This is a genomic window from Streptomyces sp. CA2R106, assembly GCF_037034245.1.
Classification (GTDB): domain Bacteria; phylum Actinomycetota; class Actinomycetes; order Streptomycetales; family Streptomycetaceae; genus Actinacidiphila.
The window spans coordinates 338,135-512,880 of the sequence record NZ_JBAGKC010000003.1; the positions used below are offsets into that span (position 1 = coordinate 338,135).

149 protein-coding genes and 1 riboswitch (1 of these 150 cut by a window edge) are annotated in these 174,746 nt (G+C 74.7%); of the genes, 88 read left to right on the forward strand and 61 right to left on the reverse strand.

The features are described 5' to 3' along the window. The 4 genes in view from WA788_RS07110 to WA788_RS07125 are tightly spaced (at most 1 nt apart) and all read left to right on the forward strand, a layout consistent with a single transcriptional unit that may run on beyond the window. Positions 1–1,237, forward strand: partial view of an ABC transporter substrate-binding protein gene (locus WA788_RS07110; RefSeq protein WP_335972534.1) — the 3' portion only. Its footprint begins 419 nt before the window's first position; only the last 1,237 of its 1,656 coding nucleotides appear in the window; its start codon lies off the left edge, out of view; it ends in the stop codon at positions 1,235–1,237. A gap of 1 nt (position 1,238) precedes the next feature. After that, on the forward strand, positions 1,239–2,189 hold the full coding sequence (locus WA788_RS07115; protein ID WP_335972537.1) for an ABC transporter permease: 951 nt from the start codon (positions 1,239–1,241) through the stop codon (positions 2,187–2,189). Beyond that, positions 2,186–3,064 (forward strand): ABC transporter permease, encoded by an 879-nt coding sequence (locus WA788_RS07120; protein WP_335972543.1) that lies wholly within the window; start codon positions 2,186–2,188, stop codon positions 3,062–3,064. The genes WA788_RS07115 and WA788_RS07120 overlap by 4 nt, the downstream gene beginning before the upstream one ends. Continuing rightward, on the forward strand, positions 3,061–4,968 hold the full coding sequence (locus WA788_RS07125) for an ABC transporter ATP-binding protein (RefSeq protein ID WP_335972547.1): 1,908 nt from the start codon (positions 3,061–3,063) through the stop codon (positions 4,966–4,968). Before WA788_RS07120 ends, WA788_RS07125 begins: the two co-directional genes overlap by 4 nt. Before the next feature lie 92 nt (positions 4,969–5,060). Here the strand turns inward: WA788_RS07125 and WA788_RS07130 are convergent, their stop codons facing one another. The 4 genes from WA788_RS07130 to WA788_RS07145 all read right to left on the reverse strand — a co-directional run bounded on the left by WA788_RS07130 (position 5,061) and on the right by WA788_RS07145 (position 9,562). Then, the gene (locus WA788_RS07130; protein ID WP_335972553.1) at positions 5,061–6,473 is read right to left on the reverse strand and encodes an MFS transporter; all 1,413 of its coding nucleotides are present in this window, start codon (positions 6,471–6,473) and stop codon (positions 5,061–5,063) included. Between the two features lie 82 nt (positions 6,474–6,555). Next, a complete protein-coding gene (locus tag WA788_RS07135) occupies positions 6,556–7,443 on the reverse strand; it encodes an LLM class flavin-dependent oxidoreductase (RefSeq protein WP_335972557.1) in 888 nt (295 codons plus the stop codon). Further along, positions 7,440–8,453, reverse strand: coding sequence for a sulfurtransferase (locus WA788_RS07140; RefSeq protein WP_335972559.1), 1,014 nt, complete (start codon positions 8,451–8,453; stop codon positions 7,440–7,442). The genes WA788_RS07135 and WA788_RS07140 overlap by 4 nt, the downstream gene beginning before the upstream one ends. After that, positions 8,450–9,562 carry an LLM class flavin-dependent oxidoreductase gene (locus WA788_RS07145; RefSeq protein ID WP_335972560.1) on the reverse strand — a complete coding sequence of 371 codons (1,113 nt, stop codon included), beginning with the start codon at positions 9,560–9,562 and terminating at the stop codon, positions 8,450–8,452. Before WA788_RS07145 ends, WA788_RS07140 begins: the two co-directional genes overlap by 4 nt. 55 nt (positions 9,563–9,617) lie before the next feature. Here WA788_RS07145 and WA788_RS07150 point away from each other — a divergent pair, with 55 nt between their 5' ends. The 6 genes from WA788_RS07150 to WA788_RS07175 all read left to right on the forward strand — a co-directional run bounded on the left by WA788_RS07150 (position 9,618) and on the right by WA788_RS07175 (position 16,516). After that, positions 9,618–10,346, forward strand: coding sequence for a TetR/AcrR family transcriptional regulator (locus WA788_RS07150; protein ID WP_335972563.1), 729 nt, complete (start codon positions 9,618–9,620; stop codon positions 10,344–10,346). Positions 10,347–10,488: 142 nt separating this feature from the next. Then, positions 10,489–10,694, forward strand: a riboswitch (cobalamin riboswitch). Between the two features lie 19 nt (positions 10,695–10,713). Next, entirely contained in the window at positions 10,714–11,787 is a 1,074-nt protein-coding gene (locus WA788_RS07155) for an ABC transporter substrate-binding protein (protein WP_335972565.1), read from the forward strand. Next, a complete protein-coding gene (locus WA788_RS07160; RefSeq protein WP_335972569.1) occupies positions 11,784–12,890 on the forward strand; it encodes a FecCD family ABC transporter permease in 1,107 nt (368 codons plus the stop codon). The genes WA788_RS07155 and WA788_RS07160 overlap by 4 nt, the downstream gene beginning before the upstream one ends. Positions 12,891–13,050: 160 nt before the next feature. Then, entirely contained in the window at positions 13,051–13,869 is an 819-nt protein-coding gene (locus tag WA788_RS07165; protein WP_335972571.1) for an ABC transporter ATP-binding protein, read from the forward strand. Continuing rightward, a complete protein-coding gene (locus WA788_RS07170; protein ID WP_335972574.1) occupies positions 13,866–14,612 on the forward strand; it encodes a (2Fe-2S) ferredoxin domain-containing protein in 747 nt (248 codons plus the stop codon). Before WA788_RS07165 ends, WA788_RS07170 begins: the two co-directional genes overlap by 4 nt. Positions 14,613–14,818: 206 nt before the next feature. Further along, entirely contained in the window at positions 14,819–16,516 is a 1,698-nt protein-coding gene (locus WA788_RS07175; protein ID WP_335973063.1) for a chloride channel protein, read from the forward strand. 75 nt (positions 16,517–16,591) lie between these two features. On the opposite strand, the gene WA788_RS07180 is transcribed toward WA788_RS07175, so the two are convergent. Further along, positions 16,592–17,005 carry a VOC family protein gene (locus WA788_RS07180; RefSeq protein WP_335972576.1) on the reverse strand — a complete coding sequence of 138 codons (414 nt, stop codon included), beginning with the start codon at positions 17,003–17,005 and terminating at the stop codon, positions 16,592–16,594. A gap of 124 nt (positions 17,006–17,129) precedes the next feature. On the opposite strand from WA788_RS07180, the gene WA788_RS07185 reads away from it, so the two are divergent. Then, complete coding sequence (locus WA788_RS07185) at positions 17,130–17,615, forward strand: MarR family winged helix-turn-helix transcriptional regulator (RefSeq protein ID WP_335972578.1); 486 nt, start codon at positions 17,130–17,132, stop codon at positions 17,613–17,615. Positions 17,616–17,724: 109 nt separating this feature from the next. Here WA788_RS07185 and WA788_RS07190 read toward each other — a convergent pair whose 3' ends face one another. Beyond that, positions 17,725–18,294: a TetR/AcrR family transcriptional regulator gene (locus WA788_RS07190; protein WP_335972581.1), complete on the reverse strand. Its 570-nt coding sequence runs from the start codon at positions 18,292–18,294 to the stop codon at positions 17,725–17,727. A 101-nt stretch (positions 18,295–18,395) separates the two neighbouring features. Between WA788_RS07190 and WA788_RS07195 the strand changes: the two genes are divergently transcribed. Further along, the gene (locus WA788_RS07195) at positions 18,396–19,328 is read left to right on the forward strand and encodes an NADP-dependent oxidoreductase (protein ID WP_335972584.1); all 933 of its coding nucleotides are present in this window, start codon (positions 18,396–18,398) and stop codon (positions 19,326–19,328) included. On the opposite strand, the gene WA788_RS07200 is transcribed toward WA788_RS07195, so the two are convergent. Genes WA788_RS07200 through WA788_RS07220 form a run of 5 tightly spaced genes read right to left on the reverse strand, consistent with a single transcriptional unit; the run spans position 19,315 to position 24,655 of the window. Further along, entirely contained in the window at positions 19,315–20,205 is an 891-nt protein-coding gene (locus tag WA788_RS07200) for an STM4011 family radical SAM protein (RefSeq protein ID WP_335972586.1), read from the reverse strand. The genes WA788_RS07195 and WA788_RS07200 overlap by 14 nt on opposite strands. A 7-nt stretch (positions 20,206–20,212) precedes the next feature. Further along, positions 20,213–21,592 carry an STM4012 family radical SAM protein gene (locus WA788_RS07205; RefSeq protein ID WP_335972589.1) on the reverse strand — a complete coding sequence of 460 codons (1,380 nt, stop codon included), beginning with the start codon at positions 21,590–21,592 and terminating at the stop codon, positions 20,213–20,215. Positions 21,593–21,613: 21 nt separating this feature from the next. Then, positions 21,614–22,423 (reverse strand): STM4013/SEN3800 family hydrolase, encoded by an 810-nt coding sequence (locus tag WA788_RS07210; protein ID WP_335973068.1) that lies wholly within the window; start codon positions 22,421–22,423, stop codon positions 21,614–21,616. Positions 22,424–22,430: 7 nt separating this feature from the next. Continuing rightward, the gene (locus tag WA788_RS07215) at positions 22,431–23,696 is read right to left on the reverse strand and encodes an STM4014 family protein (protein WP_335972593.1); all 1,266 of its coding nucleotides are present in this window, start codon (positions 23,694–23,696) and stop codon (positions 22,431–22,433) included. Continuing rightward, positions 23,696–24,655, reverse strand: coding sequence for an STM4015 family protein (locus WA788_RS07220; RefSeq protein ID WP_335972597.1), 960 nt, complete (start codon positions 24,653–24,655; stop codon positions 23,696–23,698). The genes WA788_RS07215 and WA788_RS07220 overlap by 1 nt, the downstream gene beginning before the upstream one ends. Before the next feature lie 254 nt (positions 24,656–24,909). Here WA788_RS07220 and WA788_RS07225 point away from each other — a divergent pair, with 254 nt between their 5' ends. Next, positions 24,910–25,236 carry a hypothetical protein gene (locus tag WA788_RS07225; protein WP_335972600.1) on the forward strand — a complete coding sequence of 109 codons (327 nt, stop codon included), beginning with the start codon at positions 24,910–24,912 and terminating at the stop codon, positions 25,234–25,236. Positions 25,237–25,340: 104 nt separating this feature from the next. Next, a complete protein-coding gene (locus tag WA788_RS07230) occupies positions 25,341–26,531 on the forward strand; it encodes a DUF6745 domain-containing protein (RefSeq protein ID WP_335972604.1) in 1,191 nt (396 codons plus the stop codon). 20 nt (positions 26,532–26,551) lie between these two features. Here WA788_RS07230 and WA788_RS07235 read toward each other — a convergent pair whose 3' ends face one another. Continuing rightward, positions 26,552–27,847, reverse strand: coding sequence for an MFS transporter (locus tag WA788_RS07235; RefSeq protein ID WP_335972609.1), 1,296 nt, complete (start codon positions 27,845–27,847; stop codon positions 26,552–26,554). A 101-nt stretch (positions 27,848–27,948) separates the two neighbouring features. Between WA788_RS07235 and WA788_RS07240 the strand changes: the two genes are divergently transcribed. Continuing rightward, the gene (locus WA788_RS07240; RefSeq protein ID WP_335972615.1) at positions 27,949–28,377 is read left to right on the forward strand and encodes a MerR family transcriptional regulator; all 429 of its coding nucleotides are present in this window, start codon (positions 27,949–27,951) and stop codon (positions 28,375–28,377) included. Positions 28,378–28,469: 92 nt separating this feature from the next. On the opposite strand, the gene WA788_RS07245 is transcribed toward WA788_RS07240, so the two are convergent. Genes WA788_RS07245 through WA788_RS07250 form a run of 3 tightly spaced genes read right to left on the reverse strand, consistent with a single transcriptional unit; the run spans position 28,470 to position 31,994 of the window. Continuing rightward, the gene (locus WA788_RS07245; protein ID WP_335972619.1) at positions 28,470–30,293 is read right to left on the reverse strand and encodes a family 16 glycoside hydrolase; all 1,824 of its coding nucleotides are present in this window, start codon (positions 30,291–30,293) and stop codon (positions 28,470–28,472) included. Continuing rightward, on the reverse strand, positions 30,251–30,988 hold the full coding sequence (locus tag WA788_RS36025; RefSeq protein ID WP_443033986.1) for an epoxide hydrolase N-terminal domain-containing protein: 738 nt from the start codon (positions 30,986–30,988) through the stop codon (positions 30,251–30,253). Before WA788_RS36025 ends, WA788_RS07245 begins: the two co-directional genes overlap by 43 nt. A gap of 37 nt (positions 30,989–31,025) precedes the next feature. Further along, complete coding sequence (locus tag WA788_RS07250; protein WP_335972621.1) at positions 31,026–31,994, reverse strand: LLM class F420-dependent oxidoreductase; 969 nt, start codon at positions 31,992–31,994, stop codon at positions 31,026–31,028. 227 nt (positions 31,995–32,221) lie between these two features. On the opposite strand from WA788_RS07250, the gene WA788_RS07255 reads away from it, so the two are divergent. Together WA788_RS07255 and WA788_RS07260 are read left to right on the forward strand one after the other, a co-directional pair. Beyond that, on the forward strand, positions 32,222–33,016 hold the full coding sequence (locus WA788_RS07255; protein ID WP_335972624.1) for an Fpg/Nei family DNA glycosylase: 795 nt from the start codon (positions 32,222–32,224) through the stop codon (positions 33,014–33,016). A 90-nt stretch (positions 33,017–33,106) separates the two neighbouring features. Then, positions 33,107–33,643, forward strand: coding sequence for a type 1 glutamine amidotransferase domain-containing protein (locus WA788_RS07260; RefSeq protein ID WP_335972626.1), 537 nt, complete (start codon positions 33,107–33,109; stop codon positions 33,641–33,643). A gap of 68 nt (positions 33,644–33,711) precedes the next feature. Here the strand turns inward: WA788_RS07260 and WA788_RS07265 are convergent, their stop codons facing one another. Next, complete coding sequence (locus tag WA788_RS07265; RefSeq protein ID WP_335972629.1) at positions 33,712–34,638, reverse strand: NADP-dependent oxidoreductase; 927 nt, start codon at positions 34,636–34,638, stop codon at positions 33,712–33,714. 145 nt (positions 34,639–34,783) lie between these two features. On the opposite strand from WA788_RS07265, the gene WA788_RS07270 reads away from it, so the two are divergent. Genes WA788_RS07270 through WA788_RS07280 form a run of 3 tightly spaced genes read left to right on the forward strand, consistent with a single transcriptional unit; the run spans position 34,784 to position 37,112 of the window. After that, positions 34,784–35,080 carry a hypothetical protein gene (locus WA788_RS07270; protein WP_335972632.1) on the forward strand — a complete coding sequence of 99 codons (297 nt, stop codon included), beginning with the start codon at positions 34,784–34,786 and terminating at the stop codon, positions 35,078–35,080. 29 nt (positions 35,081–35,109) lie between these two features. Continuing rightward, positions 35,110–36,132: an iron-siderophore ABC transporter substrate-binding protein gene (locus WA788_RS07275; RefSeq protein ID WP_335972635.1), complete on the forward strand. Its 1,023-nt coding sequence runs from the start codon at positions 35,110–35,112 to the stop codon at positions 36,130–36,132. Next, positions 36,069–37,112 carry an erythromycin esterase family protein gene (locus WA788_RS07280; RefSeq protein ID WP_335972639.1) on the forward strand — a complete coding sequence of 348 codons (1,044 nt, stop codon included), beginning with the start codon at positions 36,069–36,071 and terminating at the stop codon, positions 37,110–37,112. The genes WA788_RS07275 and WA788_RS07280 overlap by 64 nt, the downstream gene beginning before the upstream one ends. An 18-nt stretch (positions 37,113–37,130) precedes the next feature. Here WA788_RS07280 and yicI (WA788_RS07285) read toward each other — a convergent pair whose 3' ends face one another. The 4 genes from yicI (WA788_RS07285) to WA788_RS07300 all read right to left on the reverse strand — a co-directional run bounded on the left by yicI (WA788_RS07285) (position 37,131) and on the right by WA788_RS07300 (position 42,796). Further along, complete coding sequence (gene yicI, locus WA788_RS07285; RefSeq protein ID WP_335972644.1) at positions 37,131–39,473, reverse strand: alpha-xylosidase; 2,343 nt, start codon at positions 39,471–39,473, stop codon at positions 37,131–37,133. A 93-nt stretch (positions 39,474–39,566) separates the two neighbouring features. After that, positions 39,567–40,919, reverse strand: coding sequence for an ABC transporter substrate-binding protein (locus WA788_RS07290; RefSeq protein ID WP_335972648.1), 1,353 nt, complete (start codon positions 40,917–40,919; stop codon positions 39,567–39,569). Positions 40,920–40,997: 78 nt separating this feature from the next. Then, positions 40,998–41,873 carry a carbohydrate ABC transporter permease gene (locus WA788_RS07295; RefSeq protein WP_335972651.1) on the reverse strand — a complete coding sequence of 292 codons (876 nt, stop codon included), beginning with the start codon at positions 41,871–41,873 and terminating at the stop codon, positions 40,998–41,000. Beyond that, positions 41,870–42,796, reverse strand: a complete 927-nt coding sequence (locus WA788_RS07300; protein ID WP_335973072.1) for a carbohydrate ABC transporter permease — start codon at positions 42,794–42,796, stop codon at positions 41,870–41,872. The genes WA788_RS07295 and WA788_RS07300 overlap by 4 nt, the downstream gene beginning before the upstream one ends. 277 nt (positions 42,797–43,073) lie before the next feature. Here WA788_RS07300 and WA788_RS07305 point away from each other — a divergent pair, with 277 nt between their 5' ends. Together WA788_RS07305 and WA788_RS07310 are read left to right on the forward strand one after the other, a co-directional pair. Then, a complete protein-coding gene (locus WA788_RS07305) occupies positions 43,074–44,531 on the forward strand; it encodes a GMC family oxidoreductase (protein WP_335972655.1) in 1,458 nt (485 codons plus the stop codon). Positions 44,532–44,552: 21 nt separating this feature from the next. Next, complete coding sequence (locus tag WA788_RS07310; protein WP_335972657.1) at positions 44,553–45,455, forward strand: sugar phosphate isomerase/epimerase family protein; 903 nt, start codon at positions 44,553–44,555, stop codon at positions 45,453–45,455. Positions 45,456–45,647: 192 nt separating this feature from the next. Here WA788_RS07310 and WA788_RS07315 read toward each other — a convergent pair whose 3' ends face one another. From WA788_RS07315 to WA788_RS07325, 3 genes are read right to left on the reverse strand one after another with little or no spacing between them, the layout of a single operon-like run. Continuing rightward, positions 45,648–46,856 (reverse strand): ROK family transcriptional regulator, encoded by a 1,209-nt coding sequence (locus WA788_RS07315; RefSeq protein ID WP_335972659.1) that lies wholly within the window; start codon positions 46,854–46,856, stop codon positions 45,648–45,650. Next, positions 46,841–47,887, reverse strand: a complete 1,047-nt coding sequence (locus WA788_RS07320; protein WP_335972663.1) for a sugar phosphate isomerase/epimerase family protein — start codon at positions 47,885–47,887, stop codon at positions 46,841–46,843. Before WA788_RS07320 ends, WA788_RS07315 begins: the two co-directional genes overlap by 16 nt. After that, the gene (locus tag WA788_RS07325) at positions 47,884–49,059 is read right to left on the reverse strand and encodes a Gfo/Idh/MocA family protein (RefSeq protein ID WP_335972665.1); all 1,176 of its coding nucleotides are present in this window, start codon (positions 49,057–49,059) and stop codon (positions 47,884–47,886) included. Before WA788_RS07325 ends, WA788_RS07320 begins: the two co-directional genes overlap by 4 nt. A 71-nt stretch (positions 49,060–49,130) precedes the next feature. Between WA788_RS07325 and WA788_RS07330 the strand changes: the two genes are divergently transcribed. Then, positions 49,131–51,179, forward strand: coding sequence for a beta-galactosidase (locus WA788_RS07330; protein ID WP_335972669.1), 2,049 nt, complete (start codon positions 49,131–49,133; stop codon positions 51,177–51,179). 70 nt (positions 51,180–51,249) lie between these two features. On the opposite strand, the gene WA788_RS07335 is transcribed toward WA788_RS07330, so the two are convergent. The 3 genes from WA788_RS07335 to WA788_RS07345 form a co-directional block, all read right to left on the reverse strand. Continuing rightward, on the reverse strand, positions 51,250–52,380 hold the full coding sequence (locus tag WA788_RS07335; RefSeq protein WP_335972672.1) for a ricin-type beta-trefoil lectin domain protein: 1,131 nt from the start codon (positions 52,378–52,380) through the stop codon (positions 51,250–51,252). Positions 52,381–52,534: 154 nt separating this feature from the next. Continuing rightward, the gene (locus WA788_RS07340) at positions 52,535–55,078 is read right to left on the reverse strand and encodes a CBM35 domain-containing protein (RefSeq protein ID WP_335972676.1); all 2,544 of its coding nucleotides are present in this window, start codon (positions 55,076–55,078) and stop codon (positions 52,535–52,537) included. A 436-nt stretch (positions 55,079–55,514) separates the two neighbouring features. After that, on the reverse strand, positions 55,515–56,540 hold the full coding sequence (locus WA788_RS07345) for an acetylxylan esterase (protein WP_335972679.1): 1,026 nt from the start codon (positions 56,538–56,540) through the stop codon (positions 55,515–55,517). A 230-nt stretch (positions 56,541–56,770) separates the two neighbouring features. On the opposite strand from WA788_RS07345, the gene WA788_RS07350 reads away from it, so the two are divergent. The 6 genes from WA788_RS07350 to WA788_RS07375 all read left to right on the forward strand — a co-directional run bounded on the left by WA788_RS07350 (position 56,771) and on the right by WA788_RS07375 (position 63,239). Further along, entirely contained in the window at positions 56,771–57,775 is a 1,005-nt protein-coding gene (locus tag WA788_RS07350) for an acetylxylan esterase (protein ID WP_335972684.1), read from the forward strand. Next, on the forward strand, positions 57,765–60,041 hold the full coding sequence (locus tag WA788_RS07355; protein ID WP_335972688.1) for an FAD-dependent oxidoreductase: 2,277 nt from the start codon (positions 57,765–57,767) through the stop codon (positions 60,039–60,041). The genes WA788_RS07350 and WA788_RS07355 overlap by 11 nt, the downstream gene beginning before the upstream one ends. Before the next feature lie 131 nt (positions 60,042–60,172). Further along, positions 60,173–60,610 (forward strand): hypothetical protein, encoded by a 438-nt coding sequence (locus WA788_RS07360; RefSeq protein WP_335972692.1) that lies wholly within the window; start codon positions 60,173–60,175, stop codon positions 60,608–60,610. Between the two features lie 136 nt (positions 60,611–60,746). After that, entirely contained in the window at positions 60,747–61,754 is a 1,008-nt protein-coding gene (locus WA788_RS07365; RefSeq protein WP_335972696.1) for a heavy metal-binding domain-containing protein, read from the forward strand. 156 nt (positions 61,755–61,910) lie between these two features. Further along, on the forward strand, positions 61,911–62,741 hold the full coding sequence (locus tag WA788_RS07370) for a heavy metal-binding domain-containing protein (protein ID WP_335972700.1): 831 nt from the start codon (positions 61,911–61,913) through the stop codon (positions 62,739–62,741). 51 nt (positions 62,742–62,792) lie between these two features. Next, complete coding sequence (locus tag WA788_RS07375) at positions 62,793–63,239, forward strand: hypothetical protein (RefSeq protein WP_335972705.1); 447 nt, start codon at positions 62,793–62,795, stop codon at positions 63,237–63,239. A gap of 47 nt (positions 63,240–63,286) precedes the next feature. Here the strand turns inward: WA788_RS07375 and WA788_RS07380 are convergent, their stop codons facing one another. Beyond that, positions 63,287–64,735 carry a glycoside hydrolase family 43 protein gene (locus WA788_RS07380; protein ID WP_335972708.1) on the reverse strand — a complete coding sequence of 483 codons (1,449 nt, stop codon included), beginning with the start codon at positions 64,733–64,735 and terminating at the stop codon, positions 63,287–63,289. A gap of 141 nt (positions 64,736–64,876) precedes the next feature. Beyond that, positions 64,877–66,004, reverse strand: a complete 1,128-nt coding sequence (locus WA788_RS07385) for a hypothetical protein (protein WP_335972711.1) — start codon at positions 66,002–66,004, stop codon at positions 64,877–64,879. A gap of 430 nt (positions 66,005–66,434) precedes the next feature. Here WA788_RS07385 and WA788_RS07390 point away from each other — a divergent pair, with 430 nt between their 5' ends. From WA788_RS07390 to WA788_RS07400, 3 genes are all read left to right on the forward strand, one after another. Further along, on the forward strand, positions 66,435–67,370 hold the full coding sequence (locus WA788_RS07390; protein WP_335972715.1) for a LysR family transcriptional regulator: 936 nt from the start codon (positions 66,435–66,437) through the stop codon (positions 67,368–67,370). A 113-nt stretch (positions 67,371–67,483) separates the two neighbouring features. Then, the gene (locus WA788_RS07395) at positions 67,484–68,089 is read left to right on the forward strand and encodes a MarR family winged helix-turn-helix transcriptional regulator (protein WP_335972720.1); all 606 of its coding nucleotides are present in this window, start codon (positions 67,484–67,486) and stop codon (positions 68,087–68,089) included. Beyond that, positions 68,086–69,792, forward strand: a complete 1,707-nt coding sequence (locus WA788_RS07400) for an MDR family MFS transporter (RefSeq protein WP_335972722.1) — start codon at positions 68,086–68,088, stop codon at positions 69,790–69,792. Before WA788_RS07395 ends, WA788_RS07400 begins: the two co-directional genes overlap by 4 nt. A 94-nt stretch (positions 69,793–69,886) precedes the next feature. On the opposite strand, the gene WA788_RS07405 is transcribed toward WA788_RS07400, so the two are convergent. Further along, complete coding sequence (locus WA788_RS07405; RefSeq protein WP_335973076.1) at positions 69,887–71,842, reverse strand: Xaa-Pro dipeptidyl-peptidase; 1,956 nt, start codon at positions 71,840–71,842, stop codon at positions 69,887–69,889. A 189-nt stretch (positions 71,843–72,031) separates the two neighbouring features. Here WA788_RS07405 and WA788_RS07410 point away from each other — a divergent pair, with 189 nt between their 5' ends. The 7 genes from WA788_RS07410 to WA788_RS07440 all read left to right on the forward strand — a co-directional run bounded on the left by WA788_RS07410 (position 72,032) and on the right by WA788_RS07440 (position 81,218). Beyond that, positions 72,032–72,976 carry a GNAT family N-acetyltransferase gene (locus tag WA788_RS07410; protein ID WP_335972725.1) on the forward strand — a complete coding sequence of 315 codons (945 nt, stop codon included), beginning with the start codon at positions 72,032–72,034 and terminating at the stop codon, positions 72,974–72,976. Positions 72,977–73,347: 371 nt separating this feature from the next. Then, on the forward strand, positions 73,348–74,640 hold the full coding sequence (locus WA788_RS07415; RefSeq protein WP_335972729.1) for an ABC transporter substrate-binding protein: 1,293 nt from the start codon (positions 73,348–73,350) through the stop codon (positions 74,638–74,640). Next, positions 74,637–75,539: a carbohydrate ABC transporter permease gene (locus WA788_RS07420; RefSeq protein ID WP_335972733.1), complete on the forward strand. Its 903-nt coding sequence runs from the start codon at positions 74,637–74,639 to the stop codon at positions 75,537–75,539. Before WA788_RS07415 ends, WA788_RS07420 begins: the two co-directional genes overlap by 4 nt. Before the next feature lie 53 nt (positions 75,540–75,592). After that, positions 75,593–76,357: a carbohydrate ABC transporter permease gene (locus WA788_RS07425; protein WP_335973080.1), complete on the forward strand. Its 765-nt coding sequence runs from the start codon at positions 75,593–75,595 to the stop codon at positions 76,355–76,357. A gap of 46 nt (positions 76,358–76,403) precedes the next feature. Continuing rightward, complete coding sequence (yicI, locus tag WA788_RS07430) at positions 76,404–78,680, forward strand: alpha-xylosidase (protein WP_335972737.1); 2,277 nt, start codon at positions 76,404–76,406, stop codon at positions 78,678–78,680. A gap of 52 nt (positions 78,681–78,732) precedes the next feature. After that, entirely contained in the window at positions 78,733–79,740 is a 1,008-nt protein-coding gene (locus WA788_RS07435) for a LacI family DNA-binding transcriptional regulator (RefSeq protein ID WP_335972740.1), read from the forward strand. A 179-nt stretch (positions 79,741–79,919) separates the two neighbouring features. Then, positions 79,920–81,218 carry an MFS transporter gene (locus WA788_RS07440; RefSeq protein WP_335972744.1) on the forward strand — a complete coding sequence of 433 codons (1,299 nt, stop codon included), beginning with the start codon at positions 79,920–79,922 and terminating at the stop codon, positions 81,216–81,218. 64 nt (positions 81,219–81,282) lie between these two features. Here the strand turns inward: WA788_RS07440 and WA788_RS07445 are convergent, their stop codons facing one another. The 3 genes from WA788_RS07445 to WA788_RS07455 are packed head-to-tail and all read right to left on the reverse strand — an operon-like array spanning position 81,283 to position 83,942. After that, on the reverse strand, positions 81,283–82,008 hold the full coding sequence (locus WA788_RS07445) for an FAD:protein FMN transferase (RefSeq protein WP_335973084.1): 726 nt from the start codon (positions 82,006–82,008) through the stop codon (positions 81,283–81,285). A 53-nt stretch (positions 82,009–82,061) separates the two neighbouring features. Beyond that, complete coding sequence (locus WA788_RS07450) at positions 82,062–82,538, reverse strand: FMN-binding protein (protein ID WP_443033990.1); 477 nt, start codon at positions 82,536–82,538, stop codon at positions 82,062–82,064. 39 nt (positions 82,539–82,577) lie between these two features. Then, positions 82,578–83,942 carry a ferredoxin reductase family protein gene (locus WA788_RS07455; RefSeq protein ID WP_335972752.1) on the reverse strand — a complete coding sequence of 455 codons (1,365 nt, stop codon included), beginning with the start codon at positions 83,940–83,942 and terminating at the stop codon, positions 82,578–82,580. Positions 83,943–84,103: 161 nt separating this feature from the next. Between WA788_RS07455 and WA788_RS07460 the strand changes: the two genes are divergently transcribed. Both WA788_RS07460 and WA788_RS07465 read left to right on the forward strand, forming a co-directional pair. Continuing rightward, positions 84,104–84,865 (forward strand): response regulator transcription factor, encoded by a 762-nt coding sequence (locus WA788_RS07460; protein WP_335972754.1) that lies wholly within the window; start codon positions 84,104–84,106, stop codon positions 84,863–84,865. Positions 84,866–84,936: 71 nt separating this feature from the next. After that, entirely contained in the window at positions 84,937–86,403 is a 1,467-nt protein-coding gene (locus WA788_RS07465) for a sensor histidine kinase (protein ID WP_335973088.1), read from the forward strand. A 36-nt stretch (positions 86,404–86,439) separates the two neighbouring features. On the opposite strand, the gene WA788_RS07470 is transcribed toward WA788_RS07465, so the two are convergent. From WA788_RS07470 to WA788_RS07500, 7 genes are all read right to left on the reverse strand, one after another. Beyond that, a complete protein-coding gene (locus WA788_RS07470; protein WP_335972759.1) occupies positions 86,440–87,165 on the reverse strand; it encodes an SOS response-associated peptidase in 726 nt (241 codons plus the stop codon). Between the two features lie 41 nt (positions 87,166–87,206). Then, the gene (locus tag WA788_RS07475; protein WP_335972762.1) at positions 87,207–88,391 is read right to left on the reverse strand and encodes a sensor histidine kinase; all 1,185 of its coding nucleotides are present in this window, start codon (positions 88,389–88,391) and stop codon (positions 87,207–87,209) included. Further along, entirely contained in the window at positions 88,388–89,044 is a 657-nt protein-coding gene (locus WA788_RS07480; RefSeq protein WP_335972766.1) for a response regulator transcription factor, read from the reverse strand. The genes WA788_RS07475 and WA788_RS07480 overlap by 4 nt, the downstream gene beginning before the upstream one ends. A 4-nt stretch (positions 89,045–89,048) precedes the next feature. Next, on the reverse strand, positions 89,049–90,146 hold the full coding sequence (locus WA788_RS07485) for an FAD:protein FMN transferase (protein WP_335972775.1): 1,098 nt from the start codon (positions 90,144–90,146) through the stop codon (positions 89,049–89,051). 233 nt (positions 90,147–90,379) lie between these two features. Continuing rightward, positions 90,380–91,372 (reverse strand): class I SAM-dependent methyltransferase, encoded by a 993-nt coding sequence (locus WA788_RS07490; protein WP_335972779.1) that lies wholly within the window; start codon positions 91,370–91,372, stop codon positions 90,380–90,382. Between the two features lie 108 nt (positions 91,373–91,480). After that, entirely contained in the window at positions 91,481–92,053 is a 573-nt protein-coding gene (locus WA788_RS07495; RefSeq protein ID WP_335972782.1) for a helix-turn-helix domain-containing protein, read from the reverse strand. Between the two features lie 93 nt (positions 92,054–92,146). After that, on the reverse strand, positions 92,147–93,649 hold the full coding sequence (locus tag WA788_RS07500) for a SulP family inorganic anion transporter (RefSeq protein ID WP_443033987.1): 1,503 nt from the start codon (positions 93,647–93,649) through the stop codon (positions 92,147–92,149). A 540-nt stretch (positions 93,650–94,189) separates the two neighbouring features. Here WA788_RS07500 and WA788_RS07505 point away from each other — a divergent pair. Beyond that, a complete protein-coding gene (locus WA788_RS07505; protein WP_335972786.1) occupies positions 94,190–94,852 on the forward strand; it encodes a CBS domain-containing protein in 663 nt (220 codons plus the stop codon). A 124-nt stretch (positions 94,853–94,976) separates the two neighbouring features. Here the strand turns inward: WA788_RS07505 and WA788_RS07510 are convergent, their stop codons facing one another. Beyond that, positions 94,977–95,402 (reverse strand): Hsp20/alpha crystallin family protein, encoded by a 426-nt coding sequence (locus tag WA788_RS07510; protein WP_335972790.1) that lies wholly within the window; start codon positions 95,400–95,402, stop codon positions 94,977–94,979. Between the two features lie 292 nt (positions 95,403–95,694). Between WA788_RS07510 and WA788_RS07515 the strand changes: the two genes are divergently transcribed. Then, complete coding sequence (locus tag WA788_RS07515) at positions 95,695–96,567, forward strand: universal stress protein (RefSeq protein WP_335972793.1); 873 nt, start codon at positions 95,695–95,697, stop codon at positions 96,565–96,567. 33 nt (positions 96,568–96,600) lie between these two features. On the opposite strand, the gene WA788_RS07520 is transcribed toward WA788_RS07515, so the two are convergent. Continuing rightward, positions 96,601–97,317 (reverse strand): response regulator transcription factor, encoded by a 717-nt coding sequence (locus WA788_RS07520; protein ID WP_335972796.1) that lies wholly within the window; start codon positions 97,315–97,317, stop codon positions 96,601–96,603. A 291-nt stretch (positions 97,318–97,608) separates the two neighbouring features. Further along, a complete protein-coding gene (locus tag WA788_RS07525; protein ID WP_335972801.1) occupies positions 97,609–98,613 on the reverse strand; it encodes an Acg family FMN-binding oxidoreductase in 1,005 nt (334 codons plus the stop codon). Between the two features lie 334 nt (positions 98,614–98,947). Here WA788_RS07525 and WA788_RS07530 point away from each other — a divergent pair, with 334 nt between their 5' ends. Beyond that, positions 98,948–100,603, forward strand: a complete 1,656-nt coding sequence (locus WA788_RS07530) for a GAF domain-containing protein (protein ID WP_435172339.1) — start codon at positions 98,948–98,950, stop codon at positions 100,601–100,603. Positions 100,604–100,615: 12 nt separating this feature from the next. On the opposite strand, the gene WA788_RS07535 is transcribed toward WA788_RS07530, so the two are convergent. The 3 genes from WA788_RS07535 to WA788_RS07545 form a co-directional block, all read right to left on the reverse strand. Then, complete coding sequence (locus tag WA788_RS07535) at positions 100,616–101,653, reverse strand: LacI family DNA-binding transcriptional regulator (RefSeq protein ID WP_335972806.1); 1,038 nt, start codon at positions 101,651–101,653, stop codon at positions 100,616–100,618. Positions 101,654–101,775: 122 nt separating this feature from the next. Next, positions 101,776–104,844, reverse strand: a complete 3,069-nt coding sequence (locus WA788_RS07540; RefSeq protein ID WP_335972808.1) for a glycoside hydrolase family 2 TIM barrel-domain containing protein — start codon at positions 104,842–104,844, stop codon at positions 101,776–101,778. A 135-nt stretch (positions 104,845–104,979) separates the two neighbouring features. After that, positions 104,980–106,005, reverse strand: coding sequence for a LacI family DNA-binding transcriptional regulator (locus WA788_RS07545; RefSeq protein WP_335972810.1), 1,026 nt, complete (start codon positions 106,003–106,005; stop codon positions 104,980–104,982). 212 nt (positions 106,006–106,217) lie between these two features. Between WA788_RS07545 and WA788_RS07550 the strand changes: the two genes are divergently transcribed. The 3 genes from WA788_RS07550 (at position 106,218) to WA788_RS07560 (ending at position 110,462) form a co-directional block, all read left to right on the forward strand. After that, positions 106,218–108,407, forward strand: coding sequence for a hypothetical protein (locus WA788_RS07550; protein ID WP_335972813.1), 2,190 nt, complete (start codon positions 106,218–106,220; stop codon positions 108,405–108,407). Between the two features lie 160 nt (positions 108,408–108,567). Beyond that, positions 108,568–109,383 carry an alpha/beta hydrolase gene (locus tag WA788_RS07555; RefSeq protein ID WP_335972816.1) on the forward strand — a complete coding sequence of 272 codons (816 nt, stop codon included), beginning with the start codon at positions 108,568–108,570 and terminating at the stop codon, positions 109,381–109,383. Further along, positions 109,380–110,462 (forward strand): Gfo/Idh/MocA family protein, encoded by a 1,083-nt coding sequence (locus WA788_RS07560; protein WP_335972818.1) that lies wholly within the window; start codon positions 109,380–109,382, stop codon positions 110,460–110,462. Before WA788_RS07555 ends, WA788_RS07560 begins: the two co-directional genes overlap by 4 nt. Positions 110,463–110,512: 50 nt before the next feature. On the opposite strand, the gene WA788_RS07565 is transcribed toward WA788_RS07560, so the two are convergent. Both WA788_RS07565 and WA788_RS07570 read right to left on the reverse strand, forming a co-directional pair. Further along, positions 110,513–110,953 (reverse strand): nuclear transport factor 2 family protein, encoded by a 441-nt coding sequence (locus WA788_RS07565; protein WP_335972820.1) that lies wholly within the window; start codon positions 110,951–110,953, stop codon positions 110,513–110,515. After that, complete coding sequence (locus tag WA788_RS07570; RefSeq protein WP_335972822.1) at positions 110,950–111,948, reverse strand: NADP-dependent oxidoreductase; 999 nt, start codon at positions 111,946–111,948, stop codon at positions 110,950–110,952. Before WA788_RS07570 ends, WA788_RS07565 begins: the two co-directional genes overlap by 4 nt. Positions 111,949–112,070: 122 nt before the next feature. On the opposite strand from WA788_RS07570, the gene WA788_RS07575 reads away from it, so the two are divergent. The 4 genes from WA788_RS07575 to WA788_RS07590 all read left to right on the forward strand — a co-directional run bounded on the left by WA788_RS07575 (position 112,071) and on the right by WA788_RS07590 (position 115,270). After that, positions 112,071–112,946 carry a LysR family transcriptional regulator gene (locus WA788_RS07575; protein ID WP_335972824.1) on the forward strand — a complete coding sequence of 292 codons (876 nt, stop codon included), beginning with the start codon at positions 112,071–112,073 and terminating at the stop codon, positions 112,944–112,946. A gap of 282 nt (positions 112,947–113,228) precedes the next feature. Then, positions 113,229–113,585: a hypothetical protein gene (locus tag WA788_RS07580; RefSeq protein ID WP_335972825.1), complete on the forward strand. Its 357-nt coding sequence runs from the start codon at positions 113,229–113,231 to the stop codon at positions 113,583–113,585. A 114-nt stretch (positions 113,586–113,699) separates the two neighbouring features. Beyond that, positions 113,700–114,254 carry a TetR/AcrR family transcriptional regulator gene (locus tag WA788_RS07585; RefSeq protein WP_335972826.1) on the forward strand — a complete coding sequence of 185 codons (555 nt, stop codon included), beginning with the start codon at positions 113,700–113,702 and terminating at the stop codon, positions 114,252–114,254. After that, entirely contained in the window at positions 114,251–115,270 is a 1,020-nt protein-coding gene (locus tag WA788_RS07590; RefSeq protein ID WP_335972828.1) for an NADPH:quinone reductase, read from the forward strand. The genes WA788_RS07585 and WA788_RS07590 overlap by 4 nt, the downstream gene beginning before the upstream one ends. A gap of 89 nt (positions 115,271–115,359) precedes the next feature. On the opposite strand, the gene WA788_RS07595 is transcribed toward WA788_RS07590, so the two are convergent. Together WA788_RS07595 and WA788_RS07600 are read right to left on the reverse strand one after the other, a co-directional pair. Further along, a complete protein-coding gene (locus WA788_RS07595; RefSeq protein WP_335972830.1) occupies positions 115,360–116,871 on the reverse strand; it encodes a sensor histidine kinase in 1,512 nt (503 codons plus the stop codon). Further along, complete coding sequence (locus tag WA788_RS07600) at positions 116,858–117,538, reverse strand: response regulator transcription factor (protein ID WP_335972832.1); 681 nt, start codon at positions 117,536–117,538, stop codon at positions 116,858–116,860. The genes WA788_RS07595 and WA788_RS07600 overlap by 14 nt, the downstream gene beginning before the upstream one ends. 243 nt (positions 117,539–117,781) lie before the next feature. On the opposite strand from WA788_RS07600, the gene WA788_RS07605 reads away from it, so the two are divergent. After that, entirely contained in the window at positions 117,782–119,281 is a 1,500-nt protein-coding gene (locus WA788_RS07605; RefSeq protein WP_335972834.1) for a glycosyltransferase family 39 protein, read from the forward strand. Between the two features lie 120 nt (positions 119,282–119,401). Here the strand turns inward: WA788_RS07605 and WA788_RS07610 are convergent, their stop codons facing one another. Next, positions 119,402–120,976 carry an MFS transporter gene (locus tag WA788_RS07610; protein WP_335972837.1) on the reverse strand — a complete coding sequence of 525 codons (1,575 nt, stop codon included), beginning with the start codon at positions 120,974–120,976 and terminating at the stop codon, positions 119,402–119,404. A 194-nt stretch (positions 120,977–121,170) separates the two neighbouring features. Between WA788_RS07610 and WA788_RS07615 the strand changes: the two genes are divergently transcribed. From WA788_RS07615 to meaB, 5 genes are all read left to right on the forward strand, one after another. After that, positions 121,171–122,256, forward strand: a complete 1,086-nt coding sequence (locus tag WA788_RS07615; RefSeq protein WP_335972840.1) for a 4-oxalomesaconate tautomerase — start codon at positions 121,171–121,173, stop codon at positions 122,254–122,256. A 73-nt stretch (positions 122,257–122,329) separates the two neighbouring features. Then, positions 122,330–122,998, forward strand: a complete 669-nt coding sequence (locus WA788_RS07620) for a GntR family transcriptional regulator (protein ID WP_335972843.1) — start codon at positions 122,330–122,332, stop codon at positions 122,996–122,998. Positions 122,999–123,213: 215 nt separating this feature from the next. Next, positions 123,214–125,055 (forward strand): methylmalonyl-CoA mutase subunit beta, encoded by a 1,842-nt coding sequence (locus tag WA788_RS07625; protein ID WP_335972846.1) that lies wholly within the window; start codon positions 123,214–123,216, stop codon positions 125,053–125,055. Beyond that, positions 125,055–127,343, forward strand: coding sequence for a methylmalonyl-CoA mutase (gene scpA, locus WA788_RS07630; protein WP_335973095.1), 2,289 nt, complete (start codon positions 125,055–125,057; stop codon positions 127,341–127,343). The genes WA788_RS07625 and scpA overlap by 1 nt, the downstream gene beginning before the upstream one ends. 7 nt (positions 127,344–127,350) lie before the next feature. Then, a complete protein-coding gene (gene meaB / locus WA788_RS07635) occupies positions 127,351–128,355 on the forward strand; it encodes a methylmalonyl Co-A mutase-associated GTPase MeaB (RefSeq protein WP_335972849.1) in 1,005 nt (334 codons plus the stop codon). Positions 128,356–128,386: 31 nt separating this feature from the next. Here the strand turns inward: meaB and WA788_RS07640 are convergent, their stop codons facing one another. Then, entirely contained in the window at positions 128,387–128,824 is a 438-nt protein-coding gene (locus WA788_RS07640) for a hypothetical protein (RefSeq protein WP_335972853.1), read from the reverse strand. A 168-nt stretch (positions 128,825–128,992) separates the two neighbouring features. Between WA788_RS07640 and WA788_RS07645 the strand changes: the two genes are divergently transcribed. Then, on the forward strand, positions 128,993–130,180 hold the full coding sequence (locus WA788_RS07645; RefSeq protein WP_335972855.1) for a UDP-N-acetylglucosamine--N-acetylmuramyl-(pentapeptide) pyrophosphoryl-undecaprenol N-acetylglucosamine transferase: 1,188 nt from the start codon (positions 128,993–128,995) through the stop codon (positions 130,178–130,180). A 291-nt stretch (positions 130,181–130,471) separates the two neighbouring features. Continuing rightward, a complete protein-coding gene (locus tag WA788_RS07650; RefSeq protein WP_335972859.1) occupies positions 130,472–132,511 on the forward strand; it encodes an NPCBM/NEW2 domain-containing protein in 2,040 nt (679 codons plus the stop codon). Between the two features lie 86 nt (positions 132,512–132,597). On the opposite strand, the gene WA788_RS07655 is transcribed toward WA788_RS07650, so the two are convergent. Further along, the gene (locus WA788_RS07655; RefSeq protein ID WP_335972862.1) at positions 132,598–134,412 is read right to left on the reverse strand and encodes an RICIN domain-containing protein; all 1,815 of its coding nucleotides are present in this window, start codon (positions 134,410–134,412) and stop codon (positions 132,598–132,600) included. Positions 134,413–134,772: 360 nt separating this feature from the next. Between WA788_RS07655 and WA788_RS07660 the strand changes: the two genes are divergently transcribed. The 5 genes from WA788_RS07660 to bla all read left to right on the forward strand — a co-directional run bounded on the left by WA788_RS07660 (position 134,773) and on the right by bla (position 140,426). Continuing rightward, positions 134,773–137,163 carry an FdhF/YdeP family oxidoreductase gene (locus tag WA788_RS07660; protein ID WP_335972863.1) on the forward strand — a complete coding sequence of 797 codons (2,391 nt, stop codon included), beginning with the start codon at positions 134,773–134,775 and terminating at the stop codon, positions 137,161–137,163. Next, a complete protein-coding gene (locus tag WA788_RS07665; RefSeq protein WP_335972866.1) occupies positions 137,160–137,513 on the forward strand; it encodes a hypothetical protein in 354 nt (117 codons plus the stop codon). The genes WA788_RS07660 and WA788_RS07665 overlap by 4 nt, the downstream gene beginning before the upstream one ends. Positions 137,514–137,688: 175 nt before the next feature. After that, positions 137,689–138,066, forward strand: coding sequence for an SAV_915 family protein (locus WA788_RS07670; RefSeq protein ID WP_335972869.1), 378 nt, complete (start codon positions 137,689–137,691; stop codon positions 138,064–138,066). 12 nt (positions 138,067–138,078) lie between these two features. After that, a complete protein-coding gene (gene lysA / locus WA788_RS07675; protein ID WP_335972871.1) occupies positions 138,079–139,407 on the forward strand; it encodes a diaminopimelate decarboxylase in 1,329 nt (442 codons plus the stop codon). A 68-nt stretch (positions 139,408–139,475) separates the two neighbouring features. Continuing rightward, complete coding sequence (bla, locus tag WA788_RS07680; protein WP_335972874.1) at positions 139,476–140,426, forward strand: class A beta-lactamase; 951 nt, start codon at positions 139,476–139,478, stop codon at positions 140,424–140,426. A gap of 79 nt (positions 140,427–140,505) precedes the next feature. Here the strand turns inward: bla and WA788_RS07685 are convergent, their stop codons facing one another. Further along, positions 140,506–141,099 (reverse strand): TetR/AcrR family transcriptional regulator, encoded by a 594-nt coding sequence (locus WA788_RS07685; protein ID WP_335972876.1) that lies wholly within the window; start codon positions 141,097–141,099, stop codon positions 140,506–140,508. Between the two features lie 103 nt (positions 141,100–141,202). Between WA788_RS07685 and WA788_RS07690 the strand changes: the two genes are divergently transcribed. After that, positions 141,203–141,943: a nitroreductase gene (locus WA788_RS07690; RefSeq protein ID WP_335972879.1), complete on the forward strand. Its 741-nt coding sequence runs from the start codon at positions 141,203–141,205 to the stop codon at positions 141,941–141,943. Between the two features lie 202 nt (positions 141,944–142,145). On the opposite strand, the gene WA788_RS07695 is transcribed toward WA788_RS07690, so the two are convergent. Then, positions 142,146–143,114, reverse strand: a complete 969-nt coding sequence (locus WA788_RS07695; protein WP_335972881.1) for an LLM class flavin-dependent oxidoreductase — start codon at positions 143,112–143,114, stop codon at positions 142,146–142,148. A gap of 361 nt (positions 143,115–143,475) precedes the next feature. Between WA788_RS07695 and WA788_RS07700 the strand changes: the two genes are divergently transcribed. After that, entirely contained in the window at positions 143,476–144,255 is a 780-nt protein-coding gene (locus tag WA788_RS07700) for a transglycosylase SLT domain-containing protein (RefSeq protein WP_335972885.1), read from the forward strand. A 90-nt stretch (positions 144,256–144,345) separates the two neighbouring features. On the opposite strand, the gene WA788_RS07705 is transcribed toward WA788_RS07700, so the two are convergent. From WA788_RS07705 to WA788_RS07715, 3 genes are all read right to left on the reverse strand, one after another. Next, positions 144,346–144,825, reverse strand: a complete 480-nt coding sequence (locus WA788_RS07705) for a DUF3761 domain-containing protein (RefSeq protein ID WP_335972886.1) — start codon at positions 144,823–144,825, stop codon at positions 144,346–144,348. Positions 144,826–144,966: 141 nt separating this feature from the next. Beyond that, positions 144,967–145,785, reverse strand: coding sequence for a universal stress protein (locus tag WA788_RS07710; protein ID WP_335972888.1), 819 nt, complete (start codon positions 145,783–145,785; stop codon positions 144,967–144,969). A gap of 73 nt (positions 145,786–145,858) precedes the next feature. Further along, positions 145,859–146,542 carry a helix-turn-helix domain-containing protein gene (locus WA788_RS07715; protein WP_335972892.1) on the reverse strand — a complete coding sequence of 228 codons (684 nt, stop codon included), beginning with the start codon at positions 146,540–146,542 and terminating at the stop codon, positions 145,859–145,861. A 352-nt stretch (positions 146,543–146,894) separates the two neighbouring features. Between WA788_RS07715 and WA788_RS07720 the strand changes: the two genes are divergently transcribed. Beyond that, positions 146,895–147,932 (forward strand): MDR family NADP-dependent oxidoreductase, encoded by a 1,038-nt coding sequence (locus tag WA788_RS07720; RefSeq protein ID WP_335972897.1) that lies wholly within the window; start codon positions 146,895–146,897, stop codon positions 147,930–147,932. Between the two features lie 30 nt (positions 147,933–147,962). Continuing rightward, positions 147,963–148,490: a MerR family transcriptional regulator gene (locus WA788_RS07725; RefSeq protein ID WP_335972900.1), complete on the forward strand. Its 528-nt coding sequence runs from the start codon at positions 147,963–147,965 to the stop codon at positions 148,488–148,490. A 42-nt stretch (positions 148,491–148,532) separates the two neighbouring features. Here the strand turns inward: WA788_RS07725 and WA788_RS07730 are convergent, their stop codons facing one another. After that, the gene (locus WA788_RS07730) at positions 148,533–148,931 is read right to left on the reverse strand and encodes a YunG family protein (RefSeq protein ID WP_335972905.1); all 399 of its coding nucleotides are present in this window, start codon (positions 148,929–148,931) and stop codon (positions 148,533–148,535) included. Positions 148,932–149,170: 239 nt separating this feature from the next. Between WA788_RS07730 and WA788_RS07735 the strand changes: the two genes are divergently transcribed. The 11 genes from WA788_RS07735 to WA788_RS07785 all read left to right on the forward strand — a co-directional run bounded on the left by WA788_RS07735 (position 149,171) and on the right by WA788_RS07785 (position 161,956). After that, on the forward strand, positions 149,171–150,199 hold the full coding sequence (locus WA788_RS07735; protein ID WP_335972907.1) for a LacI family DNA-binding transcriptional regulator: 1,029 nt from the start codon (positions 149,171–149,173) through the stop codon (positions 150,197–150,199). After that, positions 150,196–151,155: a carbohydrate ABC transporter permease gene (locus WA788_RS07740; protein ID WP_443033988.1), complete on the forward strand. Its 960-nt coding sequence runs from the start codon at positions 150,196–150,198 to the stop codon at positions 151,153–151,155. The genes WA788_RS07735 and WA788_RS07740 overlap by 4 nt, the downstream gene beginning before the upstream one ends. Then, complete coding sequence (locus tag WA788_RS07745; RefSeq protein WP_335972909.1) at positions 151,152–152,069, forward strand: carbohydrate ABC transporter permease; 918 nt, start codon at positions 151,152–151,154, stop codon at positions 152,067–152,069. The genes WA788_RS07740 and WA788_RS07745 overlap by 4 nt, the downstream gene beginning before the upstream one ends. Further along, complete coding sequence (locus WA788_RS07750; RefSeq protein WP_335972914.1) at positions 152,069–153,391, forward strand: ABC transporter substrate-binding protein; 1,323 nt, start codon at positions 152,069–152,071, stop codon at positions 153,389–153,391. Before WA788_RS07745 ends, WA788_RS07750 begins: the two co-directional genes overlap by 1 nt. A 164-nt stretch (positions 153,392–153,555) precedes the next feature. Next, the gene (locus WA788_RS07755; protein ID WP_335972919.1) at positions 153,556–154,635 is read left to right on the forward strand and encodes an ADP-ribosylglycohydrolase family protein; all 1,080 of its coding nucleotides are present in this window, start codon (positions 153,556–153,558) and stop codon (positions 154,633–154,635) included. After that, positions 154,632–155,972, forward strand: a complete 1,341-nt coding sequence (locus WA788_RS07760) for an ADP-ribosylglycohydrolase family protein (protein WP_335972920.1) — start codon at positions 154,632–154,634, stop codon at positions 155,970–155,972. The genes WA788_RS07755 and WA788_RS07760 overlap by 4 nt, the downstream gene beginning before the upstream one ends. Further along, positions 155,956–157,101, forward strand: coding sequence for an ADP-ribosylglycohydrolase family protein (locus tag WA788_RS07765; RefSeq protein WP_335972924.1), 1,146 nt, complete (start codon positions 155,956–155,958; stop codon positions 157,099–157,101). Before WA788_RS07760 ends, WA788_RS07765 begins: the two co-directional genes overlap by 17 nt. After that, positions 157,098–158,651 (forward strand): ADP-ribosylglycohydrolase family protein, encoded by a 1,554-nt coding sequence (locus WA788_RS07770; RefSeq protein ID WP_335972927.1) that lies wholly within the window; start codon positions 157,098–157,100, stop codon positions 158,649–158,651. Before WA788_RS07765 ends, WA788_RS07770 begins: the two co-directional genes overlap by 4 nt. Continuing rightward, positions 158,651–159,625, forward strand: a complete 975-nt coding sequence (locus tag WA788_RS07775; protein ID WP_335972930.1) for a ribokinase — start codon at positions 158,651–158,653, stop codon at positions 159,623–159,625. The genes WA788_RS07770 and WA788_RS07775 overlap by 1 nt, the downstream gene beginning before the upstream one ends. Positions 159,626–159,740: 115 nt before the next feature. Then, complete coding sequence (locus WA788_RS07780; RefSeq protein WP_335972932.1) at positions 159,741–161,051, forward strand: CaiB/BaiF CoA transferase family protein; 1,311 nt, start codon at positions 159,741–159,743, stop codon at positions 161,049–161,051. A 29-nt stretch (positions 161,052–161,080) separates the two neighbouring features. Beyond that, complete coding sequence (locus WA788_RS07785; protein ID WP_335973102.1) at positions 161,081–161,956, forward strand: HpcH/HpaI aldolase/citrate lyase family protein; 876 nt, start codon at positions 161,081–161,083, stop codon at positions 161,954–161,956. Between the two features lie 95 nt (positions 161,957–162,051). Here the strand turns inward: WA788_RS07785 and WA788_RS07790 are convergent, their stop codons facing one another. Then, positions 162,052–163,101 (reverse strand): Lrp/AsnC family transcriptional regulator, encoded by a 1,050-nt coding sequence (locus WA788_RS07790; protein ID WP_335972936.1) that lies wholly within the window; start codon positions 163,099–163,101, stop codon positions 162,052–162,054. A gap of 177 nt (positions 163,102–163,278) precedes the next feature. Here WA788_RS07790 and WA788_RS07795 point away from each other — a divergent pair, with 177 nt between their 5' ends. Beyond that, positions 163,279–163,995 (forward strand): SDR family NAD(P)-dependent oxidoreductase, encoded by a 717-nt coding sequence (locus tag WA788_RS07795; RefSeq protein ID WP_335972937.1) that lies wholly within the window; start codon positions 163,279–163,281, stop codon positions 163,993–163,995. Positions 163,996–164,008: 13 nt separating this feature from the next. Here the strand turns inward: WA788_RS07795 and WA788_RS07800 are convergent, their stop codons facing one another. Next, positions 164,009–164,656 carry a TetR/AcrR family transcriptional regulator gene (locus WA788_RS07800; protein ID WP_335972941.1) on the reverse strand — a complete coding sequence of 216 codons (648 nt, stop codon included), beginning with the start codon at positions 164,654–164,656 and terminating at the stop codon, positions 164,009–164,011. Positions 164,657–164,831: 175 nt separating this feature from the next. Here WA788_RS07800 and WA788_RS07805 point away from each other — a divergent pair, with 175 nt between their 5' ends. From WA788_RS07805 to WA788_RS07820, 4 genes are all read left to right on the forward strand, one after another. Then, positions 164,832–166,043, forward strand: a complete 1,212-nt coding sequence (locus tag WA788_RS07805) for an alpha/beta hydrolase family protein (protein ID WP_335972945.1) — start codon at positions 164,832–164,834, stop codon at positions 166,041–166,043. Between the two features lie 35 nt (positions 166,044–166,078). Then, positions 166,079–166,591, forward strand: coding sequence for a hypothetical protein (locus WA788_RS07810; RefSeq protein ID WP_335972948.1), 513 nt, complete (start codon positions 166,079–166,081; stop codon positions 166,589–166,591). 122 nt (positions 166,592–166,713) lie between these two features. Next, positions 166,714–167,067 carry a DUF2690 domain-containing protein gene (locus WA788_RS07815; protein ID WP_335972951.1) on the forward strand — a complete coding sequence of 118 codons (354 nt, stop codon included), beginning with the start codon at positions 166,714–166,716 and terminating at the stop codon, positions 167,065–167,067. A gap of 57 nt (positions 167,068–167,124) precedes the next feature. Next, positions 167,125–167,271, forward strand: coding sequence for a hypothetical protein (locus tag WA788_RS07820; RefSeq protein ID WP_335972955.1), 147 nt, complete (start codon positions 167,125–167,127; stop codon positions 167,269–167,271). Between the two features lies 1 nt (position 167,272). On the opposite strand, the gene WA788_RS07825 is transcribed toward WA788_RS07820, so the two are convergent. Then, positions 167,273–168,361: a MerR family transcriptional regulator gene (locus WA788_RS07825; protein WP_335973105.1), complete on the reverse strand. Its 1,089-nt coding sequence runs from the start codon at positions 168,359–168,361 to the stop codon at positions 167,273–167,275. A gap of 324 nt (positions 168,362–168,685) precedes the next feature. Between WA788_RS07825 and rhaI the strand changes: the two genes are divergently transcribed. From rhaI to WA788_RS07845, 4 genes are all read left to right on the forward strand, one after another. Continuing rightward, positions 168,686–169,852, forward strand: coding sequence for an L-rhamnose isomerase (gene rhaI / locus WA788_RS07830; RefSeq protein ID WP_335972957.1), 1,167 nt, complete (start codon positions 168,686–168,688; stop codon positions 169,850–169,852). Between the two features lie 131 nt (positions 169,853–169,983). Then, a complete protein-coding gene (locus WA788_RS07835; RefSeq protein WP_335972962.1) occupies positions 169,984–172,023 on the forward strand; it encodes a bifunctional aldolase/short-chain dehydrogenase in 2,040 nt (679 codons plus the stop codon). Positions 172,024–172,284: 261 nt separating this feature from the next. Further along, positions 172,285–173,694, forward strand: coding sequence for a rhamnulokinase (locus WA788_RS07840; RefSeq protein WP_335973108.1), 1,410 nt, complete (start codon positions 172,285–172,287; stop codon positions 173,692–173,694). A 150-nt stretch (positions 173,695–173,844) separates the two neighbouring features. Continuing rightward, positions 173,845–174,681, forward strand: a complete 837-nt coding sequence (locus WA788_RS07845) for a (Fe-S)-binding protein (RefSeq protein WP_335972967.1) — start codon at positions 173,845–173,847, stop codon at positions 174,679–174,681. Positions 174,682–174,746: the final 65 nt, after the last annotated feature.

Consider the following 174,746-nt stretch of genomic DNA (forward strand, 5'->3'; position numbering starts at 1 on the left):
GTACGCCGCGGGGCTGCTCGGCCCGTACGCGGGCACGAAGGTCGTCGACCCGTACACCGTGCGGGTCTCCTTCACCAAGGCGTTCGCGCCCTTCCTCCAGGCCGCCAGCACCCCCTACCTCGGCTTCTACTCCCCCGCCGCGATCAAGAAGTACGGCTCCAAGCTCGGCGCGGGCGGCCCCGCCGACGTCGGCACGGGCCCGTTCGTCTTCTCCTCCTACACCAAGGGGCAGAGCGCCGTCCTGACCCGCAACCCGAAGTACGACTGGGCCCCGTCCACCGACGCCCACCAGGGCCCGGCCTACCTGGACAAGCTCACCTACCGCTTCCTGAGCCAGGACTCGGTCCGGGTCGGCGCGCTGCGCAGCGGACAGGTCCAGGTCGCCAAGTCCGTGCCCCCGACGGACGTGAAGACCCTCAAGCCGAGCGGCGGCCTCACGGTGATCTCCAAGCAGGCCCCCGGCGGCGTGTACAACCTGGTGCTCAACGCCTCCCGCGGGCCGTTCACCGACAAGCGGGTCCGCGAGGCGGTGCAGCGCGGCATCAATGTGGACGCCGACGTCAAGAGCGTCTACTTCGGTGCCTACCAGCGCGCCTGGAGCCCGCTGTCGCCCGCCACCGTCGGCTACGACTCCTCCCTGACCGGGACCTGGCCGTACGACCCGAAGCTCGCGGCGAAGCTGCTGGACCAGGCCGGCTGGACCGCGCGGGACTCCGCCGGCTACCGCACCAAGGACGGCAAGCGGCTGTCCCTCGAGTGGCCGCTGATGCCGCAGAACCTCGTCAGCCAGCAGCACGACATCCTCGGCCAGGCGGTGCAGGCGGACCTGAAGAAGCTGGGGATCGAGGTGAAGCGGCCCCGGCAGGACGTCGGCACCTTCGTCAAGCAGCTCTTCGGCGGCAAGGACGACATCTCCGACTACAGCTGGTCGCGGGCCGACCCGGACGTGCTGCGGCTGTACTTCAACAGCGCCGAGACCCCGGCCAAGGGCGGCGCCAACGGCACCTTCATCAAGGACGCCGACCTCGACACGTGGACCGAGCAGGGGCAGACCACCCTCGACCCGGCCGGCCGCGCCGCGTACTACACCAAGGTCCAGCAGCGGGCGGTGGACCTCGCGCTGGTGGTGCCGATGTACGTCGTCTCCTCGGTGTACGGCGCCTCCACCAAGGTGCACGGCATCACCGCCGACGCCAACACCTGGCTGGAGTTCCACGACGCCTGGCTCGGGAAGTGACGTGACGCCGACACACCTGCTGCGGGCGGTGGCCCGACGGGTGGCGGCGGCCGTGGCGGTGCTGCTGGGTGCCGCCACGGTCGCGTTCGCGGCCCTGCGGCTGATCCCGGGCGACCCGGTGACCACCATGCTCGGGCCCTTCAGCTCCGCCACGCCCGAGGTCCGCGCGCGCATCCGCGCCCAGTACGGGCTGGGCGACCCGGTCTGGCAGCAGTACCTGCGCTACCTCGGCCACCTGCTGCGCGGCGACCTCGGGGAGTCCTACCAGGTGCAGCGCCCGGTCGGCTCGCTGATCACCGGCCAGCTCGGCCCCACCGTCCAACTCGCCCTGTCCGCACTGGCGCTGGCGCTGCTGCTGGCGCTGCTCAGCGCGGTCGCGACCGCCGGGCGGCGCCCGGCGCTGCGCGGCGCCGCCTCGCTGCTGGAACTGCTCACTGTCTCCAGCCCCTCGTACTGGACCGGCATCCTGCTGCTGACGCTGTTCTCCTTCCACTGGCAGCTCTTCCCGGTCGCCGGGGCGCAGAACGGCACCGCGCTGGTGCTGCCCGCGCTGACCCTCGCGCTGCCGATGACCGGGGTGCTGGCGCAGGTGCTGCGGGAGGGGCTGGAGACCGCGCTGCACCAGCCGTTCGCCGTCACCGCCCGCTCGCGCGGCCTGAGCGGCACCGCGGTGCGGCTGCGGCACGCGCTGCGGCACGCCGCGCTGCCGCTGGTCACGCTCACCGGCTGGCTGGCCGGGTCGCTGCTGGGCGGCGCGGTGCTGGTGGAGACCGTCTTCGGGCGGCCGGGCATCGGTGCGCTCATCCTCCAGGCGACCACCAACAAGGACATGCCCCTGGTCATCGGCCTGGTGCTGCTGTCGGCGGCGGTGTTCGTCGTGCTCTCGACCCTGGTGGACCTGCTCTACCTGGTCATCGACCCCCGCCTCAGGACGGACCAGGTGACACCATGACCGCACCGCTGACCCTCGACGCCGCCGCGCCGCCGGCGGCCGCCGCGCCCGTACGGCGCCGGATCTCCGGCCGGGTGCTGCTGCTCCTGCCCGCGCTGGCCTTCCTCGCCCTGCTCGTGCTGGCCGCCGCAGCGCCGGGCGTGTTCGCCTCGGCGGCGCCCAACACCACCGATCCGCTCCAGGCGCTGCGCCCGCCCGGGTCCGGCCACTGGTTCGGCACCGACCAGCTCGGCCGGGACCTGTACACCCGGGTGGTGTACGGCACCCGGCTGTCGCTGCTGCTCGGCGCCGGCGCCACCGCGCTGTCGGTGCTGGCCGGCGCCGTCCTCGGCCTGGCCGCCGGGCTCGGCGGGCGGGTGGCCGACCAGGTGCTGATGCGCCTGGCCGACGTGCTGCTGGCGCTGCCGCCGATCCTGCTGGCGCTGCTGGCGGTCGCCGTCCTCGGCAGCGGCACCGTGAACGTGGCGCTCGCCATCGCGGCCGCGTTCGCACCCGGTTACGCGCGGATCGTGCGCGCCGAGACGCTCGTCGTACGCCGCTCCGGCTACGTCGAGGCCGCGACCACACTGGGCCTGTCCCGGCCCGCGCTGGTGCTGCGGCATGTCGTGCCCAACGCGCTCGGGCCGCTGCTGGTGCTGGCCACGGTCGGCTTCGGCTCCTCGCTGATCGCCGCGTCCGGGCTGAGCTTCCTGGGCCTGGGGCCGCAGCCGCCCACCGCGGAGTGGGGCGCGATGCTCGACCAGGGCCGCGACTTCCTTCAGACCGCCTGGTGGCTGGGCGTCTTCCCGGGCGCGGCCATCACCCTGACCGCGCTGGTGGTCAACGTCGTGGGCCGCCAGGCCCAGGCCCGCTTCACCCGGAGGACCGGCCGATGAGCCCGCTGCTGACCGTCGACGGCCTGGACGTGTCCTTCGGCGCGCTGCGCGCCGTACGCGACGTCTCCTTCACGCTGGACGCCGGGGAGTGCCTGGCCGTGGTGGGCGAGTCCGGCTCCGGCAAGAGCGTCACCGCCCGCGCGCTGGTGGGCCTGGCCGGCGCCGGCGCGCGGGTGCGGGCCGGCACGCTGTCGTTCGACGGCCAGGACCTGACGTCCCTGCGCGAGCCGCAGTGGCGCGCGCTGCGCGGGCGGCGGGTCGGCCTGGTCCTCCAGGACGCGCTGTCCTCGCTGGACCCGCTGCGCACCGTGGGCGCGGAGGTCGCCGAACCGCTGCGGGTGCACGGGGTGCTGCCCCGCGCCCGGCACGCCGACCGGGTCCGGGAACTCCTCGCCGACGTGGGCGTGCCCGAGCCGGAGCGCCGCGCCGCGCAGTACCCGCACCAGTTGTCGGGCGGGCTGCGGCAGCGCGCCCTGATCGCGTCCGCCCTGGCCGCGGGCCCCGACCTGCTCGTCGCCGACGAGCCGACCACCGCGCTGGACGTGTCGGTGCAGGCGCAGATCCTGGACCTGCTCGACCGGTTGCGGCGCGCGGGCACCGCGCTGCTGCTGATCAGCCACGACCTGTCGGTGGTGGCGCGGCTGGCGGACCGGGTCGCGGTGATGTACGGCGGGCGGGTGGTGGAGACCGGCAGCGGCCGGCGGGTGCTGGAGCGCCCCCGGCACCCCTACACGCGGGCGCTGCTGGACGCGGTGCCGGCGCTGCACCCCAAGGGCGCCCGGCTGTCGGCGCCGCCGGTGCCGCGCCCGCCGGCCGGTCCGGACGGCTGCCCGTACGCCCACCGGTGCGCGGCCGCCGACGACACCTGCCGTACGGCGCTGCCGCCGGCCGCCGGACCGGACACCGCGCTGTGCCACCACCCGCTGGACGGCGCCGCCTCGGTGACCTCGGCGCCCTCGGTGACCTCGCGGGCGAAGCCGCCGCTGACCGTACGCCGCCGCGAGCCGCCCGCCGCCGCGCCGGGCGCCGCGCCGCTGCTGGAGGTCGACGCGGTCTCCAAGAGCTTCCGCGGCCCGGACGGGGCGGCCCACCAGGTGGTGCGGGAGGTGTCGCTGCGGCTGGACGCGGGCGAGGCGGTCGGCGTGGTCGGCGAGTCCGGGTCGGGGAAGACCACGGTGGCGCGGATCGCGCTGGGCCTGCTGGCGCCCGATGCCGGGCAGGTGCGGTTCGGGGGCCGCCCGTGGAGCGGGGTGCCCGAGCGGGAGCGGCGTGCGGCGCGGCCCCGTATCCAGACGGTGCAGCAGGACCCGCTCGGCTCCTTCGACCCGCGCTACGGCGTGGAGCGGGTGGTGGGTGAGGCGGTGGCCCGGGCCGGGGTGCGCGGCCGGGCCGAACGCCGGTCCCGGGCCGCGGAGTTGCTGGACCTGGTGGGGTTGCCGGCGGCCGTGCTGCGGCGGCGGCCGGCCGAACTGTCCGGCGGGCAGCGGCAGCGGGTGGCGATCGCCCGGGCGCTGGCCACCGCGCCGGACGTCGTGGTCTGCGACGAGCCGGTCTCGGCGCTGGACGTCTCCGTGCAGGCGCAGATCCTGGACCTGCTCGCCGACGTCCGGGACGAGACGGGCGTGGCGCTGCTGTTCATCTCGCACGACCTGGCGGTGGTGCGGCACGTCAGCGACCGGGTGGCGGTCATGAAGGACGGGCGGGTGGTGGAGACCGGGCCGGTGGAGGAGGTGTTCGCGGCGCCGTCGCACCCGTACACGCGGGCGCTGCTGTCGGCGGCGGCACCGGGGGGCGCGGCGGCCGGGGTAACGGGGTCCGGGTCTACGGCCGCCGGGGACGCGAAGCCCGGCGGCGCCTCGGCCGGGGCGCCGGTGTCCCCGCTGCACGGCTCCGGTTCCGCCTGACCGCCGCGCCGCGGCGCCGCTGAAAGGGCCCTGGGCCACGGGATGTTCCGTGGCCCAGGGCCCTTTTCTGCGTGCCCGCGGTCCGGGGGCGGTCAGGCGCCCGCGGCCTCCGGCTGCGCCGGGGTGTCGGCCGGGGCCGGGCGCGCCGGCGGCGGCACGAAGTCCTTCTGCCGGATCAGCAGCGCGCTGAGCACCGCCGAGACGATCGCCACGACCGCGCCGATCCACAGGATCAGGTTGAGCCCGCCGGTGAAGCCGTGGTGCGCGCTGCGGGTGGTGAACACGGTGCCGAGCACCGCGATCGCGGTGGCCAGGCCGACCTGCCGGGCGGTGGCGTTCACCCCGGAGGCGACCCCGGCCTGGGCCGGGGCGACCACGCCGACCGCGGTGGAGGCCAGCGGCACCGTGACCATGCCCGCGCCCAGCCCGGAGACGATCATCCCGGCGAGCAGGTGCGTCCACGTCGAGGACTCCGTCACCCCGGTCATCAGCACGATGCCGACGGCGATGAGCACGAACCCGGCGCTGATCATCAACCGCACCGGCACCGCGGAACTCAGCCGCCCGGCGGTGGTGGACGCCACGAACATCGCGCCGGTCAGCGCCAGCAGCCGCAGCCCGGCCTGCGCGGGCGTGTAGTGCAGGTCCTGCTGGAGGTAGAGCACGAGGTAGGTGATGAGCGCGTAGATCGAGGCGTTGAGGCCGAACGCGGCCACCAGCCCGCCGTTGAAGGTGGGTTTGCGGAACAGCGTCAGGTCCAGCATGGGGTGCGCGGTGCGCCGCTCCTGGACGCCGAACGCGGCCAGCAGCACCGCCGCGCCCGCCAGCGTGCCCCACACCTTCGCCTGCGACCAGCCGTCGGAGGCGTTGATCAGCCCGTACAGCAGCAGTGACAGGCCGCCGCTGAAGGCCACGAACCCGGCCCAGTCCGGCCGGGCGGCCGACGGGTTGCGGGACTCCTCCAGCTTCAGCAGGGTGATCGCCACCACGGCGACGCCGATCGGCACGTTGACCCAGAAGATCCAGTGCCAGCTCAGGCCGCTGGTGAGCGCGCCGCCCAGCACCGGGCCGACGGCGACCGCGATGCCGAGGATGCCGCCGTAGATGCCGAAGGCCAGGCCCCGTTCACGGCCCTGGAACGCCTGGCTGAGCAGCGCCAGCGAGGTCGCCCACACCACGGCGCCGCCGATGCCCTGGCCGGCCCGGGCCAGCGCCAGGAAGAGCGGGCCGGTGGCCAGGCCGCACAGCAGCGAGCCGATCGTGAAGACCGCGGTGCCCGCCGCGTACAGCCGCCGCCTGCCCCATAAGTCGGCGAGCGAGCCGCCGGTCAGCAGCCCGGCCGCCAGGGCCAGCGCGTAGGCGTCGATGACCCATTGCAGGTCGGACAGCGACGAGTGGAAGTCGTCACTGATGTCGGGCAGGGCCACGTTCACGATGGTGATGTCCAGGACGAGCATGAACACTCCGGCCACCACGGCCACGAGCGTCCACCATTTGCGTGCCATGCGGGATCTCTTCCTCTCGGATCAGGTCAGGTGGGGCCCGCCGGGCCGCGGCTTCGCGGCTCGGCGGGCCCGCGGGGCCGGGTCAGGCCCGGGCGAACTCGGCGCGCACCAGCGGGGCCACCTCGGCGGCGAAGCGCTCGCGGTCCTCCGCGTGGTCCAGGCCGAACAGCAGCGGGAAGGTGAACCCGGCGCGCACCACGGCCGCGAGTTGCTCGGCCACCTGCTGCGACGACCCGGCGACGACGCGCCCGCCGGCGGCGGGCCCGCCCAGGCGGATCTGCACGTTGCAGGCGCAGGTGAGGCTGTCCGGGTCGCGTCCGGCCGCGCGGGCGGCGGCCCGCACCCGGTCCCGCAGCGCCACCGCCTCGGTCAGGCTGAGGCGTTGCAGCGAAGGCAGCCAGCCGTCCGCGAGGCGCCCGGTGACGGCCAGCGCCCGCGGTCCGTAGGTGCCCAGCCACACCGGGACGGGGTGCGCGGGGCGCGGCTCGATGCGGGCGTCCTGGACGGAGAAGTGCCGGCCGCGGAACGTCGTCCGGGGCTGCCGCCACAGGGCGCGGATGATCTGCACGGCCTCGTCGAGGGCCGCGACCTTCTCGCCCGGTGTGCGGGTGCTCAGCCCGAAGGCGGCGAACTCGGCCTCGTAGCCGCCGTTGCCCAGGCCCAGCACCAGCCGCCCGCCGGAGAGCCGGTCGAGGGACTCGGCCATCTTCGCCAGGACCGCGGGGGCGCGGTAGGGCAGTCCGAGTACGTCGGTGGCCAGGGTGATCCGGTCGGTCGCGGCGGCCAGGAAGCTCAGCGCGGTCCACGGCTCCCAGGTGGCGCGGTCGCTGTGCAGGTGGTCGCTGAGCGCGAACAGGTCGTAGCCGAGCTGTTCGGCGTGGCGTGCCTCGGCCACCAGCAGGTCGGGGTCGGGGCCGCGGTAGTGGGAGACGAGGCCGAAGCCGAGCTGCGTTCCTTCGACGGGGCTCATCGCGCGGCCTCCCCGGTCGCGGGCGCTCCGGTCACGGGCGCTCCGGTCGCGGGCGCTCCGGTTCCGTCGGCCGCGAACGGCCGGGTGCCTTGCACCACCGGGCGGTCCGGGTCGGCCGACCACGCCGACCAGGAGCCGACGAAGAGCGCGGCGTCCGGCAGCCCGGCCAGTTCCACGGCGAGCAGGTTGTGGCAGGCGGTGACGCCCGAGCCGCAGTGGAACACCACCTCCTCGGCCGCGGTCAGGCCGAGTGCGGCGAACCGGGCGCGCAGTTCGGCGGGCGGGCGGAAGAGGCCGCCGGCGGTGAGGTTGTCCTGCCAGGGGGCGCTCAGCGCGCCGGGCAGGTGCCCGGTGCGGGTCTCCCCGGCGTGGGCGTCGGCGCCCGAGTAGCGGGCGGCGGCGCGGGAGTCCAGGAGCAGGGCGGTCGGCGTGCGGCCGGCCGCGGCCGCCTCGTCGGCGTCGCGCAGCAGGTGGGCCGGCCACGGCGTCACCTCGCGGGTCACCGGCGCCCGGGTCACCGGTCCGGTCTCCAGGGTGCCGTCCCACGCGGCCAGGCCGCCGTCGAGCAGGGCGGCCCGGCGGCCGGTGCGCCGCAGCAGCCACACCAGGCGCGCGGCGAACCCACCGCCCTGGTCGTCGTAGGCGACCACCACGCTGTCGTCGGCGATGCCGAGCCGGCCGAGCCGCGCGGCGAACTCCTCGGCCGCGGGCAGCGGGTGGCGGCCGCCGGCCGCGGTGCCGGGCGCGGCCAGGTCGGTGTCGACGTCCACCCATACGGCGCCGGGGAGGTGCCCGGCGAGGTAGGCGTCGCGGCCGGAGCGGCCGTCGAGGTACCAGCGGACGTCGGCGAGTACGAGGGCGCCGTCCGAGGCAGGGCCCGGGGTGCCGTCCGAGGCGGTGTCCGGGGTGGCCGCCGTACGCTCCCGTACCCAGGCGGTCGGGACGACCGGCGGTATCTGCGGGGCGGTGCGCGCGGGTATGTGCGCGGGTATGCCGTCCGGGGTGCTCATACGGCGCCCCCGACCTGGGCGACCGAGGGGGCCGGAGCGGCCGGGCGTGCGGCGACGGTGCCGCCGGTGGGGCGGTCCGCGCCGAGGCCCGCGACCTGCGGGATCACGTCGGAGGCCACCAGCTCCATGGCGCGGGCGACCTTGGCGTGCGGGATGCCGCCGATGTCGACGGACAGCAGGTGCAGGTCGTGGCCCCACAGGTCGTGGAGCCGGCCGAGCTTGTCGACCACCTCGGCGGGGCTGCCGCAGATCGCCGAGCCGGGGCCCACCAGGTCGTCGAAGTCGAAGGCGAGCGGTCGGGCGCCGACCGGCAGCTTCGCGCCGCGGAAGTAGTTGGCGTAGTACTCCCGCCACTGCTCGCGGGCCTGCGCGGTGGTGTCGGCGACGAAGACGTGGCTGGCGGCGCCGGTGCGCGCCTGCTCGGCCGGGCGGCCGGCCTTGGCCCACAGCTCGCGGTAGAGCGCGAACATCGGGGCGTGGGTCTGCGGCGGGCGGGCGGTGGTGCCGAAGACCATCGGCAGCCCGGTCTCGACCGCCAGGTGCACCGAGTCCGGCTTGGAGCCGCCGCTGACCCACACCGGCGGCCGCGCCTGGTACAGCCGCGGCTGCACCCGCACCGCGTCCAGCGGCGGGCGGAAGGCGCCCTGCCAGGTCACCTCGGGCTCGTCCTCGGACCACAGGCGCAGCAGGAGTTCGAGGTTCTCCCGCTTGCGGTCGGCCTTGCTCTCCGGCGGCTGGGCGAAGACGGTGTAGGGGTCGGGGAAGAAGGAGGCGCCCGCGATGAGCTGGAGCCGCCCGCCGGAGAGCTGGTCGAGCGTCGCGTAGTCCTCGGCGACCAGCACCGGGTCGCGGTTGGCGACCAGCGTGGTGCCGGTGGCCAGGGTGATGGTGGAGGTGCGGGCGGCTATCGCCGCGAGCACCACCGGGGGCGCCGATATGACGTCGCGCTCCCCGAAGTGGTGCTCCCCCACGGTGAACCAGGAGAAGCCGAGCCGCTCGGCGAGCACCGCGCTGCGGACCACCTCGTCGAGGCGCTCGGCCTGGGAGACGCGGTGCCCGGTGAAGGGGTCGCTGAGTAGGGTGCCGAAAGTGATGGTCCCGATATCCATGTGCACGGTCCTCTGGCGGGTTGACGGAAAGCCCTCAAAGTAAAGTACAACGTGCATGGTAAATTGGGCAACGGACGACGACCCGTATCGGAGGCTTCCCCTGAGTACCCCACCGACGGCCCCCGCCCGCAAGGCGGCACCGGAGCGCCCCGGCCCCGCCCGTACCGGCGGACGGGCCGGCAAGCGCGACGCCATCACCCAGGGCGCCCGGACCGTCTTCGGCCGCGAGGGCTACAGCCGCACCAGCATCGAGGCGATCGCCGCCGAGGCCGGCGTGTCCACGCGCACCATCTACAACCACTTCGAGGGCAAGGACCAGCTCTTCTCCGACGTGGTCCACGACAGCGCCGGGCAGGTCGCGGACGCGTTCGTCGCGACCGTCGAGAAGCAGGTGACCGGCACCGACCCGCGCGCCGACCTGCTCGCGCTCGGCCGCGCCTTCGTCGGCCAGCGCACCCAGTTCCCCGAGCACTTCGCGATGATCCGGCAGATCAAGGCCGAGGTGCAGCACTTCCCCGCCGCCGTGATCGACGCCTGGCAGCAGGCCGGGCCGCAGCGCGTCCAGCGGGAGGTCGCCCGGCGGCTGGAGCAGCTCGCCGGCGCCGGGCTGCTGCGCATCCCCGAACCCGCCCGCGCCACCGTGCACTTCATCGCCCTGGTGACCTCGGAGATCACCATCCGCCCGCACGGCAGCCCGCCGCTGGGCGCGGCCGAGATCCGCGACTGCGTCACCCGCGCCGTCGACGCCTTCCTGCACGGCTACGGCACCGACCGCCCGTCCTGACCCCCGCTCCGCACTCCCCTCGCGCGGCCCTTCCCGTCAACTCCGGGCGGGGCCGCGGCCGTTGGCACCGGGCCCTGCCCCCGCGCCGGTGCGGGCCCTCCGCGCCCTGTGATCCGCCCGGCCGGGCGGGGCGGCGCGTTTGGTAGCGTGCGCGTGCCGTGGTGCACGGGAAACCGGTCGGAAGCCGGTGCGGCCCTCGCCACTGTAGTCGCGGAGTTCCGCGGCCCTGCGCCGACCGTCCCCACGACGGTCGGGGCCACTGGGCGGACCGGCAACGGACGCCTGGGAAGGCCGGCCGTGGAGCGTCGACGCGAAAGCCAGGAGACCGGCCACGGCGCGACATCTTCCACGAGGGTTTGGAGTACACGTGCCGAGCAGCGCCCTGCGCCCGTTCCGCCATATCAGCCGTCTCATACGCCCCGGCGCCCGGGCCCGCACCCGCCCGCTACGGCTGCCGGCCGCCGCCGCGGCCCTGCTGGCCACCGGGTGCCTGGCCGCCTGCACGGGGGCGCCCGCCGCGAACGGCCCGGCGTCCTCCGCCACCGCGCGCAACAGCACCGCCCCCGTCAGCGTGCGCAGTTGCGGCGTGGCCACCACCGTCGCCGCGCCCCCGAAGCGGCTGGTCACCCTCAACGAGGGCGCCACCGAGGTCGCCCTCGCGCTGGGCCTCCAGTCGCGGATGGCCGGCACCGCCTACCTCGACGACACGATCCCGGCGAAGTGGAAGGCCGCCTACGACTCCGTGCCGGTGCTCAGCAAGGAGTACCCGTCCAAGGAGAAGCTCCTCGCCGCGCGCCCCGACTTCCTCTACGCCTCCTACACCAGCGCCTTCACCGGCAAGGTCGCCGGCACCCGCGCCGAGCTGGCCGCCGAGCACATCGGCTCCTATCTGTCGCCCTTCGGCTGCGCGGACGCGAAGCAGGTGCCCGCCGCGTCGTTCGAGGCGGTGTGGGGCGAACTCGCCGACATCGCCGCGGTCTTCGGGGTGCCGCAGCGGGGGGCCGCGATCGAGCGGCAGCAGAAGACGGCGCTGGCCGCACTGGCCGCCCAGGGCGCGGGCAAGGGCCTGGACGTGCTCTGGTACGACTCCGGCACCAAGTCCCCCTACGTCGGGGCCGGCCACGGCGGACCGCAGGCCGTCCTGGACGCGGTCGGCGCGCACAACGTGTTCGGCACCCTGAAAGGCGGCTGGCAGAACGTGAGCTGGGAGCAGGTGGCCGCCGCCGACCCGGACGCCATCGTGCTCGCGGACGCGAGCTGGGACAGTGCCGCGGCCAAGATCTCCTATCTGGAGCACGACCCCGTGCTGAGCCGGCTCACCGCGGTGCGCCGGCGCGCGTTCGTCGTCGTGCCGTTCTCGGAGTCGACGCCCGGCGTGCTCCTGGCGGACGGCGCGTCCCGGGTCTCGGCCGGTCTGGCCGCACTGCCCGCCGCGTCGTGACGGCCGCGGACCGTACGCGTACGCGTACGCCCGACCGCGCCCGCGACCGTACGGCGGCCCGCGCGGCGGCGGTGCTGGCCGCGGCCGCGGTGGCGCTGCTGGCGGTGTGCCTGCTCGGCCTCGCGATCGGGTCGGTGCACGAGCCGCCGCGAGTGGTGGCCGACGTCCTGCTGCGGCGGCTGGGCCTGGGCGACCACCATGTGACGCTGCTGGACGACCAGATCGTCTGGCAGCTGCGGCTGCCGCGGGTGGTGGGTGCGGCGGCCACCGGCGCCGGGCTCGCGGTGTGCGGCGCGGTGCTCCAGACGCTCACCGGCAACGACCTCGCCGACCCCTACCTGCTGGGCATCTCCGACGGCGCCGCCGTCGGCGCGGTCACCGTACTGGTGCTCGGCGTCGGCGCGTCCGGCGCGGCGTCCGCCGGTGCGCTGCCGGTCGCCGCGTTCGCAGGGGCGCTGCTCGCGGCGGCGCTCGTCATGGCGCTGGCCGGTGCGGGGTCCTGGTCGCTGTCCGGGACCCGCACGGTCCTCGCCGGGGTCGCGGTGGGGCAGATGTGCGCGGCGTTCACCTCGTTCGTGGTGCTCGTCCTGGGCGACCGGGACGCCGCCCGCGGTGTCATGGAGTGGACGCTCGGCTCGGTGGCCGGGGTGCGGTGGCACACGGCGCTGTTCCTCGCGGCGGTCGCTGTCGCCGGGACGGCGGTGGCGCTCGCCGCGGCCCGGGACCTGGACGCCTTCGCTTTCGGCGAGACCGCGGCACGCTCCTTCGGCGTTCCGGTGGAACGGCTGCGGTGGCTCCTGGTCGGCACCTGCGCCCTGGTGACGGCCTGCCTGGTGGCCGAGACCGGCGTCATCGGCTTCGTCGGCCTCGTGGTCCCGCACGTCGTCCGCCTGCTGTGCGGCCCGGGGCACGCGGTCCTGCTGCCGGCCTCCGCGCTGCTCGGCGCGGCCCTCCTGGTCGGCAGCGACCTGCTCGCCCGGTCCGTCCTGCCCGACCAGGAGATCCCGGTCGGCGTGATCACCGCGGGGCTGGGCGCCCCCTTCTTCGCCGCCCTCCTCCGCCGCCGCACCCGCACCGCGGCCCCCGCGGGAGCCCACCCATGACCGCGGCCCGGCGCCCCCTCCCCCACCCGAACCACCACGCGAGCCCGCACATGACCGCCAGGCAACAGCCCCACCCCGGGCAGGTATCCGCCACGGGCGGAGGGCGGCCGCCGTTCGCCCCGCGCCACCACCTCGCCGGACCCGCCGTGCGGGGCCGGGCGTGAGCGCCCGGGAGCCGGTGGTGCTGGGGTGCGCCGGGGTCGGGGTGCGGGTCGGGGACGCCGTGCTGCTGGAGGACGTCGCGCTCGACTTCGCCCCCGGCCGGCTGACCGGCCTGCTCGGGCCGAACGGCGCCGGGAAGACCACGCTGCTGCGGGTCCTGGCCGGGCTGGGGCGGCCCGGCCGGGGGCGGGTCGAGCTGGACGGGCAGGACCTGTACGCGCTGCCGGCCCGGCGCAGGGCGCGGCGGGTGGCGTTCATGGAGCAGCAGGCGGACACCGGCCTGCCCCTGACGGCCCAACAGGTGATCGAGCTGGGCCGGACCCCGCACCGCGGCCGGTGGCCGGTGCCGCCGGGCTCGGCCGCGGCGGCGCGGGAGCAGGCCGTACTGGCCGGGGCGGTGGCCGCCGCCGATGCCGGCGCCCTGCTCGACCGGAGCTGGTCGTCGCTGTCCGGGGGCGAGCGCCAGCGGGTCCAGCTCGCCCGGGCGCTGGCGCAGGAGCCCGATGTGCTCCTGCTGGACGAGCCGGCCAACCACCTGGACCTGCGGCACCAGTTGGCGTTCATGGAGACGGTCCGCGCTCTGGGCGTCACCGCGGTGGCCGCGCTGCACGACCTCGAACTCGCGGCCGCCTACTGCGCGGACATCGCCGTCCTGCACGGCGGCCGGCTGGTCGCGCACGGCCCGGTGGAGCAGGTGCTCACCGCGGAACTGGTCGGGCGCGTGTACGGGGTGGACGTGACCGTGGCGCGCCATCCGGTGCACGACCGCCCGCATGTGCGGTGGAACGGCGTACTGCGCGGGGCGGACGCGTCATGAGCCTGGTGCTGGTCGGCATGTCGGCGGTGGAGGCGGGCCGCCGGGCCGAACTGCTGGCCCTGGCCCGGCGCTCCGGCGCCACGATCGCCTTCCTCCAGCAGGGCGAGCCGTCGCTCACGGCCGAGTTGGCCCGGCTGGCGGACGCGCGGACCACGGAAGAGGGCACCGGCACCGGCGGCGCCCCCGTCGTCCTCGTCGGGGTCCGGCTGGGCGGCGGCGGGCCGGGGCCGTCCTGGCTGCGCCGGGTCGCCGCGTACTGGTGGCGGGAGCACGGCGGCCCGCGCCCGGAGGTGCGGGTGGGCGCGAAGCTCGCCGGGGACCTGGCGGAGGTCGCCGCGGCCGCGGCCACCGCGCGGCCGGTCACCGGCGAGGAGCCCGGCCTGACCTCGGCCGCCTGGGCGGAGGTGCCCGGACACCGCCACCAGGTCCTGGTGTGCCGCGGCCCGCGCTGCACCGCGAAGGGCGCGGACGCGACCCTGCGCGCCCTGGTCGGGGGGCTCGGCGCGCACGGGCTCGGCGACGACGACGTGCTGGTGACGCAGACCGGCTGCCAGTTCCCCTGCAACCAGGCACCGGTGGTCAGCGTGCAGCCCGACGACGTCTGGTACGGCCGGGTGGACCCGGCGGCGGCCGCGGCGATCGTGGCCGCCCACCTCGCCGGCGGCCGCCCCGAGGCGGAGCACCGCCTGCCCCGGCACCGCGCCGGCCCGCCGTCCCACCCACCGGACTTTGCCGGGTGCTAAGTTTGCACAGCGCAAGGTTTTTGTTGCATCATGCAAACGTGCTGACGCCTGCCGACCTCCCGCCCGAGCGCCCCGCCTCCCCCGCCACCCCCGCCACCGCGGACGCCGCTCTGGACGCCGCTCTGGCCGCCACCGCGGGCGCTGTCCGCGTCGGCCGCGGTCCGGCCGCCCTGCTGACGGCGCTGCGGGAGGCGAAGGGCGGGCTGCTGGTGCTGGCCCTGGCGGTCGGGTGCGGGGCGGGCGCGGGCGCGATCGCGTTCCGCTGGCTGATCGGGACCTTCACCCGCGCGCTGTCCGGCCACACGGACTACTCCGCCGCCGGCCGCGCCGCCAATCCGCACGTGCCCTGGCTCGGGCACTGGTTCGTGCTGCTCGCCCCGGTGCTGGCCGGCCTGGTCTACGGCCCGCTGGTGCAGCGCTTCGCCCGCGAGGCCCGCGGCCACGGCGTCCCCGAGGTGATGTACGCCGTCGCGCGCCGCGGCGGGCGGATCGCGCCGCAGGTCGCCGTGGTGAAGTCGCTGGCGTCCGCGCTGTGCATGGGCGGCGGCGGCTCGGTCGGCCGCGAGGGCCCGATCGTGCAGATCGGCTCCGCGCTGGGCTCCACGCTCGGCCGCGCGGTGCGGGTCGCCGAGGACCGGATGCGGGTGCTGGTCGCCTGCGGCGCGGCCGGCGGCATCGCGGCCACCTTCAACGCACCGCTGGCCGGGGTGTTCTTCGCGATGGAGCTGATCCTGCGGGACTTCACCGCCGAGTCGTTCGGCATGGTCGTCCTGGCCTCGGTCACCGCGAGCGTCATCGGCCGCGCCGCGTTCGGCGACGAGCCGTTCCTGCACCTGCCCGCCTTCACCGTGACCCACCTCTCGCAGTACCTGCTCTTCGCCCTGCTCGGCGTACTGGCCGGCGCCGTCGGCGTCGCCTTCACCCGGGTCCTGTACCGGGTGGAGGACGCCTGCGACTGGGCCTGGCGCGGCCCGGAGTGGGCCCGCCCCGCGGTCGGCGGCCTCCTGCTCGGCGGCCTCCTGCTGCTCCTGCCCGAGATGTACGGCGTCGGTTACCCCGTCCTGGAGCGGGCCGTCGGCGGGAAGTACGCGATCGGGTTCCTGGTCGTCCTGCTGCTGGGCAAGATGCTCGCCACCAGCCTGACCATCGGCATCGGCGGCAGCGGCGGGGTCTTCGCGCCCTCGCTGTTCATGGGCGCCATGCTCGGCGCCGCCTACGGTGCCGCCGCCCACCACCTGCTGCCCGGCGGCGCCGGACCGGTCGGCGCCTACGGCCTGATCGGCATGGGCGCCGCCTTCGCCGGCGCGGCCCGCGCCCCGATCACCGCGGTGGTCATCATGTTCGAACTCACCGGCGAGTACACGATCATCCTGCCGCTCATGACCGCGATCGTGCTCGCCACCCTGACCAGCCGCGCCCTGTCCGCCGACACCATCTACACCCTCAAGCTGCGCCGCCGCGGCATCGACCTCGACCAGGCCCCGGGCGGCGCCGTGCTGGCCGGGATCACCGTGGGCGCCGTGATGGAAGCGGTCCCCCCGCCCCTGGACGGCGCCACCCCGCTCGCCGGCGCCGCCGAGGCGCTGGCCCGCTCCCCGCACGGCGTCCTGCCGGTGACCGCCGACGGCGCCTACCTCGGCACCGCCACCGCCCGTACCGCCGCCGAGACCCTTGCCGACGGCGCCCACGCGGACGCGACCGTGCGGTCCATCACCCACCTGCCGGCGCCCGTCACCGCCGCCACCGACCTGTCCACCGCCCTGGACGCCCTGGTCAGCTCCGAAGGCGCCGGGCTGCCGGTGCTCGACGACGACCGGGCGCACCTGACCGGCTGGATCACCCACCAGGCCGTCCTGCACGCGCTGCGCGGACCGTCGCGGAGCGCCGCCGCGGCCGCCGGCTGAGACGGGACGCCCCGTACGGCGTCCAGGACCCGCCGCAGAAGCCGCGCGCCGGCTCCGGAGCACGACCGTCGGCGGTCAGCCGGCCACCGGGGCGAGCAGTTCCGCCGGCAGGTCCGCGGTGGCGCGCGGAACGATGCAGAGCAGGTGCCCGGCCGGGTCCACGAAGACCTTGAACCGGTCGCCGCCCGGCTGGTGCTCGGACACCTCCGCGCCCAACTCCCGAAGGCGCTGTTCCGCGGCCGCCATGTCGGCCACCGCGAAGTCGAGATGCTGGCGGCGCGCGGCGGCGGGGTCCGGCCAGGCGGGCGCGGCCGGGTTCGCGGTCCGCTGGAAGTCGAGCCGGGCGCCGCCCGTGCCGGTGAGCGCGGCGAAGTCGTGCGCCTCGGTCGCCGCCACCTGCCCGCCGAGGAAACCCTGGTAGAACCGGGCCAGCCGGATCGGATCGGGGCAGTCAAGGGTGATCGCGAGGAGCCGGGCCGCAGGGTGCATGGGCCGAGTCTTCCACCGGCGGCCCGCCCGCGGCAGGCGCCCACGGCCCGTGCCCCGCCTTCTCCGCCGGCCGAGGGGGGCCGGTGCCTGCCGGGGACACGGCCGGGGATGTAGAAAGGTGTCCATGGTCGCTTCCCCGTCCGTGCCGGACAACGACGCCGAGGCCATGGTCAGCGCGCTGCTGACCGCCTCGCGGCTCCTGGTCGCCGTTTCCGCCCGCTCGCTCGCGTCGGTCGAGGAGTCCTTGACGCTGCCGCAGTTCCGGATGCTCGTGGCCCTGCACAGCCGCGGACCGCTCAGCCTGTCCGCGCTGGCCGCGGAGTTGGACGTCCAGCCGTCCACCGCGATGCGGATGATCGACCGGCTGGTCGCCGTGGACATGGTCGAACGGGGCACGGTGCCCACCGACCGCCGCACCACGCTGATCTCCCTGACCGCCGCCGGGCGCCGTACCGTCACGGAGGCGACCGAGCGCCGCCGCAAGGAGATCGCCCGGATCGTGGACGCGATGCCCGCCGTGCGGCGCCGCGAACTGCTGGGGGCGCTGCACGCCTTCACCGAGGCGGGCGCCGAGCCCGCCGCCAACTCCGCGAGCCTGCCCGCCTGGTGACCCGCCGGGCGCGCGCCGCCCGGCCACCCGCCCGCCCGGCCACCCGCCCGCGCGCGCCGCCCGCCCGACCCCCGCCGGAACCGCCGCGGCTACCGCCCGACCAACCCTTTCAGCAGCCGGACGCGGCCGCCCGCACCTCCTCGAACGCCTGCCGGGCGAGCGTGTCGAAGTCGTCGCCGTCCGACGTGCGGCTCCAGCGGTCGAAGGCCATCGCGGAGGCGAGCGCGCCGAGTTCCGCGGCCACCCGCGCGGTCGTGTCGGGCACCCCGCGCCGCCTGAGCGCGTCGGCCACCGACGCCACGAGGGCGAGGTTCTTCAGCGCCTCGCGCTCCCGCAGTTCGGGGTGGGCGTCGATCACCGCCTGCCGGCGGGCGACGAACGCCCGGCGCTCGGGGGTGAAGACCTCCCGGCCGACCGCGTCCAGCGCGTGGCCGACCGCGTCCAGCGGCGCCGCGCTCTCCGGCGCCGCGGCGATCGCCGCCACCAGCACCACATCGATCGAGCCGCCGCCGAAGAGCACTTCCCGCTTGTCCTGGAAGTGCCGGAAGAAGGTGCTCTTCCCCAGCCCCGCGCGCTGCGCGATGTCGATCACGGTGGTGTGGTCGTATCCCCGCTCGTCGAACAGCTCCAGTGCGGCGTGCGCGAGCCGTTCGGCGGCATTCGGTTCCCAGCGGGCCATGGGCCCAGTCTACGGGACTCGGTCCCATCACTCGTGTACCGTAGGTGATGGAACCAAGTCCCATCACTCTCGGTGCAGCACCGGCGGAGGAACGGCGAACCATGAAACGCATCCAGTACCACCAGTACGGCGGGCCCGAGGTCATGCGGCTGGAGGACTTCGAGCCCGCGCGGCCCGGCAGCGGCGAGATCCTCGTCCGTGTCCGCGCCGCCGCGGCCAACCCGATGGACTTCGGCATCCGCGAGGGCCGGATGAAGCAGGTGACCGGCCGGCGCTTCCCCCGCGCCATGGGCTACGACTTCGCGGGCGTCGTGGAGGCGGTCGGCGACGGCGTCACCCGGCTGCGGGTGGGCGACGAGGTGCTCGGCGGGACGCCCATCAAGGCCGCGGGCGCGTTCGCCGACGTGGTCGTGGCGCGGGAGCGGGACGTGGTGCACAAGCCCGCGGCACTGTCGTTCGAGGACGCCGCCGCGGTCCCGACCGTCGGCATCACCGCCCTTCAGGCCCTGGTATCCAAGGGCAGGCTGCGGGCGGGCCACGCCGTGTTCGTGCACAGCTGCCTCGGCGGCGTCGGCCGCTCCGCGGTGCAGATCGCCCTCGCCCGCCAGGCCACGGTCGCGGGCAGCTGCCGCGACAGCGCCGCCGACGAGGCCCGCGCCCTCGGCGTCGAGCCCGTCGTCGGCTTCGACTTCGACCCGGCCCCGCTCGCGCGGCGGTTCGACATCGTGCTCGTCGCCGCCGGCCCCCTGCCGCTGAAGTCCGCCCGGGCGCTGCTCAAGCCCGGCGGCCGGATCGTCAGTGTGCTGCCCACCCCGGCGAACCTCGCCCGGAGCGTCCTGCCCGGTCCGCTCCACGTCGTGATCGCCCGGCCGGTCACCGAGGACATCGAAACGGTCGCCCGGGCGGCCGGCGAAGGCACCCTGCGGCAGCCGATCGCCCGGACCGTCCCGCTGTCCCAGGCGGTCCCGGCGCTCACCGAACTGGAGCAGGGCGGCGCGAACGCACGCGGCAAGCTGATCATCACACCAGGCTGAGCCGCGGCCCCGCCCCCGGCGCCGTTGCCGGGACGGCGGCCGGGATGCGTTCCAGGACACCGCCCGCGAACACGTCGTACAGCGGGAGGGTGTTGAGGTGGACGTAGCCGATGTGGCAGTCGCACGCGGTCAGCGGACAGGGGCGCGGGCGCAGGGCGGCCCGGAAGCTGCCGTCGTAGAGGTTGCCGAGCGGGGCGGGCACGAAGTGGCAGCGGCGTACGGTGCCCGCGCCGTCGACGGAGACCACCGACTCACCCGTGCGGCAGGGCAGTCCGGCGCTGGCGTGCGGGTGCCTGCTGTACGGGAAGAGGGGGTCGATGCCGGTCCAGGTGCCGGCCTCCTCGTCGGTGTACGCGCGGCCCTCGGCGGCATTGACCCACAGGTAGACGTGGCCGGGCAGGTCGGCGCGCAACCGCCGGGCCGCGTCGAGGTGTTCGGGCTGCCCGACCACGCCGACGCTGAAGCGCACACCGCGCCCGGCCAGGTCGCGGCACTTGCCCAGGAAGCGGTCGTAGGGCGTCTGCCCGGGGTGGTAGGTGCACCACAGGGCGACGGTGTCCAGGTCCGCCGCCTCCAGCCAGTCGGTGCGGCAGCTCAGGTTGGTCTGGATCGCGACGCGCCGGACGTGCGGCAGCCGGGACAGTTCGGTCAGGGCGCGCCGGTACCAGGAGCGGACCAGGCCCTCGCCCCAGGGGGTGAAGAGGATCGACAGCCGGTCGTCGCTGCCCTGCTGCCGCGCCCAGTCGGTGAAGCGCTCGAGCGCGGCCCGGTCGGCGCGCAGTTGCTCCCCGGTGTCGCGGCGCTTGGCGAACGGGCAGTACGGGCAGTCGTAGTCGCAGGAGGCGAGCGGTCCGCGGTAGAGCAGGGTCAGGTCCACCGGGTGCTCACTTCCGCTCGTAGGCGGCCATCGCGGCGCGCACCGCCGGGGAGAACAGGGCCGGGCCGATCGCGTCGGAGTGGGCCAGGCCCTCGGGGGTCAGCCGCAGGGTGGTGCCGTCGTCGGCGAGCCAGCCGCGGTCGGCGAGGCGGTCGAGCACGGCGCCGAAGTGGTCGGCGGGCGCGGCGCCGAACCGGGCCCGGTAGCCGGCGTGTTCGAGCCCGGCGGCCTGGAGCAGCGACTGGAGCAGGTGGCGCCGGCGGGCCTCGCCGGTGTCGATCCGGCGGCCGGTCTCGGCGCGGGCGAAGTCGGCCGCGGGGCGGGCCGCGAAGTCGTCGATGATGCCGCGGATCTGGTGCATGCCCACCGCGTAGTCGAAGGAGTAGTGCAGGCCGGAGGTGTAGGAGCGGGCGCCGCAGCCCAGGCCGATCATGCCGTCGGTCTGGCAGGCGTAGTCGTCGGCGCCCTGGGGCGGGGCGTCGGCGCGGCGGAACATCCGCATGGACTGCTGCGTGTAGCCGTGGGCGAGCAGGTGGTCGCGGCCGGCGCGGTACAGGCGCAGCCGCTGCTCGTCCCAGGCCGGATCGGGGTCCTGCGCGTCCTGCGTGCCGCGGCGGTGCAGGCCCGTCAGCGGGCGGACGTAGAGCGGGTAGAGGTAGAGCTCCTCGGGGTGCCAGGCCAGGGCCGCGTCCAGGGATTCGCGCCAACTGCGGTCGGTCTGGCCGTCGATGCCGTAGATGAGGTCGATGTTCAGCACGGGGATGGCCGCGTCCCGGACCCGGCCGAGGGCGGCCTCGACGTCGGCGCGGCGCTGGGGGCGGACGGCGGCGCGCGCCTCGGTGCCGACGAAGCTCTGCACGCCGAGGCTGAGCCGGGTGGTGCCGCGCTCGGCGAGCACCCGCAGCCGGTCGGCGGTGGCGGTGGCCGGGGACGCCTCGACGGACAGCGGTACGGCCCGCAGGTCGGCGCCCATGTGCTGCTCGGCGATGTCGCACAGCCGGGTCAGCTCGGCGGCGGTCAGGAAGGTGGGGGTGCCGCCGCCGAACGCGGCGGTGGCGAAGCGGGCCCCGTCCTCCAGGGCGGCGCGCACCGCGCCCGCCTGCCGCTCCAGGGCGTCGAGGTAGGCGCCGGTCAGGCCGTCGGGGGCGCCGACCCGGGTGAAGAGGTTGCAGAAGCCGCAGCGGACCTCGCAGAAGGGGATGTGCAGGTAGAGCGAGAGGCTGTGCTGCGGTTCGCCCGTCCACAGGTCGCGAAGCGCGGGCCGGTCGGACAGCGGCCGGTAGGCGGTCTTGTGCGGATAGGCGTAGACGTAGCTCTGGTAGGGCCCGCCGTCGAGGGCGTCGAGGGCGTCGGGGGTGACGGCGGCGGGGGGTGGGGCGACGGTCATCGGGCGGCCCTACCTTTCAACTCACGGGTGCTGGGGGTCGAGGAAGAAGTGGGCGTACGGCACGGTCCACACCGAGGGGTGGCCCAGGCGGTGGCCGGTGTAGCCGTCGTCGCCGTAGGCGGTGCCGTGGTCGGAGCAGACGATCGCGAAGCAGCGGCGCCGGCTGCTCGCGGCGGCGAAGAGCCGCCCGATGTGCCGGTCGACGTACTCCAGCGCGGCGGCGTGGGTGGCGCGGCTGTCCCCGGCGTCGCGCCCGGCGCCGGGCAGGTGGAACCAGTTCGGCTGGTGCAGCGCGGAGACGTTGACGAAGAGGAACAGCCTGCGCTCGGGCGGCAGGGCGCGCACGACGTCCTCGGCGCAGGCGACCTGGTGTTCGAACGAGGTGGGCGAGGTGACGCCGAACTCCTCGGTCCAGTGGGCCTCGTGGAAGAGCCCGGGCAGCACCGAGCCGAGCGGGCCGCGCCGGTTGAAGAAGCCGACCCCGCCCACGCAGGCGGTGTGGTAGCCGGCGGCGGCGAGCCCGGAGACGAGGTCCGGCGTGTCGTAGACGAAGGTGCCGGGCGCGGTGGTCTCGCTCCCGGCGAAGCGCGCGGCGAACAGCCGGGCGTGCGGGCCCGGGGCGGCCGGGGTGGGCAGGAAGCCGGCGAAGATCGCCTGGTGCGAGGCGTAGGTGAAGCTCCCGGGCGCGTGCCGCTCCTCCCACCGCCCGCCGGGAAGGTGCCGGGCCAGGTGCGGGATGCGGCCGCGCGCGGCCAGCTCCGCGGCGACGTCGTGGCGCAGGGTGTCCAGGGTGACCAGCAGGAGGTCGTGGCTGCCGACGACCTCGGTCATGTCCGGCTCAGCGGCCGGCGGGGCGGCGGGCATCCAGGCGTCCTTCGTCGTGCGGGGCGGGCGGGGCGGGCGGGGCGGGCAGGATGGGTGGGGTGGGCCGCGTGGGCAGGAGGTGCCGAGTGCTCGGCGCGGCCGGGTCGTCGGGGTCGGCTGAGGTCGGTGGGCCGGGCGGCTCCTCCAGCAGCGCCCTGACCTGGGCGGCGTAGGTGGTCAGGCCCTCGGCGGGACCGCCGGACAGGCCCGGCAGGCCCGGGAGGAGGTCGCCGAAGGCGTTCACCTCGCCGACGAAGGAGCGGCGCCAGCCGACCGCGGGGAGCAGGTCGACGCCGACGCACAGGGTGCGCGGGAAGCAGGCGGCGGCGCGCTCGCACACGTCGAGGAAGTCGCCCCAGCTCGCGCCGGACGCCTCCACCGCGGCGCGGGCGGCGGCGAGGTCGCCGCGCCGCCCGCCGAGGTGGAGGTTGGTCAGCGGGGACCGGCTGGTGCGCACCACCGCGTGGGTGGCGCGGCCGCCGACCACGACGACACGCAGGTCCGCGGCGCGCCCGGACTGGGACGCCTTGGGCAGCCAGCGCTCCAGGTGCAGGCCGTCGGGGGCGAGCGCGTCGACGATCGCGGCGATGTCGGTCTCCTCCTCGTACCGGCGCACCTTCAGGGAGTTGTGCAGATGGCCGTCCGCGCCGCGCTCCACTGAGGTGGTGGCCCGTATCCGCCCGCCGCCCGCGGTCTCCACGGCCAGCACCCCGGACGCGGAGGAGCCGTGTGCGGGTTTGACGAACAGCCGCGGCATGCGGTGCTCGCGGACGGCCGTGCGGATGTCGTCCCAGCCGCGGACCGGGGCCGCGCCGGGCCCGGAGGTCGGCGAGTCCGGGACCGGTATCCCGGCGGCGCGCAGCACCGCGTGGCAGCGCCGCTTGTCGAACAGCACGGCGAGGTCGGCCGGGTCGTCCAGCCGCCGTCCGCCGCGCAGCCCGGCGACGGCGGCCAGGAAACCGGTGTACCAGCGGGCGGAGCCGTCCACCCGCGTGGCGGCGTGGCCCGCGCCGCGCAGCCGCCGGTCGACCTCGGCGTCCTCCCCCGGCGAGTCGAGACGTACGACCTCGCGCGGGTCGAAGTCGGCGCCGCCGTCGCGCAGGACGTCGCGCCAGGCGACGACGCGCGGGGCGGGCAGCCCGGCGGCCCGGACGGCGTCCGCGAAGAGCGTGACGCGCCGGTTCTCCGGGTTGCCGACGACCGCGAGGCGCGGTGCGGCCCTGCTCGCCGGGGAGGCCATCACTCGCCCACGGAGACGTAGCGCCAGACGGTGCCGTCGCTCTCGCGGTCCTCGTCGGCGTCGTCGGCGTCGACGTCCACCTCGACGCCGGACGGGCGCAGGGTGTCGGTCAGCCGCTCCCGCATCGGGTCGCTCAGGTAGTTGTGGTGCAGGTCGAGCGTGGTGAGGTGGGTCAGCGGCTGGCCGGCCAGCAGCGCGCCGGCGCCCTCGTCGGTCAGGACGCCCATGGACAGGTCCAGCACCTCCAGTCGGGCCACGACCGGCGCCGCGGCGACCGCCGCCGCGACCGCGTCCTGCATCTCGCTGTTGCGCAGGGCGAGGTGGCGCAGCTTCGGGAAGCGGACGCCGGACAGGATGCCCTCCAAGTCGGACACCTCGCTGTCGCCGCCGTAGTCGGGGGTGCCGAGCCACAGGTCCAGGTGCTCCAGCGCCGGCAGGTCGCTGGCGCCGACGCCGCGCACCACCTGGGCGGGCAGCCCGCCGGTCTCCATCACCAGCCGGCGCAGGGCGGCGTGCTCGACGGCGGGGAACTCCAGTTCCGTGCCGCCGCGCACGCCCAGCTCCAGCAGCTCGGGGTAGGCGGCCAGCACCGGGGTGACGTCGCCCTGGTGTATCCAGGAGATCTCGCACTCCTCCATCACCATGTCGCCGATGAACACCGCGCGCAGGGCGGGGAAGCGGTCGCGGGCGCCGGCCAGCGCCTCCACGACGGGGTCGGACGAGCTGTCGTACGCCTCCTCCCAGGCGCCCACGATCAGCGCCTTGACCCGGGTGGTGTCGACGGCGCCGCAGAAGCGGGCGAAGGCGCCGTGCCAGTCCTCGTCGGAGTCGTACACCTCGCCGCGGACGCGCCAGGCGACCGTGTCGGGGCCCGGGAGGCCGGCCACGGGCGCGTCGGGGCCCGGGAAGTCGAAGGCGGGCAGCCCGTGCAGCTCGTCGAGGTGGTCGCCGATGGTCATGCGCCTGCTCCTGTGCGGAAGATCCGGGTGGTGCCTGGTGCCCGCAGTTGTACCAACCGGGTCTGACAACAGCCGTGCAGGGGTGGGTCCGGCGGGTGCCGGGCGGGCGAACGGGCGCGGCGCCGCGGGCGGTTGGCGGCTGTCTTGCCGTCAACCGCCGCCGGCCGTTGCCGCCGGCCGTTGTCAGTGCCCGGCCCTAGGGTCGAGGACAGATGGCCGGCGCGCGGTGCGCCGCCTTGGGGAGGAGGTGTGCCGTGTACCGGCAGGGAGACGTGCTGATGGTGCCCGTGGCGGCGGAGGCGCTGCCCGCCCACGTGGGCGCGGCCGACCGGGAGCCGCGGGACACGCGCGGCCGGCTGGTACTGGCGCTGGGCGAGGTCACCGGTCACGCCCACGCGGTGGTCGGGCCGGGCGAACTGGTCCGGGAGCCGGGTCCGTTCGGGCCGTTCCTGCTCCATCTGCCGCAGGGCGGCCGGGTGGTGCACGAGGAGCACGCGACGATCACGCTGCCGCGCGGCTGGTTCCGGGTGATCCGTCAGCGCGAGTACGTACCGGGGTCGGTGCGGATCGTCGCGGACTGAGCGGGGCGCGGGCACGCGCGTCGCACGGCGTCAGACATCGGACCTGGCGTCGGATCAGGTATCGGCATCAGGCAGCAGGCATCGGGATCAGGGCAGAGCAGGGGATGGACGGGAACGCGATGAGCATGGTGGACGCGGTGGGGACGGCGACGGACCCGGCGGGCGTGGTGGGGCAAGTGGCCCCGGTGGCCCCGGTGGGCGGCGCGGCGGGCGAGGGCGCGCCGGGCGACCCGGTGCGGGTCTGGCGGGAGTACGCCTCGGCGACCGGCCCGGCCGACCGGGCGGCCGCCGAGCGCGGGATACGGCTCGCCTACACACGGGCCGGGCTGCCGCAGCCGCGGGAGATCCGCTGGGTCGGCTCGCCGCGCGAGGCCGTCGATGTGCTGCGCGCCCTGCCGGACGCCGGTCCCAGCCTGCGCGAGCAGATCCGTACGGCCCCGTGGGCGGCCGAACGCGCCCGGCTGCACACCGAGTTGGGCGCGGCGGGCTGGTCGGCGCACTGGGGTGCGAGCGGCGGGCGGCTGTGGGCGGCGACGCAGGCGCTGGTCGACCGCGTCCGGGAAGGCGTCGTCGAGGACGTCACCGGGGTCGCCCCGACCGCGCCCGGCGGGGCGACCGGGGGCGCCGCGGGGCTTCCGCGGGAGGAGCGGGCGGCGTACGAACGGGTGGCGACCGAGGTCCGGCTGCTGATGCTCGACGCGGTGCTCGGCCAGCACGACGCCCCGTGGCTGGCGGCCTTCCCGGCGGACCTGCCCCCGCTGGACGGGCTCGCCCAGGTGTGCCGCCACGCCGGCTGGTGGTGGCCGTTCGCGCGGGTCGCGGTGGTGAGCGAGCGCCCGGTCGCGCTGCACCGCGACGAGGCCGGGCGCCTGGACCACGGCGCGGGCCCCGCGCTCGCCTACCCCGACGGGTTCGCCCTCCACGCGTGGCGCGGCATGCCGGTGCCCGCCTCGTTCCTGGCGGAGTTGGGCGCCCTGACGCCGGACCGCATCCGCGCGGAGGAGAACGCCGAACTGCGGCGGGTGATGCTGGAGTACTACGGCTACGACCGGTACCTCGCCGAGTCCGGCGCCCGCCCGGTGCACCGCGACGAGACGGGCGTGCTGTGGCGGATCGACCTCACCGGCGACGAGCCGGTGGTGATGGTGGAGGTGGTCAACTCCACCCCGGAGCCGGACGGCACCCACCGCACGTACTGGCTGCGGGTGCCGCCCTCGACCCGCACCGCCCGGGAGGGCGTCGCCTGGACCTTCGGGGTGGCCGCGGAGGCGTACGAACCGATGCAGCAGACCTGACCCGGGCCGGGGGCGTCCGTTCAGCGCCGTACGAGGCCGGGCCGTACTGGGTCGTGGCCCGCGCGCATCCCGGCCACCGCGCACCCGCACAGCAGGACGACGAGCGCGGTCAGCGGCGCGGTCCAGCCGCCGGTGGCGCCGTGCAGGACGGCCGCGAGCACCGGGCCGGTGGCGGCGAGCAGGAAGCCGCAGGTCTGGGCCATGGTGGACAGGGCCGTGACGTGGTCGCGGTCGGTCCCGCGGTGGGAGTAGAGCACGCCGGGGAGCGCCTGCCCGGCGCCGAGCCCCATCCCGAGGACCGCCACCCACACCGTCCAGCTGCCGGCGGGGGCGAGCAGCAGCCCGGTGAAGCCGGCGGCGCAGGCCAGGGCGGTGCCGAGGATGTGCGGGCGCTGGTCGGCTCGTTTGGCCGCCAGCACCGGCGCGACGAACCCGCCGACGGCGACACCGCAGATCAGCAGTGCCTGGCCGGAGCCCGCGGCGCCGCTGGCGACGCCGGACCGGACCAGGATCGAGGGCAGCCAGGCGAGCGTGGTGTAGAAGGCGAGGGTCTGGACGCCGAAGAAGGCGGTCAGGCTCCAGGCGACCGCGGTACGCGCCACGTGCGGCCGTTCGCTGTGCCGGGTGCCGGTGACGGCGGGGGTGGCGGGCCGTGCCGGGCGGGGGCGGTCGCGCGCCGGCGCGGTCATCCCGGCGGCGGCCAGCACCGCGGGCACCACCGCCAGGCCGATCGCGGGCTGCCAACTGCCGGTCGCGCGGGCGACGGGCACCACCAGGGCCGCGACCAGCGCCGAACCGGTGCCCATCGCCAGGGCGTAGACGCCCATCATCGTGCCGACGCGCTCCCGCGGGAAGCGGGTGCGCACCAGGACCGGGATGAGCACATTGACGACGGCGGTGGCCGCGCTGACCACGACGGTGCCGGCGAACAGCCCGCCCATGCCGCACATCCGCAGCACCGCGCCGGCCACCACCACCAGCGCGGCCCACCACAGGCCGCGCTCCTCGCCGAGCCGCCGCCGCACCGCGCCCGCGAGCGGCGCGAACGCGCCCATGCACAGCGGCGGCAGCAGTCCCAGCAGGGAGACCGTGGCCTGGCTGAAGCCCGCGACCGGGGCGAGCGGCCCGACCTGCCCGAACGCGACACGGGTGTTCAGGCTCATCAGCACGAAGCCGACGACGAGCAGCGCGCCCGCGCCCTTGGCGGACGGCGGCGCGGTGCGCCCGCGCGGCGCGGCGGCGGTGGCGTCTTCGGCGGCGGCACCGGTGGCCGCGGCGGAGCCGGTGGTCGCGGCGGGCGGCGGGGACGCGGACACGGCAGGAGCCTCCAGGCGCTCGGGTGGTTCGGTTACGCTGGTGACCACCCTGCGCGCTCAAGCGGACTTGAGCGCAAGTGACGTCGTCCCGGGAGGTGCGCATGCCGCGTCGGCTGTACTCGATCAGCGAGGTCGCCCGCGCCTTCGGGGTCTCGGTGCCGACACTGCGCTACTACGAGGAGTGCGGACTGATCCGTCCCGCGGCCCGGCGCGGCCGGGTGCGCCACTACGACCGGGCGGCCCTGGAGCGCCTGGCGTACGCGCAGCAGTGGCACGACGACGGCATGATGTCGCTGGCCGACACCGCTGCCGTGATGTCCAGCGCGCACGCGCCCGAGCGGCACGCGCTCATCGCCGCCGAGTACGGCGCGATGCAGGAGCGGATCGAACGCCTCACCCGGGCCGCCGCCCTGCTGCGGCACATGATGGACTGCCCGTCGGACCACCCGCTGAGCTGTCCGGTGACCGGCGTCGAGATCCGCGCCCGCGTCGACGCGGCCCTGACCGCCGCGGACCTGCCGCCGGGCTGACCGGCGCCGACCGGTTCTTCAGCCGGCCGTTCGGCCGACCTGCCCGCCGACCGGCGCCCGCCCCGGGCGCGGCGGCCCGGGGCGGGAGGCGGTCAGCTCGCGCTGCTGACGGTGATGTTCCGCCAGCTCGCCGTGCTGGACTGGTCGCGCACGCCGATCGCGCCCTGCGTGAAGGCGCAGCCGGTGTCCTGGTAGCTGAAGCTCGCGGTCGGCCCGCCGGCGGCGGGTGTGCCGGTCACCTCCAGCGTGCAGCCGCTCACCTGCACCTCGACGTGGTACCAGGTGCCGTTGGCAAGGCCGCCGGAGATGGGGGTGTCGGCCAGTGCGGTCCACCCGCCGTTCTGCCGGCCGAGGAAGAGGCTCGACGCGGAGACGCCCACGTAGTAGCCGTTCAGCGCGTCGGTGCCCGCGGCCGGGTTCGAGGCGCGGACGAGGAAGCCCGCCTGCGTCCCGCTGTCGATCCGCACGTCGCCCGCCAGGCGGTAGTCGCTCCAGCCGGTGGAGCCCGCGATGGACTTGTCGCCGCCGTCGCCGCCGCAGGTCTCCGACAGCACGCCGCCGGAGGTGGTCCAGCAGCCGCCGTAGCCGATCCAGCCCGACGTGCCGTTGGCGAAGTCGCCGGTGTAGGGCAGCACTCCGGCGTTGCCCTCGGCCGTGCCCTCCTCGCAGCCCGTCGCGCCGCCGACGGTGGGCGTGGTCAGGCGGACGGTGGCGCCGGTGGTGCCGAGCAGCAGGTCGGGGCTGTAGTTGGTCTTGCAGCTGGAGTCGTCGGTGGCGACGGGCTCGAACGGGGCCGGGGTCCAGGACCAGGAGCCGGTGGAGTCGGGGTCCTTGACGAACACCGCCTGCCGGTCCTCCGGCGTGAAGTCGTTCGATCCGGTGAAGCGGGTGCGCATGCCGGCCAGCATCAGCTGCCCGTCGGGTCCGCCCTGCGGGCTCCAGACGATGTAGGGGCTGCTGCCGAGGTAGCGGCCGTCGGAGGTGACGGCCTCGGTCCCCAGGTCGGAGGGCCCGCTCCCCCACGTGGTGCCGCCGTCGGTGGACGTCTTGGTGTGCGCCTCGCAGTTGCGCCCGTCGCCGCAGATCTCGTACGCCATCACCATGCGGCCGTCCGGGAGGGTGGCGACGGTCGGCATCCCGGGCCGGTCGGTGTCGGAGGTGCTCTCGACGTCGGCGACCAGGCCCGGCGCGAAGTTCGTCGACCCGTCCGGGTTGGCGCTCCAGGTCACGCCGCCGTCGTCGGAGACCATGTGCGCGATGATCTGCGCGTGCGCCGGCTCCGGGCGCTCGTCGGAGAAGTACATCGCCAGCCGGCCGGCGCCGTCGGTGGTCAGGAACGGCTCCCAGATGCCGGAGCCGCCGTGGGGCGCGCCGGAGCCGCCGCCGCCTTTCTGCACGATGTCCTGGTACGTCCAGCTGGCGCCGTGGTCGGTGCTGCGCCACAGCACGAAGTCGGTCTCGGCCTGGCTGCTGGGCGCGATGTTGCCGACCAGCAGCAGGGTGCCGGCCGGGTAGGCGCCCATCTGCTGCGGCAGTTCGTACAGGAACGGCTGCCAGAACTGGTCCGAGGGGTGGCCCGCGCCGGTCAGCGGGTCGCTGACGGTGCTGAGCGTCTGCCAGTCGGCGCCGTCGTCGGCGGAGCTGCGGATCACGAAGCCGGACGCGCTGCCGTCCAGGTTCGCGTGCTCGAAGGAGCCGATGAGCGTGCCGTCCGCGCTGCCGCTGTGCGCGAGCCGGATGACCCGCGAGTAGGCCAGAAACTCGTTCGTCGAGGCGCGGGTGTACATACTTCCGCCGGCCGCGTTGGCCGAGGCGCTCGGCGCGGTGGCCACGGCGGCGGTCGCCGCCAGGATCACCGCGGTCAGGAGCATGATCAGTCGGGGCGGTCCCGTCCGGTGCCACCGTCGCCATTCCATGGGGAGTCCTCTCGCGTCCGTGGTCCGGACTCTTTGCATCGTTGCAATTGCGGCGACGGTACAACTGGGCCGGATGGGGCGTCAATGCACGTGCGGGAAAGAGCACTTGCCCGCTCCCAGGTCACGGGGGCCGCGCCGCGGGGCGCGGATACGGCGGCCGACCGGCGGGGACCTGCGGGGACCTGTGGCTCACGGTCGGCGTCGCGGCAGCGCCTCGCGGTCGGCGTCGCGGTCAGCGGCCCTCGGCCCGGGCGCCGCGGAGCGCCGTCAAGGCGCTGGTGACGGTGGCGGCCGGCGTGCCGTCCGCGCGGTCGCGGGGGGCCGCGGCTGAACGCCCGGCGGGCCTTGGGCCCGGTCCCGTCCGGTGAAGTGGTCGCGGATGCCGGCAGCCGGCGTGTCGGGGTGCTCCAGGGCGGCGAAGTGGCCGCCGCGGGGGCCACGCGCCACTGGGCGAAACGCGTGGAGCGGTTCAGCCGTTCGTACCAGGCGCGCTGGAGTGCGCCCTCGGGGACGCACGCGAACCTGTCCGCCCAGTGACCGGTCAGTGCCCGCAGGTGGTCCAGGTCGGTGCCCTGCTCCCAGGGGCACCCGGGTGCCGCCGCCGGCCGGCGGGTCGCGCGCAGCCGGGCGCGCGGGTCCCGCAGCGCCTCGTCGGGCACGGGCACGCGGATGGCTTGGAGCCGGTCACCGTCCATGCCCCCGTTCTCGCGGCACGCCGGGCGGGCGCGGGACTCACAGGGCGGTGCGCAGGGCGGGCAGCAGGGTCTGCTCGGCCCAGTCCAGGAAGGGTCGTTGGTGGTCGCCGCCGATCTGGATGAGGGCGATCTCGTCGAAGCCCGCCTTGGCGTAAGGGCGCACCGCGTCCACGAACGCGCCGACGTCGTCGCCGCACGGGATGGACGCGGCCACGTCCTCGGGCCGGACGAACTGGGTGGCGCCGGCGAACCCCGCGGTGCCGGGCAGTTCCGCGTTGACCTTCCACCCGTTGCCGAACCACCGGAACTGGTCGTGGGCCCGGGCGACCGCCTTGTCGCGGTCGGGGTCGTAGCAGACCGGGAGCTGGCCGACGCGCGGCTTGCCCGCGCCGCCGCCGCGGTCGAACGCCTCCAGCAGGCCGCGGTCGGGTTCGGTGGCGATGGCCAGGTCGGCGAGCTGCCCGGCCAGCGCGCACGACCGCGGGCCGGAGACGGCCATCCCGATCGGCGGCGGGGTGTCCGGCCGGTCCCACAGCCGGGCGCCGCGTACGTCGAAGTACCGCCCGCGGTGGTCGAGTTCGGCCCCGTCCAGCAGGGCCCGGATGATCCCCACGGCTTCCTCGAACTTCTCCAGCCGGCTCGCGACCGGCGGCCAGCCGCCGCCCACCACGTGCTCGTTGAGGTTCTCCCCGGAGCCGAGGCCGAGCCGGAAGCGGCCCTGCGACAGCAGTTGGACCGTGGCGGCCTTCTGGGCGACCACGGCCGGGTGGTAGCGGGTGGTCGGGCACGTCACGTACGTCATCAGCGGGATGCGCTCGGTGGCCTGCGCGGCCGCGCCGAGCACGCTCCAGGCGTACGGCGCGTGGCCTTGCGTGTCCAGCCACGGGAAGTAGTGGTCGGAGGTGACGGAGAAGTCGAAGCCCGCGCGTTCCGCGCCCACCACGTGCTCGACGAGGTCCCGCGGCCCCGCCTGCTCGGTCATCATCGTGTATCCGAACCGCACCATGCCGCATCGTCCTTCCGCTCGGTGTGCAGCCTCGCGGCGCCGCCGTACGGAGCCTGCCGCAGCACGAGCGCCGACGGCCTGCGGGTACCCGGTGCGGCGCGTCCGACACGTACGGGCCGTTTCGGCGGGTGTGCGGGCCGCTCCGGAAGGTGCGGGCGTTTCGGACGGTGCGGGCGGGCAACCCGGAGGGCGGCACGTCCACCCGCGGGCGGGAGGGAGAGCCGGGCATGCCCGAACTGCCGGACGTCGAGGGGTTCCGCCGGACGCTGGACGCGTGCGGGCGGGGCCGGCGCATCGAGAAGGTGCACGTCACCGATCGCGGGGTGCTGCGCGGGGTGAGCGAGCGGGGGCTGCGCGGCGCCCTGGAGGGCCGCACGCTGCGCGCGCCGCAGCGGCACGGCAAGTGGCTGATCGCCCGCACCGACGGCGGCCCGGCGCTGCTGCTGCACTTCGGTATGACCGGCCGGCTGCTGTGCTGCCCGCCGCGGGACCCGCCGCAGCGGTACGACCGGGTGCGGCTCGACCTCGGCGGCGGGCGCGGGCTGCGCTACCAGGACCAGCGCAAGCTCCAGGGGCTGCGGCTGGCCGCGGACGAGGCGGAGGTCGAGCGGGCGCTGCGCGGGCAGGGCCCCGACGCGCTGTCCGTCGGCCGGGAGGAGTTCGGCGGCCTGCTGCGCCGGCGCCGGGCGACCCTCAAGGCGGTGCTGATGGACCAGTCCGCCCTCGCGGGGCTCGGCAACCTGCTGGTCGACGAGATCCTCTGGCGGGCCCGCCTGTCCCCGGCCCGCCCCGCCAACACCCTCACCGACGAGCAGGCCCGCGCCCTGTACGCGGCGATGCGCCGCACGCTGCGCCTGGCGGTGCCCACCGGGCGGGTGCCCGGCCGCCGCTCCTGGCTGACCGGCCGCCGGGACGACGGCGACCCGCGCTGCCCGCGCTGCGGCACCGGCCTGCGCAGGCGGCGGATCGCGGGCCGTACGACGGTCGACTGCCCGCACTGCCAGCCCGAGCAGGGGCGATGACCGCCGGGGCTCGTTTTCGCCCGGCCGGGGTGGGTAGCCGCAGGGGTGACCGCGCCGGACCGGGCGATTGCGACGAGAGGGTGTGATGTCGTGCGTGCCGCTTTCCTGACCGCTACCGAAGGTGTCGAGCAGGTGGAGCTGACCTCCCCCTGGCAGGCGCTGGCCGAGCAGGGGGTGACGCCGTCGCTGATCGCGCCCGAGGCGGGTGAGGTGCAGGCGTTCGACCACCTGGACAAGGCCGACACCTTCCCGGCCGACCTCACCGTGGAGGAGGCGTCGGTGGACGACTTCGACGTGCTGGTACTGCCCGGCGGGGTGGCGAACCCGGACGCGCTGCGCCAGGACGCGAAGGCGCTCGACCTGGTGCGCGGGTTCTTCGCCGCGGGCAAGCCGGTCGCGGCGATCTGCCACGCGCCGTGGACCCTGATCGAGGCGGACACGGTCCGCGGCCGCACGCTCACCTCGTGGCCGAGCCTGCGCACCGACCTGCGCAACGCGGGCGCGACCTGGGTGGACGAACGGGTCAAGGTGTGCACGGCCGGCCCCAACGTCCTGATCACCAGCCGCCGTCCGGACGACCTGGACGCGTTCAACCGCACGGTGCTGCACCAGCTCGGCGCGGCCTGAGCCGCGGGCCGGCGGGGGGGCGGTGTGCTGTTCAGGGCAGGCGTGCCGCTCAAGGGCCAGGGTGCCGCTCAGGGCAGCAGGACGACCTTGCCCAGCGGGTGGTCGTGCTCCAGGTGGGCGAAGGCCGCCCGGACCTCGGCCAGCGGGAAGGTGCGGCTGATCGGCACCTCGATGCGGCCGCTCGCCGCGGCTTCGGCCAGCGCGCCGAGCACCTGGGTGCTGGTGCCTTGGACGCTGCCCTGCGCGCGGGTGCCGAGTGCCTTGGCGGCGGCGTAGTCGAGGGTGTTGATCCGGTGCGGCGGCACCCCCAGGGCCAGCGCGGTCCGCGGGTCGTCGCCGCCGTGGAAGTCCAGGAAGGCGTCCACGGTGCCGGCCCCGTCGCTCTCGACGGCCCCGCGCAGGCGCTCGGCGAGGCCGTCGCCGTACTCGACGAGGGTGGCGCCCTGGGAGGCCAGCCAGTCCCGGTGCCGCGAGGAGGCGATCGCGAAGACGCGGGCCCGGCGCAGCCGCAGGAGCTGGACGGCGAAGCTGCCGACGCCGCCGGTGGCGCCGCTGACCACGACGTTCTCGCCGGCCTGCGGGTCGACGGCTTCGACCGCCGCGTGCGCGGTGCAGCCCGCGACGTAGAGCGCGCCGGCCGCCGCCCAGGGCAGCGGGTCGGGCTTGCGGACGAGCTGGCCGGCCGGGACGACGACGTACTCGGCGTGGCTGGAGCGTTCCCAGGACCAGCCGATCACCTCGTCGCCGGGCGCCCATCCGGTGACGTCGGCGCCGATCGAGGTGACGGTGCCGGCCAGGTCGCTGCCCTGCCCGGAGGGGAAGGTCGCGGGGAAGACGTCGTGCAGCGCGCCGGTCCTGATCTTCGCCTCGCCCGGGTTGATGCCGGCGGCGCGCACCCGCACCATCACGTCCTCGGGGCCGAGCGGGCGCGGTGCGACGTCCTCGACGCCGAGGACGTCGGTGTCCCCGTAGCGGTGGAAGCGGACGGCTTTCATGAGCGGACCTCCGTGACGGCGGACTGACGTTCCCACCCTCCGCCGGGCGCGACCATCTGTCCAATGCATGATCGCCATACCTGCTATGCGCATGGCGTATGTCAACCGTCCTCGAACCGACCGCTCCCGCTGCCACACTGCGTCCATGCACACCGACCCGGCCGCCGCCGCCGCGCTGCCCGACGGCCGGGTGCTGTCCGCCGACGGCGGCTTGCCACCGGCCCTCGGCGACGACTTCGCGCAGGCGGTGGCGGCCGTGGCCGCGCTGCTCCAGGAGGACGTGATGGAGCGGACGTGGCGGGTGTGGCCGGTGTGTGCGGCTGACGGGGTCGGGCTGCACCCGGTGGTGCGGGAGGGGGATGCCGTCTGGTGGTGTGCGGCGGGGGGTGGGCATGAGGCCGCGGTGGTCGGGGGGTTGGGGGCGGGCGGACGCCAGGCTTAGGTTAGGTTTACCTTATGAGAAAGTGGGCCTTGCGCATTCTTCCCGCCGCTGCCGTGGCGTTGTCGCTCGCCGTGGCGGGCTGCTCCAGCGACTCGAAGGGGTCGTCGTCGGACGCGGCGGCGTCGTCCGGCGGGACGTCGTCCGCCGACGCGTCGGCGTTCCCGGTGACGATCGACTCCTCCGTGGGGAAGGCGACGATCCCCTCGCAGCCGAAGCGGGTGGTGACCATCGGCTGGGGCAGCCAGGACGTGGCGCTGGCCCTCGGGGTGGTCCCGGTCGGCATGCAGGACATGAGCGGCGACACCGGCGACAACACCGGCATCCTGCCCTGGGACACCGCCAAGCTCGGCGGCGCGAAGCCGACCCTGCTGAAGTACGTCTCCGACGAGGTGCCCTACGAGCAGATCGCGGCACTGCACCCGGACCTGATCCTCGCGGTCGACTCCGGGATCACCGCGAAGCAGCAGGCGCAGCTCAGCCACCTCGCGCCGACCGTCGGCTACCCGGGCAAGCCGTGGCTGACGTCCTGGCAGGACCAGCTGGAAGTGGTCGGCAAGGCGCTGGGGAGGTCCACGAAGGCGGCCGCGCTGGAGAAGTCGACGGACAAGCTGATCAGCGACGCGAAAGCGGCCCACCCGGAGTTCGCGGGCAGGACCGTGGCGTTCGGCTCGGGCACCGCCGCCGACAACTACAACCTCTACCTGTCCACGGACTCCCGCGTCGAGCTGCTGCACGAGCTGGGCTTCACCATCTCCCCGAGCCTGCCGTCCACGGCCGCGTCCTTCTCCGCCCAGGTCAGCCTGGAGAAGCTGGACTCGATCGACTCCGACGTCCTGGTCTCCTGGTACCTCAGCTCCTCCGTGCAGAAGCAGTTGGAGTCCAACGCGCTGTTCCAGCGGATGCCCGCGGTCAAGCGCAAGGGGTACGTCCCGCTCACCGACCCGGCGATGGTGTACGCCACCAGCGCGGTGTCGGTGCTGAGCCTGCCGTGGATGCTGGACCGCTACCTGCCGCTGCTGAGCGCCGCCGCCAACGGGAAGGCGTCGTCCTGACCGGGCCGTTCACCGGTCTGCTGGACGAACTGGCCGACGGCGTACGGGTCCTGGGGTGGGCCGAGGGCATCCACGTCCGCGCGCAGTACCTGCGGGCCCGCAACGCCGTCGTCCGCCACCTCGTGGCACGGCACGGCCTGCGGGCCGTCGCCGCGGAGACGCACTTCGCCCTGTCCCGGCCGGTGGACGCCTACGTGCGCGGGCTGGGCCCGGCGGAGCCCGCCGCGGCCGTGGTGCGCGGCGTCTGGTCGTGGTGGACCGGCGCCGCGCTGCGCGACAACCTCGCCCTGCTCACCTGGCTGCGCCGGCACAACACCGGGCGCGCCCCGGCCGACCAGGTCCGCTTCTACGGCCTGGAGATGTACGGCGCCGCCCCCGGCGACGACGCCGCCGCGGGGCCGTACGCGGAGCCGGCGGACGTGCGGCACGCCGCGCTCCTGCACCGGCGGCTGGCGGCCCACCGCGCGGCGGGCGGCGACCACCGCGACCTCGCGGTGCGCGACGCCGCGCAGTACCTGACCTTCCAGGAGGTGGCCCGCCGCCACCCGTACGGGCCGATCCTGGTCTTCGAGCAGACCGAGCACCTGGACCGGCGCGTCCCCGGCTCCCTCGGCGAGCACCTCGCCCGGCAGGAGTACGGCCCCTTCCGCGCGGTCGGCGCGGTGTGGCGCGAGGACGACCCGGCGGTGCACTACCCGCTGGGCCGCTACCGGGAGTTGAGCCGTTATCTGGCGCGCGCCGCGGCGGAGCGCTCCCCCGGCCTGCTCCCCGGCCCCGCGGGCACCGCGGCACTCGACCTGCGCCCGTACCGGACGCCGCACCGGGGCCCGGCCGCCCCCGCGCTGGCGGACGCGGCGACCGCCTTCGACGCCGCCCTGTACGCGCCCGCCCTCAGCCCCGCCCCGACCCTCGCGGACGCGCCGGACCCCCCGGACGCACCCCACACGGCGGACCCACCGGACGTACCCGCCGCCCCGTAGGTCCGGGCCCGCGGCTCCTCACCGCGCCGGGGCCAGCTCCACCGCACCGGTGCCGCCGGGCAGGCTGACCAAAGTGCCCTCGCCCGTCCGCTCCCACCGCGCCGCCGGGTCCGCCGGCACCGCGGCGAACTCGCCGGCCAGCAGCACCTGCCAGGGCGCCACCGGCCCGGCCGCGGCCCGCGCGGTGATGTGCACCCGGTCGCCCTCGCGGCGTACCACGAACGCGGCGGCCTCCTCGCCGTCGAGGCCGGGCACGCGGACGGTGTGCTCGCCGTCGCCGCCGCCGGTGTGCACCCGCAGGGTGACGCCGTCCGCCCACGCGGTGTCGGGCCGGTCGGCCGCCGCGCCGAGCGGCAGCACCGCGCCGGGGCGGACCAGCAGCGGGAGGCTGTCGAAGCCGTACCGCTCGCGCCGCCAGCCCGGGCCCTGCACGGTCTCGCCGCTGAGCAGGTGCGTCCACCGGCCGGCCGGGACGTAGTACTCCACCTCGCCGTCCTCGGTGAGGACCGGCGCCACCAGCAGGTCGGGGCCGAGCATGTACTGCCGGTCGAGCCCGGCGCAGGACGGGTCGTCGGGGAACTCCAGCACCATCGGGCGCATCACCGGCACGCCGGTGCGCGACGCCTCGACGGCGGCGCCGTACAGGTAGGGCATCAGCCGGTTCTTCAGGCGCGCGAAGTCCCGCGCCACGGCCACCGCCTCCTCGCTGAACTGCCACGGCACCCGGTAGGAGGTGCTGCCGTGCAGGCGGCTGTGGGAGGACAGCAGCCCGAACGCGAGCCACCGCTTGAACAGCGCGTCCGACGGGGTGCCCTCGAAGCCGCCGATGTCGTGGCTCCAGAACCCGAAGCCGCAGGCGCCCAGCGACAGTCCGCCGCGCAGGCTCTCGGCCATCGAGGAGAACGTCGCGTCGCAGTCGCCGCCCCAGTGCACGGGGAACTGCTGGCCGCCGGCGGTCGCGGACCGGGCGAACACCACCGCCTCGCCCTCGCCGCGGACCTCGCGCAGCAGCGCGAAGACCGTCTCGTTGTACAGCTGGGCGTAGTAGTTGTGCATGGCCTCCTGGTCGGAGCCGTCGTGCCACACCACGTCGGTGGGCACCCGCTCGCCGAAGTCGGTCTTGAAGCAGTCGACGCCGGCTGCCAGCAGCGGGCGCAGCTGGTCGGCGTACCAGGCGCGGGCGGCCGGGCTGGTGAAGTCCACCAGCGCCATGCCCGGCTGCCACATGTCCCACTGCCACACGCTGCCGTCGGCGCGGCGCACCAGGTGCCCGCCCTGCGCGGCCTCGGCGAACAGCGGGGACTTCTGGGCTATGTAGGGGTTGATCCACAGCGACAGGTGCAGTCCGCGGTCCCTCAGCCGGCGCAGCATCGCGGCCGGGTCGGGGAAGGTCCGCGGGTCCCAGGTGAAGTCGCACCACTGGTACTCGCGCATCCAGAAGCAGTCGAAGTGGAAGACGCTCAGCGGGATGTCGCGGTCGGCCATGCCCTGGATGAAGGAGGTGACCGTCTCCTCGTCGTAGGAGGTGGTGAAGGAGGTGGTCAGCCACAGGCCGAAGGACCAGGCCGGGGGCAGCGCGGGGCGGCCGGTCAGCGCGGTGTAGCGGCGCAGCACGTCCTTGGGGGTGGGGCCGTGGATGACGAAGTACTCCAGCGCGTGGTCCTCGACGCTGAACTGGACCTCGCCGACGGACTCCGAGCCGATCTCGTAGGAGACCTTGCCGGGGTGGTTGACGAAGACGCCGTAGCCGCGGTTGGTGAGGTGGAAGGGGACGTTCTTGTAGGCCTGTTCGCTGCTGGTGCCGCCGTCGGCCTGCCAGATGTCGACACTCTGGCCGTTCTTGGTGAACGGGGTGAAGCGCTCGCCGAGGCCGTAGACCTGTTCGCCGACGCCCAGCGAGAGGCGGCCGACCATGTGGTGGGCGCCGTCGCCGGTGGTGGCGAAGGCGGTGCCGCTGGCCCCGGAGGAGGTCAGCACGCGGCCGTCGGCGTCGCGGAAGTCGATCCGCCAGGGCGCCGCGGTGTCGATCCGGGCGGTGAGCTCGCCGCTGGTCAGCTCCACCACGGAGCCGTCCTGTACGGCGCGGGCTCCGCTGTCGGGGTCGGTGTGCAGCGCGAAGCGGGGGCCGCGGCGGACGCCGCCCTCGTGGTGGACGCTGCGCACGCCGATGACGCCCTCGGCCGGCGACCACAGCTCGACCCGGATCAGGGGCGCGTTGAGGGTGTCGCCGCGGGTCCGCACCTTGCGCACCGCGGCGTGCAGGGTGATCCGGCCGTCCTTCGCGCGGACGTCCTCGACGCCGGTCGCGTACGAGGCCGCGACCCCCTCGCGCAGGAGCCAGAACCCGTCGGTGAACTTCATGCGAACCTGCCTCGTGGAAAAGATGGTGGGACCGGGCGTGCCGCGGGCCCGGCCGGAACAGCGGTTCCGGACGGGCCCGCGCGGTGTCCGGCACTAGTCGACGCTGAAGCCCTGCGCCTTGGCGTAGCTGACGATCTTCTTCTGCCAGGCCGCCAGGCCGTTCTTGAGCGAGGTCCTGCCGGCGAAGGCCTGGCCGACGGTGTCGCTGTAGACGCTGTTGGCGTACGGCTCGAAGGGCAGGTACTGCCAGCCGGCCGGGGCGTGGGCGGACGCCTGCGCGTACACCTGGTTGACCTGCTGGCCGCCGAAGTAGGCGCTCTTGTCGCCGAGCCAGCCGGCCGAGGTGAGGGTGCTGTTCAGCGCGGGGACCTGGCCGGCCTGCACCCAGATCTTGTTGGCGGCCGCGCTGGTGGTCATCCAGCGGACGAACCCGGCGGCGGCGAGCTTGTTCTTGCTGCCGGAGGGCACCACGAGACCCGATCCGCCGCTCTGCGAGCTGTCGCTTCTGCCCGCGGTGTACTGCGGGATCGGCGCGACGCGCCAGTCACCGGACGCCTTGGGCACGTGGGTCTCCAGGGCCGAGCCGCCCCAGGCGCCGGCGACCCAGGTGGCGTAGGTGCCGTCGGCCATGCCGGTCAGCCACTCGTTGGACCACTGGGCGGTCTTGCTGTCGATCAGGCCCTTGCTGAGCAGTCCGCCCCACATGCCGGCGTAGGCGGTGCTGCCGGCGTCGGCGAGGTCGACGGAGAGCTTGGAGCCGGAGGAGGAGAAGGGCTTGCCGCCGGCCTGCCAGATCATCGCGGCGGTGCCGTTGCCGTCACCGGCGTCGGCGGTGATGTACTTCGAGGCGTCGGCCTGGTGCAGCTTCTGCGCGTCGGCGGTGTACTCGGCCCAGGTGGCCGGCACCTTCAGGCCGTACTTCTTGAAGACGTCGGCGCGGTAGTACAGCACCAGCGGGCCGGAGTCCATCGGCACCCCGTACACGCCGCCGTCGAGGGCGACCTGCGACCAGGTCGAGGCCGGGAACTGCGAGGAGAGCCCGGACTGGCCGTACTTCGACAGGTCGGTGAGCGACTTCTGGAGCGCGAACTGCGGCATGGCCAGGTATTCCATGTAGGCCACGTCGGGTACGCCGGAGCCGGCCTTCACCGCGTTCTGCAGCTTGGTGTACTCCACGTCGCTGCCGCCGACGTTGCTGACCTTGACGGTGATGTCGGGGTACTGCTTCTCGAACGCCTTCGCCAGTTCGCCGGCCTGCGGGGCCCACGACCAGAAGGAGATGGTGGTCTTCTTGTGCAGGGCCGCGTCGATGTCGGCCTGGGTGGCGCTGCCGCCGCCCGAGCCCGATCCGCTCGACGAGGAGCAGCCGGTCAGGGCCAGGCCGATGGCCAGTCCGACGGAGGCCGCGGCCAGGACCCGGCGACGTGCGGTTCTTCTGAACGCCATGACTTTCTCTCACTTTCACCGGGGGACCCGGATTCCAGGCCGCTTTGCACCGCGGCCGGGTTTGTCGCCGCCCTGGGCCTATTCCTTGACGCTGCCGGAGACGAGTCCGGCTTCCCAGTAGCGCTGCAGGACGAGGAACACCACGATGGTGGGGATGATCGACAGCAGCGATCCGGTGAGGATGATGTTGTCGATGGGGTGGCCGCTGGCGGTGACCGCCTGCTGGTTCTGCATGCTCCAGTTGTTCAGGCCCACCGTGATCGGGAACCACTTGGTGTCGCTGAGCATGATCAGCGGCAGGAAGTAGTTGTTCCAGGCGGTCACGAAGCTGAACAGCAGCACCGGCACCAGGCCGGGCATCAGCAGGCGCAGCGCGATCGAGCGGAAGATCCGGAACTCGCCGGCCCCGTCGATCCGGGCCGCGGCGAGCACCTCGGCCGGCAGCGCGTCGTCGGCGAAGTACCAGACCAGGTACAGGCCGAAGGGGTTGATCAGCGAGGGGATGATCACCGCCCAGGGCGTGTTGGTCATGCCCAGCTTGCTGAACATCAGGAAGGTCGGGACGGCCAGCGCCGTGGCCGGGATCGCGACCGCGCCCAGCAGCATCGGGAAGAAGACCCGCTTGCCGGGGAAGTCGAACCGGGCCAGCCCGTATCCGGCGAGTGTCGCCAGCAGCGTCCCGCAGCCGGCGCCTATCACCACGTACAGCAGCGTGTTCAGCAGCCACCGGCCGAACTGGCCGTCGGCGTAGGCGAACGTGTCGTGGATGTTCTGCCAGAGCGAGAACTTCCCGGAGAACCACAGGCCGAAGCTGTTCAGCCGGGCGTCCTGGGTCTTGGTGGCGTTGATGAACAGCCAGACGATCGGCACCAGGGTGTAGACCAGGAACAGGCACATCATCAGGGTGAGGACGATCGACTTGCGGCGCCTCGGGGCGATCGCGGTCCGGCTCATCGGGTGCCCTCCCGTCGTGCGCCGCCGAGCTGGATCAGGTACGCGACGAGCATCGTGATCACGCCGATGACGATGGAGATCGCGGCGGCGTAGTTGAACTGCTGCCCGGCGAAGGACAGGTTGTACGCGTACATGTTCGGCGTGTAGCCGGAGGAGATGGTGTTCGGCGCCAGTGTCTTCAGCACGCTCGGCTCGTTGAAGAGCTGGAAGCTGCCGATGACGGAGAAGACCACGGACAGCATCAGGGACTGCTTCATCGCCGGGACCTTGATGTGCCGGATCACCCGCACCCAGCCGGCGCCGTCGATCTCGGCGGCCTCGTAGCGCTCCTTGGGCACCAGTTGCAGCGCCGAGTACATGATCAGCATGTTGTAGCCGACGAACTCCCAGGTGGCGATGTTGCCGATGGCCGCCAGGACGTACCCGCCGGAGAGCGGGTCGGGGATGCCGAGGTGCAGGTCGGAGTTGAGGTTGCCGACCAGCCCGGACTGCGCGCCGTACATGAAGCCCCACATGAGCGCGGCGACCACGGCGGGCACGGCGTACGGCAGGAACAGGGTGATGCGGAAGAGCGACGACAGGTACAGCCGCGCGCTGTCGATCGCGAGCGCCGCGATCGTGGACAGGGCGAGCATCACCGGGACCTGGACGACGAGGTAGACCACGATCCGCAGCAGGGAGTGCCAGAGCTGGCCGTCCGACAGCGCGGTCTTGTAGTTGTCGAGTCCGACAAAAGTCGTTCCGCCGATCAGCCGGTCCTGGAAGAGGCTGAGGTAGATCGCATACAGGACCGGCGCCACCAACACGAAGAGGAAGACCAGCAGGAAGGGCATCACGAACCACAGTCCGGTCCAGTCCCGCCGGGCCCCGTTCGCCCGCGGCGTCCGGCCGAACCGCGCTGACCTGCGCCGCGGCACGCTCACCGGTACCGCGGTGGGGGCGGTCACCTGCCGCGCCCCTCGCCGGCGGCGAGGACACCGGGCCCGCCGCGCAGGGCGGCCGGCCGGTCCTCTCCGCAGAACTGCACCTTCATCGCTGAGTCCTCCCCGAAGCGGGCGTGTGATCTGGATTTAATTTGTTGTTGGTGCAAACATGTTTATCAGGCGCCCCCGGGTGACGCAAGCAGTCGGCACACAGCAGAATCCGGCTCTCCGGGCGCCGGGTCGCGGTGACGCGGCCGTACCGGAAGGAAGGAACGGAATGCCCCTCCAGCACATCGAGGTGGCGCGCGACCTCGCGGACGGCGCGACGCTGCGGGCCGATGTCGCGGTCATCGGCTCCGGGGCCGGCGGCGCCGCCGTGGCCGGCGAGGTCGCCCGGCGCGGTCTGACCGCGGTGGTCGTCGAGGCCGGCGGCCGCCCGCACCCGGGCGGCCTGGGCACCCACGTGCGCAACGCCTACCCCGAAGAGGAGCAGTTGCAGAGCGAGTTCGGCCCGGCCGTGCTGGCCGGGCTGACCCCCTACGAGGGGGCCGAGCAGCCGCTGGCGGGCCTGCGCGGGCAGCGCTTCGCCCACGCGGTGGGCGGCATGATGTCGTTCTGGTCCCACGTCTGCGCGGTGCCCGACCACGCCACCGAGGCCGAACCGGGCGTGCCCGAGGACGAGATGCGGGCGCTGTGGCGGCAGGCGGCGGCGCTGCTGTGGTCCAACACCTCGGTCGGCGCGCACGGGGTGCGCCAGCGCCGCCTGACCGAGGCGCTGGCCGCGGCCTTCCCCGGCCTGCCGCCCGGCCGCGAAGTGCAGCCGCTGCCGGTCGGCATGCGGATCGGGGCGGCCGGCTCGCCCGAGTACTCCGGCATCGACGCCCTGTTGACCAGCGGCGACGCCGCCGCCCCGGGCCGGGTGACGCTGGTGCCCGGCTACGCGGTGCCGCGCGTGGAGATGGCCGGGTCCAGGGCGCGTGCCGTCCTGGCCGTCGCGGTGGCAGGCGGCGGGCGGCGGACTCTGCGGATCGAGGCCGGCACCGTGGTCACCGCCGCCGGCGCGCTCGGCTCGCCGATGATCCTGCACAGTTCCGGGGTGCGGCCGCCGGCCCTGGGCCGCTACCTCACCGACCACTCCATGGTCAGCTCCCGGGTCCGGCTGTCCCCCGAGGTGCTGGCGGGCATGGGCGCGCGGGACGAGTCGTTCGGGGTGTGGGTGCCCTCCAGCAGCGCCCGGCCGCTGCACACCCAGCTGGTGCCCGGGTGGACCCGGGTGCCGGGCTTCGACGAGAGCGTGCCGGTGCGCGAGACCAGCGACATCGGCCAGTTCGTGGCGGTCGCGCCGCACCCCGGCAACCGGCTGCTCTTCGACGACGAGCACCGCGACGCCTGGGGCCTGCCGGCCACCACCGCCCGCTTCGAGCTGAGCGAGGCCGACCGGGAGGCGATCCGCGCCGCCGCCGCCGACCACGTCCGGGTCGCCGACGCCGTCCGCGACACCTCCTACGGCCTGTCCGTCTCGATCGCGCCGCCCGGCGGCAGCCTGCACCTGATGGGGTCCACCCGGCTGGGCACCGAGGAGACCGGGGTCGCCGACGCGTACGGCAAAGTGTGGGGCACCGACAATCTCTACGTAGCGGGCAACGGCGTGGTCAGCACCGCGACCACCAGCAACCCGACCCTCAACGTCGTCGCGCTGGCGCTGCGCACCGCGCGTGCCGTCGCCGGCTCCTGACGCGACCGGAAGGACCCGCGCATGTCACGTATCGGCCGCCACCCGGTGGCGATCAACCCGCTGCAGTTCATGGCGACGCCCGACGGCTGGTTCGACTTCGGCGCTCCGCCGCCGGCTGCCGAGATCCTCGCCGCCGTGGCCGAGGCCGGGTTCGGCGCCGTGCAGGCGGCGGTGCCCGCCGGGACCGCGCCGCGCGCGTACGCCGACGAACTGGCCCGCTGGGGCCTGGCGGTCGGGCCCGGCTATGTGGCGCTGGGCTGGAGCGAGGACGCCGCGGCGCGCCGTGGGCACCTGGAGCAGGCCCGCACGCAGGCTGCCGCGCTGGCCGCGTGCGGCGCGGATCTGGCGTTCGTCGGCCTCGACGCCGCCCCGGACGGCGCCCGGATGGCACGGCCCGCCGTGGGCCTGGACGCCTGCGACCGGCGGCTCGACCGGATCGCCGCGCATGTCGGCGCGGCCGCGGAGATCCTGGCCGCGGAAGGCGTCACCGCGGCGCTGCACCCGCACGTCGGCACCTGGATCGAGACCGGGCAGGAGTGCGCGCGGGTGCTGGACCTGGCGGGCCCGGCCCTCGGCTTCGGACCGGACATCGGGCACCTGGCGTGGGCGGGGGCCGACGTGCCCGGGCTGGTCGGCCGCTACCGGCCGCGGGTGGCCGGGCTGCACCTGAAGGACATGGCGCGGGCGGTCGCCGACGAGGCGCGCGCGGCGGGTCTGGACTACCGCGGCACGGTCGCCGCCGGGCTGTGGCGCGAACCGGGCGACGGCGACCTGGAACCGGCCGCGCTCGTCGCCGCGCTGGGTCCGGTGGACGACTGCTGGCTGGTGGTGGAGGTCGACCACTCCGCGCTGCCGCCGCGCGACAGCGTCCTGCGGTGCGGCCGCTGGGTGCAGGCGGTGGACGCCGCCTTCCGCGCCGGCTGACACCCGAAGCGCCGGGCCCGCGCCTTCGTGACGGAAGGCGCGGGCCCTGCGCTGCGGCCTCCCCCGTACCCGCACGCCCCCGCGCGTACGCCCCCGTGGTGAGCGGTCGGAGAGCGGGGCGGCTGTCAGGGGCCGTCCGGTCTCCGACCGCTCACCACGGGGGCGTACGGGGGGCGGGCTTGGTCGCCGGCTTCAGGTCGCGGGCCTCAGCGCGGCACGGTCCGCGGCGGGGTCGGCCAGCAGGTCGGCGAAGGCGAGTTCGGCGGTGCCGATCAGCAACTGGTCGGGGCCGAGTTCGGCGGTGGTGACGGTCAGCGCCTCCCGGTCCGCGCGGATCGCGTCCTGGCCGAGGTCCGTGCCGGCGGGCCGGTTGCGGTACAGGCTCGCCAGGAAGCCGCCGAGGACGACCATGGCCGGGTTGAAGACGTTGACGGCGTTGCGCACGGCGATCCCCAGCAGGTCCAGGTCGCGCCGGACCAGGGCGAGCACCTCCGGGTCCTCGCCGGCCGCGGCCAGCGCCTCGTCCAGCCGCTCGGCCTGGTGCGCCGGCAGCGCGACCGCGTCCAGCAGCGCCTGCTGGGTGACCTCGGCCTCCAGGCAGCCGGTGGCACCGCAGTGGCAGGCCAGGCCCCCGGTGCGGACGAAGGTGTGGCCGAGTTCCCCGGCGTACCCGGACACGCCGGTGATGACCTCGCCGCCGCTGACCACGCCGCCGCCGATCCCGCTGGCGCCGCCGATCAGATAGACCAGGTCGTCCACGCCGCGCCCGGCGCCGAAGGCGACCTCGCCGAACATGCCCAGTAAGGCGGCGTTCGCGGCCTTGACCGGCAGCCCGGTCGCGCTGCCCAGCTCCGCGGCCAGCGGCTCCTCCTGCCACCGCAGGTGGGTCGCGTCGCGGACATGGCCGTCGGAGAGCCGGACCTGGCCGGGCACGGCGACACCGATGCCCACGACGTCCAGGGTGCGCCCGGTCAGCAGGCCGTTTATCGCCGCGGCGCTGCGCGCCACCACCTTCTTCGCGGTGAGGTCGGCGGCGGTCTCGATCCGCCAGCGCTCGATCACCTGGCCGCCGAGGCTGACCAGCCCGACGGTGATCGCGTCGACCTCGGGGTTCACCGTGACCGCCACGGTGCTGCTCGACGGCGTGATGACCGCGCTCGGCCGGCCCTTGCCGGGGCTCGCGGCGGGCCGGCCCTCGACCACCAGGCCGAGGCCCACGAGTTCGGCCAGGCAGACGCCCACGGTGGAGCGGTTCAGCCCGGTGCGCCGGGTCAGCTCCGCGCGGGAGAGCCCGCCGCCGCGGTGCACGAGCGTCAGGAGGGTGGCGAGGTTGTTGCGGCGCAGGTCGTCGGCGGTGCCGCCGGCGGGCCGCCGGGCGCCGCCGTTCACCGGTCGGGGCATGCCGGCCACTGGGTCGTTCCCTTCTCCTCCGGCGCGGTGGCCGGCGCGCCGCCGGGCACCGGCCACTGCAACGACCGTACGTAGGCGAGTGCTTCGGCCGCCCCGTGCGCGCGGTCCATACCCATGTCCTCCCACTCCACCGAGATCGGGCCGGCGTATCCGGCGGCGGTCAGCGCGCGGAACGCGTCCTCCCACGGCACGTCGCCGTGCCCCACCGACACGAAGTTCCAGGCCCGGCGCGGGTCGCCCCACGGCAGGTGCGAGCCGAGCAGCCCGGAGCGGCCGTCGCGCGGGCGCAGCCGGGTGTCCTTGCAGTCGACGTGGTAGATCCGGTCGGCGAAGTCGGTGATGAACACTACCGGGTCCACGCCCTGCCACATCAGGTGGCTGGGGTCCCAGTTGAAGCCGAACGCCCGCCGGTGGCCGAGGACTTCGAGGGTGCGGTGGGCCGTCCAGTAGTCGAAGGCGAGTTCGCCGGGGTGCGGTTCGTGCGCGAAGACCACGCCCTCGTCGTCGAAGACGTCCAGCACCGGGTGCCAGCTGCGCGCGAAGTCCTCGTACCCGGCGTCGACGACGTGGTCGGGGACGCCGGGGAAGCCGACGACGTAGGGCCAGATCGTGGAGCCGGAGAACCCGACGACGCGCTCCACGCCCAGCCTGCGGGCGACCCGGGCGGCGCGCTTCATCGCCTCGGCGGCGCGGGCCCGCACGCCCTCGGCGGCGCCGTCGCCCCAGATGTGCCCGGGCAGCAGGTCGGCGTGGCGGAAGTCGAAGGCGCCGGTGCCGACGGCGTTGCCCGCGGCGTGGGCGGACAGCGCCCACACGCCCAGGCCGTGCCGGTCCAGCAGGGCCCGGAAGGAGTCGAGGTAGCCGGGGTCCTCCTCGGCGCGGACCAGGTCGAGGTGGTTGCCGCAGTCGACCTCCAGGCCGTCGTAGCCCCAGGCGGCGGCGTCGGCGGCGATCCGCTCCAGCGGCACGTCGTACCACTGGCCGGTGAACAGCGTGACGGGCCGGGCGGCCGGTGCGGTCATGGGGTGGGGGCTCCTTCGGTCTGCTGCGCCGCCGGGTGCTGCGGGGTGGTCGGCGCCGGGGGTGTCTCGGCGATGTCGGTCCAGGTGCCGGACGCGGCGGACGCCACGACGGCCGCGGTCAGCCGCACCATCGCCAACCCGTCGCGGAAGGTGGGCAGTTCCGGGCGCGGCGGCGCGCCGGCGGCGGCGTCGTAGCTGTCGCGGACGAAGGCGTTGAAGGCGTCCTGGTAGCCCATCGGGTGGCCGGCGGGCAGGATCGACAGCCGTGCGGCTTCGGCGGACAGGTGCGGGGTGTCGCGGGGGATGCGGCGCTCGCCGGTCTTGTCGGCGTACCACAGCGCGTTGGGGTTCTCCTGCTCGAACAGCACGTTGGCGTCGGTGCCCGAGACCTCCAGGAAGAGGTGGTTCTTGCGGCCGAAGGCCATCTGGGAGACCATCAGCGACCCGATGGCGCCGCCGTCGAGTTCGACGACGAGGGCGGCAAGGTCCTCGGTGGTCAGCGGGCGGCCCTGCGGGCTGCGGTCGTGGACGGTCCGGGTGACCGCGTTGACCCGGGTGATGCGCCGGCCGGAGACGAACTCCACCAGGTCGCCGAGGTGCGAGCCGATGTCGCCGAAGGCCCGGGACGGTCCGGTCGCCGCGGGCAGGCTCCACCAGCCGTCCTCGTCGTAGGCCAGCCGCCATTCCTGGAGGTAGGCGCCGCGCACCCCGACCAGGGCGCCGAGGCCGCCGGCGGCGGCGCGGGCGCGGGCCTCGACGGCCATCGGGTGGTAGCGGTAGACGAAGGGGACGGTGGCGGTCAGGCCGCGGGCGGCGGCCAGGGCGAGCAGGGCGGCGCCCTGGTCCGGGTCCACCGTCAGGGGCTTCTCGCAGATGACGTGCTTGCCCGCCTCGAGCGCCGCCTCGGCGTAGCCGGCGTGGGTGCCGTTGGGGCTGCACACGTGCACCACGGTGACGTCGTCGTCGGCGAGCAGGTCGTCCACCGAGGCGTACGCCCGTGCCGCGCCGAGGTCGCGGGCGGCGGTGCGGGCCCGCTCGGGGGAACTGGAGGCCACGCCGTGCAGCGCTCCCCCGGCCGCGCGGACGGCGCGTGCGTGCACGGCCGCGATGAAACCACCGCCGATGATGCCGGCGCGCGGCGCCGGGCGGGGACTGGTGTCGGCTGTCCACATGGGTGCCATCATGGCATAGTTATGTTTGCGGTTCAAACAATTGGGTCCCGGCGGGAGCAAGGAGAACTCGGATGGCGCAAGAAGCGGCGGCGCACCAGGCATCGCGGGAGCCCGGCCCGTTCAAGTGGCCGCAGGGGGGCCTCGCGTTCGGCGGTGACTACAACCCCGAGCAGTGGCCGCCGGAGGTGTGGCCGCAGGACGTGGCCCTGATGCGCGAGACGGGCGTCACCCTGGTCACCGTCGGCGTCTTCTCCTGGAGCGCGCTCGAACCGCGCGAGGGCCGCTACGAGTTCGGCTGGCTGGACCGGGTGCTGGACCTGCTGCACGGCGCGGGGATCGGGGTGGACCTGGCGACGCCGACGGCGAGCCCGCCGCCGTGGCTGCTGCGCGCGCACCCCGGCATCCTGCCGGTCCGGGCCGACGGCACCCGGCTGGGCGCCGGCGGCCGGCTCGGCTGGTGCCCGAGCAACCCCGACTGGCGCCGCCACTCCCTGCGCATCGTGCGCGCGCTCGGCGAGCGGTACGGCGACCATCCGGCGGTGCGGCTGTGGCACGTCGGCAACGAGTACGGCAACGGCAACCGGATGTGCCACTGCGCGGACTCCGCCGCGCACTTCCGCCGCTGGCTCGCCGCCCGCTACCCCTCGCTCGACGCGCTCAACGACGCCTGGGGCACGGCCTTCTGGGGCCACCACTACGCGGACTTCGAGGAGATCGACCCGCCGCGGGACGCGGGGATGCCGGGCAACCCGGGCCTGGTGCTGGACTTCGGCCGCTTCTCCTCCGACGCGCTGCTGGCGCAGTACGACGCCGAGCGGCAGGTGCTCGCCGAGCTCTCGCCGGACCGGCCGGCCACCACGAACTTCATGGTCGGCGCCGGGCCCCACGTCGTGGACCACAGCCGGTGGGCGCCGCGGCTGGACGTGGTGGCCACCGACCACTACACGACGGCCGCCGACCCCGAGCGGGTGCAGGAGCTGGCGTTCAGCGCCGACCGCACCCGGGGGCTGAGCCCGGGCCGGCCGTGGCTGCTGATGGAGCACGCGGCGGGCGCGGTGAGCTGGCAGCCCAGGAACCTCGCCAAGGAGCCCGGCGAGCTGGCCCTCAACTCGCTCGCGCACGTCGCCCGCGGCTCGGACGGCGCGCTGTTCTTCCAGTGGCGGCAGTCCGCCGCGGGGTCCGAGCAGTACCACTCGGCGATGCTGCCGCACGCCGGCACCCGCACCCGGGTCTGGCGCGAGGTGCGCGAACTGGGCGGCCTGCTGCGCCGGATCGGCGAGGTGGCGGGCAGTACGGTGCCGCCGGCGCAGGTCGCGCTCCTGGTGGACGACGAGTCGGCGTGGGCCTGGGAGGCGGGGCCCAAACCGCACCAGGAGCTGCGGCTGGAGCAGGTGGCGCGGCGCTACCACCGCGCGCTGTGGCGGCGGAACGTGCCGGTCGACGTGGTCGCGCCGGGGGCCGCCTGGGAGGGCGCCCGGGTGCTGCTCGTGCCGGGGCTGTACCTCGCGGAAGACGGCACCGCGCGCCGCGTCGAGGCGTTCGCCCGGGCCGGCGGCAGGGTCGTGGTGACCTACCTGTCGGGCGTGGTGGACGGCGCCAACCGGGTGCGCACCGGCGGCTATCCGGGCGCGTTCCGTGAGCTGCTGGGGGTGTGGGTGGAGGAGTTCCACCCGCTGCTCGACGAGGACCGCGGCGCGCTGGACAACGGCTGGGCGTACGGCCGGTGGAGCGAGCACCTGCACGCCGACGACGCCGAGGTGGCGGCGGCCTACACCGCGGGCGCGCTCGCCGGACGCCCCGCGGTGACCCGGCGCACGGTGGGCCGCGGCGAGGTCTGGTACGTCTCCGCGGACCTGGACGCCGAGCCGGTGGCGGCCCTGCTGGAGCAGGTCCTGACCGGCAGCGGGGTGCGGCCGGTGGCCGACGCGCCGGACGGAGTGGAGGCGGTGCGCCGGGTCTCGGCGGCCGGGTCGTATCTGTTCCTGCTCAACCACGGCCGGTCCGAGGCGCGGGTCCCGGCCGCCGGCCGCGAGCTGGTCGGCGGCCGGGAGGTCACGGGCGAGGTGGTCGTGGCGGCGCGGTCGGTGGCCGTGGTGCGGGAGGAGCGGCCGGCGCGGTGACGGCGCGGGGCCGCCGCGACCGGCTCTCGGCCGCGGCGGCCCCTCCTTGTTCGGATGGCGCGGGGGCGGGTCAGGTGACCGGGAGGGCGGTCCACTGCTGGGCGTCGGTGCCGTTGCAGTCCCACAGCTGGAGCTGGGTGTTGTCCACCGTGCTGGAGCCGGGGTCGTCCAGGCAGCGGCCGGACTGCGGGTTGCGGTAGCCGCCGCCGTACGGCTGCCAGACCTGCGCGGCGGTGCCGTTGCAGTCGTAGAGCTGCACCAGGGTGCCGGCGGCGGTGCCGCCGTCGGCGGCGTCCACGCACTTGCCGTAGATCTGGAGGGTGCCGTCGCTGCGCCGGGTCCACCACTGCGCGTTGGTCTGGTTGCAGCCGCGGATCTCGATCGGGGTGCCGTTGTCGGTCCTGGCGTGGTCGTCGTTGAGGCACAGGCCGCTGAGGCCGGAGTGGACGGTGCCGTCGGCGCCGGGGGCGGTGATCCAGCCGGCCGCGTCGGCGGCCTGGATGCCGGTGTTGAAGGCGTCGGCCATCTTCTGGTAGCCGGCGTCGTCGGGGTGCAGCGCGTCCGACAGGTCGGCGGTGGTCAGCGCGCCCATGTTGACGTAGCGGACGTGGCGGCCGGCCGCCTGCTCGGCCCGGGCGATGCCGGGCACGTCGGCGTTGAACGCCGGCCGGTAGGGCTCCTCGATGGAGTTGGTGGACACGATCAGCGTGGCGAGCAGCACGGTGACGCCCGGGTCGTCGGCGGTGACTTGGTCGACCAGGTCGTGCAGCCGCTGCGTGGCGGTGGAGACCTCGTAGGCCTGGTTGAGGTCGTTGGTGCCGATCATCAGCGTGATGACGTTCGGCCGGTAGATGCTGAGCGTGGCGTCGGCGATGCCGGCGATCTGGTCGATCCGCCAGCCGCGGTGGCCTTCGTTGTCCGGGTCGGCCATGCTGCCGCTCTGGAGGCCGCCGACGTAGTCCAGGGTGTGGCCCTCGCCGGTGAGTTCGTCGCGCAGCGGGACGCGGTAGCCGTTGCCGGCGCTGCTGCCGACGCCCCAGGTGATCGAGTCGCCCAGCGGCATCACCCGCAGGGCCGCAGGTTGAGCGGCCGAGGCGGGTGCGGCCGCCGGGGCGGCGGCCAGTGCGTTCGGCGCGAGTACGCCGGCCGCGGCGAGCAGCGCGGCGGCTGCCGCCGCGGCCGCCGCGAGGAGTCTTTTCATCGCCAGTCCTCACCTTCCGTCGTGGGCGGGGTGGTGCGGCACCGGTGCGCGGCCGCCCGCGGGCGGGGCGGGCGGCTGCGGACCGCTGGTCGTACAAGGGGGGTGCTGCGGTGGTACCCGCGGGTGCCACCGTCTGTGCGGTCCTGCCGCGTGTTCAGAGGGCGAGCGCGACCACGGCCTGGTGGTCCGCGCCCGCGGTGACCGCCACCGTGAACAGCCCGGTGGACGCGGTGTAGCCGACGGCGCCGACGCTGCCGGTGGACGCGGTGGCCACCGGTTTGCTCGGCGCGTAGCCGTGCAGGGTGACCGGGCCCTCGCCGGCGGCGAAGGCGACGGTGGTGCGCACCGTCCCGTCGTCGCTGAGGTGCGCGATGCGCTGGTCGCCGTGGGCGACGAACTTGCCGGCGTCGCCGAGGAACGCGATACCGGACGGGCCGACCGGGGCGACCACCCAGTAGGTGCCGGTGCTGACGGTGGCCGTGACGCTGCCGCCCGCGGCGACGAGGGCGCCGGTGTGCCCGAAGTAGTCGTAGGCGTACGCCTTGCCGCTGACGCCGGCCTCGGCGAGCGTGAAGGACGCGCTCTGGGTCGGGCCGGTGGCGGCGGTGCCCCGGGTGACGCCGAGCCAGTCGATGTTGCCGCCGCTGGCGCCGGTGGCGGTCGCCCGCACGGTGTTGCTGCCCTGGGTGAGCGTGGTCGTCATGCCGACGACCGTCCACGCGTTCCACCAGCCGGTGGAGGGGAAGGACAGGGACTTCGCGGCGCCGCCGTTGACCGAGACGGCCAGCGGGCGGTCGGTGAACGCGGCGTTGGCGTACCGGAACTGGAGCGTGTAGGTGCCGGCCGCGGGCGCCGTCACGGTCCACTCGACGTAGTCGCCGGAGTCGTGCTGGTAGTCCGCGTAGCCGCTGCCGCTGTAGCCGGAGTTGTCGCTGCCGACCACCGCCCCGGACAGGGTGGCGCTCTCGGCCTGGTAGACCGTGGTGGGGGCGGGGGTCTGGCGGGCGTAGGCGAAGACGTAGCCGTAGCCGAGGCCGCCGGCGTGCTGGACGTGGGCGGTCGCGACCATCGCGGGGTTCTTCCCGGCCGCCTCGGCGACGTAGGTCGCGTCGGTGGGCACGATCGGGCTGTCCGGTTTGACGATGATCCCGTCGGCGCGGGCCACCTGGAAGAGGTTGCCGGCGTCGACCTTGCCCAGCGCGTCGCCGACGCCGACCGGGCCGGCCGACAGGTTCGCCAGCAGCAGGTTGTTCGTCTCGCCGCTCAGGAACACGTCGACCCAGGGCCAGATGCCCAGCGACGCGGCGAACTGCGCGTCGTACAGGAACTGGTCCCACTTGGGCCGGTCGAAGCGGTCGCCGCTGACCCGGATCGTGGTGAGGTTCTGGTAGCGGACGCTTTGCAGGTAGTCGCGCGGCAGCGCCATGCAGTACTGGAGGTCCATGCCGTTGGCGGCGGCCTGGTGGGCCATGTTGTCGAAGAACGCGTCGGCGTCGGTGAGGTTCTCGGCGGGCTTGGCGTTGTTGCACAGCCAGTCCTGCTCGTAGACGACGACACCGCCCTCCTTGAGGTAGGCCATGATGTCCTGCCACCAACCCGGGTCGATGACAACGTTGTTGGAGAACGCGTAGTCCTCGTGGTACGGGCTGGAGGCGTCCATCCACCGGGCGTGCGTGACCAGGGGCAGGCCGAGGTCCTTGCGGAAGGCGGCGAGGCCCTCGGGGAACAGGTCCGCGTCCGCTTCGTACAGCGAGGTGCCGTCGGGCAGGTCGTTCCAGTCGCCGTTCGGGCCCTTGGGGTACCACCAGCTGTCCAGTTGCATGTAGCCCATCGGGATCTTCTGCGCGGCCCATTCGTCGCGCACCGCGAGCAGGGTGCCGGTGTAGCCCTTGGATTCGTCGTACTTGTAGTAGTAGTCGGCGCCGTTGTCGGTCCAGTAGCCCAGGGTGCTCAGCACGATGCCGGTGTCGTTGGCCGGCACGGTCTTGCCGGCCAGCGTGCGGATCGCGGCGCCCCAGGCGCGGTAGGCGGCGCCGACGCCGTTCTTCGTGGTCAGGATGGTTCTGCGGGTGTAGCCGGCCGGCAGGCTGCCGACGGCGGTGACCACGCCGGCCGCGATGGAGCCGTCGGACGCCTTGCTGGTCCGCGCCTCCTGGAAGTGGTCGGCCGCGGACAGCACGAAGGCGTTGCCGGCGTCGTCGAAGTAGACCCAGGGGCTGTCGGAGGCGCCGGCGAAGGTGTTGAACTGGTAGGCGCCGAAGCAGTCGGCGTGGCTGACCTGGTGGGCGAGGTCCGGGTAGGCAGTGAACGTCGGGAAGGCCGTGGCGTTGGCCGCGGCCTTGACGTAGGTGTCGGTGAAGACCACCGCCGAGGCGGCGTCGTAGACGCGGATGCCGCCCTTGCGCGCGCCGGACTGGAAGGTGAACGTCGTCTCGGTCCAGGCGCCCAGCGCGTCGGTCCCGGACGCGGTGGTGATGGCGGTGGCCGCGCCGACCGAGCCGCCGAAGGTCCAGCCCAGCGCGCTCGCCCGCACCGTCCAGGCGCCGGACGCGGAGACGGTGCCCGACAGGACCCGCGGCCTGGCCGCGGCCGCGTCCGCGGCTCCCGCCGGTCCCGCGGCGCCCGCCAGCGGCAGGGCCAGGGCGGCCGAGCCGACTCCCGCGGCCCGGATGAAGACACGACGGCTGATTCCTGTCATGGGGGGTGCTCCTCGTCTCGTTGCGGGGCAGCGAAGGGTGCGCGCGGCGCCGGGGCGAGCGGCGGTGTTCGCTGGTGGGGAGAGGTGCGGAGGACGTGCGCGTGACGGTGGTACGCCGTGGCGGCCGTGACTGGGGGGACGGCCGGAATGACGCTCAGTGTGCAGCGGTGCGGGCGAGGCGGTCAAGATGCGGGACGAAGAATCACCGGCCGTCCGCGGTTCATCCATGTGAAGAAGGGGCTGGGAACTGACCATCTCTCACGTTGTAATGGCTCCCCCAACCCCCTTGAGTTCACAGTGCAGTTCATTGTTCACATACGCAATCGCCGTCCACACCCCTCCCCGGCCGCCCCGCACCGCGCCGCCCACCTGCCCCGACCGCCCGGCGGTGACGCACCGTCACCGCCTTTCGGGCGCCGCACGGGTGGGGGGGACGTCAGGCCGCGCAGGCGGCGGGCTCGGCGAAGAAGGCGCGGACCGCGCTCTGGAGGCGGGCGTGCTCGGCGGCGTCGTCCGGGTGGTCGAAGAAGTGGCCGAAGGGCATGACGTGCAACTGCTTGGGGCCGGCCAGGGCGTTGTGGACGGCGAACTGGCCGGGCGGCGGCACGTAGGCGTCGAAGAGGGCGGCGCCGACGTGGACGGGGATGCGCAGGTGGCGCGCGGCGGTGGCGGCGTCGAAGTAGGCGAGGACGTCGAGGACGGACGGGTCGGCGAGGTGGCGGGCGCGGATGTGGGAGCCGCTGCCGAGGCACTCCAGGCCGACGCGCAGCGGGTGGTTGCCGAAGCTGGGGACGGTGAGGTGGCCGGAGGCGAAGCGGTCGTCCCAGGGCAGGGCGAGCGCGCCGATGCCGCCGCCGAAGCTGCCGCCGAGGTAGTCCAGGCGCAGTCCGCGGGTGGCGGGGAGCAGTTCGTGCAGGGCGGTGGCGGCGCACCAGATGTCGGCGGCGCACCCGCCGTGCACGTAGGTCTCGCGCGAGGCGAGGCCCTGTACGACGTGCGGGGTGCCGATCTGCGGCAGTTCGCTGAGGGCGGGCAGGCCGCGCAGGCAGGGCTGGAGGACGGCGGCCCCGTCGATCGGCACCCGGGGGTCCGGCGCGGCGCGGCCGCCGTAGCCGTGGGTGAGCACCGCGGCGCGGGTGGGTTCGGCGCCGGCCGGCAGGGTGAGCCAGCCGCCGAGCCGTACGCCGCCGAGCGAGGTGTAGCTGATCCGGTACGCCTCCAGGGCGGCCGGGGCCGGCCCGCCCGGGCCGAACTCGCCCGGCCGGCCCGCGGGCAGGCGCTCCTCGATCCGCGCGTCGACCGCCACGGCCCGGGCGCGCGCGTACAGCTCCTGCCAGAAGGCGGCGAAGTCGGGCGGTTCGTTGCCGGGGGCGGGTACGGCCAGCAGGGCGTCCAGGTCGTGGCCGTAGGTCGGGTCGAAGGCGAAGGGGTGGGTGCGCGGCGGGGTCGGGCGGCGGTCCATCGGTGTCTCCGTGCGGGGTCGGCGGCCGGGCGGGCCGGCTGGGGCTGGGGCCCGCCGCACGCTGCCAGAAAGCGCCCTCCATGGGCAAGCGGCTCCGGCGCCCCGCGCATACCCGCTGCGCTGCGCCATTGACTTGGAAAGCGCTTACTCCTAGCGTTCCGAGGCGGACCGCCCAACCGCCCGCACGTGCCGGCGCCCCACCCGGGGCCGGACCCGACAGAGAGCCCGCGATGCCCCAATTCGACCTGCCGCTGGAAGAACTCCGCCGGTACCGCCCGGACCAGTCGGAGCCCGACGACTTCGACGCCTTCTGGGCCGCCACCCTGGCCGAGGCCCGCACCACCGCCCTCGACGCGCGCTTCACGCCGTTCGACGCTCCGCTGACCGGGGTCGAGGTGCTGGACGCCACGTTCGCCGGATACGGCGGCCACCCGGTCAGGGGCTGGCTGCTGCTGCCGGCCCACACCGAGGGACCGCTGCCGGCGGTGGTGAAGTACATCGGCTACAACGGCGGGCGCGGCCTGCCGCACGAGCACCTGGTGTGGCCCGCGGCCGGCTTCGCGTGCTTCGTGATGGACTCCCGCGGCCAGGGCAGCGGCGGCTCGGTCGGCGACACCCCCGACCCGGTGGGCGGCGGGCCGGCCTACCCCGGCCAGATGACCCGCGGCATCCTCGACCGCGACGCCTACTACTACCGGCGGCTGTTCACCGACGCCGTCCGCGCGGTGGAGGCGGTGCGCAGCCACCCGCGGGTGGACCCCGCCCGGGTCGCGGCCGCCGGCGGCAGCCAGGGCGGCGGCATCACCCTGGCCGTCGCCGGGCTGGTCCCCGACCTCGCCGCGGTCGCGGTGGACGTGCCCTTCCTGTGCCACTACCCGCGGGCCCTCGCGGTCGCGGCCCAGGGCCCGTACCGCGAGATCGCCGCCTACCTGAGCGCGCACCGCGACCACACCGAGGCCGCCTTCCGCACGCTGGCGTACTTCGACGGGGTGCACTTCGCCGCGCGCGCCACCGCGCCCGCGCTGTTCTCCGTCGCCCAGGAGGACCAGACCTGCCCGCCCTCCACGGTCTTCGCGGCCTTCAACGCCTACGGCGCCGCCGCCAAGTCGATCGAGGTCTACCCCTTCAACGGCCACGAGGGCGGCGGGCCCTTCCAGGTGCTGCGCCAACTCCAGTGGCTGCCGCAGCAGTTGGCGGCCGCCGCAGCCGGGACGGAGGCCGTCGGTGCTCGCTGAGGAGCGCACGTACGACATCGTGGTGGTCGGCGGCGGGCTGGCCGGGGTGTGCGCGGCGGTGGCCGCGGCCCGGCTGGGCAGCAGCGTCGCGCTGGTGCACAACCGCCCGGTGCTGGGCGGCAACTCCAGCAGCGAGGTGCGGGTGTGGGTGTGCGGGGCGACCGCGCACGGCGTGCACCGCTACGCCCGCGAGACCGGCATCATGGGCGAGCTGTACACCGAGAACCAGTACCGCAACCCCGAGGGCAACCCGCACTACTGGGACCAGGTCGTGCTGGACGCGGTGCTCGCCGAGCCGCTGGTGGACCTGTTCCTCAACACCGACGTGCGGCAGGTGGCGGCGGACGGCCCGCAGGACGCGCGGACCGTACGCTCTGTCACCGGCTGGACCATGGGCGCCGAGCGCACCACCGTCTTCCGTGCCGCCCAGTTCCTGGACTGCACCGGGGACGGCCTGGTCGGCCACCTGGCCGGCGCCCGCTACCGGATCGGCCGCGAGGCGCGCTCGCAGTACGGCGAGAGCTGGGCCCCGGAGGTCGCCGACGAGGCGCTGCTCGGCTCCACGATCCTGTTCTCCACCAAGGACGCGGGCCGCCCGGTGAAGTTCGTGCCGCCCTCGTACGCCAAGGACCTGTCCACCACGCCGATCCTGCGCAACCGGGTGCTGCGCACCGGCGACAACGGCTGCGACTACTGGTGGATCGAGTGGGGCGGCGAGCTGGACACCGTCCACGACAACGAGCGCATCCGCGACGAGTTGCAGTCGGTGGTCATGGGGGTGTGGGACCACATCAAGAACTCCGGGGAGTTCGACGCGGACCACCTGACGCTGGAGTGGGTCGGCTCGCTGCCCGGCAAGCGGGAGTACCGCCGCTTCGTCGGCGACCACACCCTCACCCAGCAGGACATCCTCGGCCAGCGGCAGTTCGACGACCGGATCGCGTTCGGCGGCTGGTCGGTGGACCTGCACCCGGTGCAGGGCATGTACGCGGACGAGCCCGGCGCCCGCCAGCGCTACGCCGACGGCGTCTTCCACATCCCGCTGCGCAGCCTGTACTCGGCGAACGTCGGCAATCTGCTCTTCGCCGGGCGGAACATCTCCGCCACGCACATCGCCTTCGGCGCGACCCGGGTCATGGCGACCTGCGCGACGCTGGGCGAGGCGGCCGGCACCGCCGCCTCGCTGTGCGCCACCCACCGCCTCACCCCACGTCACCTCGCCCACGAGCGGATGGAGTTGATGGCGCAGACGCTGCTGCGCCAGGACGCCTCCGTGATCGGCGTGAAGAACACCGACGACGCCGACCTCGCCCGTACCGCCCGCGTCACCGCGTCCTCCGCGCAGGACGTGCTCGGCACGCCGCCGGACGCGGACGCCGAGCCCTACCCGCTCACCCGGGACGTGGCGCTGCTGCTGCCGGCCGACCCGGCGCTGGACGCGGTGGAGCTGCTGGCCCGCACCGAGGAGCCGGGCGGCACCGAGCTGACGGTGGAGCTGTGGGGCACCGGGCTGCCGGAGAACGGGGTGCCGGCCGACCACCTGGCCACCGCCACCGTGCCGGTGCCGCCCGGCGGCCCGCACTGGGTGCGCGCCCGCTTCGGCCACCGGCCCGAGCGGCCGCAGAACGTGGTGGTCGTCGTCCGCGCCCGGCCGGGCACCGCACTGCACCTGTGGGACGGGCGGGTGGACGGGGCGCTGTCGCTGCGCCGCCGGGCCGAGGGCGACGCCGCCGTGGACCACGACATCCCCGAGGAGGAGGGGCAGAGCGTGCTGGAGTGGTCCGCGCGCGAGCTGCGCCGCCGCTCCTTCTGCTTCCGCGCCGAGCCCGCCACGGCCGCGTTCGCGCCGGACAAGGCCGTCGGCGGCTACCAACGCCCTTACGGCGGGCCGCAGATGTGGTCCTCGGCCGCGCTGGGCGACGCGGACCCGACCGGCGAGTGGCTCCAGCTGGAGTGGGACGAGCCGGCCGAACTGCGCACCGTCCAGGTGGTGTTCGACGACGACGTGGACGAGTACCTCAACAACCTGCACCGGCACCGCACGCCGTTCGAGGTGATGCCCGAACTGGTCCGCGACTACCGGCTGCTGGCGCGCGGCGAGGACGGGCAGTGGCAGACGGTGCAGACCGTGCGCGGCAACCGCCGCCGCCACCGCGTCCACCGGTTCGCGCAGCCGCTGCGGACCGGCGCGCTGCGGATCGCCGTGGACGCCGTGTACGGCGCGCGGCACGCCCATGTGGTCGCCGTCCGGGCGTACGCGCGTTAGGACCTGGACCGTGGGGCCGCCTTCCGCGCCGTACGGTCCCGGGCCGGTGTCGGGACCCGTCACGACCGCGGCGCGCCACACTTGTCCGCGCGCCGGCCGTGTCCTGGGCGCCGGCCGGAAGGGAGCGGGCGATGGGCGAGCGGACGATGTGCTGGAACTGCCGTACCGCGCCCGCGCGGCCGGACGCCGCGCACCGGGTGCGGCTGAGCCGGGACGTGCGCACGCGCTTCGTCGTCGTGGGGCACCAGTACCGGTGGAACGCCCGGGAGGTGGTCGTGCCGCGCTGCGCGCGCTGCCGCCGGACCAACGTGGCGTACGCGGTGTACGGCAGGGTGCTCAGGGCCGGCGGCGGCTTCGTGGGCTTCATGGCGTTCTGCGGCGCGCTGGCGGCGCTGACGGTGCACCGCTACGGCGCGCTGGTCGTCGCCGCCTTCATGGCCGCGGCGCTGCTGGCCGTCCTGGTGCCGGCCCGGCTGTACATGTGGCGCCACCCGCGCCACGCCCCGGAGCAGTACCCGCCCGTGGCCGCGCTGATCGCCGACGGCTGGCGGATCGGCAACCCGTACTGAGCCCGGGGGCGGCGGTGGCGGGCCGGGGCGGCAGGGGGTGGTGCGGAACGGCGCGGGCCCGTGGGCGCCGCGCGCGCGGAGGCCCTAAAGTTCAGGGCAGAGCAGTGCTGCGCGCCTGACGGGAGACGGGGGACCCATGTCCGAGCCATGGAGCAGTGGGGGCCTGCCGCCCGCCGCGGCTGAGCGGTTGGCGTCGGCCGAACGGAGCGGGACCTGGACGTCCGCGCTGTCCACCGGCGAGTTCGCCGCGATCCGCTCGGTCGGTTTCGAGCCGGTCGGCCAGGTGATGGGCTCGGCGGTCTTCCGGATCGGCCGCGCCGGCCGGTACTGGGGCTACCACGACTGCCAGTACGCCGGTGCCCGCTACCTCTACCGCACCTCGCGTCAGGACGCGCCGGTCGCGCTGTCGGGCGGCGGTGCCCCGTCGCGCGCGCTCGTCGAGGTCTTCGACCGGGCCCGGCGGACCGCGCTGGACCGGATGACGGCGGAGTGCCGCGCGCTGGGGGGCGACGGTGTGCTGTCCGCGGCGCTGACCATGGCGCCGTTCGTCGGCAGCGCCGGCAGCCTGGAGTTCAAGGTGATCGGCACGGCGGTCCGGGCGCGGGGCGGCCGGCACGCGCGGCAGCCGTTCACCTCGCACCTGGACGGGCAGGGGTTCGTGAAGCTGCTCGGCGCCGGGTGGGTGCCGGTGGGGTTGCTGGTGGGCATGTCCGTCGGGGTGCGGCACGACGACTACCGGACCACCTCGCAGGCGTACTCCTGGCGCAACGTGGAGATGCGCGGCTGGAGCGACCTGGTGCACGGTGTGCGGTCCGACGCGCGGCAGCAGCTCGGCGCGCAGGCCGCCCGGTGCGGCGGTGACGGCGTCGTGATGGCCGCCGGCGACCTGCGGGTGTGGTCGGAGAAGTGCTTCCGGTCGAACAGGAGCGACCAGGAGGACCACATCGCGGAGGCCACGATGGTGGGTACCACCATCGCGCGCTTCCAGGTCCGCACGCCGCCGCCGCGGACGCTGTCGGTGCTGCCGCTGGGCGACCGCGGCGCGAAGCTGCGCAGGCGGCTGGCGACGGCCGCCGCCAGCCCGTACGTGGACAACGCGCAGTACCGGCGGCTGGTCGAGGAGATCCACGAGTTCGACGGTTAGCCGGCTTCGACGGGTGCCGCCGCGCACCTCGCCTACGCGGACTGCTCACGCGGACCGCGCACGCGCACCGCCGCGCACCGCCCGGCCGCCACGCACGGCCGCACCCGTCCCAAGGGCCGCACCGCACCACCGCACGTCTCACGAGGGGTACTTGACATGACGAACCAGCAGCCGGGCGCCGACGGTGTTCCCGCGGACGCGATGCGCCGGTTGTCGGAGCTGACGCCCGGACGCCCGGGGTCGATCTTCACCAGCGACCTGTCGGTGAACGAGTTCCTGCTGGTGCGGGAGGCCGGCTTCACACCGATCGGCCTGGTGCTCGGCAGCTCCATCTACCACGTCGGCATCCAACTGGGCCGCTGGGGCAGGAACCAGGAGCTGGACACCCTCAGCCAGGCGATGTACCACGCCCGGGAGCTGGCGATGTCCCGGATGGAGGCCGAAGCGGCGGCGCTGGGCGCCGACGGCATCGTGGGCGTCCGGCTGACCGTGGAGGCACGGGAGTTCGGCAAGGACGTCGCGGAGTTCATCGCGATCGGCACCGCGGTCAGGGGCGACACGGCGCCTCCCGGCGGCGGGAGCTGGCGCAACAACAAGGGGCAGCCGTTCACCTCGGACCTGTCGGGTCAGGACTTCTGGACGCTGATCCGGGCCGGCTACGCGCCGCTCGGGATGGTGATGGGCACCTGCGTCTACCACATCGCGCACCAGAAGATGGGCTCGGTGGTGTCGAACATGGGCCGGAACGTGGAGATCGAGCAGTTCACCCAGGCCCTCTACGACGCCCGGGAGCTGGCCATGGCGCGCATGCAGGCCGAGGCGGAGGCGCTGCAGGCGGAGGGGGTGGTCGGGGTGCAGCTCAACGCGCACAACCACCGCTGGGGCGGCCACACCACGGAGTTCTTCTCGATCGGCACGGCGGTCCGGCCGCTGCGCCCCGACCACGAGATCGAACGGCCCACCATGGTGCTGGGCCTGGACGGCTGACCCGGCCCGGCATCCGGCGGACCGTACGACATCTGGGAGTGGGGAAGAGCCATGAGCGAGCGAGAGCCGGCGCGGGACCAGGACGGCGGCGCGGGGCCGGACTCGGGCGCGTCGATCGAGGTGCTGGCGGCCGCGCTGCGGCGGGACGCGGCGGATCTGGAGCTGTACGCGAAGGTGCTCACCGGGTCGCTGGCCGACGCGCTGCCGCCCGGTGCGGTGGCCTTGGCGCGCAGGCGGACCGTGGGCGACCGGCTCGCGGGGCGGGCGGGCCGGCTGGAAAAGCTCGATGTCGCCCTGGACGACCGGCGGTTGACGCTCACGCTGACGCAGGGGCGGCCGCAGGGCGAGGTGGCCACGGTGGTGCGCGGGGTGGTGCTGTCCCGTACGCCGGTCGCGCTGGACGCGTGGGTCGCCGAACTGGCCGCGGCGCTGGCGGCGCGGGCCCGCTCGGACGCGCGGGCGCGGGCGGCGCTGGAGCGGCTGGTCCTCGGCGACTGAGCGGCGCCGGGTGTCGGGCCGCCCGGTGGACGGCCCGACGCCCGCGGTCAGTTGGTGTACACCTCCGCGCGGTCGATGGAGACGTACGCGGCGCCCGAGGAGGCGTCCTTGTCGCCGGTCACCCGCACCCGCAGCGTGTGGGTGCCGTAGGGCAGTTCGGGGCTGACGTAGTTCAGCTGCTCGCCCATGCGGATCGGGCCGTAGTAGTCGCTGGTGGTCTCGGCGCCGCCGTCCACGGAGAAGGCGGCGATGCCGTTGCCGGTGTCGCGTACCGACAGCAGGGCGATCCGGGTGCCGGTGAACGTCCAGGTGGCGGTGGCGCCGGTGGTCGCGCTCCAGTGGTCGTCGCCCCAGAAGCACTGGACGCCGCACCCGGAGCCGGAGTTCCAGGCGCCGGTGTAGGCGACGGAGCCCGCGCCGCTGCTGGTGTTGGTGTCGTTGATCCAGTACGGGCCGCCGCCGGGGTCGCCGGAGGGCAGGTCCTGGGTGGCGCCGGCGGCGAGCGGGGACCCGAAGTTCGGGGTGCCGTCGGCGTTCCAGCTGATCTTCTGGGCGCGGGTGGTGCGCCCGGTGTAGGTGTAGTCCGAGGTGTTCTTGCCGTGGTAGACGATCCAGTCCTGGGTGCCGTCCGGGCTCTTGAAGAAGCCGTTGGAGCCCGGGCCCCACACGCCGGTGGAGTCGTTGCGGGAGAACACGGCGCCGGAGTGCTGGGTCCAGTTCGCCGGTCGCAGCGGATCGGAGCTCTGCGGGATGGACTGCATCCACAGCTGGTAGTCCGGCAGTCCGGTGTCGCAGGTGGAGTACACCAGGTAGGTGGTGCTGCCGTGCTGGAGGATCGAGGGGGCCTCGCGGATGGTGGAGCAGCCGCCGGCGGTGGGCAGGTAGACGCGGTTGCCGGAGACCGTCCACGGGTCGGACATCGGGGCGATGTAGATCAGGTTGTGTCCCTCGCTGCCGGCGCCGGACCACAGCAGGTAGAGGCTGTTGTCGCTCTGCCGCAGCAGCACCGGGTCGATCGCCCACTCGTCGGGCGCGTTGGGCGGCTGGAGTTCGGCCTTGAAGTGGTAGGGGCCGAGCGGATTCGTGCCCTCGGACTCCACGACGTAGAGGCGGTGGTGGTCGTCCACCCCGTCGTCGGCGGTGTAGTAGATGTACCAGTGCCCGTTGATCAGGTAGAACGACGGCGCCCACACCTGCTGGTTCCGCGAGGCGTCGGTGTCCTTCCAGACGGTGACGCGTGGCGCGGTGAGCAGTTCCCCGAGGGTCGGCGCGACGGCGATCCGCACCGCGTCGCCCTCGGTGGCGGCCAGGTAGTAGTTGCCCTGGTAGTACGTCATGTACGGGTCGGGGCTGGTGCCCAGCGGGTTGCGGAACGTACCGGCGGCGGCGTGCGCGCTCGACGGTTTCAGGCCCATGCAGCACAGTGCGGTGAGCAGCAGGACGAGGGCGATGTTGCCCAGGGTTCTCAGCGGAAGGCCGGACGCCTCGCGGCGCATGACCGCCTCCTTGGATAGACGGTGGTGGGGGGTGTACACGTCTGATCACGTTCGAGCCGAGCCGACTTTACAACGTTGCACACGGCGGGCGACAGCTCCGTGCGCCCCTCACGTCAGCCCGGCGGCGAAGGCCGCGCCGGGTCAGTCGTCCTCGGGCCGCGCCAGTTGGGCGTCCAGCCAACCGGTCCGGTCCGGCGGGCAGGTGGCGCGCAGGGCGCCGAGCGCGAGGTGCACGGAGTCGCTGTCGTAGCCGGAGGCGACGATGCCGCGGGAGCGCAGTACGCCCAGCGCGTGGCCGGCCAGGCCCTCCGGCAGCCCCCAGAAGGCCCGCGCGGCCTCCTCCCGCAGCTCCGGCTCGAACGAGGGCGATTCCAGCACGTCCGCCAGGGAGTTGACGCTGAGCATGGTGCGCGGCGGCGCGGCGCGCAGGCACTGCCGGACGACGTCGGGGTTGGGGTGGTGCAGGAAGACGTTGGTCCAGCTCTCCCGCAGCAGCGTCTGCGCGCTGCGCCGGCTGCCCATGTACTCGCGGTAGCGGGCGTTGTCCGGCCACAGGTACGGCAGCGGGGTGTCGGCGAGGAACGCGGTGACGTCGATGCTCCAGCGCACCCGCAGCGGCGCCATCCCCCACAGTTCGTCGCCGAGCGGGTCCGCGGGCAGCGTGACGGTGCCGCCGGCCCCGCCGGCCGGCCCGCGCGCGGCCCTGCGCGGCGCCCGGGCGCCGACCCCCAGCACGGTGTGCACCGACAGCCGCCGGCCGCAGGCGCGGCAGTGGGGCACCCCGGCAGCGCGGTCGGGCGCCGACAGGCCGCTGCACACGGCGCACTGGAGCAGCGCGCAGGACCCGCAGCCGAACCCGCCGCCGGTCCGCACCAGCCCGGCCAGGCCGTCGGGGTCCAAGGAGCGCGGCCCGCTGCCGTGCGTCCGGTCGTCGAGCGGGATGTCGTAGGGCACCACGGTGTGCTCGCACCAGGCGCAGCGCGTGCTCGACGGGGTGAGGGTGCTGCCGGCGGTGCGGACGCCCAGCTCGATCAGGGCGCCGTCGGCCTCGTCGAAGATGTAGATCAGGTCGCGCCCGAAGGTGCCCTCCGGGGTCTCCACGACGGTGTACACCAGCTCGTCCCGGACCGGGGTGCGGCGCAGGAACTCCAGTGCGGCCGCCCGGCCGGGCCCGCTGTGCACGTGGTAGGTGGCGCGGTCGGTCCGCTCGGTGCGCAGGAAGCGGACGCCGCCCGGCACCGGGGCCTTCTCCCGCCTGGTGAATCGCATACGCCGGCCCCCTGTACGTCCCGTGGTACGTCGTGCTCGCGGCGGACACCGACGATGCTCCCCCGCTGTCTGTCGGAGCGTCAACTCCCTGTCACCGCGAGGTCTTCCCAGCCCAGCGCCCCGCAACCGCCGCCGAAGCGCCCGGGGGCGGCGTCCAGGACGGGTCCGACAGATGGCGCCGTCCCGCCCGAGGGACGGGGGCCGACAAGGCCCTGGTGCTCCCCCGTGGCCTGCGGCATGGGAGGTGCCCCCGACCGCAGGGCGGAGGGTGGGGTCCCTCCCGGGCGAAGCGCTGGGGGAATTGAGCGCGGCGGGCCGCGCCGACGACGGGCAACGCCGGGGCGCCTCCCGCCGAAGGCGCGGGGAGAGCGTGCCTGCCGGGCCCGGCCGGCCGGCCGGGATGTGGTCAGGCACGGCCTAGTGTGGCCGCATGGATCTCGAGACCGTGCGGACGTTCGTGGCGGCCGCGGACACCGGGCGGTTCCAGGAGGCCGCCGCCGAACTGGGGGTCACCCAGCAGGCGGTGTCCAAGCGGATCGCGGCGCTGGAGCGGGCCCTCGGGGTGCGGCTGTTCGACCGCACCGCGCGGGGCGCCGAACCCACCATCGACGGGCGGGCGTTCCTGCCGCACGCGCGCGAGCTGCTGCGGGCCGCCGCGCGCGCCGTCGCCTCGGTGGGCGCGGGGCGCGGGCGGCTGCGGGTGGACGTGCTGTCCTCGCGCGGCGCGGCGTCGGGGCTGATGCGCGACTTCCACCGCGCGCACCCCGAGGTCGAGCTGGACGTGCTGATGCTCTTCGACATGGACACCGCGGTGGCGTCCCTGCGGTCCGGCGCCATCGACGCGACCTTCCGCGCGGTCACCGCGCCCGGCCGGCCGCTGCCGGACGACGTCGATTCGGCCCGGGTGCTCGACGAGCCGCTCGAACTGCTCACCGGCCCCGGCCACGCGCTGGCCGGGGCCCGCTCGGTGAGCGTGGCGCAGCTGGCCGGGCAGCGGATCTGGATGCCGGGCATCGTGCCCGGCACCGAGTGGGCCGCGTACTACGACGCGCTGCTGGCCGCGTACGATCTGACCATCGAGGCCACCGGCCCGAACTTCGGTTCGGACGCGCTGCTCGACACCGTCGCGGACACCCCGGCGCTGGCCACCTTCATGGGTGCCCGCACCCGGCTGGTCTGGCCGGCGGGGTACGACCTGCGCCGTATCCCGGTGACCGATCCGGTGCCGGTCTACCCGCACTCCCTGCTGTGGCGCCGCGGCGACCCCCACCCGGGGCTCGCCGCGCTGCGCGCCCACCTGGCCGCGGTGGCCCCGGCGCACAGCGGGCCCGGCACGTGGGCGCCCGACTGGGCGAACCGGCGCTGACCTGCCGGACAGCCGGTTCCGGTACGCCCCGGGGGGCGGCGCCGGGAGCATTACTTGCTCATGGCAAGCACTTGCGCTATACAAATAATGGACGGATGAGGAGGTGGCCACGCGTGGTGGACGACAGCGGCAGCGGCCGCGAGGAGACGGCGGCAGAGGCGGACCCGGCGGTGGCGTCGGTCGCCCACGCGGTCGTCGAACTGCTGCGGACCGTACGCCGCTCCAAGGCCCGGCTGCTGGCCTCGGCGAGCCAGGACGTGGACTCCGCGACGCAGATCCTGCTGCGTACCGCCGCCGCCGAGGGACCGCTGCGGGCGAGCGCGCTGGCCGCGTGCGTCCAGTCCGACCTGTCGACGGTCAGCCGCCAGGTCGCCTCGCTCGTGGGCCGCGGCCTGCTGGAGCGCCGCGCCGACCCGGTGGACGGCCGCGCCAGCCTGCTGGTGGTCACGGCCGCCGGCCAGGCGGTGATCGCCGAGCACGAGAGGGCCCGGGCGGCCTTCTTCGCGGAGGTGGTGAGCGACTGGACCGCCGAGGAGTGCAGCCGGTTCGCCCGGCAGCTGGAACGTTTCACCGCCGCCTACGACACCACCCACGCCCACTGGCTGACCGGCACGGCGCCGCCGCGCGCCGGCAGCGGCAACTGCGACGCCCGTCACGGCGGCGACGACAGCAACGACGGCAACAAGAGCAACGAAGCGAAGGAAGGCACCAGCGCATGAGCGCCACCTCGCCCGGACGGACCGGTGCGCCGTCCGACGGCGCACTGACCCACCGGCAGATACTCACGATCCTGTCCGGCCTGGTCCTCGGCATGTTCCTCGCCGCACTGGACCAGACGATCGTCTCGACCGCGATCAAGACGATCGGCAACGACCTGGACGACCTGTCGGCGCAGGCGTGGGTGACCACCGCGTTCCTGATCACCTCGACGATCTCCGCACCGCTGTTCGGCAAGCTGTCGGACCTCTACGGCCGCAAGCGGCTGTTCATGCTCGCCATAGTGCTCTTCGTCGTCGGGTCGGCGCTGTGCGGCCTGGCCCAGTCGATGTACGAGCTGGCGGTGTTCCGCGCGTTCCAGGGCATCGGCGCCGGCGGGATCATGCCGCTCGCGCTCGCGGTGATCGGCGACATCATCCCGCCGCGCGAGCGCGCCCGCTACCAGGGCTACATGATGGCGGTCTTCGCCAGTGCCTCCGTGCTCGGCCCGGTGCTGGGCGGGCTGTTCTCCGGCACCGACAGCTTCCTGGGCACCGCCGGCTGGCGGTGGATCTTCTACATCAACGTGCCCGTCGCGGCCTTCGCGCTGGTCGTCATCGCCAAGGTGCTGCACCTGGACCACGTCCGCCGCGAGCGGCGCATCGACTGGTGGGGTTCGGCGCTGCTGGCGCTCGGCCTGGTGCCGCTGCTGGTCGTCGCCGAACAGGGGCAGAGCTGGGGCTGGGCCTCGGCCGGCGCCTTCGTCTGCTACTTCCTGGGCGCCGCGGGCCTGGCGCTGTTCGTGTGGGTCGAGCACCGGATGGGCGACGACGCGCTGCTGCCGCTGCGGCTGTTCAGGAGCAGCACCTTCTCGGTCGCCTCGGCGCAGGTCGCCATCATCGGTATGGCGATGTTCGGCGGCATGTCGGTCCTGCCGCTCTACCTCCAGATCGTCAAGGGCGCCTCGCCGACCCGGTCCGGGCTGCTGATGCTGCCGATGGTCGCCGGGCTGATGTCCGCCTCGCTCGGCTCGGGCCGGCTCATCGCGCGCACCGGCCGCTACAAGATCTTCCCCGTCGTCGGGTCGGTGCTGATGGTCATCGGCATGGGCCTGATGACCACCATCGGCGCGGACACCCCGCTGTGGCACACCGACATCTACATGGCGGTCTTCGGCATCGGCCTGGGCCTGAACATGCAGAGCCTGGTACTGGCGATGCAGAACGCCGTGCCCGCCAAGGACATGGGCGTGGCCTCCGCGTCCTCGACGTTCTTCCGCTCCATCGGCGGCACCCTGGGGACGGCGATCTTCCTGTCCGTGCTCTTCTCGCAGGCCGGCACCAAGATCGGCCACGAGTACACGAAGGCGGCGGGCGACCCGGCGTTCACGGCGGCCGCCAAGGCGCACCCGGACCAGCTCGCGGCGCTCCACCAGCACCTGGGCGGCGGCCTGGACGACACGTCCTTCCTGAGCACCCTCGCCAAGCCGCTCAGCCACCCCTTCTTCGCGGGCTTCTCCGCGGCCGGCGACGTGGTCTTCACGATCGTGGCCGTGCTGCTGCTGGCGGCGATCGTGCTGTCCACCCGCCTGAAGGAGGTGCCGCTGCGGCTGGTCTCGGGCAACCAGGCCCGCAGCGAGGCCGAGGCCGCACCGGCCCCCTCCCCCGCGGCGGCGGCCACCCCGGCCACCGACGCCCCCGGCACCGCCGCACCGACCGACCACTGACCGCTCCCCCGCCGGCCCGCCGGCACAACTCGGCCGCCGCCCCCTGGTTCGCAGAAGGGGGCGGCGGCCGACGGCGTTCGGGCGAGGCTGAGGGTCAGCCGAGGCGGGCCGCCGGGGAGGCGGGGAGGTTCGCGGTCGGGGTGTGGCCGCGGGCCGGGGTGGTGGCGGCCGGGGCGCCGGGGGCCGCCGCGCGGTGGTGGCCGGAGCCGCCCTTCAGCGCGTGGGCGAGCGCCGGGAGGCCGCCGACCAGCGGCAGGTCGGCGCTGGACCGGCTCAGGTCGAGGCTGATGGTCGGCTTGGTGCTGGGCGCCACGATCAGCCCGTTGTCCGTACCGGCGACGATCAGCGCGAGCCGGTGCCCGGCCGGGACGACGTGGTCGGTCGAGGCGAGCTGGATCGTGATGCGGTACGCCTTGCCCGGGGTGAGCGACACGCCCTTGAGCGACGGGTCGTAGTGCCCGAGGTCGGCCCAGCCGCGGCTGAAGACGGTCTGCTGGACGCTCTCGGTGTCCGCCGCGGTGTCGAGGTAGCAGGCGCTGTCGCCGGAGGTGCTGTCGCCCCAGCAGGAGCGGGTGCCCAGCGTGGTGATCCCCTCGGCGCCGGCCTCGTAGTCGCGGATGGTCGCCGGGCCGAGGTCGACCAGCACCGCGGACAGGTGGGCGCTGGTGGTGGAGGAGGTCGCGGTGAGCGTCACGCTGCCGCCGCCCGACAGCCGCAGGTCGCTGCCGAGCACGCCGGTGGTGAAGGCGACCTTGTCCGCGGTGGCCTGGTCCGCCTGCGCGGCCCAGTCGTCCTCGCTGTGCGCGGGGTTGTCGGTGTACCGCTCGGTGCCGGTCGCGGGCGGGGCGCCCGCGCTCAGCGAGCCGAGGCCGGCGGTGGCGCCGGCGTTCAGCGCGACCTGGGTGGCGGTGGTGCCCGCCGGGGGCCAGACCGCGTCGGTGGTCCAGTGGTCGGGGGTGCGCTCGATGTCGGCCATCGGCTGGTTCTGCACGCCGTTGTCGACGTTCATCAGGTAGTGGTCGAACCACTGGTGCAGGGTGTCGACCCAGTCCGAGCGGCGGTAGTCGAACGGGTCCACGTGCCCGGTCTGCGACAGCCAGATCTTGCGCTGCACCCCGTTCGCGGCGAGCGCGTCCCACCACTGGCCGAAGTTCTTGGTGCGGACGTTGAGGTCCTGCATGCCCTGGGCGACGAAGACGCTCGCCTTCACCTTCGAGGCGTTGGCGTAGTAGTCGCGGTCCTGCCAGGCACTGGTCCAGTCGCCGTTGCGCGGCGCGCCGTCCCGCAGCGCCTGCTGCTCCGCGGAGCACTTCGACTGCGCGCCGGAGCTCTCCACCGCGCCGGCCAGGTCGTCCGGCCCGCCGTCGTAGAGCGCCGCGCCCTGCGCGAAGTAGTAGTCGTACCAGGAGCTGATGCCGCTGATGTCCACGATGGTCTTCAGACCCTCGACGCCGGTTGCGGCGACGCCGTTGGCGACGGTGCCGTCCCAGCTCTTGCCGATCATGCCGACCGAGCCGTTGGACCAGCCCGCCTGCGCGGTCGTGGTGCCGGTGCGGGTGGTGTAGGCGGTGGCCCGGCCGCCCAGCCAGTCGATGACCGCCTTGGCCGAGGTGATGTCGGAGGCGCCGCCGACGTCCACGCAGCCGTCGGAGCGGTTGGTGCCGGCGAGGTCGACGAGCACCACCGCGTAGCCGCGCGGCACGAAGTAGTTGTCGTAGTAGAGCGGGAAGGCGACCGGGTTCCCGCTGGAGTCGTAGGTCTTGAGCTGGCTCTCGTTGCCGCGGCCGCAGCAGGAGTAGTACGGGCTGGCGTCCATGATGACCGGCACCTGCTGCCCGGCCGCCGCGGGCTCGGAGGGCCGGACGATGTCGGCCGCGACCCGGTCACTCTTCCCGTCGTGGTCGCTGTCGAGGCCGGTGTCGACCCACACCGACTGGCGGATGGCGTTGGCGTAGGAGTCGACCGGCTGGCTGCCGGTGTCGTGCGGGCCCGGGCGGGCGTGCGCGGCGACGGGTGCGAGCAGGACGAACACCAGGGCGGCGAGGACCATCGCGACGACGGACACCGAGTGGGGGCGGGACCTCCGCGTGAGTGACAGCACCCCGGGACGCTACCCACTGACGTCGCCATGACAACAGATCCCTTTCGCGCCACCACCGTCCCTTATCGGCCACCGGGCCCCGGCCGCGGGCGGAAAACCGGTCGACGGGCACCGGCGGGTCTGGGAGCGTGGCGTGCCGTGAACGATGCCGACCACGTCCGCCCGGCCGACCTGCCGCCCCTGCTGGAGCTGGCGCAGCGCGTCGCCGCCGTCCGGCCGGACCTCCTCAACAGCGGCGCCTCCTACGGGGAGTTGTCCTGGAACTGGGGCCGGGGCTTCACCCGTCTGCATGCCGGCTGGCGGCTGCGGACCTGGCACGCGGACGGGGAACTCGCCGCCTGGGGCTGGGCCCAGCTGCCGCACCGGCTCGAGCGCAGCGACGGCTCGGTCAAGGACGTCACCGCCGCCTACCTCGACTACCAGGTCCACCCCGGCCGTCCGGGGCTGCTGGAGGACGTCATCGGCTGGTACGAGGCCACCGCCGCGGGCTGCGACCGCACCCTGATGCCGAGCGCCTGCGACACCGCCGCCCTGGAGCGGTGGGCCGCGTACGGCTACGGCACCGACCCGGCCGCCCTCGGCGACACCGGCTCCTGGACCCAGCTCAACACCCGCGACCTCGCCGGCATCGAGGAGCCGGTGCTGCCGGCCGGGTACCGCTTCCTGACCGCCGCGCAGGCCGGACCGGCCGCCGCGGTCCGCGCGCACACCGACGCCTGGGCGCCCACGGCGTTCACCGCCGAGAGCTACGCCGGGCTGCTCGCCACCCCGGCCTACCGCGCCGACCTGCACATCCTCGCGGCGGCCCCGGACGGCGCCATGGCCGCCTCGGCGATCATGTGGTTCGACGCGGCGAACCGGACGGTGGAGTTCGAGCCGGTCGGGACCCACCCGGGCCACCGGCGGCGGGGGCTCGCCCGGGCGGTGCTGCTGCACGGCATGCGCCTGGCCCGGGACGCCGGCGCGACCCAGGCCACCGTCGCGTGCCTGGGCGCGCCCGGCCACCGCGCCGCCCGCGAGCTGTACTACGGCGCCGGGTTCCGCTTCTTCTCGCGCGACGCGCCCCTGCTCAAACGGGCATAGCCCCGCCGCCGCCCGAGCGGGCGAAGCCGCGCTCCCTTCGACGCGCACACCGACGGCCTGTACGACGTCCGCCCGCTCGGCGACGGCACCTGGCTGACCACGGACCCTTCCGGGCACCCCGTCCGGCGGGCGCGGGAGCCCGCCGAGGCGGCCGGGGCGACCGGGATCGCGTGACCGCCGACCGCTCCTGACGCTCCGTCACCACCGCCCCGCTCCTCCCCCGCCGGCGGTCTTCCCCGTGATTTGTCAACGCCATTGACGAATGCGGGCCACCCCCCTACGGTTCACCGTCGAATCGCTTCGACACGCTCCGTCGAAGCGATTCGACGACAGCGTTCGCCCCCTCCTTACGACCCCGTGGAGGTCCTTCGATGTCGAAGGCGCGCAAACGGATCGGAATGACCGCGATGGCCCTGGCCGGCGCCCTGCTCCTCGCCTCGTGCGGGAGTTCGGGCGGCTCGACCGGCGACGGCAAGACGCTGAAGCTGTGGCACTACGAAGCACCCGACAGCGCGATGGGCATCGCCTGGAACCAGGCGATCGCCGAGTTCAAGAAGACCCACCCGGGCGTGAAGGTGGAGTTCGAGGCCAAGGGCTTCGAGCAGATCCAGAAGACCGCCTCGATGGTGCTCAACTCCGATGACGCGCCGGACGTCATGGAGTACAACAAGGGCAACTCCACCACCGGCCTGCTCGCCAAGCAGGGCCTGCTCACCGACCTCACCCCGCAGGTGGCCAAGTACGGCTGGGACAAGGAGCTCAGCCCGAGCGTGACCACCACGAGCCGCTACGACGCGCAGGGCGTGATGGGCTCGGGCAACTGGTACGGCGTGCCCAACTACGGCGAGTACACGATGGTGTACTACAACAAGGACCTGTTCGCGAAGAACAACATCCCGGTCCCCACCACCTTCGACCAGTTCACCGCCGATCTGGCCGCCTTCAAGGCCAAGGGCATCACCCCGCTCGCCGACGCGGGCGCGGAGTACCCGGCGCAGCAGTACTTCTACCAGCTGGCCCTGAGCAAGGCCGACCGCGCCTGGGTCGACGCCTTCCAGCTCTACAAGGGCAAGGTCGACTTCCATGACGCGGCCTGGACGTACGCGGCGGACACCTTCGCCGACTGGGTCGCCAAGGGCTACATCGCCAAGACCTCCAGCGGCGCGAAGGCGGAGGACGCGGGGGTGTCGTTCATCAACGGCAAGTACCCGGTCTTCTTCTCCGGGAGCTGGTGGTACGGCCGCTTCAAGAGCGAGAACAAGTTCGCCTGGGGCTCGTTCCTGTGGCCCGGCTCGAAGCTGACCCCCGGCTCGGGCGGCAACCTGTGGGTGGTCCCGAAGAACGCGAAGAACAAACAACTGGCCTACGACTTCATCGACATCACGATGAAGCAGGCCGTGCAGAACTCGCTCGGCAACCACGGCGGCATCCCGGTGGCGGCCTCTCCCACGGCCGTCACCGACCCCGCCTCGAAGACCCTCATCCAGAACTTCGACAAGGTCACCGCGGCCGACGGCCTCGCCTTCTACCCCGACTGGCCGGTGCCGGGCTTCTACGACGTGATGGTCTCCGCGGTGCAGAAGCTGATCACCGGCAGCGCCAAGCCGGACCAGGTGCTGGACGAGCTGCAGAAGGCGTACGACGCGGGCGTGCCGGCCTCATGACGGCCCGCGCGCACCGCCCGGTCAACACCTACCCGCTGTACCTGCTCCCCGGGGCGCTGGCCCTGATCGCGGTCATCGTCTGCCCGTTCGCGATGAACGTCTGGTACAGCTTCACCAACTGGCAGGGCGTGGGCTCCCCGAGCTGGTCGGGCCTGGCCAACTACCGCCGCCTGATGGACGATACGCAGTTCTGGCAGTCCTTCCAGCACAGCCTGGCCATGGTGGTGGCGATGGCGGTGGTGCCGACCGTCATCGGACTGGTGGTCGCCGCGGCCCTGTTCGACTTCGTCGCCAAGCACTTCGGGTCGAAGCCGGCCGCGGTGCTGCGGGCCTGCTTCTACCTGCCGCAGGTGCTGCCGGTCACGGTGGCCGGCATCGTGTGGAGCTGGATTCTGGCGCCGGAGAACGGCTCGCTCAACTCCCTGCTCAAAGCGGTGGGGTTGGGCGGGCTGCGGCAGGACTGGCTGGGCGACCCGGACATCGCGCTCTACAGCGTGATGGCGGTCATGGTGTGGGTCCAGCTCGGCTTCCCAGTGGTCATCTTCATGTCCGGGCTGCAACGCGTGGACCCGGCCCTGCACGAGGCGGCCGAGCTGGACGGCACCAACTGGTGGCAGCGGTTCTGGCACGTCACCCTGCCCCAACTGCGCCCGGAGATCTACGTGGTGATGCTGTGGTGCACCATCGCGGCGCTCAAGGTCTTCGGCGCGGTCTACGTCCTGACCAAGGGCGGCCCGGCCGACGCCACCGACGTGCCGTCGTACTTCTCCTTCGCCACGTTCTTCGAGAAGACGCAGGTCGGCTACGGCTCGGCGATCGCGACGGTGATGACGGTGCTCATCCTCGTGCTGACCGTGGCGGGGTTGAGCTTCCAGGCCAGGGCGGAGGACGCGCGGTGACCGCCGTCAAGCGCTACCCGGCGCTGGCCGCGATCGTGGTGGGCGCCGTCCTCATGGTGCTGCCGCTGCTGATCGTGCTCGACAACGCGCTCAAGTCGCCCGGCGACTACTCCGCGCACGGCCCGCTCGCCCTGCCGCACCACCTCTACCTCGACGGCCTGAAGAGCTTCTGGAACCGGGTGGACTTCGGCCGGGTCCTGCTGAACTCCACCCTGATCTCCGGGTCGGTGGCGCTGGCGGGGGTGGCGCTGTCGGTGCTGAACGCCTACGCGATCGGCATCGGGCGGCTGCGCGGCCGGGCCTGGATACTCGCCTTCTTCGTGCTGGCGAACATCCTGCCGCAGGAGTCCCTGGTCTACCCGCTGTACTACCTGTCCAAGCAACTCGGGCTGTACGACACCCGGTTGAGCCTGGTGATCGTCTTCAGCGTGATCCAGTCGGCGTTCGGCACGTATCTGCTGTCGTCGGTGCTGGGGGCCTTCCCCCGGGAGATCGTCGAGGCGGCCCGGATCGACGGCGCCAACAGCTGGCAGGTGCTGTGGCGGATCGTGGTGCCGGTCAGCCGCTCCACGCTCGGCGTGCTGATGGTGCTGTTCTTCATCTGGACCTGGAACGAGTTCCTGCTGCCGCTGGTGCTGCTGCCGTCCAACGACAACCAGACGGTGTCGGTCGCGCTCGGGGTGCTCCAGGGCCAGCGGCTGATGGACGCCACGATGACGAACGCGGCCGGCCTGCTGGGCGCACTGCCCGCGGTCGCGTTCTTCCTGATCTTCCAGCGCACGCTCACCCGCGGCATCGCCGTGGGCGCGGTCAAGTGAGCCACCCCCCGCGTACCGGTCGCCCTATCAGAAAGGGTCCCTGACGATGAAGTTCACCGACGGTTACTGGCTGCTGCGCGAAGGGGTCACCGCGGCCCACCCGGCCCAGGTGCTCGACGCCACCGCGGGCCCGGGCACGCTGACCGTGCACGCGCCCACCCAGCCCGTCCGGCACCGCGGTGACCTGCTCAAGGGGCCGCTGGTCACGGTGGAGTGCACCGCGCCCATGCCGGACGTGATCGGTGTGCGCATCACCCACTTCGACGGCGGGCGGCCCCGGCAGCCGCACTTCGCGCTGGCCACCACCGGCGACACCCCCGAGGTCGCCGTCACCGACGAGGAGGCCTCGCTGACCTCCGGCGCGTTGAGCGTGCGCTTCGGGCGCGGCGAGCAGTGGGCGATGGACTTCACCGCGGGCGGCCGCACCCTGACCGGCTCCGGCCCGAAGTCCATGGGCTTCATGACGACCGCCGACGGCCGCCACTACGTCCGCGAACAGCTCCGGCTGTCCGTCGGCACCAGCGTCTACGGCCTCGGCGAGCGCTTCGGCCCGCTGGTCAGGAACGGGCAGAGCGTCGACATCTGGAACGCCGACGGCGGCACCAGCAGCGAGCAGGCCTACAAGAACATCCCCTTCTACCTCACCGACGACGGCTACGGCGTCTTCGTCGACGACCCCGGCCGGGTCTCCTTCGAGGTCGCCTCCGAGCAGGTCTCCCGGGTCGGCTTCAGCACCGAGGGCCAGCACCTCCAGTACTACGTGATCCACGGGCCGACCCCCAAGGAGATCCTGCGCAGGTACACCGCGCTCACCGGCCGCCCGGCGCTGCCCCCGGCCTGGTCCTTCGGGCTGTGGCTGACCACGTCCTTCACCACCTCCTACGACGAGCAGACCGTCACCGGCTTCGTCTCCGGCATGGCCGAGCGCGAACTGCCGCTGTCGGTCTTCCACTTCGACTGCTTCTGGATGCGCGAGTTCAACTGGTGCGACTTCGCCTGGGACCCGCGGGTCTTCCCCGACCCGGAGGGCATGCTGCGCCGGCTGAAGGAGCGCGGCCTGCGGATCTCGCTGTGGATCAACCCCTACATCGCCCAGCGCTCCCCGCTGTTCGCCGAGGGCAAGGCGGCCGGCTACCTGCTGCGGCGGCCGGACGGCGCCGTGTGGCAGTGGGACCTGTGGCAGCCGGGCATGGCGCTGGTGGACTTCACCAACCCCGCCGCCCGCGCCTGGTACGCCGGCAAGCTGCGCACCCTGCTGGACATGGGCGTCGACTGCTTCAAGACGGACTTCGGCGAGCGGGTGCCCACCGACGTGGTCTACCACGACGGCGCCGACCCCGAGCGCATGCACAACTACTACGCCTACCTGTACAACCGGACCGTCTTCGAGCTGCTGCGCGAGCACCGCGGCGCGGCCGAGGCGGTGGTCTTCGCCCGCTCGGCGTCGGTGGGCAGCCAGCAGTTCCCGGTGCACTGGGGCGGGGACTGCGAGTCGACCTGGGTGTCCATGGCCGAGTCGCTGCGCGGCGGCCTGTCGCTGGGGCTGTCCGGGTTCGGCTTCTGGAGCCATGACATCGGCGGCTTCGAAGGGCGCCCGGACGCCGGCCTGTTCAAGCGGTGGATCGCCTTCGGGATGCTCTCCTCGCACAGCCGGCTGCACGGCTCGTCCTCCTACCGCGCCCCGTGGCTGTTCGACGAGGAGGCCGTGGAGGTGCTGCGCGTCTTCACCCGGCTCAAGCACCGCCTGATGCCCTACCTGTACCAGGCCGCGTACCAGGCGCACACCGAGGGCGTGCCGGTGATGCGCGCGATGGTGCTGGAGTTCCCCGGCGACCTGGCGTGCAGCCACCTGGAGCGGCAGTACATGCTCGGCGGCGACCTGCTGGTCGCCCCGGTGCTCTCGCCGGCCGGCGACGTGGCGTACTACGTGCCGGCCGGGACCTGGACGCACTTCACCACCGGCGAGGAGGTCACCGGCCCTTGCTGGGTGCGGGAGACCCACGGCTACGACAGCGTGCCGCTGCTGGTCCGCCCCGGCGCCGTCGTACCGGTGGCGGCGGCCGACGACCGCCCCGACGGCGACTGGGCGGACGGCGTGACGCTGCGGGTCTTCCGCCCGGCCGACGGGCAGCGCACCGAGGTGCGGGTGCCGCGCCCGGACGGCGGGGCGGCGCTCACGGCGGTGGTGGTCCGCGACGGGGACGTGCTGCGCGCCGAGGTCTCCGACGCGTCGGCGCCGTGGGGCGTGGCGGTCGCGGGAGGCGGCGCGGCCCGGGCCGCGGCCGGCACGCGCAGCCTCCGCATCGATCTGCCGGGCCGCTGAGATGCGTCCGGGCACGGACGTCCGCACGGGGGCCACCGGCCGAGGGAGCACCATGGTCAAGATCACTGACGTCGCGGCGCACGCGGGCGTCTCGCCGAGCACCGTCAGCTACGCGCTCAGCGGCAAGCGGCCGATCTCCGAGGAGACGCGGCTGCGGATCGAGCGCAGCATCCGCGAGTTGGGCTACCGGCCGCACGCCGGCGCCCGCTCGCTGGCCAGCAGCAGGGCCCGGGTGCTGGCGCTGGTGCTGCCGCTGCGCAAGGGCATGCACCTGCCGGTGGTCATGCAGTTCGCGACGTCGGTGGTCACCGCCGCCCGCGACCACGACCACGACGTGCTGCTGCTCACCCAGAGCGAGGGCGAGGAGGGGCTGCTGCGGGTCTCGCACAGCGCGATGGCGGACGCGTTCGTGATCATGGACGTCGAGATCGACGACCGCCGGCTGCCGCTGCTGCGCACCCTGGCGCAGCCCTCGGTGCTCATCGGCTACCCGGCCGAGACGGCCGGACTGACCTGTGTGGACCTGGACTTCCGGCAGGCGGCGGAGGTGTGCGTGGACCACCTGGCCGCGCTCGGGCACCGCCGGGTCGCGCTGGTCGGCTCGCACCCGGAGGTGTACGTCCGCGGGACCGGCTTCGCGCGGCGGGTGGCGGCGGGCTTCACCGCCGCCGCCGACCGGCACCGCCTGGCCTCCTCGGTGCACCCGTGCGTGGACACGCCCGTGGCGGCGCACGCGCTGGCCGGGCAACTGGTGCGCGACCACCCGGACCTGACGGCGGTCGTGGTGCACAACGAGCCGATCGTCCAGCCGCTCCTGGCGGCCCTGGCCGCGCTGGGGCTGCGGGTGCCGCGGGACATCTCGGTCGCCGCGATCTGCCCCGACGAGATCGCCGAGCCGGCCGCCACCCCGATCACGTCGGTCGCCATGCCCAGCGCGGAGGTCGGCGCCCGCGCGGTCGACCTGCTGATGGCCAAACTCCAGGGCGCCGCCGTCCCCGAGACCACGATGCTGCCGGTCCGCCTCACCGTCCGCGCCACCACCGCCCCGCCACCCGCGTAGAAAGCGGCGCGAACCGGCCGCGAACCGGCCGCCAACCGGCCGGGGAAACTTTGCCGGCCGGGCCCGAAAAAGCTGCCGACCAGGGCCGATACACCGTCCGGGTGCTGCTACGGTGGATCGGCTGGCGAGGTAGGGGAACAGCGGCAGCCCGACGACGATCTCCCACGGAGCTGCCACCCATGCCGTCCCTTCCCGCCACCGCCGGCGTGCCCGCACCGGACCGGATACGCGGTGCCGTCATCGGCACCTATGTCGCCTTCACCGGTTGCGGTCTCGCCTTCGCGAGTTGGGCCTCGCGGCTGCCGCAGGTCCGCGACCACCTCGACCTGTCGCCGGCCAGGCTCGGCCTGGTGCTGCTGGCCATCGCCGCCGGCTCGATCATCGCGCTGCCGCTGGCCGGGCCGGTGATCCACAAGGCCGGCACGCGCAACACGGTGGCCTTCATGTCGCTGCTGCTGTGCGTGGGCCTGTCGGTCGTGGCGGTCGGCTACTCCCACGGCACCGCCCCGGTGGTGGTCGGCCTGTTCCTGCTGGGCTTCGGCACCGGCGCGTGGGACGTGGCGATGAACGTCCACGGGGCGCTGGTCGAGAAGCACCTCGGCCGCTCGATCATGTCCCGTTTCCACGCCGGCTACAGCCTCGGTACGGTCGCGGGCGCGCTGATCGGCGCGGGCATGGTCGCGCTGCACGTCCCGGTCACCGCGCACCTGCTGCTGGCCGCGGCGGCGATCGCGGTGGCCGTGCCCTGGGGGTCGCGGTCCTTCCTGATCGACGCCGCCCCGGCCGAGGACTCCGGTCCGGACGGCGAGGCCGGCGAGGACAGCGCCGAGGGCCCCGCGCCCGCCGCGCGCGGTCCGCTCGCGGCCTGGCGCGAGCCCCGCACGCTGCTGATCGGCGTGTTCGTGCTGGCCTTCGCGTTCGCCGAGGGCACCGGCAACGACTGGATCGGGATCGCCACCATCGACGGGTACGACACGTCGGCCCTCGTCGGCACCCTGGCGTTCGCGGCCTTCCTGTCCACGATGACGGTCGGACGGTGGTTCGGGCCGACGCTGCTGGACCGGTACGGCCGGGTGCCGGTGCTGCGGGTGCTCGCCGCGTTCGGCATCGCGGGCTCGCTGCTGTTCGTCTTCGCGCCCGCCACGCCGCTGGCCTTCCTCGGCACGGTGCTGTGGGGCCTGGGGGTCTCGCTGGGCTTCCCGGTCGGCATGAGCGCGGGCGCCGACGAGCCGCAGTACGCGGCCGGCCGGGTCAGCGTCATCGCGTCGGTCGGCTACTGCGCGTTCCTCGCCGGGCCGCCCTCCATCGGCCTGCTCGCCGACCACCTGAGCGTGCTGCGCGCGCTGACCTCCGTGTCCGTCCTGCTCTGCGTCGCGGCGCTGATCACCGGGGCGGTCACACCGCCGCGCGGGGTCGTGGCCTCCTCCACGGCGCGCGCCGAGGAGCCCGCCGACCGCGGGACCCGCGCCGACGCGTGACCCCGGGCGCGCCGCCCCTGCCCGCCCGCCGACCCGAGCCGCCCGCGGCCGGTGTGCTCCGGCTTCAACCACGCGTCGGCGCGGGCCGGGCGCTGTCCGGGCCGCGGGTGTGCCAGGTGGCGCCGTCGGCGGTGACCGCGAACGCGCGGGTGCCGGGCAACTCGGCCAGCCAGTCCCGGGCGAGGGCGCCCATCGCGTAGCCGGCGGTGGCGCGGGCGTCGGCGTCGGTCAGGCCGCGGCAGACCACGGTGAGCGAGGCGAGCGCGCCGGCCGGGGGGCGGCCGGTGTGCGGGTCGAGGATGTGGCAGCCGCGTTCGGCCGGGCCGGACGTGGCCACCGCGAGGTCGCCGTCGGCGTCCACGACCGTCGCCAACTGCCCCGCGTGCAGCGGGTCGCTGACCCCGATCCGCCAGGGGCCGCCGTGCACCTGGACGTCGCCGCCGCCGTTGACGCACACCGCGTCCGCGCCGGAGGCGGCGACCATCGCGGCCGCGCGCTCCACCGCCCAGCCCTTGACCAGCCCGGTCGGGTCGAAGCCGCCGCGGTAGGCGGCCGTGAACCAGCCGTCGCTCTCCCGCTCGGCGGCCTCGCACCGCCGCATCACCTCCCACACCTCGGGCGAGCACGCCGACAGCGCGAGCGAGCCGGCCGCGAGCCGGCTGATCTGGCTGCCGGGCCGGTACGTCGAGAACGTCGCGTCCACGTGGCGCAGCCAGGCCGCCGCGGCGTCCAGGGCGGCGGCGGTGCGCGGCCCGGCGCCGCGGACGTCGAAGGAGAAGGCCGTGCCCATGGTGTGCTCGACCCGCCGCAGCCGCGGGCCGGTGCCCGGGCGGTGCGCCGCCGTCACAGGCCGGCCTTGTCGAGGGCGCTCTGGAGGGACTGGATGTAGCCCTCGCTGGTGTAGGTCGCGCCGGAGACGGTGTCGATCCTCGCGCTCTGCGCGGACAGCGCCTCCTGGGTGAGCTGGGGGACGGCGAAGCCGGTGATCTCCTCGTCGCGGGGGTTGTTGGTGGGCATCTGGACGGCGGTGACCGCGGTGATCTTGCCGCTCTTGACGGTGATCCGCAGTTGCACGGGCCCGTAGCGGGTCTGGATGGTGTCGCCGGTCACGCTGCGGGTGGCGGTGGAGCCGCCGGTGGCGGGCGAGGCCGACGGGGACGTCGCCGGGGCGGTCGCCGAGGCCGACGGCGCGGGCGCGGGCGCGGTGCCGCCGCCGCTCGGGGTGCCGGCCACGGCCACCGCGGTGCTGTGCGGCTTGAGGCTGAGCAGGAGCAGCACCCCGCCGACGGTCACCGCGACGCTCAGCGCGATCCGCCGCATCGGGCGGGAGGAAAGGGTGTTCACGGACGTCTCACCGGCTCACAGTTCGAAGGACTCGTGGTGGATGTGGCGGGCCGGCACCCCGGCCGCGCGCAGCGCCTCGTACGACGCGCGGGCCATGCCGGGCGGCCCGCACAGGTACACGTCGTGCCCGGCGAGGTCGGGTACGGCCTCGCGCAGGAAGCCGGCGGTCAGCCGCGGGCTGCGGCCGTCCGCGTCGTTGAGCAGGTAGTGCAGGCGGGCGCCGCGGTTGCGGGCGATCGCCTCCAGCTCGCCGCGCAGCGCCAGCTCCCGCGCGGTGCGGGCCCGGTAGATCAGGGTGAGGTCGCCGGGGCGGGCGGGCAGCGCCTCGAACAGCGCGCGCAGCGGTGTCACCCCGACGCCGCCCGCGAGCAGCAGCACCTTCTGGCGGCTGCGGCGGTCCGCGGTCAGCGCGCCGTACGGGCCCTCGGCCCAGATCCGGGTGCCCGGCCGCAGCCGGGCCAGCTCCTGGCTGTGGTCCCCGACCGCCTTGACGGTGATCCGCAGCAGGTCCGCGCGCGGCGCGGTCGACAGCGAGTAGGGGCTGGAGGTCCACCACAGCCCGGGGGCAAGGAACCGCCACCGCATGAACTGCCCCGGCCGGGCGGCGAGCCGTCCCAGGTCCCGGCCGGTGACGATCACCGACACCACCTCGGGGGTCTCCCGCACCACCTGGGCGACCCGCAGCCGGTGCCGCAGGTTCAGCCGCAGCGGCGCCGCGACCCGGTACCAGAGCACCGCGGCGGCGGCCGCGGCGTACAGCGCGTACCAGAAGGCCCGGGCGAGCGGGTGGGAGGAGAAGTCGGCGCCGAGCGCGAGCTGGTGCCAGAAGGCGAGGAAGACCGCCAGGTACGTCAGCAGGTGCAGGTAGTACCAGGTCTCGTAGCTGACCTTGCGGCGCACCGCGCGGGCGGAGACCACCCCGACGGCGATCAGCAGGGCCCCGCCGATGGTGCCCTTGAGCATGTCGGGGTAGGTCAGCACGACCGTGGTCGTCTCGCCCACCACGCCGTTGTGGGCCTGTACGGCGTAGCCCCACAGGACCAGGGTGACGTGCGCGAGCAGCAGGCACACGGTGTAGCGGCCGAGCGAGGCGTGCCAGCGGGCCACCCGGTCGCTGCCGACGCCCTGCTCCAGCAGCGGCACCCGGGCCATCAGGCCGATCAGCAGCGCGCAGGAGTAGCCGCACAGCAGCCCGGCGATGCGGCCCGCGCCGAGCAGCCAGTCCGCGGTGCCGACCACGGAGCCGGTGTCCTGCCACCACAGTGCGAGCACTGCGGCCGCCCCCGCCCAGCTGAGCAGCAGCACCCACGCGGCCGGCGAGCGCCGCGCCGCGGGGGCGGCGGCGTGCCTGGTCGTGCGCGGGTCGTAGGTGGTGGTCATGCCGTGCGTCCTTTCCTCGCCGTGCACGGCCACTGTGCGGCCGGAACCTCTCAGTCAGCTCTGAACCTGCTCTCAACCGGCTCTGCCTCGGCAGATCCACAGCGGACTCAGAGCCGGAACGGGGTGGCGCGGGCCGCGGCGAGAGGGATGCTGGAGTGACCATGGACTCCGCTCCGCACGCCCGGCCCGCGCCGCACGCCCGGCCGGCTCCCCTGACCCGGCCCGACGGCACCCCGATCCGCGTCCTCGTCGTCGACGACGAGCCGGACCTCACCGAGGTGCTGGCCGGGGTGCTGCGCTACGAGGGCTGGCAGGTTCGCACCGCCGGCGACGTGGCGACCGCGCTCGCGCAGGCCGGCGACTTCGGGCCGGACGCGGTGGTGCTGGACGTCATGCTGCCCGACGGCAACGGGCTGACCGCGCTGCGCGGCCTGCGGGCGGTCCGGCCGGACGTGTGCGTGCTCTTCCTCACCGCGCGGGACTCCGTGGAGGACCGGATCTCCGGGCTGACGGCGGGCGGCGACGACTACGTCACCAAGCCCTTCAGCCTGGAGGAGGTGGTGGCCCGGTTGCGGGGGCTGCTGCGCCGGGCGGGCATGACGCGGGCCCGCGACGACTCGGCGCAGCTCGTGGTCGGCGACCTCACCCTGGACGAGGACGCCCGCGAGGTGACCCGCGGCGGCGAGCCGGTGGAGCTGTCGCCGACGGAGTTCGAGCTGCTGCGCTACCTGATGCGCAACCCGCGCCGGGTGCTGAGCAAGGCGCAGATCCTCGACCAGGTGTGGTCCTACGACTTCGGCGGCCAGGCGCACGTGGTGGAGCTGTACATCAGCTACCTGCGGCGGAAGGTCGACGCGGGCCGGGAGCCGATGATCCACACGGTGCGCGGGGCGGGGTACGTCCTGAAGGCGGCGCCGCGGTGAAGTGGTCCAGGTCCGGCCCGGGCGCGGGGGGCCGGTGGTGGCGGCCGGGGTCCCGGCGGTGGCCGCGCACCCTGCGGGCGCGGCTCATCTGGGGCCTGGTGGTGCTGCTCGCGGTGAGCTGCGCCGCGGTCGGGCTCGCGGCGGTCCTCACCCTGCGCTCCTTCCTCACCCAGCGGCTGGACCAGCAGATCGCGCAGGCCGGCGGGACGTTCCCGGCCAGCCTCGAACACCACGGGCGCGGTGAGCCCGACGCGGACAACCCGCACGGCGACACCCGCCGGCAGGTGCCGGGCACCTTCGGCGCCCGGCTGCTGGACGGGAAGGTCACCGCGGCCGGCGCGGTGCACTCCGGCGCGGGCACCTCCGTGACCTTGACAGCGGGGGACAAGGCGGCGCTCGCCGGGCTGCCGGCGGACGGCAGCGTGCACCGGCTGCGCCTGTCGGCGCTGGGCGACTACCGGGTCCGGGCGGTCACCGGGGACGACGGCGACGTCCTGGTGACGGGGCTGCCGCTGGCCGGCGTCCAGGACGCGGTGGCACGGCTGCTCGCGGTGGAGGGCGCCGTCTTCGGCGGGGCGCTGCTGGTGGCGGGCGCGGCGGGCGCGTTCTGGGTGCGGTGGTCGCTGCGGCCGCTGCGCCGGGTCGCGGCCACCGCCGCGGCCGTGACCGCGCTGCCGCTGGCCAGCGGCGAGGTGACGCTGCCGGACCGGGTGCCGGACACCGACCCGCGCACGGAGGTCGGCCAGGTCGGCATCGCGCTGAACGGGCTGCTGGGGCATGTGGAGGGCGCGCTCGCGGAGCGGCACGCCAGCCAGGAGCGGCTGCGCCGCTTCGCCGCGGACGCCAGCCACGAACTGCGCACCCCGGTCGCGTCCATCCGCGGCCACGCCGAGCTGGCGCGGCTGCACCCCGGGCCGGTGCCGCCGGGCGTGGCGCGGGCGCTGGAGCGGATCACCGCCGAGTCGGTGCGGATGGGCGGCATGGTCGACGACCTGCTGCTGCTCGCCCGCCTCGACGCGGGACGGCCGCTGGCGTCCGAGCCGGTGGACCTGACCCGGCTGGTGCTGGACGCGGTGGACGACGCGCGCGCCGCGGGCCCGGACCACCGGTGGGAGCTGGACCTGCCGGCGGAGCCGGTCACCGTGGCCGGGGACCGGCTGCGGCTCCAGCAGGTGGCGGGGAACCTGCTGTCCAACGCCCGCCGCCACACCCCGCCCGGCACCCGCGTCACCCTGCGGCTGCGCCAGGACCGGGACGGCACCACCCGGCTCCAGGTCGCGGACGACGGCCCGGGCATCCCCGCGGACGTGCGCGACACGGTCTTCGAGCGCTTCGCCCGCGCCGACCACACCACCCACCCCGGCACCGCCTCCGGTCCTGCCCCCGGTTCGGCGTCCGGCCCCGCGCCCGAGGCCCACGGCGCCGGGCTGGGCCTGGCCATCGTGCGGGCGGTGGCCACCGCGCACGGCGGCACCGCCGAGGTCAGCAGCCGCCCGGGCGCCACGGTCTTCACCGTCACCCTGCCCGCGCGGCCGTAGGGCCGGCTTGCCGCCTCCGCACCCCGGGCGGCGCGGTCAGCGCAGCTCGGTGATCAGCTCGGGGCCGTCGTTGCGGACGCTGTTCACGGCGGGCGGGACCGGGCGGGCGGCCAGGTCGCCGCCGGAGGGGAGCGCGAGCAGGGCGCGCAGGTCGTCCGGGTCGCGGTGGGCCGGGTCGAGCCAGTCCGCGTGGTGCTCGGGGGCGATCGTCAGCGGCATCCGCGGGTGGATGCGGCCGGAGGAGTCGGTCGCGTCGGTGGTGATGACCGTGCAGCTCACCAGCCACGCTCCCGCCGGGTCGGTCCGGTCGCGCCAGAACTCGTAGAGCCCGGCCATCGCGAGCAGGGAGCCGTCGGCCGGGTGCAGGTAGTACGGCTTCTTCACGGCCTTGCGGTGCGCGGTCGCCGGGAGGGTCTCCCACTCGTAGTAGCCGTCGGCGGGCAGCAGGCAGCGGCGGTCGGTGAACGCCTTGCGGAAGGCGGGCCGGGTGTGGACGGTCTCGGCCCGGGCGTTGATCAGCCGGGCGCCGCCGGCCGGCGACTTCGACCAGGACGGCACCAGCCCCCAGCGCAGGGGCCGCAGCCGCCGTACGGGCTCGGGCTCGTCGTCCTGCGCGCGCTGCACCACGCCCCACACCGGGTCGGTGGGGGCCACGTTCCAGCTCGGCTCCGGGGCCTGCTCGCCGGTCCTGACGCGCACCTCGGCGTCGAACGCGGCCGCGAGGTCGGCGGCGGCCCGGGAGGCGACGTACCTTCCGCACATGCCTCCACGGTGCCACGGCGGCGGCCGCGCCGCCCGCGGGTTCAGGTGCGGTGGCCGGGCCGTACGCCCGGCAGCTCCAGGACCACGCTCAGGCCGCCTTCCGCGCGGGCCCGGGCGGTGGCGGTGCCGGTGTGGGCGCGGGCGACGGCCCGCACGATGGACAGGCCCAGGCCCGTGCCGTCCGGCAGGTCGTCCGGGGCGCTGCGGCGCCGGGTGCGGTCGCCGCGGTTGAAGGGCTCGAAGAGGTTCTCCACCCGCTCGGGGTCCAGCGCGGGCCCGTCGTTGACCACGGTCAGCCGCACCGTGCCGTCGCCGGCCGGTCCGGTGGTGACGTGCAGCAGGCCGCCGTCGCGGTTGTAGCGGACGGCGTTCTCCAGCAGGTTGGAGACCGCGATGCCCAGCAGCGCGACGTTGGCGGGCAGCGGGGCGGGTTCGAGGTCGGTCCGCAGGCGCAGCCCGCGCGCCCTGGCCCGGCCCGCCACCTGGTCCAGCGCCTCGGCTGCGACGTCGGCGAGGTCGTCCTCGACGAGGTCGGCGGCGGCCTGCTCGGAGCGGGCGAGCAGCAGCAGCGCGGAGATCAGCCGCTGGGCGCTGCCGGTGGCGTCGGCGACGTCGGCGGCCATGGTGCGCCACTGCTCCTCGGTGACGGCGGGCTTGGCGAGGGTGACCTCGACGGCCGCGCGGGTCAGCGCGAGCGGGGTGCGCAGTTCGTGGCTGGCGTTGGCGACGAATCTGCGCTGGGCGTCGAAGGCCCGGTCCAGGCGCTCCAGCATCTCGTCGAACGTGTCGCCGAGCTGCCGCAGTTCGTCCGGCGGGCCGGTCAGCCGCAGCCGTTCGTGCAGGGTCGCGTCGGTGGCGCGGCGGGCGGCGGCGGTGATGTCGGCGATCGGCCGCAGCAGCCGTCCGGCGACCCACCAGCCGACCAGCGCGGACAGCGCGACGACCACCGACAGCAGCAGCAGGGCGATGACCAGCAGCCGTGAGGCGGCCGCGTCGCGGATCTGGTCGGACAGCCCGATGTAGTTGTCGTGGTCGGGGTCGAGGCTGCCGGGGACCTCGGAGGCGGGCAGCGGGCGGAAGATCTCCTCGTACAGGGCAGTGGTCATGGCCAGGACCAGGGCGCTGCCGCCGACGGTGAACAGCACGGCGTAGGTGAGGGTCAGGCGTCCGCGGAGGGTCAGGTTCGGGCGGCGCAGCCGGGCGGCGGCGCGGCGCGGCAGGTTCACCGGGCGATCCGGTAGCCGGCGCCGACGAGGGTCTCGATCAGGTCGGGCGGGCCGAGCTTGCGGCGCAGCCGGTTGACGGTGACCCGCACGGTGTTGGTGAACGGGTCGGCGTTCTCGTCCCAGGCACGCTCCAGCAGCTGTTCGTGGCTGAGCACCGCGCCGTCCGCGGCCAGCAGCAGCCGCAGCACCGTGAACTCCTTGGCGGTCAGGGCGACCGGCCGCCCGGCGCGCAGTACGGTGCGGCGCAGCGTGTCCATGGTCAGGTCGCCGCGGACCAGGGTCACGCCGTGCGCGCCGCGCCGCCGGCCCAGCGCCTTGACGCGCAAGGTGAGTTCGGCGAAGGAGAAGGGCTTGCCGAGGTAGTCGTCGGCGCCGAGGGTCAGGCCGTCCACCCGGTCGTCGATGCCCGACAGGGCGGTGAGCATGAGGATCATCGGCGGCTCGGGGCGGCCGGCCAGCTCCGCGCAGACCTCGTCGCCGGAGCGGCCGGGCAGGTCGCGGTCGAGCACGAGGACGTCGTAGTCGCCCAGCTCCACCTTCGCCAGCGCGTCGGCGCCGTCGTGGCAGACGTCCACGGCCATGCCCTGGTCCCGCAGTCCTTCGGCTATGACGGCGGCCAGGCGCTGCTCGTCCTCGACAATCAGGATACGCATGGCCTCATCCTGTCGGCCGCCCGCTCCCGCCGGGCTCGGACCGCGAACCTGACGGCGTATCAGGCGGCGGGTCGAGCGATGTGTCCGGCGGGGCGTCAGGGGCGGTGCCGGGGCGCGGAGCCGGCCCGCCGTACGGGGCCGCGGGCGGTGGCGGGCAGGCGGGCGCGGGCGGTGGCGGGCCGGGGCGGCGCTGCCGGACGGTCCGCGTGGGCGGGCGCAGCGGCGGGCGGTCCGGCTGCTCGGGCAGCGGCTCGGCCTCCAGGCGCAGCCGGCCGGCGAGCCCGGCGGTGGTGTGCAGGCGGCCGCGGGAGTCGACGCACAGCGCCTCGTACGGGGTGCTCGCGGCGAGGCCGTCGACCCAGGCGCGGGCGCGGTCGGTGGTGGGCTGCGCGGTCGCGGCGGTGGCGTACAGGTCGGCCCGTGCCAGGTCGGGGCCGATGACGGTCACCTGGGTGAGCGCGGCGGCGGGCCGGCCGGTGCCGGGCATCCGCACCGGCAGGTCGTGCCCGGTGGCCGCGCAGGTGGCGAGGGCGCCCTCGCGGACCTCCAGCATGGCGAGCAGGCCGCCGGTCAGGCCGGGGTCGGCCAGCCGCACCCGCCAGGCCGGGCCGGTGCCCCCGTCGGAGCGCAGCCGCAGGTCGCCGCCCGCGTTCACCAGGTGCCGGGGCAGCCCGCGGGCGGCCAGCAGATCGCTCGCGCGCTCCACCGCCCAGCAGCGGACCGCCTTGCGCGGGTCGAGCCGCCGCCCGCCCGGGGTCCGTGCCCCGGCCGGGGCGCCCACGTAGCCGCTGGCGTCCCAGGCGCCGGTGGTGTCCAGCGCGTCGAAGACACCCTCGCCCACGGCCCGCAGCATCGCACAGAGGTCGAGGGCCTCGCGGCTCTCCCCCGCCTCCGGCGGCCCGCCGAGGTCGGCCGCGCCGAGCAGCCCCTCGAACACGCGGCGGGCCGAACCGCCGGGCCGGGGCGCGCAGAAGACGTCCTCGATCCGCCGCAGCAGCGCGAACGCGGCGCGGCCGGCCGCCTGGAAGGTACCGAAGTCCGCGGAGTCGGGCGCGGCGATCGACACCCGGGCCCCGAGGACGCCCTCCCTGACGGTGCGCACCGCCTACCGCTCCGCCGGGACGTACGGTGTACGGCGGCGGGCAGGCGTGCCGGTCCCCCTCGACATGGCAACTCCTTCCGGCTGGCGGGCACTTCGCCCGCCACTGTTCCGGCGGAGACCTAACGACGGGGTAACACGCCTTTCGCGACACCGTGTTTCCGGCCATCCGGCGGCGGATCGGCGCTTCGTCGCATGGGGCGTGCGGGGTGCGGGGCGTACAGTGCCGGCGGTGCTCAGGCGCGGCGGGCGGCCCACACGGCGCGCTCGGTGCGGACCGCGAGGTCGCCGCGGCGCAGCACGCTCGACGGGCCGGCGGTGTCCAGCAGCCGGTCCAGCGCCCGCAGGTCCTCGGCGGGAAGTTCCGCGCCGACCGCCTCGCGCAGGCGGCGCAGGCTGCCGAGCGCGTAGCGGCCGACTGCGCTGTCCGCGGCGCTCTCCGCGCCGTCCGCGCCCACCGCCCCTGCCGCGCCCTCCGCCCCTGCCGCGCCCTCGACGAACACGCGAACCGTCCGCTCGCCCTCGACCGCGAACCCGGCGGCGGCCAGCATCGGGCCCCAGTCGGCGCCTCGGTGCGGCATCTGCTCGGCGTGCTGCCGGTCCACCGCGGCATGGCAGCGGTCCTCCAGGCCGGGCCGCTCCTGCGGGGCGTCGGGGGGCAGGAACCGCGGGAAGCCCGCCATCTCGACGACGGCGAGCAGCCCGCCGGGCGCGAGCAGGTCGTACACGGTGCGCAGGGTGCGGGCCGGGTCGGCCATGTGGTGCAGCGACGCCGACGCCCACACCAGGTCGGGCCGGTCGAGTTCCGGCCACTCCCCGTCGAGGTCGGCCGGCACCGTGTGCACCCGCCCGGCCACCCCGAGCGCCTCGGCCTTCTCCCGCAACCGCTCCAGGTGGGCCGGCGACGCGTCGACCGCGGTCACCTCCGCCGCCGGGAAGCGGGCCAGCAGCGCGAAGGTGCCGGCCCCGGTGCCGGCGCCCAGGTCCAGGATGCGGCGCGGCGGCTCCGCGACCGGCAGCCAGGCGGTGATCTCCGCGGTGTGCCCGGCGAGGACTTCCGCGCCCAGGTCCAGCAGTTCGGCCATGTCGTCGGTGCCGGGCGCGGCACCGGACGGGCCGTGGGTGTGGGCGTGGGTACCGCCGTGGGTGTGCGCGGGGCCGTGGGCGTGGGCGCCGGTGTGCCCGGGGGCCGCGGCGGGGTGGTGGTCATGCGGGGAAGCGTGGGTCATACGGTCACGCTAGGGCCGTGCCCCGGGCCCGGCGGCGCCCTTCCCGGGGTACGCAAGACATCCGCCGGATCTGCTGCCGTCCGCGCAAGGCGCCGCCGGCCGGGGTGTTCATCCGGCCTCGCCGCGCTGGTGGCCGCGGCGGGCGTCGCGGTCGAAGACGCCCAGTACGTCGCAGGGGCCGCCCTCCGCGCCGAAGGCGTGCGGCAGCATCGTGGGGAACTCCGCGGCCTGGTTCGCCTCCACCCGCACCCGGCGGTCGCCCAGCAGCAGCACCGCGGTGCCCGACAGCACCACCAGCCACTCCCGGCCCGGGTGGGCGCGGGTGCGGGCCGGGCCGTCGGGCGGGGGCGCCGTCAGCCGCTGCCGGATCACGCTCATCCCGGGGTACCCCTTCATCGGCCAGCTCATCCGCGCGTGGGCCGGGTCGATCGCCGGGTTGCTCACCACGTCGTCGGCCGCCGCCTCGACCAGCTGGTCCAGCGAGGTGTCCAGTGCCCGGGCCAGCGTGACCAGCTGGTCCAGCGCCAGGCGGCGCTGCCCGTTCTCGATCCGGCTGAGCGTCGACTGGCTGACCAGCGCCCGCGAGGCCAGCTCCTCCAACGACCAGCCGCGCGCCACCCGCAGTGCCCTGATCCGCTGCCGCACCAGGCGGTCCAGCTCCCCGTCCTCACTTTGCGCCATGAGCAAGATCCTATGCGCCTGCCGCAACCCGCGCCCGCGCCCCCGTACGGCCGCCCGACGCGCCGCCCGCCGGGTCGCCTCGGCCCGCCCCGGTCAGCCCGCCCCCGTCAGCTCGCCGCTGAGCCGCCCGTGCATCCGCGCGCTGTGCTCGTTGAGCCCCACGATCTCCACGCTCTTGCAGCGTGCCGCGTACTTCGTGGTGATCGCGTCCAGCGCCGCCACGGACGAGGCGTCCCAGACGTGGGCGGCGCTGAGGTCGATGACGACGCGGTCGGGGTCGCCGGCGTAGTCGAACTGCGTGACCAGGTCGTTGCAGGAGGCGAAGAACAGCTCGCCGGTGACGGCGTAGACGACGCTGCCGCCGTCCGGGTCGAGGACCGAGGTGACGTCGGTGAGGTGGGCGACGCGGCGGGCGAAGACGACCATGGCGGCGAGCGTGCCGACCACGACGCCGATCGACAGGTTGCTGGTGGCCACCACCACGGCGACGGTGACGACCATGACGACGGTCTCGCCGACCGGCATCCGCTTGAGGGTGGCGGGCCTGACCGAGTGCCAGTCGAAGGTGCCGAAGGCGACCAGCACCATCACCGCGACCAGCGCGGCCATCGGGATGTGCGAGACGACCGGGCCGAGCACGATGCACAGGACCAGCAGGAAGAACCCGGCCAGGAAGGTGGACAGCCGGGTGCGGGCGCCGCTCTTGACGTTGATCATGGTCTGGCCGATCATCGCGCAGCCGCCCATGCCGCCGAAGAGCCCGGTGACGATGTTGGCGATGCCCTGGCCGACGGACTCGCGGGTCTTGTCCGAGCGGGTGTCGGTGATGTCGTCCACGAGCTTGGCGGTCATCAGCGTCTCCATCAGCCCGACGAGCGCCATCGCCAGCGCGTAGGGCGCGATCACCGCCAGGGTGTGGGTGTCGAACGGCACGTCCGGCAGCCCCGGCACCGGCAGCGACGACGGCAGGCGGCCCTTGTCGCCGACCGTCGGCACCGCGACGCCCGCCGCGACCGTGAACACCGTCAGGATCACGATGGACACCAGCGGCGCGGGCACCGCCCGGGTCAGGCGCGGGAAGAACACCATCACCAGCAGCCCGGTGGCCACCAGCGGGTAGACCGCCCACGGCACGTCGTGCAGGTTCGGTATCTGCGCGGTGAACAGCAGGATGCCCAGGGCGTTGACGAAGCCGACCATCACCGGGCGCGGCACGAACCGCATCAGCCGGGCCACCCCGAGTACGCCCAGCACGATCTGGAGGACGCCGGCGAGGATGACGGTCGCGATGAGGTAGCCGAGCCCGTGCTCGCGGACGACGGGTGCGGTGACCAGGGCGACGGCGCCGGTGGACGCCGAGATCATCGCGGGCCGGCCGCCGACGATCGCGATGGTCATCGCCATGGTGCAGGCGGCGAAGAGCCCGACCTTGGGGTCGACCCCGGCGATCACCGAGAACGAGATCGCCTCGGGGATCAGCGCCAGGCCGACGACGAGGCCGGCCAGCACCTCCACCCGGAGGACCTTCGGGGCGGACCAGGCCGGGCGGGGCAGGGCGCGCAGGCGCGCGGACAGGGGCGGGGGCGGTGTCTGCAAGACCAGGTGCCTGTCGTGCTCGGGCGCGGCCGCTCGGCTGCGCGGGGGACGGGAGGCGCGCGGCGCCGGGCGGCGGGCGCGGGGGTCGGCGGGGAGGTCGTCGAAGGGGCCCGGACGGCTCCCTCGGACGGACGGACGAACGGACGGCCGGCGTACGGCGCGGGCCCGGCCGGAGTGGCGCGGCGGGCGGGGTACGGCGGGCGGGGTACGGCGGCGGGCCGCGGCACGCGGCTCAGCGCGCGGCCGGCCTCACGGCGGACAGCAGGCGGCGGCGGGCAACCGGGTCATGTGCACGCCTCGTCTCTCCTGCTCGCGGGTTCCGCGGGGGCGTCGTCGGCCCCGGCCGGGCGGCTCGCGTGCCGCCCCTGACAGCGCACACCCTACCCTTCGCCGCCCTACCGCCCCGCGCGCGGGACCGGTGCGGGCGGTAGGGCCCGATCGGCCCCAGCGCCGCGGGCGGCGGGTGCGCGATGCTGGAGACCGAGGCGGCCGGACGGTCCGCACGGCGGGCCCGCGTCCTCGCCGCCGCGGGAGGCGACCATGTTCAGCTCACCCATGACCGTCGGCGACGTGATGACCCGCACCGTCGTCGCCGTCGGCCGGGACGCGAGTTTCAAGGAGATCGTCAGGACCATGAAGCACTGGAAGGTCAGCGCCCTTCCGGTGCTCGAGGGCGAGGGCCGCGTGGTGGGCGTGGTCTCCGAGGCGGACCTGCTGCCGAAGGAGGAGTTCCGGGCGGTGCCGCCGAACCGCTACGACCGCGAGGAGCGGCGGCCCGGACTGGACAAGGCCGAGGCCGTCACCGCCGACCGGCTGATGACGGCGCCCGCGGTGTGCGTGCACGCCGGCTCCACGCTGGCGCAGGCCGCCCGGATCATGGCCGTGCGGGGCGTCAAGCGGCTGCCGGTGATCGACGCGTCCGGCCGGCTGAGCGGCATCGTCAGCCGCGCGGACCTGCTCAAGGCGTTCCTGCGCACCGACGAGGAGCTCGCCGACGAGGTGCGCCGCCAGGTCGTGGAGGTGCTCTTCCCCGGGGAGCCCGACGTGCGGGTGACGGTGCACGAGGGGCGGGTGGCGCTGCGCGGCGACGTGCTGGAGCCCGGGCTGATCGGGCTGGCGGCCCGGCTGGCCCGCGCCGTCGAAGGGGTCGTCGACGTGACGAGCGAGCTGCGGCCGTCGCCGTCGGGCACCGCCGTCACCTGACGGGCCGCCGTGGCCCGTTCGTCACCGTCGTCACGTTGACACGTCGTCACGTCGTCACGTCGGCGCGGCCGAACGGGTCGGGCGCAGGGCGGCGGCCGTGCGCCCGGACCGCGGCCGGCGCCGCTCAGGGCTTCCTGGCGATCCGCACGCGGTGCGGCTCGGTCTCGGCCGGGGTGCCGACCGGCGCGGTCACCGTCAGGACGCCGCTGTCGTAGTCGGCGGAGATGTCCTCCTCCTTCACGCCGGGCGGAAGCTCCACGCTGCGGGTGAAGGAGCCGTACCGGAACTCGGAGCGGTGCTTGGTGTCCGTCGCCTCCTCGGTCCGTTCGGCGTGCACGGTCAGGACGCCGTCCTGGACGGTGACGTCGACGTCCTTGTCCGGGTCGACGCCCGGGAGTTCCGCCTTCATCGTCCACGCGCCCTCCGTCGTGCTCTCCTCGACCCGGATCATGTGCTCGCCGGGCAGGCGCAGGTCGAACGGAAGGTCGTCGATCCAGTCCGCGAACGGCGGCATCCAGCGCGGACGCCGTTCCATCTGACGTGAAGCCATGGCTGTCGCTCCTCCGTTGTCGTGTTCGGGCGGTCGACCGCCGGCGGGGGCAGCCCGTGCCGGCCCCGCCGCCCTCTCGGCTCCCACGCTCCTCGTCCGCGGTGGGCGGTGCAGCGGTCCTGCGGTGCCCACGCCCGGGGCCGGCCGGCCCTGTCCCAGGGGCCGTTCGGCCCGCCGGCGCACCGCCGGTGCCCGGCCGCGCGGGCCCGAAGGGCCCATGCGCCCGACCGGCGGCCGCGCACAGAATCGGTCATGAGGGGGGCCTTGCGCACCCGACACCTTTGGAGGAGCCATGGACAGCGCAGAGGCCAGAGGGGGCCTGGGGCCCGTGGTGGTCGGCACGGACGGTTCGGCGCCCGCCGGGGTCGCCGTGCTGTGGGCCGCCGAGGAAGCCGCGCGCCGCGACCGGCCGCTGACCGTGGTGTCCGCGCTCGGCAGCGACGAGACCCGCTACGTCGGCCCCGAGGGGCTCCAGGAGCTGCTCCAGGACGCCGACCGCTGCCTGCGGCACACCGTCGACCTCGTCACCGCCCGGTACCCGGACCTGGCCGTCGACACCGTGCTCAGCCGCGGCGACCCCGCCGACAGCGTCCTGGAGGCGGCGGGCGCGACCGGCACCGCCGTCGTGGGCTCCCGCGGCCTGGGCGGCTTCTCCGGCCTGCTGCTCGGCTCGGTCGGCCTGCGCGCGGCGGCCCGCGCCCGCGGTCCGCTCGTCGTGGTGCACCGGGTGCCGGAGCCGGAGCGCGGAGTGGTGGTCGCGGCGGCGCGCGACGACGGCGACCGCGACGCGCTGCGGTTCGCCGCGCGCTCGGCACTCGCCCGCGGCGCCGCGCTGCGGGTGGTGAGCGCCTGGATGTTCCTGGAAGGCGTGGGGAGCATGGTCCCGATGGTCGACGACGTGGCGGCCGTCGCGGCGGACGAGGCGGGTGCCACGCGCCGGACGGTTCGGCCGCTGCGCGAGGAGTTCCCGCAGCTGGAGATCACCGAGCAGACGGTCCGCACCCGGTCCACCGGCGGCGCCCTGGTCACGGCGTCCGAGGACGCCGACCTGCTGGTCCTGGGCGCCCGGCGGCCCACCCACCGCTTCCGTGCGCCCTTCGGGGGCGTGACGCACGCGGTGCTGCACCACGCGCAGTGCCCGGTCGCGGTGATCCACGGCGGCTGACCGGAGTCCTCCGGGCGGCGCGGCGGCGCGCGGTCAGCGGCGGCCGCGCCCACCGGGCGGGTCGTGCTCCGCGCGGTGGGCGGCGTCCTCGGTGGCGATGACGGCGGCCTGGACCCGCCGCTCCACCCCGAGCTTGCCCAGCAGGCGGGAGACGTTGTTCTTGACCGTCTTCTCCGACAGGTACAGCCGCCGGCCGATCTGCGCGTTGGTCAGGCCCTCGCCGATCAGGCCGAGGATCTCCCGCTCCCTGGGGGTCAGCCCGGACAGCGCCCGTGCCTGCGGGTCCGCGTCCTCCTCGCCGCCGCGCAGGCTGCTCATCAGGCGGGTGGTGGTGGCCGGGTCGAGCATCGACTGCCCGGACGCGACGGTGCGCACCGCCGAGACCAGGTCCGAGCCCTTGATCTGCTTCAGTACGTAGCCCGCGGCGCCGGCCATGATGGCGTCCAGCAGTGCTTCGTCGTCGTCGAACGAGGTGAGTATCAGGCACCCCAGGGCGGGCAGCCGCGAGCGCAGTTCGCGGCAGACGGTGACGCCGTCCCCGTCGGGCAGCCGCACGTCCAGCACCGCGACGTCGGGCCGCAGCGCGGGCCCCCGGGCGAGCGCCTGGCCGGCCGTGCCCGCCTCCCCGACCACCTCGATGCCGGGTTCGGCGTCCAACAGGTCGCGCACACCGCGCCGCACGACCTCGTGGTCGTCCAGCAGGAACACCCTGATCGGCCCCTGCGCTGCACCGCGCCGCGCCTCGCTCATCCCACTGCGCCCTTCCGCCCGAGTCGCCTCCTGTCCCGTGACAACGATCATGGGGCGGCGGCCGCCCGGATTTCTAGGGCCGAACGGTCTACCCGCGGGCCGGGGGCCGGCTGCGGCAGCCCGCTGCCGTGCGGGCCGCGCAGGTCCAAGGCGACCTCGCCCTGCGTTCTCGGCGGCCGGCCTCTTCGGGCGCGGCCCGGCGGCGTCCGCGCTTGCATGGTCGTCCGCGCCCGGGCCCGGGCGCAGGGGCCGACCGGTCCCGGGCCGGGGCCGATGGCACCGCCCGTCCGGTCAGCTCCCGGGCGGCCGCGGGGGCGCCAGGACGTCCCGCGCCGGGCGCCGGGACGTCGGCGGGGACTGCGGGCCGTAGCCCAGCCGCATCAGCATCTGCACATGGCCGATCCCGCCGTGCGGGTCGTTGAGCGCCCAGCGCAGCTCGCGCCACTCCAGCGCCTGGTGGAGCAGCGAGGCCCGCAGGTCGTGGACGGTCGCGAGCAGCAGCACGTGCTCCAGGCCCTGCCCGGCGCGCAGCCAGTCCGCGGGCTCGTCCTGCCGCGTGGACAGCACGCCGACCACGGGGTGGGGCTCGAAGGGGGCCGGCGGGGGCCGGCGCACCGGCGGCGCCGCGGAGAAGTCCCGTACCGGCATCCGCCCCTGCTCGTCGCGCGGGCCGATCGCCGAGGACGGCACCCCGTCCGCCGCCCCGTCCCGCACCCAGGAGCGGGACTCCTCCCGGCGCCGCGGGTCCGCGGACTCGTACCAGTCGGCGCGGGCGGTCAGTTCCAGCAGCCGGGCGGCCTCCGCCGGGTCGGGCAGGACCAGCCGTACGCCCTCGTCGCCCGCGGTGGCTGCAAGGTCGCGCAGCAGGTCCTCGGGCACCGGCCGGTCGGAGAAGGGGAAGCGGTTGCTGTGGCGGCGCCACAGCGCCTCGTACAGCCGCGCGTTCGCGCGGTCGGCGGCTGTGCGCCCGTCGCCGCGCCGCGGCCCGGCGAGCCGTACGGACGCCAGGTGGCCCGGGTCGGGCGCGTGCGGCAGCAGCCGCACCACCGGCTCCCAGCCGAAGTGGGCCACCGCGACGCGCAGGTTGAACAGGGCGGCGCCGACCGACAGGTGCAGGGCCCGGCCCTCGGGGTCGGCGTGCGGGACGCGCCGCTCGGGGGCGGCGTGCACCTCGACGGTGAGCGTGGCGGGGTCGAGGCGGTAGCGCCAGGGCTGGGAGTTGTGGATCGACGGGGCGGCGACCGCGGCCGAGATCAGCCGGTCCAGTGTCGTGTCGTCCAGCGTCGGCGTGGCCATGGCATCCTCCGTGCGGCTGTGCCCTCCACGCTGCCCGAGCCGCGCCCGTCGCGGCAGGGCCGCCCGGAGCGGGCCGCTGGGCCGTTCGGCCCCGGGTGCGCCCGGTCGGGCGGAATCGCGGGCGGATCGCGGGCCGTGCCCGGCGTCGGTGCGCCGGGCGACGCGCGGGCGCGGCTAGCGTGCGGTGGTCAGCGGCATGCGTAGGGCGACCGGGTCGGGCGGGATCGGGCAGACAGGATCGGGCGGTATCGGGCGGGTGGAGGATGCGGTGGGCGACAGCCTCGGCGACGACGGCCGCCGGCCCGGGCCGGAACTGGACCGCCTGCTGGACGAGATGCAGGCGCGCGCCGATGCCGAGCACGGCGCGCGGGCCCGCGTGCACGGCCTGCTGGAGGCGCTGCTGTCGGTGGGCAGCGAGCTGGATCTGTCGCATCTGCTGCGCCGGATCGTGGAGTCCGCGGTCGCGCTGGTCGACGCCCGGTACGGGGCGCTGGGCGTGGTCGAGGGCACGCGGCTGTCGGAGTTCCTGACGGTGGGGGTGCCGGCGGAGGTCGCGCGGCGGATCGGAGCGCTGCCCGTCGGGCACGGCATCCTCGGCGAGCTGATCCGGGACCCGCGGCCGCTGCGGCTGTCCGAGCTGTCGGAGCATCCGGCGTCCTACGGCCTGCCGCCCCACCACCCGCCGATGCACACCTTCCTCGGTGTGCCGATCCGGGTGCGCGGGGAGGTCTTCGGCAACCTCTACCTCACCGAGAAGCGCGGCGGCGCGGACTTCGACGCGGACGACGAGACGATGCTGCGGCTGCTCGCGGTGGCGGCGGGGATCGCGATCGACAACGCCCGGCTGTACGAGGCCGCCCGGCGGCGGCAGCGCTGGCTGGCGGCGAACGCGCAGATCGTGCGCGCGCTGCTGTCGGGCGCGCCGCAGTCGCAGGTGCTGGAGCGGATCGTCGGCGACGCCGGCCGCATCCTGGGCGCCGACCTCGGTGTGCTGGCGCTGCCGGTCGCCGGGGGCGCCGATCTGCGGGTGGCGATCGCGCTGGGCGTGGACGCCGAGGCGCACCGCGGCCTGGTGCTGCCGGTGGACGGCTCGTTCATGGGCGCGGCGCTGTCCACCGGGGAGCGGATCTCCACCGCCGACATCCGTCAGGACCCCCGGGCGACCGCGGCCGCGCGGCCGGCCAGGTGGCGCGGCCTGGGGCCGGTGGTGGCGGTGCCCATGGTCACCGACGACGGGGTGCGCGGTGTGCTGCTGCTGGCCCGTACCGAAGGGGCGGCGCCCTTCAGCGACGAGGAGACCGCGCCGCTGCTGGCCTTCGCCGGGCAGGCGGCGCTGGCGCTGGAGCTGGCCGCGCGCCGCAGGGACGCGGAGCAGATCGCCGTGCTGGAGGACCGCGACCGGATCGCCCGGGACCTGCACGACCGGGCGATCCAGCGGCTGTTCGCGACGGGCATGACGTTGCAGAGCACGCTGCGGTTCGTCGACCACCCGCAGGCCACCGAGCGGATCACCCGCGCGGTCGACGACCTCGACGAGACGATCAGGACCATCCGGACCACGATCTTCGGGCTGCGGGACCGGGCGGCCGAGCGGCACGGCCTGCGCGCGCGGGTCGCGGACGGGGTGGAGCGCGCGGCCGCCTCGCTGGGCTTCAACCCGTCGCTGGAGATGGCCGGTCCGATCGACACCGAGGTGCCGCCGGCGGTCGCGGAGGAGGCCGTCGCGGTGCTCGACGAGGCGCTGTCGAACGTGGCCCGGCACGCCGGCGCCCGCGGGGTCCACGTCACGCTGCGGGCCGCGGCCGGCACGCTGGAGCTGACCGTGCGCGACGACGGTGCGGGCATCGCGCCCGGGGCGCCGCGCGGCGGCCTGCGCAACCTCGCCGAGCGGGCCGGGGCCCTGGGCGGGACGTTCGAGGTCGGCCCGGCCGCGGGGGGCGGCACCCGGCTGGAGTGGCGGGTGCCGCTGGCCGGCCCGCAGGACGGCTGAGGGCGGAGCGCCTCAGGCGGGGGGCCTCGAGCCGCGCTCGACCAGGGTGGTGGGGACGACCACGGTGCGGGGGCGGGAGGTGTCGCCGGCGATGCGCTGGAAGAGCAGTTCGGCGCCGATCCGGCCGATGGCGCGAGCGTCGTAGGAGACCACGGTCAGCGGGTGCGCCATCAGCCCGGCGGTCTCGAAGTCGTCGAAACCGACCACGGCGACGTCCTGGCCGAGCCGGTTCAGGGCGCCGAGCACGCCGAGGGTGAGGCGGTTGTTGAGGGCGAAGAGCGCGGTGGGGGGCTGCGGCCCGGCGAGCATCTCCGCGACGGCCGCCTCGGTGTCGGGCACGGTGTGCAGGCCGAAGCGGATCAGGTCCGGCCGGTAGGGCAGCCCGGCGCGCTCCAGGGCCGCCTCGGCGGCCGACAGCCGCTCGGACATCGGGTGGATGCTCAGCCAGTCCGACACCACGCCGATCCGCTCGTGCCCCCGGGCGGTGAGGTGCTCGATCGCGGACCGCGCGCCGGCCGCGTTGTCGATCAGGACGGTGTCCGCCCGCACATTGGTCGGCGGCCGGTCCAGGAACACCGCGGGGGTGCCCATCTCGATCTCGGAGCGCAGGTAGACGTGGTCGGCGGTGCTGCCGGCGGGCACCACCAGCAGCCCGTCCACGCGCCGTTCGCACATCTGGAGCAGCAGCCGGCGCTCCCGTTCGGCGTCCTCCTCCGAACTCGCGGTGATCAGCAGGGTGTCGTTCTCCAGGGCGCACTGCGCCGCGGCCGCGGCGATCAGCGCGTAGAACGGGTTGGCGAGGTCCTCGATGAGCAGCCCGACGGTGGCGGAGGTGCTGCGGGTGCGCAGGTCGCGGGCCATGCTGTTGCGCCGGAAGCCCAGTCGGGCCACCGCCGCCCGGACCCGGGCGGCCATCTCCGGGTCGACGGTGGACACGCCGTTGACCACCCGTGAGACGGTCTTGAGGCTGACGTCGGCCGCGCGGGCGACGTCGGCCATCGTCGGGCGCCGCGGGGCGGCGCCGCTCGGGCCCGGGCTCGGTGCAGTCACGTGGTGTCCCCCTCGGCGACGTGGCGCCGAGAGGTGGGCCAACGTTGTCTCGCCGGATCATCCTACATCCGGCGGGTTCGGGGGCGCCGCCCCGCGCCGTCACCCTGCACCGCCCCGCACCGTCACCCCGCGCCCTCACCCGCCTCGGGCCCGATCGCGGCGAAGGTGAGGGTGAACCGGGCCGGGAGGGCGGCCAGTTCGTGCCGGGGCTGGAGGGGGTGGCCGCAGGAGGCGCTGCCCAGGCCGTGGTGTTCGAGGTCCAGGTTGAGGTGGGTGCGGCCGTCGGGCCGCAGGTCGCAGGTGTGCGCGGCCTGGGACAGCGCCTCGGTGGACCAGGGCTTGGCGGTCAGGTCGAACCAGGGGGCGCCGGTGATCGCCAGGCCCGGTACGGCTCCCCCGCCGCCTGCGGTGCCACTCGCGTTCGCCGCCGGGTCCGCGGTCAGGCGGGCCCAGCGCACATGCCGCCGGTTGCCGTTCTCCTGCGGGAAGACGTACGGCGTCTGGAGTGCGGCGACCGTGGCGGCGTAGCGGCCGACGCGGACGGCTTCCTCGCTGTCCCGGTACGCCTCGCCCGGGCCGAGCCCGAACCAGCTCACCCGGTCCAGCGCGCCCGGCAGCGTCAGCGCGACGCCCAGGCGCGGCAGCGGCACCGGCCAGGGCGCGGTCGGCGCGGTGTCCAGGGTGAGGACGAGGCCGCCGCCGGGGGCGGTGGACCAGTGGTAGTCGGCGAGCAGCGCCACGTCCAGGCCGGCCGGGACGAGCTTGGTGCGCACGGTGAGGGTGTCCTCGCCGGCGCGGATGTCCAGCACCTTGTGCCGCATCCGGTGCAGCCCGGCGCGCAGCCACTGCTCCAGCAGCGGCGAGCGGCGCTCGTTGTCGATGGGCGCCCGCCAAATGTCCACGCGCGGGCCGGTGAGCGCCAGGCCGCCCAGGCGCACCAGGGTGCCGGTGACGGTGTCGAACGCGGCGTCGCCGAGGGTGACGGTGCTGCCCGAGCGGCGCGGCACCGCGGTGCCCGAGGTCGCGGGCGGCGTGAACCGCGGGGCCGTCTGCGGGAGTCCGCCGCCGGGTCGGGCGGCGTCCGGCGCGCCCTCGACGGCGGGGGCGAACTGCGCCCAGGCGACGGTGTGGCCCGCGCCGGCCCACGGCTCGTCGGCGGCGAGTTGCGCGCCGACCGTCAGCCGGCGCTCGCCCGGTCCGGCCGCGTCCAGCGCCTTGAGCAGCGCCTCGGGCCAGTCGGCGCGGCCGGTCGCGCCGGGCTCGGTGGCCGCCACCGCCCAGTCGCCCTCCCCGGCCTGCTCGCCGTCGACCTCCAGCAGCCAGGTCCACCGCAGGTAGCCGGTGTCGCGGGTGTGGTGGAGGTTGCGCACCTCGATGCCGCCGCCGTCGGCGCGGGCGGTGATCCGGACCGGCTCGATGACCTTCGCGTACTCCAGCAGGCCGGGCGAGGGGGTGCGGTCGGGCAGCAGCAGGCCGTCGGCGACGAAGTTGCCGTCGTGCACCGGCTCGCCGAAGTCCCCGCCGTAGGCGTAGTACAGGGTGCCGTCGGCGGCGCGCTGCGCCACCCCGTGGTCGATCCACTCCCACACGAAGCCGCCGGCCAGCCGGGGGTGCCGCTCGAACAGCTCCTGGTACTGGCGCAGTCCGCCGGGGCCGTTGCCCATCGCGTGGGCGTACTCGCACAGCACGAACGGCATCGCGCGGCGGCGGGCGTCGTGGGCGGGGTCGCCGGTGCGCGGCTCCTGGCCGGCGCCGATCGCGGCGACCGCGGGGTAGTCGGCGTACATCGCGGAGTACAGGTCGGTGTAGGCGCAGTTGTCCCAGTCGCCCTCGTAGTGGATGAGCCGGTCCGGGTCGCGGTCGCGTATCCACTCGGCCATGGCCCGCAGGTTCTCGCCGACGCCCGACTCGTTGCCCAGCGACCAGATGACGACGCTGGGGTGGTTCTTGTCCCGCTCCACCATCCGCTCGGCCCGGTCCAGCAGCGCGGGGCGCCAGGCCGGGTCGTCGCTGGGGTTGCGGCGCCAGCCGTTCTCGGCGAAGCCGTGGGTCTCCAGGTCGCACTCGTCGACGACCCACAGGCCGTACTCGTCGCACAGGTCGAGGAAGGCCGACTCGGGCGGGTAGTGGCTGGTGCGGACGGCGTTGATGTTGTGGCGCTTCATCAGCAGCACGTCGGCGAGCATGGTCTCGCGGGTCAGGGTGCGGCCGGTGACCGGGTCCCACTCGTGCCGGTTGACGCCGCTGAGCAGCAGCGGGGTGCCGTTGGCGGTGAGCACGCCGTCCTCGACGGCGATCCGGCGGAAGCCGATGCGCAGCGGCACCCGCTCGGTGGCGGTGGCGAGTTCGGCGGCGTACAGCCGCGGCCGCTCGGCGCTCCAGGGCTCGATGCCGGCCGCGGTGTGCGGCCCGGCGGGGTCGGCGTCGGCGATGCCGAGTTCGGGCACGCTGAGCCGGGCGTCGCCGCGGACGTCGATGCGCAGGGTGCCGTTGCCGGTGCGGTGGTCGTAGTCGGCGTGCACGAAGAAGTCGTCGATGCCGCCGGCCGGTCGGGACAGCAGCCGCACCGAGCGGAAGACGCCCGACAGCCACCACATGTCCTGGTCCTCCAGGTAGGTCGCGGCGGACCACTGGTGGACGCGCAGCGCCAGGACGTTGCGGCCGGGGCGCAGCACCTCGGTGACGTCGAACTCGGTGGGCAGCCTGCTGCCCTTGCCGTCGCCGAGCAGGTGGCCGTTGAGCCAGACCGCGAAGCAGGAGTCCACGCCCTCGAAGCGCAGGACGGCCGTGCCGGTGCCGAAGCCGTCCTCGACGTCGAAGGTGCGCAGGTACTCGCCGGTGGGGTTCTCGTCGGGCACCAGCGGCGGGTCGACGGGGATCGGGAAGGTGACGTTGGTGTAGGCGGGGGCGCCGAAGCGGCCGGGGCCGGGGATTCCGTCCATCTGCCAGCACGAGGGCACCGCGATGCCGGTCCAGCCGCTGCTGGCGTCGGGTGCGAAGGAGGGCTGTTCGAAGCCGGGGGTGAGGTCGTGCAGTCCCGCGGCGAGCCGGAAGCTCCACCGGCCGTCGAGGGAGTACTCGGGCGCGTCGGAGGCGAACGACGCGCGGGGCCGCCGCCGACCGGTGCCGGGCGAGACGTCCTCGACGTAGCCGCCTTCCGGGCGGTGGCTCGGGTGTGGGGCGTTCTCCATCGGTACGACGGTCCTTTCCGGGTGGTGCGGTGCGCGCGGGGTGCGCTTCGGTACGGGGCCGGTCCGGCGGTTTCGGCGGCGGGTCCGGCAGGTGGCGGCGTGGGGGGCAGGCGGCGGCGTGTGCGGCGGGCTGCTTCAGCCGGCGGTGGGCGGGGCGGTGGACGCGCGGACCTTGAGCGTGCTGGGCATGACGATCTCCCGCTCGGCGGGGGGCCGTCCGTCGATCAGGTCGAGCAGGATCTGCGCGGCCCGGCGGCCGACGTCCACGCTGTGCAGGCTGACGCTGGTCAGCGCGGGGTCGACGAGGTCGGCGGCCTCGGTGTCGTCGAAGCCGGCCAGGGACACCTCGCCGGGCAGGTCCCGGCCCAGTTCGCGCAGCCGGCGCCCGGCGCCCAGCGCCATGCCGTCGTTGAAGGCGAAGATCGCGGTGGGCGGGTCGGCCCGGGCGAGCAGCCGCCCGGCCGCCGCGTGGCCGGAGGCGGCGGTGAAGTCGCCCTGTTCCAGCAGGTCGGCGGGGATCTCGCGATGGGCGTCGGCGAAGGCCCGCCGCACCCCGCGCATCCGCGCGGCCATCGCGAGCCGGCTCTCGGGCGGCCCGTCGACCACCGCGATCCGGCGGTGCCCGAGGGCCAGCAGGTGCTGGGCCACCGCGTAGGCGCCGCCTTCGTCGTCGGGGTGGACGCAGGTGAAGTCCTCGGCGGTGTAGCCGATCACCACCGTCGGGTAGTCGGCGGTGCGCAGCGCGGCGAGCGAGTCGCCGCCGGCGCCCGCCTCCACCAGCAGCCCGTCGACCTGGCGGCGCTGCACGAAGCGGCGGTAGGCCGAGGACGGGTCGTCGGGCACCTCGCGGGTGGACAGCAGCAGGCCGTAGCCGCGGGTGGTCAGTTCCTGGTCGGCGCCCTGGACCAGGCGGATCAGGTGGTCGTTGGAGAAGGCGAAGCCGGGGTTGTGCGGCAGGACGACGCCGACCACCTCGGTGCGGCCGCTCGCCAGGGCGCGCGCGCCCGCGCTGGGCCGGTAGCCGAGCACGCGCATCGCGTGCAGCACCCGGTCGAGCACCGGCTCGGTGACCGTGGGGTCGCCGTTGATCACCCGGGAGACCGTCTGGTGGGAGACGCCCGCCTCCGCCGCGACGGTCCGCAGGGTCGGCCGGTCGGACACGCAGGACCTCGATTCTCAGTGACCGTTCACATGACAATGTGACGCATCCTAATCGCGCGACCGCGACAACGGAAGAGGTCAGATGCATTGACGCCGGGTGCGCGGACCCCTAGCTTGGCGTCGCGTCAAGTGACCGGTCACTCGATGGACGTCCGGCCGGCCTCCCCACGGGGCCGGCCCCACGACGAACCCCACGACGAAGGACCCCTTCCATGAGCGAGCAGGAACCCGCACAGACACCGTCCGCGCCTCGCACCCGCTCCGTCAGCCGCCGCCGACTGCTCAGCTACGGCCGGAACGCCGCGATCGTCGCGGGCGCCGCCCTGGCGGTCCCGGCCACCGCCGCCTCGGCCGGCGCCGCCGCGCCGGCCACCACCGCCAAGGGCAGCCTCGCCAAGGCGCGGTCCGCCGCCTCCCTGGACACCACGCTCACCAACGTCGTCACCTCCTGGACCGGCAACACCTTCTCCGGCGCGACCGAGTGGGTGCAGGACTTCGTCTTCAACATCGCGGTCACCGCCGACGGCGCCGTCTACACCGTCAGCTTCTGGGACGAGGCCGGCGACTACGCGGGCATCTACAAGGACGGCCACCTCATCGGCAACTGCCACGGCGCGAACGGCGACGCGGTGGCCGTCAACAGCACCTACGCCTACCTCAGCGTGGGCAACGGGCTGACCCGGTACACCCTGGACGGCACCGCCACCTCGCTGACGTACGCGGTGGGCAGCCCGCCGGCCGCGGCCGCCGCGACCGACACCCAGGTGGTGGCCACCGACCGCGCCAACAACCGGGTGCTGGTCTTCGACGCGGCCACCGGCGCCGTCCAGCACACCTGGACGGTCAACCAGCCCGGCTCGGTGGCGATCGCGCCCAGCGGGGAGATCTGGGTCGTCTCGAACATCACCCGCGACACCAACGACGGGCACTTCTGGCACGTCGACACCGCGAACCCGGCGAAGATCCTGCACTTCTCGAACTCCGGCGCCGCGCTGGCCGGCACGATCTCCGGGCCGTCCGCGCAGTGGATACCCACCTCGGTGGCCGTCGACGCCAACGGCGACCTGCTGGTCGGCGACAACGGCCCGCTGCGCCAGGTGCACACCTACACCGGCCTGTCCGGCACCCCGGCGCTGGCCCGCAGCCTCGGCCAGGCCGGCGGCATCGGCGCGGGCACGCCCGGCCGGGTCGCGGCGGACAAGTTCTTCGGCATCGTCGGCGTCGGCGGCGACTCGGCGGGCAACGTCTACGTGGCGATGTTCGAGTTCGGCACCTGGCTGCGGAAGTTCTCGCCGGCCGGCGCGGTGGTCTGGCAGCTCCAGGGCAGCGCGTTCGTGGACGCCGCCGACTTCGACCCGGCCTCCGACGGCGTGGAGATCTACACCAAGCAGTGCCACTACAGCATGGCGTACACCAAGGCGCCCGGCAGCGACGCGACCTGGCGCAGCTACACGCTGGACTCCGTCACCTACCCGCAGGACGCCCGGCTGTTCCTCACCGGCCACAGCCACGCGGCCACCTCGCCGTTCCTCAAGCGGCTGGGCGGCCGGCTGTACATGTACGTCACCGGCATGTACTGCGCCCACCTGCTGATCTACCGGATGGACGGCGAGATCGCGAAGCCGTCCGGCGCGATCTTCAAGGCCCGCTGGAACGGCGACGACCCGACCTGGCCGCCCAACCAGCCCGCGACCGGCCAGTGGATCTGGCGCGACCTCAGCGGCAACGGCAACTTCGAGGCGGGCGAGTACGTCCAGCCCGGCGACGGCACCAGCTCCCCCAGCAACTGCTGGGTGTGGTACGTCGACGACAACGGCGACATCTGGGAGGGCGGCGACCGCAACCTGCGCCGCTACCCGCTCCAGGGCTTCGACAGTCAGCAGAACCCGATCTACACCTACGAGTCGATGGAGACCATCGCGCTGCCCGCGCCCTTCAGCGTGGTCCGGCGGCTGCACTACGACGTGGCCGCCGACGTGATGTACATGGTCGGCTACACCCCGGACCAGCCCTTCGACAACGCGCACTGGAAGGAGTGCGGCAAGGTCCTGGTCCGCTACGACAAGTGGAGCACCGGCAACACCACGCCGACCTGGACGCTGCTGCTGCCCTGGGACACCGCCTCGACGATCGTGGTGACCATGGTGAGCCTGGCGTTCGCGGGCGACTACATCTTCGCGGCCGGCATCGAGACCCGCGGCCAGGTGTGGGTGTGGAAGGCCGCCGACGCCAGCCCGGTGGGCACCTGGACGGCCGGCTCGGTCATCGGCACGATCGACCGCTCCGGCTGGGTGGACGTGCCGTACGGCATCTCCGCGACCAAGCGCGCGGACGGCGACTACCTGGTGCAGGTGGAGGACGACCTGTTCAACAAGGTGCTGCTGTACCGCTGGACGCCCTGACGCGGGGGCAACTCCCGGCTCCGGTGCGCTGCCTGGGGGGGGCGCGCCGGGGCCGGGCCGGGGCCGGGCCGGCGGATCGGCCCGCCGCAGGACGGCGTGGAGGGCACGCCGGGTCGCCGAGTCGGCGAGTCGGCGAGTCGGCGAAGGAGACGAGGGGTTCGTGACGGACGTACAGCGGGTGCGGGTGGCCGCGCCCGACGGGATCGAGCTGGACACCGCGGTGCACCGGCCCGCGCCGGGCGGCGGGGGCCGGCCGCAGGGCACGGTGGTGCTGGCGCACGGCATCGGCGCCGACCTCGACGAGGGCGGCGGCTTCACCCGGCTCGCCGCGCGCCTGGCCGCAGCGGGCCTGACCGCCGTGCGGTTCAGCTTCCGCGGGCACGGCGCCAGCGGCGGCACCCCGCAAGGGGTCACGATCGCCGGGGAGATGCTGGACCTCGAAGCCGTCACGGCCTATGCGGAACGGGAGTTCCCCGGGCCGTCGGCGGTGGTGGCCGCGAGTTTCGGCGCCGTCGCCACCGGGCTGTCGATGCCCTGGCTCGGCCCGCGGCTGGCCCGGCTGGTGCTGTGGAACCCGGTCCTGGACCTGCGGCGGACCTTCCTGGCCCCCGAACTGCCCTGGGGCCTGGCGAACTTCGGGCCGCAGCGGTTCGAGGAGCTGGCCGCGACCGGCGAGTTGGCGCTCGGCGGCCGCTTCCCGCTGGGCCGCGTGCTGTTCGCGGAAATGGCCCGCAGCCACCCGCTTCAGGGGTACGCCGCCGCGTCCCCGCCCGCGCTGGTGGTCCACGGCGACCGGGACCGCTACGTCTCCCACGCCATCGCCCGGCAGGCCGCGGCGGCCCTGCCCGCATGGGAGTTCCACAGCATGCCCGGCGCCGACCACGGCTTCCACACCCCCGGCACCGAGCGGGAGGCGGTCGAGGTGACCACGCGGTGGCTGGCCGCGGGGCTCGCGGCGGACGGCGGCCGGGCATGAGCGCGCCGCGGCCGTACCGCACGGCGGTCATCGGGGCGGGCAGCATCGCCGGGGACGCCCATGTGCCCGCGATCCGGGCCCTGCCGGGGCAGTTGGAGCTGGTGGCCGTCGCGGACGCCGACGCCGCCCGGGCCGAGCGCTTCGCGGCCGAGCACGCGATCCCCCGCGGCTACGGCGACCCGCGGGAGCTGCTCGCCGCCGAACGCCCCGACCTGGTGGTTCTCTGCACGCCGTCGTTCACGCACACCGACCTGACGGTGGCCGCGCTGGAGGCGGGCGCCTGGGTGTACTGCGAGAAGCCGCTGTGCGGCTCGCTCGCCGACCACGACCGCATCCTGGCCGCCGAGCGCGCCACCGGCCGCTACTGCGCGCCGGTCTTCCAGTGGCGGGCCGGCTCCGGCGCCGCCCACCTGCGCGGGCTGCTGCGCGACGGCGTGCTCGGGCCGCCGCTGCTGGCGCTGTGCCAGACCACCTGGTACCGCGGCCCGGACTACTACGCCGCGCCCTGGCGCGGCCGGCGCGCGACCGAACTGGGCGGCGCCACCGTCACGCAGGGCATCCACGCCATGGACCTGCTGCTGTGGCTGATGCCGGACTGGCGGGAGGTCCGCGCGCGGATCGCCACCGTGGACCGGGACATCGAGACCGAGGACGTCTCGCTCGCCCAGGTGTCCTTCGACGGCGGCGCGCTCGCCTCGGTCGTCAACAGCGTCGTCTCCGCCCGCCAGGAGTCCTACCTGCGGCTGGACTGCCGCCGGGCCAGCGTGGAGCTGCGGCACCTGTACGCCTACCGCAACGGGCACTGGACGTTCACCGCCGCCCCCGACGACCCGCCGCCGCCCGGCTGGGACGCCATCGGCGCCGACGTGCCCGCCCACCAGGCGCCCCAACTCGCGGACCTGGTGGCCCGGATGCGGCGCGGCGAGCCGCCGGAGCACACCACCGCCGACGCGCGCCGCACCACCGAGTTCGTCACCGCCCTGTACAAGTCGGCGGCGACCGGGCAGCCGGTGGCCCGCGGGTCGATCACCCCCGACGACCCCTTCCACCGCTCCTGGTGGCCGCCCGCGGCCATGTGAGCGGCTCCGGCACCCCGCTCATTCGGTCACGTGTCGGACCACCCGCCTCGTCAACGCCCGAGCCGCCACGGAGCAGCCCGCGGCCCGTCCGCCAAGGCGTTGTCGAGCGTCAGGGCGAGTTCGGCGATCCGCCACCCGCCCTCGGACCGGCGCAGCCCGAAGGTGTAGACCCCGGTCGCGATCGTCCGGACGCTCTCGCCGGTGTTCCTCGTCTGCAGCAGATAGGCCCGCACCTCGGCGGTGGCGGCGCCCGCCGTCGTGACCACGACGTTGCCGAGATGGTGTCGCACCCTTCCGGCCTGGGCCGCGTGCCCGTCCCGGACGAAGTCGAGGACCGCGGCGCGTCCGGCGACCGGGCCGAGCACCCGCGGTCCGGGCATCGTGAAGGTCCAGGTGGTGTCCTCGGTCAGGACCGCTTCCAGCTCGGGAACGTTCAGCTCGTCCAGGGCGTGGGCGTACCGCGCCACCACCTGCTGGAGTTCGGCGGTCACGAGGCCACCGTCAGCACGATCTTGCCCTGGATGTGGCCCCGCGCGGCTCGCGTGTGCGCGCTGCCCGCTTCGGACAGCGGGTAGGTGCTGTCCACCCCGACCTGGAGTCCGCCCTCGTCGAACAGGCGCCCGATCTCGGCGAGCTGGGGGCCGTTGGAACGTACCTGGATGTTCGAGACCGTGACGTCCAGGCGTGCCGTCTCCTCCGGGTCGTACTGGGCGAAGAACACCGGGAGCATGGTGCCGCCGCGCTTGAGTACGGCCAGGAAGCGGGAGCTGTCCGGGCCGCCGACGGTGTCGATGACCACGTCCGCGCCGCGGACGACGTCGGCGGCCTGCGTGGTGGTGTAGTCGATGAACTCGTCGGCGCCGAGCTTGCGCAGGAACTGCTCGTGGCGGCCGGAGGCCACCGCGATGACGTGCGCCCCCTTCCATTTCGCCAGCTGCACCGCGAAGTGGCCCACCCCGCCGGCGGCCCCGTTGACCAGCACGGTCATCCCCGGCATGAGCGGCACCGGCCGGTGCACCTGCCCGGTGAAGGGGGACGGCACGTCGTGGCCGAGCTCGATCAGGTACTGCCAGGCCGTGAGCACGGCCATCGGCGCCCCGGCGGCCCGCACGTGGTCGATGCCGGCCGGCTTGGGCGCCAGGTCCGACGCGGGTGCCGCCACGTACTCGGCGTACGTCCGGCCGTCGAACCCGGGGAACCGCAGCATGCCGAAGACCTCGTCACCGACGGCGAACCCGCGGACGTCCGGAGCGACCGCCTCGACGACGCCCGACATGTCCGTTCCAGGGGTCAGGGGGAACTCCAGCGCCGGCCTCATCTCGGCCGGCATGATCTTCATCCCCTCACGCAGGTACCAGTCCGGCGGGTTGACGCCCGCCGCGTGCACCCGGACGAGCACCTCGCCCGGGCCGATCCCGGGAACCGGCACCTCGTCGTACCGCAGAACTTCCGGCCCGCCCGCCTCGTGGAACTGGATCGCCTTCATCGCGCCTGTCGCTTTCTCGGGGAAACGTTGCTCCGTCAGTCAAACCCCGGGGCGGCACGGCCGTCCAAGACCGGTTCGGCAACCTGATCATTCCGAAACGGCATGACACGTACCCTGAGAGGGTGAACGATCTCGGACAGGACCTGGACCTGCGGCTCGTGCGCTACTTCACCGTGGTGGCCGCGCACCAGCACTTCGGCCGGGCCGCCACCGAGCTGCACGTGGCCCAGCCGGCGCTGAGCCGCCAGATCCAGCGGCTCGAGCGGCATCTCGGCACACGGCTGCTGGACCGCGTGCCCCAAGGCGCCCGGCTCACTGCGGCCGGACAGAGGTTCCTCCCCCGCGCCCACGTCCTGCTGGCGGCCGCCCGTCAGGCCGAGTCGGCCGTGCGCGAAGGAGGCGAAGCCGAACGGATCGTCATCGGCTACGTCGAGGACCTGGTGATCACCCCCGTCGTGGAGGAACTGCGCCGGCGCCGCCCGGACGCCGAGATCGCCACCCGGTACCTGAGCTGCCGCGACGTCGGATCATTGGCCGACAGACGCGTGGACGCCCTGATCGCGCGGGCCCCGCTGCCGCTCGCCGCCGACGAGGTGTCCACCACGCCGCTGTACGACGAGCCCCGGATGCTCGTGGTCCCACGCGGCCACCCCTTGGCCGACCGCACGTCGGTGGCCGCGGAGGACCTCGCCGGCCTGGAGGAGGCGCCCTGCCGGCTGGAGACGGCCGACTGGACTTCCTACCGCGTCCTCGGGACCGGCCTGCCGCCGATCGAGAGCTACGAAGACAAGCTCGAACTGGTCGCCGGCGGCAGGGCCGTCGCCGTGCTGCCGGTCGGTGACCGGCGCAGCACTCTGCGCCCCGGCCTCGTCACCGTCCCGATCGAGGACGCACCACGCAGTCAGGTCGTGCTGGTCCACCGCAACGCCGACCCGAATCCGCTGATCACGCATCTGCGGCGGGTGGCCCGGGCTTTGGCGACCGCGCCGGCGGCGTGACCGGGCCGGCCGTGAAGGCGCGCCGGGCCGCGGGGACCCGTTGACGAGCGCCCGCAGGTGGTCCCGCTCGGCCGTGGTCAGGCCCCACCGGCTTCCTCGGAGCGGGCGGGCTCAAGATCCACGACGGCGCCCTGGGGGCGAGCAACCGGTTCCGGCCGCGGGCGCCGAAGGGTGCGCGCAAACCCTCAGCGTTTCACTTGGTGAGACGCGCGTCTTGTTCTGCGAGAAGGACGACTAGGGTCGGGCGCGGTCCCGAACCTGCGACACGAGCGGAAGTGCGCCATGCCCAAGACGGTCGTTCACGTATTCCACGACGACGATGACTCGCTGGCCACCGGGACGCGGGTGGCGCAGCGCATCCAGGAGGTCGCGCCGGAGCGGGGAGTCTTTGTCGAGGTCTTCTGCTTCGGGCCGGCCCAGCGCCGCCTCAGCGGTGCGGGCGGCTCGGAGGCGGTCGCGACCTTCAACCGGCAGATCGACGAGCTGATCGCCGGCGGCGTCCGGGTGGGCGCCTGCGTCAACGCCGCCCGGGCGGACGGCACCGAGGACCAGCTCGCCGCCCGCGGGCTCGAACTTCGCGTGGCCCGCGACGAGTTCGTCCGCTTCACCCTCGAACAGGCCACCGTCATCACCTTCTGACGCACCTCGGACCCCGCGCCCACCTCCTCTGACACGCCTCCCACATACAGAATCGGTGTTCTGCTAGTGTTTCCACAAGCAGAACACCGATTCTTTTTGCGAGGAGGTGGGGGTGTGCCTCGGCTCACCGACGCGCGCAAGGAACTCCGGCGCACCCAGATCACGGACGCCGCCGTCCGCTGCTTCAGCCGCTACGGCCTGGAGCGGACCTCGATCGCCGACATCACCGCCGAGTCCGGCCTGTCGACCGGCTCGATCTACGCGCACTACCGCAACAAGGCCGACCTGGTCCGCGCCGCCGCCCGCCAGATGCTCCACCAACGCGCCGACACCATCGGCGAGTTCGCCGCGGCGGACGTCCCGCCCGACCCGGACGAACTGCTCTCCCGGCTGACCGCCGCGATCGACCCCGTCCACGCCCGGGTCGGCGTGCAGACCTGGAGCGAGGCGACCACCGACCCGGAGGTCCACGCCATCGTCGTCGACGCGACCGAGCGGATGCGCGCGATGCTGCACGACTGCGTCACGGCCTGGCTGGTCAAGGTCGAGTGCCGCGAACCGGCCCCGGCCCGGGAGCAGGCCGCCCCGATCGCCCACCGGATCATGGCGCTCTACCAGGCCGAACTGCTCTACACCGCCCTGCGAACAGGCACCAAGGACGGATCATGAAAGCCATCATCTACCGCGACACCGGCACCCCCGACGTTCTCCGGTTCGTCGACCGCGACGTCCCCGAGCCCGGCCCCGGCGAGGTCCGGGTCCGGGTCGTCGTATCCGGTGTCAACCCGACCGACTGGCAGGCACGCTCCGGTGCCGGCCACCCCAAGCACTTCCCCGAGGTCACCCCGCACCTCGACGGCGCCGGCACGATCGACGCCGTCGGTGAGGGCGTCGCCCGCAGCCGGGTCGGTCAGCGGGTCTGGCTGTTCATGGCCGCCGCCGGGCGGCCCACCGGCACCGCCGCCGAGTTCACCGTCGTGCCCGCGGAACAGGCCGTACCCCTTCCCGACGAGGCCGGCTTCGACATCGGCGCCTCGCTCGGTGTCCCCGCGCTGACCGCACACCGCGCGCTCACCGTCACCGAGGACGGGCCGCGCCGGCTCGGGCCCGGGACCCTCGACGGGAAGGTGGTGCTGGCCGCGGGCGGGGCCGGAGCGGTGGGACACGCGGTGATCCAGCTCGCCCGATGGTCCGGCGCCACGGTGATCAGCACGGTCAGCAGCCCGGAGAAAGCCCGGCTCGCCACCGCCGCCGGAGCCCACCACGTGGTCAACTACCGCGAGGGCGACCCGGCCGCCGCCATCCGCAGGAGCGCCCCGGACGGCGTCGACGTCGTCGCCGAGGTGGCACTCGGCAGCAATCTCGCCCTGGACCTCGCCGTCCTCCGCACGCGCGGCACGATCTCGACCTACGCCAACGACGGCGGCAGACCGGTCGAACTGGACGTACTGCGGAACATGGTGCTCAACGCACGCCTCCAGTTCCTGGTCCTCTACACGGCCGGTCCGGAAGCACGCGCCGCGGCCGCCCAGGACGTCGCCGCCGCGGTGGGCGACGGAGCGCTACCGGTCGGCGCGGAGCACGGCCTGCCGCTGCTCCGCTTCCCCCTGGCGCGCACTGCCGACGCGCACCGGGCGGTCGAGAGCCGCTCGGTCGGCAAAGTCCTGGTGGACATCGGCTCCTGACGCTCCGTCCGGCCGGGTGGGAACGGGCGGCGAACGCCCCGGCAGCGAGCCGCATCACGGGAGGCGACGCCGTGCTTCCCCGCGATCTCCTAGCCGGGGTCCCCCGCCGTTCCGGAACGGTTCAGCGCGAGGCGCAGCCGGAAGCAGGCTCCGGGTGTCCGGGGGGCGAGGGTGAGGGTGCCGCCGTGGCGGTGGGCCAGGTCGCGGGCGATGGCGAGGCCCAGGCCGCTGCCGCCGTGGGCGCGGGAGCGGGCGTCATCGAGCCGGACGAACCGTTCGAAGATGCGCTCGGCGTCCTCGACCGGCACGCCCGGCCCGTCATCGCCCACGGTGAGGACGGCCCATGTGCCCTCCGTCCGGACCGTGATCTCGATGCGTCGGGCGGCATGGCGGACCGCGTTGTCGATGAGGTTGCGCAGCAGGCGTTCCAGTTCGCCGGGGTTCCCGTCCACGGGTGCTGGGCCGGTGCTGTCGCAGGTGAGGATCAGTGTGCTGCCGGTGAGGGAGTACTGCTCGGCCAGTTTGGCGGCGAGGGCCGACAGGTCGACGGCCCGCGGGGCGGTTTCCGGGGCCTGGGCGTCGGAGCGGGCGAGGAGCAGCAGGTCCTCGGCGAGGGCCTGGAGGCGGCGGGTCTGCCGTGCGGCGGTGGTGACCGCGGTGGGCCAGTCGGTGCGTTCCGGGTAGGCCAGGGCCACTTCCAGGCTTGCCAGCAGGGAGGTCAGGGGGCTGCGCAGTTCGTGGGCGGCGTCGGCGACGAAGCGGCGCTGCCGCGCCGCCGCGGTGTCGAGACGCTGAAGGGTGGTGTTGATGGTGGTGGCCAGGGCGGTGATCTCGTGTCCGGTGGCGGGGACGGTGACGCGTTCGCGGGGGTCGTCGGCGCTCACCGAGGCGGTCAGGGCGCGGATGGCCTCGACCGGCCGCAGGGCGAGACGGACGGTGAAGTAGGCGGCGGCGGCGATCAGTACGAGGCCGACCAGCCCGGCGCGCAGGAGCAGGTCGCCGGTGGTCGCGGTGATCGCCTCGGCCGTCTCCGGAAGCACCACCACGTAGGTCCGCAGCGTGGCATCGGGGGCGATTCCCAACGCGGCGGCCTTGTCACGGCTCAGGCCGCCGGCCCAGGTATCGACGTACAGCACCGGGTAGGTCCGGCCGGCCAGGTCGGGTGAGCCGGTGGGGGCGTGGTCGCCGCGCGCCGGTATCCGCAGGGGGCGGACGGTGTAGAACCAGCCGTCGTCGCTGTCCGGCGGGGGGGTTGGGGCGGAGAGGGCGGACGGGGCGGGCAGCACGTGGCGGGCGCCGGAGTCGACGGCGTCCAGGCCCCCGCCGGAGGCGACGGCGCCGCGTCGGCCGGTTGCGACGATCTCGTACGGGACCGCGCTTCTGCGGTCGGGGACGATCCCTTCGTCCAGTTGGCCGACCAGGGCGAAAAGGTTTTCGCGGGCCTGTTCTTCGGCGATCCGCGCGCTCTGGCGGTATATCTCGTGGTGCATCCACCCGCCGATGCCGGCCAGCACGGCCGCGGCGGTCAGCGCTGCGGCCAGGGCGGCACGGGCCCGTACCGAACGCGGCAGCCATCGGCGCAGCGTCCTACTCGCGTTCACGGTCGTCCACCAGTCGGTAGCCGATACCCCGCACGGTCTGGAGGGACTTCCGGTCGAAGGCGGCGTCCACCTTCTTGCGCAGGACGCTGACGCGCGCCTCCACCAGGTTGGGGTCCTGCGCTTCGTCAGGCCATGCGTGGTGCAGGAGATCCGCTTTCGGGACCGCTTGACCGGCCCGGCGGGCCAGCAGTTCCAGCACGGCGAACTCCCGGGGCGTGAGTTCGACCCTGACCCCGGCCCGGCGGCACACCCGCCCGGCGGTGTCCAGCGAGAGGTCGCCCACGGACAGCACGGGCGGGACGGCCGCGGTGGCTCGTCTGGTGAGGGCCCGCAGCCGCGCGACGAGCACCATGTAGGAGAAGGGTTTGGCCAGGTAGTCGTCGGCTCCCGTGTCGAGGGCCTCCGCCTGGTCCCACTCCCCGTCCTTGGCCGTGAGGACCAGGACGGGCACGGTGTTGCCCTCCCGGCGCAGTTGGGCGCAGACCTTGTAGCCGTTGAGGCCGGGCAGCATCAAGTCCAGGACGACGACGGCGTATTCGCCGGTCCGGGCCATCCACAGACCGTGCCGGCCGTCGTGGGCGAGGTCGACGCTGTAGCCCTCGGCCAGCAGGCCGATGCGCAGCGTCTGGGCAAGGTCCACTTCGTCTTCGACCACCAGGATGCGCATGCGCAACAGCCTCGCACAGCGGGGTTCGGCCTTCCTGATCGGCTGATCAGGTTGGATCAGCAGCCGGTCAAGGAGGTACGGGCACGCTGGCGGCGCTCCTTCCGCCACCGCTGAAAGGCCCCGCCGCCGATGTCCGTGTTCGAGCGCGCCCCCGCCCCCTCCCCCGCTGCCGACGCCGCTGCCGCCGGAAAGGGCCCCGCTCCCGCGCCTGGCCGTGAGGAACCACCGGGCCCGCCCCCAGCGGTGGTCGTCCTCGCGCCGGCGGCGCTGACCGTCGTTCTGGGGCTGTGGGGCATCCGCAGGCAGAACACCATGTGGGGGGACGAGTCCGTCACGTGCCAGCTCGCCCATCGCGACCTCGCGCAGATCTGGCGCACCGCCCGGCATGCCGATCTGGTGCATTCCCTCTACTACACCGTGATGCACGAGCTCTTCCGCCTCTTCGGCGGAGGGCTGCTGACGCTGCGGCTGCCGTCCGTGCTGGCCATGGCCGCGGCGGCGGGCTGGGTCGGACTGCTCGGAAGGCGCCTGACCGGGCCGCGCACCGGGCTGCTGGCCGGGCTGGTGTTGCCCCTCCTTCCCCAGGTGCAGAAGTACGCGCAGGAAGGCCGCTCCTACGCCATGGTCTGCGCGCTGATCGCATGGGCCACGTACCTGCTCGCGGCCGGCGCCTTGCCGCGGGCCCGCCGGCGGTGGGCGGTCTACGGCTGCGTGATGCTGCTGGCCTGCCTGCTCCACGAGTTCGCCGTCCTGGCACTCGTCGCACACGGCGCGACCCTGCTCGTCTCCCGGGTTCCGCGACCGGTGCTCAAAGGGTGGGGGCTGGCCGCCGTGTGCGTGACCGTCGGGCTGCTGCCGCTGGCGGTCTGCAGCATCGGCCAGTCGGAGCAGGTCTCCTGGATCAGCGGTCCGGTGCGGCCCGGCTACTTCCTGGTCGCGGCAACCGTGGGTGCGGCCTGTGCGACGGTGCCCCTGGGAGGCCGGGGGCCGGTACGGCTGTCCGCGCTGGCCGTGCCGGTCCTCGTGCTCCCGGGACTCGTGCTGCTGGCCGTCTCACCGGCCGTGCCGCTCTTCGTCGACCGGTACGTGGTCTACGGCAACATCGGACTCGCCCTGCTCCTGGGAGCGCGGATCGACCGCTTCCTGCGACGGCGGGCCTCCTCCCGCAGCACGTGGACCGTCGTGGCCTCCGCGCTGGCCGCGACGGCCCTTCTGGCCGCGCTCGTCCCGGCGAGCATCGAGCTGAGGACGCCCCGAAGCCGGAGCGACAACGTCACGGCCATCGGCGCCGCCGTACGCGCGGCAGGCCGTCCGGGGGACGGGCTGGTCTACCTTCCCGGTACCGCCCGGGTCCTGACGGCAGCCGACCCGGAGGACACCCGTTTCCTGACCGACCTGGCGCTGGCGCGGGACGCCGTTTCGTCGGACACGCTCGCCGGCGTCGAACTTCCCGCCCGGACCGTCGCGGCACGCATGCCGGCCTTCGACCGCATAGTCGCCGTCCGCGCAGGGTCACCCGCATCGGCCGACCAGCAGGACGAAGCGAAAGCAGCCACGCTCCGGCGCTGCTTCGACCCGCACGCGACAACCGAGGCCGGCGGGGCGCACGTCACCGTCTACGTCAGAAGACACCACGGCTGTCTTCGCGGGCCGGTACGCCGCGACCGGCAGAGCCCGGTCTTCCTGTCGCGGGCTCCCTGGCCGGCCCGACCGACGCCGGCGACCGGGCGGACACCTGCCTGAGCTGACCGCTGAACCCACCTGCCCCGTACGGCCGTTCGCCCGGCCGCCGTGTTTTTCGCATGGCGACCGGGCGGTGGTGCGACGGGGCCGAAGCGGTGGGGCGGGCGCCGCGGCGGGCCGTCAGATCGCCGCGGGGCTGGCCGGCTCGGCCACCGCCGCGGCCTCGGGCTGCTCCGCGGAGCGCAGCAGCAGCACCGTCACCAGGCAGCAGGCGAGCGCGGCGGCCGCGCACACCTCGAACCCGAGCGCGTAGGCGTGCCCGAGGGCCTTGAAGGCGAGGCCGGACGCGGACGGGTCGGCGTGCAGCACCGCCACCGGGCCGTCGGCGGACAGGATGCCGTGCGCCTTCGCCTTGTCGGCGGCGCCCAGCGTGGAGGCGGTGAGCGAACCGCTGAAGTGGTGCACGGCGTTGGCGGTGGCGATCGCGCCGATCACCGCGGGGCCGAGGGTGAAGCCGAAGTCGCGCAGCATGCTGGTGGTGGCGCTGGCCATGCCGGCCAGGTCGTGCGGGACCGTCTCGACCGCGGTCGCGGTGACCGCGGAGACCGCGAAGCTGAACCCGACGCCGACCAGCCCCATCGGCACGATCAGCGAGGGCAGCGCGCTGTCGGAGATCGGCAGCCGTCCGGCGAGGAAGTCGCCGACGGCCATCAGCAGGAAGCCCAGGCCGAGCACCCAGCGCGCCTCCAGGGCGCGCATGAGCTGGTGGGTGAGCGGCAGCAGGAAGATCGTCAGCCCGCTCAGCAGCAGGAACGCCACCGCGGTGCGCATCGAGCTCTGGCCCTGGATCGGGCCCATCCGCAGGCTGATCGCGTAGGCGGTGCCGAGGAAGGCGAACATGCCGACCACGGTGACGGCCGAGGCGAGCGCGAAGTTGCGGGAGCGGAACAGGTCCAGGCGCAGCAGCGGGTTGGCCACCCGCAGTTCGACCGCGACGAAGGCGGCCAGGCACACGCCGGACAGCACGAACGCGCCGACCACGGTGGCGCTGCCCCAGCCGTCGGAGGCGCCCTGGATGACGCCGAAGAGCAGGGCGCACAGGCCGAGTCCGACGGTGGTCTGGCCGAGCGGGTCGAGCGAGCGGCCGGCGGGCGAGCGGGAGTCCTGCGCGAAGAAGTGGGTGAGCAGCGCGTCGCCGAGGGCGAGTACGACGACGACGGTGAAGGCCCAGCGCCACTGGAAGTAGGTGGCGGTGATGCCGCCGAGCAGCGGGGCGAGGAAGTTGCCGGTGGACAGCACCGCGGCCCACAGCGCGATCATCCGGGCGCGCCGGGCGGCGGTGCGCTCGCCGGCGACGAGCATGGCGAGGGTGGTGGGGAAGAGCGCCGCGCAGCCGATGCCCGCGATGATCTGGCCGGTCCACATCACGCCGATCTGGTGGGCGGCGGCCGACACCGCCTCGCCGACCGCGAGCAGCAGCGCGCCGCCCAGCAGCAGCCGTTTGCGGCCGAAGAGGTCGCCGAGCACCCCGCAGGTCAGTTCGAGGACGGTGATCGGCAGCAGGGAGCAGTCGGATATCCAGGTGAGCTGGGAGCCGCTGGGTTCGAAGACCTCCTGGAAGGTGCCGTTGAGGGTGGCGGGCATGGCCAGGCCGATCTGCGCCAGGCACACGGCGAATAGCGCCGCGACGACCGTTCCCGTTCGCAGTGCGCCCCCGCCGTCCGCGGAGGGGTGTTGCCCTGTCGCTGTTGTCATCGTGGTCCTTCGCTCGCTTCGCAAGGGGGGCCGGGCGCTCACCCCGTGGGGGCGCCGGACCGGCGGGTTGGCCGCGTCAACGGACCGTAAACTGGCGCTGATTTTGGCGCAAGAGTTGTGACTAAGATTGTTGACGATCCTTCGGGGCGCCCCTAGAGTCACGCCGGAAGCTCCTTCGCGAAAGCGAGACGACCATGCAGCCCACCTCCGGCGCCGGACTGCCGTGCATGCTGATGCGCGGCGGCACCTCCAAGGGCGCCTACTTCCTCGCCGACGACCTGCCGGCCGACCCCGGCGAGCGGGACGCGCTGATGCTGCGGGTGATGGGCAGCCCCGACCCCCGGCAGATCGACGGCGTCGGCGGCGCCCACCCGCTCACCAGCAAGGTCGCGGTGGTCGGCGCCTCGCCCGACCCCGGCGCGGACGTGGACTACCTCTTCCTCCAGGTCGGCGTGGGAGCGGCCACCGTCTCCGCCGCGCAGAACTGCGGCAACATCCTCGCCGGGGTCGGGCCGTTCGCGGTCGAACGCGGCCTGGTCGCCGCGGGCGCGGACCGTACGCGGGTGCGGGTGCGCATGCTCAACTCCGGCAGCCTGGCCACCGCCGACTTCGCCACCCCCGGCGGCGCGGTCCGCTACGACGGCGGGACCGCGATCAGCGGCGTGCCCGGCACCGCCGCCGCGATCCTGCTGGACTTCGCCGGCACCGAGGGCGCCACCTGCGGCGCCCTGCTGCCGACCGGCAACGTCCGCGACCTGGTCGACGGCGTCGAGGCCACCTGCCTGGACAACGGCATGCCCGTGGTGGTCGCCGACGCCCGCGACCTGGGCGCCACCGGCTACGAGACGACCGCGGAACTGGCCGCCGATGCCCGGCTGGCCGCGCGGGTGCAGGCACTGCGGATCGCGGCGGGCCGGCTGATGGGGCTCGGCGACGTACGCGACGCGCCCGTGCCCAAGACCACCCTGATCGCGCCACCGCGGCACGGCGGCGCGATCAGCACCCGCACCTTCATCCCGGTCCGCCCGCACGAGTCGATCGGGGTGCTCGGCGCCGTCACGGTGGCGACCGCGCTGCTGCTGCCGGGCGCCGTCGGCCACGACCTGGCCGAACTGCCCTCCCCCGGCGAGCCGCTCGGCATCGAGCACCCGAGCGGGCGGCTGGAGGTCCAGGTGGAGCTGGCGGGCGGGCAGCTGCCGCCCCGGGTGCGCCGCTCCCGCCTGGTGCGCACCGCGCGCAAGCTCTTCGACGGCCGCGTCTTCCCCCGCCCGGCCGGATGACGACCGGACCCCGGGGGCCGGTTACGATGTGGAGAACAATATTGTCGCCAATGCAGCGATGGGGGTACAGGTCATGGCTGTGACCGCGAGGCCGGCCGCAGCGGCGGACCCGGCCGGGTCGAAGGTCGCCGACACGATCCGCGAGGCCATCACCGCCGGGGACTTCGCCCCCAACCAGCGCCTGGTGGAAGCCGAGTTGTCCGAGCAGTTCGGCGCGAGCCGGGCGAGCGTGCGGAACGCGCTGGCCCAACTCGCCACCGAGGGGCTGGTCGAGCGCATCCAGAACCGCGGCGCCCGGGTGCGCGCCGTCTCGCTCGACGAGGCCGTGGAGATCACCGAGGTCCGGATGGCCCTGGAGGGCCTGTGCGCCGCGAAGGCCGCCGAGCGCGTCACCGACGCCGACCGCGAGGTGCTGCTCGACCTCGGCGCCCGGATGAAGGCGGCGGTGGCGGCGGGCGACGTGCTGGGCTACTCCGACCTCAACCGCCGCCTGCACGGCCGGGTACTGGAGATGAGCGGCCAGCACACCGCCCGCGCGGTGCTGGAGCGCCTGCACGGCCAGAACGTCCGCCGCCAGTTCCGGCTGGCCATGCACCCGGGCCGCCCGCAGGTCTCCCTCCCCCAGCACCTCGCGGTCATCGACGCGGTGTGCGCCGGTGACACGGCCGCCGCCGAGGCCGCCATGCGCGCGCACCTGCACTCCGTCGTCAGCGCCCTGCCCGCCCTGGAAAACCCCCACTGATCCACTCCGCCGCCGCGGCGGCCCGGGCGGAGCGGGGGCGGACCCCATGCGGGCCTTTCACCACTACGGCCGGGCCACCTGCGGCAATGGCGGCGAAGCCGCACGTCGGGCCGCCGCTCCCGGCCGCCCGGCGTGCCCGATGTCACGCTACGGGGCGGTAGGAACACGGCGAACGATGCAGACACCGGGCCCCGGCCTTGCCTAGCATCTGTCCCATGACTGTTCTGCCGGACGACGGCGTCTCCGCACCCGACGCGTTCCCGCCCGCCACCCGCGAGCAGTGGCGCGAGCTGGTGGCGGGCGTACTGCGCAAGTCGGGCCGCGAGCTCTCCGGCGAGGAGGCCGAGCGCGCCCTGTCCACCGACCTCGGCGACGGCATCAGCGTGCGCCCGCTCTACACCGCCGACGACACCGCGCCCGACCCGGGCCTGCCCGGCTTCCCGCCGTACGTACGCGGCAGCCGGCCGCTCGGCGGCTGGGACGTACGCCAGCGGCACCTCACGCCGGACCCCGCGGCCGCCAACGAGGCGATCCTCGCCGACCTGGAGAACGGCGCCACCTCGGTGTGGCTGACGGTGGGCGGCGCGGGCCTGCCGGTCGCCGGCCTCGGGCGGGCCCTGGACGGGGTCTACCTCGACCTCGCGCCGGTCGTCCTGGAGGCGGGGGCCGAAACCGGCGCCGCCGCACAGGAGTTGCTGCGGCTGCTGGACGAGCGGGGCGTGGACCCCGCGCAGGCCGCGGGCAACCTCGGCGCCGACCCGCTGGGCCTGGCCGCCCGCACCGGCGCCCCCGCCGCCTACGACGACGCCCTCGCGCTGGCCGTACGCACCGCCGAGCGCTACCCGCGGCTGCGCGCGCTGACCGTGGACGCGCTGCCCTACCACGAGGCCGGCGCGTCGGCCGCGCAGGAACTGGGCGCCTCCCTCGCCACCGGCGTCGCCTACCTGCGGGCGCTGACCGCCGCCGGACTGGACGTCGCCGCCGCCTGCGGCCGGCTGGAGTTCCGCTACGCCGCCACGGCCGACCAGTTCCTCACCATCGCCAAACTCCGCGCGGCCCGCCGGACCTGGGCCCGCGTCGCGCAGGCGGCCGGCGCCCCCGCGGCGGGCGGGCAGCACCAGCACGCCGTCACCTCGACGGTGATGATGACCCGCCGCGACCCGTACGTGAACATGCTCCGCACCACCCTCGCCTGCCTGGGTGCCGGGGTCGGCGGCGCCGACGCGGTGACCGTGCTCCCCTTCGACGAGGCGCTGGGCCGGCCCGACGCGTTCGCCCGCCGGATCGCCCGCAACACCTCCTCGATCCTGCTGGAGGAGTCGCACCTCGGCCAGGTCGCCGACCCGGCCGGCGGCTCCTGGTACGTCGAGTGCCTCACCGACGAACTCGCCCACCGCGCCTGGGAGTTCTTCCAGGAGCTGGAGGCGGCCGGCGGCCAGGAGCGGGCGCTTTCCGCCGGGCTGGTCGGCGAGCGGATCGCGGCCACCTGGCAGGACCGCGGCCGCCGGCTGGCCACGCGCCGCGAACCGGTCACCGGCGTCAGCGAGTTCCCGGACCTGGCCGAGCGGCCGGTCGAGCGCGTCAGCGCCCCGGCCGAGCCGGCGGGCGGCCTGCCGAAGGTGCGGCGCGACGAGGCGTACGAAGTGCTGCGCGCCCGCTCCGACGCCCATCTGGCCGCCACCGGCGTCCGCCCGCGAGTCTTCCTCGCCGCGCTCGGCCCGCCCGCGGTGCACACCGCGCGGGTCTCCTTCGCCTCGAACCTCTTCCAGGCCGGGGGCGTCCAGCCGGTGCACGACCCGGTGACCGTGGACGCCGCCGGCGTCGCCGAGGCGTTCGCGGCCAGCGGCGCCGAACTGGCCTGCGTGTGCTCCAGCGACGCCGTCTACGCCGAGCAGGCCGAGGCGGTCGTCGCGGCGCTGCGCGCGGCCGGCGCCCGCTGGACCGGGGTGGCGGGCAAGCCCGCCGTGGCGCCCGGGGCCGACGGCCATGTCTTCCTGGGCTGCGACGCCGTCGCCGTCCTGACCACCGTCCTCGACCGCGCGGGAGTGGCGGCGTGATGCAGACCCCCGACCCTTCTTCGACCTCCGAGCCGTCGGCGACCCCCGGCTCCTCCCCGATCCCCGACTTCTCGCAGATCTCGCTCGGCACCGGCGACGGCGGCGGTGCCGGCGCCGAGGGCAGCGCCGACAGCGGCACCCTGGAGCAGTGGCGCGCGGCGGTGAAGGAGTCCGCGGCCGGCGGCGGCGCCTCCGACCTCGTGTGGGAGACCCCCGAGGGCATCGGCGTCAAGCCGCTGTACACCGCCGCCGATGTGCGGGGCCTGCCCGCGCTGGGCACCTACCCCGGCATCGCGCCCTACCTGCGCGGCCCGTACCCGACCATGTACGTCAACCAGCCGTGGACGATCCGCCAGTACGCGGGCTTCTCCACCGCCGAGGAGTCGAACGCCTTCTACCGGCGCAACCTGGCGGCCGGCCAGAAGGGCCTGTCGGTCGCGTTCGACCTGCCCACCCACCGCGGCTACGACAGCGACCACCCGCGGGTGACCGGCGACGTCGGCATGGCGGGCGTCGCGATCGACTCGATCTACGACATGCGGCAGCTCTTCGACGGCATCCCGCTGGACCGTATGACGGTGTCGATGACCATGAACGGCGCGGTGCTGCCGGTGCTCGCGCTGTACATCGTGGCCGCCGAGGAGCAGGGGGTGCCGCCGGAGAAGCTGGCCGGCACCATCCAGAACGACATCCTCAAGGAGTTCATGGTCCGCAACACCTACATCTACCCGCCGCGGCCCTCGATGCGGATCATCTCCGACATCTTCGCGTACACCTCGCGGAAGATGCCCCGCTACAACTCGATCTCCATCTCCGGCTACCACATCCAGGAGGCCGGTGCGACGGCCGACCTGGAGCTGGCCTACACGCTGGCCGACGGGGTGGAGTACCTGCGGGCGGGCCGGGAGGCGGGGCTGGACGTCGACGCGTTCGCGCCGCGGCTGTCGTTCTTCTGGGCGATCGGGATGAACTTCTTCATGGAGGTCGCCAAGTTGCGGGCGGCCCGGCTGCTGTGGGCCCGGCTGGTGCGGCAGTTCGACCCGAAGAACCCCAAGTCGCTGTCGCTGCGCACCCATTCGCAGACCTCCGGCTGGTCGCTGACCGCGCAGGACGTCTTCAACAACGTCACCCGCACCTGCGTGGAGGCGATGGCCGCCACCCAGGGCCACACCCAGTCCCTGCACACCAACGCGCTGGACGAGGCGCTGGCGCTGCCGACGGACTTCTCCGCGCGGATCGCCCGCAACACCCAGCTGCTGCTCCAGCAGGAGTCCGGCACCACCCGGGTGATCGACCCGTGGGGCGGCAGCGCCTACGTCGAGCGGCTCACCCACGACCTGGCCGAGCGCGCCTGGCAGCACATCCAGGAGGTCGAGGCGGCCGGCGGCATGGCGCAGGCGATCGACGCGGGCATCCCGAAGCTGCGGGTGGAGGAGGCGGCCGCGCGCACCCAGGCGCGGATCGACTCCGGCCGGCAGCCGGTGATCGGCGTCAACAAGTACCGGGTGGACAGCGACGAGCAGATCGAGGTGCTCAAGGTCGACAACTCCTCGGTGCGCGCCCAGCAGATCGCCAAGCTGCGGCGGCTGCGCGAGGAGCGCGACGAGGCCGCCTGCCAGGACGCGCTGCGCGCGCTGAGCCGGGCCGCGGGCCGCGCGCCGGGCCCGGACCTGGAGGGCAACCTGCTGGCGCTGGCGGTGGACGCGGCCCGCGCGAAGGCGACGGTCGGCGAGATCTCCGACGCCCTGGAGCAGGTCTACGGGCGGCACGCCGGCCAGATCCGTACGATCACGGGTGTGTACCGCAACGAGGCCGGCCAGTCCCCCACCGTGCAGGGCACCCGGGACCTGGTCGAACGGTTCGAGAAGGCGGAGGGGCGGCGGCCGCGCATCCTCGTCGCGAAAATGGGCCAGGACGGCCACGACCGGGGGCAGAAGGTGATCGCCACCGCCTTCGCCGACCTCGGCTTCGACGTGGACGTCGGCCCGCTCTTCCAGACCCCGGCGGAGGTGGCGCGGCAGGCGGTGGAGGCCGACGTGCACATCGTCGGCGTGTCGTCGCTGGCCGCCGGGCACCTGACGCTGGTGCCCGCGCTCCGCGAGGAGCTGGCGGCCGAGGGCCGGGAGGACATCATGATCGTGGTGGGCGGGGTGATCCCGCCGCAGGACGTCGCCGCGCTCCACGAGGCGGGCGCCGCGGCGGTCTTCCCGCCGGGCACGGTCATCCCGGAGGCGGCGCGCGACCTGGTGGCCCGGCTCGGTGCCGCCCTCGGACACGAGGAGTTGTAGCCGCGGCATGCTCAGGGACGTCGACGGTTATGCCAAGGGTGTGCTCGACGGGCGGCGCGCCTTCGTGGCGCGGGCGATCACCCTGGTGGAGTCCACCCGGCCCGAGCACCGGGTGCTGGCGCAGCGGCTGCTGACTCAGCTGCTGCCGCACAGCGGCGGGGCCCGGCGGATCGGGGTCAGCGGGGTGCCGGGGGTGGGCAAGTCCACCTTCATCGACGCCTTCGGCACCATGCTCACCGGGCTGGGCCACAAGGTGGCGGTGCTGGCGGTGGACCCGTCCTCGACGCGCACCGGCGGCTCCATCCTCGGCGACAAGACGCGGATGGAGCGGCTGGCGGTGGACCCGTCGGCGTTCGTCCGGCCCTCGCCGAGCGCGGGCACCCTGGGCGGCGTGGCGAAGGCCACCCGGGAGTCGATGGTGGTGATGGAGGCCGCCGGATACGACGTGGTGCTGGTGGAGACCGTCGGCGTCGGCCAGTCCGAGACGGCCGTGGCCGGCATGGTGGACTCCTTCCTGCTGCTCACCCTCGCCCGCACCGGCGACCAGCTCCAGGGCATCAAGAAGGGCGTGCTGGAGCTGGCGGACGTGATCGCGGTCAACAAGGCCGACGGCCCGCACGAGCGCGACGCGCGCGGCGCCGCCCGCGAACTGGCGGGCGCGCTGCGGCTGATGCACCCCGCGGACGCGTCCTGGACGCCGCCGGTGCTCAGTTGCAGCGCCCGCGAGTCGAGCGGCCTGGACACCGTCTGGGAGCGGCTGGAGCAGCACCGGTCGCTGCTGGCGAAGGACGGGCGGCTGGACGCCAAACGGCGTGAGCAGCAGGTCGCGTGGGCGTGGTCGATGGTCGAGGACGAGTTGCTGGGGCGCCTGCGCGGCCACCCGGGGGTGCGGTCGGCGGCGCCGTACCTGGAGGAGCAGGTGCGCGCCGGGAGGATCACCGCGGCCGGCGCCGCCGACCGGCTGCTGGCGGTCTTCGACGGCCGCGATCCGCAGTCCCCGCCCGGGGCGTGAGGTCAGCCGACCGGCAACCCGGACGGGGGCCTCAACGGCCGTACGGGCGGCGGTCCTCCGGGGCGGCGGGCGCGTCGGCGGGCGGTGCTGCGGGCGCGTCGGCGGGGCCGAGGACCTCGACGACGAGCTTGGTGTGCTGGCCGTCCAGCCCTTCCACCATCACCAGCGTGCAGGCCCGCACCCGGGCCCGGTAGACGCGCCTGACGGGGAGGTCGGTGCGCGGGGTCAGCGGGTAGTCGTTCGCCGTGAAGCTGTTGCCGCCGTTGTCGCCGCGGTGGACGTGCATGTGGTTCATGTAGCGGATGTTGGTGGCGACATCGAGGATCACCGGGTGCCGGAAGGGCTGGTCCCACGCCGGGTGCCAGCTGTTGCGCTTCTTCTCCGGCCGGGTGTCGGCGAACTCGGTCACCTCGATCTCGTGCCCGGCGGGTATGGGGGCCGGGTAGTTGAGCGTCAGCGTCGCTTCCATGGGCCGCAGCGTAGTGCCCGCCGGGCGGCCGGCGGGTGGCCCGCAGCCGTCCGCGCGGTCACCGTACGGCCCCGGACCGCACCCTGCGCGGCACCGCGAGGTCCCGGTGCGCCCGCGGTAGCGGCACCGCGGGCGGCGGACCGGCAGCGGAGTCGGTAGGGTGCGCGCGTGAACACTCCCTCTGCCACCCCGCCCGTCCCGTCCTCCTTCCGACTGATCGTCACCGGAGGCGGCACCGGCGGGCACACATATCCCGCGCTCACCGCGATCCGTACCCTCCAGGCCCGGCTGGCGGCCGGCGGCGGCGCGCTCGACGTGCTGTGGATCGGCACCGAGGAGGGGCTGGAGGCGCGGGTCGCCCCGGCCGAGGGCATCGCCTTCGACACCGTCGTCACCGGCAAGATCCGCCGCTCCAGCAACCCGCTGAAGATGGCCTCGCCCGCGAACATGCGGGACATGGCGCGGGTGCCGCTCGGCGTGGCGCAGGCGCGCCGGATCGTCTCCGGGTTCCGGCCGGACGTCGTGCTGGCCACCGGCGGCTACGTCGCGGTGCCCGCAGGTCTGGCCGCCCGCATGTGCAAGCGCCCGCTGGTGCTGCACGAGCAGACGGTGCGGCTGGGGCTGGCCAACCGCAAGCTGGCCGGCTCGGCGGCCCGGATCGCGCTGTCCTCCGACTCCTCGCTCGCCCTGCTGCCGGAGCAGTTGCGGCCCCTCGCGGTGGTGACCGGCAACCCGATCCGCCCGGAGGTGCTGACCGGCCACCCGGACAAGGCGATCAGCGCGCTGAACCTGTACGGCTTCGAACGCGGCCTGCCCACGGTCTACGTCACCGGCGGCGCGCAGGGCTCGCAGCAGATCAACGACGTGGTGCGTGACGCGCTGCCCTGGCTGCTGGAGCGGGCGAACGTCATCCACCAGTGCGGCCCGGCCAACGTGGACGACCTGCGCCGCCATGTGGCCGGCCTGCACCCGGGGCTGGCCGCCCGCTACCACCTCACCGGCTTCGTGGGCCCCGAGCTGCCGGACGTGCTGGCGCTGGCCGACCTGGTGGTCTCGCGCAGCGGCGCCGGCACCCTCGCCGAGCTGACGGCGCTGGGCAAGCCGGCCGTCTTCATCCCGCTGGCCACCTCCGCGGGCAACGAACAGGCCCACAACGCCCGGCACCTGGAGGAGTCCGGCGCCGCCGTCGCCCTGATCGGCGAGGTCACCGCGGACCGCCTCGTGGCCGCGGCCGGCCCGCTGCTCACCGACCCCGCCCGCCGCGCCGCCATGGCCGCCCAGGCCCGCGCCCACGGCCGCCCCGACGCCGCCGACCGCCTGGTGGACGTCCTGCTGTCGGTGGCCACCCGCTCCTGACCCCTCCCCCTCCCCGCCTCCTTCGACGGGCCCGGCCTTCCCACCGGGCCCGTCAGAGGAGTGAGTGCTCCCCGCACATGTCTTGTCAAAGACACGTCACGGCTTCTACGGTGTGGCCGCGAAAGAAAATGCTCGACTCTGTTTCCTTACGTTGAATTGCCTGCGCACGAGCCGCCGTCGGCCGGACGTCCGACGCATGCGCGCAGGCCGGGCCGGCCAGGAGGGGCCGGGAGGGGCCGGCCCTGTTCCGTTCCGTTCGGTTCTCCGAATCACGCGAGCAGAGGAAGCCACATGCCAAGATCCGTCCGCAGGCTGATCGCCTGTGCGACCGCCGGCGTGCTGTGGGCCGGCGGTCTGGGCGCCGCCGCCACCGCCGCGCAGGTGGCCGTCGCCGCGGCGCCCGCCGCCGCTCTCGACAACGGCCTGGCGCTGACCCCGCCGATGGGCTTCAACGACTGGAACGCCTTCGGGTGCGACGTCAGCGAGCAGCTCATCGAGCAGACCGCCGACTACCTGGTCAGCTCCGGGCTGAAGGACGACGGCTACACCTACGTCAACATCGACGACTGCTGGCAGACGCACACCCGCGACGCCGACGGGCGGCTGGTGCCGGACCCGGCGAAGTTCCCCGACGGGATCAAGGGCACCGCCGACTACGTGCACGCCAAGGGCCTCAAGCTCGGCATCTACGAGGACGCGGGCACCGCGACCTGCGCCGGCTACCCCGGCAGCCTCGGCCACGAGGCCACCGACGCGCAGTCGCTCGCGGACTGGGGCGTGGACTACCTCAAGTACGACAACTGCAACAACCAGAGCGACGGCACGCAGGCGGACTACGTGGCGCGCTACACCGCGATGCGCGACGCGCTGAAGGCCACCGGCCGCCCGATCGTCTTCTCGCTGTGCGAGTGGGGCGTCAACGACCCCTGGCAGTGGGCCGGCGACGTCGGCAACTCCTGGCGCACCACCGGCGACATCAACGACTCCTGGTCGAGCATGCTCGGCATCGCCAAGGCGAACATGCCGCTGGGCGCCGACTCCGGACCGGGCCGCTGGAACGACCCGGACATGCTGGAGGTCGGCAACGGCGGCATGACGGACACGGAGTACCGCACCCACTTCTCGCTCTGGTCGGTCATGGACGCGCCGCTGCTGATCGGCACCGACCTGCGCAAGGCCACCCCGCAGACGCTGGCGATCCTCGGCAACAAGGACGTCATCGCCCTGAACCAGGACCCGCTGGGCTCGGCGGCCACCGTCATCTCCTCCGACACCTCCGCGGGCACCTACGTGCTGAGCAAGAAGCTCGCCGACGGCGGCCGGGCGGTGGCGCTGTTCAACTCCGCCGACACCGCGCAGCACATCTCCACCACCGCCGAGGCCGCCGGGCTGCCCCGCCGCGCCAGTTACGCGGTGCGCGACCTGTGGAGCCACACCGACTACGACAGCGCGGGCACGCTGGCGGCGACGGTGCCCGCGCACGGCACGGTGCTGCTGCGGGTCGGCGCGAGCGCGGCGGGCGGCGCGGCCGCGCTGCGCGACCCGGCGCTGCTGGACACCGGCGTCTCGCACGCGCCCGACCACCTCGAGCCCGGCGCCTCCGCGACCGTGGACACCTACGCCACCGACCTCGGCGCGCTGCCGGCCACCGGTCTGCACGTCAGCCTGGACGCCCCGGCGGGCTGGACGGTGAAGGCCGCGGGCGCCACCGGCACCCCGCTGCTGCTCAAGGGCCGTACGTTCGCCACGCCGTGGACCGTCACGGCGCCGACCGGCACCGCGCAGGGCACGTACCCGCTGTCCGGGACGGTCAGCTACGATCCGCCGGGCGGCCGCAAGCAGGTGAGCGTGCCGCTGGCGGGCAGTGTCACCGTGGAGGTGCCGCCGCCGTCCGGCACCAGCTACCTCAGTGACCTGGACTGGGTGACCGCCACGAACGGGTGGGGCCCGGTCGAGCGGGACCAGAGCAACGGCGAGACCGCGGCCGGCGACGGCCACCCGCTGACGATCGGCGGCACCGTCTTCGCCAAGGGCCTGGGCGCCCACGCGCCGAGCACGGTCACCTACTACCTCGGCGGCGGGTGCAGCACGGTCACCGCGACCGTCGGGGTGGACGACGAGAAGGACGGCAAGGGCACCGTGGAGTTCGAGGTGACCGCCGACGGCCGGCAGGTCGCCGACAGCGGGGTACTCACCAATGCCGACGGGCCGACCCCGCTGGCCGCCGACGTCACCGGCGCCCAGCAGGTCCAGCTGATCGTCACCGACGGCGGCGACGGCAACGACAGCGACCACGCGGACTGGGCGGACGCGCAGGTCACCTGCTCCTGACGGGACATCAGCCGGCGGGCGGCGGGGGCGCGTTGCGGCGCCCCGCCGCCCGCCGTGCCGTGCCGTCGGGGCGGGACCGGGCCGGGTCAGCCGGCGGCGGTCAGCGTCAGGGTCTGCTCGGCCGCGCCGCGCCGCCCGCCGACGGCGCTGCCGGTGCGGTCGCTCCAGCTGCGCGCCGGGGTGGTCTCGGTGCCCCGCCCGGCGGCGGCCGGCAGTGCGAGCACCAGCCCGCTGTAGCGGTTGACCAGCTTGAAGGTGCCGGTCCGCGTGCCGTCGGCGGAGGTGCCGGGCAGCACGAACCACTGCTGCCCGACGGTGGGACCGGCGGCCGGCAGCGCGGTGAGCACCGGCGTCGTGCCCCAGGCCCGGCCGGCGGCGGCGCCGGTGGGCACGCCCAGCGCCCGGCCGGTGGCGGCGCTGGTGATCCGGTACGAGCCGTCGCCGTTCGCGGTGAACGTCCAGCGCTGCGCGGCCGGCCGGCCCGCGGCGGGGGCCGCCGCCGCGGTGCCGGCGCCGCGGGCGGCGAGCACCCGCCCGGCGCCGCTCGCGATCGTGTAGGTGCCGCCCGAGGCGACCGGCGCGGCGGCGGACCTGGCCGGGTCGATCGTCACGTTCGCGTACTGCCCGTCGGAGCCGTCGGCGCAGGCGATCGAGCAGTAGGCGCGGAAGGTGCGGCCGACGATGGTGGAGCTGGTCTTGTTCGCGCTGTCCAGCATCCAGCGGTACCACGAGGCGGTGGTGTAGCCGCCGGTGTCGCCGAGCAGGGTCCACTTCTGGGTGGCGAGGTCGGCGGTGGCGTAGAACTGCTGGGGCGCGTTGCCGCTCTGGTCGACCGCCTGCGGCTCGCCGATGTAGAGCCCGAGGTAGGCGTCGTAGGAGACGTCCATCACGAACAGCGGCGAGGTGGGCGGGGCGGTGCCGGCCGCGACCTGCGCGCTGACGGTGCCCGGGGTGGCCGGGTCGTACTCGGCGGCGGGGTCGGTGTAGCCGGTGTCGCCCGCCGAGGCCACCGGCACGATGTTGCTCTCCTTGCCGCCGGTGCCGGGCTGCGACCAGGAGCCGTCGTACCACTTCTGCCAGGAGTCCGGTGCCATCTTCGCGGCGATCGGGGCGCGGGCGACGTGCTCGTAGAACGCCTTCCAGCCGCCGTTCTTGTCCACCGCGCGCGAGCCGTAGTAGACGTAGAAGTACCCCGAGGCGGTGTCGACGAACAGCCGCTGGTCGCCGTCGCCGTAGTAGTAGGTCTGCTGCGGGAAGGCCGCGGTGTCGCCGCGCTCGGTGCTGTACGGCGAGGTCAGCGCGTGGCCCTTGATGGTCCAGGTGCGGCCCTGGTCGGTGGAGACGGCGTAGTCGATGGCGTCGAAGTGGATGCCGTCGCCGAAGGGCTGCGGGGTGAACTCGTTGTGCACCAGCCCGTACCAGTCGCCGGTGTCGGGGTCGACCCAGGTGCCCACCAGGTCGCAGAAGTTGCGCTGGGTGTAGCCGGAGCCGGCCGGGGCGGGGGTGGCGTCCTTGCCGGTGGGGCTGTTGTCGCAGCGCCAGGTCGTGTCGTTGTTGCGGTCGCGCGGCTCGGCCGGGTTCACCGCGTCGCTGATCGCGCCGGAGCGGGTCGCGGTGTCCATGTCGGTGCCGGTGAAGAAGTCCCAGGAGCGCGGCCCGTCGGTGCCGTAGTCGGCGACGGACTGCTGGAAGTAGTAGGTGCCGTCCTTGTCGATGTACGAGCTGGCCGGGGTGTCGGTGGGGTAGGCGTAGCTGCCGGTCGTCCCGACGGAGACCGTGTAGCCGGAGGCGGCCGTGGTGGTCGCCGTGGCGGCGGTCGCGCCGGTCCCGGCGCCGGCGCCGACCACGGCCAGGGCCGCGGCCAGCAGTGCGACGGCCAGTCTTGTTCGAGGGTATGGCATGCCAGTCCTTCGTCTCGGGGGGTTGGGTCGACGGCGGATCGTCGCCGTCCGAGGCACGGACGGCGGGCGTGGTGAAGTTGCCCGGAACCCTAGCCAGTTGGCATCGATAACACCAGAGCCGGACTGGACGCACCGCCTGGATCTCGTGTTCGTCCAGGCGCTTCGCCGCATCGAGAAGTGGTTTTGGCATCGATAACATCGGGGGCGCGACCGCAGGCTTCCGCGCACCCCGCGAACCGCCGGTGCCCGGCCTGTCGCGTGGCAGCACCGGCACACCCCGGCTTAGCATGCGGCGAACCCCGAGACGTGCCGGGAGGCCGCGCCGCCTGCCTCCCCCGCGACGGCGGAAGGACCCCAGCCATGAGCACCGACGGCGACACCGGCCACCGCGACGGGGACGCGGCGGCGCAGGCCCCGGCCACCGGGGACGCCCTGCCCGGCGCCGCGCCGCAGCCGGCCGCCGCGCCCGACGGCCGCCCCGCCTTCCGCCGCTACCGCCACCCGGCCGCGGGGTGGGGCGCCGCCGCGAGCGTCGGCCGCGCGCTGGCCCGGCAGGGCGAGCTGCTGGACGGCCCGCGGGCGATCATGAAGATGAACCACGAGAACGGCGGCTTCGACTGCCCCGGGTGCGCCTGGCCGGACGACACCAAGGGCCTGCACCTGGACATCTGCGAGAACGGCATCAAGCACGTCACCTGGGAGATGACCCGCAAGCGGGTGGACCGGGACTTCTTCGCCGCGCACTCGGTCACCGAGCTGTCGGGGTGGAGCGACTTCGCCCTGGAGGACCAGGGCCGGCTGACCGAGCCGATGGTCTACGACGCGGCCTCGGACCACTACGTGCCCATCACCTGGGCGGACGCCTTCGCGCTGTTCGGCCGCACCGTGCGGGCGCTGGACGACCCGAACCGGGCCGCCTACTACACCTCGGGCCGGCTCGGCAACGAGGCGACGTTCCTGTACCAGCTGATGGCCCGGGAGCTCGGCACCAACAACCTGCCGGACTGCTCCAACATGTGCCACGAGGCGAGCGGCCGGGCGCTGACCGCGGCGCTGGGCACCGGCAAGGGCACCGTGGACCTGGGGGACTGGGAGGCGACGGACGCGCTGTTCGTCCTGGGCGTCAACGCCGCCTCCAACGCGCCGAGGATGCTCACCGCGCTGGCCGCCGCCTACCGCCGCGGCGCGCAGATCGTGCACGTCAACCCGCTGGTCGAGGCGGCCGCGACCCGGACGATCGTGCCGCACGAGTTCACCGACATGGCGCTGGCGAAGTCCACCCCGACCGGCACCCTCGACCTCCAGGTGCGCATCGGCGGGGACATGGCGCTGCTGCGCGGCATGTCCAAGGCCGTGTTCGAGTTGGCCGCCGTCGACCCGAAGGCGCTGGACGCGGAGTTCGTCGAGCGCCACACCAGCGGCTTCGCGGAGTACCGGGCGCTGTGCGAGCGGACGCCGTGGCCGCGGATCGAGGAGCAGAGCGGTCTGACCCGCGCGGACATCCGTGCCGCCGCGCAGGTCTACCGCGACGCCGACCGCAGCATCTTCAGCTGGTGCCTGGGCATCACCCAGCACGAGCACGGGGTGGACACCGTCCGGGAGATCGTCAACCTCCTGCTGCTGCGCGGGAACCTGGGGCGCGAGGGCGCCGGGCCCTCGCCGGTGCGCGGGCACAGCAACGTGCAGGGCAACCGGACCTGCGGCATCGACCACCGGCCCGGGGCCGCGTTCCTGGACCGGCTGGCCGCGGTGTGCGGCATCGACCCGCCGCGCGCGCCCGGCCTGGACACCGTCCGCACCCTGGAGGCGATGCACCGCGGCGAGGTGAAGGTCTTCGTCGGCATGGGCGGCAACTTCGCGCGGGCCGCGCCCGACACCGCGTACACCTTCGCGGGGCTGCGGGCCTGCGACCTCACCGTGCAGGTGAGCACCAAGCTCAACCGCAGCCATCTGGTGCACGGCCGCCAGGCCCTGATCCTGCCGTGTCTGGGCCGCACCGAGAAGGACGAGCGGCCGGGCGGGGTGCAGAGCACGTCGGTCGAGGACTCGATGAGCATGGTGCACCTGTCGGTGGGGATGAAGCGCCCGGCCTCCCCGCACCTGCTCTCCGAGCCCGCCATCATCGCGGGCCTGGCCCGCGCCGCCCTCCCGGACAGCGCCACCGCCTGGGAGTGGTACGTCGAGGACTACGACCGCATCCGCGACACCATGGCCAAGGTCCTGGACGGCTTCGAGGACTTCAACCGCCGGGTGCGGCTGCCGCTGGGCTTCCGGATCAGGCAGCCGGCACGGGAGCTCATCTTCCACACCCCGTCGGGGCGGGCGGAGTTCTCCACCGCGGCCCTGCCGGACGTCCGGCCCGCGCCGGGCACCCTGTCGCTGGGCACGATGCGCTCGCACGACCAGTGGAACACCACGATCTACTCCGAGGACGACCGCTACCGCGGGGTGCGCAACCTGCGCACCCTGGTCTTCATGAACCCCGAGGACATGGGCGAGCGCGGACTCGACCCGTTCGACCCGGTCGACATCACCAGCACCGCCGGGGACGGCAGCACCCGCACCCTGGAGGGCTACCTCGCGATCCCGTACGGCATCCCGCGCGGCTGCGCGGCCGGCTACATGCCCGAGATGAACGTGCTGTGCGCGATCGGCGACCGCAGTACGCAGAGCGACCAGCCGATCATGAAGCACCTCAAGGTCACCGTCACCCCCCGGGCGACGGCCGGCGGCGGGGAGCAGGCGCGATGACCGACCCGGTGTGGAAGAAGGACCCCGAGGAGCACGACTTCCCCGCGGCCGCGGACTACCTCGAACTCCTGCTGCCGCCCGAGCAGGCCCAGGACGCGGTGCGGCGCCTGCGGGCGGTCCCCACCACGTCCAGGAAGGCCAAGGACATCCTGCGCGCCTCGGGCCTGGAGCTGCTGTCCGCCCGCAACCCGCACGTCGCCCACGACATGAAGAAGGCGGTGCTCGGCAAGAAACTCTCCCCGGTGCTGCTGCTGCGCGGCCGGCCGCTGCTGATCGCCGACGGCTACCACCGGGTCTGCGCCATCCACTACCTCTCGGAGGACCTGGAAGTCCCCTGCCGCCTGGCCTGAGCACCGGGCCGGCCGGGCCGCGCGGTGGCCGTCAGCGTCCCGTCAGGAGGGCGCCGCGGGGCGTCAAGCGCGCGTCAGGGGGCGGCGGGCACCCAGGTCCGCGGGCTTAGCGTCGACGAGGCGCCCACGGCACCCCGCCGGACGCCGGTTCCACGCTCTGCACCTGGAGGCACCTGTGGCTGCGACCCGTCACCCGGAGGACCCCGACCCCGACGAACCCGTCCCGGCCGGACCGCTGCTCGTCCCCGTCCGCCCGGGCCCGGGCGGGTGCACCGCGCGCTTCTTCCGCACCCCGCTGGGCACCCGCACCGCGGTCGGCTTCACCAGCGCCGAGCGCCTGGCGGCGGTGCTGGGCGCCGACCAGCCGTGGGTCAGGCTGTCGGCGGCGGCGCTGCGGGCGCTCGCCGAACCACTGGGCGTCACCTGCGTGACGGTGGACCCGCGGTTCTGCGCGCCCGCGCCCGCCCGGGTGCCGGCGGCACCGGCGGCACCGGCGTCCGTGCCGACCGGACCGACCGTGCGGCGCCCCGGCGCGCTGCGGGCGATCGGCTGAGGGGCGCGCGACATGTCCGTCTCCGTCGCCTCCCCCGCCCCGGACCTCGCGATCTGGCCCGCCTCGACCCGGCTGCCGGCCGGCGGCGACCAGGACGTCACCGTCGGCGGGGTCTCCCTCGTCGAGGCCGCCGACCGGTTCGGCACCCCTTTGTACGTCCTCGACGAGGGCGAGGTCCGCGACCGCTGCCGCGCCTACCGCGCCGCCTTCCCCGACGCCGAGGTCCTCTACGCGGCCAAGGCGTTCCTGTGCCGTGCCGTCGCCCGGTGGGTGGCCGACGAGGGGCTCGGACTCGACGTCTGCTCGGCCGGGGAACTGGGTGTGGCCGTCGCGGCGGGCGTGCCCGCCGAGCGGATCGTGCTGCACGGCAACGCCAAGAGCCCGGAGGACCTGCACACCGCGGTGCGCCTGGGTGTCGGGCTGATCGTCCTGGACGGCATGTCCGAGATCGCCCGGCTGGCGTCCATCGTGGCGCCCACCGACCGCCAGCAGGTCATGGTGCGGGTCGCGCCGGGCGTGGCGGCCGGCGCGCACGCCGCGGTGCGCACCGGCACCGACGACCAGAAGTTCGGCCTGTCCCTCGCCGACGGCTCCGCGCACCACGCCGTCGAGCGGATCATCGGGCAGCCGCGCCTCGAACTCGTCGGCCTGCACTGCCACCTCGGCTCGCAGATCGCCACCACCGGCCCGTACGTCGCCGCGCTGCGCCGGATGGTCGGGCTGATGGCCCGTATCCGCGACCGCCACGGCCTGGTCCTGGGCCGGCTCGACCTCGGCGGCGGGCATGCCATCGCCTACCGCCCCGGCGAGCAGGCGCTCGACCCGCGGCTGCTGGCCCACCGGGTCCGCACCGAGCTGGCGGCCGGCTGCGCCCGGGCCGGACTGCCCGTGCCCCGCCTCACCCTGGAGCCCGGGCGCGCGGTGGTCGGCCCGGCCGGGGTCGCGGTCTACCGCGTGCTGTCGGTCAAGCGCACCCCGGTGCGCACCTTCGTCGCCGTCGACGGCGGCATGGGCGACAACCCCCGGCCCGCGCTGTACGGGGTCCGCTACACCCCGCGCCTCGTCGGCCGCCGCTCCCCCGCCGCCACGGCCCCGGCGAGCGTGGTCGGCCGGCACTGCGAGGCGGGCGACATCCTCGCCGAGGGGGTGCCGCTGCCCGCCGACATCCGGCCCGGCGACCTCCTGGCGGTGCCCGCCGCCGGCGCCTACCACCTGTCGATGGCCTCCGACTACAACCTCGTCGGCCGTCCCCCGGTCGTCGCCGTCCGCGACGGCGCGGCCCGCGTCCTGGTGCGGCGCGAGTCGCTGGCCGACATGAGCCGCCGCGACGTCGGCCTGTGAGCCGGCGGGCCGCGCCACGGCGGCGGGGGTCGTTGACCCGGTGGGGCGCGCCGCCCACAGTGGTGCGCATGCCTGCGACCGATCGGCGTACCCGGCGGGCGGCGGGTGCGCTCGCCGCCGTATCCCTCCTGACGGCCGGGTGCGGTGCCGGCGCGCCCCGCGCCGCGCATGTCGCGCCCTCCCCGGCGGGCACCGGCACCGTCCGGGACGCCGACGCGGCCGGGGAGCTGGCCGCGCTGGAGCAGCGGTACCGCGCGCACCTCGGGGTGTACGTCCTGGACACCGGGTCGGGCCGGAGCGTCGCCTACCGGGCGGACCGGCGGTTCGCGCACTGCTCGACGGTGAAGGTGCTCGCCGCGGCCGCGCTCCTGGCCCGGGAGACGGACGCCGGGCTCGACGAGGTCGTCAGGTATCCGGCCGCGGACCTGGTGGCGTACTCGCCGGTGACGTCGCGGCACGCCGGGAGCGGCCCGGGCGGCGGGATGACGCTGCGGGCGGTCATGGCGGCGGCGCTGCGGTACAGCGACAACACCGCCGAGAACCTGATGCTGGACCGGCTCGGCGGACCGGCCGGGCTGCGGCGGGCGGTGCGCGGCATGGGCGACGCCGTCACCGGGGTCGACCGGCCCGAGCCCGCGCTCAACACGGCCGTCCCCGGGGACACCCGCGACACCAGCACCGCCCGCGCGCTCGGCACCGACCTGCGCGCGCTGCTGGTCGGCGGCGCCCTGCCGGCCGGCCGCCGCGCCCTGCTCACCGGCCTGATGGTGCGCAACACCACCGGCGGCCCCTATGTGCGGGCCGGGGTGCCGTCGGGGTGGAAGGTCGCCGACAAGACCGGCAGCGGCGGGTACGGGACCCGCAACGACATCGCGGTGGCCTGGCCGCCGCACGGCGCGCCCGTGGTGGTCAGTGTGCTGTCCGACCGCGGGCGCGCGGACGCGGCGTCCGCGGACGGGCTGGTCGCGGACGCCACGAAGGCCGCGCTCGACGCGCTGGGGTACCAGGGCCTGTCGTGAAAGTCCCGCTTTCCTCTCGGTCGAGCGGCGGGATCTTCGCATCAGGCGCCAGGCATACCGAGCAACCCGGTAGGACCTGTCAGATCGTGGTCGGCAGCGCGTTTTCCAGGAGGGTCTCCGCCGCTGTCCGCGCGTGCCGGCCGTAGTTCCACTCGCCCAGCACCATGGCGCGGCTGGCGGCGCCGTCCGCGAGGGTCACGAGTTGCTCGGCGAGGACGGCGGGCTCGCGGCAGCCCATTTCTGCCACCAGGTCGGTCACCAGCCGCACCATCAGCAGTTTCATTTCGCGGGCGTAGGAATGGACCTCGTTCTGGGGGTCGGGGAACTCCGCGGCAGCGTCGATGAACGGGCATCCGCGCACGGGGTCCGTGCCGGTCGGGGGCGGGTCGAACAGTGCGAGGATGCGCTCCTTGGCGGGGATGTCCTCGCGTGCCAGCACGCTCTCCAGGGTGTGCCCCGTCGAGGAGAGGTCCTTGAGATGGGCGAGGACCAGCTCGTCTTTGGTCCTGAAGTGCGCGTAGAGGGTGCGCTTGGACACCGGCGCCCGCTCCGCGATCTGCTCCATGCCGGTCGCGTTGATCCCCTGGGCCGCGAACAGTCCGGCCGCGGCGGCCAGGATGCGCTCCCGCCCTCCGCGCCCCGGCCGTCGAGACGCCGTCGTCATCGTGGTCATGACGTAAGTATACGTTCTCGTTTACTTCGGAGGGGGGTGGCTGGCTATAGTACCCCTTCAGGTAAACGGTTACGTTTACTTCAGTGATCCTGAGGAGAGTTCCATGAGCGGACCGGCCTTCACCCGGACACGCACGAGCCAGGCGCCCACCGGCGGGACACAGCCGGGCGGGACACGAACGTCGCAGTACGCCGAGCAGCTGATCCGCGGGCGCCGCGCGACCCGCGCATTCCGTCCCGACCCGGTACCCGAGGACACTCTGCGCGAGGTCTTCTCCCTGGCCGGCACCGCGCCGTCCAACTCCAACGCGCAGCCGTGGCGGGTCGAGGTGGTCGGTGGCGCACGGCGAGACCGTCTGGCCGACGCCCTGCGAACGGCGCACGCCGAGCGACGCGTCACGGCCGACTACCCGTACGCCGAGGACATGTACGCTCCCGTCCACCAGGAACGGCGGGCCGCCTTCGGTGCCAGCCTGTACGGAGCGCTGGGCATCGGCCCCGACGACCACCCGGCGCGCACGGCCTACGACGCGGAGAGTCTGGGCTTCTACGGGGCGCCCCACGCCGCGTTCCTGTTCGTCACCGGCGACGGCGGGCCGCGACTGGCCGCCGACGCCGGCGCTTACCTGCAGACGCTGCTGCTGGCCATGACCGGCTACGGCGTGGCCAGCTGCCCGCAGGGCCTGCTCAGCTTCTACGCCGACACTGTCCGCGATCAACTCGGAGTGGACGAGGGGAAGCTGCTTGTGGGTATCTCCTTCGGCTACGCCGACGAGAACGCGCCGGTGAACCGGGTCGCGACCGGCCGGGCGGCCCTGGAGGCAACCACCACGTTCCACACCTAGAGTCGGTCCCGAAAGCGCTGGTCACAGCCACTCGTTGCGGGCTGCGACCAGCACGGTCGCCTCGTATCGGACGGCGAGTTTGTCATATGGCCGGCCGCCTCGGGAGCCGAGCTACTTGCGGTAGGGCCTGTCGTCCGGATCTCCGCGGCGCCGCGTCACCGGCGGTCCGCACGACAGGCCCTGAGGACGCCCCCGGCCGCCGTCAGGTGAGGTCCGCCAGGGCCGGGGCCAGCGCGGCCAGGGTGTCGACGGCGGCGGCGTACTCCTCGCCGGGCTGCGGCAGGAGCAGCACATGGTCGGCGCCCGCGGCGAGGTGCCGGCGGGCGGCGGCCGCGATCGCGTCGGGGCCGCCGTGGGCGACGAGGGCGTCCACCAGCGCGTCGTCCGGAGCGGCGGGGTCGGCGCCGGCGCCGGGCAGGCCCAGCTTGGCGGCGACCGCCGCGTAGGAGGGGCGGCTGAGCAGGGCGGTCGCCATCTGGCGGGCGGCGGCGCGGGTCTGCTCGGGGTCGTCGCCGGGCACCACGCTCAGCCCGACGGCCAGCAGCCGGTCCGGCCCGAGCACCTTCCGGGCGTAGGCGGTGTACGCCTCGGGCATCCCGGCGGGCAGGGCGCCGTCGCTCAGCTCGGCGGCCAGCGCCAGCATCCGCGGCCCGTTGGCGGCGACGATCCGGGGGTAGGGCGCCTCCGGCGCGGGCGGCTGGGTCGGGGCGTCCATCCGGCCGAGGTGGTCGCGGAGCGTGGCGAGCGGGCTGCCGTACGCACGGCCGACCGCCGCCGCCTGGTCGGGGTAGCCGACGCCGACGCCGAGCACGAAGCGCCCGGGGTACGCCTCGGCGAGCTGGGCCGCGGCGGCGTGCAGGGTCTGCGGGGAGCGGGCCCAGATGTTGGCGATGCTGGTGCCGAGCACCAGGTGCCGGGTCGCGCCGAGCAGGATCGACGCGTGGACGAGGGCGTCCTTGCCGCCGACCACCTCGTTCGTCCACGCGGTGCGGTAGCCGGCCTGCTCCAGCTGTACGACGGCCGCGCGCTGGGCCGACACCGCGGGCTGGCCGGTGAAGGACACCGGCAGGACCACGCCGACCGGGCCGAGCGCCGCGCGTGCCGCGGCGACCCGGGGGCCGCGCGTGCTGGTCGGGTCGTCCTTGCTGTCCACGGTGACCTGGTCGCCCACGGCGCTCGCCTCTTTCCGCGGCCGTCGGCCGGCGGGTCGCCGGGCCCGCTTCCCGGCCGGTGCGAGCGTATGTCGGCGCGCCCCGGAAAACCGCCGGAATTTCGACACCGTGTGCACGCGGCCGGGTACGTCCTGTGCTTGCTGAGGAGGTCCTGTGTGATCCCCTCGATATAGCCCACGTCACAAACTAAGCGCGTTAGTAGGGCCTGCGGGCGGGCGGGCGGCGTGACGCGGCGGGTGTGCGCGGACCCTTTTCCGGCACCCAATTCACCTACGGTTTTGTCCGTAGATGCGACCTTTGACCGTTGAATCCGGGAGCTCTAACAATTCACGAGTCCCCAACGGAAGAGGTAAACCCGCAATGCAGTTCCCCACGGTCACCAAGAAGCTCCCCGGCGTCTCCTCGTTCACCCGGCTGTCGAAGCAGCGCAAGATCACGACTGTCGGCACCACCGCCGCGGCCGCGGCCCTGCTCGCGGTCGTGGGCGTGGAAGCGACCGCAGGAGCCGGTTCGGCGACCGCGGCGAGCGACGCCACCACCGGGTTCAGCGTCTCCGCCGGTCAGCCGGTCCAGCAGTCCGCGCTCGTGGTGCACAGCGCCACGCAGGGCACCACGCACAAGGTCGACCTGGCCGCCGCCGTGCAGACGGCGGACGCGAAGAAGACCGCCGCGCACGAGGCAGCCGTGAAGAAGGCGGCCGCCGAGAAGAAGGCCGCGGCAGCGAAGAAGACCGCCGCCGCGAAGAAGGCGGCTGCCGCGAAGAAGGCCGCCGCTGCCAAGAAGGCCGCCGCCGCGAAGAAGGCCGCGGTGAAGACCTACCCGAACAACCTCGACGGCTGGATACGCCAGTCCCTCGACATCATGCACAAGAAGGGCATCCCCGGCACGTACGAGGGCATCCACCGCAACGTCATGCGCGAGTCGAGCGGCAACCCGAAGGCGATCAACCTGTGGGACATCAACGCCCGCAACGGCATCCCCTCGAAGGGTCTGCTCCAGGTGATCAACCCGACCTTCGACACCTACCACGTGTCCGGCACGTCCTGGAACATCTACAACCCCGTCGCCAACATCACCGCGGCCTGCAACTACGCGGCCCACAAGTACGGCTCGATGGACAACGTGAACTCGGCGTACTGACGCCCCCCGCACGCACCCACCACCCCCCACGCGAAGGGCGGCGGCCCCACCGGGCCGCCGCCCTTCGCGCTACCCCGGCGCCGGGGCGGCCTACTTGTAGAAGACGGCGACTCCGCCGTGGTGGGAGCAGGTCCCCTGGTGGTGGAGGCTGTAGGAGTAGGTGCCGTCGTTGCACTTGGCGGTGGCCCCGCCCCCGGGGGCGACCGGCGCTTCGGTACGAGCCGTGGTGTGCCGCGTGGTGGGCGCGGCCGTCGGCCGGTGGGTGGCGGCGCGGGTGGTCGGAGCGGCCGGAGGCGCCGTCGCGGTCACCGGCACGGTGGTGGGCGGCGGCGAGGTGGGCCCTGCGGTCGTCCCGGAGGGGGACGCGGAGGCGGGCGCGGGCGCGGTGGTGGCGGCCGCAGTGGTGGTGGCGGGCGGCGCCGGGTTCCCCGTCCCGGAAGCGGCCGGCCCGCAGGCGCTCGCGAGGAGCCCGGTGGCGACCGCGGCGCCGGCCGCGGCGGCCCGCAGGCCCCTGCGTCTCCCGTGCCGCGCGGGGCCGTCGGATCTGGTGATACGGGCGTGGCTGCGCATGTTCGTCCCCCCTGGTTCGGTTGCGGAGGGATGAGCGTGCCAGCCCGCTTCGCCGGGCATCGGCGGAGTGGCCGAGTTGTGACGTTACGTAGGAGTAGCGCTCCCGGGGGCGGGTCCGCGGGTGGCCGCGGGCCGCCGGAATCAGGTGGCGGGGATGACGGCTACGGGGAGGGGGGCCTGGTGGAGGACGGTGTGGGTGGTGGGGCCGAGGTGCGGGGAGAGGCGGGTGGGAGGTTCGTGGCGGCCGAGGACGAGGAGGGCGGCGTCGGCGGAGGCGGCGAGGAGGTGGTGGGCGGGGTCGGCGGTGACCGCTTCGCCGGAGACGCGGACCTGCGGGTAGTGCTCGCGCCAGGGGGCGAGGGCGGCGGCGAGCACCTCGGTACCGGCGTCGGGGCCGGCCGGGGGCCCCTGGCTCCAGCCGTGGACGACGCGCAGGGTGCCGCTGCGCCGGGCGGCGGCGTCGAAGGCGAACCGCAGCACCCCCTCGCCGGGCCGGACCAGGTCGAGGCCGAGCACCACGTCGCCGCCGCCGCGCGCCTCGGAGGTGCGGGCGGCCCGCACCAGGACGACGGGCACGGGCGCCTGCCCGGCGACGGTCAGGGCGACCGACCCCAGCAGGAAGCCGGCCGCGGCGCCCACCCCGCGGGAGCCCAGCACCACCAGCGCCGCCTCGTCGGCGGCGGCGAACAGCACGGGCAGCGCCTGCCCGGCGACCTGGTCGACCGTGATCTCCGCCGCGGGGTGGGCGCGCCGCAGCTCGTCGGCCACGGCGTACGGCGACCAGTTCACGGTGACCGGCGCGGGGTGCGGGTCGGCGGGGCCGGCCAGCCCGGGCGCCGGGGCAGCCGCGTTCACCAGCCGCAGCGGCACCCGCCGCCGTACGGCCTCGCGCGCCGCCCAGTCCGCGGCGGCCAGGCTCTCGGGGGAACCGTCGACTCCGACGGCGACCGTACGGCGCATGGTGTCCGCCTCCTCGTTCGGTGCGACCGCCCCCGCCGGGGCGCCCACCCGGCGGGGGTACGGGTCCGGCGGCTCACAGCACCCCGATCCGCCGCCCGCTGACGTGCCCCGGCCGTATCCGCACCCACAGCGGCAGGTCGCCGCCGGACCACGGCTCCACCACGTGGCTCTCGCTGAGCCGGCGGGCCACCACCGGGTCGTCCACGTGCTCGGCGACGCCGGACAGCAGCACGCTCCAGCCCTGGCTGACGTGGTCGTCCACCCGGTCCACCTCGAAGGACACCGCGGCGCCCGCGCCGGGCGCGGCCACGCTGTCCGGGGCGGTGCGGTAGACGATCGACGGGCCGTCCGCGGCATGGGCGTCCACCGCGTAGTTGACCGGGAAGACACCGGGGCTCGGCTCGAGGGCGAGCGCGACCCGGCCCACGCCCCGGCTGCCCAGCCGATCCCAGCACTCGTGCTCGGTCAGGCGCAGCAGCGCGGGGTGCACGGCCGGCTCGCCCTGCCCGGGCGGCAGCCCCGTACGGCCCTCCAGCAGGTCGTCGTAGGACAGGTGCAGCGCGGAGGCGATCCGGACGAAGCCGCCCGGGTCGAAGTCCACGCCCGCGCCGAGCAGGTGCTGGAGATAGCGCGGTGCCATGCCCGCCTGGGTGGCCAGCGCGCCTTCGCTCAGCCCGAGCTGGAGCCGGCGCTCGGCCACCCGGCGGGCGAGGACCCGCGGGTCGGGCCGCGTCACGGGATCGGCGTTGTCATACATGCCAGTCCTCCCTCCGGCCGGGATGGGGCGCGGCGGAAACAGGCGACGCGCGTGCGGCGCGACCCGGACCCGGACCCGCCACGCCGGCGCCAGGGCTTACTACCAGCCTGGACCTCCTGCCCGGCTTGCGCCATACGGGGGATACGGCCCGACCCGCGCTCGGACCCGCGCTTGACCCTGACGTGCGGGTCAGGGGTTAGCGTTCCGGCGCGCTCGCAGGGGCCGTACGGACCGGCACGGCGGCGTGCGGACCTGCTGCGAAGGGCCCCACGGGACCTCGCGGGCGTACGGCCCCCGCGGCCCCTGCGGCTCACGGGACCCGCGACATACGGACGACGGAGAGGAAACGGCGATGGCCACGGCGACGAGCGGCACCGCACACGAGGTGCGGCTGGCGGAACTGCCCGCGGGGCTGCCCGAACGGCGGCACTTCGAGGTGGTGGAGGCGCCGGTCCCGGCGCCCGGCCCGGGCGAGGTGCTGGTGCGCAACCGCCACTTCCTGGTCTTCGCCGCGCTGCGCACCCTGCTGGGCGGCGGGGTCCGGGACGCGCCGCTGCCGCCGCTGCGGCCCGGGGACACGCTGCTCGGCCACGCCGTCGGGGAGGTGGTGGCCGCCGGGGAGGGCGCCGGCCTGCCCCCGGGCACCCCGGTGACGCACATGCTCGGCTGGCGCGAGTACGCGGTGCTGCCGGCCGGGCAGGCCGTACGGCTGGACGGTCAGGCCGCGCTGCCCGAGCCGGCCCAGTACCTGAACCAGGGCGCCACCGCCTACGGCGCGCTGACCCGGCTCGGGCAGGTGCGCGAGGGCGACACCGTGCTGGTCACCGGCGCGGCGGGCGGCGTGGGCACGCTCGCCGGCCAGATCGCCCGGCGGCTCGGCGCGGCCCGGGTGATCGGCACCACCGGATCGGCGGCGAAGGGCGAGCGGCTGGTGTCGGAGCTGGGATACGACGCGGCCGTGCTGCGCGGCCAGGGCCCCGGCGCGTTCGCGCGCGGGCTGGCGGAGGCGGCGCCGGACGGGGTGGACGTCCTGCTGGACAACGTCGGCGGGGAGCAGCTGGCCGCGGCGGTGGGCGCGGCCCGGCAGGGCGCGCGGTTCGCGCTGGTCGGGGCGCTGTCGGGGCAGCTCGACCCGGCCGGGGACGGCGCCGGTGCGCCGGTGACGGTGGACAGCACCCCGCTGATCCTCAAGGGGGTGGCGCTGCGCGGCTACAGCGGCCTGACGCACCAGGACGTCATCCCGGAGTGGACGGCCCGCTTCGGGGAGTGGCTGCGGGCGGGCGCGATCCGCTTCCCGCACACCCGGGTCGCGGGCATCGAACGGGCTCCGGAGGCGTTGGAGGAGTTGGTGCGCGGGCGGCACTTCGGCACGGTGATCGTGGACGTGTAGCCGCCTGCCGGTGGACGAAGGAGGCCAGGGATGCGGACCGGGTGGGCGGACCCAGAAACGGACGCGGGCGCGTACGCGTACGCAGAAACCGGCGCGGGCGCGGACGCGGGCAGCGGCACGGGCTCGGCAGCCACCGTGGCGGCGGCCGCGGGCGGGCCGGAGGGCGGCGGCACCGTACTGCTGCGGATCGGCGACGCGGCGGCCGCGGCCGGCACCACCCCGCGCGCGCTGCGCTTCTACGAGCAGCGCGGCCTGCTGCCCACCCCGGCGCGTACGGCCTCGGGCCAGCGGCAGTACGGGCCCGCGGACGTGGCCCGGGTCCGCATCATCCGCGACCTGCTGGCGGCGGGCTTCACGGTCGCCGACCTGCGCGGGCTCGCGCCCCGAATGCACCTGCTGCTCGACGGGGGGCCGATGCCGGTGTGCGTGCCCGAGCCCGGCGGTGTCGTCGCGCTGCGGCTGGCCGCGCTCGACGCGGAGATCGACCGCCTGACCCGGCTGCGGGCCCGCCTCACCCACCTCCTGGCGGGCGGGCCGCCGCCGGGCGCCCGTGCCTGACCGGTCGGGCGGCCGGCGGTACCCCGTGAACGGCGGCAGGCGTCAGCTCGGCTCCGGGAGGGGGCCGAGGCGGGCGGCGACGCGTTCGCGCAGCAGCAGGTATTCCGGCCAGCGGCGGGGCAGCGGGCCGGGCGGGCGCTCGACGGCGCGGGGGGCGCCGACGGTCTGGCCGCGGCGGAACTGCTCCTGGGTGAGGTCGAGTTCGACGCCGCTGGGCAGCCGGTTCCACCAGTGGTAGCCGTGCTGGGTGCCGGCTATGTGGACCTCGCCGACGAGGAGGCTGCCGCCGAAGAGGTCGTGCACGAGCAGCGTCGTGATGTCGCAGTGGCCGCAGGAGGGGTTGTCCGGCCGCCAGTCGGCGAGGTCGTCGGGCGAGCAGGTGTCGTCGGCCCAGCTCGCACGCAGGGCGCGATCGAGGTCCAGCAGGCTCCAGGAGGTCATGCCGCCAGCATCGCAGCACCCTCTGACAATCGGCTCAGGTACCGCGGAGCCGCACTCGCCGCCGCTTCGCTCGTGCGGGTGGTTTGAACTCCGGCCTCATTGACGGGTGGTGAAACGCCCCCGCACCATGTCGGAAACCCATGACCTCCGGAGGCGGACCGCCAGGCGCGAACTGTAAACGTTTACCGGCCGGTTGGGCGCCGTCCCGGCCCGTCCGCCGGACCAGCGAAGGGACCGCCATGACGACTTCCGCCGGACCGCCGACCGTCGAGACGATCGCCACGCGGGCGGGGGTGTCCGTCGCGTCGGTGTCCAGGGTGCTCAACGGGCACGGCGCGCGCCCGAACACCGTCCGCCGGGTCCGGCAGGCCGCCTCCGAACTGGGGTACGTCCCCAACGGCGTGGCCAGATCGCTCAAGGGCGGCCGTACCCGGCAGCTCACCTTCGCGCTGCCGGACGTGGGCAACCCGGTGTACGCCGCGATGGTCCGCCGGATACAGGCGGCCGCGAAGCCGGCGGGCTACCGGCTGCTGCTGCACGCCACCGACGCGGTGGCGGCGGACGAGCTGGACGTGGTGCGCGCCCTGGCCGACCGGACCAGCGACGGCCTGATCCTGGTGCCGATCCGGGTCACGGCCGAGCATCTGCGGGTGCTGGCCGACGCGGCGGGCCCGGTCGTCGTCATCGGGTCGCTGCCCGACGGGGCGCCGGTGGACAGCGTGCGGGCGGACTCGGTGACGGGCGCGGTGCTCGCCGTCCGGCACCTGCTGGCCTCGGGGCGGCGGCGGATCGCGTTCGTGGGCGGCCCGGCGGACACCGTCCCCGGCCGCAACCGCGCGCTGGGCTACGGCATCGCGCTGGAGGAGGCCGGGCTCGCCCTCGACCCGGCGCTCACCGCCACCACCGAGTTCGGCATCGCGGCCGGCGCCGCCGCCACCCACCGCCTGCTGGACGCCGACCCGGACATCGACAGCGTCCTGTGCGCCAACGACCAGCTCGCGCTGGGCGCGGTGCACGCCGCCCTCGACCGGGGCCTGCGCGTCCCCGACGAGCTGGCCGTGGCCGGGATGGACGACAGCGAGCTGGCCCGCGCCGGCCGCCCCGCGCTGACCAGCGTGGACCTCGGCGCGGCCGAACGCGGCCGGATCGCGGCCGAGATGCTGCTGGCCCGGCTCGGCGGCGGCCGGCACCCGGTGCGGTGCGCGACGGTGGCGCCGCGGCTGGTCGTCCGCGGCTCGACCGCCGCCTCGGCGGGGCGCGCGTCGTGAGCGCCGAGGCGATACCGCGGCGCGGGGCCGGCCGGAGCGCCGGCACTCCCCCGCCGCGTACCCGGGCCGCGCGCCGCCGCGTGCTCGGCCTGGACCGCGACGCGTGGTTCCTGCTGCTGCCCGCGCTGGTCCCGGTGCTGGTGCTGAGCGTCGGCCCGCTGCTGTACGGGATCGCGCTGGCCTTCACCGACGCGCAGTCCGGCGTCACCCACGCCACCACGTTCACCGGTGTCGACAACTTCCGGGAGCTGCGGCTGGACTCGCTGTTCTGGCAGTCGTTCCGGATCGGGCTGCTGTGGGCGGTGTGCGTGACCGCCGTGCAGTTCCTGCTGTCGCTGGGCCTGGCGGTGCTGCTCGACCAGGACCTGCGGCTGCGCTGGCTGGCCCGGACCCTGGCGCTGGTGCCGTGGGCGATGCCGGAGGTGGTCGTCGGCATCATGTGGCGGCTGGTGTACCACCCGGACGCGGGCATCCTCAACACCACGCTGCGCGACCTGCACCTGACCGACGGCACCACCGACTGGCTGGCGAGCCTGTCGCTGGCGCTGCCCGCGGTGGTCGTGGTGGGCGTGTGGGCGGGCATGCCGCAGACCACGGTGGTGCTGCTGGCCGGCCTCCAGAACGTACCGCCGGAGCTGCGCGAGGCGGCCGCCCTGGACGGGGCCGGGGCCTGGCGGCGGTTCACCGCGGTGACGTGGCCGGCGCTGCGGCCGGTGGCGCTGTCGGTCACCGCGCTGAACTTCATCTGGAACTTCAACTCCTTCGGCCTGGTCTACGTGCTGACCGGCGGCGGGCCCGGCGGCAAGACGGAGCTGCCGATGCTCTTCGCCTACGACGAGGCGTTCCGCTACGGCCAGTTCGGCTACGCGGCCGCCATGGGGCTGGTCATGGTCGCGGTGATCGCCGTGCTGCTGGCCGTCTTCCTGCGCAACCGCCTGACCGAGGAGGACTCATGAGCGCGACCGACGCGGCCGGTCCGGCCGCCGTACCGCCGCGGGCCGCCGCCCCGGGCGCTCCTTCGCGCGCCGGGCGGCTCACCGCACGCCGCCGGGCGGGGCGCGCCGGGCAGTATCTGGCGCTGCTGTGCTACCTGGTCTTCCTCGCCTTCCCGCTGCTGTGGCTGGTCTCGACCGCGTTCAAGTCGCCGCGGGAGCTGGGCTCGGTGCACCCGACGTGGCTGCCGCGGCACCCCACGCTCGGCAACTTCCGCGCCGCCTTCGACCAGCAGCCGCTGCTGCACGCCGCGCTCAACAGCCTGCTGGTGGCCGGGGGCGCCGCGCTGGTGTCGGTGGCCGTCGCGGTGCCGGCCGCCTACGCGATGGTGCGGTTCCGCTCGGCGGTCAGCCGGGCCGGCACCGCCTGGGTGCTGGTCAGCCAGATGTTCCCGCTGGTGCTGGTGGTCATCCCGCTGTTCATGGTGCTGAAGAACCTGCACCTGGTCGACTCCCGGCTCGGCCTGGGCCTGGTCTACGTGGTGTGGACGCTGCCGTTCGCGCTGTGGATGCTCCAGGGCTACGTCAGGGCGGTGCCGGTCTCCCTGGAGGAGGCCGCCGCGATCGACGGGTGCGGCCGGGCCCGCACCCTGCGCAGCGTGGTGCTGCCGCTGCTGGCCCCGGGCCTGGTGGCCACACTGATGTTCTCCTTCGTCACTGCCTGGAACGAGTTCTTCTTCGGTCTGGTCCTGCTCAAGTCCCCGGAGAAGCAGACGATGTCGGTGATCCTGACGCACTTCCTGGGTGCCGAGGGCGCCGCCGACCTCGGCCCGCTCGCCGCCGCGTCGCTGCTCGCCACGCTGCCGAGCCTGCTGTTCTTCGCCCTGCTGCAAAGGCGCCTGGCCGGTGCCGTGACGGCCGGGGCGGTGAAGGGCTGATGCGCCGCCGTACTCTCCTGGCCGCCACCGCCGCGACCTCCGGCACGGCCGGCGCGGGGCCGCTGCTGTCGGGCTGCGGGGCGGACGCCGGCTCCGGTGTGCCGCGGCTGGACTTCCTGTCGCTGGCCTGGCAGGCGGAGTCGGTCGCGGCGAACAAGGCGCTCGTCGCGCAGTGGAACGCGCGGCGCCCGCAGGTGCGGGTCCGCTACGTGCAGGGCAGTTGGGACGACGTCCACGACCAGCTGCTGACGTCCTTCGAGGGCGGCGCGGCGCCGGACGTCATCCATGACGAGGGCGTCGACCTGACCGACTTCGGCTCCGGCGGCTACCTCGCCGACCTGACCGGCCTGCTGCCCGCGGGCCTGAAGAGCCGTATCCCGCAGCGCACCTGGGACACCGCGCGGTTCGGCGGCGCGCTGTACGGGGTGCCCTTCCTCCAGGAGCCGAAGGTGCTCCTGGCCAACCGGACGCTGCTGGCCGCGGCGGGCATCCGGCTGCCGGCCGCCGACCGGCCGTGGACCTGGCAGGAGTTCGAGGACATCTGCCGGGAGCTGTCCCACCACGGCGGCGGCGCCGAGCGCTACGGCACCGCCTGGCCGATGCGCTCGCCGGTCAGCCTGACGCTGAACCTGGCGCTGACCGACGGCGGCCGCGTCCTCTACAGGGACCAGGGCAGCGGCCGCACCGAGGTACGGTTCGGCGCGGCGGACTCCGCGTTCGCCGAACTGGTGCGCCGCCAGGTCGGGACCGACCGCTCCGCGCCCGCGAGCGCGCTGGCGCTCGGCGGCGGCGACCTGCTGCCCGGGTTCTTCGCCGGGCGGTACGCCATGCTGCCGCTGGGCTTCTCCTACCGGCAGCAGGTCCAGCAGCAGGCGCCCGCGCACTTCGACTGGGTCACCCTGCCGCTGCCGGCCGGCCGCGGCGCGCCCGACGGCGGGCGGGCCCAGGGGGTCAGCCCGCAGACGCTGTCGGTGGCGAAGTCCTGCAAGCACCAGCAGGCGGCGGTGGAGTTCATCGACTTCCTGACGCAGACCCCGCACCTGGTGCGGCTCGCCCAGGGCGACTGGATGCCGCCCACCGGCACCGCGGCGCTGCGCGACCCGTCGCTGACCACCGCGGAACTCGGGTGGGCCACTGGCATGGCGGTCGCGCGGCACCTCACCGCGTCGCCCGCGCTGAGCATGCGCGGCTACCCCGAGTGGTCCGACAAGATCGCCACGCCCGCGCTCCAGCAGTACTACAACGGCGCGATATCGCTGGACACGCTGCGCCGCAAGCTCGTCCGGGACGGCAACCGGGTGTTCGAGCGGTACCGGAGTTGACGGGGCGGCGCGCCCCGTCCGCGGGGCGCGCCGCACCCACCCGCACAGCCCCGTGCCACCCACCGCCGCCCACCGCCGCACCGTTGCCGTGTCCCCCGCCTCCCCACTCCCCCACTCCCCCACCACCCGCACCACCGGCAGGACCTCACCAGGAAGCGGCACCCATGAGCACAACTCCCGCCCCCTCCAGCGGTTCCGACGTCCCCCACGCCCCCCTCAGCCCCCGCGACCACGCGCGCGGCGCGCTGACCGGGCTGGCCGTCGGCGACGCCCTCGGGGCGCCCGCCGAGAACATGAAGCCGTCGCAGATCCGGCGCCGCTGGGGCCGGATCGAGGACTTCGTCCGCGACGACCCGGCCGGCACCGACGACACCGAGTACGCGATCCTGTCCGCCCTGCTCCTCGTCCACTACGGCGCCGCGCTCACCGCCCGCGACGTGGAGGCGGCCTGGCACGTGTGGATCGCCGACCGCGACGAGGGCCCCTTCCGCGGCGCCGGGTTCAGCGAGCGCGGCACCCTGGAGAACCTGCGCCGCGGCCTGGCCTCGCCCATCACCGCGCAGCACCGCCACGCCTGGAGCGACGGCCTGGCGATGCGCGCGACCCCGTACGGCGTCCACGCGGCGGGGCGGCCCGCCGAGGCCGCGCGGCTGGTCGCGATCGACGGCACCGTCAGCCACGAGGGCGAGGGGATCTACGGCGGCCAGGCCGTCGCCGCCGGGGTGGCCGCGGCCATGTCGGGCGGGGACTGCGCGGCGGTGATCACCGCCGCGCTGTCGGTGGTGCCCGAGGACTCCTGGACGGCACGCTCGCTGCGGCGGGCGGTGACCGTGGCGCGCCGGGTCCGGCGCGATCCGGCGCTGAGCGTGCTCGACCGGGAGCGGGCGCTGCGCTCGGCCGTCGTGATCGGCGGCTACCCGTGGACGGACCTGGCGCCGGAGGCGGTGGGCCTGGCGTTCGGCGCGTTCGCGCTGGCCGACGGCGAGTTCACCGGCTCGGTGCTCACCGCGGTCAACATGGGCCGCGACGCCGACACCACGGCGGCGCTGGCCGGGGCGCTGGCCGGCTCGGTCGGCGGCCTCGGCGCGATCCCCGCGCGCTGGTCGGCGGCGATCGGGCCGGTGACCGGCAGCTGCCTGCCGGCCATGGCGGGCTACCACGTGCGGGACATCGCCGACCTCCTCACCCCCGCCGATCCGCTGCCCGGGCAGCGGCCCGCGCCCGCCGCCCGGGTCGCCTCGTGAGCGCCGCGCGGCCCCCGGTGTCCCTGGACCGGGCGGACACCGGGCGCGGCGGCCGGGTGGAGGGGCTGCTGCTGGGGCTGGCCGCGGGCGACGCCGCCGGATGGCCCGCCGCCCGGCACCGCGCCGCGCGGATGCCGGAGTGGACCCGGCGGCTGACCCGCGAGCTGGACACGTTCGCCGAGCAGTACGCCACCACGACGCTGCCGGTGCCGATCGCCCTCAACCAGCCGCCGGAGCCCCTGCGGCTGGGGCCGTCCGACGACGCGGAGTGGGCGGCGTTCACCGCCGAGTCGGTGCTGTCCGCGCGCGGCGCGCCGCTCAGCGACCTCAGCCGCGACCGCCGGGTGCGGGCCGCGGTGGACCTGGCGTGGATGTCGCTGGCCGCGGAGATCTCCTCGGCGGCGGCGCGCGCGTCGGAGGTGGAGTCCGCGGTGGTGCCGCTGCGCGCCCGGATCTCGGTGCGGGCCGGGCTCGGCAACCTCGCGACCGGGCTGCGGCCGCCCGCCACCGGCCACGACAACCCGCACTTCTTCGACGACGCGGCGTGCGGGCGCGCCTGCGTGCTGGCGGTGGTGCACCCCGGCGACCCGGCGGCCGCCGCGGACCTCGCGGAGTACGACGCCCGGTACACGCAGGACGGCGACGGGGTTCATGGTGCCCGGGCGATGGCCGCGGCCGTCTGCCTCGCGCTGGCCGGCGCGGGAGCCGCGGACTGCGTACGGGCCGCGCTGCGCGAGCTGCCGGACGGTTCGGAGATCTCCCGCAACGCCGAGCACGCGGTCGCGCTCGCCCGGGCCGCCCGCGCGGCCGGACCCGGCGGCCGCGGGCGGGCGTTCGGCCTGGTCCCGCTGCTGGAGCACCAGATCGTGGACCACGTGTACAGCTACGGCATCGCCGCCGCGGAGACCGTGCCGGTGGCGCTGGCCCTGGTGCTGGCGGCCGACGGCGCGGTGGCCGAGGCGGTCCCGGCGGCGGCCTGCCTGTCGCGGGTGGCGGACTCCGCGCCCGCGCTGGCCGGGGCGCTGGCCGGCGCGCTCGGCGGCGGCGCCGGGGTGCCCGGCTCCTGGCGGGAGGCGTGCCGGACCCTGCCGGGCTGCGCGCTGCCCCGGCTGGCGGGCACCGACCTGGTGCGGCTGGCCGCGCAACTGGCCGGCCCCGGGCCGGAGTCGGGCCCGGCGCCGTACGGAGACAGAGACGGAGACGGAGACGCGGGCGGGTACGGCGCGCCGGGCCCGCCACCGTACGCCCGCGGGCCGCGCCCCGCCCCGTATCCCGTCCCGCGCACCGACCGCAGCGACCGCACGGAAGGACCCGGACACCATGACACCCACTCTTGAGGACCGCGTCACCGGCTGCCTCGTCGGCGCCGCGGTCGGCGACGCGCTGGGCGGCCCGGTCGAGGGCCTGGCACCCGAGCAGATCACCGCGCGGCACGGCGGGCGGGTGCGGGGCGTCGTCGGCCCCTACCACGCGCAGTGGCGCACCGCGCGGCCGATCGCCCCGTACCACAAGGGCGACGGGCACGTCACCGACGACACCCTCATGACGCACGCGCTGGTCCGGGTCTACGCGAAGGTCCGCGACCACCTCGACGCGTACAGCGTCGCCGACCACCTGGTGCCCGACCTCATCGGCACACCGCGCTGGATTCCCGAGCTGGAGGCCGAGGCGCTGCCGCTCCAGCGGGTCTTCCTCGCCGAGAAGTGGATCGTGGCGCGGCTGCACTACGGGCATGTCGACCCGCGCGAGGCGGGCGTCGGCAACATCGTCAACTGCGGTGCCGCGATGTACATGGCGCCGGTCGGCGCGGTCAACGCGGGCAACCCGGCCGGTGCCTACGCCGAGGCGCTGGAGGTCGCCGCGCCGCACCAGTCCTCCTACGGGCGGGAGGCGGCGGGGGTGTTCGCCGCCGCCGTGGCCGCGGCCTTCCTGCCCGGCGCCACCGCCGCGTCCGTCGCCGAGGCCGCGCTCGGCCTGGCGAAGGACGGCACCCGGGCGGCGATAGCGGCGGTGTGCGAGCGGGCGGCGGGGTTCGGCGACTGGGAGGAGGCGCTGGGGCCCCTGCGGGAGGCGGTCGCGCCCTTCGACACCGTCGGGCCGCGCTACCGCGAGCCGTCGCTCGGCGCCCGCCGCCCCTCGCGCCTGCACGCCATCGAGGAACTGCCCATCGCCCTGGGCATGCTGCTGGTGGCGCAAGGCGCGTACGAACCCGCGGTCCTCGGCTGCGTCAACTACGGCCGCGACTGCGACTCCATCGCCACGATGTGCGGGGCGCTGGCCGGCGCCCTGGGCGGCTGCGCCGCCGTACCGGCCGCCTGGGCCGATCAGGTCGCCCGCGCCAGCCGGCTCGACCTGCACGCCCCCGCCGCGGACCTGGCCGCCGTCACCCGGGAGGTCTTCGCGCGCGACACCGCCCGCCGCCGCGCCCACGAAGCCGCCTTCGCCGACCTGGCAGGCCCGCGATGACGCCGGACGCGGGGGCGCTGCGGTTGACGTGGGTGCAGGTGGAGGACCTGGTCGGGCACGAGCTGCGGCAGTCCGCGCAGGAGGGCCGCAAGGTGGCGGCGCTGCGGGAGCGCTGGTCGGCGGCGGGCGGGGCTGCGGCGCCGGAGCGGGCGGGGGCGTCGCCGGGGCCGGCGGCGCCGGGCCTGCGCGAGCTGGCGGCGCGGCTGCTGGACGAACTGGCGGCGCTGCCCTCGCCGTTGGCCGATCGGGAGCCGACGGAGTGGGCGCAGATCCGGGCGGCGGCAGGCAGCCCGCCTGCCGCGTCCTGGGCCGGTTGCCCGGAGCGGCTCGCCGAGCGGCTGGAGGCGGGCTGGACCGGCCGGGCGGCGGGCTGCCTGCTGGGCAAGCCGGTGGAGAAGCTGCCGCTGGCGGGTATCCGGGCGATCGCGCGGTCCACCGGGAACTGGCCGCTGCGCGGCTACTTCACCGCGGTGGGCCTGGACCCGGCGCTCGCCGCCCGCCACCCGTGGAACCGCCGCAGCCGCGCCACGTCGCTCGCCGAGAACATCGACGGGATGCCCGAGGACGACGACCTGGACTACCCGCTGCTGAACCTGATGCTGCTGGAGCGGCACGGCCACGGCTTCGGCACGGCGGACGTGGCGCGGCTGTGGCTGGACGAGCTGCCCGCGGGCCGTACGTTCACCGCCGAGCGGATCGCGTACCGGAACCTGCTGGCGGGGCTGGTGCCGCCGCGCACCGCGAGCTGGCGCAACCCGTTCCGGGAGTGGATCGGCGCCCTGATCCGCGCGGACGTCTTCGGCTGGACCCGCCCGGGCGACCCGGCCGCGGCGGCGGCCGAGGCGTGGCGGGACGCGGTGCTCAGCCACCGCGCGAACGGCGTGTACGGGGCGATGTTCGCCGCCGCGGTGGTGGCGCGGGCGGCCGGGGGCGGCGCGGACGTGCACGCGTGCCTGGCCGCCGGGCTCCAGGTGGTGCCGCCGGAGTCGCGGCTGGCCGGCGCGGTACGGCTCGGCATCGACCTGGCCCGGGCCGAGCCGACGGGCACCGTCGCGGGCTTCGAGGCGGTCGTGGACGCGCTGCACCGGCGCTTCCGGCACCACCACTGGGTGCATGTGCTGCCCAACGCGGCGCTGCTCGCCGCGGCCCTCACGCACGCCGACGGCGACTTCACCGGCGCCGTCTGCCGTGTGGTGTCGGGTGGTTGGGACACCGACTCCAACGGGGCGACGGCCGGTTCGGTGACCGGGCTGCTCGCCGGTTCGGCCGCCGCGCTGCCCGCCGCCTGGACCGCGCCGCTGGACAACCGCCTGGCCAGCACCGTCGCCGGTTTCGACGGCATCGGCTTCGACGCGCTCGCCCGCCGTACCGCCGCCGTGGCCGTCCTGCCGCCGCCCGTACCAACCCCACCGGAGCGCCGCACGCCCGCCGGCGGCCCCGCCTCCCCCATCGGCACGCGCCCGACGGTCACGCTCGCCCTACCGGCGGCGCACCCCGGCCCGCCCGCGCGACGCACGCCCGCACCCGGCGACTTCGAGGAAGGCACCTGATGAGCAGCGATCCGATCGTTCCGGCCGAGCGGCCGGAGCCGCCCGAACGCCCCGGCGCCCGCGGGCGGGCCCGCATCGTGGTGATGGGCAGCGCCAACATGGACCTGGTCGCCTACACGCGGGTGGCGCCCGCCCGCGGCGAGACCGTCACCGGCGAGACGTTCCGCACCGTGGCCGGGGGGAAGGGCGCCAACCAGGCGGTCGCGGCCGCGCGGGCGGGCGGCGTGGTGGCGTTCGTGGGCGCGGTGGGCGACGACGACTTCGGGCCGCGGCTGCGCGCGGCGCTCGACGGCGCCGGGGTGGACACCGCCGCGCTGCGCACGGTGCCCGGCCCGAGCGGCATCGCGCACATCGTGGTGGACGGCGAGGGCCACAACGCGATCGTGGTGGTGCCGGGCGCGAACGGCACCGTCACGGGGCTGGCCGCGGGCGACGAGGAGGTGGTCGCGGCGGCCGGTGCGCTACTGCTCCAGCTCGAACTGCCGCTGGCCGGTGTGCTGGCGGGTGCGCGGGCCGCGCACCGGCACGGCGTGCGGACGGTGCTCACACCCGCGCCCGCCCAGCCGCTGCCGGACGAACTCCTCGCGGTGACCGGCCTGTTGGTACCCAATGAGCACGAGGCCGCCGCGCTCACCGGCCGCGGTGACCCGCGGGCGGCGGCCCGCGCGCTGCTCGACGCGGTGCCCGAGGTGGTGGTGACGCTGGGCGCGGCGGGCTGCCTGTACGCCGCGCGCGGCCGGGAGCCGCTGGCGGTGGCCGCGCTGCCCGCGAAGGCGGTGGACACCACCGCGGCCGGTGACACGTTCGTCGGCGCGCTGGCGGTCGCGCTCGGCGAAGGGCGGCCGGTGCGGGACGCGTTGGCGTGGGCGACGGCGGCGTCCGCGCTGTCGGTCGAACGCGAGGGCGCGTCGTCGTCGATGCCGGTGCGCGCGGAGATCGACGCGCGGGCGGGCGGCGGCCGTACCCGCCCATGAGCTTGCGCGGCCGCGAACCGCCACCCACGAGCCGCGTACCCCACGAGTGAGGAACGGCGGCCGGGCGAAGGCGCCGGCCGCCGAAGCACGGTGAACGAAGCCGAGGTGATTTCCCATGGACCACCCCCGACTCCCCCGTCCCCCCGCCGCGCACCCGGCCGTACCCGCGGCCGCCGGCGCCCCCGTACCGCTGCCCAGGCCGGCGCCGTCCACCGCCGCCGCGCCCGAACCACCGCTGCCCTGCGGTCCGTTGACGGGCATACGAGTCCTGGACCTGGCCACGCTCTTCGCCGGGCCGAGCGCGGCCACCCTGCTGGGCGACTTCGGCGCCGACGTCGTCAAGGTGGAGCACCCGCGGCGGCCCGACCCCTCCCGCGGCCACGGCCCGAGCAAGGACGGGGTGGGCCTGTGGTGGAAGCACCTGGGCCGCAACAAGCGCACCATGACCCTGGACCTGTCCACCCCCGGCGGCCGGGACGTGCTGCTGCGGCTCGCCGCGTCCGCGGACGTGGTGATCGAGAACTTCCGCCCGGGCACGCTGGAGCGCTGGGGCCTGGGCTGGGAGCGGCTGTCGGCGGCGAACCCGCGGCTGGTGCTGGCGCGGGTGACGGCCTTCGGGCAGTTCGGACCGTACGCCCGGCGGCCGGGCTTCGGCACCCTCGCCGAGGCGATGAGCGGCTTCGCGTCGGCGACCGGAGAGCCGCAGGGCCCGCCCACGCTGCCGCCGTTCGGCCTCGCCGACGCCGTGGCGGGGCTGGCCGCCGCGTACGCGGTGCTGGCCGCGCTGACCGGCCGGGAGCGCACGGGCGCGGGCCAGGTGGTGGACCTGGCGATCATCGAGCCGATGCTCGCGGTGCTCGGCCCGCAGCTGATCTGGTACGACCAACTCGGCTATGTGCAGCCGAGGATGGGCAACCGGTCCACCAACAACGCGCCGCGCAACACCTATCGGACCGCCGACGGCGCGTGGCTGGCGGTGTCCTCCTCCGCGCAGTCGGTCGCGGAGCGGGTGGTACGGCTGGTGGGGCGGCCGGAGTTGGCGGCGGAGCCCTGGTTCGGCACCGGCGCCGGACGGGCCGCGCACGCCGACGAGATCGACGCGGCGGTCGGCGGCTGGATCGCCGCGCACGAACGGGCCGAGGTGGTCGCGGCGTTCGAGGCCGCGCAGGCCGCGGTCGCGCCGGTCTACGACGTGCGCGACGTGCTCGCCGACCCGCAGTACGACGCGCTGGGCACCGTAGCGTCGGTGGACGACGCGGAGTTGGGGCCGATACGGATGCAGAACGTGCTCTTCCGGCTCTCCGGCACCCCCGGCACGATCCGCTGGACCGGCCGCCCGCACGGCGCGGACACCGACGCCGTACTGGCCGAACTCGGGCTGGACGCCCGGGAGATCGCCGCGCTGCGGGCGCAGGGCGCGCTGTGACCGCCGGACTTGGCGCGGCGCGGGTGGCCGTGGCGGCGCCGGAACCCGACGACGGCCTCCTCCTGACCTGGCTCTACGCCCCCGGAGACCGGCCCGAGGTGGTCGCGAAGGCGCTGCGCTCGGGCGCGGACGTGGTCGTGGTGGACCTGGAGGACGCCGTCGGCCCCGCCCGCAAGGCGTACGCCCGGGCCGCCACCGCGGAACTGCTCACCGCTCCGCGACCGGGCCCGCCCCGGGTGCATGTCCGGCTCAACGCCCTCGGCAGCCCGCTGTGCGCGGCGGACCTGGCGGCGCTCGCCGGGCGGCCGGGCCTGGACGGGCTGCGGCTGCCGAAGGTCGGCGGGCCCGGCGACGTGGCGGCCGTACGGCGGCAGTACCGCGAGGTGGCCGGGACCGCGGCCCGGCTGCCCGGCCTCTACCCGCTGCTGGAGTCGGCGCTCGGCGTGGAGAACGCCTTCGCCGTGGCCACCGCCGACCCGGCGGTGCGCGGCCTGGCGCTGGGCGAGGCCGACCTGCGCGCCGATCTCGGCGTGGCCGGGGAGGACGCGCTCGCCTGGCCGCGGGTGCGCACGGTGGTGGCCGCCCGCGCGGCCGGGCTCGCGCCGCCTGCCCAGTCCGCGTATCCGGACGTCCGTGACCTCGACGGCCTCGCCGCGTCCTGCCGCCGCGGCCGGGACCTCGGCTTCCTCGGCCGCACCGCCCTCCACCCCCGCCAACTCCCGGTGATAGCCCGCGCCTTCCTGCCCCCACCCGACGAAGTGGCCGCCGCCCGCGAGATCGTGGCCGCGGCCGCCGCCCACCCCGGCGCACTCGCCCTGCCCGACGGGCGGTTCGTCGACCCGGCAGTGGTGGCCGGAGCCCACCGCGTCCTCGCCCTCGCCGCCCGCGCGGAGCGCTACGGGTGAACGGCCGCCGAGGCGCACCTTCTCCTCGCCTGGCCCGCGCCCCACCGCGTCGCGCACGACCTGCCACGGGGGCGCGGGGCGTCGGCCAGGTCATCTCACGTCGCCCTCGGGCCGGTCGGCCCGACGAGGCGATCGCCGGACAGCAGCGTGCCTGCTTGCTTGACATGCCGTAGGACAGGTGAGACTTCCATGCTCTGCAGGCCAGGCAGGCCGCCGATGCGCTCCGACGTGAACTCGAAGAGTTCGTCGAGGTTGCGGCAGTGGGCGACGGCATGGATGTTGTACGGGCCGGAGATGGCCGCGGCGAAGGCGATCTCGGGTTCTCGGGCCAGCGCGCGTCCAGCCTTCTTCACCTCTGCCGGGTGCACGCGCAGCCACAGGTTGGCCCGTGCGTGATAGCCCAGGGCCGCTGGGGCGATCTCGACGTCGATGTGGACGACGCCTTGCAGGAGCAGGAAGCGGAGGCGGCGGGATACCCGACCCGGGGTGGAGTCCGCCGCTGCGGCGAGGTCGACGAGACTGGCCCGGCCGTCCGCGGTGAGCACGTCGAGGACCTTCTCGTCCTCGGCGGTGAGGTCTGCGGGGGCGTCCGTGACGGCCGGAGACTCGGTGAACGGAGGGAGGTCGCCTCCGAGCACCGCTTCCTCCTGAGGCGTCAGCGTGCCCTGGAGCGCGGCCCAGTAGTGGCCGCGGCCTCCCATGAACTGGCGGAGCATCGCGAAGGCGTTGATGTCGAGTACCGCCGCTGTGCGCGGCAGCCGCCGGCCGAGGAGTTCTTCCCGCTGCGCCTGGTCCCGTGACTGCGTCGCGCAGGTGACTTCGGAGCCGGCCGCGCCCAGAGCCACCCAGTTGACGTCGTCCCGCTTGGCGAGGGCGCCCGCGATCGCCGCTGCGCTGCCGGGCCGGCAGCGCAGGCGTACCAGCCATCTGCTCTGCCCCAGCGCGCCCGGATTGACGACGCCGACGACGCGGATGACGCCGTCGGCGTGCAGGCGCCGATACCGGCGCCTGACGGTGCCCTCGGTGAGGCCGAGCGCCACTGCCATCGAGGCGAAGGAGGCTCTCGGAGCGACCTGGAGTGCGCGAACGATACGCACGTCATCGGACTGGATTGCGATGGATTCACGCATTGAGGTACCGGCCATGACACGAATCCTACAAATCGGCCGCTTTGGATCACGCCTTCGGCAGGGCGCTGAGCAGACTTGTCGCGTACCGCTGAAGAGCCACAGCAGTGCTGAACACCGGTGCCGCCCCGAGGCGGCCTCGATCAAGGACGCACGAAGTGAGCTCGCCACACCACAGAACGGAGATGACGCTGGATGTCATCGACTGACACCCCGCAGCACATGCCGACCGCCCTCATCGTCGGGGCCTCGCGCGGCCTCGGCCACGCCATGGCGGCCGAATTCCTCGGCCGCGGGTGGAACGTCATCGGCACGGTCCGCGACGCCTCGGCGCGAACGCTCCTGCACGACCTCGCAGACCGGGCCGAGGGCCGCGTCACCGTCGAGTACCTCGACATCAACGAGCCCGACCACCTTGCGCCCCTGCGCGCGCGTCTTGCGGACCGACGGCTCGACCTGCTCTTCGTCAACGCCGGCACCACGAACAACGAGGAGACGCCCATCGGCGAGGTGGCGGTAGACGACTTCGTGGAGGTGATGATCACCAACGCCCTCAGCCCCATGCGCGTCATCGAGGCGCTCGAGGACCTGGTGTCCCCCACTGGCCTGATCGGGGCGATGTCGTCCGGGCAGGGCAGCATCACGAACAACACGACCGCCGGCCGCGAGGTCTACCGGGGAAGCAAAGCGGCCTTGAACATGTTCATGCGCAGCTTCGCCGTCCGGCAGGCCGCGACACAGCGCGGTTTCGCCCTCCTGGCACCGGGCTGGGTCCGCACCGCGCTCGGCGGGCCGGGCGCTCCCTACACCGTCGAGGAGAGCGCCCCGCTGCTCGTGGACGTCCTGCTGTCCCAACTGGGCACGCCCGGTCTGGCGTATCTGAACCGCTCGGGCCAGACCGTGCCCTGGTAGGCCGGCCGGCGCCTCATGACGTCCAGGTGGCCTGCGCGGCACCCGCCCCGCCGCTGTTGTGCAGGTGGACCAGGGGCAGGAACAGGTCGTCGACGATCGACCGGATGCGTGCGGGCCGAAGGGGTTCGGGGTCCAGCAGCAGGTCGTTGCGCACCAGGTCGAACGGCATGGCGAGCACCGCGGAGGGAATCCGTTCGAGGTCGATCTCACCGCGGTCGTGTGCGCGCTGGTAGAGGTCCTGGGTGAGCAGCGGCCGCCGGTCGCCGAAGATCCGGTCGCGCACCTGGGCGGGAGTGAGCCCGGTGCTGGCCAGGAGTCCGGAGAAGGCCGTGGCCGAGGCAAGGGCGAAGAAGCCGGCGCGGGCCTCGCCCATGACGCTCAGTGCCGCCAGCAGGTCACCGCGCAGGGAGCCGGTGTCGGGGATGTCGACGGGGTGGGTGTCCCGGTAGTGCCTGAGCGCGGCGAGCACGAGCTCGTCCTTGTTGGCCCAGCGGCGGTACAGCACGGATATCCCGGTACCGGCGCGGGCCGCGACGGACTCCATGGTGAGTTTCGCGAAGCCGGCCTGGGTCAGCTCGTCCCAGGCCGCGTCCAGCAGCGCGGCTTCCAGTTCGGGGCCGCGCCGGCGCCCGCGGGGCGGCTCGGTGGCAGGCAGGGGCATCCCACCAGTCTAGAGGAGGTTTGCATTCCTTATCGGGCCCCCATACTCTCATAAGAGAGGGATTCCTCTCTTATTCGTTCGGATCGCGCCGCACGGGGCCCGAGCCACCACGAGAACGGCAACGAGCATGAGCACAGCGACAGGTACGCGTTCCACCTTTTTCACGGACGCCCGGATGAACTCGATGACCCGGGCGATGCTCGGGCGGGTGTACACCGGCGCGGCGGACACCGGCGAGACGCTGACGACGATCGACCGCGTCACCGACGGCGACCTCGCCTCGTGGGCACGCGCGTGGGAGGCCACCGCCGCACGCGTCGCCGCGATCGGTGACGACTGCGTGCACCGCGGCCACCGGGTGAGCGGGCGCAACACGCTCCTGCGCGCCGCGACCTACTACGCGGCGTGCGTCCTGGTGGCCGACGCGTGCGCGGAACCGGACGAGACCCGGTCGCGGACGTTCGCCGCCTACCGCCACTGCTGGGAGCGGTACCTCGGCCTCCTGGACAACCCGCCCGAGCCGCTGGAGATCCCGTACGAGGGCACCACGATGCCCGGCTGGTACTTCGCCGCACCCGGCGAAGGGTCCAAGCCGACGCTGGTGATGGTCAACGGCGCCGACGGCGCGGCCAGTTACCTGTGGCCCGGCTACGGCACCGAGGCGTCCGTACGCGGGTACAACGTCGTGGTCTTCGACGGGCCCGGCCAGCAGCGCATGCTGTTCGAGCGGGGAGTCCCCTTCCGGCCGGACTGGGAGCACGTCGTCACACCGGTCGTCGACGCGGCGCTGCGGCTGCCGGGGGTGGACCCGGAGCGGCTCGCCCTCTACGCCGTCAGCCAGGGCGGGTACTGGGCCCCGCGCGCCCTGGCGTTCGAGCACCGGTTCAAGGCCGCGGTCATCGACGACGGTGTGGTCAAGGTGTCCGAGGCGTGGCATGCCGCGCTGCCGCCCGAGCCGAGGGAGCTTCTCGCGGCCGGTGACCGTGACGCCTTCAACGCCGCGATCGCACGCCTCCCGGAAGACGTCAGGCTGATGTTCACCTGGCGGGCCGGGCCGTACGGCCGCCCCAGCTTCTACGACACGTTCCTCGAGGCGGACCGCTACGAGATCACCCCGGAACTCGCCGCGCGGATCACGACGCCGGTACTGATCGCCGATCCCGATCAGGAGGGGTACTTCGCCGGCCAGCCGAGGCGGCTGTACGACATGATCCGCGGCGAGAAGGCGCACGTCCGGTTCACCGAGGCCGAAGGGGCCGCCGGGCACTGCGAGCCGATGGCCCGGTCGCTTGCCGCACAGCGGTTCTTCGACTTCCTCGACGACCACGTCGGCCGCACCGACTCCGCCGCCGGTCCGAGCACACCAGGTGCCGTAGCGGCGCGGTAGGTTGGGCGGCGACCGGGTCGGCGAGGGAGCTGGGGGTGGCGGTGGTGGCGGGTATCCGGGTCGTGGTGTGCCTGCCGGCGGCGGCAGCCGGGGACCTGCGCGGGGCGATCGGGGTGGCGCTGGCACCGTTCCGGCTGGGGGAGGTGCCGCGGTGGCGCGGGATCTGGGACGAGTGGACGGTCCGCGGCGGCAGTGACGGCACCGGGTTCACAGCGCTGCCCGGGCACGCGGACGACCCCCGGCTGATCCATGACGACGACGGGTACGACGGGACGCCCCTGCCGAGCCCGCCCGGCCGGTGCGCGGGCGGCCCGCGCGGCCTGCTGGACCTCGCCGCCTTCCGCCTGCGCGCCCGCTGGCAGCCCGACCTGCTCACCCTTGACGGCTGGTGGATCGAGGACGGCCGCCATCCGCGGCACAGCAGCTGCGCCGGCGAGGAGTCCTGCCCGCACCTGGCGACCGGGGAGCGGTACGTGCGGGACTTCTACGGCCACTTGGAGGCGCAGCCGGCCGACACGCTGCTGGTCGCCCTGAAGTGCCACGGCTGACATTCGTGTGCCCGGTACGGCCCGCACCCCGCCGGTTCGGCCCGTGAACGGCGAACCGGAGCGCCCGGGTCGGTAGTATCCCGCTGGGCGTCAGGCGTCGTGGGGAATGGGGGAGGCCGGACATGGCCCGTTGGAAAGCGCTGCCCGCGGAACTCGGCCCGGCGCCGTGCCGGCGGGTGGCGCGGCCGGGCGGACCCCGGCTGCTGCTGACGGTGGTGGTGTCCGCCGCGCTCGGCTGCGGGGTGACCGCGGTGGTGCTGCGGGCACAGCCCGCGAAGGCGGCGGCCGCGCGCGCCACGCCCTCGGCCACCACCTTCCACGTCGGCTGTACGTCCTCCGCGTGCGACGGGCGCGACCCGGGCACCATGCTGTGCGGGGTGGAGCCCGAGACGCTGCTCCAGACGCAGACCCCGGCCGGCGCCGGTGCCGAGATCCGCTACAACCCGCTGTGCCGCGCCGCCTGGGCCCGGCTGTGAAACGTCGCCCCGGGCACCACGGTGCGCCTGGCGGTCAGCGGCCACCCCGTCCAGCGGATGACCGTGCGCCACGCCCGCGACAGCGACCCCTTCGTCTACACCCCGCTCGTCGCCCTCCCCGGCCCCGGCATCCCCGTCCGCCTGTGCCTCACCGCCCCCGCCGCCCGGCACCCGAGCTGCTACTCCGCCGCCCTTCCGCGCTGACTCACGCCACCAGCAGCCGCAGGCCCAACTCGGCCGCGTCCAGGGCCACCAGGTCCCGGTTGCGCTCGGCCCAGCGCCCCGAGCCGAGGTCGTCGCGCAGCGCCCGCACCGCACGGCGCTCGGCCTGCGGGCCGACCCGCGTCCACACCGACACCGCCCGGCGCACGTGCTCGTCGAGATACGCCTCGGGCCGCCGCCAGTACGCCTCGAAGAAGCCGTCCGCGCAGTCCCACGGCACGAGCACCGGCTCCGCGCGGCCGCCGATCGCGCGGGTCAGGTCGGCCAGCGAGGGCCAGTCCACCAGCAGGTCGGCGAACTCGGGCAGGTAGTCGCGGGTGAGCCAGAACCGCTCCCGGCGGCCCGGGTCGCTCGCGTCGTACGTGAAGACCACCACCCGGCGCGCCACCCGCCGCATCTCGCGCAGGCCCGCGATCGGGTCGCGCCAGTGGTGCACCGTACTGAAGGCCATCGCGGCGTCGAAGGCGCCGTCGGGGAACGGCAGGTGCTCCGCGGCGGCGGCCACGCACGGCGCGGCGCCGGCCGGACGCTGCGCCCGCATCACCGCCGACGGCTCCACGGCGGTGACCTCGCGGTCCGGCGGTTCGTACGACCCGGTGCCGGCTCCGACGTTCAGGACGGTCCGCGCGTCGCCGAGCGCCTCCCACACGCGGGCGGCGATGCGCGGCTCGGTACGGCGGGTGGCCGGGTAGGCGGACCCGATGACGTCGTACAACTGTGCTCCGAACACTTCGAGTTGCTCCTCAGGTGTGGTCGCGATGCCCATGGCGCGCGCCTGGAGTTCCCGGTCGATGGCCGTCACCATGGCCGCGGCGCGGTCGCGCTGCTCCAGCAGCAGGCCGCGCAGCCGGCGCAGGTGCGCGACCGCGTCGGTGGCCGGGTCGTCGACGAGATCGGCGATCTCGCGCAGTCCGAAGCCCAGCCGCCGGTAGGCGAGCACCTCGCGCAGCCGTTCCACGTCACCGGCCGCGTAGGCGCGGTACCCGGCGGCGGTCCGCGCCGAGGGCACCACCAGGCCGATCTCGTCGTAGTGGTGCAGGGTCCGCACGCTCACGCCGGCCAGTTCGGCCACGCGCCCCACGGTCAGGTGTCCTGCGCCCAGGTGCTCTTCCACGCCCCCGACGATGCCCCCTCACGCCGCGTGAGGGTCAAGCCGCTGGGCAGGGCGAGGCCCGGGACGGCGGCGCGCCGCCCTTGCGTTCCGGTGCGTGAAATGATTCATCGAAAATCGCCTCTCCCGTGTGCCGCACGCCTCGGCGCGGGGCGCGAAGCGGCCGCCCCGAGGCTGATTCCACCTGCCGTAGAACGGTTACTCGATACCTTGACAGCGCTCCGGGGCGGACCTATCTTCGTGCCGTGAATCGATTCATTTCAAACCGTCAACGGAGGGTCGCCCATGCCTGAGCTGTCGGCGGTGAAAGCGGCGCTGCGGGCGCAGGTGATCGAGACCCCCTCATGGGGCTACGGCAACTCCGGCACCCGGTTCAAGGTGTTCGCCGAACCGGGCGTGCCCCGCGACCCGTTCGAGAAGCTCGACGACGCCGCGCAGGTGCACGCGGCCACCGGGGCGGCCCCGGTGGTCTCGCTGCACATCCCGTGGGACGCGGTGGACGACTACGCGGCGCTGGCCCGCCACGCGAAGGAGCGGGGCCTGCGGCTCGGCGCGGTGAACGCCAACGTCTTCCAGGACGACGCCTACCGGCTCGGCTCGGTCGCCAACCCGGACCCGAAGGTGCGCCGCAAGGCGATCGACCACCTGCTGGCCTGCGTCGACATCATGGACGCGACCGGTTCGCGCGACCTGAAGCTGTGGTTCGCCGACGGCACCAACTACCCGGGCCAGGACGACATCACCGCCCGCCAGGACCGGCTGGCCGAGGCGCTCGCCGAGGTGTACGCGCGCCTCGGCGACCAGCAGCGGCTGCTGCTGGAGTACAAGCTGTTCGAGCCGTCCTTCTACACCACCGACGTGCCGGACTGGGGCACCTCCTACGCGCACTGCCTCACCCTCGGCGAGCGGGCGCAGGTCGTGGTGGACACCGGCCACCACGCGCCGGGCACCAACATCGAGTTCATCGTCGCCTTCCTGCTGCGCCAGGGGAAGTTGGGCGGCTTCGACTTCAACTCCCGCTTCTACGCCGACGACGACCTGATGGCGGGCGCGGCCGACCCGTTCCAGCTCTTCCGCATCCTGCACGAGGTCGCCAGGAACGGCGGCTTCGCGCCCGAGGCGGGGGTGGCCTTCCTGCTCGACCAGTGCCACAACATCGAGGGCAAGATCCCCGCCGTCATCCGCTCGGTGATGAACGTCCAGGAGGCCACCGCCAAGGCGCTGCTCGTCGACCTCGACGCGCTGGGTGCCGCCCAGGCGGCGGGCGACGTGCTCGGCGCCAACGCGGTGCTGATGGACGCGTACAACACGGACGTCCGGCCGCTGCTCGCCGAGGTGCGCCAGGAGCAGGGGCTCGACCCCGACCCGCTGGCGGCCTACCGTGCTACCGGCTACCAGCAGCGGATCGTCGAGGAGCGCGTCGGCGGCACCCAGGCCGGCTGGGGCGCGTAGTCCCTCCGCCGGGCGCGGTGCGCAACGTCCGTGCCCGGCCCGGGCCCGCTGCTCCCGCGCCAAGCCGCTCCCCCGACCCCTCCGCCCGACCTGCCACGCCACCCGCCCTTCAGCGAAGGAAGACGACCGTCATGACCCTCCCTCCCGAGGCAGCCGCACTCCTGAAGCGTTCCAACCGACTGGGCGCCGATCCCCGCAACACCAACTACGCGGGCGGCAACACCTCCGCGAAGGGCACCTCCCCCGACCCGGTGACCGGCGCCGACACCGAGCTGATGTGGGTCAAGGGCTCCGGCGGCGACCTCGGCACGCTGCGCGAACCGGGCCTGGCCGTCCTGCGGTTGGACCGCCTGCGCGCGCTCACCGAGGTCTACCCGGGGGTCGCGCGGGAGGACGAGATGGTCGCCGCGTTCGACTACTGCCTGCACGGCAAGGGCGGCGCGGCCCCGTCGATCGACACCGCGATGCACGGCCTGGTGGACGCCGCCCATGTGGACCACCTGCACCCGGACTCCGGGATCGCGCTGGCCTGCGCGGCCGACGGAGAGGCCCTGACGAAGGAGTGCTTCGGCGACACCGTGGTGTGGGTGCCCTGGCGCCGCCCGGGCTTCCAACTCGGCCTGGACATCGCCGCGGTGAAGCGGGAGAACCCCAAGGCGATCGGCTGCGTGCTGGGCGGCCACGGCATCACCGCGTGGGGGGAGACCAGCGAGGAGTGCGAGCGCAACTCGCTGCACATCATCCGCACCGCCGAGACCTTCCTCGCCCAGCGCGGCAAGGCCGAGCCGTTCGGCCCGCTGCTGGACGGCTACGGGCCGCTGCCGGCCGGCCAGCGGCGCTCCCGCGCGGCCGAACTCGCGCCGCTGCTGCGCGGCCTGGCCTCCGCCGACCGGCCGCAGGTCGGCCACTTCACCGACACCGACGAGGTGCTGGACTTCCTCGCCCGCGCCGAGCACCCCCGGCTGGCGGCGCTGGGCACCTCCTGCCCCGACCACTTCCTGCGCACCAAGGTCCGCCCGCTGGTCCTGGACCTGCCGCCGACCGCGCCCCTGGCGGACGTCAAGGCCCGGCTGAAGGAGCTGCACGCGGCGTACCGGGCGGAGTACGCCGCCTACTACGAGCGGCACGCCGCGCCGGACTCCCCCGCGATGCGCGGCGCCGACCCGGCGATCATCCTGGTGCCGGGCGTCGGCATGTTCTCCTACGGCAAGGACAAGCAGACCGCGCGCGTGGCGGGCGAGTTCTACGTCAACGCCATCAACGTGATGCGCGGCGCCGAGGCGGTCTCGACGTACCGGCCGATCGAGGAGGCGGAGAAGTTCCGCATCGAGTACTGGGAGCTGGAGGAGGCCAAGCTGCGGCGGATGCCCGCGCCCAAGCCGCTGGCCACCCGTATCGCGCTGGTCACCGGCGCCGGCTCGGGTATCGGCAAGGCCATCGCGCACCGGCTGGTCGCCGAGGGCGCGTGCGTGGTCGTCGCGGACCTCGACGAGGCCAACGCGGCAGCGGTCGCCGAGGACTTGGGCGGTCCGGACAAGGCGGTCGCGGTCACGGTCGACGTGACCTCCGAGGAGCAGATCGCGGCGTCCTTCGCGCAGGCGCTGCTCGCCTTCGGCGGGGTGGACCTGGTGGTCAACAACGCGGGCATCTCGATCTCCAAACCGCTGCTGGAGACCACCGCGAAGGACTGGGACCTCCAGCACGACATCATGGCGCGCGGCTCGTTCCTGGTCTCGCGCGAGGCCGCCCGCGTGATGACCGAGCAGGGCATGGGCGGCGACATCGTGTACATCGCGTCGAAGAACGCGGTGTTCGCCGGCCCCAACAACATCGCCTACTCCGCGACCAAGGCCGACCAGGCCCACCAGGTGCGCCTGCTGGCCGCCGAGTTGGGCGGGCACGGCATCCGCGTCAACGGCATCAACCCCGACGGCGTGGTCCGCGGCTCGGGCATCTTCGCGGGCGGCTGGGGCGCGCAGCGCGCCGCGGTCTACGGCGTCGAGGAGTCCGAGCTCGGCGAGTTCTACGCCCAGCGGACCCTGCTGAAGCGGGAGGTGCTGCCCGAGCACGTGGCCAACGCGGTGTTCGCGCTGACCGGCGGCGACCTCACGCACACCACGGGCCTGCACGTGCCGGTGGACGCGGGCGTCGCGGCGGCGTTCCTGCGCTGAGCCGCGCCCGAGCCCGGCGGGCGCACCGGCCACGGAGCCGGTGCGCCCGCCGATCCACCTCCCGCTTCCCGCCGCCCGCTTCTCCCTCCCCCCCTACCGCCGCCCGCTTCCCGCCACCTCCCGTGCGGTGTACGGCGCCACGCCGTCCCTGGCCGCACCCGAGCCGTACCGACCGAGGTAACCGCCGTGCCCCGCAGCCCCTCCTCCGCCTTCCCGTCCGCGTTCGCCGCCGCCGACCTCGGGGCCACCAGCGGCCGCGTCATGGTCGGCCGGGTCGGCCCGGCCAACCTCGACCTGAGCGAGGCGCACCGCTTCCCCAACCGCCCGGTCCAGGCCGGCGGCAGCCTGCACTGGGACGTACTGAGCCTGTACCAGGGGGTGCTGGACGGGCTGCGCGAGGCCGCGCGGGCCGGCGGCGTCGCATCGGTCGGGGTCGACTCCTGGGCGGTGGACTACGGCCTGCTGGACGCCGACGGCCGGCTGCTGGGCAATCCATACCACTACCGCGACGACCGGACGCAGGCCGCGGTGCCCCAGGTGTGGCGGAGCGTGCCCGCGCCGGAGCTGTACCGGGTCACGGGGTTGCAGCACCTGCCGTTCAACACCGTCTTCCAGCTCGGCGCGGCGCGCGGCAGCGCCCAACTGGCCGCCGCCCGTACGCTGCTGCTGGTCCCGGACCTGATGGTGCACTGGCTGACCGGCACGGTCGGCGCCGAGCTCACCAACGCCTCCACCACCGCCCTGCTGGACGCGGCCACCGGCACCTGGTCCGCCGACCTGCTCGGGCGGCTCGGCATCGAGCCGGGGCTGCTCCCGGCGATCCGCCAACCGGGTGAGGTGGCCGGGGAGTTGCTGCCCGAGGTGGTGCGGGCGACGGGGCTGGCCGAGGGCACCCCGGTGGTCACCGTCGCCTCCCACGACACGGCGTCCGCGGTGGCCGCGGTACCCGCCGACCGGCCCGGCTTCGGCTACGTCTCCTGCGGCACCTGGTCGCTGGCCGGCCTGGAACTGGACCGGCCGGTCGTCACCGAGGCGTCGCGCGCGGCGAACTTCACCAACGAGCGCGGCATCGACGGCACGTTCCGCTTCCTGCGCAACATCATGGGGCTGTGGCTACTGTCGGAGACGCTGCGCACCTGGGCCGCCGAGGGCCTGCCGAGCGACCTCGCGCCGCTGCTGGCGCGGGCCGCCGAGGCGCCGCCGTTCGCCGCGCTGGTCGACCCGAACGCGCCGGAGTTCCTGGCGCCCGGCGACATGCCCGCGCGGATCACCGCGTACTGCGCGCGCACCGGTCAGCGCCCGCCGGACGACCAGGGCGCCATGGTGCGCTGCATCCTGGAGAGCCTGGCGCTGGCGCACCGGGTGGCGCTGCGCACCGCGGCCGAGCTGTCCGGCCGCGACCTCGACGTGGTGCACCTGGTCGGGGGCGGCAGCCGCAACGACCTGCTGTGCCAACTCACCGCGGACGCCACGGGGTTGCCGGTCGTGGCCGGGCCGACCGAGGCGACCGCGCTCGGCAACATCCTGGTGCAGGCCCGCGCGCACGGGCTCGTCGCCGACCATGCCGCCATGCGCCGGCTGGTGGCCGACACACAGCATCTGCGGCACTACCGGCCGAGCGGCGATGCCCGCGCCTGGGCCGCCGCGGGCGCGCGGGTCGGTCTGGGCTGAGCGCCAACGCCCCTTCGTTCGCGCCTAGTTGCCGCGCGGCCCCCGGGCGTACCGGACCCGCCGTACCGTACCGCCGCCCGCCCGGAGCGGCCGTGGACCACCGCACCGCACGACCACCGCACCGCACACCGCATACCCCGAAGGAGCCGCATGCGGGTCGCACTCTTCGTCACCTGCGTCAATGACGCGCTGTACCCCGACACCGGATGGGCCACCGTGAGGCTGCTGGAGCGGCTGGGCGTCGAGGTGGACTTCCCCGAGGCCCAGACCTGCTGCGGCCAGCCGCAGTTCAACACCGGCTACCGGCGCGAGACCGAGCCGCTGGTCCGCCGGATGGCCCGCGCCTTCGACGGCTACGACTACGTGGTCACGCCGTCCGGCTCGTGCGCGGCCATGGTCCGCGACAACTACCCGCGGATCGGCGCCAAGGCGCTCGCCGAGGGGCGCGGCAGCGAACTGGCCGACGCCGCCGCATCGTTGGAGCACCGCACGCTGGAACTCACCGAGTTCCTGGTGGATGTGCTCCAGGTGACGGACGTGGGCGCCTACTTCCCGCACACCGTCACCTACCATCCCACCTGCCACGGCCTGCGCATGCTCGGGCTGGGCGAACGCCCGCGCAGGCTGCTCCAGGCCGTCAAGGGGCTTCAACTGCGGGAGTTGGAGGGCGCCGAGGAGTGCTGCGGCTTCGGCGGCACCTTCGCCGTCAAGAACCCGGACGTGTCCGTCGCGATGGGCCAGGACAAGGTCCGGCACGCCCTCGACACCGGCGCCGGGGTGCTGTGCGCCGCGGACAACTCCTGCCTGACGCACATCGACGGCATCCTTCGGCGCGAGGGCGCCCCGTTGCGCAGCGTCCACATCGCGGAGATCCTCGCGTCCACCGAGGACGAGCCGTTCACGCCGCCCCCGGCCCCCGCCGCAGCCACCGCAGCCACCTCAGTCACCACAGCAGCCGCCTCCAGCGCGGCAAGGAGCCGGTCATGAGCCGTACGGACCTGGGCATGCCGACGTTCCCGCAGGCCGCGCGGGTGTCGACGAAGGACACCCAA

Coding starts and splice junctions, on each gene's coding strand:
- WA788_RS07135 (WP_335972557.1), bottom strand. CDS start 7,443: ATGAGCCCCGTCGAAGGAACGCAGCTCGGCTTCGGCCTCGTCTCCCAC.
- WA788_RS07350 (WP_335972684.1), top strand. CDS start 56,771: ATGCCCCAATTCGACCTGCCGCTGGAAGAACTCCGCCGGTACCGCCCG.
- WA788_RS07815 (WP_335972951.1), top strand. CDS start 166,714: ATGGCCCGTTGGAAAGCGCTGCCCGCGGAACTCGGCCCGGCGCCGTGC.
- WA788_RS07145 (WP_335972560.1), bottom strand. CDS start 9,562: ATGGATATCGGGACCATCACTTTCGGCACCCTACTCAGCGACCCCTTC.
- WA788_RS07270 (WP_335972632.1), top strand. CDS start 34,784: ATGCACACCGACCCGGCCGCCGCCGCCGCGCTGCCCGACGGCCGGGTG.
- WA788_RS07215 (WP_335972593.1), bottom strand. CDS start 23,696: ATGGCCTCCCCGGCGAGCAGGGCCGCACCGCGCCTCGCGGTCGTCGGC.
- WA788_RS07335 (WP_335972672.1), bottom strand. CDS start 52,380: ATGAAAAGACTCCTCGCGGCGGCCGCGGCGGCAGCCGCCGCGCTGCTC.
- WA788_RS07405 (WP_335973076.1), bottom strand. CDS start 71,842: ATGGTCCTCGCCGCCCTGGTGTTCGTCCTGCTCGCACCCGTCGCCGCG.
- WA788_RS07590 (WP_335972828.1), top strand. CDS start 114,251: ATGAAAGCCATCATCTACCGCGACACCGGCACCCCCGACGTTCTCCGG.
- WA788_RS07455 (WP_335972752.1), bottom strand. CDS start 83,942: ATGACCACCACCTACGACCCGCGCACGACCAGGCACGCCGCCGCCCCC.
- WA788_RS07310 (WP_335972657.1), top strand. CDS start 44,553: ATGTCACGTATCGGCCGCCACCCGGTGGCGATCAACCCGCTGCAGTTC.
- WA788_RS07730 (WP_335972905.1), bottom strand. CDS start 148,931: ATGACCTCCTGGAGCCTGCTGGACCTCGATCGCGCCCTGCGTGCGAGC.
- WA788_RS07640 (WP_335972853.1), bottom strand. CDS start 128,824: ATGGAAGCGACGCTGACGCTCAACTACCCGGCCCCCATACCCGCCGGG.
- WA788_RS07495 (WP_335972782.1), bottom strand. CDS start 92,053: ATGGCGCAAAGTGAGGACGGGGAGCTGGACCGCCTGGTGCGGCAGCGG.
- WA788_RS07390 (WP_335972715.1), top strand. CDS start 66,435: ATGGATCTCGAGACCGTGCGGACGTTCGTGGCGGCCGCGGACACCGGG.
- WA788_RS07710 (WP_335972888.1), bottom strand. CDS start 145,785: ATGCGCCGTACGGTCGCCGTCGGAGTCGACGGTTCCCCCGAGAGCCTG.
- WA788_RS07790 (WP_335972936.1), bottom strand. CDS start 163,101: ATGGCCGGTACCTCAATGCGTGAATCCATCGCAATCCAGTCCGATGAC.
- WA788_RS07445 (WP_335973084.1), bottom strand. CDS start 82,008: ATGGGCACGGCCTTCTCCTTCGACGTCCGCGGCGCCGGGCCGCGCACC.
- WA788_RS07765 (WP_335972924.1), top strand. CDS start 155,956: ATGACACCCACTCTTGAGGACCGCGTCACCGGCTGCCTCGTCGGCGCC.
- WA788_RS07725 (WP_335972900.1), top strand. CDS start 147,963: ATGCGGACCGGGTGGGCGGACCCAGAAACGGACGCGGGCGCGTACGCG.
- WA788_RS07795 (WP_335972937.1), top strand. CDS start 163,279: ATGTCATCGACTGACACCCCGCAGCACATGCCGACCGCCCTCATCGTC.
- WA788_RS07255 (WP_335972624.1), top strand. CDS start 32,222: ATGCCCGAACTGCCGGACGTCGAGGGGTTCCGCCGGACGCTGGACGCG.
- WA788_RS07770 (WP_335972927.1), top strand. CDS start 157,098: ATGACGCCGGACGCGGGGGCGCTGCGGTTGACGTGGGTGCAGGTGGAG.
- WA788_RS07735 (WP_335972907.1), top strand. CDS start 149,171: ATGACGACTTCCGCCGGACCGCCGACCGTCGAGACGATCGCCACGCGG.
- WA788_RS07440 (WP_335972744.1), top strand. CDS start 79,920: ATGCCGTCCCTTCCCGCCACCGCCGGCGTGCCCGCACCGGACCGGATA.
- WA788_RS07800 (WP_335972941.1), bottom strand. CDS start 164,656: ATGCCCCTGCCTGCCACCGAGCCGCCCCGCGGGCGCCGGCGCGGCCCC.
- WA788_RS07380 (WP_335972708.1), bottom strand. CDS start 64,735: ATGCGCCGCGAGGCGTCCGGCCTTCCGCTGAGAACCCTGGGCAACATC.
- WA788_RS07425 (WP_335973080.1), top strand. CDS start 75,593: ATGGTGCTGCCGCTGCTGATCGTGCTCGACAACGCGCTCAAGTCGCCC.
- WA788_RS07340 (WP_335972676.1), bottom strand. CDS start 55,078: ATGACAGGAATCAGCCGTCGTGTCTTCATCCGGGCCGCGGGAGTCGGC.
- WA788_RS07685 (WP_335972876.1), bottom strand. CDS start 141,099: ATGACCACGATGACGACGGCGTCTCGACGGCCGGGGCGCGGAGGGCGG.
- WA788_RS07835 (WP_335972962.1), top strand. CDS start 169,984: ATGACCCTCCCTCCCGAGGCAGCCGCACTCCTGAAGCGTTCCAACCGA.
- WA788_RS36025 (WP_443033986.1), bottom strand. CDS start 30,988: ATGGACGGTGACCGGCTCCAAGCCATCCGCGTGCCCGTGCCCGACGAG.
- WA788_RS07490 (WP_335972779.1), bottom strand. CDS start 91,372: ATGACCCACGCTTCCCCGCATGACCACCACCCCGCCGCGGCCCCCGGG.
- WA788_RS07295 (WP_335972651.1), bottom strand. CDS start 41,873: ATGAGCCGGACCGCGATCGCCCCGAGGCGCCGCAAGTCGATCGTCCTC.
- WA788_RS07840 (WP_335973108.1), top strand. CDS start 172,285: ATGGTCGGCCGGGTCGGCCCGGCCAACCTCGACCTGAGCGAGGCGCAC.
- WA788_RS07370 (WP_335972700.1), top strand. CDS start 61,911: ATGACGAACCAGCAGCCGGGCGCCGACGGTGTTCCCGCGGACGCGATG.
- WA788_RS07185 (WP_335972578.1), top strand. CDS start 17,130: ATGGTCGCTTCCCCGTCCGTGCCGGACAACGACGCCGAGGCCATGGTC.
- WA788_RS07480 (WP_335972766.1), bottom strand. CDS start 89,044: ATGCGTATCCTGATTGTCGAGGACGAGCAGCGCCTGGCCGCCGTCATA.
- WA788_RS07240 (WP_335972615.1), top strand. CDS start 27,949: ATGCCGCGTCGGCTGTACTCGATCAGCGAGGTCGCCCGCGCCTTCGGG.
- WA788_RS07820 (WP_335972955.1), top strand. CDS start 167,125: ATGACCGTGCGCCACGCCCGCGACAGCGACCCCTTCGTCTACACCCCG.
- WA788_RS07560 (WP_335972818.1), top strand. CDS start 109,380: ATGAGCGCGCCGCGGCCGTACCGCACGGCGGTCATCGGGGCGGGCAGC.
- WA788_RS07205 (WP_335972589.1), bottom strand. CDS start 21,592: ATGACCGTCGCCCCACCCCCCGCCGCCGTCACCCCCGACGCCCTCGAC.
- WA788_RS07540 (WP_335972808.1), bottom strand. CDS start 104,844: ATGGAGAACGCCCCACACCCGAGCCACCGCCCGGAAGGCGGCTACGTC.
- WA788_RS07625 (WP_335972846.1), top strand. CDS start 123,214: ATGACTGTTCTGCCGGACGACGGCGTCTCCGCACCCGACGCGTTCCCG.
- WA788_RS07650 (WP_335972859.1), top strand. CDS start 130,472: ATGCCAAGATCCGTCCGCAGGCTGATCGCCTGTGCGACCGCCGGCGTG.
- WA788_RS07210 (WP_335973068.1), bottom strand. CDS start 22,423: ATGACCGAGGTCGTCGGCAGCCACGACCTCCTGCTGGTCACCCTGGAC.
- scpA (WP_335973095.1), top strand. CDS start 125,055: ATGCAGACCCCCGACCCTTCTTCGACCTCCGAGCCGTCGGCGACCCCC.
- WA788_RS07125 (WP_335972547.1), top strand. CDS start 3,061: ATGAGCCCGCTGCTGACCGTCGACGGCCTGGACGTGTCCTTCGGCGCG.
- WA788_RS07660 (WP_335972863.1), top strand. CDS start 134,773: ATGAGCACCGACGGCGACACCGGCCACCGCGACGGGGACGCGGCGGCG.
- WA788_RS07460 (WP_335972754.1), top strand. CDS start 84,104: ATGGACTCCGCTCCGCACGCCCGGCCCGCGCCGCACGCCCGGCCGGCT.
- WA788_RS07505 (WP_335972786.1), top strand. CDS start 94,190: ATGTTCAGCTCACCCATGACCGTCGGCGACGTGATGACCCGCACCGTC.
- WA788_RS07600 (WP_335972832.1), bottom strand. CDS start 117,538: ATGCGCATCCTGGTGGTCGAAGACGAAGTGGACCTTGCCCAGACGCTG.
- WA788_RS07190 (WP_335972581.1), bottom strand. CDS start 18,294: ATGGCCCGCTGGGAACCGAATGCCGCCGAACGGCTCGCGCACGCCGCA.
- WA788_RS07715 (WP_335972892.1), bottom strand. CDS start 146,542: ATGTATGACAACGCCGATCCCGTGACGCGGCCCGACCCGCGGGTCCTC.
- WA788_RS07690 (WP_335972879.1), top strand. CDS start 141,203: ATGAGCGGACCGGCCTTCACCCGGACACGCACGAGCCAGGCGCCCACC.
- WA788_RS07365 (WP_335972696.1), top strand. CDS start 60,747: ATGTCCGAGCCATGGAGCAGTGGGGGCCTGCCGCCCGCCGCGGCTGAG.
- WA788_RS07700 (WP_335972885.1), top strand. CDS start 143,476: ATGCAGTTCCCCACGGTCACCAAGAAGCTCCCCGGCGTCTCCTCGTTC.
- WA788_RS07550 (WP_335972813.1), top strand. CDS start 106,218: ATGAGCGAGCAGGAACCCGCACAGACACCGTCCGCGCCTCGCACCCGC.
- WA788_RS07245 (WP_335972619.1), bottom strand. CDS start 30,293: ATGGAATGGCGACGGTGGCACCGGACGGGACCGCCCCGACTGATCATG.
- WA788_RS07150 (WP_335972563.1), top strand. CDS start 9,618: ATGGTAAATTGGGCAACGGACGACGACCCGTATCGGAGGCTTCCCCTG.
- WA788_RS07515 (WP_335972793.1), top strand. CDS start 95,695: ATGGACAGCGCAGAGGCCAGAGGGGGCCTGGGGCCCGTGGTGGTCGGC.
- WA788_RS07610 (WP_335972837.1), bottom strand. CDS start 120,976: ATGACAACAGCGACAGGGCAACACCCCTCCGCGGACGGCGGGGGCGCA.
- WA788_RS07420 (WP_335972733.1), top strand. CDS start 74,637: ATGACGGCCCGCGCGCACCGCCCGGTCAACACCTACCCGCTGTACCTG.
- WA788_RS07320 (WP_335972663.1), bottom strand. CDS start 47,887: ATGACCGCACCGGCCGCCCGGCCCGTCACGCTGTTCACCGGCCAGTGG.
- WA788_RS07745 (WP_335972909.1), top strand. CDS start 151,152: ATGAGCGCGACCGACGCGGCCGGTCCGGCCGCCGTACCGCCGCGGGCC.
- WA788_RS07510 (WP_335972790.1), bottom strand. CDS start 95,402: ATGGCTTCACGTCAGATGGAACGGCGTCCGCGCTGGATGCCGCCGTTC.
- WA788_RS07170 (WP_335972574.1), top strand. CDS start 13,866: ATGAGCCTGGTGCTGGTCGGCATGTCGGCGGTGGAGGCGGGCCGCCGG.
- yicI (WP_335972737.1), top strand. CDS start 76,404: ATGAAGTTCACCGACGGTTACTGGCTGCTGCGCGAAGGGGTCACCGCG.
- WA788_RS07615 (WP_335972840.1), top strand. CDS start 121,171: ATGCAGCCCACCTCCGGCGCCGGACTGCCGTGCATGCTGATGCGCGGC.
- rhaI (WP_335972957.1), top strand. CDS start 168,686: ATGCCTGAGCTGTCGGCGGTGAAAGCGGCGCTGCGGGCGCAGGTGATC.
- WA788_RS07385 (WP_335972711.1), bottom strand. CDS start 66,004: ATGCGATTCACCAGGCGGGAGAAGGCCCCGGTGCCGGGCGGCGTCCGC.
- WA788_RS07435 (WP_335972740.1), top strand. CDS start 78,733: ATGGTCAAGATCACTGACGTCGCGGCGCACGCGGGCGTCTCGCCGAGC.
- WA788_RS07530 (WP_435172339.1), top strand. CDS start 98,948: ATGCAGGCGCGCGCCGATGCCGAGCACGGCGCGCGGGCCCGCGTGCAC.
- WA788_RS07525 (WP_335972801.1), bottom strand. CDS start 98,613: ATGGCCACGCCGACGCTGGACGACACGACACTGGACCGGCTGATCTCG.
- WA788_RS07250 (WP_335972621.1), bottom strand. CDS start 31,994: ATGGTGCGGTTCGGATACACGATGATGACCGAGCAGGCGGGGCCGCGG.
- WA788_RS07520 (WP_335972796.1), bottom strand. CDS start 97,317: ATGAGCGAGGCGCGGCGCGGTGCAGCGCAGGGGCCGATCAGGGTGTTC.
- WA788_RS07845 (WP_335972967.1), top strand. CDS start 173,845: ATGCGGGTCGCACTCTTCGTCACCTGCGTCAATGACGCGCTGTACCCC.
- WA788_RS07705 (WP_335972886.1), bottom strand. CDS start 144,825: ATGCGCAGCCACGCCCGTATCACCAGATCCGACGGCCCCGCGCGGCAC.
- WA788_RS07345 (WP_335972679.1), bottom strand. CDS start 56,540: ATGGACCGCCGCCCGACCCCGCCGCGCACCCACCCCTTCGCCTTCGAC.
- WA788_RS07655 (WP_335972862.1), bottom strand. CDS start 134,412: ATGCCATACCCTCGAACAAGACTGGCCGTCGCACTGCTGGCCGCGGCC.
- WA788_RS07450 (WP_443033990.1), bottom strand. CDS start 82,538: ATGCGGCGGATCGCGCTGAGCGTCGCGGTGACCGTCGGCGGGGTGCTG.
- lysA (WP_335972871.1), top strand. CDS start 138,079: ATGTCCGTCTCCGTCGCCTCCCCCGCCCCGGACCTCGCGATCTGGCCC.
- WA788_RS07755 (WP_335972919.1), top strand. CDS start 153,556: ATGAGCACAACTCCCGCCCCCTCCAGCGGTTCCGACGTCCCCCACGCC.
- yicI (WP_335972644.1), bottom strand. CDS start 39,473: ATGAAGTTCACCGACGGGTTCTGGCTCCTGCGCGAGGGGGTCGCGGCC.
- WA788_RS07780 (WP_335972932.1), top strand. CDS start 159,741: ATGGACCACCCCCGACTCCCCCGTCCCCCCGCCGCGCACCCGGCCGTA.
- WA788_RS07580 (WP_335972825.1), top strand. CDS start 113,229: ATGCCCAAGACGGTCGTTCACGTATTCCACGACGACGATGACTCGCTG.
- WA788_RS07195 (WP_335972584.1), top strand. CDS start 18,396: ATGAAACGCATCCAGTACCACCAGTACGGCGGGCCCGAGGTCATGCGG.
- WA788_RS07220 (WP_335972597.1), bottom strand. CDS start 24,655: ATGACCATCGGCGACCACCTCGACGAGCTGCACGGGCTGCCCGCCTTC.
- WA788_RS07230 (WP_335972604.1), top strand. CDS start 25,341: ATGGACGGGAACGCGATGAGCATGGTGGACGCGGTGGGGACGGCGACG.
- WA788_RS07290 (WP_335972648.1), bottom strand. CDS start 40,919: ATGGCGTTCAGAAGAACCGCACGTCGCCGGGTCCTGGCCGCGGCCTCC.
- WA788_RS07315 (WP_335972659.1), bottom strand. CDS start 46,856: ATGCCCCGACCGGTGAACGGCGGCGCCCGGCGGCCCGCCGGCGGCACC.
- WA788_RS07330 (WP_335972669.1), top strand. CDS start 49,131: ATGGCGCAAGAAGCGGCGGCGCACCAGGCATCGCGGGAGCCCGGCCCG.
- WA788_RS07570 (WP_335972822.1), bottom strand. CDS start 111,948: ATGAAGGCGATCCAGTTCCACGAGGCGGGCGGGCCGGAAGTTCTGCGG.
- WA788_RS07305 (WP_335972655.1), top strand. CDS start 43,074: ATGCCCCTCCAGCACATCGAGGTGGCGCGCGACCTCGCGGACGGCGCG.
- WA788_RS07620 (WP_335972843.1), top strand. CDS start 122,330: ATGGCTGTGACCGCGAGGCCGGCCGCAGCGGCGGACCCGGCCGGGTCG.
- WA788_RS07180 (WP_335972576.1), bottom strand. CDS start 17,005: ATGCACCCTGCGGCCCGGCTCCTCGCGATCACCCTTGACTGCCCCGAT.
- WA788_RS07265 (WP_335972629.1), bottom strand. CDS start 34,638: ATGAAAGCCGTCCGCTTCCACCGCTACGGGGACACCGACGTCCTCGGC.
- WA788_RS07720 (WP_335972897.1), top strand. CDS start 146,895: ATGGCCACGGCGACGAGCGGCACCGCACACGAGGTGCGGCTGGCGGAA.
- WA788_RS07775 (WP_335972930.1), top strand. CDS start 158,651: ATGAGCAGCGATCCGATCGTTCCGGCCGAGCGGCCGGAGCCGCCCGAA.
- WA788_RS07400 (WP_335972722.1), top strand. CDS start 68,086: ATGAGCGCCACCTCGCCCGGACGGACCGGTGCGCCGTCCGACGGCGCA.
- WA788_RS07130 (WP_335972553.1), bottom strand. CDS start 6,473: ATGGCACGCAAATGGTGGACGCTCGTGGCCGTGGTGGCCGGAGTGTTC.
- WA788_RS07750 (WP_335972914.1), top strand. CDS start 152,069: ATGCGCCGCCGTACTCTCCTGGCCGCCACCGCCGCGACCTCCGGCACG.
- WA788_RS07665 (WP_335972866.1), top strand. CDS start 137,160: ATGACCGACCCGGTGTGGAAGAAGGACCCCGAGGAGCACGACTTCCCC.
- WA788_RS07360 (WP_335972692.1), top strand. CDS start 60,173: ATGGGCGAGCGGACGATGTGCTGGAACTGCCGTACCGCGCCCGCGCGG.
- WA788_RS07470 (WP_335972759.1), bottom strand. CDS start 87,165: ATGTGCGGAAGGTACGTCGCCTCCCGGGCCGCCGCCGACCTCGCGGCC.
- WA788_RS07415 (WP_335972729.1), top strand. CDS start 73,348: ATGTCGAAGGCGCGCAAACGGATCGGAATGACCGCGATGGCCCTGGCC.
- WA788_RS07375 (WP_335972705.1), top strand. CDS start 62,793: ATGAGCGAGCGAGAGCCGGCGCGGGACCAGGACGGCGGCGCGGGGCCG.
- WA788_RS07140 (WP_335972559.1), bottom strand. CDS start 8,453: ATGAGCACCCCGGACGGCATACCCGCGCACATACCCGCGCGCACCGCC.
- bla (WP_335972874.1), top strand. CDS start 139,476: ATGCCTGCGACCGATCGGCGTACCCGGCGGGCGGCGGGTGCGCTCGCC.
- WA788_RS07325 (WP_335972665.1), bottom strand. CDS start 49,059: ATGTGGACAGCCGACACCAGTCCCCGCCCGGCGCCGCGCGCCGGCATC.
- WA788_RS07120 (WP_335972543.1), top strand. CDS start 2,186: ATGACCGCACCGCTGACCCTCGACGCCGCCGCGCCGCCGGCGGCCGCC.
- WA788_RS07805 (WP_335972945.1), top strand. CDS start 164,832: ATGAACTCGATGACCCGGGCGATGCTCGGGCGGGTGTACACCGGCGCG.
- meaB (WP_335972849.1), top strand. CDS start 127,351: ATGCTCAGGGACGTCGACGGTTATGCCAAGGGTGTGCTCGACGGGCGG.